A 226279-nucleotide genomic window follows, 5' to 3' on the forward strand; every position below is an offset into this window, starting at 1 on the left:
TTGACGTTGTAGCCGTACTTGGGATCCGCCGCGACCATGCGTACCAGTTCCTCTGAAGCGGCGGTCATCACGTAGACCTCGATACCGTTCTCCATCAGCTTGTTGTACAGCTCCTGCTGGCCAGTGAAGATCTTCGGCGGATTGACATCGAGCTTCTTCACCACATCGCCTTCGTAATACGTCGCGGGCACCGGTTTGCCCGAAGCCATCAACTCGTCAACGTAGCCCTTGAGTTCCTTGAGGGTGAAGCCAGAGAACACCTGCGCCACCCACGGGTAGCAGACCATGTCGTCGACTTCGCAGAGCCGGTAGTAATAACTGAACAGGCTTTCCTTGTGCTCGGCGGTGTCCTTGAACGGCATCAGTTTCAGCGAGGGGTCGAGCTTGTCGCGGGTAATAAGGCCCTTGTTTTCCATGAACGGCAGCAAGGATTCTTCGAGGTCGTAGCGGTAACTGGTGTTGTCCATGTCGAACACCGCGTAATTACCCTTGTTGGCGTTGGCAGCGATCATCGCGTCCAGCGCCTTGGCCTGATCCGCCGGCCAGTGCTTGAGGTCCGTGGCGAATGCATGGCCGGCGAGGCCAGCCGCCAGTGCTACAGCCAACAACGTGCGTGCAATTCTCATAGCGCTACTCCCCGATGCAAAGAGTTCGACGCTAACAAATCAGTGTGACAACCCTCGCCTGTCAGCGACCGCTGACGTCCCCTGCGCGTCAGTTGCATTGCCGACAGCGACACGCGCTTATTCCAAAAACGACGGTTACCCAGCCATTTTGGTATTAAATCATTGCAAATCAAGCTGTTAGGCTTGCCGGTTCGCAGCAGCCCCGGATGGCTGTTGGCACAGTCTTTACTGGAGTTCTCATGAATCTACCGCTGATTCTCAACCTGCTGGTGTTCCTCGCCCTGCTCTTCGGTCTGGCGCAGACCCGCCACACCACCTGGAGCCTGGCGAAAAAAGTCCTGCTCGCACTGGTCCTCGGCGTGGCGTTCGGCGTCGCGCTGCACACGATTTACGGTGCCGGCAACCCGGTGCTGAAAGCCTCGATCGGCTGGTTCGATCTGGTCGGCAACGGTTACGTACAGTTGCTGCAGATGATCGTGATCCCGCTGGTGTTCGCCTCGATCCTCAGCGCCGTGGCCCGCCTGCACAATGCCTCGTCGCTGGGCAAGATCAGTTTCCTGACCATCGGCACGCTGCTGTTTACCACCGCCATCGCAGCGCTGATCGGCATCGGCCTGACCAACCTGTTCGGCCTCAGCGCTGAAGGTCTGATCGCCGGCACTCAGGAAATGGCGCGCCTGCAAACCATTCAGAACGACTACGCCGGCAAGGTCGCCGACCTCAATGTGCCGCAACTGCTGCTGTCGTTCATTCCGCAGAACCCGTTTGCCGACCTGGCCCGGGCCAAGCCGACCTCGATCATCAGTGTGGTGATCTTCGCCGCGTTCCTCGGGGTTGCCGCGCTGCAACTGCTCAAGGACGACGTCGAGAAAGGTCAGAAAGTGATCAACGCCATCGACACCCTGCAAGCCTGGGTGATGCGTCTGGTGCGTCTGGTGATGAAGCTGACCCCGTACGGTGTGCTGGCGCTGATGACCAAAGTGGTCGCCGGTTCCAACCTGCAGGACATCATCAAGCTGGGCAGTTTCGTCGTGGTCTCGTATATCGGCCTGGGCCTGATGTTCGTCGTGCACGGCGTGCTGGTGTCGGCCGCCGGGATCAACCCGCTGCGCTTCTTCCGCAAGATTTGGCCGGTGCTGACCTTCGCCTTCACCAGCCGCTCCAGCGCGGCAACCATTCCGCTGAGCATCGAAGCGCAGACCCGTCGTCTGGGCATTCCGTCGTCAGTCGCCAGTTTCGCTGCCTCGTTCGGTGCGACCATCGGCCAGAACGGTTGCGCAGGCCTGTACCCGGCGATGTTGGCGGTGATGGTCGCGCCAACTGTCGGCATCAACCCGCTCGATCCACTGTGGATCGCGACGCTGGTGGCGATTGTCACGTTGAGTTCGGCCGGCGTGGCCGGAGTTGGCGGCGGCGCAACGTTCGCCGCACTGATCGTGCTGCCGGCGATGGGCTTGCCGGTGTCACTGGTGGCGTTGCTGATTTCGGTCGAGCCGCTGATCGATATGGGTCGCACGGCGTTGAACGTGAGTGGCTCGATTACCGCAGGGGCGATTACCAGTCAGGTCATGCAGCAGACTGATAAAGCGTTGCTGGATGCCGATGAACACGCAGAGTTGGCCCAGGCTTAAGCTTCTCAGCGACTGAGCGGGCCTCTTCGCGAGCAGGCTCGCTCCCACACTGAAATGCGTTCCCCTGTGGGAGCGAGCCTGCTCGCGAAGCTGTTAGGCTTTCTCCCAAACCTCAAAGCTATATGCAGGTTTATCGCCCTCTGCCGGATTCGGTACATCCGACACCAGCTTCCATTCGCTCAGATCAAACTCCGGAAACCACGCATCCCCTTCCGGGCTCAGCGCTACGCGGGTCAGGTACAGACGATCGGCCTGCGCCAGCCCTTGCCCATACAACTGCGCGCCACCAATCAGCATCAGTTCATCAACGCCCTGGGCTTTCGCCCATTCCTCGGCGCGGGCCACTGCGGCTTCCAGCGACGGATAGACCTCGGCGCCTTCGAGCTGCAGATCAGGCTGACGGCTGACCACGATGTTCAAGCGCCCCGGCAACGGCCGGCCGAGCGAGTCCCAGGTCTTTCGGCCCATGATGATCGGCTTGCCGAGCGTGGTCGCCTTGAAGTATTTGAAGTCCCCCGGCAGGTGCCAGGGCATGCTGTTGTCGACGCCGATCACGCGGTTTTCACCGAGGGCTGCGATCAGGCTGAGGGGCAGTGATTTAGTCATGCCGGCGAGGATACCAGAGCCGCGCTTACCCCGATAAGCGCCACAGCGGTTATGCTCAGCGCTCGATTTAGCGACGGGACGCCGCGTGACTGAACTGACTCCACTGCAAAACCTCTGGCTCACCGAAACCATCCGCCTGCGCGAAGAACACGCGGGGCCGCTGGATGATCTGGAAGCCAATCGTCTGGCCCGCGCCGCTGGCGGCGATCTGCCGAGCCGCATTGCGCGCCGGGCGCTATGGCTGGCCGAGCGCGACGGGCTCACCGCCGCGCTCAAGCACTGGCTGCAAGGCGCGCGTCTGGCGCTGCTGCTGTTGATGATTTTCGCCGTGCTCAGCGGCGCCGGTCTGGCATTCGCCGCACTTGGCCAGACGCCGGTAAATGTGTTCTGGGCGCTGGGCAGTCTGCTCGGGATCAATATGATTTTGCTGCTGAGCTGGGCGCTGGGCTTGATTTTCGCTGGCGAACACGGCGCCACCCTCGGGCGCTTGTGGCTGTGGCTCAGCGAAAAATTCGCCCGCGATGCCAAAGCCGCGCAACTGGCGCCGGCCCTGCTGTTGCTGCTGCAACGCAAGAAACTCAACCGCTGGGCGCTCGGCGTGTTGGTCAATGGCCTGTGGCTGCTGGCGATGCTCAGCGCGTTGATTCTGCTGCTGACGCTGATGGCCACGCGGCGCTATGGCTTTGTCTGGGAAACCACGATCCTCGGCGCCGACACCTTTATCCATGTCACCCAGGCCCTTGGCTATCTGCCGTCGCTGCTCGGCTTCAATGTGCCGACCGAGGAAATGATCCGCGCCAGCGGCGACGGCGCACTGGATATTGAAAGCGCACGACAAGCCTGGGCAACCTGGCTGGTCGGTGTGCTGGTGGTCTACGGCGTGCTGCCGCGCCTGCTGCTCGCGCTGTTCTGCCTGTGGCGCTGGAACCGCGGCAAAGCCGCGCTGCGCCTGGATCTGAACCTGCCCGGCTACGCGCAACTGCGCGAACGGTTGATGCCGACCAGCGAGCGCCTTGGTGTCAACGACCCGGAGCCGGCGCAACTGCATCGCGTCGAAAGCAACATCGGCGAACGCGCCAGCGAAGGCGCGCTGCTGGTGGCGATCGAGTTGGACGAACAGCGTCCGTGGCCACCCGCGCTGCCGAAAAACGTCAGCAACGCGGGCATCCTCGACAGTCGCGAATCGCGGCACAAACTGCTCGAGCAACTCAGTCGCTTCCCGCCAGCGCGGCTGGCCATCGCCTGTGATCCGCGACGTTCGCCGGATCGCGGCAGCCTCGCGCTGATCGCCGAACTCGCGCGCAACGCCGGCGCCACTCGCATCTGGCTGCTGCAAGCGCCACCCGGCGAAGCGCTGGACGGGCAACGTCTGGGTGACTGGCACGCGGCGCTGCAACAGCTGGAACTGCCATTCGCCGATTGCGCGCCGATGAACTGGCTGGAGAGCGGACATGACTGATGCACGCAAGGCCCCGCTGAAACTGGCAGTGGTTGGCCACACCAACGTCGGCAAGACCTCGCTGCTGCGCACGCTGACCCGTGACGTCGGCTTCGGCGAAGTCTCGCACCGGCCGAGCACCACCCGGCATGTCGAAGGCGCGCGGTTGTCGGTGGATGGCGAGCCGTTGCTCGATCTGTACGACACGCCGGGGCTGGAAGATGCGATCGCCCTGCTGGATTTTCTCGAGCGTCTGGAACGCCCCGGCGAACGCCTCGACGGCCCGGCACGACTGGCGCGGTTTCTCGACGGCAGCGAGGCGCGCCAGCGTTTCGAACAGGAAGCCAAGGTACTGCGACAACTGCTGGCCTCCGATGCCGGTCTGTATGTGATCGACGCCCGCGAACCGGTGCTGGCCAAGTACCGCGACGAGCTGGAAGTGCTCGCCAGTTGCGGCAAACCGCTGCTGCCGGTGCTGAATTTCGTCAGCAGCGCCAACCATCGCGAACCCGATTGGCGTGAAGCGCTGGCGCGGTTGGGGCTGCATGCGTTGGTACGTTTCGACAGCGTCGCGCCGCCCGAGGATGGCGAGCGGCGCTTGTACGAGAGCCTCGCCCTGCTATTGGAAAACGCCCGGCCGCAACTGGAGCGGTTGATCGCCGACCAGCAGGCGCAGCGCCTCGCCCGTCAGCAAAGCGCCGCGCGCTTGATTGCCGAATTGCTGATCGACTGCGCTGCGTGCCGACGCAGTGTGGTCAGCGAAGCCGAGCAGGAACAGCAGGCGATCAGCGAACTGCGCAAAGCCGTACGTCAGCGTGAGCAGAAGTGCGTTGAGGCGCTGCTCAAGCTCTACGCGTTTCGCCCGCAGGACGCGGCGGCCAGTGACTTGCCGTTGCTCGACGGGCGCTGGGGCGATGATCTGTTCAACCCGGAAACCCTGAAGCAACTCGGCGTGCGCGTCGGCGGCGGCATTGCTGCCGGTGCAGCGGCCGGGGCTGGGGTGGATTTGCTGGTCGGCGGGATTACCCTTGGCGCGGCGGCACTGGCCGGCGCGATTGCCGGTGGCGCACTGCAAACCGCGCGCAGTTATGGCAGTCGCCTGCTCGGCAAGATCAAAGGCCAGCGGGAATTGACAGTGGATGACGCCGTGCTGCGCCTGTTGGCGTTGCGCCAGCGCCAGTTGCTGCTGGCCCTGGATCAGCGCGGGCATGCGGCGATGGACAGCATTCAGGTGGCCACGCCTCTGGACAAGACCTGGCGCGAAGGCAAGTTGCCGGAAGCGCTGAACAAGGCGCGCGCGCATCCGCAGTGGTCGTCGCTCAATCCGCAGGCGAAGTTGAATCAGGCGGAAAGGCAGGAGCAGGTTGAGGCGTTGGTTGATCGGGTGCTTGAGCTTTAGATCGCTACCCCCTCACCCCAGCCCTCTCCCGGAGGGAGAGGGGGCCGACTGTGTTGCTCTTGGGTCATACACCGACCTGAGATATCCAGTCGAACTCAGGTTTGAAAAGCATGGAGATCAGCTCCCCTCTCCCTCCGGGAGAGGGCTGGGGTGAGGGCTGCAATCACTCAGCCGACAACAATTTCTCAGCCTTGCGCTTTAACACACTCAGATCCACCAGCGGCACCGCAACCTCCTTCGCCAACTCATCCCAACACCGCATGCGCAGACTCAGCGCACACAACGGATCAGCCTCGAACGCATCCGCCTCAGCCGCGCTCATTACCCCGCCCTGATATTCCAGCGTCCTGCGACTCGCCTCACTCAACCGCGCGTAATAGCCCGGCTCGCGTAACGTCAGATAGCGCTTGGCCTGGACGTGATATTCCACCAGTCGCGCCAGCCGTTCGCTGAAACCTGCCTCACGCAGATAATCGGCCCCGAGCCGCTCATGGCTGACCACGCCATAACCGCCCATGTTTTCCGCGCCCTCGGCACACAAATGGCCGATGTCATGAAAGAACGCCGCCAGCACCACTTCATCGTCACAACCTTCGGCCATAGCCAGTTCTGCGGCCTGGGACATGTGCTCGAGCTGCGACACCGGTTCGCCGATGTAATCGCTGGCGCCGAAGCGTTCATACAGGCCGAACACCCGGGCGATCACCTGTTCGTGATTCATGCCTCCTCCAGTAATTGCGCGATATTGCGTTCGGCCAGCGCCGGGCCGACGCTCATGCCGACGCCGGTGTGCATCAGCGCCACGCTCAGGCCCGGTGCCGGACGCAGGAATGAAAACGGGCCCGGCCCACGAGCACCATAGACGCCCTGCCAGCGTTCGACCACTTGCACCTGACAGCCCAGCGTCTGCTCGGCGAGTTCGAGCATCCAGTTGTCGACCTGCTCGGCGTTGAACGGCGACGCATCGCTGCCGTAATGATGCGAATCGCCGATGATCAACTCGCCATACGGCGTCGGACTGATCAGCAAGTGAATGCCGTTAGCGTGCAGGTGCGGTTGTTCACGGAGGATCTGCGCCTGCACCGCTGCGGCTTCCGGCAGATCGGCGAAAGCGCCGTAGTGCACGCAGCTCAGGCCGGTGAGCACGGCGTGTTGCAGATTGAGACCGGCCTGCGGTCTGGCGCGGAGCATTTGCAAACGACAGATCTGCGGATTGAGCGCGGCAATCGGCTCGGCCAGCAGGGTCTGATAATCGTGGCCGGAGCAGACGATGATCTGCTTGCCGGTAAAACTGCCGGCGGTGCTGTGCAGACGCCCCGGCTCGACGTCGCGCACCAGCGTGGAAAAGTGAAACTCGACGCCCAGATCTCGGCGCAAATAATCGATCAGCGCCGGAATCGCTTCGCGCGAGTACAACTGCTGATCATCGATACCGTGCAGCGCGGCGCGGTGATGGCTGAACTGGCCGCCATAGAGATCACGCAACGCCGCGCCGCGCAGCAAATCGACGTTGTAGCCATGCTCGATCGCGCGGCCGGTGCAGAAGGCTTCGAGCAGGTGTTCTTCCGCCTCACTGCGGGCGAACAGGTATGAGCCGTTGCGCTTGATCTGCAGGCCGGCAAGTTGCGCCCAGTCGCCCCAGATTTCGCGGCTGGCCCTGGCCAGGTCGAGCATGGTGCCGGGCGGCTGACCGGTGACCAGTGCCTGGCCGAAATTGCGCACCGAAGCGCCGAGGGGCGTGGCGGTGCGTTCGAATACCGCGACTTTCAGGCCGCGTTTGGCGGCGGCATAGGCGTGGGACAGACCGAGGATGCCAGCGCCGATGATGAGCAGGTCTTTGGGTTGTGTCATGTAGAGGTGCTCTGAATGAGAAACCGCTTTCGCGAGCAGGCTCGCTCCCACAGGGGACAGCATTGCAACTGTGGGAGCGAGCCTGCTCGCGAAGGGGCCTTGTCAGTCGATAAAGATCTTACTTGGCGACAACTTTCTCGGACTTGCCGTCATACCGCTTGCGCCATTCAGCCAGGATCTCGTCGCGATTCTTTGAGGCCCAGGCAAAGTCGTTCTTGATCAGGCGCTGCTCATAATCGGCTGGCAATTCGGTCTGCGGCTTGGCAATCCCCGGCTGCGCGAGCACGGCGAAGTTCTCTTTGTACAGATCCATCGCCTCGGCGCTGGCGGAGAAATCAGCGAGTTTCTTCGCCGCTTCTTCATGCGGTGTGCCTTTGATCACCGCTGTCGCTTCGATCTCCCAGCCCAGGCCTTCCTTCGGCAGGATGATGTCCAGTGGCGCACCCTGGCGTTTCAACTGTACCGCTGGATATTCAAAGGAAATCCCGATCGGAAACTCCCCCGCCGCCGCCAGTTTGCATGGCTTGGAACCGGAGTGAACGTACTGGCCGATGTTCTGGTGCAAGCCGTCCATATACGCCCAGCCTTGCTTCTCGCCGAAGGTTTGCAGCCAGGCGCTGACGTCGAGGAAACCGGTGCCGGACGACGCCGGATTGGGCATGACGATCTTGCCCTTGTACTCAGGCTTGGTCAGGTCCTGCCAACTGACCGGTTTGCTCAGCCCCTGCTTCTCGGCTTCGACGGTGTTGAAGCAAATGGTCGCGGCCCACACATCCATGCCTACCCAGGCTGGCGGGTTGGCGGCGTCGCGGTAATTCGCGCCGATCTTGCCCAGATCCTTCGGTGCATAGCTTTGCAGCATGCCTTGCTGATCGAGAATCGCCAGGCTCGACGCGGCCAGGCCCCACACCGCGTCAGCCTGCGGACGAGCCTTTTCGGCGAGCAGTTTGGCGGTGATGATTCCGGTGGAATCGCGCACCCATTTTATCTCGACGTCCGGGTTGGCCTTTTCAAAGGCCTCCTTGTAGGACTTCAGTTGTTCGGCTTCGAGGGCGGTGTACACCGTCAACTCGGTTTTTGCCGCGAAGGCATTCAGGCTGAAAGTCGCGAGCACAGCAGCGGCCAGGGCCATAGGCTTGAACATGAGCGTTTTCCTGTAGATGAGTTGAACGGAGTTGCAATCAGTGACCGGGCGCGGTTTGCCGCCAGGCCTGGGAACGGCGCAGCAAGCCGCGCGAAGCCCACGCCAGCAGCAAGGACACGCCGGCCGAGGTGAACAGAATCAGGGTCGACATCGCCGCCGCGCCGCCAACGTTGCCGGCGTCGTCCATGTTCAGCACCGCCACCGCCGCGAGGATGGTGTCGGGGCTGTAAAGGAAGATCGCGGCGGAAACCGTGGTCATTGCCGAGACGAACAGGTAGCGCACGATGTCCAGCAGCGCCGGCAAGCAGATCGGCACAGTCACGCGCAGGTAATGCCGGTACAGCGGCGCCTTCAGCGACAGCGCCGCAGCCTCGAACTCACCATCGAGCTGGCGCAGCGCGGTGGTCGCGGTCATTTGTGCGGTGGTCAGGTAGTGCGCAATGGTGCAGACGATCAGCAGCGTCATCGTCCCGTACAGCACGTGCAGCGGATTGCCGCTGAGGTTGAAGAAGAAGACGTAACCCAGGCCCAGCACCAGCCCCGGCACCGCCATCGGCACGAAGCTGAGCATGCGCAAAGCCAGGTTCAGCCCGCGCTGAGTGCGGGTTTTCTCCATCAGATAGGCGCCAGTGAAAATCAGCACGCTGCCAATCAGCGCCGTGCCCAGCGCCATCTTCAGACTGTTGCCGTAGGCGAGCCAGCCACCGCCGGCGGTCTCGTTGAACTGATAGTGGTTGAGCGACAGCGACAGGTTGTACGGCCAGAACTTCACCAGCGACGAAAACACCGCCATGCCGAACACCAGAATCAACGCCGCGCTGATCAGCAAAACAATGGCCAGATAGCAGCCGTCGCGCAGCTTGCACGGTAGCGGTTTGAACACCTGCGCGCGCCCGCTCATCGAGTCACCATGGCGGCGACGCAACCAGGCATCGACACCGAAACTGAACAGCGCCGGCAGCAACAGCACCATGCCGATCAACGCGCCGCGACCGAATTGCTGCTGACCGACCACGGCTTTGTAGGCCTCCAGCGCCAGCACTTGATAGTCGCCACCGACCACCACCGGCACACCAAAATCGGTAATGGTCAGGGTGAACACCAGACAGAACGCGGCGAACACCGCCTGGCGGGTCGCCGGCCAGGTAATGCTGCGAAACGCCTTGGCCGGACTGGCGCCCATGCTCGATGCGGCATCGAACAGCCGCGCATCGGCCAGCGACAATGCCGAGAGCAAAATCATCAGCGCATGGGGGAAGGTGTAGATCACCTCGCCCAGCACAATGCCCCAGAACCCATAGATATTGTCCGAGAGCAGCCCACGCAGCATGCCCTGGTTGCCGAACAGATAGACCAGCGCAATGCCCGGCAGCATCGACGGCGCCATCAGCGGCAGCAGGGAAATCCCGCGCCAGATGCCTTTGCCCGGAATCAGCGTGCGTTGCAGCGCGTAGGCAAACAGGTAGGCCAGCGGTACGACAATGGCCGCAACGCTGAGGGACACTTTCAGGCTGTTGCCGAGCAACCAATGGAAATTGGCACTGGTCACCAACTCTTTCGCCGCGAGCCAGCCACCGCCCTGCCCGGCGTCATTGCTGAAGCCGCGCCAGAAGATCGCCAACAACGGCAGCAGCACCGCGAGGCCGAGCAACACCAGCAGAACGACTTTGCCGCCGACCACGAACAGGCGATCGCCGATCTCGGCTTTCGAGGACTGTCGCACCTGCTTGTGCGGTAGCGGCAGCGCGAGGTTGCTGTTCATCAGGCGAACACCTGCAAACTGCGCGGCGGCAAGGCGACCATGATCTGCTGGGCGCCGAGGCGCGGCATGGCTTCTGGCGCGAGCTCGGCGAGCAGCGCATGGCCCGGCAGTTGATCGAGTTCGAAGCTCATCCGGCAGCGGTTGCCAAGGAAAGTGATTTCGCGAACCTTGGCCGGGAACAGGTTCTCTTCGTGCACCAGCGGGTTGACGTTGATCGCCTCCGGGCGGCAGAACAGTCGACCCGAAGCGCCGTGCACGCTGCCCTCGGCCAAGCGCAGATTCATCCCGCCAACCTTGGCGTGACTGTCGCTGCTGCGCTGAAACGGCAGCCAGTTGCCCTGGCCGACAAACTCGGCCACGAACGGCGTGGCCGGGCGGTTGTAGATTTCCTGCGGGGTGGCGTACTGCTCGACGCGGCCGTTATTCATGACCGCGATGCGATCGGCCATCAGCATCGCTTCGTCCTGATTGTGCGTGACCATCAGCGTGGTGATGCCGAGATTGCGTTGCAGCTGACGCAGCTCGGTGCACAGATGCTCGCGCACCCGCGCGTCGAGGGCCGACATCGGTTCGTCGAGCAACAGCAGCGACGGCGCCGGCGCCAATGCGCGAGCGAGCGCTACTCGCTGTTGCTGACCGCCGGACAATTGGCCTGGATACTTTTTCTCACTGCCGCTGAGGCCGACCAGTTCCAGCATCTGACCGACACGCCGGCGCACTTCATCGCGACCGCTGCCGGCGAGGCCGTAGGCAATGTTCGCCTCGACCGTCAGATTGGGAAACAACGCGTAGGACTGGAACAGAATCCCGTAATCCCGCGCTTGCGGGGCAAGATGCGAGACATCGCGATCGCCCAGATACAGCTCGCCGCTGTCCTGCTGCTCCAGCCCGGCGATGCAGCGCAACAACGTGGTCTTGCCACAGCCCGACGGGCCGAGCAGACACACCAGTTCGCCGGCGGCGACATCAAGGGAGACGTTATCCAGCGCAGTGAACGCACCGAAACGCTTGTGCACGCCGCGCACTTTCATCGGCGCGCCGGGGTTGGTCAGGGCAGTTGCGATGGCAGGATTCATGGACGGACCTCAGCAAACGGATGAGGCCAATCCTAGAGTTGTAATGCGTCCGTCATGTGGCAGCGAGGCAAAAACGGCTGATAGTGGTATTCGGGGATTTTGGTTCAGATTGTGTTTTGCCTGGGCTGACGCCTTCGCGAGCAGGCTCGCTCCCACAGGGGATCGTGTTCACAACCCAAATCCAATGTGGGAGCGAGCCTGCTCGCGAAGAGGCCTTCTCAGACATTGAAGGTCTCATGCCGGAGACATCTCTTGTGCCAAGCCGAGGAACGCCGCCGGCAGACGCGCACCCTTGCGGTCTTTGAGGCAATACAGATACTCCGGAATCTGCGGCGCATTCTCGATGGTCAGCACGCGCAATTGCGGATCATGCGGCACTTCCTGCCGGGCAATGATGCTGATGCCGATATTGCGCAGCACCGCCTCGCGAATCGACTCGCGGCTGCCGATCTCCAGCAACGGCCCGAAACTGACCCCGGCGCTGGCCAGCAACTCTTCGGTCAAGCGCCGCGTGGTCGAACCCGGCTCGCGCATCAACAACGTATGCCCGGCCAGCGCGTTCAGCGTCACATGTTCCTGCGCGGCCAACGGATGGTTGCGATGCACCGCCAGCACCAGCGGATCGGTGCCGAGTACCCGGCGAATCAACCGCGCATCGTCGAGCAGCTGTGACGACGCCGCGACATCCACGCGGTAATCCTCCAGCGCTTCGAGCACTTGCTGCGAATTGCCGATCTCCACCGACACTTCCACCTGCGGCAAACGCTCGCGGAAGGTCTTCACCAGATCAAGGATGTAATAGGGCGCCGTCGCGGCAATGCGCAGCGTGCCCTGCACTTGCCCGCTGTTGCGCAGAAAGAACTCGATGTCCGCCTCTTGCTGCAACAGGGTCTTGACCATCGGCAGCAGCCGCGCGCCTTCGTCACTGACGCTTAAACGGCGCCCGCCTCGGTAGAACAACTCCACCGAATACTGACTTTCCAGATTGCGGATCTGCGTGGTCACGGTCGGTTGGCTGAGGCCGAGTTTTTTCGCCGCCAGCGTAATGCTGCCCAAGCGGGCGACCATGTAAAACGCTTTCAGCTCGGCACTCAGCACAACCATCCCTCACGTTTACTTGCGCAGCAGGCGCAAACCGTTGAACACCACCAGCAGGCTCACGCCCATATCGGCAAACACCGCCATCCACATGGTGGCGAGCCCGGCGAAGGTTACCGCAAGAAAGATCGCCTTGATCACCAGCGCCAAGGCAATGTTCTGTTTCAGGATGCTCGCGGTGTTGCGCGACAGACTGATGAACGCAGGGATCTTGCGCAGATCGTCGTCCATCAGGGCGACATCGGCGGTTTCGATCGCGGTATCGGTGCCGGCGGCGGCCATGGCGAAACCGATCTCGGCGCGGGCTAGTGCCGGGGCGTCGTTGATGCCGTCGCCGACCATGCCGACCCGGTGGCCCTGCTTGTACAGATCTTCGATGGCTTGCAGCTTGTCGGTCGGCAGCAAATCTCCGCGCGCCTCGTCGATGCCGACCTGGGCGGCAATCGCTTGCGCGGTGTGGACGTTGTCGCCGGTCAGCATCAGGGTTTTCACCCCGAGTTCATGCAACTGACGAATCGCTTCGCGGCTGGTTTCCTTGACCGTGTCGGCCACGGCGAACAGCGCCAGCGGGCCTGATTTGTCGAGCAGCAACACCACGGATTTGCCCTGCTTTTCCAGGGCGAACAGCTTCTCTTCCAGCTGCGGTGAGCACAGGCCAAGCTCTTCGACCAGACGATGGTTGCCCAAGTGATAAGTCTGGCCGTTGATGTCGCCTTTGACGCCCCGCCCGCCCAGCGCGGCGAAGTTATCCACAGTCAGCGCGGCGAGGTTTTTATCCACAGCGGCGTTGGCAATCGCCAGCGACACCGGGTGATCGGAGCGCCCGGCCAGCGCGGCGGCGATTGCCGGTGCGCTGGCATCGGCCGTCGGGTCGAGTGACAGGTAATCGGTCTGCACCGGTTTGCCGTGGGTGATCGTGCCGGTCTTGTCCAGCGCCAGATAATCAAGCTTGAAGCCGCCCTCCAGATACACGCCGCCCTTGACCAGAATGCCCTTGCGCGCGGCTGCCGCGAGGCCGCTGACGATGGTCACCGGGGTGGAAATCACCAGTGCGCACGGGCAGGCAACCACCAGCAACACCAGCGCGCGGTAGATCCAGTCGAACCACGCCGCGCCCATGAACAACGGCGGGATGATCGCCACGGCCAAGGCGAAGACGAAGACCGCCGGGGTGTAGATTTTCGAGAATTGGTCAACGAAACGCTGCGTCGGCGCCCGCGCGCCCTGGGCCTGTTCGACGGCGTGAATGATCCGCGCCAGGGTCGAATTGTTCGCCGCAGCGGTCACCGTGTATTCCAGCGAACCGGCCTGATTGATGGTGCCCGCGAAGACTTTGTCACCGACGGTTTTTTCCACCGGCAGGCTTTCGCCGGTGATCGGCGCTTGGTCGATGGTCGAGCTGCCGCTGACCACCGCGCCGTCCAGCGCGATGCGCTCGCCGGGTTTCACCCGCACGCGGGCGCCGAGATCGACGCTTTTTACCTCTTGTTCGCGCCAGTTGCCGTCAGCCTGCAATACCGTGGCCTGCTCCGGGGTCATCTGCATCAAGCCGCTGATCGCATTGCGTGCACGATCCAGCGAGCGCGCCTCAATCAGCTCGGCGACGGTGAACAGGAACATCACCATCGCCGCTTCCGGCCACTGGCCGATGAGGATCGCGCCCGTCACGGCGATGCTCATCAGCGCATTGATGTTGAGATTGCGGTTCTTCAGGGCGATCCAGCCCTTTTTATAGGTGCCGAGGCCGCCACTGAGAATCGACACCAGCGCAACGATTGCCACCACCCAGTCCGGCGCGGCGCTGGTGAAATGAATGACTTCGGCGCCCAGCGCGGTCAAGCCGGACAGCGCCAATGGCCACCAGTGTTTTTTCACCGCTGCCGGTACTGGCGCGTCGACACCCGCCTCCAGCGGCTCGGCGTGCATGCCGAGGGACTTGATCGCTTCGGTGATCGGCTCGGTGCCCGGCAGATTGTGGGTCACGCCAAGTACGCGGTTGATCAGGTTGAATTCCAGTTGCTGCACCCCGGCCAGTTTGCCGAGTTTGTTCTGGATCAGCGTCTGCTCGGTCGGGCAGTCCATTGCCTCGATGCGGAAGCTGCTCAGGCGCGCGTCGGCGCTGGTCTTTTCGCTCAGTTGCACCCGCGCAGGTGCGGCGGCTTTTGACGAGCAGCAGGAATCGCCGCCATGCGCATGTTTATGCACGGGCTGCAATTTATGACTGTGATCGTGACCGTCGCCGGGCTTGTGGGTGTGCAGGGAATCGCTCATTGGTCGCGTCCATGAAGGTGCCTGTTGCCAAGTAAAGACCCTGTAGCCACTATAGGGTCAAGCACCCTTTTGGAGATGGCGGTCATGAAGATCGGCGAACTGGCGAAACTCACCGACTGTGCGGTTGAAACCATCCGCTACTACGAGCGCGAAAACCTCCTGCCGGAACCGGCGCGCAGCGACGGCAACTACCGCGTCTACACCCAGGCCCACGCCGAGCGCCTGACCTTCATCCGCAACTGCCGCACCCTCGACATGACCCTCGAAGAAATCCGCAGCCTCCTCGCCCTGCGCGACAGCCCGCAGGATCAGTGCGAGAGCGTCAATGCGCTGATCGACGAACATATTCAGCATGTGAAGGCGCGGATTGATGGGTTATTGGCGTTGCAGACACAACTGCTCGACCTGCGCCAACGCTGTGGCGAAGGGCCGGAGGCGGATCAATGCGGGATCTTGCAGCGGCTGGAAGTGAGTGGCGGGGTTGTTGCGACCGAAGTTGAGCATTCCCACGTCGGCCGTAGCCACGGCCACTAAGCACACCGCAAAAACAAATGTGGGAGCGAGCCTGCTCGCGAAAGCGGTGTATCAGTCGACACATCTGTGACTGACACGCCCTCTTCGCGAGCAGGCTCGCTCCCACAGGGATATTGCGGTGTGGTTTAGACCGCCATCGGCGCGGTCATCGGCGGATGGTGCTCATAGCCTTCCAGCGAGAAATCACCCGGTTCCACCAGTTCCAGCCATTCCGGCTGATATACACCAGTCTTGGCAAACTCCGGCACGCGGTCGGAGATTTTCAGTTTCGGCATGGCAAACGGCTCGCGCTTGAGCTGTTCGTTGAGCATGTCCAGGTGGTTTTCGTAGACGTGCGCATCGCCGATGAAATAGGTGAACCAGCGCGGCGTGTAGCCGGTCAGGCGACCGATCAGGCTCAGCAGTGCGGCGCCTTCGGTGAGGTTGAACGGCGTGCCCAGTCCCAGATCATTGGAGCGGATGTACAGGGTCAGCGAGATCTCTTTGGTCTCGACGTTCGGGTGGAACTGGTACAGCAGATGGCATGGCGGCAGGGCCATTTCATCGAGCTGGGCGACGTTCCAGCCGTGGAACAGAATGCGGCGGCTGCCCGGATCCTTGATGATTGTGTCGACGCACTGGCGTACCTGATCGATCGCCTTGTACAGCACGACGTAGGCCTGGCCGTCTTCTTCGCCCTGAGCGATCTGCTTGTAGCCGTTGGCCAGGGTTTGTTCAATGGCGGCGGTGTTGCTCAGCGGGATCTGCTTGTACGCCGGCCACTTGCGCCATTGCACGCCGTAGATTTCACCGAGGTCGTCGTCGCCCTGACGGAACGGGTTGGCCAGCCACTGCGCGTTTTCGTTGGCGTTCTGGTCCCAGACCTTGCAGCCCAGCGCGCGGAATTCAGCGGCGTTGTTCACGCCACGGAGAAACCCGCACATCTCGCCGATGGCCGATTTGAAGGCCATTTTGCGCGTGGTGATCGCCGGGAAACCTTCCTGCAGATCGAAACGCAGCATCGCTCCCGGGAAACTGATGGTGTTGATACCGGTGCGGTTGGCTTGCTTGGTGCCGTTCTGAATGACGTGCGAGACCAGTTCGAGATATTGCTTCATGAGTTACCTGTGTCCTTGGAGCCCCGGCGTCGCGCGCCGGGGTTCGTAGTTTAAGCCGTCGGCGCGAGCGGCGCTGCCGGGGCGCGACGATAGGCCAGCCAGATCAGCAACAGCCCGCCGACAATCATCGGCACGCAGAGCACCTGGCCCATGGTCAGCCAGTTCCACGCCAAGTAGCCGAGCTGAGCATCCGGGACGCGGACGAACTCGACGATGAAACGGAAGATGCCGTAGAACAGCGCGAACATGCCGGAGACCGCCATGGTCGGACGCGGTTTGCGCGAGAAGATCCACAGGATCAGGAACAGCGCCACGCCTTCGAGGGCGAACTGATACAGCTGCGACGGGTGGCGCGGCAACTGCGCCGGATCGCTGAACGGCGGGAACACCATCGCCCAAGGCACGTCGGTCGCCTTGCCCCACAACTCGGCGTTGATGAAGTTGCCGATGCGCCCGGCGCCCAGACCGATCGGCACCATCGGCGCGACGAAGTCCATGAGCTGGAAGAACGACTTGCCATTGCGCTTGCCGAACCACAAGGCCGCGAGCATCACGCCGATGAATCCGCCGTGGAACGACATGCCGCCCTTCCACACTTCGAAAATCAGCGTCGGGTTGGCCAGGTACGCGCTCAGATCATAGAACAGCACGTAACCCAGACGGCCGCCGACGATCACGCCCATCGATAGCCAGAACACCAGATCGGAGAGTTTCTCCTTGGTCCAGGTCGGGTCGAAGCGGTTGAGCCGGCGCGACGCCAACAGCCACGCGCCGCCGATGCCGATCAGGTACATCAGACCGTACCAGTGGATTTTCAGCGGACCGATGGCCAGGGCCACCGGGTCGATCTGCGGGTAAGGCAGCATTGCGACTCCTTGTTAGAGTTGAAAGCGAAATTCCCGGGCGACGCTGCCACCTCAGGATTAAGCCAGGATTGCCACGCGGTCAGAGCAGAAAGCTCAAACCCACGCAGAACAGCAAAGCGGCGAACAGCCTTTTCAGCAAGCGCGGCGACAACCTGTGCGCCAGACGCGCGCCGAGCCGAGCGAAGACCATGCTGGTCAGGGCGATGCCCAACAATGCCGGCAGATAAACAAAACCGAGACTATGGGCCGGCAACAACGGATCGTGCCACCCCAGAATCATGAAACTTGCTGCACTGGCCAGAGCGATCGGCAGGCCACAGGCCGATGAGGTCGCCACGGCCTGCTGCATCGGCACGCTGCGCCAGGTCAGAAACGGCACGGTCAGCGAGCCGCCGCCTATACCGAAAATCGCCGAGGCCCAGCCAATCACCGTACCGGCGGCAGTCAGACCGAGTTTGCCCGGTACCGTTCGGCTGGCCTTGGGTTTGACATCCAGCGCCAGTTGCACGGCGATCACCAGAGCGAAAACACCGATGATCTTTTGCAGGTTCGGCCCGGAGATCGCTTCAGCAGTCAGCGCTCCGAAACCGGCACCGAGCAGGATACCCACGGTCATCCAGCGAAAAATCGCCCAGCGCACCGCGCCACGGCGGTGATGTTCACGCACGGCGTTGACCGAGGTGAATATGATCGTCGCCAGCGACGTCCCTACCGCCAAATGCGTAAGAATCGACTGATCGAAGCCCTGCAAAGTGAAGCTGAACACCAGCACCGGGACGATGATGATCCCGCCGCCAACGCCAAACAGCCCGGCGAGCACGCCCGCACAGGCACCGAGCGCCAGGTAGAGCAGAAATTCCATGACCGTCTCCAGCACGCATCGGCAAAACAGGAGCGGCATGTTAACGGATGCGCAGCCTTCTGCTCCACTGGCGATGGATGCACGGACGCCGGATGCGTAGAGTGGGCAAAAAACACACAAGGACCACCTTATGTGCCTGATTGTTTTCGCCTGGCGCCCGGGCCATGCCCATCCGCTGATCGTCGCGGCCAACCGCGACGAGTTCTACGCCCGCCCCAGCCTGCCATTGGCACCTTGGCCCGAGGCGTCACAGGTGCATGCCGGGCGCGATCTTGAAGCTGGCGGCACCTGGCTGGGGATCGGCAGCAACGGACGCTTCGCCGCGCTGACCAATATTCGCGATCCGCAACAGCCGCCGGCCACCAAATCCCGGGGCGAGCTGGTGGCGCGGTTTCTCACGACTGATCTGTCGATTGATGATTATTTGAGCGATGTAGTGGCCCGTGCCGCCGAATATGCCGGGTTCAATCTGCTGCTGGGCAATGCCCATGAGTTGTGGCATTTCAATGCACGAGCGTCAGAGCCGGTGATGTTGCAGCCTGGAGTTTATGGGTTATCCAACGCGGGGCTGGATACGCCCTGGCCGAAACTGCTCAAGGCCAGGGCGGCGTTGAGCGCGGTACTGGATGATCCGCAGCCTGAGCATTTGTTGACCTTGCTCAGCGATGCACAGACCGCACCCGAGGCCGAATTGCCGGATACCGGGGTGGGCATGGCGACGGAGTCGTTGCTGTCGAGCGTGTTTATTGCCAGCCAAAGTTACGGAACGCGGGCGAGTACAGCGTTGGTTGTGCAGGCGGACGGAACGCGGCGGATGGTGGAGCGCAGTTTTGGGCCGTATGGCGGGCATTTGGGCGAGGTGGAGATTGTGGTTTAGCGGTGCCTGAACTGGCGCCTTCGCGAGCAGGCTCGCTCCCACCTGGGTTTCGTGATCGATACGAATCCCAGTGGGAGCGAGCCTGCTCCGGGCGGCGTTCCGACGAAGAGGGCATCAGCCTTTTAGAGAGCCTTGGTCACCACCGGCGAATTCATCTTGGCCAACCCGAGATTCTTCAGCGCCAGTTGCAGCGAGCTGTGGATAACCTGCGGGTTATCGATCTTCATCAATTCCGCCAGCATCTCCTGCGCCTTGCTCAGGTTCACCTGACGCAACATCCACTTCACCTTCGGCAGGTTGGTGGCGTTCATCGACAAGCTGTCGAAACCCATCGCCATCAACAGCACCGCCGCCGCCGGATCACCGGCCATCTCGCCGCAGATGCTCACCGGTTTGCCTTCGGCATGGGCGTCAGTGACCACGGTTTGCAGAGCTTGCAGCACCGCAGGGTGCAGATAGTCGTAGAGGTCGGCGACGCGCGGGTTGTTGCGGTCTACCGCCAGCAGATACTGGGTCAGGTCGTTGGAGCCGACGGAGAGGAAGTCGACCATCCGCGCCAGTTCCTTGGTCTGGTACACCGCTGCCGGGATTTCGATCATCACGCCGATCGGCGGCATCGGCACGTCGGTGCCTTCGTCGCGCACTTCGCCCCAGGCACGGTGGATCAGGTGCAGGGCTTCTTCGAGTTCGTGAGTGCCGGAGATCATCGGCAGCAGAATCCGCAGGTTGTTCAGGCCTTCGCTGGCCTTGAGCATCGCGCGCGTCTGCACCAGGAAGATTTCCGGGTGGTCGAGGGTGACGCGGATACCGCGCCAGCCGAGGAACGGGTTGTCTTCCTTGATCGGGAAGTACGACAGCGACTTGTCACCGCCGATGTCGAGGCTGCGCATGGTCACCGGTTGCGGGTGGAACGCGGCGAGCTGTTCGCGGTAGATCGCCAGCTGTTCCTTCTCGCTCGGGAAGCGCTGGTTGATCATGAACGGCACTTCGGTACGGTACAGGCCGACCCCTTCGGCGCCACGCTTCTGCGCCCGCGCCACATCGGCGAGCAGGCCGGTGTTGACCCACAGCGGCATGCGGTGGCCATCGAGGGTCACGCACGGCAGGTCGCGCAGGGTGTCGAGGCCCAGCGCCAGTTGTTTCTCTTCTTCGACGACTTCGGCGAACTGCTTGCGCAGCACTTCGCTCGGGTTGGTGTAGACCTCGCCACGGGTGCCGTCGACGATCATTTCGATGCCGTCGACCTTGGCGTACGGCAGATCGACCAGGCCCATCACCGTCGGAATGCCCATGGCTCGGGCGAGAATCGCGACGTGAGAGTTACCCGAACCGAGTACCGAAACCAGACCGACCAGCGTGCCTTCCGGCACCTCGCCGAGCATCGCCGGCGTCAGCTCTTCGCTGACCAGAATGGTTTTTTCCGGGTAGACCAGATTCTGCTGGCGCTCTTCCTGCAGATAGGCGAGCAAGCGGCGGCCAAGGTCTTTGACGTCCGAAGCACGCTCGCGCAGGTAGGCGTCGTCCATCAGTTCGAAACGGTTGACGTGCTCAGTGACCACCTGACGCAGCGCGCCCTGAGCCCACTGCCCCGTCTTGATCACGGTGGTGATTTCGCTGCCCAGCGAGGCATCGTCGAGCATCATCAGGTAGACGTCGAACAGCGCGCGCTCTTCCGGGCGCAGCTGGGTCGCGAGTTTGGCGGACAAGGCGCGCATGTCGGCGCGCACGCCTTCGATGGCAGTCTTGAACAGCGCCAGCTCAGCGTCGATGTCGGTGATGGTCTTGTCCGGCACCACGTCCAGGTCCGCCGGCGGCAGCATGACCACGGCGGTACCGACGGCAGCACCCGGCGAACCCGGTACGCCGACGAACTTGGCTTCCTGAATGCCCTTGCCCTGCCGGCCCAGACCACGGATCGAACCGGTGGCCTCGGCGTGGGCGATCACACCGGCAAGCTGCGCGCTCATGGTCACGAGGAAGGCTTCTTCACCTTCGTCGAACTGGCGGCGTTCTTTCTGCTGGATGACCAACACGCCGACGACGCGGCGGTGGTGAATGATCGGTGCACCGAGGAACGAGGCGTAACGCTCTTCACCGGTTTCGGCGAAGTAGCGATAGCGCGGGTGAACCGACGCGTTTTCCAGGTTCAGGGGTTCTTCACGCGTGCCGACCAGACCGACCAGACCCTCGTTGGGGGCCATGCTGACCTTGCCGATCGAGCGCTTGTTCAAGCCCTCGGTGGCCATCAGGACGAAGCGATTGGTTTCCGGATCAAGCAGGTAGACCGAGCAGACCTGGCTGCCCATGGCCTCTTTGACGCGCAACACAATAATCCCCAACGCCGCCTTGAGATCCTTGGCGGAGTTAACTTCCTGGACGATCTTGCGCAGCGTATTGAGCATGGCTCGGGGTCGAACTCCGTCGTCAGTCGCGCGCTAAAAGGCGCGGGGCAAGCTCTTTGAGAGCGCGTCGATACACCTCGCGCTTGAATGTCACCACCTGGCCCAACGGATACCAATAGCTGACCCAGCGCCAGCCATCGAACTCCGGTTTACCGGTCAGATCCATCCGCACCCGCTGCTCGTTGGAGATCAGGCGCAGGAGGAACCATTTCTGTTTCTGGCCGATGCACAGCGGTTGGCTGTGGGTACGCACCAGGCGTTGCGGCAAACGATAGCGCAACCAGCCTCGGGTACAGGCCAGTATTTCAACATCTTCACGTTCCAGGCCAACTTCTTCGTTCAGCTCGCGGTACAAGGCGTCTTCCGGCGTCTCCTCGGGGTTGATCCCCCCTTGCGGAAACTGCCAGGCGTCCTGATTGATACGGCGAGCCCATAGCACCTGGCCGGCGTCATTCGTCAGAATGATCCCGACATTGGGGCGGAAACCATCGGGGTCGATCACGGCAACAACCTCGCAAACGCATGTCGCCGCATTGTTCCACAAAGCTTGATCAGGCGGCAACGAAGGTTCCTACCTTATGTGCACTCTTGTGAAAAGACCGTATTCTTGTCGCCTTTTTACTGACTTTTCAGCGGGTAACTGCAATGCGCCTGGCTTTATTCGATTTGGACAACACCCTTCTGGGCGGCGACAGCGATCACGCTTGGGGCGATTATCTGTGCGAGCGCGGCTTCCTCGACCCGATCGCCTACAAGGCGCGTAACGACGAGTTCTATCAGGATTACCTGGCCGGCAAGCTGGACAACGCCGCCTACCTGAACTTCTGCCTGGAAATTCTCGGCCGCACGGAAATGGCCGTGCTTGAGCAATGGCACAGCGATTACATGCGCGACTGCATCGAGCCGATCGTGCTGCCCAAGGCACTGGAGCTGCTGAAGAAGCACCGCGATGCCGGCGACAAACTAGTGATCATCACCGCCACCAACCGTTTCGTGACGGCACCGATCGCCGTGCGCCTGGGCGTGGAAACCCTGATTGCCACCGAATGCGAAATGATCGACGGCCGCTACAGCGGGCGCAGCACCGACATCCCGTGCTTCCGCGAAGGCAAGGTCACGCGCCTCAATCGCTGGCTGGAAGAGACCGGCTATTCGCTCGAGGACAGCTATTTCTATAGCGATTCGATGAATGATCTGCCGCTGCTGGAGCAGGTGGCGAATCCGGTGGCGGTGGATCCGGATCCGAATCTGCGGGCCGAGGCCGAGAAGCGTGGCTGGCCGGTGATTTCGTTGCGCGGCTAAGATTGCTATCGCTGGCAAGCCAGCTCCCACAGGGTTCTCAGTGTCCACTTAATCTGTGTTCACTGAATACCCCTGTGGGAGCTGGCTTGCCAGCGATGGGGGTCAACTCGGCCTCAAGCCTTAAACCGGCTTGGCCCCCATCAACGCCGCTATGGCGACAAATCCGACGCCGCTGACAATCGCCAGCGCCAGATTGAATGTGCGGTTGCCCACCCCGCTTGTCCACAGCCGATCCAGCCGGACCAGCAGCCAGACCGCACTGAACGTGGCCACGGCGTAGATCACGCTGGAACCCAGAATCCAAAACTGGCCCAACGGCCAGCCAACCAGATGCACCAACCACCAGCCGGTGAAGGGCATGCTGAGCATGCCGATCAGCATCAGACACCAGATGAACAGCCAGGGACGGCGCATCGTACTGGCCGGCCCTTCGCTGCGATTTCGCCAGGTCAGGGCGGCGAGCCCCAGCCCGCTCGCGAGGATCACCACGGTCGCCGCGACGTGGAGGACTTTCAGGGTGGTCAGGGTTTCCATGTCGTTCTCTTCCGTAGATCCATGCCCATCAGCGTAGCCGCTTAGCCAAGAAACAGCTGATAGGCCGGGTTGTCGCTTTCATCCCAATACGGGTAGCCGATTTCCGCCAGTGCCGCCGGCACCAGATGACGTTCGTCATGGGGCACTTGCAGGCCGGCAACCACACGGCCATCAGCCGCGCCGTGGTTGCGGTAGTGGAACATCGAGATATTCCAGCGCCCGCCGAGCTTGTTGAGGAAGTTGAACAACGCGCCCGGGCGCTCCGGGAATTCGAAGCGCAGCACCACTTCATCGACCACCTGCGCCGCGCGGCCGCCGACCATGTGGCGGATGTGCAGCTTGGCCAGTTCGTTGTCGGTCAGGTCGAGCACCGGAAACCCCTGCTCTGTCAGACTCGCCAGTAAGGCGCTGCGCGGATCGTTGTCCGGGTGGGTCTGTACGCCGACGAAGATGTGCGCTTCGCTGCCGGTGTTGTAGCGGTAGTTGAATTCAGTGATCTGGCGCTTGCCGATGGCTTCGCAGAACGCCTTGAAGCTGCCGGCTTTTTCCGGAATGGTCACGGCGATGATCGCCTCGCGCCCTTCGCCCAGTTCGGCGCGTTCGGCGACGTGGCGCAGGCGGTCGAAGTTGACGTTGGCACCGGAGTCGATGGCGACGAAAGTCTGGCCGCTGACGCCACGCTGCTCAACATACTTCTTGATCCCGGCCACGCCCAGCGCGCCGGCAGGCTCGGTGATCGAGCGGGTATCGTCGTAGATATCCTTGATTGCTGCGCAGATCTCGTCGGTGCTGACAGTAATCACTTCATCGACGTAATCCTTGCAGATTTCGAAGGTGTACTGGCCGATCTGCGCCACCGCCACGCCGTCGGCGAAAATGCCCACGGTCGGCAGAACCACGCGCTCGCCCGCTGCCATTGCCGCTTGCAGGCAGTTGGAATCGTCCGGCTCGACGCCAATTACCTTGATGTCCGGACGCAGGTATTTCACGTACGCGGCAATACCGGCGATCAGACCACCACCGCCAACCGGGACGAAGATCGCATCCAGCGGCTGCGGGTGCTGACGCAGGATTTCCATGGCCACGGTGCCCTGCCCGGCAATGGTGTGCGGATCGTCGTACGGGTGGATGTAGACGTAGCCTTTTTCATCGACCAGTTTCAGCGAATAGGCCAGCGCCTCCGGAAACGAGTCACCGTGCAGCACCACTTTGCCGCCGCGCGAACGCACGCCTTCGACTTTGATTTCCGGGGTGGTCTTGGGCATGACGATGGTGGCTTTGACGCCCAACACTTTCGCCGCCAGAGCCAGACCCTGCGCATGATTGCCCGCCGACGCGGTGACCACGCCACGAGCGCGCTCTTCGTCGCTCAATTGCGTCAGCTTGTTGTAGGCGCCGCGAATCTTGAACGAGAACACCGGCTGCAAGTCTTCGCGCTTGAGCCAGATGTCATTGCCCAGCCGCTCGGAGAGCTGGCGGGCGTTCTGCAGCGGGGTTTCTACGGCAACGTCATAAACGCGCGAGGTGAGGATCTTTTTGACGTACTGTTCGAGCATCGGAAAGCATCACTGGCGATTGGGCGGGACCAGCGAGTCTAACCCGCCTTTTGCCGAGGCGACCACACTAAACAGGTGGTTTTAAGGTCTGGAAACCCAATCTTGAGTGAGCACCGTTGTGGTGAGGGGATTTATCCCCGCTGGAGTGCGAAGCGCTCCCCTGCTTTTTTTCAGTCACACCGCGTTCCTGGGTTTTACGACGACTGCGTCGCCGAACGGGGATAAATCCCCTCGCCACAGCTTGTTTCCCCCTGTACCACCGCGAGGCCTATAATGCCGGCCTTTCTGCCCAACCCTTGCCCGCTTCCGGAGCCCGCATGACCCAGGATCAACTCAAACAGGCCGTGGCCCAGGCCGCCGTCGACTTCATCCTGCCGAAACTCGACGACAAGAGCATCGTCGGCGTCGGCACCGGCTCCACCGCCAACTGCTTCATCGACGCCCTGGCCCAGCACAAGGGCGCGTTCGATGGCGCCGTTGCCAGCTCCGAAGCCACTGCCGCGCGCCTCAAGGGCCATGGGATTCCGGTATATGAGCTGAATACCGTCAGCGATCTGGAGTTCTACGTCGACGGCGCCGATGAAAGCGATGCGCACCTGAACCTGATCAAGGGCGGCGGCGCGGCCCTGACCCGCGAGAAGATTGTCGCCGCCGTGGCCAAGACCTTCATCTGCATCGCTGACGCCAGCAAACTGGTGCCGGTACTCGGCGAGTTCCCGCTGCCGGTGGAAGTCATCCCGATGGCCCGCAGCCACGTCGCCCGCCAACTGGTCAAACTCGGTGGCGACCCGGTCTACCGCGAAGGCGTGCTGACCGACAACGGCAACATCATCCTCGACGTGTTCAACCTGCAGATCACCAACCCGGTGGAGCTGGAAGCACAGATCAATGCCATCGTCGGCGTGGTCACCAACGGCCTGTTCGCCGCGCGCCCGGCGGATCTGTTGTTGCTGGGCACCAGTGAAGGCGTGAAGACGCTGAAGGCTGAGTAACAGACTGCCCACTTGCCATGGGCTGATAAATAAACCTGTGGGAGCGAGCCTGCTCGCGAAAGCGTCGGGTCAGTCAACATATTCAGAGACTGATCAACCGCCTTCGCGAGCAGGCTCGCTCCCACAGTGTTTTGTGATGTCAGTTAGTTTGGTGTGGGTTTCTTGAACACGTAAAACAGATTCGGCTCGCTCACCAGGTACAACGTACCGTCATCATCCATTGCAATCCCCTCCGCCTGCGGCACGGTTTTCTGCAAACCCTGGCGCCCGCCGCTGATCGACATGGTGCTCAACGGGCGCCCGTCGACATCCAGCTCGATAATCAACCGCGACTCGTCCGACAGCGCCAGCAAGTGCCCGCTGCGCTCGTCGTACTGCAGACTCGACAGATCACGCACGAACATCCCGGCATCGCGCTTGGGGTTGTTGATCACGTGCACCGCGTAGGTCTTGTCCGGTTTGAAATGCGGAAAACCGTGGACTTCGTAGATCAGCATCGGGTCGCGTTCTTTCGCCACGAACAGCCGCTTGCCCACAGAATCATAAGCAAGCCCTTCGAAACCCTTGTTGCCGGACATGTGCACGCCAAGGGTCATTTGCTCGGCATCCTCGGCATCGAGAAAAGTGGTGTCGGCCTCGAGGTGAATCTTGATCAGGCGTTGCTGACGCTCGTCGGTGATCACGTAGGTGTCGGCACTGATGTACTCGACGGCTTCCGGATCGCCAAACCCCACTAGAGCGATGCGCCGCAGAATCTTGCCTTCCAGGGACAATTCGACCAGTTCGGAATTCTTGTTGGTGACCGTGAACAGACTTTTGCGCACCGGATCGTAGGTCAGCGCCGAGACGTCATCGTCGAGCCCCTCGATCGGCCGCGCCTCGATCGTCACCCGATACTGGTCGAGCCCGATCGCCTCGCTGCTCACCGGTTGCCACAGCGTGTGCAGGTTGAACCAGGCGCGCTCGAACAGACGCAGGTATTGGCCGATCGCGATCAAGGCAATCAGGACAATCATCAACAGGACGAGAATCAGCGGTTTGGGGCGGGCAAGTCGACGCATTCAGGCAGGCTCGGATTCATGACAGGCCGATGAAATATCACGCCCGTCTGAATTGAAGCTTAATGGCCACTTGCCTCGCACGACAACTGCGCAATTCCGCAATTACTGTAGGGAAAGTTACCGATGTTTTTCGAATCGGTAGAACAGGTTCGGCTCGCTGACCATGTACAGCGTGCCGTCCTCATCCATGGTCATGCCTTCGGCGCGGGGAATGGTGTCTTTCAGACCGTTGAAATTCCCAAGCAACGTCATGAAGCTGACTTGCTTGCCATCCTCGTCGAGTTCAAGCAACAGATGTGAATCCGCCGACAGCACCAGCAGATGGCCAGTGCGCGGATCGACAGCCAGCGCCGACAGGTTGCGCAGATCCAGCTGATCGCTGGCCAGTTTCTGCTTGTCGCCCTGCAGGGTCTGGCCGCCATCGCTTTTCCACGTGAACAGCGCCGGTGGGCGTTCCTCCCCCAGAATCAATCGCTGATTGCGCGGATCCCACGTGATGGCCTCAAATGCCTTGTTCTGATCTTTCGACGGCCCGAGGTCGTATTTGGGGAAATCGGCGATGTTCAGCTCACGAGTCGCGGCATCGACCTTAATGATCGACAACGTATGCTCACGCTCATCGACAATGGCCAGCAAACCGTTTTCCATGACCGTCAAGCCTTCCGGATTGCTCCAGCCCACCAACGGCATCTTGCGCAACACGTCGCCCTGAAGCGTCAGCTCGACCAGGAAGGCATTCTTGCCCATCACCGCAAACAGGGTCTTGGTCTGCGGGTTGTAGGCCAGATCCGAGGCTTCGTCTTTCTCCATCCCCGGCAGCGGCTTGGCATCGATCACCACCTGATAATCCGGCAGCCACACACTCTCCTTTTGCTCGGCCTTGCTCTCGAAGCGCTCCAGCACCCACAGCACGCCGCGATCATCCCAATGCATGGCGAACGCCAGCCCATAGGCTGCGGCGATGACCAGCAACAGCCAGACATACCAGCGCAGGACGAAGCGCGAACGGGAGGGGGATTTCTGCTGAGTTCGAGATGCCATCGAGGGATGCGTTCCGTTAATTCAGGCCAAGGGTAATAGCACAAAGAGGCCGGCTGAGACGCCAGAATCGCGGGAATTATCCAGAGAGGATGTGAAAAAAACGGGAAATGGCGGGATTGCCGTGTGCGTTTGCCAGCAACACACTTGTGGCGAGGGGATTTATACCCTCACCACAAAGCTCACCCCCTGCAAGGGGTTCCGCGGTTAGCGCACGCTGCTGCTGAAGCTGCTCGCCCCCGGCAGCTCGAGGACGATTTCATCGCCGACGTTCAGCGGGCCGACGCCCACTGGCGTACCCGTAAGGATCACGTCACCGGCCTGCAGCGAGAAGCAGCCAGCCATGTGCTGGATCATCGGCACGATCGGGTTGAGCATCGCGCTGCTGTTGCCGTCCTGGCGCACTTCGCCGTTGATGGTCAGGCGGATGCCGATGTCGGTCAGGTCAGCGAAGGTGCTGCCGACCACGAACGGCGCGATCACCGCCGCGCCGTCGAACGACTTGGCGATTTCCCACGGCAGGCCCTTGGCTTTCAGCTCGGCTTGCTTGTCGCGCAGGGTCAGGTCCAGCGCCGGGGCGAAGCCTGAGATCGCATCGAGGACTTCTTCACGGCTCGGCTTGGTCGACAGCGGCTTGCCGATCAACACGGCGATCTCCGCCTCGTAGTGCACTGAACCACGCTCGGTCGGAATGCTGAACCCGCCTTCCAGCGGCACCACGCAACTGCCCGGCTTGATGAACAGCAGCGGCTCGGTCGGCACTGGGTTATCCAGTTCCTTGGCGTGTTCGGCGTAATTGCGGCCAATGCACACGACTTTCCCGATCGGGAAGTGAATGCGCGTGCCGTCGACGTACTGGTGCTGATAGCTCATTTACCGACTCCTGCCTTTATTGATTCAACAGAGATTACCGATCAAACCGGGAAAATCTTGCCCGGGTTCATGATGCCGTTCGGGTCGAAGACTGCCTTGACCGCTTTCATGTACTCGATCTCGGCCGGCGAGCGGCTGTAGGTCAGGTAATCACGCTTGGTCATACCGACGCCGTGCTCGGCCGAGATCGAGCCGTTGTATTTCTCGACGGTTTCGAACACCCACTTGTTGACGGTGGCGCACTTGGCGAAGAACTCGTCCTTGCTCAGGTTTTCCGGTTTGAGGATATTCAGGTGCAGATTGCCGTCGCCGATGTGGCCGAACCAGACGATTTCGAAATCCGGGTAGTGCTCGCCAACGATCGCGTCGATTTCGCGCAGGAACGCCGGCACTTTCGAGACGGTAACCGAGATGTCGTTCTTGTACGGCGTCCAGTGGGAGATGGTTTCGGAGATGTACTCGCGCAGCTTCCACAGATTGTGCAGCTGGGTTTCGCTCTGGCTCATCACGCCGTCGAGCACCCAGCCCTGTTCTACGCAGTGTTCGAAGGTTTCCAGCGCGCTGTTGGCCACTTCTTCGGTGGTCGCTTCGAATTCCAGCAGGGCGTAGAACGGGCACTCGGTGTCGAATGGCGCCGGCACGTCGCCACGGCCCATGACCTTGGCCAGGGCCTTGTCGGAGAAGAATTCGAACGCCGTCAGGTCGAGTTTGCCCTGGAAGGCATGCAGCACCGGCATGATCGAATCGAAATCGGCGGTGCCGAGGACCATCGCCGTGAGGTTTTTCGGCGCGCGATCAAGGCGCATGGTCGCTTCGACGACGAAACCGAGGGTGCCCTCGGCGCCGATGAACAGCTGACGCAAGTCGTAACCGGTGGCGTTCTTGATCAGGTCCTTGTTCAGTTCGAGCACATCGCCCTTGCCGGTGACGACTTTCATGCCGGCCACCCAGTTGCGGGTCATGCCGTAGCGAATCACTTTGATCCCGCCGGCATTGGTGCCGATATTGCCGCCAATCTGGCTGGAACCTGCCGAGGCGAAGTCGACCGGATAGTACAGGCCGTTTTCTTCGGCGACGTTCTGCAGATGCTCAGTGACCACGCCCGGTTGGCACACGGCAGTGCGGTCGGTGAGGTTGACGTCGAGAATCTGGTTCATGTAATCGAACGAAACCACCACTTCGCCATTGGCCGCCACCGCAGCGGCGGACAACCCGGTGCGCCCGCCGGATGGCACCAGCGCAACCTTGTGAGTGTTGGCCCAACGCACCACGGCCTGCACTTGCTCGATGGTCTTGGGAAACACGATGGCGCTCGGTGCCGGGGCGAAGTGTTTGGTCCAATCCTTGCCGTAAGTGTTCAGGGAGTCGGCGTCAGTGAGGACTTTGCCAGGCTCAACCAGGGTCTTCAGTTCATCAATCAGCGCAGGATTGGTCATCGACAGAACTCTCGAACAATTCATGGTCATCCTGAGAACGCTTCACGTCGCAGGAATGAGTGTTTAGCGGGGTGGCTATGCTAGCATACCGACCCCGCCGGACAGTGCCCAAGGCCAGATCCGCGGTGACGGCTTTGTTGCCGTGCGGGTCAGCTCCAGGCTGCTCCCTCCCTGCCATTTTTCTCCGGGATACAGGTTTACGCAGATGAGCAAGACTTCTCTCGATAAGAGCAAGATCAAGTTCCTTCTTCTCGAAGGCGTCCACCAATCGGCTGTCGACGTCCTCAAGGCGGCGGGCTACACCAGCATCGAATACCTGACTGGTTCCTTGCCGGAAGCCCAGCTCAAGGAAAAGATTGCTGACGCTCACTTCATCGGCATTCGCTCGCGCACGCAACTGACCGAAGAGATCTTCGATCACGCGAAGAAACTGGTCGCGGTCGGCTGTTTCTGCATCGGCACGAACCAGGTTGACCTCAGTGCGGCCCGCGAGCGCGGTATCGCCGTGTTCAACGCACCGTACTCCAACACCCGTTCCGTAGCGGAACTGGTACTGGCCGAAGCGATCCTGCTGCTGCGCGGCATCCCTGAGAAAAATGCCTCCTGCCACCGTGGCGGCTGGATCAAGTCCGCTGCCAACTCGTTCGAGATCCGTGGCAAGAAGCTGGGCATCGTCGGCTACGGCTCGATCGGCACGCAGTTGTCGGTGCTGGCTGAAGGTCTGGGCATGCAAGTGTTCTTCTATGACACCGTGACCAAGCTGCCACTGGGCAACGCTACGCAGGTCAACAATCTGCACGAGCTGCTGGGCATGTCCGATATCGTCACCCTGCACGTACCGGAAACCGCCGCCACTCAGTGGATGATCGGCGAGAAGGAAATCCGCGCCATCAAGAAGGGCGGCATTCTGATCAACGCTGCACGTGGCACCGTGGTCGAGCTCGACGCCTTGGCGGACGCGATCAAGGACAAGCACCTGATCGGCGCGGCCATCGACGTGTTCCCGGTGGAGCCCCGCTCCAACGACGAAGAGTTCGAAAGCCCGCTGCGTGGCCTCGACAACGTGATCCTGACCCCGCACATCGGCGGCTCGACCGCCGAAGCGCAAGCCAACATCGGTCTGGAAGTAGCGGAGAAACTGGTCAAGTACAGCGACAACGGTACCTCGGTGTCGTCGGTCAACTTCCCGGAAGTGGCCCTGCCGGCTCACCCTGGCAAGCACCGCCTGCTGCACATCCACGAGAACATCCCGGGTGTGATGAGCGAGATCAACAAGGTCTTCGCCGAAAACGGCATCAACATCTCCGGTCAGTTCCTACAGACCAACGAGAAGGTCGGTTACGTGGTGATCGACGTCGATGCCGAATACTCGGAGCTGGCGCAAGAGAAGCTGCAACACGTCAACGGTACTATCCGTAGTCGGGTGCTTTTCTAAAAGCAGCTACAAGCCGCAAGTTACAAGCGGCAAGTGAAAGCGCTTTGCCTTTACTTGCCGCTTGCAGCTAGCCACTTGAAGCTGAATAAAAAAGGGAGCCCCGAAAGGCTCCCTTTTTTTATTTCACGTTGACCGTGATTTTTTCCGAAACGATCGATGGGTCGAACGGCATGTGGCCGCTGTCGCCGAGGATCAGTTGCAAGGTGTGCTTGCCGGGGGCCAGTTTGATCGTAGCTTCGGTCTGCGCCTTGCCGAAATGCATGTGATGGGCGTCAGTCGGGATCGGCGCGCCTTCGGCCGGCAGGTCGTCGACGTCGATCAGCAGGTGATGGTGGCCGGTGTTCCTGGTGGTGTCACCCGCCGGGGCCAGCGCGATGTTCTTGACGCCGAACTTGACCTTGAATTCCTGCGAGACGGTGGCGCCGTCCTCGGGAGAAACGATGAACACTTCAGCATCCTTCGGCGCCGGTGTCGCCGCACTGGCCAGCACCGAAACACCCATCAGCACACCGGCCAACGCTGCACGAGACATAAAGCTTTTCATTTTCTTCTCCAGTTTTTCCGTAAAATCCGCACGGCCATGACAACTTCATGACCATTCGTTGTCGAAGGCACTCGACAACCATAGCAAAGCGAGCCTGAATCAGAGCGTCGCGATAATGATTTCAAAGGAGTGACCATGCGCTTGCTGCCTGGCCTGATCTGCCTGCTACCCCTTCTGAGCCCGCTGGCTCACGCCGAACTGATTGATGACGTCAACGACCGTGGCGAGCTGCGCATAGCCCTTGAGGCTAATACACCGCCCTTCAATTACAAGGAAGGCGACACCCTCACGGGGTTCGAGGTCGAGCTTGGGCAACTTCTGGCCCAGGAGCTGGATGTACGCGCCGACTTCATCGTCACCGACGAGGGCGACCTGCTCCAGGGCGTTGAAAGCGGCAAATACGATGTCGCGCTCAACCACATAGCACTGACACCCGAACTCAAGGATCGTTTCGACTTCAGCGAGCCGTACGGCGAGGTCGACGGGCAGTTGCTGGCAAAGAAGGACGAGACGCCGCGACCGATGGTGCTGGTGCAGGCGTTGACCGAAGCGAAGCCGAAAGCGGCAGCGCCGGTCGAGTTGGCGATCCCGTTTCAGAAGGGTAATCCGGCATTTCAGGCCAGCCTAAAGAGCGCGCTGGAACGGATCAAGGCGGATGGGCGGTTGGCGGCGCTGTCCGAGAAGTGGTTGAAACCGTAAGAGCCCCTCACCCTAACCCTCTCCCGGAGGGAGAGGGAACTGATCCGGGGATGCTTTAGAGGTACGCCGACTTGGGATTGCTATAACGAATCCGAAATCGACTGATCATGGCTTTGTCGAATCCCTGGTCGCCAAGGTCTTTCAGGTCGATGGACAGCGCCAGACACCTCGGTCGGCCCCCTCTCCCCCCGGGAGAGGGCTGGGGTGAGGGCAACGATGGCGGATCAGTCCAAAGCCGCCAGAGTCACCGCCGCCTCAACCAGCTCAAGTTCACTGAAAACCCGAACCCCATGACGCTTGAGCAACGCCGCCGTCACCCCTTCGCCACTGACTTTGACCCCACTGAACGTGCCGTCATACGTCAACAGATTCCCGCAAGAGGGGCTGTTGGCCTTGAGCACCGCCACCCGAATGCCGTGCTTTTGCACCAGTTCCAGCGCTTGCCGCGCCCCCTCGAGAAATTGCGCGCTGACATCCTCGCCCTCAGTAGTGATGACTGCGGCAATGCCATCCAGCACCTCACCGCCCTGCCCGCCGGGAATCTCCGCCGCCGCCCGCGGCGTCGGCAATCCACCGGCCACCTCCGGACACAACGGCACTACCCGCCCTTCTTCGATCCACTGCTCAAGCAGATCAAACGGCCCGCTCGCGCCACCGTCATAGCGCACGCGATGGCCCAGCAGGCAGCGACTGACCAGGATCTTTTCCATGTTCAGAACGGCTCGTTGCCACGGCGACGGAACCAGCCAGTCAGCGACAGCCGTTCGCGCTGGGCCGGCAACACTTCGTGGGGCACTTCGCCGGAGAGAAACACCACCAGGCAGCCGCCGGTAGGCTGCACGTCGTGCACACGTTCCTCGCCCAGGTACATGCGCAACTGGCCACCGTCCTCCGGCAACCAGGCGTCGTTGAGGTAGATGACGGCCGAGACCATGCGCCGGTCATCATCGCGAAAGCGGTCGAGGTGCTTGAGGTAAAACGCGCCGGGCGGGTACAGGGCGAAATGGCATTCGAAATCTTCAAGCCCCAGAAACAAGCCACGATTGAGCGCCTCGCGCAGACTGTCCATCAGGCTCAGGTAGCGGTCAGTGGCGTCGGCCTGACCCGGGTCGATCCACTGGATGTGATCGCCGCGAATACCCTCGCGAATCTCCGAAAACGGCCCGCGTCCGACCGCCGCCGGCGCCAGCTCACCCTCGGCTTCACGTTTACGGCACTCGGCCGCCAGCGCCCGGGTCAGATCGGCGGGCAGGAAGATGTTCTGCTGCGACCAGCCGTGTTCGGCCAGGTCGTCGACAATGCGTAACAGCAGCGGGTGTTCAGAGGATATCGGCATGGCGCGCATAGTATGCCGACGGCAACAAATCCGACAGAGCCACGCAGCGCCTTGCTACGAATTCTCGACAAGTACCGGCACCGCACGGACAATAGTCCGCTGCTGACAGGAGTCCCTATGCGCCGTTTGCTTTTTTCACTGTTGATGTTCTGCGTATTGCCCGCCTGGGCGGACGGCCACGATCAGTTGTACAAGGTCGCCGGCTGGCCAGAACAACGCGCGCATTTCAACGATGCCCTGAGCGCCGCCCAGCAGCGCTATCAGAACAGCCTGCCGCCCGCGGTATTTCAGGCGCTGGTCAACAACAGCAATCAGCGCTTCGCCGCGCAGGCCATGGATCAGCGTGCCGAAGCGCAACTGCGGCAGAAACTCGCCGACCCGAAACCGGCGCTGACCTTCTTCCAGTCACCACTGGGCAAGAAAATCGTCGCCGCCGAATTGCTGGCGACCCGTCGCGATCAACTGGCAAAAAATGCCCAGGGCCTGCCGAAGATGCAGGCCAGCGACAGTCGCTTGCTGATCATCGGCCATCTCGCCCAGGCCCTGCCGGCCCGTGAGGCTGGCGCCGAGGTCAGCCTGGCGATTGCCGGCGTGGCAGCGGACAGCTTGAGTTCGATGATTCCGGGATTGCTTGGCGGTGGACAGGCACAGGGCATGCTGAATGGTCAGCGCCAGCGGCTGATGGATCAGATCGGCGCCGATCTGAACAACACGTTGCTCTACGTCTATCGCGATTTGTCGGATGAAGAGCTGGAAGAGTTTGCGACGTTTGCCGAGTCGACCGAGGGCAAGGCTTACTACCAGGCGGCACTGGCGGCGATTCGGGCGGGGTTGGCGGTCGGCCAATAATCTTCGTTGCCTGAAAGATCGCATTCGCGAGCAGGCTCGCTCCCACATTGGATCATCAGTGGACACAAAATGTGTGAGCATCCCGAATTCCCTGTGGGAGCGAGCCTGCTCGCGAAGAGACCCGCACAGCCGCTACAGATTCCTGCCCCTGATCCGCTTGCTCAAGAATTCGAAATACTCCTCACGCATCTCCGCCGTTTCATTGGCCAGGTGATGCCGTGCCTCGGCCAACAGCAGTATCTGCGGCCGGTCGAACTTCCATTTCAACACCTGCAGATTGTGCTGCCAGTCGACAGTCATGTCCGCCTGCCCCTGAATGATCAGCGGCCGTCGCGGACTTTTTTTCGCGTGCTCGACGCGGATGATCCAGCGCGACAGCGCGCCCACCCATTTCGTTGGCAGACGTCTTGGCTGTAACGGGTCGGCCTGCAGAAACGGCAGAAAATCCGGATCGTTGGAATTCTCGCTAAAGCGTCGCACCACCCCGCGCACAAACGGCCGCAGCAGGTAATAACTCAGCTGCGACCAGCCCCACGCCCTCGGCCGCACCAACGGCGCCAGCAGAATCACCTGCCCCTGCGCCGGGCTGTTCTCGCCATGGTTGAGCAGGTGATCGACGACAATCGCGCCACCGGTGCTTTGCCCGCACAAATGCCAAGGCTGCGGCAGCGCGATCGAGTTCGCTTCAGCGAACAGCGCCTGCAACACGTCCTGGTATTCAGCGAAATCACGAATGCTTGCCCGTAGCCCGCTCGACAGACCATGGCCCGGCAAGTCGCAGGCGATCACGGCGAAATCCTGATCCAGCGCCCACTCGATCACATGCCGGTACAGGCCGATGTGGTCGTAATAACCGTGGAGCAGAAACAGCGTCGCCTTGACCTTCTCCGGCCACCAGCAATGGCTGACCAGCTCGTAGCCATCGACTTCGAAACGACCCATGCCGCGCCAGACATCGCGCTCGGCGAAGTCGGTCTTGTAGAAGCGCTGATAATCCTTCGCCTCATCCGATAACGGCTGCCACTCGGCCAATGGCTTGAGGCTCGCGCGTAAATGATCGGGGTCGAAAGTATCAGGCATGCGGACATTCCAAAGCGGTAAACGGACTTTATCGGCCTGCGATATTCATCTGTCGGAGCAAGCATGGCAAGCTAGCCAACCTTTTCAGATTCCGAAATCATGCGTTCGCCCTACCGCACCGCACTGTTCGCCAGCCTGCTCGCGCTGATCTGCGCCGGGGTGCTGTGGGCGGCATATGACTGGTTTCAGGGCCGCTATCTGCGCGCGTTCAGCGAACATACGGCGGTATTTTCCGGTGACCCGCTGCGCCTGCCGGACAACCTCGCCGGGCCGGGAAATATCCGCCTCGTGCACTTCTGGGACCCGGCCTGTCCGTGCAATGTCGGCAATCAACAGCACCTGAGCGAGATGGTCGAACAGTTCGGCGCGCGTGGCGTGGAGTTCTTCGCCGTGCAAAAGCCCGGCAGCCACGGCCAGTTGCCCGCCACCCTCGCCAGCCTGAAAACCATCGTCGTCCTGCCCGGCGCCGAACAGATCCCCGCCAGCCCTGCCGTGGCGATCTGGGATCGCAGCGGCAAACTCGCCTACTTCGGCCCGTACAGCGAAGGCTTGACCTGCAACTCCAGCAACAGCTTTATCGAACCGATCCTGCATGCCCTGACGGAAGATCGCCCGGTCAATGCTACTCACACCTTGGCGGTGGGTTGTTATTGCCCATGGCCGGCGGACGCGAAGTAAGGCATTCCGGACTTTTCAAGGACAGCGCTGCACCACACAGATGCTCTGTGCTAAATGTTTGCAGCCCGACGGGCGGCCTTCCCGCCTGCACAAGGAGTCACCATGAAGCGTGCGTTGATCGTCGTTGCCTTGCTCATCGTTGTCCTGCTCGGCGCCGCCGGCGGGTATATCTACAGCAAGCAGCCGACGCGCCAGGGCCAGGTCGAGCTGCGCAACCTGCAAGGCTCGGTGACCGTGCGCTATGACGAGCGCGGTGTGCCGCATATCCGCGCCGAGAACGAAACCGACCTCTATCGCGCCCTCGGTTATGTGCACGCGCAGGATCGTCTGTTCCAGATGGAAGCCATGCGCCGCCTCGCCCGGGGCGAGCTGGCCGAAGTGCTAGGGCCGAAACTGCTCGACACCGACAAACTGTTTCGCAGCCTGCGCATTCGCGAGCGCGCGGCCAGTTACGTCGCCAGCCTCGACAAGCAGTCGCCGGCATGGAAGGGCCTGCAAGCCTATCTGGATGGCATCAACCAATATCAGGACACCCACGCCGCGCCGATCGAGTTCGACGTGCTGGGCATCCCCAAGCGGCCGTTCACTGCCGAAGACAGCATCAGCGTCGCCGGCTACATGGCCTACAGCTTTGCCGCTGCGTTTCGCACCGAGCCGCTGCTGACCTACGTGCGCGATCAGCTCGGCGCCGATTACCTCAATGTCTTCGATCTCGACTGGCAGGCCAAAGGCGTTCTGGCCACCAATCACACCCGGCACGCACCGGCCCTCGCCGCCGGCGACTGGCAGGACCTCACCGCCCTCGCCCGCCTCAGCGAACAGGCGCTGCTCGACAACGGCCTGCCGCAGTTCGAGGGCAGCAACGCCTGGGTGATTGCCGGCAGCCGCAGCCAGAGTGGCAAGCCGTTGCTGGCCGGCGATCCGCATATTCGTTTCTCGGTGCCGTCGGTGTGGTACGAGGCGCAGCTGTCGGCGCCGGGTTTCGAGTTGTACGGCCATCATCAGGCACTGGTGCCGTTCGCGTTTCTGGGGCACAACCTCGATTTCGGCTGGAGCCTGACCATGTTCCAGAACGATGACCTCGATCTGATCGCCGAGAAGGTCAACCCGGACAATCCCAATCAGGTCTGGTATCGCGGCCAGTGGACCGAGATGCTCGTCAGCGAACAACAGATCAATGTAAAGGGTCAGGCGCCGGTGACTCTCACCTTGCGCCAGTCCCCGCACGGGCCAATCGTCAACGATGCTCTTGGCAGCGCCGCCGGCAAGACCCCGATCGCGATGTGGTGGGCCTTCCTCGAAACACCTAACCCGATCCTCGACGGCTTCTACCAGCTCAACCGCGCCGACACCTTGGCCAAGGCCCGCGCGGCAGCGGCCAAGGTGCAGGCGCCGGGCCTGAATCTGGTGTACGCCAACGCCAAAGGCGATATCGCCTGGTGGGCCTCGGCCTTGCTGCCCAAACGTCCGGCCGGGGTGAAACCGGACTTCATCCTCGACGGCAGCACGCCCGAGGCGGACAAGGACGGCTATTACCCGTTCAGCGCCAACCCGCAGGAAGAGAACCCGGCGCGCGGCTATATCGTCTCGGCCAACTTCCAGCCCGTGTCGCCGACCGGCATGGAGATTCCCGGTTATTACAACCTTGCCGATCGCGGTCAGCAGCTTGACCGTCAGCTCAGCGACAACCGGGTGAAGTGGAGCAACGAGGCCAACCAGCAACTGCAACTGGGCACCGCGACCGGTTACGGCCCGCGTCTGTTGGCGCCGCTGTTGCCGGTGTTGCGCGAGGTGGTGAGTGATCCGGCGCAGCTGAAACTCGTCGAGCAATTGGCGCAGTGGCCCGGCGACTATCCGCTGAATTCGATCAGCGCGACGGTGTTCAACCAATTCCTCTACGACCTTGCCGACGCGTCGATGCGCGATGAGTTGGGCAATGACTTCTTCGAGACACTGCTGTCGACGCGGGTAATCGATTCGGCGTTGCCACGCCTGGCGGCCAAGGCGGACTCACCGTGGTGGGACAATCGCAGCACGCCGGCCAGAGAAACCCGCGCCGATGTCGTGCGCACGGCGTGGGCGGCAAGCATGGCGCATCTGAAACTGACCCTCGGCGATAACGTGGCCGGTTGGCAGTGGGGCGCGGCGCACACCCTCACCCACGGCCATCCGCTGGGGCAGCAGAAGCCGCTGGATCGCCTGTTCAACGTCGGCCCGTTCGCGGCGCCGGGCAGTCATGAAGTGCCGAACAACCTCTCGGCAAAAATCGGCCCGGCGCCATGGCCGGTGACGTATGGACCGTCGACCCGACGCCTGGTGGACTTCGCCGATCCGGTACATGGCCTGACGATCAATCCGGTCGGCCAGAGTGGCGTGCCGCTGGACAGTCACTATGACGATCAGGCCGAGGCGTATGTGGAGGGGATTTATGTGCAGGCGCATTTCAGCGAGGAAGAGGTGCTGGCGAATACGCGCAGTACGCTGAAGCTGTTGCCTGCGCGGGCTGCGCAATAGATTGATGCAATCTGCACCGGCCCTTTCGCGAGCAAGCTCGCTCCCACAGGAGATTGCATTCCAAATGTGGGAGCGAGCCTGCTCGCGAAAGCGCTGTGTCAGCCGACATCTGAGTCGACTGACACTCCGTCTTCGCGAGCAGGCTCGCTCCCACATTTACAACCGGGTTGGCCGCAGGGTTGAGGCCAACCTGATATTGCTTAGGCCGCTTCCGGCGCTGGCGCGCGGCGTGCGTCCGGTTGTTTCCACGAATCGGCGGCGCTTTCTTCGATGGCTTGCTGGATGGCTTTCTTGCGTGCTTCTTCGGCGCGGCGGCTGAAGAACCAGACGAGGAAGGTCACCAGCGACACCGCCAGCAGAATCAGACTGGCCACGGCGTTGATTTCCGGCTTCACGCCCAGGCGCACCGCCGAGAACACTTCCATCGGCAGGGTCGTCGAACCCGGGCCGGACACGAAGCTCGCCAGCACCAGGTCATCCAGCGACAGCGCGAACGACATCATGCCGCCCGCCGCCAGCGACGGCGCGATCATCGGGATGGTGATCAGGAAGAACACCTTCCACGGCCGCGCGCCCAAGTCCATCGCCGCCTCTTCGATCGACAGGTCCAGCTCACGCAAGCGCGCTGACACCACCACCGCCACATACGCGGCGCAGAACGTGGTGTGGGCGATCCAGATGGTGACGATGCCGCGCTCCTGCGGCCAGCCGATCATTTGGGCCATGGCCACGAACAGCAGCAACAGCGACAGACCGGTGATCACTTCCGGCATCACCAACGGCGCAGTCACCAGGCCACCGAACAGCGTACGGCCCTTGAAGCGCGTGATACGGGTCAGCACGAACGCTGCCAGGGTACCCAGTGCCACCGCCGCCACGGCGGTGTAACAGGCGATTTCCAGCGAGCGCAACACCGAGCCCATCAATTGCGAGTTGTCGAGCAGGCCGACGTACCACTTCACCGACCAGCCGCCCCACACCGTCACCAGTTTCGAGGCGTTGAACGAGTAGATGACCAGGATCAGCATCGGCAGATAGATGAAGATCAGACCCAGTACCAGCATCAGGCTGGAGAAACGGAAGCGCTTCATTCTTTACCCTCCATTTCCTTGGCCTGACTGCGGTTGAACAGAATGATCGGCACAATCAGGATCGCCAGCATCACCACCGCCAGCGCGGACGCCACCGGCCAGTCGCGGTTGTTGAAGAATTCTTGCCACAGCACCTTACCGATCATCAGGGTTTCCGGGCCGCCGAGCAGTTCCGGGATCACGAACTCGCCGACCACCGGAATGAACACCAGCATGCAGCCGGCCATGATGCCGTTCTTGGACAGCGGAATGGTGATTTTCCAGAAGCTGTTGAAGGTGCTCGAACCCAGATCCGACGCGGCTTCCAGCAGACTCTGATCATGCTTCACCAGGTTGGCGTACAGCGGCAGGATCATGAACGGCAGGTACGAATAGACAATCCCGATGTACACCGCCAGGTTGGTGTTGAGGATCTGCAGCGGCTCGTCGATCAGGCCCATGCTCATCAGGAAGCCGTTGAGCAGGCCGTTGTTGCTGAGGATGCCCATCCACGCGTACACGCGGATCAGGATCGCCGTCCAGGTCGGCATCATGATCAGCAGCACCAGCACCGTTTGCAGCTCCTTGCGCGCGCTGGCGATGGCGTAGGCCATCGGGTAACCGATCAGCAGGCACAGCACGGTGCTGATAAAGGCCATTTTCAGCGAGCCGAGATAGGCGGCGATGTACAGTTCGTCGTCGCCAAGCAACGCGTAGTTGCCCAGGTTCAGCAGCAGTTGCAGCTTCTGCTCGGCGTAGGTGTAGATCTCGGTGTACGGCGGGATCGCCACGTCGGCTTCGGCGAAGCTGATCTTCAGAACGATGAAGAACGGCAGCATGAAGAACAGGAACAGCCAGATGAACGGCACCCCGATGACCAGCTGCCGGCCATTGGGGATGATTCGGTTTATACGGCGTTTGAATTTGCGCATGTTCATGAGCGAAGTACCACGCCGCTATCGTCTTCCCACCACACGTAGACCTGATCGCCCCAGGTCGGACGCGCGCCGCGACGTTCGGCGTTGGCGACGAAAGACTGCACCAGTTTGCCGCTCGGCAATTCGACGTAGAACACCGAGTGCCCGCCCAGATAAGCGATGTCGTGGACCTTGCCGCTCGACCAGTTGTACTCGCAGGTCGGCATGTCGGCGGTGACCAGCAGTTTTTCCGGGCGAATCGCGTAGGTGACCGACTTGTCCTGCACCGAGGTACTGATGCCGTGGCCGACGTAGATCTGCCGGTCGAGGTCCTTGCAGGTGATGGTCGCGTGGCCTTCGGCGTCGTCGATCACTTCGCCTTCGAAGATGTTGACGTTGCCGATGAATTCGCAGACCAGACGGCTGGTCGGGGTTTCGTAGATGTCAATCGGGCTACCAATCTGCGCGATCCAGCCCAGGTGCATGATCGCGATGCGCTCGGCCATGGTCATGGCCTCTTCCTGGTCGTGAGTCACCATCACGCAGGTCACGCCGACGCGCTCGATGATTTCCACCAGTTCCAGCTGCATCTGCGAACGCAGCTTTTTGTCCAGTGCGCCCATCGGTTCGTCGAGCAGCAACAGCTTCGGCCGCTTGGCCAACGAACGGGCCAGGGCCACGCGTTGACGCTGGCCGCCGGACAGTTGATGCGGCTTGCGCTTGGCGTACTGGCTCATCTGCACCAGCTTGAGCATCTCTGCCACGCGGGCGTCGATTTCAGCCTTGGGGATCTTGTCCTGCTGCAGGCCGAAGGCGATGTTCTGCGCCACGGTCATGTGCGGGAACAAAGCGTAGGACTGGAACATCATGTTGATCGGACGGTCGTACGGCGGCATGTCGGTGATGTCGACGCCGTCGAGGAAAATCCGCCCTTCCGTGGGCCGTTCGAAGCCTGCCAGCATCCGTAGTAAGGTGGATTTGCCCGATCCCGAACCGCCGAGCAGGGCAAAGATCTCGCCCTTCTTGATTTCCAGGGACACGTCGTCCACGGCAATCGTCTCGTCGAACTTCTTCGTGACCCGGTCGATTTTGACCAGCACCTGTTTTGGTGTCTGGTCGCCCTCGAGGGCTTTCTTGTAGGCGCCGGAGGCAACTGCCATTTACGAAACTCCCAACAGAAGCAGCAGTTCGCCCCGCAAGACGAACCCTGGATAGTTTGTGCGTTATTTGCCCGACTTGACCTTGGTCCAGCTACGGGTCATCAAACGCTGAATATTGGCTGGCAACTCGGTCGACACGTAGGTCTTGTCGAGGACTGCTTGCGGTGGGTAAACCGCTTCATCGGTGCGAATGGATTGTTCCATCAGCTTGTCCGAACCCGGATTGGGGTTGGCGTAACCGACGTAATCACTGACCTGGGCGATCACCTCAGGTTTCAGCAAATAATTGATGAAGGCGTGGGCCTCTTTGACGTTGGACGAATCCTTGGGGATCGCCAGCATGTCGAACCACAGCGCGCCGCCCTCTTTCGGAATCGAATAGGCGATGTTGACGCCCTTCTTGGCTTCCTCGGCACGGTTCTTCGCCTGGAAGATATCGCCGGAGAAACCGATGGCCACGCAGATGTCGCCGTTGGCCAGATCGCCGATGTACTTCGAGGAATGGAAATAGGTCACGTATGGACGCACCGCGAGCAACTTGGCGGTGGCCTTTTCGTAGTCCTTGGTGTTGGTGCTGTTGGCGTTCAGGCCCAGGTAATTGAGCATGGTCGGCATCATTTCGTCAGCCGAATCGAGGAACGCGACACCGCAGCTGTGCAGCTTCTTGATGTTTTCCGGCTCGAACAGCACGGCCCAGGAATCGATCTTGTCGATACCCAGCACAGCTTTGACCTTGTCGACGTTGTAGCCGATGCCGTTGGTGCCCCACAGATACGGTACGGCGTAGAGGTTGCCGGGATCGTTCTGCTCCAGGCGCTTGAGCAGCACCGGGTCGAGGTTGGAATAATTCGGCAACTGCGCCTTGTCGAGCTTCTGGAACGCGCCCGCCTTGATCTGCTTGCCAAGGAAGTGGTTCGACGGCACGACCACGTCATAACCGGTGCGCCCGGCGAGCAGCTTGCCTTCCAGGGTTTCGTTGGAGTCGAAAACGTCGTAGACCGGTTTGATCCCGGTCTCTTTCTCGAAGTCGGCCAGGGTCGATTCGCCGATGTAATCGGACCAGTTATAAATATGCACCGTACCGGCGGCCTGGGCTCCGACAGCGATTGTCAGGCCGGCAGCGGCCAGCAGGGCTTTGCGCAAAGAAGAAAATACAGGCAAGTGGAGGTCCTCTAAATTGATTGGGCCCAAGTTGCCCCGCGCTGCATGACAGCCATGGCTGCCCGACAACAAAACCGGCGCGCAACTTACCCTCGAAAAACCGATCCAGCAAAACTTTCTGTCATTTAATTATCCGCTGGCCGCCGTCGCGACGACGACGGCCAGTGGTTGTGGCGACAAACCGGCTTATTTGCCCGATTTGATCTTGGTCCAGCTGCGGGTGATCAGACGCAGCGTGGCGGCGTCCAGATCGCTGATCGCATAGAGTTGCTTCTTCACTTCAGCCGAAGGATAGATGCTCGGGTCGCTGGTGATGTCCTTGTCCACCAGAGGCGTTGCCGCCTTGTTGCCGTTCGGGAAACGCACGGCGTTGGTGATGCCGGCCATCACTTGCGGCTCCAGCAGGTAGTTCATGAACTTGTAGGCGGCTTCGACGTTTTCGGCATCCTTGGGAATGGCGACCATGTCGTAGAAAGTACCGGCGCCTTCTTTCGGAATGGTGTAGGCCAGCTTGACCTTGTCACCGGCTTCCTGAGCGCGGGTCTTGGATTGCTCCAGGTCACCCGAGTAACCGACGGCGACGCAGATGTTGCCGTTGGCCAGGTCCGAGATGTACTTGGAAGAGTGGAAGTAGGCGACCGAAGGACGGATCTTCAGGAACAGGTCTTCGGCAGCTTTCAGATCAGCCTTGTCCTTGCTGTTGGTCGGCTTGCCCAGATAGTGCAATGCCGCCGGAATCATTTCGGTCGGGGCATCGAGGAAGCTCACGCCGCAGCTTTTGAGTTTCTCGATGTTTTCCGGCTTGAACACCACGTCCCACGAATCGATCTTGTCGATACCCAGCGCAGCCTTGACCTTGGCCGGGTTGTAGCCGATGCCGATCGAGCCCCACATGTACGGGAAGGCGTGTTTGTTGCCCTGGTCGCTGGCGTCGCCAACGGCCTTGAGCAGGTCTTCGTCGAGGTTTTTCCAGTTAGGCAGCTTGGACTTGTCCAGCTCCTGGTAAACGCCGGCCTTGATCTGCTTGGCGAGGAAGTTGTTGGAAGGCACCACGATGTCGTAACCGGACTTGCCGGCCAGCAGCTTGGCTTCCAGGGTTTCGTTACTGTCGAAGACGTCGTAGACGACTTTGATCCCGGTGGCTTTTTCGAAGTTGGCCACGGTGTCCGGCGCGATATAGTCGGACCAGTTGTAGACGTGCAGCACCTTGTCGTCCGCGTGCACCGCACCCGCCATCATGCCCGCCATGGACAGCGCGAGCAGAGTCTTGCCAGCTAGCTTTTTACCTAATGCCTTCATGCGTCATGCTCCAAATTTTTCTTTTTTGAACCACTTTGTTCAGCGGCCGAACCCGGACAACTGGAACCGCGGCTAGTCTGGCAAGATCCGAGGCGGTCTTTCAACAAAAGACCAGCCTTTCTGACAGCTTTGAGCGAGTGCGCCGCAGCTCCCCCGCCCAAAGCCTAGCACCTAGGCCTGCAGCGCATTGAGGGTCAGGTCCAGACACTTGCGTGCTTTTGTAACCAGCTCATCGATTTCGGCTTTGCTGATCACCAGCGGCGGCGCGATGATCATGGTGTCGCCCACCGCGCGCATGATCAGGCCATTGTCGAAGCAGAACTGCCGGCAGATCATGCCCACGCCCTTGCCTTCGTAACGCTTGCGCGTGGCCTTGTCCTGCACCAGCTCGATCGCCCCCAGCAGACCGACGCCGCGAACTTCACCCACCAACGGGTGATCGTTCAGCTCGCGCAGACGTTTCTGCAAATACGGTGCCGTTTCGTTGTGGGCGTTCTCGATAATTTTTTCGTCGCGCAGGATGCGGATGTTTTCCAGGCCCACCGCTGCTGCCACCGGGTGCCCGGAGTAAGTGAAGCCGTGGTTGAAATCGCCGCCTTCGTTGAGCACGGCCACCACCGAATCACGCACGATCAATCCGCCCATCGGGATGTAGCCGGAGGTCAGGCCCTTGGCGATGGTCATCATGTCAGGCGCAAGGTCGTAGAAATCGCTACCGAACCACTCACCGGTACGGCCAAAGCCGCAGATCACTTCATCGGCAACGAAGAGGATGTCGTACTTGGCGAGGATTTCCTTGATGCGCGGCCAGTAGGTGTCGGGCGGAATGATCACGCCGCCGGCACCCTGAATAGGCTCGGCAATAAAGGCACCGACGTTGTCGACGCCGACTTCGAGAATCTTCTCTTCGAGCTGATTGGCCGCCCAGATGCCGAACTCTTCCGGCGACATGTCACCGCCTTCGGCAAACCAGTACGGCTGCGCGATGTGGACGATGCCCGGAATCGGCAGGTCGCCCTGCTCGTGCATATAAGTCATGCCGCCCAGGCTTGCGCCGGCCACGGTCGAACCGTGATAACCGTTCTTGCGGCTGATGATGACTTTCTTGTTCGGCTGGCCTTTGATCGCCCAGTAGTGACGGACCATGCGCAACATGGTGTCGTTGCCTTCAGAGCCGGAGCCGGTGAAGAACACGTGGTTCATGCCTTCTGGCGCCACGTCGGCAATCGCCTTGGCCAGTTCCAGTGCCGGCGGGTGTGCGGTCTGGAAGAACAGGTTGTAGTACGGCAGCTCGCGCATCTGCCTGGCGGCGGCATCGGCCAGTTCATCGCGACCGTAACCGATCGCCACGCACCAGAGGCCGGCCATGCCGTCGAGGATCTTGTTGCCTTCGCTGTCCCACAGATAAACGCCCTTGGCGTTGGTGATGATCCGCGGGCCTTTCTCTTTCAGTTGCTTGAAGTCGCTGAACGGGGCCAGGTGGTGATCGCTGCTCAGCGCTTGCCACTCGCGGGTTTGCGGGTTGTTGCTGGTCATGCCAATTCTCCTTGTTATCGGTGAAGGCGCGACGGCTGGCCGCCGCGCCCGGCGTATCAGACGGCGAAGAGCAGGTACTCACGCTCCCAGGAACTGATCACGCGCTTGAAGTTTTCATGCTCGGCGCGCTTGACCGCGACGTAGCCGGTGATGAAGGTCTTGCCGAGATACTTCTCGATGGTCGCGCTGTTTTCCATACGCTCCAGCGCGTCTTCGATGGTCAGCGGCAGGCGCAGGTTGCGGCGCTCGTAACCACGGCCAACCACTGGTGCGCTCGGGTTCAGGCCCTCGACCATGCCGATGTAACCGCAGAGCAGGCTCGCGGCGATCGCCAGGTACGGGTTGGCGTCTGCGCCCGGCAGACGGTTTTCCACGCGGCGGTTCTGCGGGCCGGCATCCGGTACGCGCAGGCCGACGGTACGGTTCTCTTCGCCCCACTCGACGTTTACCGGTGCCGAAGTGTCCGGGAGGAAGCGGCGGAACGAGTTGACGTTCGGCGCGAACAGCGGCAACAGCTCGGGAATCAGTTTCTGCAAGCCACCGATGTGGTGCAGGAACAACTGGCTCATGGTCCCGTCTTCGTTGGAGAAGACGTTCTTGCCGGTCTGAATGTCGATGATGCTCTGGTGCAGGTGCATGGCGCTGCCCGGCTCGCCGGTCATCGGCTTGGCCATGAATGTCGCAGCGACATCGTGCTTGAGCGCGGCCTCGCGCATGGTGCGCTTGAACACCAGAATCTGATCGGCCAGCGACAGGGCGTCACCGTGACGGAAGTTGATTTCCATCTGCGCGGTGCCGTCTTCGTGGATCAGCGTATCGAGGTCCAGCTCCTGCAATTCGCACCAGTCGTAGACGTCTTCGAACAGCGGGTCGAATTCGTTGGCCGCTTCAATGGAGAACGACTGCCGGCCGATTTCCGGACGGCCCGAGCGGCCGATCGGCGGCTGCAACGGATAGTCGGGGTCGTCGCTGCGCTTGGTCAGGTAGAACTCCATTTCCGGCGCCACGATCGGCTGCCAGCCCTTGTCGGCATACAGCTTCAAGACTTTCTTGAGGACGTTGCGCGGCGACAGCTCGATCGGGTTGCCTTGCTTGTCGTAGGTGTCGTGGATCACCTGCGCGGTCGGTTCGATCGCCCACGGCACCAGGTACACGGCGTTCTGGTCGGGACGGCAGATCATGTCGATGTCGGCCGGGTCGAGCAGTTCGTAATAGATGTCGTCTTCGACGTAGTCACCGGTCACGGTCTGCAGCAGCACGCTCTCCGGCAGACGCATGCCTTTCTCGGCGATGAACTTGTTGGTCGGCGAAATCTTGCCCCGGGTGATCCCGGTCAAGTCGCCGATCATGCATTCGACTTCTGTGATCTTGCGGTCTTTCAACCAATCGGTGAGCTGGTCGAGGTTGTTACTCATAAATGCCTCTGGGCTGAGTCTCCTGACGCGATGTCAGGCAATTTTGACGCTTGGGGCGTCGCGTTAAGGGGGGCTTGCTCGCGCAGTACCGGCTTACGCCTGGCACCGCGCATAGACAATGAAAGAGGAGCTTACCTGCCCTTTGCGCTGGTGTAGCATTTCCCGTGCACTTTGCAAACGTGCAGAATCGACAGCACGACGCTGAGCGCGGCATGGGCTTTGAGAGGGAAAGAGTTCTATAGTGGAAGGGGACGCCATAAAGCGGATGCTGTGTCCGACGTCCAGAATATCGGACGCTGCCGTTTCGTCGACTGTTGACGAGAGTCTCGTCGACAGGCTGCGCGCCTTGCTGGCTGCGCTACGGACGGATTGATCGCCACTGATGTGATGAGCATGCAGACCGGACTGTTGCGAGCAGTCGGTGATGCCGATTAACGGCAGGCGAGACATGAAGCACCCCGGTATTATTGCTGTTATGGGTTTGACCGGAGCTTAGCCTTGTTCATTTTTTTACACAACACCCCCGTAAAAAATACAACACGGCCTGCTCAAGCCCGCAGTTGAGCAACGTTCAAGGTTTGAAAAAACGCCCCAAAGTGCCCCATAAATGCCCTTCAAGCGCTTTTTCGGGGCAAAAAAGGCCTCGCTTGACTTCGGCAGGCCGTTCGGGTTGACTGAAACCAGAAAAGATCAATGATTGATATTTTTAACAACAAAGGTGTTGCATCATGTCGGTACCCCCGCGTGCCGTTCAGCTTAACGAAGCGAACGCGTTCCTTAAGGAACATCCTGAGGTTCTGTACGTTGACCTTCTGATTGCGGATATGAATGGTGTGGTGCGCGGCAAGCGCATCGAACGCACCAGCCTCCACAAGGTTTACGAGAAAGGCATCAACCTGCCGGCCTCTCTATTTGCTCTGGATATCAACGGCTCCACGGTGGAAAGCACCGGTCTGGGCCTGGACATCGGCGACGCCGATCGCATCTGCTATCCGATCCCCGATACCCTGTGCAACGAGCCATGGCAGAAGCGCCCTACCGCGCAACTGTTGATGACCATGCACGAACTCGAAGGCGACCCGTTCTTCGCCGATCCCCGTGAAGTGTTGCGTCAGGTGGTGACCAAGTTCGACGAACTCGGCCTGACCATCTGCGCCGCCTTCGAACTCGAGTTCTACCTGATCGATCAGGAAAACGTGAACGGCCGTCCACAGCCGCCACGCTCGCCGATCTCCGGCAAACGTCCGCACTCGACTCAGGTCTACCTGATCGACGACCTCGACGAATACGTCGACTGCCTCCAGGACATTCTCGAAGGCGCCAAAGAGCAAGGCATCCCGGCCGATGCGATCGTCAAGGAAAGTGCCCCGGCGCAGTTCGAAGTGAACCTGCACCACGTCGCCGACCCGATCAAGGCCTGCGACTACGCAGTGCTGCTCAAGCGTCTGATCAAGAACATCGCCTACGACCATGAAATGGACACCACTTTCATGGCCAAGCCGTATCCGGGCCAGGCGGGCAACGGTCTGCACGTACATATTTCGATTCTGGACAAAGCCGGCAAAAACATTTTTGCCAGCGAGGATCCCGAGCAGAACGCCGCGCTGCGTCACGCGATCGGCGGTGTGCTCGAGACCCTGCCGGCGCAGATGGCTTTCCTCTGCCCGAACGTCAACTCGTATCGTCGCTTCGGCGCGCAGTTCTACGTACCGAACTCGCCGTGCTGGGGCCTGGACAACCGCACTGTGGCGATTCGCGTACCGACCGGCTCGGCCGATGCCGTGCGTATCGAACACCGCGTGGCCGGCGCCGACGCCAACCCGTACCTGCTGATGGCTTCGGTACTGGCCGGCGTGCACCACGGTCTGGTCAACCAGATCGAGCCGGGCGCACCTGTCGAAGGCAACAGCTACGAGCAGAACGAACAGAGCCTGCCGAACAACTTGCGCGATGCCCTGCGCGAGCTGGACGACAGTGAGGTGATGGCCAAGTACATCGATCCGAAGTACATCGATATCTTCGTGGCCTGCAAGGAGAGCGAGCTGGAGGAATTCGAACACTCCATCTCCGACCTTGAGTACAACTGGTATCTGCATACCGTTTAAGCGTTGTAACGTCCAAAGAAACGCCGTTGGCTTCGCGCCCACGGCGTTTTTTTATGGCCGAACACAAAACCTGTGGCGAGGGGATTTATCCCCGTTGGGTTGCGAAGCAGCCCCAAATCCATCCCACTCGGTGTGTCAGGAATACCCGGCTCTCAGGGTTTACGACTGCTGCGCAGCCGAACGGGGCGGTGCGACGTTTCGCTAAATCCCCTCGCCACAGGGTACTGGCAGACAACACCTGAACCGCCTCGTACAATGCCCGCTGCCCCGCAGGAGACTTCCATGACGCGTCCCGCCACCGTCCGCAAACCCCGTGCCCGCAGTCAGGCGCGGATCGATTCGATCCTCGATGCCGCGCGCACCCTGCTGGCGGCCGAGGGCGTGGCCAGTCTGTCGATCTACAGCGTCGCCGAGCGCGCGCAGATTCCGCCCTCCTCCGTGTATCACTTTTTCGCCAGCGTCCCGGCGCTGCTCGAAGCGCTGACCGCCGATGTCCACGCTGCCTTCCGCGCCTGCCTGCAAGCGCCGATCGATCACGATGCCTTGCGTGACTGGCGAGATCTGTCGCGACTGGTCGAACAGCGCATGCTGGAGATCTACGACGAAGACGCAGCCGCGCGGCAATTGATCCTGGCGCAACATGGCCTGACCGAAGTCACCCAGGCCGACCGCCAGCACGATCTGGAACTGGGCGACCTGATGCACAAGCTGTTCGACCAGCATTTCGAGTTGCCAAGGCTGCCGGACGATGTCGATGTGTTTGCCCTGGCGATGGAACTGGGCGACCGGGTTTATGCACGTTCGGTGCAGCAGCACGGGCAGATCACCCCGCGCATGGCCGAGGAAGGGATGCGCGTGTTTGATGCCTATATCGGGTTGTACCTTCCGCCGTATCTACCCAAAAGAAATCTCTAGCGCATGCACCGGCCCTTTCGCGAGCAGGCTCGCTCCCACATTTGAAATGCGTTCCCCTGTGGGAGCGAGCCTGCTCGCGAAAGCCGCGCCGCCGAATCCGCGACAGGCACAAAAAACCCCGCAGGGCTCACACCCTCCGGGGTTGTTTTTTGCTCACCGGCTCACAACTTGGCGATGGACACCTCGGTGGATTTCACAAAGGCGATCACCTCACTGCCGACCACCAGCTCCAACTCTTTCACAGAACGGGTGGTGATCACCGAAGTGACGATGCCCGAAGCGGTCTGCACGTCGATTTCCGACAGCACGTCGCCGAGGACGATTTCCTTGATCGAGCCTTTGAACTGGTTGCGCACGTTGATGGCTTTGATAGTCATGGCATTGATTCCTGTCGTTGATAAAGGTGTTATTGCGCCCAGCGCAGTTGCGTAGGCAGGGGTGAAACGGGTTCCGGCGCCGGCGGTTCGCCGGGCAGGGACAGAACACGGTTGAGCACTTCGGTTTCCAGCGCGGCGAGGCGATGCGAGCCACGGACCCGAGGGCGCGGCAGCTCGACGTGCAGGTCGAGGCCGACTTCGCCGTCCTCGATCAGGATCACCCGATCGGCAATCGCCACCGCTTCACTGACGTCGTGGGTCACCAGCAGCACGGTGAAACCGTGTTGCTGCCAGAGCCGTTCGATCAGTTGCTGCATCTCGATACGGGTCAGCGCATCCAGTGCACCGAGCGGTTCGTCGAGCAGCAGCAGACGCGGCTGATGGATCAGTGCGCGGGCCAGTGCAACCCGCTGCTTCTGCCCACCCGACAACGCCGCCGGCCATTCATTGGCGCGATCTGCCAGGCCAACCGCGTCCAATGCTTCAAGAGCCTTCGGACGCCAGTTGCCTTTAAGCCCGAGTCCGACGTTGTCGATGATCCTTTTCCACGGCAGCAGTCGCGCTTCCTGGAACATCAATCGCGTGTCGTCGCGCGCCTGGCTGAGCGGCGCGGAGCCGGCGAGCAGCTCGCCGCCAGTCGGCTGGTCGAGGCCGGCGAGCAAGCGCAAAAACGTGCTCTTGCCACAACCGCTACGCCCGACCACGGCGACGAATTGCCCCGCCGGAATGTGCAGATCGATGTCGCGCAGCACCTGGCGCGCGCCGAAGGTTTTTTGCAGGTTGCGCACCGCCAGTGGAATCCCGCGCAGCAGGCGTGGAGGTTGTTGAGCGGTCATGCCGCACCTCCCTTGGCAACCTGATAGGCCGGGTGCCAGCGCAGCCACACACGCTCAAGTCCACGGGCGGCGAGGTCGGCAAGTTTGCCGAGTACCGCGTAAAGCAGGATCGCCAGCACCACCACGTCGGTCTGCAAAAACTCACGGGCATTCATCGCCAGGTAACCAATGCCGGAGCTGGCCGAGATGGTTTCGGCGACGATCAGCGTCAGCCACATAAAGCCCAAAGCGAAGCGCACGCCAACCAGAATCGACGGCAACGCGCCCGGCAGAATCACCTGCCAGAACAGACTGAAACCGCTCAGACCATAACTGCGCGCCATCTCCACCAGCGCCGGGTCGACGTTACGGATGCCGTGATACGTGTTGAGGTAGATCGGGAACAACGTGCCCAGCGCCACCAGAAAAATCTTCGCCGACTCATCGATGCCGAACCACAGGATCACCAGCGGAATCAGCGCCAGATGCGGCACGTTTCGGATCATCTGCACCGAGGAGTCGAGCAGGCGTTCGCCCCACTTCGACAGACCGGTGATGAAACCCAGCACCAGGCCGATGCTGCCGCCAATGGTGAAACCGAGTGCCGCGCGCCAGCCGCTGATCGCCAGGTGCGTCCAGATCTCGCCGCTGCGTACCAGACTGACGCCGGCCTCGATCACCGCCACCGGTGCCGGCAGAATCCGCGTGGACAACCAGCCCGCCGACACCGACAACTGCCACACCGCCAGCAGCAACACCGGCAACGCCCAAGGCGCGAGGCTGTGGATAAATTTCTTCATGGCCGCGCCTCAGCTCTGCGACGCGGCTTTGGGCAGGATGTCGTTGGCGACCATCTCACCGAACGGGCTGACATAACCGGCGCTTTTCGGCAGTTCCGGGCGCTCGACGTCGAGGTGTGGGAACAGCAGCTCGGCCACCCGATACGATTCTTCGAGGTGTGGATAACCGGAGAAGATGAAGGTGTCGATGCCCAGATCCGCGTATTCCTTGACCCGCGCCGCCACGGTCGGGCCGTCACCGACCAGCGCGGTTCCGGCACCGCCGCGCACCAGACCGACGCCGGCCCAGAGGTTCGGGCTGACTTCGAGGTTGTCGCGGCTGCCACCGTGCAGCGCGGCCATGCGTTGCTGGCCGACCGAATCGAAGCGCGCCAGCGAGGCCTGAGCACGCTGGATGGTGTCGTCGTCCAGATGCGAGATCAGGCGATCCGCCGCTTGCCAGGCTTCGGCGTTGGTTTCACGCACGATCACATGCAGACGAATGCCGAAGCGCACGGTGCGCCCGAGCTTGGCGGCCTTGGCGCGAACCTGGGCAATCTTCTCGGCCACCGCTGCTGGCGGCTCGCCCCAGGTCAGAACCATCTCCACTTGCTCGGCGGCCAGATCCTGCGCCGCTTCCGAGGAACCGCCGAAATACAGCGGCGGACGCGGTTGCTGGATCGGCGGATAGAGCAGCTTGGCGCCCTTCACGCTGATGTGCTCGCCGTCATAATCGACGGTTTCGCCTTCCAGCACGCGGCGCCAGATGCGGGTGAATTCCACCGAGGCCTGATAGCGTTCTTCATGGTTGAGGAACAGCCCGTCACCGGCCAGTTCTTCCGGATCACCACCGGTGACCAGATTGAACAGCGCACGCCCGCCGGACAGACGATCAAGCGTGGCGGCCTGGCGCGCCGCGACCGTCGGGGAAATGATCCCGGGGCGCAGGGCGACGAGGAATTTCAGACGCTGAGTCACCGGAATCAGTGAGGCCGCGACCAGCCATGAGTCTTCGCAGGAACGCCCGGTGGGAATCAGCACCCCGCCAAAGCCCAGACGATCCGCCGCTTGCGCGACCTGTTGCAGATAACCGTGATCAACCGCGCGGGCGCCTTCGGCGGTGCCAAGGTAATGGCCGTCGCCGTGGGTCGGCAGGAACCAGAAGATGTTGAGGCTCATGGAGTGGTCTCCTTGTGGATTCGAATTACTGGGCTTGGGAGCTTTGGGCCACAGCGGCCGGCGGGGTCCAGATCACATCCTTGATGCTCAACGGCTTGGGAATCAGCTTGAGCTGGAAGAACGTGTCGGCGATTTTCTGTTGCGCAGCGACCACTTCCGGGGTCAGGAACAGCGCGCCGTAGCCCTGGCGTTTCACCGAGGTCAGGGTGATGTCCGCCGGCAGGCCAAGCAGTGGCGCGACCTGTTGCGTCACGTCTTCGGGATTGGATTTCGACCATTCACCCACCGCGCGCACTTCTTCGACGAGGGTCTTGATCACCTCGGGATTTTTCTGCGCGTAAGGTTTGGTGGCCAGATAGAACTGATGGTTGTCGACGATGCCTTTGCCGTCGCGCAGGGTGTGCGCTTGCAGTTGCTTTTCGGCAGCGGCCTGATACGGATCCCAGATGACCCAGGCGTCGACACTGCCACGCTCGAACGCAGCGCGGGCATCGGCCGGCGGCAGGAACACGGTCTGAATATCGCTGTACTTGAGGCCGGCGTCTTCCAGTGCACGCACCAGCAGGTAGTGCACGTTGGAGCCTTTGTTCAGGGCGACTTTCTTGCCTTTGAGGTCGGCCACCGATTTGATCGGCGAGTCTTTCGGCACGAGGATCGCTTCGCTGTTCGGCGCTGGCGGTTCATAGGCGACGTAGAGCAGATCCGCGCCAGCGGCCTGGGCGAAAACCGGTGGAGTTTCGCCGGTCACGCCGAAATCGATCGAGCCGACGTTGAGGCCTTCGAGCAGCTGCGGGCCGCCGGGGAATTCCGTCCATTGCACGTCGACGCCTTGCGCCGCCAGACGTTTTTCGAGCGTGCCTTTGGCTTTCAGCAGCACCAGCGTGCCGTACTTCTGATAACCGATCCGCAATGTCTCGGCTTGAGCTTGGGTGATGGCGCCGAAGGTGACAGCCGCAGCAAACAGAGCGACCAGACCACGACGCAAAAATACAGTGCGCATAGCGCTCTCCTTTTTGCTGTTGGGTTGTGGCTGCACCTGCTTGCCCGTTGGCGGGCGAGTAAGGCCAGTACTTCAAATTTCGATAAGGCTTAAATGCTCCAGCGAGCACTCAACAAACGTTCGTTCAGCAGGCCTGGCTCCAGCGGTTTCGGCCGGCGCGCCATGGCGCCGATGAACTGGTCCAGGGCCTCGTGTAACCGTTGCTCCAGGGCCGGCGCCAGTTGCGCGGCGGCACTGCCTTCGCCGTAAGCGATCTGGCTGTCCTCGGCGAAAATGCCCTGAAGCATCTCTTGGGCCTTGAGTGCCGACAGCACAGGCTTGAGGGCGTAATCGACCACCAGCATGTGGGCGATGCTGCCGCCCGTGGCCATCGGCAAGACAACCTTGTGGTTCAAAGCACGCTCGGGGAGCAGATCCAGCAGGGTCTTCAGCGCTCCGGAAAACGAGGCCTTGTAAACCGGCGTGGCGATCAGCAGGCCATCGGCGTTTGCGATCTGTTGCAGCAGGTCGAGGACCTTCGGACTGTCGAAGCGCGCGTGGAGCAGATCCTCGGCCGGGAAGTCCCGCACCTGATAACTCACCACTTCCACCCCTTGCTGTTGCAACCAGCGTTGCGAACGCTCCAGCAGCACCCCGGAACGGGAGCGCAGGCTGGGGCTGCCACCGAGTGAGACGACCAGCATTGCAGATTCCTTTAAGCGTTACAGGCGATTCGCAGGCTGCGATCTCGCTTCAATGGCAGTGACCTTACCAGCTGATTTATATATCCATAAATCATATTTATTCATTTGGTTATGCGTTTAAGAAATATGAAGATAAGCAGAATCCAGGCGAAAAAAAAGGCCGTCGAAACGGCCGAAATTCCCCTGCGTTGTGATTCTGGATTCTCAAGTGCCTGGACTGACGCCTTCGCGAGCAGGCTCGCTCCCACAGGGGAATGCATTGCAAATGTGGGAGCGAGCCTGCTCGCGAAAGCGGCGGTGACTGCACCACAAATCTTATTTGTTCGGCTGCGGCGTCAGGCGCAGGTAGGGCTTCACCGCGCGATAGCCTTTTGGGAAGCGCTGCTTGATCTCGTCTTCGTCCTTGAGCGACGGCACGATCACCACTTCTTCACCGTCCTGCCAGTTGGCCGGGGTGGCGACTTTGTAATTGTCGGTGAGCTGCAGCGAGTCGATCACCCGCAGGATCTCGTGGAAGTTGCGCCCGGTACTCGCCGGGTAGGTGATGGTCAGGCGAATCTTCTTGTTCGGATCGATGACGAACAGTGAACGCACAGTCAGCGTGTCATTGGCGTTCGGGTGGATCAGGTCGTAGAGATCGGAGACCTTGCGATCGGCATCGGCCAGGATCGGGAAATTGACGATAGTGTTCTGGGTTTCGTTGATGTCCTCGATCCACTTGTGGTGCGAGTCCACCGGGTCAACCGACAGCGCGATGGCCTTGACGCCGCGTCGGCTGAATTCATCCTTGAGCTTGGCGGTGAAACCCAGCTCGGTGGTGCACACAGGAGTGAAGTCCGCCGGATGGGAAAACAGCACACCCCAGCTATCGCCCAGCCATTCGTGGAAACGAATCTTGCCGGCGCTGGAATCCTGTTCGAAATCGGGGGCGATGTCGCCGAGTCTGAGGCTCATGGTGCTGCTCCTGATGAGGGATGGGAGACAACAACTGTAGCTCGGGATCAATCAGTGTGAAAAAGAATAAATAACTAGATATCTAGATCATTAGTGAATATTAAACATCTGTTCATTGGACACCAGACGGCATCGCGACGAACATCCAACCAAGGTTCGAGAAGGCCTTGAGTTGCAGCAAAGAGGGAAATCGAGAAAGGCTTACGGGGGTGAGCCTGACTCGAAACGCAAAAGCCCCGTCCGGCGCGATGCCGGACGGGGCTTTTTTTTGCTTCAGTTACTTGGTCGAGCTGTTACAGCAGCGGGATCGAGTAGCTGAGGATCAGGCGGTTTTCGTCCTGGTCGCGTTGACCCGGGATGTCGTTGCGCCAGGTTGCGTTTTTCCACATTACGCCAACGTTTTTCAGCGGGCCTTCCGGTACGACGTAAGCAACAGTGAGGTCACGCTCCCACTCGGAACGGCCAGTGGCATTGGTGCTGACTTGTGGCACGCTACTGCCAACACGACCAGTAGTGTCGATGTTATCGCCACGCAGGTAAACCACACCGGCGGTAAGGCCAGGTACGCCTACCTTCGCGAAGTCGTACGAGTAGCGAGCTTGCCAAGTACGTTCGCCAGCGCGAGCGAATTTGGCAATTTGCATGTCGGTAGTGATGTAAGCCGACGAGCCGTCACCCTGGTTCAGCCAAGGGAAGTCGCTGTTGCCGTTACTGACCTGATAACCGCCACCGAAGGTGTGACCTTCAACGGTGTACAGGAACAAACCACTGTACAGGTTGTTGTCGACTTTCCCTTTGGTGATGCCGGTACCGTAGTCACCAGTGGTGTAGTACGCCGGATCATTACCGTTGGCGCCATCGTCACGGCTATTGAAGTAACGCAAATCCGACTTCAATACACCCGGGCCGATTGCCCAGTTGTGCACCAGACCCAGGAAGTGCTGCTTGTAGTAATCCTGCAGGTTGCCGTAGTAGTACTGAGCAGTCAGGTCTTTGGTGATTTTGTAGTCACCGCCACCGTAGATGAACTTGTTACTGTCACGACCGGCAGCGGTGTGAGCGTTGGAGCCCGCAATCGACAACTCTTCGTTGTTGCTGGAGTTACGGCCCTTGGCGTGCTCGATTTGACCAGCAACCAGCGTCAGATCCTTGATCTCGCTCGAAGTGATCTGGCCACCCTGGAAGGTTTGCGGCAGCAGACGACCGTCGTTGGTCACGATGACCGGCAGTTTTGGCTGCAGGGTGCCCAATTTCAGTTCGGTCTGAGAGATCTTGGCTTTGGCAGTCAAACCCAGGCTGGAGAAGTTGTCGACCGCTTCGCCGTTGGATTTGCTCGGGAATACAGTACCGCCGTAGGAAGTCGAGGTAGCACCGTTGGTGCCGCCACCCGAATCCAGACGCACACCCAACAGGCCGATGGCATCGATACCGAAGCCTACGGTGCCTTGGGTATAACCGGAGATAAACCGCAGATCGAAGCCTTGGCCCCATTCTTCTTGCTTGTTCTGAGCGCCGGCAGCTTTGGTATCGCCGTCACGGTTATCAGTGTTGATATAGAAGTTACGCAGCCCCAGAGTAGCCTTGCTGTCTTCGATGAAACCGGCGGCGCCTGCCTGCTGCGCCATAACCCCAACGGCCACAGCCAGGGCCAAGGTGGACTTGTTCATGTATCGCTCCTCTCGTTCTAATTCTTGTGTTCCTGGTTCGGGGTCGATTTGCCCTGAATCCTAAGATTCGCGATTAGCGCCAGACCGTGACTGCCAAGTCAATCGTAACCTTGTATGTCTACGACCATCGTCTAATCGCGAGTGATTGGGTCCCTGCAGCGTAAAGACTTCCTGATAATCCCAAAAAGAATTTATTCGTCCTTTTTCATGCCATTCAGGCATATGGCCCATTAATGGCCATCCGCGCCGGGAAACAGCGTATCGGCGCCTAAGCTCATTCCTAAATGGTATTTGCTGACCTTTTTTTAGATCGATTAGCTTTGCCGTACTCCCAACACGGCAAATCCCATCGAAAAGGCGACGCATCATGGCGAAACGCGCACTATCAAGTCAATTTGTTACAGTTTGTGTGTCGGCACTGTTTTCTTTTTCCGCACATGCCGCCGGTCTGACGGTCGGCTACCAGACCGGGATCGATCCGAGCAAAGTGCCGCAGGCCGATGGTGTCTATGAAAAAACCATCGGCGAGAAGATCGACTGGCGTCGTTTCAACAGCGGCCCGGAAGTCGTCACTGCCATTGCTTCTGGCGACGTACAGATAGGCAACCTTGGCTCAAGTCCCCTGGCAGCAGCTGCTTCACGCAATCTGCCGATCGTGGCGTTCATCGTTTCGGCACAGATCAATGCCGCCGAAGCATTGGTGGTGCGCAACGGCAGCGGCATCGACAAACCGCAGGACCTGATCGGTAAAACCATCGCCACACCGTTCGTGTCCACCTCGCACTACAGTCTGCTTGGGGCGCTGAAGCACTGGGGCCTGAATACTTCGCAAGTCAAAGTGGTCAACCTGCAACCGGCGGAAATCGCCGCCGCGTGGAAGCGTGGCGACATTGATGGGGCGTTTGTCTGGTCGCCGGCGCTGGGCGAGATCCGCAAGACCGGCAAGACCCTGGCCGACGCCGCCCAGGTCGGCCAGTGGGGTGCGCCGACCTTCGAGGTGTGGGTGGCGCGCAAGGACTTTGCCGAGAAGCATCCCGAGGTCGTGGCGAAATTCGCCAAGGTCACCCTGGATTCGTTCGCTGATTACGCCGTGCACAAAGACAGCTGGACGGCCGACTCGGTGCCTGTGCAGAAAATCGCCAAATTGACCGGCGCCAATGCGGCGGATGTACCGGAACTGCTGGCCGGTTCGGCGTTCCCGGATGCCAAGGCGCAGCAAAGCACGGCGCTGCTGGACGGCGGCACCGCGAAGGCAATTGCGCAAACGGCGAAATTCTTGAAGGAACAGGGCAAGGTCGAAACAGTGCTACCGGATTATTCGCCGTACGTCAGCGCCAAATTCATCACTGACTGAATGCAGAAAGTGGCGAGGGGATTTATCCCCGTTGGGCTGCACAGCAGTCCCCCAGCGATTCCAAGTGAAAACACAGGGGGCCGCTACGCGACCCAGCGGGGATAAATCCCCTCGCCACAGACCTCGCTGTTGTTCAGAGGGTCTTTTCGAAGATCTTCGAATTACGCTGGTAGTTGTACAGCGACGCCCGCGCCGCTGGCAGGCGTTCCACGCTGCTTGGCTCGAAACCGCGCTCGCGGAACCAGTGCGCGGTGCGCGTGGTGAGTACGAACAGGGTTTTCAAACCCTGCGCCCGCGCGCGGGTTTCAATGCGTTCCAGCAATTCGTCGCCGCGTCCGCCGTGGCGGTATTCCGGATTCACCGCCAGACACGCCAGTTCACCAGCATCGGAATCGGCAATCTGATACAGCGCCGCACAGGCGATGATCATGCCTTCGCGCTCGACCACGCTGAACTGCTCGATCTCGCGCTCCAGCACTTCCCGCGAGCGGCGCACCAGAATGCCTTGCTCTTCCAGCGGACTGATCAGGTCGAGCAAACCGCCGACGTCTTCAATCGCCGCTTCGCGCACTAGTTCGAATTGCTCCTGCGCCACCAGCGTACCGCCACCGTCGCGGGTGAACAGTTCGGTTAGCAATGCGCCGTCTTCGGCGTAACTGACGATATGGCTGCGCGCAACGCCGCCTCGACAGGCTTCGGCGGCGGCATCGAGCAATTCCGCTTGATAATTGCTCATGCCCAGACGCTGCAAATGTGCCGGCACTTGTTGCGGGCGCAGTTCGCGCACCAGTTTGCCGTTTTCGTCGATCAGGCCGAGCTCGGCGCCAAACAACAGCAGCTTGTCCGCGCCCAGATCAATCGCGGCGCGGGTGGCGACGTCTTCGCAGGCAAGGTTGAAGATCTCGCCGGTCGGCGAATAGCCCAGCGGCGACAACAGCACGATCGAGCGCTCATCGAGCAGGCGATTGATGCCTTTGCGGTCAACCCGACGCACTTCACCGGTGTGGTGATAGTCGACACCTTCCAGCACACCGATCGGCCGCGCGGTGACGAGGTTGCCGCTGGCCACGCGCAGACGCGAGCCCTGCATCGGCGACGAGGCCATGTCCATCGACAGCCGCGCTTCGATGGCGATGCGCAACTGGCCGACCGCATCGATCACACACTCAAGCGTCGCGGCATCGGTAATGCGCATGCCGTGATGGTAATGCGGGGTCAGGCCACGGGCGGCGAGGCGGGTTTCGATCTGCGGGCGCGAGCCGTGCACCAGCACCAGACGCACGCCCAGACTGTGCAGCAAGACCAGGTCGTGGACGATATTGCCGAAATTCGGATGCTCGACGCCGTCGCCGGGAAGCATGACGACGAAGGTGCAATCGCGGTGGGCATTGATGTAAGGAGACGCGTGGCGAAGCCAATTGACGTATTCGGGCATGAACCTGGGCCTGTAATAAAGAGCAGCCGAAAAAAGGGGCGAAACGAAAAACGCACAGCGGGCTGATGGTTATCGTCGGAACAGGCTTGGCGACACGCGCGCTCTCCTCATGAATACGGGTTGTGGTGCAGGCAATTTACCGGGTTGATGCAAGACATTTAACCCTGTGGGAGCGAGCCTGCTCGCGAAAACGGTGGATCAGGTTCATCAATGGCGACTGACGGAACGCTTTCGCGAGCAGGCTCGCTCCCACACAGGGCCGTCATCGTTCGTCTGTCGTCAGGCAATAATGTTCAATCAACTGCCGAATCAGATGCACGGTAGGCTGCAAACGTGACATTTCAAGGTACTCGCCGGGTTGATGCGCGCAGGCAATGTCGCCGGGGCCGAGGACGATGGTTTCGCAGCCGAGGCGCTGAAGATAAGGCGCTTCGGTGCCGAACGCTACTGCTTCGGCGCGATGGCCGGTGAGCTTTTCAGCGATGCGCACCAGTTCGGCATCTTCGGACTGCTCGAACGGCGGCACTTCCGGGAACAGCGGTTTGTAATCGATTTTCACCTTATGCCGCTCGGCCACCGGGTTGAGCTTGCGCAGGATTTCCGCGCGCAGCAGGCTCGGGTCCATGCCCGGCAGCGGCCGCAGGTCGAATTCCAGCGAGCACTGGCCGCAGATGCGATTGGGGTTGTCGCCGCCATGAATGCAGCCGAAGTTCATCGTCGGTTGCGGTACGCTGAACTGTGGGTTGCTGAATTCGCGCTGCCACAACAGACGCAGACCGCGCAGTTCGCCGATGGCATCGTGCATCGCTTCAAGGGCGCTGTGGCCCAGGCGCGGATCCGAGGAGTGGCCGCTCTGCCCGAGGATGTCGATGCGCTCCATCATGATGCCTTTGTGCATGCGAATCGGCTTGAGCCCGGTCGGCTCGCCGATCACCGCCGCGCGGCCCAGCGGCTGCCCGGCCTCGGCCAGCGCGCGGGCGCCGGACATTGAGCTTTCTTCGTCGCAGGTGGCGAGGATCAGCAGCGGTTGCTTGAACGGCTGATCGAGCAGCGGCCGCACGGCTTCGATGATCAGCGCGAAGAAGCCCTTCATGTCACAACTGCCCAGCCCGACCCAGCGACCGTCGACTTCGGTGAGCTTCAGCGGGTCGGTCTGCCACAACGCGTCGTCATAAGGTACGGTGTCGCTGTGCCCGGCCAGCACCAGGCCGCCGGGGCCGCTGCCGATACTGGCAAGCAGATTGAATTTGCCGGGGCTGACCTGCTGGATATCGCAGCTGAAACCCAGGTCACCGAGCCAGCACGCCAGCAGATCGATGACGGCGCGGTTGGACTGGTCCAGGTTCGGTTGAGTACAGCTGACCGATGGCGCGGCAATCAGCGCGGCGAACTGGTCTTGCATGGACGGCAATGGCATCACTGACTCCAGGTCCCGGATTGAGGCCCACTATAGAACCATCCGGCGCGCGGAATAAACCGCCGCAGGGCGTAGGAAGTTTGACTCCTGTACACTGCACGGCCTTGGCAGCCACACATTCCCCCGGCTGCGCTCCCGATTCTGGATGTTCCGGCCATGCAAAAAGAAACTGAAATCAAACTCCGCGTCAGCCGCGAAACCCTCGCTGCCCTGCGCGAGCACCCGCTGCTGAAGAAACGCAACAAAAGTGGCTGGGAACGCCGTGAGTTGATGAACCAGTACTTCGACACCCCCGAGCGCGACCTCGCCCAAGCCAAAGTCGCCCTGCGCCTGCGCAAGGACGGTGACGAAGTGATTCAGACCCTCAAGACCCGTGGCCAGAGCGTCGCCGGTCTGTCCGAGCGTAACGAGTACGACTGGAAACTGGCGAAAGCCAAGCTCGACGTGAAAAAACTCGACGGCGAATGCTGGCCCGAGTCGCTGGCCGAGCTGGACAAGAAAACCCTCAAGCCGATCTTCACCACCGATTTCGTCCGCGAGCGCGCCGAAATCGCCTGGGGCCGTGGCAAGACCAAAGTGGTCATCGAAGCCGCGCTGGACCTCGGTCATGTGGTGGTCGGCAAGCAGAAGGAAGAAATCTGCGAGCTGGAACTGGAACTGCGCGAAGGCGAGCCTGCCGCGTTGCTGGAACTAGCTGCCGAATTGGCCGAAACCCTGGCGCTGATGCCATGCGATATCAGCAAGGCTGAGCGCGGTTATCGTCTGCACGACGCCAACAGTTACTCGCTGAGCCTGCCGGCGCCGCAGCTGACCACCGAAACCCGTCTCGACGACGCCTTCGCCGCGCTGAGCTGGCATCTGCTCGGCAGCAGCCAGCGTCTGGCCGAACAATATCGCTTCAACGGTCACTGGCGTCTGTTGCAGGACTGGGTCGAGAACCTCGCGGAAATGCGCGCCCTGCTCAGCAGCCTCGGCCAGGCGGCGCCGCGTCAGTCGACCCACGATTTGCGTGTGGCCCTCGATGCCTTGCTCGAAGACTGGCGCCCGTTGGTGCAGGTCGGCATCGAGGACGAAGACGTGCGCAAGGCCGCGCCGGAGCAGTTCCTCGAAGAGCTGGAAGATCCGCGCTGGGGCCAGTTCTCGCTGAACGCTTCACGCTGGCTGTTGGCCCGCACCTGGACCGCCGACCGCAACACCCGTGGCAACCGTCAGGGTGACGCGCAACTGCACAGCTGGTTGCCGCGTCTGTTGGGCGAAGAAGCCACCGCTCTGCAGCTGCAACGCTATCAGCAGCAGCCGGAAGATCTCGCTGAACAACTGCCGCGTATCGAACGCATTCAGGTCTGGTTGCACCACGCGCGCAACGTGCTGGACATCCCGGAAATGGATCGCCTGTACGGTGAACTGAACAAACTGGCGCAACTGGCCAACGAGCCGACCATCACCGACGAACTGCTCGATGCGCGCAAGCATCAGGCGATTGCGGTGTACCAGAACCGCGCCTGGAAAATCCTCCTGCGCAGCTAAACACCTTCCCACCTGATCGTTCCCACGCTCTGCGTGGGAACGATCAAGCGGGGACTGTTGCGCAGCCCAGCGGGGATAAATCCCCTCGCCACAAAGGCCATCCGCACTAGACCGGCAGGCTGGTGGTGGACTTGATCTCCGACAGCGCCACGATCGAATTCACTTCCTGTATCCCCGGCACCAGCGACAGCTTTTCGAAAAAGAACCGCTCGTACGCCTCGATATCCGCCGCGACAATGCGCAGCATGAAATCCACCGCCCCCATCAGCACATAACACTCCAGCACTTCCGGAAAGCCGCGAATCGCCTCGGTGAATTCGGTGAAGTTCGAACGCCCATGAGCGTTGAGTTTGATCTCGGCAAAAATCTGCGTGTTCAGGCCGATTTTCTTGCGATCCAGCAAGGTCACCTGGCCGCGAATGATGCCCTCCTCCTTCATCCGCTGAATCCGCCGCCAGCACGGCGATTGCGACAGGCCCACCTGCTCGGCGATCTGCGCGCTCGACAGCGAAGCGTCTTCTTGGAGCAAGGCGAGGATCTTGCGGTCGTAGGCGTCCAGCTCGCTGTGCATAAAAAATCCTCAAAGATCAGCTTTCACGAATAAACTCTTTCGATAAATCCGTTCAGGCGCCGATCATAGCCAAGAAATACCCCGCACCGAATGTAAAAATTTCTCCACTGATCTGGAGATTCACCATGCCGCACCTTGAAGCCGTGAACAGCCCCGCCACCCGCGCCGATGTCTGGAACGTCAACAACGCCCATTGCCTGGCGCAGTACCGGATCCTCGCCGAGGCCGAGCCGGATCTGCTGGTGCGGGTGCTGAATCTGTTCGCCTTGCAGTTTCTGACCCCGGAGCAGGTCAACGTCCAGCGCCAGGACGATCTGCTGTCGATCGATCTGCTCATGAGCGGCCTGAGCTGGCATCGCGCGCAAGTGATCGCGGAGAAACTGCGCAACCTGATCAGCGTCTGCACAGTGGACCTGCACAACGCCGACGCGGCGTGGCAGGCGCCCGCCCAGGCTGCCGGCTGACAAATCCGGCAACGGCTTCGTCGGGTAGTGGCCCAACGGTCAGCAGAGCCACGACTATCCTTTTGGGCATGACGCTTAAAAAGGAAAGCCACATGTCCGTTCAATCTGTCAATCAGGACCGCTGGCTGGACCTCAACGATGTACTGCGTGAACTGGTCGCCCAAGGCTTCATCTGCCAGGACGCGGCGGAACAGGCGCTCAATGCCCGCCGTCGCCATGCTGCTCACGGGCAGATGCATCCGCTGGAGTTCATCGCCAGCCAACAACTCGACGACCTCAGCCGGCCAGGCAAATATCTGGATCTGGAAAGCCTGACCCTGTGGCTGGCACAACAGGCCGGCCAGCCTTACTTGCGCATCGATCCGTTGAAAATCAACGTCGCAGCGATCACACCGCTGATGTCCTATGCCTTCGCGCAACGGCACAGGATTCTCGCCGTCGCCGTGGACCGTGATGCGGTGACCGTGGCCAGCGCCCAGCCTTACGTCAACGGCTGGGAAGCCGATCTGACCCACGTATTGAAGCTGCCGATCAAACGGGTCGTGGCCAACCCGGTCGACATCCAGCGCTTCAGCGTCGAATTCTTTCGTCTGGCCAAATCGGTCAGCGGCGCCAGCAATGCCGACGCCCAGGGCGGCAACCTCGGCAATTTCGAACAACTGCTCAATCTCGGCGCCAGCGACCAGGAACCGGACGCCAACGACGCGCACATCGTCAACATCGTCGACTGGCTGTTCCAGTACGCCTTCCAGCAGCGCGCCAGCGATATCCACATCGAACCGCGCCGCGAGCACGGCACCGTGCGCTTTCGCATCGACGGCGTGCTGCACAACGTCTATCAATTCCCGCCGCAGGTGACCATGGCGATCGTCAGCCGCCTGAAAAGCCTCGGTCGCATGAACGTCGCGGAAAAGCGCAAACCCCAGGATGGCCGGGTCAAGACCAAGACTCCGGACGGCGGCGAAGTGGAGTTGCGTTTGTCGACCTTGCCGACGGCGTTCGGCGAAAAAATGGTCATGCGGATTTTCGACCCGGAAGTGCTGCTGAAGAATTTCGACCAGTTGGGTTTCAGCGCCGACGACCTGCGGCGCTGGCAGGACATGACCCGCCAGCCCAACGGCATCATTCTGGTCACCGGGCCGACCGGTTCGGGCAAGACCACCACCCTGTACACCACGCTGAAAAAACTGGCGACGCCGGAGGTCAACCTCTGCACCATCGAGGACCCGATCGAAATGGTCGAGCCGGCCTTTAACCAGATGCAGGTGCAGCACAACATCGAACTGACCTTCGCCGCCGGGGTGCGCGCGCTGATGCGGCAGGACCCGGACATCATCATGATCGGCGAGATCCGCGACCTTGAAACTGCGGAAATGGCGATTCAGGCCGCACTCACCGGCCACTTGGTCTTGTCCACCCTGCACACCAACGATGCACCAAGCGCCATCAGCCGTTTGCTCGAACTCGGTGTGCCGCATTACCTGATCAAAGCCACCGTGCTCGGCGTTATGGCTCAGCGTCTGGTGCGCACCTTGTGCCCGCACTGCAAGGCGCCACTGACGCTCGAGGATGAAGACTGGCAAACCCTGACCCGGCCCTGGCAAGCGCCGCTGCCGAGCAATGCGCAGCGAGCGATCGGTTGCCTGGAATGCCGCGACACCGGCTATCGCGGCCGCGCCGGGGTCTACGAAATCATGCAACTGAGCGACAGCCTCAAAGCGCTGATCACCCCGGATACCGACCTCACCGCGATCCGCCGTCAGGCGTTCAAGGAAGGCATGCGCAGCCTGCGCCTGTCCGGCGCGCAGAAAGTCGCGGCGGGGCTGACCACGGTGGAAGAAGTACTGCGGGTGACGCCGCAAAGTGAGTTGAAATAATTCAGCACGGAACTGGATCGGGGGATCGGCTATCCAACGCCGTAGTCAATCCCAGGAGTCACCTCATCATGCGTCTCAAACTTGCTGTCGCCACCTTGGCCCTGCTGTCGCTTCCCGTTGGTTCGGCCATGGCGGACAGCTTTTGGCGTAACGTCATCTCCTCCGGTGCCACCACCGGCTCGACCTACCTGACGTTCAAGGATCACAAGCTGATCGTCGCCGCCCAGGACGACGCCGGCAGCTTCGTCGCCAGCGACGGCGGCATCCGTGGCCCGTACCTGGAAGCAGCCATGCAGAAAGTCCGCGCCGACAACCCGGGCCTGCAGGCTTCGGACATGGAACTGGCGAACGCGATTCTGGCGAAGAACGCCGTGGCGTCCGAGTAAGCCTCGCACCCTCAAAAATGCCGCTCGATCGAGCGGCTTTTTTTTGCCCGGATTACCGCCTCACCACCATCCCTTGTGGGAGCGAGCCTGCTCGCGAAAGCGGTGAGCCAGTCACCGCAAATGCCGGCTGGACGATTGCTTTCGCGAGCAGGCTCGCTCCCACAGGGGGGTGGTGGATTTAGAGATCAGCGGTAATCATCCACCGGCACGCAGGCGCAATACAGATTGCGATCGCCGTAGACGTTATCCACCCGATTCACCGCCGGCCAATATTTGTGCAATCGGGTGTGCGCATCCGGGGTAATGCCCTGTTCGACACTGTAGGGCCGTTCCCAGATCCCAGTGACATCGGCCAGCGTATGCGGCGCGCGTTTGAGCGGGTTGTCTTCGCCCGGCCAGTTGCCCTTCTGCACTTCATTGATCTCGGCGCGAATACTCAGCATCGCAGCGATGAAACGGTCGAGTTCTGCCTTGGATTCGCTCTCGGTCGGCTCGACCATCAAGGTACCCGGTACCGGGAAGGACATGGTCGGCGCGTGGAAGCCGTAATCCATCAGCCGCTTGGCAACGTCTTCCTCGCTGATGCCGGTCTGCGCCTTCAGTGGGCGCAAATCAAGAATGCATTCATGCGCCACCCGGCCGTTGCGCCCGGCGTAAAGCACCGGGAATGCCCCGGATAGATGCTGCGCCAGATAATTCGCCGCCAGAATCGCCACCTCGCTGGCGTCCGCCAGTTGCGGGCCCATCATGGCGATGTACATCCAACTGATCGGCAAAATGCTCGCACTGCCCCACGGCGCTGCGCTGACTGCGCCGTTCTGCGCCAGCGGCCCGTCAATCGGCACCACCGGATGGTTGGCGACGAACGGCGCCAGATGCGCACGAACGCCGATCGGCCCCATGCCCGGCCCGCCGCCGCCATGGGGAATGCAGAAGGTCTTGTGCAGATTCATGTGTGAGACGTCGGCGCCAATGTCCGCCGGCCTGGCCAAGCCGACCTGGGCATTGAGATTGGCGCCATCCATGTACACCTGGCCGCCGTGATGGTGAATCACTGCGCAAATTTCGCTGATGCCTTCCTCGTAAACGCCATGGGTCGACGGATAGGTCGCCATCAGGCACGACAACTTGTTCCCGGCCTCGGCGGCTTTCAGCTGCAAATCATCCAGATCGACGTTGCCCGCCTCATCGCATTCGACAATGACAACACGCATTCCGGCCATCTGCGCCGAGGCCGGGTTGGTGCCATGGGCCGATGACGGAATCAGGCAGATATCCCGCGCGCCCTCCCCCCGGCTCTCGTGATATTTACGGATCGCCAAAAGCCCGGCGTATTCGCCCTGGGCGCCGGAATTGGGCTGCATGCAGATAGCATCGAAACCGGTAATCGCGCAGAGCCAACCCTCAAGTTCTTCGATCATCAGTGTGTAACCGACAGCCTGCTCCCTCGGCACGAACGGATGCAGATTGGCGAACTGCGGCCAGGTGATCGGGATCATTTCGCTGGTGGCGTTGAGCTTCATCGTGCAGGAACCGAGCGGAATCATCGACTGATTGAGCGCCAGATCCTTGTTTTCCAGTTGTTTGAGGTAACGCAGCATCTCGGTTTCGCTGTGGTGAGCGTTGAACACCGGATGTTGCAGGTACGGCGTGCTGCGCTGGAGTTCGTCGGGAATTCCCGAGGCGATGTCCTGCGCATCAAGCGCATCAACGCTCAGGCCGTGATCGGCGCCGAGCAGCACATCGAACAGCTTCGCCACGGTGTGTTCATCACAGGTCTCGTCCAGACTCAGACCGACGCGGCCGCGACCAAGAATGCGCAGGTTGATCTGCGCCGCCTGAGCGCTTTCGATGATCGCCGTTTGCGCACCGCCGACCTCCAGGGTCAGGGTGTCGAAGAACTGCTCGTTGAGCCGTTTGATACCGTTGCGCTTGAGTCCCGCGGCGAGGAGGCAGGTCAGGCGATGCACGCGCTGGGCGATACGCTTCAAGCCCTCGGGGCCGTGATACACCGCATAACAGCTGGCGATATTGGCCAGCAGCACCTGCGCGGTGCAGATGTTCGAATTGGCTTTCTCGCGGCGGATGTGTTGCTCGCGGGTTTGCAGGGCCATGCGCAGCGCGACGTTGCCGCGAGCATCTTTCGATACACCGATGATCCGCCCCGGAATCGCTCGTTTGTATTCCTCGCGGCTGGCGAAGAACGCCGCGTGCGGGCCGCCATAACCCATCGGCACGCCAAAACGCTGGGACGAACCGAACACCACGTCGGCACCCAACTCACCCGGCGGCGTCAGCACCAGCAGGCTGAGCAAATCGGTGGCGACGCAGGCCAGGGCCTGTTGTGCGTGCAGGTGGTTGATCAAGGGTTTGAGATCGCGGATTTCGCCGTGGGTGTCGGGGTATTGCAGCAGCGCGCCGAACACCTCGTGCTGCGCCAGGTTATCCACCGCGTCGACGATCAGCTCGAAGCCGAAACCTTCGGCGCGGGTCTGCACCACGGAGAGGGTTTGCGGATGGCAGTTTTCATCCACAAAAAACAGATTGCTCTTCGACTTCGCCACGCGCCTGGCCAACGCCATGGCTTCGGCCGCTGCGGTGGCCTCATCGAGCAGCGAGGCGTTGGCCAGTTCCAGGCCGGTGAGGTCGATGGTCAGTTGCTGAAAATTGAGCAGCGCTTCGAGCCGGCCTTGAGCGATTTCTGGTTGGTATGGGGTGTACGCGGTGTACCAGCCGGGATTTTCCAGCACGTTGCGCAGAATGACGGTCGGCGTGACGGTGCCGTGATAACCCATGCCGATCAGGCTGGTGAACAGCTGATTCTGCTCGGCATAACCGCGTAGTTTCGCCAGCGCAGCCTGTTCGTCGAGTGCCGGCGGCAGATCCAGTGCGCGATTGAAGCGAATGCCCGGCGGCACGGTCTGCTCGATCAGCTCGGCGCGACTGCCCAGGCCGAGGCTGTCAAGCATCGCCTGCTGCTCGGCGGCATCCGGGCCAAGGTGGCGGCGCAGAAAGGCTTCGGGATCGCGTAACTGGCTCAGGGACGGCGACTGGGACATGACGGGCTCTCCTGGCTGGCGCTTGGCGTCAATCGACACGGTCAAACCAGCATAGCAGGCGAATTTTCAAGATCACGCCGCCCCTGTGGGAGCGAGCCTGCTCGCGAAAGCGGTGTTTCAGAAACCTTGGCATTGACTGATATGGCGCTTTCGCGAGCAGGCTCGCTCCCACAAAGGGATATTCGTCGCCCATAAAAAAGCCCCGACGAATCGGGGCTTTGGGTGTTGCCGGCAACTTACTCGCCGATTGCAGCCTTGTACCCAGCAGCATCCAGCAGCTTGTCCAGCTCGGCCTTGTCGCTTGGCTGGAGCTTGAAGATCCACGCGCCGTACGGGTCATTATTCAGCTCTTCTGGCGAGTCGGTCAGCGCCTCGTTGATCGCGATGACTTCACCGCTGACCGGGGCGTAGATGTCGGAGGCGGCTTTCACCGACTCGACCACGCCGGATTGATCACCGGCGGCGAACACCTTGCCGACTTCGGTCAACTCGACGAACACCACGTCGCCCAGCGCTTCCTGCGCGTGATCGCTGATGCCCACGGTGACGGTGCCGTCAGCTTCCAGACGCGCCCATTCATGACTTTCGGCAAAACGCAGTTCGGCAGGGATATCGCTCATCTTCGGTTCCTCGGAAATTGGTCAGCGGTCATACCCGCCAGAAAAGGTTAGATCAAGGTTTTGCCATGGCGCACGAAGGTCGGTTTGACCACTCGCACCGGGTACCACTTGCCACGGATTTCCACTTCGGCGCGGTCGGCAGTCGCCATCGGTACACGCGCCAGGGCAATCGATTTGCTCAGCGTAGGAGAGAAACTACCACTGGTGATCTCCCCTTCGCCAACATCGGCGATGCGCACCACCTGGTGAGCGCGCAAAACCCCGCGTTCTTCCAGCACCAGACCGACCAGCTTGTGCGCTACGCCCGCGGCTTTTTCCGCCTCCAGCGCCGCGCGACCGATGAACTGCCGCGAGGCCGGCTCCCAGGCGATGCTCCAGGCCATGTTCGAGGCCAGCGGTGAAACGTCCTGATGAATGTCCTGACCGTACAGGTTCATTCCGGCCTCGACGCGCAAGGTGTCGCGAGCACCGAGACCGATCGGAGAAATACCGGCACCGACCAGGTCGTTGAAGAAACCCGGCGCCTGATTGGCGGGCAGGCAGATTTCCAGGCCATCCTCGCCGGTGTAACCGGTACGCGCGATGAACCAGTCGCCGTCGATGGCGCCTTCGAAAGGTTTGAGTTGCTGGATCAGCGTGGCGCGGGACTGGGTCACCAGTTCGGCAATCTTGTGCCGGGCCTGCGGGCCCTGGATGGCGAGCATCGCCAGCTCGGCGCGCTCGTGCAGTTGCACGTCGTAGGCGCCGAGCTGGGCGTTCATCCAGGCCAGATCCTGATCGCGGGTCGAGGCGTTGAACACCAGCCGGTACGCGTCGTCGAGGCGATAGACGATCATGTCGTCGACGATGCCGCCGCGCTCATTGAGCATGGTGCTGTACAACGCCCGGCCGGGGCGGTGCAGACGTTCGACGTCGTTGGCCAGCAAATGCTGGAGCCAGGCCTTGGCCTGGGCGCCGGTGACATCGATCACGGTCATATGGGAAACATCGAACACCCCGCAATCGCGGCGCACTTCGTGGTGCTCCTCGACCTGCGAGCCGTAATGCAGTGGCATGTCCCAACCGCCAAAATCGACCATCTTCGCGCCGAGCGCGAGGTGCAGGTCATACAGAGGCGTACGCTGTCCCATGGGTTTCTCCTTCCGGGCGTGGCGAGGGTGCGGACCGCCGCTATACGGCTGAAAGCCTTGATGAATAAGGCTTGCAGCCGATTCCAGCGCACGGGTCTGTCAGACGAACCGCACCGAATGCCGCGCATTGTAGCCGCATGATGTAGGACTGACGACTAAGTGTTTCGATGCGCCGAACGTCGAATCAATCCGATCACCGGCAACAGCCCGACCAGCACCAGGGTCAATGCTGGCAACGAGGCGCGCGCCCATTCGCCTTCACTGGTCATTTCAAAGATGCGCACCGCCAGCGTGTCCCAGCCAAACGGGCGCATCAGGAGGGTCGCGGGCATTTCCTTGAGCACATCGACGAACACCAGCAACGCCGCACTCAAAGTGCCGGGCAGCAAGAGCGGCAGATACACTTTGAAAAACAGTCGCGGCCCACTGACACCCAGGCTACGTGCCGCTTCGGGCAAAGATGGCCGTATACGCGCCAGACTGCTTTCCAGCGGCCCGTAAGCGACAGCGATAAAGCGCACCAGATACGCCATCAGCAAAGCTGCGAGGCTGCCGAGCAGCAACGGTCTGCCCGCACCGCCGAGCCATGACGAAAGCGGAATCACCAGCTCACGATCCAGATAACTGAAGGCAAGCATGATCGACACCGCCAGCACCGAACCGGGCAAGGCGTAGCCGAGATTGGCCAGACCGACGCCGGAGTTGATGGCTGGGGTCGGCGCCAGGCGCCGGGCAAACGCCAGCAACAGTGCAACGCTGACGGTGATCAGCGCCGCCATGGCACCCAGGTACAGCGTGTGCAGAATCAGTCCGGCGTAGCGCTCATCCAGATCGAAGCGTCCACGCTGCCAGAACCACACGATCAGTTGCAGCACCGGGATGACGAAGGCGCTGGCGAACACCAATCCACACCAGCCCGTCGCCGCGAAGGCCTTGATTCCCCGCAGGTGATACAGCGCTTTCACCCGTGGCCGCTCGTTGGCGGCTCGATTCACCCCGCGTGCACGGCGTTCACCGTACAGCACCAGCATCACCACCAGCAGCAACAGACTGGCCAGTTGCGCGGCGCTGGGCAGGCTGAAGAAGCCGTACCAGGTTTTGTAGATCGCCGTAGTGAAGGTGTCGAAGTTGAACACCGACACCGCGCCAAAATCGGCGAGGGTTTCCATCAGCGCCAGCGCCACGCCCGCGCCGATCGCCGGACGCGCCATCGGCAACGCGACCCGCCAGAACGCCTGCCACGGCGATTGCCCGAGCACCCGCGCCGCTTCCATCAGGCCTTTGCCCTGAGCCAGAAACGCGGTGCGCGCCAGCAGATAAACGTAGGGATAAAACACCAGCACCAGCACCACGATCACCCCGCCGGTGGACCGTACCCGAGGCAGGCGCAGGCCGGTGCCGAACCATTCGCGCAACAGGGACTGCACGGGGCCGGCGAAATCGAGCAGGCCGACGAAAACGAACGCCAGTACATACGCTGGAATGGCGAAGGGCAGCATCAACGCCCAGTCGAGCCAGCGCCGACCGGGAAATTCGCAGAGGCTGGTCAGCCAGGCCAGGCTGACACCCAGCAGAGTCACGCCGACACCGACGCCGAGGATCAGCGTCAGGGTATTGCCGAGCAGACGCGGCATCTGGGTTTGCCACAGGTGCGACCAGATCTGCTGATCGATGGTCTGCCACGACAGCAGCAACACGCTCAGGGGCAACAACACCAGTGCGGCGATGGCGAAGACGATGGGGTACCAGCGGCGTTGGGCGGGGTGGGCCACTTTTGGGTCTCTGGAGGGATTGGGGTGTTCTTGGATTGCGTATTTCAGGTTGGGATTGCTGCCCTCACCCTAGCCCTCTCCCGGAGGGAGAGGGAACTGACCGAGGTGCTCATGCAAACTACATCGACCTGAGATATTGAGTCGAACTCAAGTTTCGAAAGCAACAAGTTGGCTCCCTCTCCCTCCGGGAGAGGGCTGGGGTGAGGGAGCGATCTTGAAAGATCAACAGTTACACGAAACGCCTCAGTTCCACCCCGCCCGATCCATCATCCGGATCGCCTCGGCCTGACGTTTACCCGCCACCTCAACCGGCAACGTATCAGCAACAAACTTGCCCCACGCCGCCACTTCTTCCGATGGCGCCACCGCCGGGTTGGCCGGGAATTCCTGGTTCACATCAGCAAAAATCTTCTGTGCCTCAGGCGTGGTCATCCATTCGACCAGCGCCTTGGCCGCTTCCGGGTGCGGTGCATGTTTGGTCAGGCCGATGCCCGACAGGTTCACATGCACACCGCGATCGGCCTGATTCGGCCAGAACAGCTTCACCGGCAATTCAGGCTTCTGCTTGTGCAAGCGACCGTAGTAGTAGGTGTTGACGATGCCAACGTCACACTGCCCGGCGTTGATCGCTTCCAGCACTGCAACGTCATCGGAGAACACGTCAGTGGACAGGTTGTTGACCCAGCCCTTGAGGATTTTCTCGGTCTTCTCGGCGCCGTGGACTTCGATCATGGTCGCAGTCAACGACTGGTTGTAGACCTTCTTCGCCGTGCGCAGGCACAGGCGGCCTTCCCAGTTCTTGTCGGCCAGCGCTTCGTAGGTGGTCAGTTCGCCCGGCTTCACCCGCTCGGTGGAATAGGCGATGGTCCGTGCGCGCAGGCTCAGGCCGGTCCAGGCGTGGGTGGACGAGCGATATTGCTGAGGAATATTGGCGTCGATGGTTTTCGAGGTGAATGGCTGGAGGATGCCCATCTGCTCGGCCTGCCACAGGTTGCCGGCATCGACGGTAAGCAGCAGATCGGCGGTGGCGGTTTCGCCTTCGGCCTTGATGCGCTGCATCAGCGGCGCTTCCTTGTCGGTGATGAACTTGATCTTCACCCCGGTCTTGGCGGTGTAGGCATCGAATACCGGTTTGATCAGCTCATCGATGCGCGACGAGTACACCACCACCTCATCGGCGGCCTGGGCAGTGGTGCTGCCGATCAGGGTCAAGGCCAGTGCGGTCAGAAGACGCTTGGGTGCCAACATGGGAGTGGTCTCACGGTCGGGAAAGGTGGGCCAAATGATAAGGACTCACATTTACCACCACAATCGAACACTGGGGGAAGGCGTTACCAGATGTTGCACGGCTCAAAACTGCGGTAAGTGGGCGGACGCTTTCGCGAGCAGGCTCGCTCCCACATTGGAATGCATCTCAACAGTGGGAGCGAGCCTGCTCGCGAAGGGGCCATCAGCCTCAATGAGGCGGTCAGGGCTTTGCCAGAGTTGGAAGATCCCCAGTCAACCCCAGCGCCTCGCGCACAAACAACGCCTTCGCCTCGGGCATCTGCTCGACCAGTTTCAATCCGGCATTGCGCAACCAGCGCAGCGGCAGGGGGTCGGCCTGGAACAACCGCTCGAAGCCTTCCATCGCTGCCATCAGCGCCAGATTGTGCGGCATGCGCCGACGCTCGTAGCGGCTCAGCACCTTCACGTCCGCCATTCGCTCACCGCGCTGATGCGCTTGCAGGAGCACTTCCGCCAGCACCGCTGCATCGAGGAAACCAAGGTTCACACCCTGCCCCGCCAACGGGTGAATGGTGTGCGCCGCATCACCGATCAAGGCCAGGCCCTCAGCGACGTAGCGCTTGGCATGGCGCTGACGCAGCGGCACGCACAGACGCGGATCGGCGTTGATCACTTCACCGAGGCGCCCTTCGAAGGCTCGCTCCAGCTCAGCGCAAAACGCCGTCTCCTCGAGTGCCATCAGGCGCTCGGCTTCACCCGGCGTGGTCGACCAGACGATCGAGCACCAGTCCTGCTGACCATCACGCTCCAGCGGCAAAAACGCCAATGGCCCGTGATCGGTAAAGCGCTGCCAGGCGGTTTTGCGGTGCGGCTGGCTGCAGCGCACGCTGGTGACGATGGCGTGATGCAGATAATCCCACTCGCGAGTCGCCACGCCGGTCAGACGGCGCACAGCAGAATTGGCGCCATCGGCCGCGATCACCAGCGGCGCGCGCAAGGTGCGGCCGTCGGCCAGGGTCAGCAGCCAGTCATCGCCGGAGCGACGCATCTGCTCCAGCCGCGCATTGGCCAACATGCCGAGGTCGCAATCATGCAAACGCTCGAGCAAGGCATCCTGGACCACGCGATTTTCGACGATGTGGCCGAGCACATCGGCATGCACGCTGCTCGCCGAGAAATGAATCTGCCCGGTGCCGCTGCCGTCCCACACATGCATGTCGGTGTACGGGCTGCTGCGCCGCTGGGCGATGCCGTCCCAGACACCAAGGCGTTCGAGAATGCGCTGGCTCGCCGCCGACAATGCACTGACGCGCGGTTCGAACGCCGCTTCGGCATCGAAGGGTTTGACACTCAGCGGGCTACCGTCGAGCAACAGCACTTCCAGCCCACTGTCCTGTAACGCCAGCGCCAGGGCGCTGCCGACCATTCCGGCTCCGACAATCAGCACATCTGCGCGCATTTCCATGCTTTAGGCCTGTCTCGCTTGCGGCTTGAGCCGCACGTAAAGGGTTTTACCGACCCGCGCCACAAGGTTGCCGGCGCCGTCATGAATGTCGACCTGCAACTGCGGCAAGTATTTGTCGCCGTTGGCGGTCTGCCGGCGGATCTCGTCGAGCAGGGTCTGGTCGATGTTGAACCGGGCGAACACCGGGCCTTTGCCCGGCGCAATGAAATCGATGTCGGCGGCCTTGTCCCAGACGATGTACTTCGGACCGAGGTTTTCCATGAGCATCAACATGAAGAACGGGTCGACCATCGAATACAGACTGCCGCCAAACTGGGTGCCGACATAGTTGCGGTTGTACCAGCCCAACCCCATGGACACCTGAACGTCGCGAAAGTCATCGCTGATGTGGCGCACCCGCACACCCGCGCCGAGATATGGCGGGTAGCAGGTCATTACCCAACGCATCAGTCGTGCCTTGCCGAATGTGTTGCTCAGCCACTCAAGCATCCGGACGGGTTCCCAGACCCATCGCCTGCCGGGCGAACCAGCGTTTGGCTGGCGGCAGCAGGTCGAGGCCGAGCAGGCCGAGGTTGCGCCCCAGCGACACCAGCGGCTGGGTGCTGCCGAACAGACGCGTGACCTGATCGGAGAAGCCCACCGTCAGGTCCTGATCGAGGCGCTGCCGCTCGCGATAGGCCTGCAACGTGGCGAAGTCGCCCAGCGGCTTGTCGCTGGCCAGCAGCGCGGCAGCCAAGGCGTCGGCGTCACGCAGCGACAGGTTGAAGCCCTGGCCGGCGATCGGGTGCAGGCTGTGTGCGGCGTTGCCGAGCACGGCCAGATGCGAGCGCACCTGTTCTTCAGCTTCGATCAGTGACAGCGGATAAAGATGCCGTGCGCCGACCTGTTTCAAAGTGCCGAGGCGGTAACCGAATACGCCTTGCAGCTCGCTGAGAAAATCACGCTCGCTCAATTCAGTCAGACGCTGCGCGTCCATGCCCAGCCGCGTCCACACCAGTGCGCAACGATTGTCCGGCAGCGGCAGCAGGGCCATCGGCCCCTCATCGGTAAAGCGCTCGAAGGCCATGCCGTTGTGCGCTTCGCTCGGGGTGATGTTGGCGATCAGCGCGCTCTGGTTGTAAGGGCGCTTGCGCACGTTGATGCCCAACTGTTCGCGCAAGCCGGAGCGGCCGCCATCGGCGAGCACCGCGAGATCGCATTCCAGCGTGGTTTCATCGTTGAGGGTCAGGCGATAGCCATCGGCCAACGGCTCCATGCGCGTGACTTCCGCCGGGCAGCGCCACGTGATCACGTCTTTGTCGAGGTGCTGCCACAGGCACTGGCCGAGCCAGGCGTTCTCCACCACGTAACCGAGCGCTGGCACACCCTCTTCCATCGCCGACAAGCGCGCGGTGGAGAAGCGGCCACGGTCAGAGACGTGAATCTGTTTGATCGGCTCGGCTCGGCGGGAAATTTCCTGCCACACGCCCAAGCGCTGATAAATCTGCCGCGAGCCGAAGGACAGCGCCGAGGAGCGAGCGTCGTAGCTCGGTTGCCAGCTGTCGCCGGGGGCGAACGGTTCGATCAGGACAATTTTCCAGCCCTGCGCCTTGGCCCCGGCCTGCAACGCCAACGCCAGACTGGCGCCGACCAGACCGCCACCGATGATTGCCAGATTGACTCGACTCATGCTGCGTGTGTCCTTGCTTGTGCCATCAGCGCTTCGATCTCGGCGACGGTTTTCGGCACGCCGCTGGTGAGGATTTCACAACCGGATCGGGTCACGACCACGTCATCCTCGATGCGCACGCCAATGCCACGCCATTTCTTCGCCACGTTCTGATTGTCTGCCGCGATGTAGATGCCAGGCTCCACGGTCAGCGCCATGCCGACCTCCAGCACACGCCATTCGCCGCCGACCTTGTACTCGCCAACGTCATGCACATCCATGCCCAGCCAGTGGCCGGCGCGGTGCATATAAAAAGCCTTGTAGGCTTCGCTGGCGATCAACTCGTCAACCTCGCCCTGCAACAAGCCAAGCTTGACCAGACCTGCGGTGATCACCCGCACCGTGGCTTCGTGCGCCTGGTTCCAGTGCTTGTTGGGGGCAATCTCGGCGAATGCCGCTTCCTGCGAAGCCAGCACCAACTCGTAGATCGCCTTCTGCTCCGGCGAGAACCTGCCATTGACCGGCCAGGTGCGGGTGATGTCGCTGGCGTAGCAGTCGATCTCGCAACCAGCGTCTATCAACACCAGATCGCCGTCCTTGAGCAGCGCGTCATTTTGCTGGTAATGCAGGATGCAGCTGTTGCGCCCGGCGGCGACGATCGAACCGTAGGCCGGCATCTTCGCCCCGCCCTTGCGGAATTCGTAATCCAGCTCGGCTTCGAGGCTGTATTCATACAGCCCCGGACGACTGGCCTGCATCGCGCGGATATGCGCCTGCGCCGAAATCCGCGCGGCTTCGCGCATCACCTTCACTTCTGCCGCCGATTTATACAGGCGCATGTCGTGCAGGAGGTGATCCAGGGCAACGAATTCATTCGGCGGCTGCGCGCCGAGGTGCGCCTTGGAGCGGATCACGTTGATCCAGTCCATCAAATGCCGATCGAATTCAGGGTTGCTGCCCATCGCCGAATAGACCCGGTCGCGGCCTTCGATCAGGCCCGGGAGGATGTCGTCGATGTCAGTAATCGGAAAGGCGTCGTCGGCGCCGTACTCGCGGATCGCGCCTTCCTGCCCGGCGCGCAGGCCATCCCACAATTCGCGTTCGGCGTTGCGTTCACGGCAGAACAGGATGTACTCGCCGTGCTCGCGGCCGGGCATCAGGACGATGACGGCCTGTGGCTCGGGAAAACCGCTGAGGTACTGGAAGTCGCTGTCCTGACGATAGACATGCTCGACGTCGCGGTTGCGGATGGCCACCGCGGCGGCGGGCAGGATCGCGATGCTGTTGGGCTCCATCTGCGCCATCAGGGCCTTGCGGCGACGGCTGTATTCCGCTTTGGGGATATGGGTCATGGGCAGATGGCTTTCCCTGGCACGCGATTAATGCAGCGAAGGTTTGGCCGCTGGCGGCACATCGGACTTCTTGGTTTCCGAGAACAGCAGCAGAGGCGCGACGCGCAGGTATTCCATGACTTCCATGTAGTCGGATTCGCCGTCTTCGGATTCCTCCAGCGCGTCCTGCACCTGGGAAATGGCGGCCAGATCCTGCAGCACTTCGGTGGCTTCGGTGCTGAGCATGCTGCTGTCGCGGCAGTTCAGGCCGAAACCGCTGAGGAAGCCCTGGCACCATTCGCCCAGTGCAGCAGCGCGGTCGGCCAGCGGCGCATCGTCGGTCGGCAGCAGCAGCACGACAGTGACGTCGTCGCCGGTCAGCTCGCCTTTGACCATCTCCTGCAGGCCGATCAGAGCGTTGCGGACGTTGTCCTGGATGTCGCCTTCGAGCAGTTCGGCGGCGTCGATCAGCCAGCCTTCGTGATCGAAGCCGGCCCCGGCGCAACTGCGCCCGAGCAGCACGCCGTGCAGTTCGGCAGGCGAGACGTTGTGGCCGCTGGCAGTCAGCAGGGTGGCAAAGGCTTGGTACGGGGAATTCGCAATGGTCATGGGCAGCTAGGCGCCAGACGGCGCTATGTCTAGAATGAAGGCCTTGTATCCTACATCGACAGCCCCGCCAAGACCATTAAAGGCTGTCCGCCAGTCACCACCCATCAGACGAACACGTGGACCCAATGGAAGACACCGACCTGCAAGCGCTGATGGCCAGACTCGAACTGCTGATTGGCCGAGTCGAGCAACTTAAGAGTCAAAACGCACTCTTACTAGCTCAGGAAAAAACCTGGCGCGAGGAACGCGCTCACCTCATTGAAAAAAACGAAATCGCCCGGCGTAAGGTCGAATCGATGATTTCGCGCCTCAAGGCCCTGGAGCAAGACTCATGAGTTCAAGCAATAGCGTTACCGTGCAGATCCTCGACAAAGAGTATTCGATCATCTGCCCGCCGGAAGAACGCAGCAATCTGGTCAGTGCCGCGCGCTACCTGGACGGCAAGATGCGCGAGATCCGCAGCAGCGGCAAAGTCATCGGTGCCGACCGCATTGCCGTGATGGCCGCGCTGAACATCACCCACGACCTGTTGCACAAAGAAGAGCGCCCGGACATCCAGGCCAGCGGTTCGACCCGCGAACAGGTGCGCGACTTGCTCGATCGTGTCGATCTGGTCCTGGCCGACGATCAGAACACCGCCAAGGGCTGATTCGCCTGGCAGCTTGAGGTATACTCGCGGCACTCCCTGGGGTGCTTGCCAGTTGACGATGTCCCGGAGCCGATTCGCACTACCCTGGAAGTTGCACGTTGGGCTGGTGTGCATGTCCGCTAGACGGAAAGCCTTAAAGTCTACTGCTTCTTCCACCTTGAACTTTCGGGTTCAAGGGCTGAGTTGACAGCGGTTCATCCGGGGAGCCTGATTCGAAATCCGATGTCGGTGTATGCCGACATCGGATTTTTTATGCGTACGTTTTTGCATCCACCTGCCGAAGCCGAACCATGACCGAACCCGCGCTGCTGCCCCGCCCGCAACTCCGCCGCCTGCTGCGCAAGGCGCGCCGCGCACTGACGCCAGGCGAACAACGCCAGGCAGCCAAAGGCCTGTTCCGCCAATTGGCCCAGGACCCGCACTTTCGCCGGGCAAAACATATCTCTCTGTATTTACCCACCGACGGTGAAATCGATCCGCGCCTGCTCCTGCGCGAAGCCCAGCGTCGCGGCAAGGCAACTTATCTGCCGGTACTCAGCGCGTGGCCACGAACGAAAATGGTCTTCCAGCGTATTCGTCCTGGCGAAAAGCTGACCCCCAATCGTTTCCGCATCCTCGAGCCCCGGGCCAATCTGGCTCGGCAACGCAAGGTCTGGGCGCTGGATCTGGTGCTGTTGCCGCTGGTAGGGTTTGACGATGTCGGCGGGCGCCTGGGCATGGGCGGCGGATTTTATGATCGCAGCCTCGCCTATCTGGCCCGGCGCAAGAACTGGCGCAAGCCGACGCTGCTGGGCCTGGCCCATGAGTGTCAGAAGGTCGAACGTCTGGCGCAGGCGAGCTGGGATGTCCCGTTACAAGGCACGGTCACCGACAAGGCGTGGTATTTCGCAGAGTAGACGCCGCATGGAACAGCGGCGTCGAAGAGACAGGTTCAGCGTTTGAAAGCGGTCGACTGTTGCACCTGTTGCGCCACTTCAATCGGCGCGTCGGTCTTGTTCGCCCACAGGCTCTGCGCGTAACCGGTGGTTACCACGCCCAGGCCAAACAAAATTACCAAAGTCCATAGCAAATCCGGTTTGCGTTTCATCGATTGCCCCCCTCAAGGCACATCATCACGATGACAGCAGCGGTTTCCGTTCGTAGGCCGTGCAGCAGCGTCAAGCTTTAAAGGCCGGCATTTTGCGGCAACGTGAACCTGTGCGCAAACGCTGACGTCAACCGACTGTCGGTTTGTCATAAAATTGCCCGACAACCTGCCCAATGACCGCTTCAGGAGCACACCACATGGCCTACTGGCTGATGAAATCAGAGCCCGACGAACTCTCGATCAAGGGTCTGGAAAAGCTCGGCAAGGCGCGCTGGGACGGGGTTCGCAACTATCAGGCGCGCAATTTCCTGCGGGCGATGGCGGTCGGTGACGAGTTCTTTTTCTACCATTCCAGCTGCCCCGAGCCGGGGATTGCCGGGATTGGCAAAATTATCCAAGCAGCGTATCCCGATCCGACGGCGCTGGAGCCGCAGAGCCATTACTTCGATCCGAAGGCCACAGCGCAGAAGAATGCCTGGAGCGCCATCGACGTGGCGCACGTCGAAACCTTTGCGCGAGTCTTGAAGCTCGACTACCTGAAACAGCAGACCGCGCTGGCAGAAATGCCACTGGTGCAGAAAGGCTCGCGGTTGTCGGTGATGCCGGTGACGACGGAGCAGTGGGCGGCAGTTATCGCGCTCAAACCCTGATTCATTTTTGCCTGATAAATAGCTTTCGCGAGCAGGCTCGCTCCCACAGTGGATTGGTGGTGATGCACATTTTTGCATTCACCGAATAACCCTGTGGGAGCGAGCCTGCTCGCGAAGGGGCCTGCCCGGACAGCGAATGACTTACTGAATGATCAGGTTGTTGAACAACAGATCCTCAACAACAGGCTTGCCGGTCTCGTCATTCATGACCTGCTGGGTCTGCTTCAACGCTTCCTGACGCAGCTTTTCCTTGCCCTCGATGCTGCCCATCGCCTCGGTCGACTGCTGAGTGAACAACGCCACCAGCTGATTGCGGATCAGCGGCTCGTTGGCCTTGACCAGTTTGGTCGCCTCCTCACCAGTCACACGCAATGCCACATCGGCTTTGTAGACCTTGAGCTTGGCGGTGCCGTCGAGGCCATAGTTGCCGACGAACGGCGGGCTCAGGGTGATGTAATTGACCTTCGGCGCCTCACCTTCTTTGGCTTCTTCGGCCAGTGCTGCCACAGGCAGAGACAGGGCCAGCAACAACATGATCCACGCTTTCACAATTCGCTCCTTATCCGGTTTGCGGCCTAGCATAACGACCCGCCGCGCAAGCACAAGCTTATGGCTGACTATCAGGGCCGGGCATGCTCGTTGACCCGTTGATTCACACACCTACACTTATCGGCCATCACTCCCAAAGGAATAGCCCTGATGAAAGCCGTGCTGTGCAAAGCCTTCGGCCCTGCCGAATCGCTGGTGCTGGAAGACGTCGCCAGTCCTGTCGCGAAGAAGAATGAAATCCTGCTGGACGTGCACGCTGCCGGAGTCAATTTCCCGGACACGCTGATCATCGAGGGCAAATACCAGTTCAAACCGCCCTTCCCGTTTTCGCCAGGCGGTGAAGCGGCGGGCGTGGTGCGCGAAGTCGGGGAAAAGGTCAGCCATCTGAAAGTCGGCGACCGGGTCATGGCCCTGACTGGCTGGGGCAGTTTTGCCGAGCAGGTGGCGGTGCCGGGCTACAACGTCCTGCCGATTCCGCCGTCGATGGATTTCAACATCGCCGCTGCATTCAGCATGACCTACGGCACCTCGATGCACGCGCTCAAGCAACGCGCCAACCTGCAACCGGGCGAAACCCTGCTGGTGCTCGGCGCATCGGGCGGCGTCGGCCTCGCCGCCGTGGAGATTGGCAAAGCCATGGGTGCCCGCGTGATCGCCGCCGCCAGCAGCGCCGAGAAACTCGCGGTGGCCAAGGCTGCCGGCGCCGATGAGCTGATCAATTACAGCGAAGCCAGCCTCAAGGAGGAGATCAAACGCCTCACCGACGGCCAGGGCGCCGACGTGATCTACGATCCGGTCGGCGGCGACCTGTTCGACCAGGCCATCCGCGCCATCGCCTGGAACGGCCGCCTGCTGGTGGTCGGCTTCGCCAGCGGACGCATCCCGGAACTGCCGGTCAACCTCGCCCTGCTCAAAGGCGCAGCGGTGCTCGGCGTGTTCTGGGGCTCCTTTGCCCAGCGCCAACCCCAGGACAACGCAGCCAACTTCCAGCAGCTGTTCAGCTGGTTTGCCGAGGGCAAACTCAAACCGCTGGTGTCGCAGGTGTATCCGCTGAGCAATGCCGCGCAGGCAATCGATGATCTCGGTCAGCGCAAGGCTGTGGGCAAGGTTGTCGTTCAGGTTCGTTAACAACATGGAGCGATCCGGAGCAACCATCCGGATCGCTTTGGCGTTGAGGTCTGCCTCTCCCATGCGCAAAACCGCAGAAACCCACCCGAGCCACCATTCCCTCAGCGCCGCGTACTTGTCTCAGAGCGACATGTTCATAAAGGAACGTTCATCTGCCCAAATTTCCGCTGTTTTGCCGACGTGAAGCGATGCTATTTTCGGTAACGAAACTGTAACATTCGCATCCGCAGTCAAAACAAGAAAACTGGAGCTCTTGAATGTTTGCTTTCTTTCGTCCTGCCGCACATCAGGCTCCATTGCCTGAAGAAAAAATAGACAGCACCTACCGCCGCCTGCGCTGGCAGATCTTCGCCGGTATCTTTATCGGCTACGCCGGTTACTACCTGCTGCGCAAGAACTTCTCCCTGGCCATGCCGTACCTGATCGACGAAGGCTACAGCCGTGGCGACCTTGGTCTGGCAATGTCGGCGATCGCTATTGCTTACGGCCTGTCGAAGTTCCTCATGGGCCTGGTGTCCGACCGTTCCAACCCGCGCTTCTTCCTGCCGTTCGGTCTGCTGGTCTCGGCCGGGGTGATGTTCATTTTCGGTTTCGCGCCGTGGGCAACGTCCAGCGTGACGATGATGTTCATTCTCCTGTTCATCAACGGCTGGGCGCAGGGCATGGGCTGGCCGCCGAGCGGGCGGACCATGGTGCACTGGTGGTCGCAGAAGGAACGCGGTGGCGTGGTGTCGGTGTGGAACGTGGCGCATAACGTCGGCGGCGGTCTGATCGGCCCGCTGTTCCTGATCGGCATGGGTCTGTTCAACGACTGGCACGCGGCGTTCTACGTACCGGCAGCGGTCGCGCTGGGCGTGGCGGTGTTCGCCTTCATCACCATGCGTGACACCCCGCAATCGGTCGGCCTGCCGCCGATCGAGCAGTACAAGAACGACTACCCGGAAGGCTACGACGCCAGCCACGAAGACGAATTCAGCGCCAAGGAAATCTTCGTCAAATACGTGCTGCGCAACAAAATGCTCTGGTACATCGCTCTGGCCAACGTCTTCGTCTACTTGCTGCGCTACGGCGTGCTGGACTGGGCGCCGACGTACCTGAAGGAAGCCAAGGGCTTCACCGTGGATAAGACCTCGTGGGCCTATTTCTTCTACGAGTGGGCAGGCATCCCGGGCACGCTGCTGTGCGGCTGGATGTCAGACAAGATCTTCCGTGGCAACCGTGGTTTGACCGGCATGGTGTTCATGGCCCTGGTGACTGTTGCGACCCTGGTTTACTGGCTCAATCCGGCCGGCAATCCGATGGTCGACATGATCGCCCTGCTGTCGATCGGCTTCCTGATCTACGGCCCGGTGATGCTGATCGGCCTGCAAGCGCTGGAACTGGCGCCGAAGAAAGCCGCCGGTACTGCAGCGGGCTTCACCGGTCTGTTCGGTTATCTGGGGGGTTCGGTCGCGGCCAGTGCGGCGATGGGCTACACCGTTGACCACTTCGGCTGGGATGGCGGTTTCGTGCTGCTGGTCGGCGCTTGCCTGCTGGCGATGGCCTTCCTTGCGCCAACGCTGTGGCACAAGCAAGTCGCCAGTCAGAGCCGTGAAGCGGTCGCCTGATCGCTGTGTGATTTACAGCGCTTGAGCCGCGCCTCCAGATTTCGATCCGGCATGGCGTGGCTGCGCAGGGCGTGCGCGGTCTGCTCGACATAATCGCGAGTGGTGCCGTACCGCCCGCTGGCGCTGGCGAACACCTGGCTGAGCACATGATCCGGCAAGTTGCCGGCATAGCTCGGCAGGTGGCGCTCCAGAACGAATCCCAAAGCCTGCACCTGAGTGCCATCTTCGAGCCGGCAATTGAGCCAGTGCGGGCGATACGAGGGAAACGGCATCTCACGTTTCCACAGGGCATACAGCGCGGTATCGAGATTGTCTTCCGGCAAGCGGTAGGCAAAACCGCTGCATGAACCGCCGCGATCCAGACCGAACACCAGACCGGGCATTTCCGGGGTACCCCGATGCTCGTGGGACCACAGGTACAAGCCGCGATGATAGCCATGCACGCGACCGCGCATGCGCTCGACCGCCGTGCATTCCGGCCGCCAGATCAGCGAACCATAGGCGAACAGCCACACCGGCCCGCCCTTGTGGCGTGCCATGGTCGATTGCATGGAAGCGAGAAGTTGTTCGTGCGTCAGCTGCGGCCCAAGATCGAGCCGCGGAGGGTAAGCCAGGTTCAGAATTGCGTTTTCAATGGCGCTCATGGCGAATAGCGTTCAGCTCCCCGCGGGTGAAGAATTACTTAATAGAACGCACCGTTGTAACAATAAGGCACATATGTTTTAAGGCAAATTAAGTGCCACTGATTAATTGCCTGATTCATATATAACCTAGCGATATTTACTGTTTAGGGTAAATACCGATCGGCTATATACCAAGTTATAAGTCTCAGGAGCGCGGCGCGTAGGCGAACACATCAGCGCGCATCTGATGCGCATCCATCCCCGCCTCGACCAGCGCGTCCAGCGTGCCGTAAACCATCGCCGGCGAACCGCTGGCATAGACATGCAGCGGCTTCAGATCGGGGAAATCCTCGCAAACCGCTTCGTGCAACATCCCGCAGCGCCCTTCCCAGCCGCACTGGTCGCTGACCACTTTGTGCAGGAACAGATTGGGCAGCTTCAGCCATTCGTCCCAGTGCTCGATCTGATAAAAGTCTTCTGGACGGCGTACGCCCCAATACAGATGCACTGGATGCTTGAAGCCTTCGGCGCGGCAATGTTCGATCAGGCTGTGAATCTGGCCCATGCCGGTGCCGGCGGCGATCAACACCAGCGGACCGTCGGGTAGTTCCGCAAGATGTGTGTCACCGAACGGCAACTCGACACGCACCAGCGGGTTGCGTTGCAGCTGCTCGATCAGGCTCAACGCACTGGTTTCGCGCGCCAGCACATGGATTTCCAGATCACGTCCGCCGTGGGGCGCCGAAGCCATGGAGAACGCCGATTTCTCGCCGTTCTCACGCTCGATCATCAAATATTGCCCGGCGTGATAGCGCGGCGGCTTGCCCGCCGGTGCACGCAGACGCACGCGCCAGGTATCGCCGCCGACCTCGCGGCACTCAATGACCTGACACGACAGGCTGCGCACCGGCAATTCACCGAGTGCGAGCACGCCATCCCACAACAGCACGCAGTCTTCCAGCGGTGCGGCGATGCAGGTGTAGAACTCGCCATGGTCGTGGACTTTGCCGGCCTGCTCGACGCGGCCCTCGACCAGCAGCGCTGCACACACGTGGCAATTGCCGTTGCGACAGCTTTGCGGGCAGTCATAGCCCAGACGCCGCGCGCCGTCGAGAATCCGCTCACCGGGCTGTATCTCGAGCACTGCTCCGGAAGGCTGCAGGGTTACACGCATCAATCTATTCCTAACTGATTCCAGATGGCATCGATCCGTTGGGTGACGGCGTCGTCCTTGACGATTACGCGGCCCCACTCGCGGGTGGTTTCGCCCGGCCACTTGTGGGTGGCATCCAGGCCCATTTTCGAGCCCAGGCCGGAAATCGGCGAAGCGAAGTCGAGGTAGTCGATCGGCGTGTTGTCGATCATCACTGTGTCGCGCTTGGGGTCCATGCGCGTGGTGATGGCCCAGATCACGTCGTTCCAGTCGCGGGCGTTGATATCGTCGTCAGTGACGATAACGAACTTGGTGTACATGAACTGTCGCAAAAACGACCAGACACCGAGCATCACGCGCTTGGCATGCCCCGGATACGACTTCTTCATCGTCACCACGGCCATGCGGTACGAGCAGCCTTCCGGCGGCAGGTAGAAGTCAGTGATCTCCGGGAACTGCTTCTGCAGAATCGGTACGAACACTTCGTTCAGCGCCACGCCGAGAATCGCCGGCTCATCCGGCGGACGGCCGGTGTAGGTGCTGTGATAGATCGGCTTGATCCGGTGGGTGATGCGCTCGACGGTCAACACCGGGAAGCTGTCGACTTCGTTGTAGTAACCGGTGTGGTCGCCATACGGGCCTTCGTCGGCCATTTCGCCCGGATGAATCACGCCTTCAAGGATGATTTCGGCGGTGGCCGGCACTTGCAGATCGTTGCCACGGCACTTGACCAGTTCGGTACGGTTGCCGCGCAAGAGCCCTGCGAAAGCATATTCGGAAAGGCTGTCCGGCACTGGCGTCACGGCACCGAGAATCGTTGCCGGATCGGCGCCAAGGGCTACGGACACCGGGAACGGCTGGCCCGGGTGCTTCTCGCACCACTCGCGGAAGTCGAGAGCGCCGCCACGATGGCTGAGCCAGCGCATGATCACCTTGTTGCGGCCGATCACTTGCTGGCGGTAGATACCGAGGTTCTGGCGTTCCTTGTTCGGGCCTTTGGTGACCGTCAGGCCCCAAGTGATCAGCGGACCGACGTCGCCGGGCCAGCAGGTCTGCACCGGCAACATCGCCAGATCGACATCGTCGCCTTCGATGACCACTTCCTGGCATACCGCGTCTTTGACGACTTTCGGCGCCATCGAAATGATCTTGCGGAAGATCGGCAGTTTCGACCACGCGTCCTTCAAGCCCTTCGGCGGCTCCGGCTCCTTGAGGAAGGCCAGCAGCTTGCCGATTTCGCGCAGCTCGCTGACCGACTCGGCGCCCATGCCCATGGCCACGCGCTCGGGGGTGCCGAACAGGTTGCCGAGCACCGGAATGTCGTAACCGGTGGGCTTCTCGAACAACAGTGCCGGGCCTTTGGCCCGCAACGTGCGATCGCACACCTCAGTCATCTCCAGCACCGGCGAGACGGGAATCTGGATGCGTTTCAACTCTCCGCGCTGCTCAAGCTGCTGCACGAAATCCCGAAGATCCTTGAATTTCATTGACGATGGCACCCTCAAAATAGGCGTACATCCTACCTGCTCTGAGGGGCAAACAGCAGCCCGTCATTGCTCGATTGTGGCCCCCGCGCTGCGGCGAAGGCGCAGGCCTCGAACTCGGGAGTGCGCTGCCGACGCCGCAATATCGGCCCATCAACAGATATCCGTGACGGGCGCGAGATTTTTCGGGGCAAAAAAAAACGCCCCCTCTCGGGAGCGTCCTTTGTTGAAACGCCAGCGTATTACTTGCGTTTCATCGACAAGAAGAACTCGTCGTTGGTCTTGGTCGTTTTCAGCTTGTCGACCAGGAACTCGATGGCGGCGACTTCGTCCATCGGGTGCAGCAGCTTGCGCAGAATCCACATGCGCTGCAGTTCGTCGTCGGCGGTCAGCAACTCTTCGCGGCGGGTGCCGGAGCGGTTGATGTTGATGGCCGGGAACACACGCTTCTCGGCGATCTTGCGATCCAGAGGCAGTTCCATGTTGCCGGTACCCTTGAACTCTTCGTAGATCACTTCGTCCATCTTCGAGCCGGTTTCAACCAGCGCGGTGGCGATAATGGTCAGCGAGCCGCCTTCTTCGATGTTACGCGCGGCACCGAAGAAACGCTTCGGCTTCTCCAGGGCGTGGGCATCGACACCACCGGTCAATACCTTGCCGGAGCTCGGGATCACGGTGTTGTAGGCACGGGCCAGACGGGTGATGGAGTCGAGCAGGATCACCACGTCTTTCTTGTGTTCGACCAGACGCTTGGCCTTCTCGATCACCATTTCAGCAACCTGCACGTGACGGGTCGGCGGCTCGTCGAAGGTCGAGGCAACCACTTCGCCGCGCACGGTGCGCTGCATTTCGGTCACTTCTTCCGGACGCTCGTCGATCAACAGCACGATCAGGTGAACTTCAGGATTGTTACGGGCGATGTTCGCTGCGATGTTCTGCAGCATGATCGTTTTACCGGCTTTCGGCGGTGCGACGATCAGACCACGCTGGCCTTTGCCGATCGGTGCACACAGGTCGATCACGCGACCGGTGAGGTCTTCGGTGGAACCGTTGCCGGCTTCCATCTTCATGCGCACCGTCGGGAACAGCGGCGTCAGGTTCTCGAAGAGAATCTTGTTTTTCGCGTTCTCCGGACGATCGAAGTTGATCGTGTCGACCTTGAGCAGGGCGAAATACCGCTCGCCTTCCTTCGGAGGGCGGATCTTGCCAACGATGGTGTCACCGGTGCGCAAGTTGAAGCGGCGGATCTGGCTCGGCGAGACGTAGATGTCGTCAGGGCCGGCGAGGTAGGAAGCGTCTGCGGAGCGCAGGAAGCCGAAGCCGTCCTGGAGAATCTCCAGCACGCCATCACCGGAGATTTCCTCGCCGCTTTTCGCGTGCTTTTTCAGCAGGGAGAAAATCACGTCCTGCTTGCGCGAACGGGCCATATTTTCTATGCCCATCTGTTCGGCCAATTCGAGCAGTTCGGTAATCGGCTTTTGCTTGAGTTCAGTCAGATTCATATAGGAATGACGTAATCATTTATGGAGGGGGGGAAATTAAGCTTTTGGCTTAATGAGGCCGCGCCGCGGAGAAGGCGACAGGATCGCGAACTAATTCGAAAAGGAGTGCGTCGGCGACGGCTAGCAGGGGGCATTGGAGAAACCAGTGCGGGGCCGAATGTACCACCTGAGTTTCGGAGCGTCTAGCCCTGAATACGCAAAAAGCCCCGCGATTTGCGGGGCTTTTTTTCAGCGTTTTACTGCGACGCTCAGATGTTGGCGTCGAGGAAAGCCGCCAGCTGCGACTTCGACAGTGCGCCGACCTTGGTCGCTTCAACGTTGCCGTTCTTGAACAGCATCAGCGTCGGGATACCACGCACGCCATGCTTGGCCGGGGTTTCCTGGTTTTCGTCGATGTTCAGTTTGGCGACGGTCAGCTTGCCTTTGTAAGTCTCGGCAATCTCGTCCAGAACCGGTGCGATCATTTTGCAAGGGCCGCACCATTCAGCCCAGTAGTCGACCAGGACAGCGCCTTCGGCCTTGAGTACGTCGGCTTCGAAGCTAGCGTCGCTAACGTGTTTGATCAGATCGCTGCTCATGGAATTCTCCAGGTTGTAAGCAAAAAAACGTGGCCCATCATAGCCGCCCTTCCCTTGTTCAGGAAGCCGCAGATGATTGAGTGTTGCTATGGCCCTTGATGAGTTTGGGTATAGCTCAAGTCACGCCGTGGCGGGAGCGATGAAGGCGATTCCAGTGCGCAGGGCGGCGTTGCGCACGTGTTCCTGCATGGCTTTCTGCGCCGCCGCCGAGGCGCGGCGCGCCAGTGCGCGGAGGATCTTGCGGTGTTCCTGCCAGGTTTCCATGGCGCGCTCGGCGCGGATGAACGGCAGTTTCTGGCTCTCGAGGAAGATCTCGGCGCTGGCGGTGAGAATGCTCAGCATCGCCTGATTACCGCTGGCAAGAAGGATGCGTCGGTGGAATTCGAAGTCGAGTTTCGCCGCTGCCTCAAAGTCGCCGAGCTTCAATTGCTCGCGCATGGCCGCAACGTTGTCTTCCAGCGCATCCAGATCGAACGTGCTCAACGTCACCGCCGCCAGCCCTGCTGCAAACCCTTCGAGCGCATAGCGCAATTGAAAGATATCCAGCGGCGATGCCTGCGCCGCAAACGACCAGCCTGGCGCGTTGTCGCCGCGCGACAATTCGACCGGCGACTGCACGAACACGCCCTTGCCCGGCTGAATGCTGACCACGCCCAGTGCACTGAGCGACGACAGCGCTTCACGCAACGATGCCCGACTGACGCCCAGTTGCAGCGCCAGATCCCGTTGCGAAGGCAACGCGTCGCCGGCACCGAAGCCCTGTTCGGTGATCAGTTTGCGGATCGCTTGCAGCGCCACTTCGGGTACGGCGCGGGAGATCGAATTCATGATGTGCGGACGCGTCAGGGCCAAGGTGCGGCTAGTTGTAAAGCTATTCGTCGAGTCCGGCAAGTCGTGCCCCAGCGGGGTTCGGCACTTGCAGCCGATGCGCCATCGCAGTGCGAAAACCGAGTTAACTGTTCAGACCAGTAAGACCGAACGAAGCCGCTGCTACTGCGGCCTGCCGGGGCGAAATCCGCCTGTTGGCACGGCCCATGCTCTGTCCGATCGCAGCAACCACTTCCCGCCGATCCGGAGATTGTCCATGACCCAGCGTTACAGCGCCCTCCTCGCTTCCCTGTTTGCCGGCCTGCTGCTGTGCCAGGCCCCCGCTCACGCCGACGGTCTGGACGACGTGGTCAAACGCGGCACGCTGAAAGTCGCCGTGCCCCAGGACTTCCCGCCGTTCGGCTCGGTCGGCCCGGACATGAAGCCGCGCGGCCTGGATATCGACACGGCGAAGCTGCTCGCTGACCAACTCAAGGTCAAACTCGAACTGACCCCGGTCAACAGCACCAACCGCATCCCGTTCCTCACCACCGGCAAAGTCGATCTGGTGATCTCCAGCCTCGGCAAAAACGCCGAGCGTGAGAAAGTCATCGACTTCTCCCGCGCCTATGCGCCGTTCTACCTCGCCGTGTTCGGTCCGCCAGACGCCGCGATCACCAGCCTCGACGACCTCAAGGGCAAGACCATCAGCGTAACCCGGGGCGCCATCGAAGACATCGAGCTGAGCAAAGTCGCCCCCGAAGGCGTGACCATCAAACGTTTCGAAGACAACAACTCGACCATCGCTGCTTATCTGGCAGGCCAGGTCGATCTGATCGCCAGCGGCAACGTGGTGATGGTGGCCATCAGCGAGAAGAACCCCAAGCGCGTGCCGGCGCTGAAGGTGAAGCTCAAGGATTCGCCGGTCTACGTCGGTGTGAACAAGAACGAAGCGGCGTTGCTGACCAAGGTCAACGACATCCTCAACACCGCCAAGGCTGACGGCGCGCTGGAAAAGAACTCGCAGACCTGGCTGAAAGAGCCGCTGCCGGCCGATCTCTGATCGACTGCGCGGGAGACCTTCATGGCTTATCAGTTCGATTTTTTGCCGGTGGTGGAAAACACCGACCTGCTGCTGCGCGGCGCTTTGTTCACGCTGGAGCTGACCGCCATCGGCGCGCTGCTCGGGGTCGGCGTCGGGATTGTCGGGGCGCTGGTGCGGGCGTGGCAGATCCGCCCGTTCTCGGCGATCTTCGGCGTCTACGTCGAGTTGATCCGCAACACGCCGTTTCTGGTGCAACTGTTCTTCATCTTCTTCGGCCTGCCATCACTCGGCGTGCAGATTTCCGAATGGCAGGCGGCGGTGCTGGCGATGGTGATCAACCTTGGCGCCTATTCGACCGAGATCATCCGCGCCGGCATCCAGGCGATTCCGCGCGGGCAGCTGGAAGCGGCAGCGGCACTGGCGATGACCCGCTTCGAAGCGTTCCGCCACGTCGTCCTGCTGCCGGCGCTGGGCAAGGTCTGGCCGGCGCTGAGCAGCCAGATCATCATTGTCATGCTCGGTTCGGCGGTGTGTTCGCAGATCGCCACGGAAGAATTGAGCTTCGCCGCCAACTTCATTCAGTCACGCAACTTCCGCGCCTTTGAAACCTACGCGCTGACCACCCTGATCTACCTGTGCATGGCGCTGCTGATCCGCCAATTGCTCAACTGGTTCGGCCGGCGGTTCATTGCGAGGAGCAGCCAATGAGCGATTTCACTTTCTGGGACATCCTGCGCAACCTGCTCACCGGCCTGCAATGGACCCTGGCGCTGTCACTGGTGGCGTTCATTGGCGGCGGCCTCGTCGGCCTGCTGATTCTGGTGATGCGCATCTCCAAGAACACGCTATCAAGCAGCATCGCCCGCACCTGGATCGAGCTGTTTCAGGGCACGCCACTGTTGATGCAACTGTTTCTGGTGTTCTTCGGCGTGGCGCTGGCCGGCATCGAGATTTCACCGTGGATGGCCGCCGCGATCGCTTTGACCTTATTCACCAGCGCCTACCTGGCGGAGATCTGGCGCGGCTGCGTCGAGGCCATTCCCCACGGTCAGTGGGAAGCCTCGTCGAGCCTGGCGCTCAATCCGCTCGAGCAGCTGCGCTACGTGATTCTGCCGCAAGCGCTGCGCATCGCCGTGGCGCCGACCGTGGGCTTCTCGGTGCAAGTGGTCAAAGGCACAGCGGTGACCTCGATCATCGGCTTCACCGAACTGACCAAGACCGGCGGCATGCTCGCCAACGCCACGTTCGAACCGTTCATGGTCTACGGCCTCGTCGCCCTCGGCTACTTCCTGCTCTGCTACCCCTTGTCCCTCAGTGCGCGCTACCTGGAAAGGAGACTGCATGCCTCTGCTTAGAATTTCCGCCCTGCATAAATACTACGGCGATCACCACGTGCTCAAAGGCATCGACCTCAGCGTCGAGGAAGGCCAGGTCGTGGCGATCATCGGCCGCAGCGGCTCGGGCAAATCGACCCTGTTGCGCACGCTCAACGGCCTGGAATCGATCAACGATGGCGTGATCGAAGTCGACGGCGAATACCTCGACGCCGCCCGCGCTGATCTGCGCAGCCTGCGGCAGAAGGTCGGCATGGTCTTCCAGCAGTTCAACCTGTTCCCGCACCTGACCGTCGGCGAAAACGTCATGCTCGCGCCGCAAGTGGTGCAGAAAGTACCCAAGGCCAAGGCAGCCGAACTGGCGCGCGAAATGCTCGAGCGAGTCGGGCTCGGGGAGAAATTCGATGCCTTCCCGGACCGTTTGTCCGGTGGTCAGCAGCAACGGGTGGCGATCGCCCGGGCTTTGGCGATGTCGCCGAAGGTGCTGCTGTGCGATGAAATCACCTCGGCGCTGGACCCTGAGCTGGTCAATGAAGTGCTCAGCGTGGTGCGGCAATTGGCCAAGGAAGGCATGACGCTGATCATGGTCACCCACGAGATGCGCTTTGCCCGGGAAGTCGGCGACAAACTGGTGTTCATGCACCATGGCAAGGTGCATGAGGTGGGCGATCCAAAGGTGTTGTTTGCCAATCCGCAGACGGCGGAGCTGGCGAACTTTATTGGCACGGTGGAAGCGACAGCCTGAAGCAGCCTCATCCTGATCATTCCCACGCACCGCGTTGATCGTTCCCACGCTCCGCGTGGGAATGCAGCCAGGGACGCTCCGCGTCCCAAAAGCGGACGCAGAGCGTCCGGTGAGGCACTCCCACGCGGAGCGTGGGAACGATCAGGTTCGGGGTGCGCGCTCCGGCGGTTTGAGCCATGCGCGTTGGCGCCAGCGTTTGATCGTGGCACGATGTCGGGGTTATCGACCGAGACCCCCTGACCATGCCGCAATCCCAAGCCAAGAATCTGTCCCTGATCGCCGCAATCGACCTGGGCTCCAACAGCTTTCACATGGTCGTGGCCAAGGCCCAGAACGGCGAAATCCGCATCCTCGAGCGCCTCGGCGAGAAGGTGCAACTGGCCGCCGGCATCGACGACGCGCGCCAGCTCAACGAAGAATCGATGCAGCGCGGCCTCGATTGCCTCAAGCGCTTTGCCCAACTGATCAACGGTATGCCGCTCGGCGCCGTGCGCATCGTCGGCACCAACGCCCTGCGTGAAGCGCGCAATCGTGGCGAATTCATCCGCCGCGCCGAAGAAATCCTCGGCCACACGGTAGAAGTCATTTCCGGCCGTGAAGAAGCGCGCCTGATCTATCTCGGCGTTTCGCACACGCTCGCTGACACCCCAGGCAAACGTTTGGTCGCCGACATCGGCGGCGGCAGCACCGAATTCATCATCGGCCAGCGCTTCGAGCCGTTGCTGCGCGAAAGCCTGCAAATGGGCTGCGTGAGTTTCACCCAGCGCTACTTCAAGGACGGCAAGATCACCCCGGCGCGCTACGCCCAGGCCTACACGGCGGCGCGCCTGGAAATCATGAGCATCGAGCACGCCCTGCATCGCCTGACCTGGGATGAAGCCATCGGCTCCTCCGGTACGATTCGCGCCATCGGACTGGCCCTGAAGGCCGGCGGCCACGGCAGCGGCGAGGTCAACGCCGAAGGCCTGGCGTGGCTCAAGCGCAAGCTGTTCAAGCTCGGCGACGCCGACAAGATCGATTTCGAAGGCATCAAGCCTGACCGCCGCGCGATCTTCCCGGCTGGCCTGGCGATTCTCGAAGCGATCTTCGACGCCCTTGAACTGCAACGCATGGACCATTGCGAAGGCGCGCTGCGTGAAGGCGTGCTCTACGACCTGCTCGGCCGTCATCACCATGAAGACGTGCGCGAACGCACCCTGACCTCGCTGATGGAGCGCTATCACGTCGACCTGGAACAGGCAGCGCGGGTCGAGCGCAAGGCCCTGCACGCCTTCGATCAGGTCGCCGTGGACTGGGAACTGGATGACGGCATCTGGCGCGAACTGCTCGGCTGGGCGGCGAAAGTCCACGAAGTCGGCCTCGACATCGCTCACTATCACTACCACAAGCATGGCGCCTACCTGATCGAACACTCCGATCTGGCCGGCTTCTCGCGAGAAGACCAGCAGATGCTCGCGCTATTGGTGCGCGGGCATCGGCGCAATATTCCCAAGGACAAATTCGCCGAATTCGGCGATGACGGCATCAAACTGATTCGCCTGTGCGTGCTGCTGCGGTTTGCGATTCTGTTCCATCACATTCGCGGGACCCAGGCGATGCCACAGGTGGCGCTGCATGCCAATGGCGATCATCTCGACGTGGAATTCCCGGAGAACTGGCTGGATGAAAATCAGCTGACCCAGGCGGATTTCGGCCTGGAAGCGGATTGGCTGACGCGGGTTGGAATTGTCCTCACGGTGCACTGAGTAACTGGCTGGCACAAAAAAGGCGATCCGTTAGGATCGCCTTTTTATTGGGTTTGGCTTGAGAGCGGCGGTGTAGCTCTCCCCTCACCCCAGCCCTCTCCCGAGGGAGAGGGAGCCGATTTGTACTAGCGTTGAGGCCAGAGTTCGATCAGGTATTTCAGGTCAGTGTATGACGCAAGACACCTCGGTCAGTCCCCTCTCCCTCCGGGAGAGGGTTAGGGTGAGGGGCTTTTGACCTTCGGCACTTAACTGCTGACAGGCAATATCGGGCTGCCCAGCCGCTCCAGCAACGTCGCCTGCGCACTGCGCGGGTTCTGGTTGCCAGTGGGTGTGTTGCGGATGTAGCGGCCGTCTGACTGCAGGCTCCAGCTGTGGGTGTTGTCGGTCAGGTACAGCTCCAGCTCCTTCTTGACGCGGGTCAGCAGCTTCTTGCCTTCCACCGGGAAGCAGGTCTCGACGCGCTTGTCGAGGTTGCGCTCCATCCAGTCAGCGCTGGAGAGGAACATCTGCTCGTCGCCGCCGTTGAGGAAGTAGAACACCCGCGTGTGCTCGAGGAAGCGGCCAATGATCGAGCGCACATGAATGTTGTGCGAGACCCCGGCGATGCCCGGACGCAGGCAGCACATGCCGCGCACCACCAGATCGATGCGCACGCCGGACTGGCTGGCCTTGTACAGCGCGCGGATGATCTTCGGATCGGTCAGCGAGTTGAACTTGGCGATGATGTGCGCCGGTTTGCCTTCGAGGGCGAACTGGGTTTCGCGGGCAATCATGTCGAGCATGCCCTTCTTCAGGGTGAACGGCGCATGCAGCAGCTTTTTCATGCGCAGCGTCTTGCCCATGCCGATCAACTGGCTGAACAGTTTGCCGACGTCCTCGCACAAAGCGTCGTCGGAGGTCAGCAGGCTGTAGTCGGTGTAAAGCTTGGCGTTACCGGCGTGGTAGTTGCCGGTACCGAGATGCGCATAACGGACGATTTCGCCAGCCTCACGGCGCAGGATCAGCATCATCTTGGCGTGGGTCTTGAAGCCGACCACGCCGTAGATCACCACTGCGCCCGCCGCTTGCAGACGGCTGGCCAGCTGCAGGTTGGATTCTTCGTCGAAGCGCGCGCGCAGCTCGATCACCGCAGTGACTTCCTTGCCGTTACGCGCGGCGTCGACCAGCGCATCGACGATTTCTGAGTTGGCGCCGGAGCGGTACAGGGTCTGGCGAACCGCGAGCACGTGCGGGTCTTTCGCGGCCTGACGCAGCAGGTCGACCACCGGCGTGAACGACTCGAACGGGTGCAGCAGGAGGATGTCCTGCTTGCTGACCACGCTGAAAATGTTTTCGCTGTTCTGCAGCAGTTTTGGGATCTGCGGGGTGAACGGCGTGTATTGCAGCTCTGGATGGCTGTCCAGACCAGTGATGCTGAACAGGCGCGTCAGGTTGACCGGGCCGTTGACCTGATACAGCTCGGTCTCGCTCAGGTTGAACTGCTTGAGCAGGTAGTCCGAGAGGTGTTTCGGGCAGGTGTCGGCAACTTCCAGACGCACCGCGTCACCGTAGCGCCGCGAGAACAACTCGCCACGCAGGGCGCGGGCCAGGTCTTCGACGTCTTCGGAGTCGAGCGCCAGGTCGGCGTTTCGGGTCAGACGGAACTGGTAGCAGCCTTTGACCTTCATGCCCTGGAACAGGTCATCGGCGTGGGCGTGGATCATCGACGACAGGAATACATAGTTGTCGCCAGCGCCGCCGACTTCTTCCGGGACCTTGATGATCCGCGGCAGCAGACGTGGCGCCGGAATGATCGCCAGACCGGAGTCGCGACCGAAGGCGTCGATGCCTTCGAGCTCGACGATGAAGTTCAGACTCTTGTTCACCAGCAGCGGGAACGGGTGCGTCGGGTCGAGGCCGATCGGGGTGATGATCGGCGCGATCTCGTCGCGGAAATAGCGGCGTACCCAAGTCTTGAGCTTGGTTGTCCAGTTGCGCCGACGGATGAAGCGCACCTGATGCTTTTCCAGCTCGGGCAGGAGGATGTCGTTGAGGATCGCGTACTGGCGGTCAACGTGACCGTGAACCAGTTCGCTGATCCGCGCCAGCGCCTGATGCGGCTGCAAGCCGTCAGCGCCGGCCTGTTCGCGGGCAAAAGTGATCTGCTTTTTCAGCCCGGCGACGCGGATCTCGAAGAATTCGTCGAGGTTGCTGGAGAAGATCAGCAGGAACTTCAGACGCTCCAGCAACGGGTAGGACTCGTCCAGCGCCTGTTCCAGCACGCGGATGTTGAACTGCAATTGCGAAAGCTCGCGGTGGATGTACAGGCTGCTGTCATCCAGGCCGGGAATGGCGATCGCCGGCACCGCCACAGCGGTTTCGGCAACCGGCGCGGGTGGCGCAGGCTCCAGTTCCGGCGGGGTTTCGGTGATTTGCTCGACCACCGGCTGAGCTTCTTTTACGGCAACTTCAGTGAGTCCTTCGGTATTCATGGAATGTTCCTGGGAGGGCTATTTCTGCTCTCGTAACAATTGAGCGGCACGAACGGCAAAGTAAGTCAGGATGCCATCTGCACCGGCACGTTTAAAGGCGGTCAGTGACTCGAGGATCACCGCTTCGCTCAACCAGCCATTCTGGATAGCGGCCATGTGCATGGCGTATTCGCCACTGACCTGATAGACGAAGGTCGGCACCTTGAAGGCATCTTTGACGCGAAAAAGAATGTCCAGGTAGGGCATGCCCGGTTTGACCATGACCATGTCCGCACCTTCGGACAAGTCGGCACCGACTTCGTGCAGCGCCTCGTCACTGTTGGCCGGGTCCATCTGATAAGAAGCCTTGTTCGCCTTGCCGAGGTTCGACGCCGAACCCACGGCATCGCGGAAAGGCCCGTAGTAGGCGCTGGCATACTTGGCCGAGTAGGCCATGATGCGCACGTTGACGTGGCCGGCAATTTCCAGCGCCTCACGAATCGCCTGGATGCGGCCGTCCATCATGTCCGATGGCGCCACCACCTGCGCGCCGGCTTCGGCGTGGGACAACGCCTGACGCACCAGCGCATCGACAGTGATGTCGTTCTGCACGTAGCCGTCTTCATCGAGAATGCCGTCCTGACCGTGGGTGGTGAACGGGTCCAGCGCGACGTCAGTGATCACGCCCAGCTCCGGGAAACGCTCGCGCAGGGCGCGAGTGGCGCGCTGGGCGATGCCTTCGGGATTCCAGGCTTCGGCGGCATCGAGGGATTTCAGCCCAGGCGGGGTGACCGGGAACAGAGCCAGCGCCGGAATGCCCAGCTCGACCCATTTCGCCGCTTCTTCAAGCAGCAGATCAATGCTCAGTCGCTCGACGCCCGGCATCGAGGCCACGGCTTCGCGGCGGTTTTCACCGTCGAGCACGAACACCGGCAGAATCAGATCATCGACCGTCAATACGTTTTCACGCACCAGGCGCCGCGAAAAATCATCACGACGATTGCGGCGCAGACGAGTGGCTGGGAACAGACGATTGGCGGGGGTAAAGCTCACGGCAGACTCCTGAGCCCGGGCAAACGGGCGAGCGTGACAGTTATAGACGGCCATTATGACTAACAGATGACAGTTATGTGTGCTCTGTGACAGGTAGCCGCAATCCATTGTCGATGTAGGAAATGTTCACGTCGAGACACATTTGGACACTTTCATGAATGTGCCCGAAGGGTTAGGCTGCGCGTTCATTTCGCCAGCACCCAGACAATGCTCCAACAATTTCTGCACGACTTTGGCTACTTTGCCTTGTTTCTCGGCACGTTCTTCGAAGGCGAAACCATTCTGGTGCTCGCAGGCTTCCTTGCGTTCCGTGGATACATGGACATCAACCTGGTGGTGGTCGTGGCGTTCTTCGGCAGTTATGCCGGTGATCAGCTGTGGTACTTCCTGGGGCGCAAGCACGGGCGCAAATTGCTTGCGCGCAAACCGCGCTGGCAGATGATGGGCGACCGTGCGCTGGAGCACATCCGCAAACATCCGGACATCTGGGTCCTGAGCTTCCGCTTCGTTTATGGCCTGCGCACGGTGATGCCGGTGGCGATCGGCCTGTCCGGTTATCCACCGGGACGTTACTTGCTGCTCAACGGCATCGGCGCGGCGATCTGGGCCACCGCCCTGGCTGCGGCGGCTTACCACTTCGGCGCAGTGCTGGAAGGCATGCTCGGCAGCATCAAGAAGTACGAGCTGTGGGTGCTCGGCGCATTGCTGATCCTCGGGCTGGGCCTGTGGCTGCGGCGCCGCTTCAAGAATGCGCAACTGGCAAAGAAAATCTATCAGGACGAGCAGCTCGCCAAGGCCGCCGAGGCCGAGCAGTTGCGTCAGGCCGAAGCGACCCCTCCTGCCGGACCGAAAACGCCAGCCGAATAAGCCATTCGCTGGCGGCTGCCACGCGCATTCCAGGCAAATAATGAACACCCCGCCGCCGTTGCGATCCATTGAGAGAGCGCTCTGTTCCCGCGCGCGTCAGCCATGCCCCTATGGCCACGCGCGACGATTTAAGGGACATTGAGCGCCATGAATCTGGAGAGAAGCCCATGAGCAAAAAAGTTGCAGTGATCCTGTCCGGCAGTGGCGTGTACGACGGCGCCGAAATCCAGGAAAGTGTCATCACCCTGCTGCGCCTCGACCAGCGCGGCGCACAGGTGCAGTGCTTCGCGCCAAACATCGCGCAATTGCATGTGATCAACCACCTGACCGGCGAAGAAATGCCGGAATCGCGCAACGTACTGGTGGAATCGGCGCGGATTGCCCGGGGCAACGTCAAGGATATCCGCGACGCCGATGTCGAGGATTTCGACGCACTGATCGTGCCCGGCGGTTTCGGCGCGGCAAAGAACCTGTCGAACTTCGCGATCGAAGGCGCCGGCTGCACCGTGCAACCTGAAGTGCTGGCCTTGGCCGAAGCATTTGCCGAAGCGGGCAAACCGGTCGGGCTGATCTGCATCTCACCGGCACTGGCGGCGAAAATCTATGGCCCAGGCGTGACCTGCACCATCGGCAACGACGCCGACACCGCTGCGGCCATGAACAAAATGGGCGCCACCCACGAAGAGTGCGCCGTGACGGAAATCGTCGAAGACAAGGCGCGCAAACTGGTCACCACCCCGGCTTACATGCTGGCGCAGACCATCAGTGAAGCGGCTTCGGGGATCAACAAACTGGTCGACCGCGTGCTCGAACTGACCCACGAAAACGACGCTTGAAATCAAAAGATCGCAGCCTTCGGCAGCTCCTAAAGGTTTCGTGTCGCGCCGTGATATTGCGGCATACACCGCCCCTGTAGGAGCTGCCGCAGGCTGCGATCTTTTCAGGGCTTGCGGGTGAGCCGGGTGAGAATCCGATCCAGCGCATTGGCAAACGCCTGCTTCTCGCGCTCGCCAAACGGCGCCGGGCCGCCGCTCATCTGGCCCTGCTCCCTGAGATCGGTGAACAGATTCCGCACCGCCAGCCGCTCGCCCATGTTCTGCGCATCGAACTCCTTGCCGCGCGGATCCAGTGCCGCCACGCCCTTCTTGACCAGCCGATCGGCCAGCGGAATATCGCTGCAGATCACCAGCTCGCCCGGCACGGCGTGCTCGACCAGATAATCATCCGCCGCATCCGGCCCGCTCGGCACCACGATCAGTTTGACGATGGCCAGCCCCGGCTTGGTCTGCGGCTGCCCGGCTACCAGCACCACTTCGAACTGGCGCTTGAGGGCGAATTTCACTACAAGATCCTTCGCCGCCCGTGGACAGGCGTCGGCATCAATCCATACACGCATGTTCTTGCCTCCAAAAAATTCGCGAGCAGGCTCGCTCCCACAGGATACATACCGAACCTGTGGGAGCGAGCCTGCTCGCGAATATGAGCGCAGCGAATGCCTTTATGCAGCCGAAACCCGACGCTTCTCCGCCACCCAACTGCGCCCATACAGCACAGCAATCGCCACAATCGCCACCACCTGCGCGGTCAGCGAATAGGCATCGGCATGGATCCCCAGCCAGTCGAATTCGAAGAACGCGACCGGCCGTGTGCCGAAGATCCCGGCTTCCTGCAAGGCCTTCACGCCATGCCCGGCAAACACCACCGACAGCGCGCACAACAGCGCAGCGTTGATGCTAAAGAACAAGGTCAGCGGCAGTTTCGCCGAGCCGCGCAGAATCACCCAGGCCAGGCCGACCAGCAGCACCAGCGCCGTCGCGCCGCCGGCCAGCACGGCGTTGTGCCCGGCTGGACCGGCCTGCAGCCACAGGGTTTCGTAGAACAGGATCACTTCAAACAACTCGCGATAGACCGAGAAGAACGCCAGGATCGCAAAGCCGAAACGTCCACCGCCGCCGACCAGACTGCTTTTGATGTAATCCTGCCAGGCCGCCGCATGACGGCGGTCATGCATCCACACGCCGAGCCACAACACTATGACGCTGGCAAACAGCGCGGTGGCGCCTTCCAGCAACTCACGCTGCGAACCGCTGACGTCGATGACGTACGCCGCCAGTGCCCAGGTACCCAGACCTGCCAGCAGTGCCAGACCCCAGCCAACGTTGACACTGCGTACTGCCGATTGCTGACCGGTATTGCGCAGGAAGGCGAGGATCGCCGCCAGCACCAGAATCGCTTCCAGGCCTTCGCGCAGCAGAATCAGCAGGCCGGAGATGAAGCTCAGCGACCAGCTCAGACCATCGCTGCCCAGCAGGCCGGCGGATTCCTTGAGTTTGGCTTTGGCCGCGTCCAGACGCTGTTCGGCCTGCTCGACCGGCAGACCATCCTGCAATGACTGCCGATACGCCATCAGCGATTTTTCGGTGTCCTTGCGCACGTTGGCATCGACGTTATCCAGCGAGCTTTCGACCAGTTCGAAGCCTTCCAGATACGCCGCCACCGACAGGTCATAGGCCTGATCGTGTTCACCGGCGCGGTAGGCCGCGAGGCTTTTGTCCAGCGTGGCGGCGGTGTAATCGAGCAACTGCGCCGGCCCGCGCTTGACCTGCGGTGGTTGCGCGCGCTGGGCACGGAACGACGCCGCGACCTCTGCGCCCTCCGCCGCCTGCACTTCGGCCGGGGTCTGCCGGGCCAGGTCGGCGATGTTGTAGACCTTGTCGGACTTGGCGGCCGCCGCATCGGCGCTGAAGCCGGCGATGTAGGTGGCCAGATCCCAGCGCTGGCGATCATCGAGCTGATCGGCGAACGCCGGCATGTCGGTGCCTTCGACGCCCTGGCCGAGGGTGCTGTAGATCGCGTACAGACTCAGGTGATCCATGCGCGCAGCGTCGCGCAGGTTGGCTGGCGCAGGGGTCAGACCGACACCGGCCGGGCCGTCGCCAGCACCTGTATCGCCGTGGCACACCGAGCAATTTTGCGCATACAGCGGCGCACCGCGTGTCGGGTCCGGGGTGATGATCGGTGCCTGGCTGACTTCATAAGCCACCGCCAGTTTCGCCCCCAGCTGTCGGGCCTGACGGGCGACATCGGCACCGTCCTGCTTCGCACTGATGGCGGCGTGCAAAAACTCCACGCCCTGTTCCAGCGCGGCTTTTTCCGGTTTGGCTGGCAATGCAGTGATCAAGCCTTGCAGAACCTGGGTGAATTCCAGCTGCTCGCGGTATTCGCCATCGTCGATGACTTTGCCTGCCGCGACCGTCGGCGGGTAATCGGCACTGATGTAATCGAGCAGGTGCAACGCTTGCGGCGCGCCTTCCACGGTATCGGCCAGCAGCGGCAGGCTGCTCAGGGACAATAACGGGAACAGCAGCCAGGCCAGCAATCGGGACGAGGCAGTCATGAACGAATCTCAAATGGAAATGCGAAGTTACATATTGTTCACTTCGAAGACATTTCTCTCAAGCTTTGTCGGCGTTTCGCTTTGATTGGCAGGAAATACCCGGCAGACGGCAGCAGCGTTTGTCGCCGAGTATTGCCGCACTGCCCGCTGCCGATTGACGCTCGATCAAGATCGCAGCCATTTGCCACCATCCACTTTATACTGCCCGCCCCAGAGCATTTGCGCGCAAGGAATCAACCTCAATGCGGAGTCTTCCGTTCGTTTTGCTGCTTTGCGTCGCTGTTCAGTTGAGCGGTTGTGCCGCCTATCGCAACTACGATCTTGAAATGCAGCAGACCACCGAGCAAATGACCCGGGGCAATCTGACCGGGGCTCTGGCACTGGTGGAAATGAACAACCCGTGGGAAGACAAGGATCTGCTGTATTACCTGGAAAAAGGCGCGATCCTCAGCGCTGGCAGTGCCCTGCCCGACAGCCAGGACGCCTGGCGCAATGCCGACCGCATGATCTTCCAGCGCGAGGAAGCCAACCCGTCCGGCGCGATGAAATTACTGGCCCGTTTCGGTGATGAAATGGGCACGATGCTGGTCAACGACAAGCTGCGGCGCTATGAAGGCTACGATTACGAAAAGGTCATGTTGACTACGCAAATGGCCTTGAACCAGCTATCCGTCAATGACTTTGCCGGCGCCCGCGCAGACATCAGGAAAACCCACGAACGCGAAGCATTGATCGCCCGCCAGCGTGAAAAGCAATACGAAGCGGCCGAGGAACAGGCAAAAGCTCAAGGCAAAGTTCTCCATTACAAGGAACTGGAAGGCTACCCGGTCGCCTTGCTTGATGCGCCGCAGGTCGTTGAGCTGAAAAACGGCTATCAGAGTGCGTTCAGCCACTATCTGGCCGGATTCACCTATGAAGCCCTCGGCGAACGCGCCCTCGCGGCGGCCGGTTATCGTCAGGCGATCGAACTGCGGCCGGATATGCCCTTGCTGCAAAAGGCCCTGCGCAATCTCGTCAAACCGCCAGCGAAAGCCGATGAAAGCGATGTGTTGCTGATTATCCAGAGTGGCCTGGCTCCGGCTCGCAGCTCAGTGCAAGTGCCGATCCCGGTTCGTCTGAACGAAACGCTGGTCATCATCGCGCCCATTTCATTCCCGGTGATGGTGCCGGACGCGGTCACGCCCAACTTCAGCCATATCACCGTAGACGGTCGCAAACAGCCGTTGGTAGTGATCAACAGCGTGACCGATATGTCCATGCGCACACTGCGCGACGACATGCCGCAAATCATCTCGCGGGCGATGTTCCGCGCCAACATGGCCGCCATCGGCCAAGCGCAGGAAAACGAGCGCAACCCGGCGAAAGCCTCGTTGATCGTCACTCAGCATGATCCGTTCGAAGAAGCCGACACCCGCACATGGCGAGCGTTGCCGGACAAGACGCTGGTCGCCCGCCTGCGCTTGAAGAAAGGCCTGCATACCTTCCGTTTTGCGCCTGCGTCCATCGACCACCCTTTTGAAATGCGCGTCGACCAGGACCGCCAGATTCTGCACCTGCGGGTATTCCGGGATCAGGTCTATACCGTCGGATCAGCCTTTGTACCGAATAAAAAACCCGCGTCGGATACACCCGCTTCTGCGGAGAAGTGATGGCACCGCATCTGAAAATGCACCCAAAAAGCTATTACATAGCCATCACCCCACGTTTATAATGCCGCGCCCTCGCCCAGCGAGCCGGCATCAAAAGCTCCTCACGCATGAGGAATTGGCAGGAGGCCAGCGCCACCGTCGATAGGTCACACCAGCCCGACCAGCACACGCGGCTGCAAGTTTTGTTACTCAGGGAAGAAGTACCCATGGCATTCCGCGCTCCCATGCTGCTCGCGCTCAGCGCCGTCACGCTGTTGTCCGGCTGCGCAGCGTTTCGCAACTACGATTCCGAACTGGCCCAGACCAATCAGCAACTGGCTTCCGGCAACGTCGACGCCGCGCTGACCCTGCTGGAAAAGAACAACACCGGTACCGACAAAGACCTGCTCTATTACTTCGAGAAAGGCGAACTGCTGCGCGCCAAGGGCGACCTGTCGGGCAGCCAGAACGCCTGGGGCAGTGCCGATCAGGTGGTCGGCCAGTGGGAAGACGCGGTCAAGCTCGACTCGGCCAAGTATCTGGCACAGTTCGGCAGCTTCATCGTCAACGACAAGGTGCGTCGCTACGAAGGCTATGACTACGAGAAAGTCATGCTGACCACGCAGATGGCCTTGAACCTGTTGGCGGTCAACGATTTCGATGGCGCCCGCACTGCGATCAAAAAGACCCACGAACGCGAAGCGGTGATCGCTGACCTGCGCGACAAGGAATACCTCAAGAGCGAAGAACAGGCCGAGAAAGAAGGCATCAAGACCCAGTACAAGGATCTGCAGGGTTATCCGGTGGCCAGCCTCGACGCGCCGGAAGTGGTCGGCCTGAAAAACAGCTACCAGAGTGCGTTCAGCCATTACCTGGCCGGTTTCGTTTACGAAGCCCTGGGCGAGAAGGATCTGGCCGCGCCGGGTTATCGCAAGGCTGCCGAACTGCGCCCGAACACGCCGCTGCTCGAGCAGGCGCTGGTCAATCTCGACAAGCCTTCCAAATCCGATGACAGCGACATTCTCATCGTCGTGCAGAGCGGTCTGGCCCCGGCCCGCGACTCGATTCGCGTACCGCTGCCGCTGCCGATTTCCAACAACGTGGTGATCACCCCGCTGTCGTTCCCGATCATCAAACCGGACACCTCCACCGCGCCTTTTGCGCAGATCGGCGTCGACGGCAAGCAGGTCGACCTGACCGCGCTGAACAGCACCACCGCCATGTCCCGCCGCGCTCTGCGCGATGACATGCCGGGGATCATCGTGCGCACCACCGTGCGCGCGATCACCAAAGGCGTGGCGCAGAAGCAGATCAACGAAACCAATCCGCTGGCCGGTCTCGCTGTGGGTATTTCTTCAGCAGTGCTCGAAGGTGCCGATACCCGTACATGGCGCACCCTGCCGGACAACACCCAAGTGGTGCGTCTACGCCTGAAAAAAGGTGAGCATCAGGTTACCCTGCCGAGCGCCGTGGGCGGCTCGGTGGTCAAGGTCACCGTCGACCAGCGTTACCAAGTGATCAGCCTGCGTGCCGTGGGCAACCAGGTATTCGCTGGCGGCATCGCTGCTCACGTAATGCCGAGCGCTGCCGCGACCAACGTCGCCAGCCTCAAACAACCTTAAGAACGGAGTCTTTGCAATGCGCTTGAAGATCATCGCCGTCGCCGCCCTCGCCTTGCTGGCAGGCTGCGCCACCCCGCCACCGCCGGAGCCGGGCAGCGCCGCGAGCAAAGTCGTGGCCATGGGCCCGCAGAAACACATCGTCGTCGGCGCCATGCGCGTGGCTCGTGAAAACGGCTTCATGACCGTCAACGTGCAGTTGAGCAACACCCTTAACAGCAACAAGATTTTCTACTACCGCTTCGCCTGGCTCGGCGCCGAAGGTTTCCCGGTTGCCGAAGAAGAAGTGTGGAAAAGCCAGATGATGTACGGCGCCCAGACCAGCTTCATTCAGGCCATCGCCCCGACCCCGAAAGCCGTGGATTTCCGTCTGGAAATCAAGACGCCTTAAGCCCGCCACCCTATTTCTGATTGAGAGAGCTTTCTCATGTTTGCACGCTTTTCCTGCATCGCCGTCATCGCCCTGCTCGCCTCCGGTTGCGCCAACACCTCGCCGACCCTGGGCAGCAAGAACATCAGCTACGGCGACACCAAGGCTGTTGAAACCGTGACCAACGAATTCGGTTCGACCGACCTGCAAATGATCGCCGAGTCGATGACCCGCTCGCTGGCCCAGTCCGGCATTCTGCAGGGCCGTCCGGTGGTTCAGGTCTACGATGTGAAGAACAAGACCAGCGAGTACATCGACACCCGCGAAATCACCACCAGCATCAAGACCCAGCTGATGAAGACCGGTGTTGCGCGCTTCGCCAGCGACAACAATGCAATGCAGAGCCAGGTTGACCAGCTCAAGCTGCAAAACCAGAGCGGCCTGTACAAGAAAAGCACCGTGGCCAAGACCGGCAACATGGTTGCCGCCAAGTACCGCATCGAAGGCTCGATCAGCTCGATCGTCAAGCGCAGCAGCGACTACAAGGACGTCTTCTACAAATTCAGCCTGCAGTTGATCGACGTCGAAAGCGGTCTGGCCGAGTGGATGGACGAAAAAGAGATCCGCAAAACCACGGAGCGTTAATCGATGCGCACATGGATTGGCATGATGGCCCTGGCTTGCGCGTTCAGCGCGCAGGCGGCCCCGAAAGTGGCGGTGACGGATCTGGCGTATCAGGAGCGCGTGGAGCAATACATCCACATCGTTTCGGCGCAGAGCAATCACCGCGAGAGTTACTACAGCGCCAGCGGTTCTTCGAGCTACAACGAGATCGAAGCGACCACCAGCTATATCGAACAGGGTGAGTTGCGCAAATTCACCGGCGACATCAAGGGTGAAATCCTGCGTACCGGCATGTTCCAGCTGGTGCAGGGCACGCCGTATACCGCCTCATCCAAAGGCGACGTGTATGACGTGATCAAGCGCATCAAGGCCGGCAACTTCAAAGGCGCCGACTACGTGCTGTTCGGCACCGTGTCCGACATCGATTTCACCCAGGACATCAACGAGCTGGCGCACACCGACAGCTACTCGGCAGTGCTGGGCCTGACGCTGGTGGCGGATTTCAGCCTGATCAACACCAAGACCTACGAGATCACCTCGGCCTTCACTGCGATGGGCGAAGCGCAGGACACCAAACTGGTGAACCATCGCGACATCAAGATCTCGCTGAACCGTCCGCGGGTGGTGCGTGAGGTGTCGAAGGCCTTGGGCGAGGACGTGGCCGGGCAACTGAGCATGCAGCTCGGTGGTGGTGACGGTTATGAGCAGCCGCGTGAAGCGCCGCAGCGCAATAATCTGCCGCGTGATACGGCGCCGGTGATTTTACGCTGAGCCGATCTGAGGACTTTTGTGGCGAAGGGCTCTGTGGCGAGGGGATTTATCCCCGTTGGGTCGCGAAGCGGCCCTCGCTATTGATTCAAGACGATTGGGACTGCTGCGCAGTCCAACGGGGATAAATCCCCTCGCCACAAAAGCTCGCTTGCCCCGATGTCTCGGTAGAAATGAAAAAGGCGACCTCTTGAGGTCGCCTTTTTTCTGTCCGAGCGGTTTACGCCGCCGCTTTGCGCAACGTCGCCATGAACGCCGCCGCGCCAATGAACAATCCGGCAAAGGTGCGGTTCATGCGTTTCTGCTGCTTGGGCGTGCGCAACAGACGCAGCACCTTCGACGCCAGTCCGGTGTAGCCGGCCATGACAATCAGGTCGACGAAAACCATGGTCACGCCGATCACCACATACTGAATCAGCAGCGGCGCATGGGGATTGATGAACTGCGGCAACACCGCGAGCATGAACACCAACGCCTTGGGGTTGCTGATGTTCACCAGAAAGCCGCGAAACACCAGGGCCAGCGGCTTGCCGATCGGTCGCACTGCGGCGTCATCACTCATGTCCATGGGCAGCGCCCGCCATTGCTTGATCGCCAGGTAGACCAGATAGGCGACACCGAACCATTTGATCGCATGGAACGCCGTGGCCGAAGCGGTGAGCACAGCGCCAACACCCGCGCCGACAATCGCGATCTGCACCGCCAGACCGATCTGCAGGCCCAGTGCGTTCCAGTAGCCGCGCCAGAATCCGTACTGCAGACCGCTGGACATCGACGCGATGGCGCCCGCGCCCGGGGACAGGCTGATCACCCAGCAGGCGGCAAAGAATGCCAGCCATGTTTGAAGCTCCATCGCACACCTCGGCTGATGCTTGTGACAAATGCCTAAGCTAATGCGGCTTCGTGTGGATGACTACCGATTTCTTGCTGAATGTTGCAGGTGCGGCTGACGGCCCCTTCGCGAGCAGGCTCGCTCCCACAGGGACGCGCATTGCAAATGTGGGAGCGAAAGCGTCCGAACAGACAACGCAGAGATCTACTTCTCGAACCCGCTCGACGGCAACACATCGGTCCCGCGCCAACGCCGCACCGATCGCTGGAAGAACAGGCTGTTCGGCACCTGCACCATGGCGCTGCCGGTGCCGAGTTCTTCGGTCTCGACCAGCGTGGTGTAGAGCAGATTGATTGCGATCACCCGGCCTTTGACGCCAGGCTTGTCGGTGGTGTCGACCAGCTCGACCACGTCGCCGAGGCGGAACGGCCCGACGGTGAAGATCAGAATGGCGCAGAGCAAATTCGACAGCACACTCCACATGGCGAAGAACGCCACCGCCGCCACCGCGACAAATCCCGACAGCGCCGTCCACAGCACCGTGGCCGAAACGCCGAGGCGCTCGAGCACGAAGATCAGCGCGCTGCCCATGATCAGCCAGCGCAACACGCCACGTAGCGGCATCAGCAACTGCGGTGGGAACGGATAGCGCTCACCGAGCCGAGTGAGGCCTTTGGCAACGAAACGCTGGGTCAGGTAACCGGCCAGCAGAATCAGCAGAATCTGCGCGGTGAACCAGATCGGCTCGACCCACACCGCCGCAAAGGGCAGCTTGAAGGCTTCCATCAGGACAACGCCTCCAGCTCCGCCTGCATGCTTTCCAGGGTTTCCAGCGCTTCCATCCAGGCTTCTTCCAGCTCGGCTTCACGCACCTTCAATTTGGCCTGTTCGGCGAGCAGATCACGCAATTCATTTTTGCGTGCCGGCTCGTAGATATCGCTGTCACCCAGGCTGGCATCGACCTTGGCCAGTTTCTCGTGAAGCTTGCCCAGTTCGGCTTCGAGCTTGTCGGCCTCGCGCTTGTGCGGCGCCAGTTGCTGACGCAACGCTGCCGCTGCTTGGCGTTGCGCTTTCTTGTCGGTCTTGTCCGGGTTGACCGGCGTGTTGCTGACCGGCGCATTGCGCTGACGGTATTCCACCAGCCAGCGTGCGTAGTCTTCGAGATCGCCATCGAACTCTTCGACCTTGCCGTCGGCAACCAGATAGAAGTTGTCGGTGGTGCTCTTGAGCAAGTGCCGATCGTGAGAAACCACCAGCACCGCACCGCTGAATTCCTGCAGGGCCATGGTCAGCGCCAGACGCATTTCCAGGTCGAGGTGGTTGGTCGGTTCGTCGAGCAGCAACAGGTTCGGCCGCTCCCAGGCGATCAGCGCGAGAGCCAGACGGGCCTTCTCGCCACCGGAGAAATTCAGCACCGGCTCATCGATGCGTGCGCCCCGGAAGTCGAAGCCGCCGAGGAAGTCACGCAGGGTCTGCTCGCGCTCACCCGGCGCCAGACGCTGCAAATGCAGCAACGGGCTGGCCTTGGAATCCAGCGAGTCGAGCTGATGCTGAGCGAAGTAGCCGACCACGGTGTTTTCGCCACGGGTCAGGCGCCCGGCCAGCGGTTCGAGCTCGCCGGCGAGGTTCTTGATCAGCGTCGATTTACCCGCACCGTTCGGCCCAAGCAGACCGATCCGCGCACCCGGGGTCAGTTGCAGCTTGACCTTCTCGAGGATGGTCTTGTCGCCGTAGCCCAAGCGTGCATCGGACAGGTCGATCAGCGGACTGGAGATCTTGGTCGACTCGCGGAAAACAAAGTCGAACGGCGAATCGACGTGGGCCGCCGACAATTCTTCCATGCGCTCCAGCGCCTTGATCCGGCTCTGCGCCTGACGGGCCTTGGTCGCTTGCGCCTTGAAGCGGGCGATGTAGCTTTCCATGTGCGCACGCTGCGCCTGCTGCTTCTCGTAGGCCTGTTGCTGCTGGGCCAGACGCTCGGCGCGGGCGCGTTCGAAGGCGGTGTAGCCGCCGCGGTAGAGGGTCAGTTTGCGCTGATCGACATGGGCGACGTGATCGACCACTTCGTCGAGGAAATCCCGGTCGTGGGAAATCAGCAGCAAGGTGCCCGGATAACTCTTCAGCCACTCTTCGAGCCAGATGATCGCGTCGAGATCCAAGTGGTTGGTCGGTTCATCGAGCAGCAGCAGATCCGACGGGCACATCAGTGCCTGCGCCAGATTCAGACGCATCCGCCAGCCACCGGAGAAATCGCCTACCTGACGATCCATCTGCTCATTGGTGAAACCAAGACCGGCGAGCAGCTTGCGCGCCCGCGCATCGGCGGTGTAGCCGTCGGCGCTGTCGAGTTCGGCGTGCAGGCGCGCCAGTGCGGTGCCGTCATGGGCCTCCTCGGCGGCGGCAAGCTCGCGTTGCACCTCGCGCAGACGCAGGTCGCCATCGAGCACATAATCGACCGCCAGGCGTTCGAGCGTGTCGACCTCCTGGCGCATGTGCGCGATGCGCCAGTCGGCCGGCAGCAGGCAGTCGCCCGAATCCGGGTGCAACTCGCCGCGCAGCAGGGCGAACAGGCTGGATTTGCCGGCACCGTTGGCGCCGATGAGGCCGGCTTTGTGGCCGGCGTGCAGGGTCAGCTCGGCGTCTTCTAGCAGACGTTGCGGGCCACGCTGTAAAGTCAGGTTCTGAAGTCGGATCATAATGGCGGCGGAGTCTACCAGCTTCGCTCACAACTGGCGCGAGTAGCACGATGTCCTCTGACCTGTGGAGCTTTGCCCTTGATGTCTACGCCCGGCCGGGCGTGGAAGATGCCTGCCTGCAATTGCAAACGGCGGGCGCCAATGTCTGCCTGCTGCTCTGCGGTTTGTGGCTGGAGCAGCGCGCGGTGACCTGCGATGAACCGCGCGTACGTCTGCTCAAGGCCTTGACCGCGCCGTGGGATATCGAAGTGGTGCAGCCGCTGCGAACCCTGCGCCTGCAATGGAAAGCGCGGGCCGTCGACGATGCGGTGGTGGCCGGCATGCGCGAGCAGATTAAATCACTGGAGCTTGAAGCTGAACGCACCTTGCTGTCACGGCTCGAAGGTGTGGCGCAGGAGTGGACGCGCAACGATGCAGGTTCGGTGACCTGGCTGGAAGACCTGGCCGGCAATGCCGCCAGCCTGAACCGCGACGCGCTGCAAGTGCTGCGCGTCGCGGCAACCGGCACTTAGGAAGCGCTGGTCGGGGTGCTGCTGACGTTCGACGAAGCGGCTGGCGCTGGCGCAGTCGAAGGGGTCGAGTGAGTGGCGGACGACGGTGCCGACGCAGCTGGAGCAGCCGGGGTAACGGCAGCGGCAGGCTTGGCTGCTGGAGCGGCAGCCGGTTTGGTCGCGGCTGGCTTGGCAGCTGCAGGCTTTTTCACCGCTGGTTTTGCGGCTGGCTTGGCGGCCGGTTTTGCAGCAGCGGTCGCAGGCTTGGCAGCAGCGGGTTTCGCAGCTGGCTTGGCGGCCGGTTTCGCAGCGGTTTTTGCCGCAGGTTTTGCTGCCGATGTTGCGGCTGGTTTGGCAGCCGGTTTTACCGCCACTTTCGCAGCAGGTTTGGCGGCGGCCGGCTTGGCCGCAGTCTTGGCAGCAGGCTTAGCTGCGGCGGTCTTCGCAGCAGGTTTCGCTGCTGCTTTGGCAGCAGGTTTGGCGGCTGCGGTTTTCGCCGGTGCAGCTTTGCTCGCGGCCGGTTTTGCAGCGGCTTTGGCAGGGGTGGCTTTCACTGCTGGCTTGGCTGCAGCAGGTTTGGCTGCGGTGGTTTTAGCCGCCGGTTTTGCCGCGCTCGCCGCCGGCTTCTTCGCTGCAGTTTTCGCCGCTGGTTTGGCAGCCGCTTTCACTGGCGCCTTGGCCGCTGGTTTGGCGGCGGTTTTCGCAACAGCAGATTTCGCCGCAGCGGTCTTCGCCGGGGCTTTGCTTGCAGCAGGCTTGGCAGCAACTTTCTTCGCTGGTGCTGCTGCCGGTTTGGCCGAACGCGACGACAGAACCTTGCCCACTGCTTCCTGAACGCGGCCGACACCCTGGGCCAGTTTCAGGCTTTCCTGAGCATCGCGCTTGAGTTGCAGAATGTAGCTGCGGGTTTCGGACTGACGATCTTTCAAAGCGTCCAGCAGGTCTTCGAGTTCTTTCACGGAAGACTTGGCTTTGTTCTGAGCCTTGGCTCTGCCGGCAGTGGCGGCGTCCTGCAACTTGGTGCGCGATTTGTGCAGTTTTTCCTGCGCCTTGCCACGCTGTTTTTCCAGCTTGGCGAGCAGTTTTTCAGCATCAGCCAAGGCTTGCGAGCAAGCGTTTTCCAAATGCTCGAGCAGGCTGCCCGACAATTGTTGGAGTAAGTGCAACGGAGTATTTACAGGCTTCTTGGTGGCCGACATGGTTTACCTCCTGGCTGACGTGAGTGCGGCTCATACTAGACCTCTGCTGATACCGCCGCTAGGGCATGTTGACAGTATCTGCACCGTTGCGTTGCACCGCAGCCGAAATGTTCTGCGCCGAGGAAAAAGCAGTTCACCGATGCAGACGTTTGCACTGGCATAATCCCCCGCATCTCAGGTCGGAGAGTGCCCATGTCGCGCTACTTTATTTTGTCCCTCTGCGTGTTTTTTTCGGCGGCGTATGCCGATGAAAAAACCACGGCGAACGATGCTCATGATCTGGCTTACAGCCTCGGTGCCAGCCTCGGCGAACGGCTGCGCCAGGAGGTGCCCCAATTGCAGATTCAGGCGCTGATCGAAGGTCTGCAACAGGCATATCAGGGCAAGCCACTGGCGCTGAGTGAAGCGCGTATCGAACAGATTCTGGCCGACCATGAATCGCAAAATGCCGAGCAGGCTTCACGGCAGTCGAGCGATGCTGCGATGGAAAACGAGCAACGCTTTCTCAGCACAGAAAAAGCCAAACCGGGGGTGAAGGAACTGGCCGATGGCATCCTCCTGACTGAACTGGTTCCGGGCACTGGCACCAAGGCCGGCCCGGACGGCAAAGTGCAGGTGCTGTATGTCGGCAAGCTGCCGGACGGCACCGTGTTCGATCAGAACACCCAGCCGCAATGGTTCAACCTCGACAGCGTGATTGCCGGTTGGCGCACCGCCTTGCAGAACATGCCGGTGGGGGCGAAATGGCGGCTGGTGATTCCATCGGATCAGGCCTATGGCGCCGACGGTGCCGGCGACCTGATTGCGCCGTTCACGCCTCTGGTTTTTGAAGTGGAGTTGCGTGGTGCGACGAGCTGATCAGGCATAAAAAAACGGTGCGCTTGCGGGCGCACCGTTTTTCATGAAGGACGTGGATCAGGCCTGAACCGAATATTCTTCCTTGTGTGCCGTGTGCAGCACTTCGATCAGGCAATCCTCAAGTTCAAAGCGCTCATGCAGCAAGCCGCCCAATTCCTTGAATTTCTCCGCAACGCATTTGCCTTCGTCGCACAGATCATTGAATGCGAGCAGCTTCTCGGTAATGACGTCGATGCGCGGGTAGATGGTCTCGGCGAGTTCCAGGCCGCGCTTGTCGTTGAACGCCTTGGCTTCGCCGGTCAGCTGTTCATAGATTTCGAAGTGACCCGCCGATACGTAATCGACCAGTACACCGCAGAACTCCAATAAGGGTTTGCGGCTTTCGGACAGCGAATCAGGCTGCGCACCGAGCTTGTCGTAGGCGACGATCAGCTCTTCACGCTCCTGCAACCAGCGGTCGATCAGCAGATGAACCCCACCCCAACGTTCCTGAGCATTCTGACAACTTTCGAGCATGGCGATCTCTCTTCCCTTGTGGGTCATGCTGCTCTACACCCGCGCCCCTGTTCTGATTTGACTGGTGGACGATCGGGCAGAGCGTCATCGAGCAACATAAATCCAATGACACGTGCCGGCCAGATTATGCCCGCACGCCTATGGCTTCAAGGTACGCAGGAGATAAAGTTCATACAAGTGTTTAATCCCTGACCAGCATGTGGTGCGACGCTTCGTCGCTGACCGGTCGTTGCAGAGCACTCCAGATCAGACGCAGCAACTGATAAACCGCAAGGATCGACACACCGACAAAAAACAGCAGGCTCCATTCGGGGATGCTCAAATCGAACAGTGTCCAGGAAATATCCGCACAATCAGCGCCGCCGTTGAACATCCGTTGCAAGGCGCAGATCCACGGCAGTTCGCTGAACAGTGACTCCACGGTGGGCGAGCATTTGACCAGTTGCAGCATGGAGTCACTCTGAATCAACACCTGCCGCCACGCAGCGGTGGTTCCCCCCAGACTGGCGCCGAGCGCAAACAGCCAGTACCACCATAAGCCAACGCGCCGGGGGCCATGCACCGCCGCCACGCCGCAGCCGATGCACAGCAATGTGAGGAACAACCGCTGCACCAGGCACAGACTGCAAGGCGTCAGTCCGACCGCGTATTCGAGGTAATAGGAAGCTCCCAGAGCAAAGGCCCCCGCAATGAAAGCCATGAAGAACAAGGAGCGTGAGCAGGCCAACGACATGGCTTTTCCGTAACAGTAGAGACAGACGGTTACGGTAGAGGAAAGCGTGTCAGCCTTTCAAGGCAAGGGCCTGGCGACAGTTCACCACAGGTGTAGGGAAAACCCGACAGGCTCGATAGGAAACGGTGAAGCGCTTTGTAGGACTTTGTCTCTCGAGCGCAAAGAAGGGGAATTTTCGGTCATCGAAGTTCACGAGGGAGCATCCTCCCTCGCTTTTCAGACCTTCGCCGGGACTGGCAGAGGCGCCGCCAGCAGGCGCTCATCAAGCAGCCCCAGACCTTCCTGGAACAACTGATTGCTGCGCTCGGTATCGCCAAGCTGTGCAAGCAGACGGGCCAACTCCGCACAGGTCTCCGGATTGCGCTGCACGCGCAGACTGCTTTCCAGATAGTCACGGGCCTTGCCCCAAAGGCTGGTTTGCAGACACAGGCGTCCAAGGGTCAGCAGCAGGCTCGGATCGGCCGGGTGCTCCTTGAGCCAGCCTTCGGCCGTCTGCAACTGACGCGCAGGATCACTGCCACGAACCAGACCATAAAGCCGCGCCAGATGGCTGTCGTATTTGCGCTTGAGCGCTGCTCGCAGGACCTCTTCGGCCTCGACCTGAGCGCCCAGCTGGCGCAATTGCTCGGCATAGGCCAGCACCAAAGGTGCTTCCTGACGCTGCGCGGAAGTCAGCTGCTCCCACGCCCGCTTGAGCGATTGCAGACCCACCGTACCGTCTTCTTCACGATGCGCTGCCAGCGAGAGATTCTCACCCCAGGCGCGCCGTTCGAGCTCGGCCAGTTCTGCCGGCGGCAGCACTTTGTCCTTGCGCAACTCAGGCAGCAAACGAATCACCGCCGACCATTCGCCACGCTGCTGATGCAGACGTTGCAATTGACGCAACGTCTGCGCGCGCTGCGCGGATGCCGTTCATGCATTGCCTGCAAGGTCACCAGCGCACCGTCGGTGTCGCCACGGTCGGTTTGCAGTTGGGCGTGACTGAGGGCAATTGCCAATTCGGCTTGCGGCTGACGCTCCAGCGCGCGTTCGAGCAAACGATCACTTTCTTCGTACTGGCCCTGCTCGTTCGCCGCACGTGCGGCGCCGAGGTAATAAAGCAATGGTTGGCGCTCGGCTTCCGCCGCGCGGGTCAGATGCCGTTGCGCACTGGCCCAGCGACCTTCAGCCAGATCCAGCTGCCCGTGCTCGATCGCCACTTGCACGCGGCGGCTGCGATTGCGTCGCGACCACGGATTGACCACGCCGGTGGAGGTCATCACCAGCTCGACCAGCACCTTGATGCCCCAGAACAGCAGCCACAGCACCGCTATCACCGCCAAGGTCGCCCACAGGCTCGATTCGTAGCGGAAGCTCTTGTACGCCACCAGCACGTAACCGGAATGCTCGGCAATCGCCAGGCCCAGCGCTGCCGTCGCGGCGATGACCAGAAACACGATTACATAGAGGCGCTTCATGGGGTCGCCTCCTGCGCAGCATTGGCGGCCGGTTTGGCAAACGGTTTCACCGATTCCTCGGCATTGACGTTACGCCGCTCCAGATACCCCTGCACCGCACTCAAGGTGCCAGTCAGATCCGGCGTCTTGACGGTGACCGGTTCCTTGCTCAGCTCGGAGACCTGTTCCAGCATGACTTTGCTTTGCGGATTGTCCGGGTTGAAATTGCCCTTGAGCACATCGCGTGCCTCGGCCAGCGCCTGGGTGTACACCGCCGCCTGACCGTTGAGCGCCGCCCACTGCGCTTGCTCCAGCGCCAGGCTCAGGGCCAGGCGCACCTGGCTCAGGCTTTGCCCGGCCAGCAGCGGTTTGACGTTTTTGTCAGCGTTGAAATCGATGCGGATATAGCGCGACACCTTGTCCCACCACTGCGCCCAGCGACCGGCGCCATCGCCATCGGCGGTCAGCCCCAGCAGGGACTCGCCGCGATCCTTGTACTCCGGCGCCAGCTCGGTGAGGTCGATGACCTGATCGCGCAGCGCGCCGAGACGCAGGAACAGCCCGGTGCGATCCGGCTGTTCGGTGCTGCGCAAGGCGACCAGGGTTTTCGCCACTTGCTCGCGCGCGGCGAAGGAACCCGGATCGTTCTGCTCACGGAGAATTTCATCGGCGCCCTGCACCAGTGCCTGGGCGCTGCTGATGTCCTGCAGCGCTGAAAGGCGCAGGCTGGCCAGACGCAGCAAGTGCTCGGCCTCGGCCAGACGCCAGTCCTTGCGGCTGGCGCCGAGGACGGTTTCCAGACGTTGATTGAGGCGCTGTTGATCGCCCTGCAGTTGCGTGACCAGACGCTGGCGCTCGGCGAGTTCGTCCGCACCGGGCAACTGCGCCAGTCGTTCGGTCAGACGCTGTTCGTTGAGCTTCAGACTCTGCGCCTGATCGTTCAACGCCTGCACCTGACTTGACTGTTGCTGCGTGTTGTTCTGCAGGTGGCGCACCTGCCAGACACCCCAACCACCGATGGCGACACCGGCGGCGCCGAGCAGCAGGGCGACAATTGCCAGTCCATTGCCTCGGCGCGGTTCTTTGGCCGGTGGTGGAGTTTCAACCTGGGCATCAAGCGCAGGCTGGACGTCATCTTTTGGCAAGGCTGTTTCGCTCACGTATCCATCCTTTGCATTAGAAAACGGCACGGGAAATTCCCGTAACGCCGTCAGCAAAGCCGCGGCACTCGCGCCGCGGCAATCCACAACTGTTTGAGCCCCGGCGGCACGTGCCAGCTCGGCGACCCTCGGGCTTGGAACAAACAACGGCAACTGCGCGATCTTCGGCCAGGCATCGCCGGCCATCTGCCGCAGGTGCTCGAAACCCTGTCCACTGCTGACCACCAGCCCGTTCAAGCGTTCCGCTTCGATCCGCCGTGGCAGCTCGTTTAGCGGATAGGCTGGCAGTTCACGGCGATACAACTCCAGATACTCGACACTAGCACCAAGCGCGCGCAGGCGCTCGGCGAGCAGTTCACGACCGCCCTCGCCGCGCAGGATCATCACCTGCGCGCCGGGCTGGCTGACCGCCTCGCGCAGACGCGGCAATTGCAGCAAGGCTTCACTGTCATCGCCGTCAACCGGAAAGCTCACATCGAGACCGTGTTCGCGAAGAATGCCTGCGGTCGCCGCGCCGACGCTGAACCACGGCATGCTCAATGGCGGCGCGCCTTCAGACTTGAGCAAGTCCACCGCGATCCGCGCCGCCGGTTTGCTGACCACGATCACTGCGCTGCAAGCGGGCAATCGCGAAATCGCTTGGCGAATAGTGTCAGAGACCGGCAGCGGAACAATGTCCAAAAGCGGCAGACAACTGCTGAAAATCCCGTGCCCGGCCAGCTGTTCGGCCAGCGCCGCGCAGTCGTCTGCCGGGCGCGTCAGCAGCAGGCGCCAGGCTGTCACTCGTGACCCGCCTCGCCGTAGACAGCTTTGAGAATGTCGTCAGCGCCTTGCTTGAGCAAGTCTTCAGCGACCTGCACACCCAAGGTTTCCGCGTCGGCACGCGGCGCCCGGGCTTGGGCACTGAGAAGCTTGCCACCGCTCGGCTCACCGACCAGACCGCGCAACCACAACTGCTCGCCTTCAAGCACGGCGTAGCAGGCGATCGGCACTTGGCAGCCGCCGTTCAAATGTTTGTTGAGGGCGCGTTCCGCATTCACCCGCGAAGCGGTATCGGCGTGATGCAAAGGCGCGAGCAAGGCGTGGATTTCGTGGTCGGCGCTGCGGCATTCGATGCCGACCGCGCCCTGGCCACCGGCCGGCAGGCTGTCATCGACACTGATCGCCGATGTGATGCGCTCTTCGAAACCCAGGCGGATCAGGCCGGCAGCGGCGAGGATGATCGCGTCGTACTCGCCGGCGTCGAGCTTGGCCAGACGGGTGTTGACGTTGCCACGCAGGAACCGGATCTGCAGATCCGGGCGACGCGCCAGCAATTGCGTCTGCCGACGCAGGCTCGAGGTGCCGACGATGGCACCGGCAGGCAGCCCTTCAAGACTGGCGTAGGTGTTGGAGACGAAAGCATCGCGCGGGTCTTCACGCTCGCAGATGCAAAACAGACCCAAGCCTTGCGGGAAGTCCATCGGCACGTCTTTCATCGAATGCACGGCGATATCAGCTTCGTTTTCCAGCAGCGCGGTTTCCAGTTCCTTGACGAACAGGCCCTTGCCGCCGATCTTCGACAGTGGCGAGTCGAGCAGCTTGTCACCGCGACTGACCATGGGCACCAGCGTCACCAGCAGGCCCGGGTGGGCCGCCTCGAGACGGGCTTTGACGTATTCGGCCTGCCAGAGGGCCAGCGCACTTTTACGGGTGGCGATGCGGATTTCGCGAGGGGACATGGAACAATCCGTACTGAATAGATACGGCGGATAATAACAGCTCAGTCAATTTCACTTTGACCTGAATCAGAACCGGCGCGGCCTCCCTGGCCTGCCATGCCGGGTAAAAGAACTCGAAAGGCCCGGCGAAGACCGGGTCACAGCCCCTGCATCATCTTGCGCACACCGGCAACATGCCGACGGCTGACAATCAGCGCATCGCCATTGAGGCCTTTGAGGAACAACTGGAAATGTCCCAGTGGGGTGCGTTGCAAGCGCTCGATGCGGTCGCGAGCGACCAGCGCGTTGCGGTGGATACGCACAAAGCGTTCGCCGAATTCGTCTTCAAGGGCTTTGAGGGGTTCGTCGAGCAGCACCTCGCCGGCTTCGTGACGCAGGGTCACGTATTTGTGGTCGGCGATGAAGTAGACCACCTGATCCAGCGGAATCAGCTCGATGCCTTTACGGGTCCGTGCGCTGATGTGGCTGCGTGGGCCGTTGCCACTTTCGGCAGCGGGACGGGTCAGGGCCGAGAGTTGCGCCCGGTTGGGACGTTCAGCCCGCTTCAGGGCTTCATTCAAGTGTTCGGTTCGCACAGGTTTCACCACATAGCCCACGGCGCTGGCCTGCAGGGCTTCCACGGCAAATTCATCGGGACTGGTGCAAAACACCACGGCCGGCGGCGTCTCTCGTTCGCACAGTCGGGCAGCAACCTGCAGGCCATCGAGGCCCGGCATGCGGATATCGAGCAGCACGATATCCGGCTTGTGGCTGTCGATCAGCGCTAACGCCTCCTCGCCATTCGTGGCACTGGGCTCCAGGACTGTGTAACCCTCGAGCTCGCTCACCATACGGCTTAGGCGCTCGCGAGCCAGGGGTTCGTCATCAACGATCAGGACATTCATATTGCGCTGGATTCCTGCGTGAGTCTCGCACAAGGATAGCGTAGACAGGTGTAGTGACCTCCGTCACCGCGATCCACGCTAAGACTAGCCCGAGCGCCAAAAAGTGCCGTACGTCGGCCAGCAATATTTGCCAGCGTCCGGGTCGAACGGCTCAGAGCCCAGTGTTTCCTGCGTTTCTCGCGGTGGGTGACCGTTGTACAACTCACCCGCCCCCTCTTCTTATAGCCAGTGGCCGGACCTTTGCATGATCCGCATTCGCACCGACCCTTATGTCCACTGTAGACGTTCGTCGGAACGATATTGCTCAATCAAAAAATATCCTTTTGTAAATTCCTTGCAGACCGCGCCGGACATGCCTGACACATCCGCGAAAAAACGTATCGACCGGTGTCAGCGACAGGATTGGCAACCCTGTTATTATCCGCGCCAGCGTTTCACGCCATTTCTTCAAGCCGATACGAGCGAATTCATGAGCACTGACAAGACCAATCAGTCCTGGGGCGGCCGCTTCAGTGAACCCGTCGACGCCTTCGTCGCCCGCTTCACCGCCTCCGTCACTTTCGACCAGCGCCTGTATCGCCACGACATCATGGGCTCAATTGCCCACGCCACCATGCTGGCCAAGGTCGGCGTGCTGACCGATGCCGAGCGCGACAGCATCATCGATGGCCTGAAGACCATTCAGGGCGAAATCGAGGCCGGCCAGTTCGACTGGCGCGTCGACCTCGAAGACGTGCACATGAACATCGAAGCACGCCTGACCGACCGCATCGGCGTCACCGGTAAAAAGCTCCACACCGGGCGCAGCCGCAACGACCAGGTCGCCACCGATATCCGCCTGTGGCTGCGCGATGAAATCGACCTGATCCTCGCCGAGATCACCCGCCTGCAAAAAGGCCTGCTGGAGCAAGCCGAGCGTGAGGCCGCAAGCATCATGCCGGGCTTCACCCACTTGCAGACCGCGCAGCCGGTAACTTTCGGGCACCACATGCTGGCCTGGTTCGAAATGCTCAGCCGCGACTACGAGCGTCTGGTCGACTGCCGCAAGCGCACCAACCGCATGCCATTGGGCAGCGCCGCACTGGCCGGCACCACCTACCCGATCGACCGCGAATACACCGCGCAACTGCTCGGCTTCGACGCCGTCGGCGGCAACTCGCTGGACAACGTCTCCGATCGTGACTTCGCCATCGAATTCTGCTCGGCCGCAAGCATCGCGATGATGCACCTGTCGCGCTTCTCCGAAGAGCTGGTGCTGTGGACCAGCGCGCAGTTCCAGTTCATCGATCTGCCGGATCGTTTCTGCACTGGCAGCTCGATCATGCCGCAGAAGAAAAACCCTGACGTGCCCGAACTGGTACGCGGCAAGACCGGCCGCGTCTTCGGCGCGCTGATGGGCCTGCTGACCCTGATGAAGGGCCAGCCGCTGGCCTACAACAAGGACAATCAGGAAGACAAGGAGCCGCTGTTCGACGCCGCCGACACCCTGCGCGATTCGCTGCGCGCGTTTGCCGACATGATCCCGGCGATCAAGCCGAAACACGCGATCATGCGTGAAGCGGCACTGCGCGGTTTCTCCACTGCGACTGACCTGGCGGATTATCTGGTGCGCCGTGGCCTGCCGTTCCGTGATTGCCATGAAATCGTTGGCCACGCGGTGAAATACGGCGTGGACACGGGCAAGGATCTGGCCGAGATGAGCCTCGAAGAACTGCGTCAATTCAGCGATCAGATCGAGCAGGACGTGTTTGCCGTGCTGACCCTGGAAGGCTCGGTGAATGCCCGCGACCATATCGGCGGGACTGCGCCGGCGCAGGTCAGGGCTGCGGTGGCGCGCGGTCAGGCCCTGCTGGCCAGCCGCTAGAAGCATCGCGGGCAAGCCCGCTCCCACAGGGTTCTATGTGGAACACAATTTTGCGTTCGACCCATAGCCCTGTGGGAGCTGGCTTGCCAGCGATGACTGACTTCAGAGCGCTACAAAATTCACTTCTTGGCTGCAATCATCGCCAAAAACGCCGGCATCGCCGCGTCTTTATCCGCCGCAATCTTCTGCACGTGCGGATTCTGCTCTAACCGCTCCAGCAGCGCCTTCGCCTGCGGCATCTCGGCCAGCAGATCAATCCCGAACAGCTTCTGCCCGACCGCACAGGCCAGCGGCACGCTGTAGAGGAAATACAAATCGGCAATGCTCAGGCTGTCACCCGCCACATACGGGGCGAACTGGCCGTGGCGGCCGAGTGCCGCGAAGCCCAGCAGCAGCTCCGTCCGGGTCTTCTCTTTGATCGCCTCCGGCAACGTCATACCGAAAAACGCCTCGCCATAGCAGGCACGCCCCGGCAACTCGATGTACAACTCGATCTCCTTCGCAATCGCCAATACCTGCGCGCGCTCGAACGGATCGCTGGGCAGGAGCGGCGTGCCCTTTTGTGATTGTTCGAGGTATTCGAGAATGATCGCGGTTTCGTTGATATAACCGGCGTCGACGCCCAGCACCGGGACCTTGCCGCGCGGGCTGATCGCCAGTGACTCCGGGGTTTGCGCCGGGTAGAACGTCACCTCTTCGAAGGGCAGGCCTTTTTCCAGCAGCGCCAGTTTGACCATGTTGTAGTAGTTGCTGACAGCAAATCCGTAGAGCTTGAACATCACAGAGCCTCCAGGCCGTGCGGGGTGGGCAGTGCCTGTTTATAGATCGCCGCGACGTTTCCCGCCAGCAGCATCACGCCGCTGAATGCGGGTAAACTGGCGCCTTTCCCTGAGGAGCCTGCCATGAGCGAGCCGACAGATATCGTCAACAATGACGACGAAGAAGCATTCATCGAAGCGACGCTGATCGAAGCCATCGAGAACCAGATCGAAAGCGACAACCCGCCAGCGGCCAAGGCGACATTGAACAAGCTGACTCTGGTCGGTATGGAGCGCGAAGATATCCTCAACCTCATGGCTCACGTGCTTGCCTATGAGATTGACGCGATGCTCGATGAAGACCGCCCGTTCGACACCCAGTGGTACGAAGCGACACTGCGCGCTTTGCCAGAGCTGCCACCGGAAAAGCAATAAGATCAAAAGATCGCAGCCTTCGGCAGCTCCTACACAGATCCGATGTAGGAGCTGCCGAAGGCTGCGATCTTTTTTATGCGGACTACACTGGAATTCGCCTCAAGACAAAATCCCCTGATCCGAGCACTGGACATGCTGCACCAGCGGGTTCACCTTAGAGGCGCTGTCGTCCAATTCCTAGAAAGTCTGGAGTCCTTATGTCGCTTACCCCTGAGTTGGTTGCCGAACTGGAAGTCCTTGCACTCTTCAACCTGGACAGTTCCCAGGAAGGTCTGAAAATTCATCAGACCGCTGCCCCGAAACACATAGCCGCCGCCAAACGCCTCTTCGAAAAAGAACTAACCGACCAGCCCGATGGCGGTTATCTGACCAGCCTCGGCCGCGATGCCGCGCAAAACGTGCAGACCGTACTGACGATTCTGAGAGAGCAGGAAACCGCCTGACTTTTTCCGACTTTGCCCACGGAAACTCCTGCCACGGGATTTCCGCGGGCCAGCCTGATCACTGCCGATGAAAATCTGACGTCAAAAAACAAATTCAGCTTAAACCTCCTGCTGCGCAGAGGCTAAACTGCGGCCATTCCGAGACCCTCTACGTCCGAGCCTGCAAGCCGGTTTGAGCTGACATGACGCGCACCCACGAAATCCGCCCCGACCTGGACGAAGGCATCGACCGCAAGGTACTCAGCCAACTGCGCGCCCGTTTTCTCAAACTCAATGAAGGCCGCCTCGGCCGCGCCCTCGAAGGTTTGTCGACGCGCCAGCAAAGCGTGCTGACGCTGTTGCCGCTGTTCTTTCACGTCAATCATCCGTTGCTGCCCGGCTATGTCTCGGGCAGTACGCCGGCCGGTCTCTCGAATTATGAGCCGGACGCCAATGCGCTGACCGAGGCGCAGCGCCTGACCCGCTCGTTTTCTTACAAACCGCGCCATGGCAGCAACCCACCGCGACCGATTCACGGTCTGTTCCTGATGGGCAGCCTCGGCACGCTGGCACAGGCCGATCAGAGCGACATGGATGTGTGGGTCTGCCATGCCCCAGATCTGAGCGAAAGCGAACTCGCCGAGCTACGCAAGAAATGCCAGTTGCTGGAAACCTGGGCCGCGAGCCAGGGTGCCGAGGCGCATTTCTTCCTGATCGACCCGGCGCGCTTCGTCAAAGGCGAACGTGATGCTCAGCTCAGTTCGGAAAACTGCGGCAGCACCCAGCACTATCTGCTGCTCGACGAGTTTTATCGCACGGCGATCTGGCTGGCCGGGCGCACGCCGATCTGGTGGCTGGTGCCAGTCTATGAAGAAACAGCCTACGACGCTTACACCCACACCCTGCTGTCCAAACGCTTTATTCGCGCCGATGAAACCCTCGATCTCGGGCCGATGGCGACCATTCCGCCCGGCGAATTCATCGGTGCCGGGTTGTGGCAGTTGTTCAAAGGCATCGAGTCGCCCTACAAGTCGGTGCTCAAACTGCTGCTGACCGAGGTGTACGCCAGCGAACATCCGCAGGTGCAGTGCCTGAGCCTGCGCTTCAAGAAAGCCGTGTTCGCCAATCAGCTCGATCTCGATGAGCTTGACCCGTACATGGTCGTGTACCGGCGTATCGAGGAATACCTGCTCGCCCGCAACGAACCGGAACGCCTTGAGCTGGTGCGCCGCGCGCTGTATCTGAAGGTCAACCGCAAGCTCACCGGCAACAGCCGCAGTCAGGGTTGGCAACGCGCACTGCTCGAACGCCTGGCCGGCGAGTGGCACTGGGATCAGCGGCAACTGGCGCTGCTCGACAGCCGCAGTCAGTGGAAAGTCCGCCAGGTCAGCGCCGAGCGCCGAGCGCTGGTCAACGAACTCAACTACAGCTATCGCTTCCTGACCCAGTTCGCCCGCAGCGAACAGACTGTCAGCCTGATCAACAAGCGCGACCTCAATGTGCTTGGCCGTCGACTCTACGCGGCATTCGAGCGCAAGGCCGACAAGGTCGAGTTCATCAATCCGGGCATCGCCCCGGACCTGGCCGAAGACACCCTGACCCTGGTGCAGTCGCCGAACAAAAAGGAGCCGGGGCAGACCCAGTGGGGTTTGTACAACGGCAGCCTGACGGCGCTGGAGTGGGAACACTTCGCGCCGATCAAGCGCAGTCGCGAGCTGCTTGAACTGCTGACCTGGTGCCACCGCAACGGCGTGATCGACAGCAGCACCCGCCTGGCCCTGCATCCGGGCACCAGCGACTTGAGCGAGTTCGAGCTGTTCAACCTGCTCGGCAGCCTGCAGCAATGCATCGCCCTGCCCTTGTCCACCGTCGCCGAAGAGCCCTTGCTGCGCGCCGCCGTGCCCAGCGAAGTGCTGCTGCTGATCAACGTCGGCGTCGATCCGCTCAAGCATCACCGTGATCTGAACATTTTGATGACCACCGAACGCACCGACTCGCTGAGCTATGCCGGCGTGCGCGAGAACCTGGTGCTGACCCTCGATCAGGTCACGCTCAACAGCTGGAACGAAGTGCTGGTCAATCGTTTCGACGGCCCGCACGCGCTGCTCGACTGCCTGCGCGATTACCTCAACAACCTGCCGCGCGGCCCGGTGCAGCCGTCGCTGAAAGTGCGCTGCTTCTGCCACAACCGCGCGCAATTCATTGCCCGCCGCGTCGAGGAAATCGTCGACACTGCGCAGACCCTGTTGCTCAGCGAGCTGAATCACCGCTACCTGATTCAGGTGCAGCAGCACTATCACGTGCTGGAGCTGGTGCCGGGGCAGGTCAACCATGTCGCCCTCGCCACCCTGCCGGCACTGCTCGATTATCTGGGCGAAGAACAACCGCGCTACAGCCCGCTGCACCTCGACCCGATGGCGCTGGAAGATCACGACCTCGCGCTGATCCTGCCGATGGGTCAGCCGGAGTGCATTCAGGTGTTCTATCGCATCAGCGAACAGCAGGCGGAGCTGTACGTGCTGGATGAATTCAATGCGCTGTGGCAACAGCAGCTGCCATACCACGACGAGCAGAGTCTGCTGGTGCCGCTGCAGCGTTTTCTGCAATCGATCCAGTACCGCCGTGAAGCGCAATTGCCGATGGACGGTGGCCCTACGGGCAGCCCCGAGACTTTGTATTACCAGCTGTTGCCGTCAGGCCCGGGGCGCTCGCGCAGGGTCGAAACCCGACCAGCACCGCAGACCCCGGTGAACAAACCGTTCTACGACGTGCAGGCAATCATCGGCAAAGCCGCACCCGGTGAAGTGCAGGTCACCCTGTATTGCAATCAGCGGGAATTCAGCGAGCTGGAGCATGGCGACCAGTTGTTCAGCGTGGTCGCCCGGGAGATCGTCGAGCAGCGCCGCGAGACCGATCGTTATCGCTGCTACATCACCGACCTCGACCTGTCGGGTCTGCTCGGTGACGGGCACAGTTCAAGCAATCTGTATCTGCGCTACAAGGCAGACCTGGAGCGCTCGTTGAATGAAGCGCTCGAACAGGTTTGAAGCAGGAATTTATTCGGGAAAGACGCCGCCGTTGACCGGTTGCGATTCCACTTCCAGCAAGGTCAGTTTCAGCGACTTGCCGCCCGGCGCCGGCCAATCGATGTGCTGACCGACCTTCAGGCCCAGCAGCGCACTGCCAACCGGAGCGAGAATGGAAATCTTGCCTTCATCGGCGTTGGCGTCCTTGGGATAGACCAGCGTCAGGTGGTAATCCTTGCCACTGCCTTCTTCGCGGCAATGCACGCGGGAATTCATGGTCACGACATCGGCGGGCACTTCATCGTGGCCGACCACGGTATCGGCGCGGTCCAGCTCGGTTTGCAGCGCAATCACGCCCGGCGCAGCCTGGTCTTTGTCGCTCAGGCTGTCGATCAGGCGCTCCAGACGTTGCACGTCCAGACGGGTAAGGGTGATGGAAGGTGCGGTCATGATCCAGGCAGACTCCTTTCTTCTGCACAAAAAAAGCAAAACCCCGCCAAAAAAGACGGGGTTTTCACCGTGCCTCGGTGGTTTGAGGCGTTCGCGGACACTATCACAGCTCAAAAAATATACAAGTCACGCCCTTTTTTGCCTGGGTGAAACCCTTGTGGCGAGGGGATTTATCCCCGTTCGGCTGCGCAGCAGCCGTATAGATTTTGGGGCCGCTACGCGACCCAACGGGGATAAATCCCCTCGCCACAATATCAACAGGCTTGGGATTTTCGTGCGGTAGCCTGCTGGCAAATCACCCGGCGCCGCTGATCATCCGCCGAGCGCCACTCGCGAATGTCCTCGACGTGGCGCGCACAGCCGAGACAGACTTTCTGCTCGTCCAGTCGACACACACCCGTGCACGGCGAAGGCACCGCCGGGCTGACGTTGCTGTAGAGCGGTTTCGGCGGGCGAACAGGCGCTGCATCCGTCACGAATCACAGACCTTCGAAATCGAATTCGGCGCCAGCCTGCTGCTTGACGAGGCGCTGCAGCATTTCGCCCAATTGCTCTTCGCTCTTGTCGCACATCCAGCGCTCGCTTTCTTCGTCGTAGTCGAAGTGGAAACCACCGGACACGGCCGCCAGCCACAGCTGACGCAACGGCTCCTGGCGGCTGAAGATCAGCTGCGAGCCATTTTCGAACTTGACGGTCAAGACACCTGCCGAGCTCTCCAGGTCGATATCCAGGTCGCTGTCATCAAAGATATCTTCCAGCGTCTGCTGGGTAGCATCGACCAGATCGTGGAAACGGGCTTCGGACAAACTCATTGCGGCAACCTCAAAAATGTCTGATCAGGCTCAAGCGCCGAAAGATACGGACGCTGCCGACCGATTGCAAAGATTAACGACCAAGCACCTGTCGGCCCATCCAGCACCGCCCCCGTGGGAGCGAGCCTGCTCGCGAAAGCGGTGTGTCAGGCAACGAGCCTGTTGAATTTGCCGACGCCTTCGCGAGCAGGCTCGCTCCCACAGGGATGATGCGCATCACAGGAGCCCCGCCGGACGGGAACCCCCTCGCATAGGCAAGCTGCCGGGTGGCCGGTATACTCCGGCGCAATTAACGCATTTTCAAGGATTTCGCCATGAAGCGCCTGATCTCTTCCCTTGCTGCGCTCGTCGCGGTTGCCTGCCTGGTTTCGGCCTGTGGTCAAAAAGGCCCGCTGTACCTGCCCGATGACGACCAGGACCCGGCCGAACAAGCCCAGTCTTCGCAGAAGCAGCCGTCCAAGGCTCACAAGCACGACGTTTACTAAGGGATCGCCATGGACGCTTTTAACTACCGTGGCGGGGAGCTGTTCGCGGAAGGTGTGGCGCTGTCCGCCATCGCCGACCGCTTCGGCACGCCCACCTATGTCTACTCGCGCGCCCACATCGAAGCGCAGTATCTGGCCTACGCCGATGCGCTGGCCGGCATGCCGCATCTGGTCTGCTTCGCGGTCAAAGCCAACTCCAACCTCGGTGTACTGAATGTCCTGGCCCGTCTCGGCGCCGGTTTCGACATCGTTTCCCGTGGCGAGCTGGAACGTGTACTGGCCGCTGGTGGCAGCGCCGACAAGATCGTTTTCTCCGGCGTCGGCAAGACCCGTGACGACATGCGCCGCGCCCTCGAAGTCGGCGTGCACTGCTTCAACGTCGAGTCCACCGATGAGCTTGAGCGCCTGCAAGTAGTCGCCGCCGAGCTGGGTGTTCGCGCCCCCGTTTCGCTACGCGTGAACCCGGACGTCGATGCCGGCACCCATCCGTACATTTCCACCGGTCTGAAAGAGAACAAGTTCGGCATCGCCATTGCCGACGCCGAAGACGTGTACGTGCGCGCCGCGCATCTGCCGAACCTGGAAGTGGTGGGCGTTGACTGCCATATCGGTTCGCAACTGACCACCCTGCCGCCGTTCATTGATGCACTCGATCGCCTGCTGGATCTGGTCGACCGCCTCGGCGATTGCGGCATTCACCTGCGCCACATCGATCTCGGTGGTGGTTTGGGCGTGCGTTACCGCGATGAGGAGCCGCCGCTGGCTGCCGACTACATCAAAGCCGTGCGCGAACGTCTCGACGGGCGTGATCTGGCGCTGGTGTTCGAGCCAGGCCGCTTCATCGTTGCCAATGGCGGCGTGTTGCTGACACAGGTCGAATACCTCAAGCACACCGAGCACAAGGATTTCGCCATCGTCGATGCGGCGATGAACGACCTCATCCGTCCAGCGCTGTATCAGGCGTGGATGGACGTCACGGCGGTGAAACCGCGCGACAGCGCTGCACGCAAGTACGACATCGTCGGCCCGATCTGCGAAACCGGTGACTTCCTCGCCAAGGACCGCGAACTGGCGCTGGAAGAAGGCGATCTGCTGGCGGTGCATTCGGCCGGCGCCTACGGTTTTGTGATGAGCTCCAACTACAACACCCGTGGCCGTGCTGCCGAGGTGCTGGTGGATGGTGATCAGGTTTTTGAAGTGCGTCGCCGCGAAACCGTGGCCGAGCTGTTTGCCGGCGAAAGCCTGCTGCCGGAGTAACCCATGCTGCTGCGTTTTACCAAAATGCACGGCCTGGGCAACGACTTCATGGTCCTCGACCTGGTCAGCCAGCACGCGCACATTCAGCCCAAACACGCCAAGCAATGGGGCGACCGCCACACCGGTATCGGTTTCGACCAGTTGCTGATCGTCGAAGCGCCAAGCAACCCGGATGTGGATTTCCGCTACCGGATCTTCAACTCCGACGGCTCGGAAGTGGAGCAATGCGGCAACGGTGCGCGCTGCTTCGCCCGCTTCGTGCTCGACAAGCGTCTGACCGCCAAACGGCAGATCCGCGTCGAGACCAAGGGCGGCATCATTGAACTGGACGTGCGTAACGACGGCCAGATCGGCGTGAACATGGGCGCGCCGCGCCTGGTGCCGGCAGACATTCCATTCCAGGCGCCGGCCCAGGCCAGCAGCTATCAGCTGGAAGTCGATGGCACCACGGTCGAACTGGCCGCCGTGTCGATGGGCAATCCCCATGCGGTCATTCGCGTGGACGACATCAACAGCGCACCGGTGCATGAACTGGGGCCGAAGATCGAACACCACCCGCGCTTTCCGGCGCGGGTCAATGTCGGCTTCCTTCAGGTCATCGATCGCCACCGTGCGCAACTGCGTGTGTGGGAACGCGGCGCCGGGGAAACCCAGGCCTGCGGCACCGGCGCCTGTGCGGCGGCGGTGGCGGCCATCAGTCAGGGGTGGATGGATTCGCCGCTGTTGATCGACCTGCCCGGCGGGCGTCTGTCCATCGAGTGGGCCGGCCCGGGCGAACCGGTGTTGATGACCGGTCCGGCAGTGCGTGTATACGAAGGACAAGTGCGTCTTTGAGCGAGCAGAAATCATGACCGACAAGCCACAGGTACCCGCCCGACCAGCCGACGAATCAGCGTCCGAGAGCCTCGAGGCAGCCGCGGTTGCCGCCTACCTGGAGGCTCATCCGGACTTTTTCGTCGAGCACGAAGAGCTGCTGCCGTCGTTGCGCATCCCGCACCGACGCGGCGACACCGTGTCGCTGGTCGAGCGGCAGATGACCATCCTGCGCGACCGCAATATCGAGATGCGCCATCGCCTTTCGCATCTGATGGACGTGGCCCGCGACAATGATCGCCTGTTCGAAAAGACCCGCCGCCTGATTCTCGCGCTGATGGATGCATCGACCCTGGAAGACGTGGTCATCAGCGTTGAGGACAGCCTGCGTCAGGATTTCCAGGTGCCTTTCGTCAGCCTGATCCTGCTCGGCGACAACCCCGCACCGGTCGGCCGCTGGGTGACTCACGCCGACGCGCAAACCGCGATCGGCGGCCTGCTCACCGAAGGCAAAAGCGTCAGCGGCAGCCTGCGTGAACATGAGCTGGATTTCCTCTTCGGCGAAGAACAGCGCCAGCAGATCGGCTCGACCGCCGTGGTTGCCATCAGCCATCAGGGCATTCACGGCATTCTGGCCATCGCCAGCCGTGACCCGCAGCATTACAAGAGCTCGGTCGGCACCCTGTTCCTCAGTTACATCGCCGAGGTCATGGGCCGTGTGCTGCCACGGGTCAACAGCTCGCTGCGCTCGGTACGCTGACCATGGAACGACAACTGGACGCTTACTGCGAACATCTGCGCAGTGAGCGACAGGTGTCGCCGCACACCCTGTCGGCTTATCGCCGCGACCTCGATAAAGTCCTCGGCTGGTGCATCAAGCAGAACATCGGCAGCTGGGCCGCGCTGGACATCCAGCGCCTGCGCAGCCTGATCGCCCGGTTGCATGCGCAAGGCCAGTCCTCGCGCAGCCTCGCCCGCCTGCTCTCGGCGGTGCGCGGGCTCTATCACTACTTGAATCGCGAAGGCCTGTGCGACCACGACCCGGCCACCGGCCTGGCCCCGCCGAAAGGCGAACGGCGCCTGCCGAAAACCCTTGATACCGACCGCGCATTGCAGCTGCTGGAAGGTGCGGTCGAGGACGATTTTCTCGCCCGGCGTGATCAGGCGATTCTTGAGCTGTTCTATTCTTCTGGCCTGCGCCTGTCCGAGCTGACCGGGCTCAATCTCGATCAACTCGACCTCGCCGACGGCATGGTTCAGGTGCTCGGCAAGGGCAGCAAGACCCGACTGTTGCCGGTTGGCACCAAGGCCCGCGAAGCCTTGGAACACTGGTTGCCGCTTAGAGCCATGACCAACCCGGCGGACGATGCGGTTTTTGTCAGCCAGCAAGGTCGGCGTCTCGGCCCGCGCGCGATTCAGGTGCGGGTCAAACTGGCTGGCGAGCGCGAACTGGGGCAGAACCTGCATCCGCACATGCTCCGGCACTCGTTCGCCAGCCATTTGCTCGAGTCCTCGCAGGACTTGCGCGCGGTGCAGGAATTGCTCGGTCACTCTGATATCAAAACCACGCAGATCTATACCCACCTCGACTTCCAGCATCTGGCGGCGGTCTACGACAGCGCCCATCCCCGGGCCAAACGCATGAAAGGCGATGATTCATGAGCATTCAGTTGATCACCTTCGACCTCGACGACACTTTGTGGGATACCGCGCCGGTGATCGCCAGCGCCGAAACCGTGTTGCGCGAATGGCTGAGCGAGCATGCGTCGAATCTGGGCGCAGTGCCGGTGGAGCATTTGTGGTCGATTCGCGAGCGAGTGCTGGCGGGCGAACCGGGCCTCAAACACCGCATCAGCGCGCTGCGCCGACGTGTGCTGTTCCATGCGCTGGAAGAAGCTGGATATGCCGACGGCGAGGCGTCGGAGCTGGCTGACAAGGCTTTTGAAGTGTTCCTGCATGCGCGGCATCAGATCGAGGTGTTCCCGGAAGTCGAGCCGCTGCTGGAGCTGCTCGCCAATCACTATGCCCTCGGCGTGGTCACCAATGGCAATGCCGACGTGCGCCGGCTGGGGCTGGCGGATTACTTCAAGTTCGCCTTGTGCGCCGAAGACATCGGCATCGCCAAACCGGATGCGCGGCTGTTTCATGAGGCCCTGCAGCGTGGCGGAGTAAGTGCCGAAGCGGCGGTGCATGTCGGCGATCATCCCGGCGATGACATTGCCGGCGCGCAACAGGCGGGATTACGCGCGGTGTGGTTCAACCCGACGGGCAAGGTCTGGGAGGCGGAGCGCTTGCCCGATGCCGAAATCCGCAGCTTGACCGATTTGCCAGCCGTTCTCGCACGCTGGAATGCCACCTCGAAATAATCCACAAACCCTGTGGGAGCGAGCCTGCTCGCGAATGCGGTGTGTCATCCAACATGTATGTCGGCTGACATGCCCCCTTCGCGAGCAGGCTCGCTGCCACCGGGGACTGCATTTGTTTTCAACGGATTTATTTCAGGCATAAAAAAGCCCGCAGCGACGGCGGGCTTTTTCAGCAAGCGAGCGACGCGCCTCAGATAGGGCGGCTGCCGTACTTGTTGTCCGGCTTCTTGGGCGGATCGGCGACCACGTTGGCCTCCACTTCCTGCACCTTGCCGCCGCGCGCAAGGAATTCTTCCATGGCCTTGGCCAGGGCGTCACGCTCCTTGTTCTTGGCTTCGATGCTCGGCAACTCGTCGACCGAGACCGCAGCCTTGGCTTTGCCTTTGGCAGCCGGGGCCGGCGTGTCGTCACCGCCATCATCTTCGGCAACGTCTTCCGCTGCCGCTTCCAGGCCTTCCTCGGCCTCGTCTTCGTCGCCTACTTCGAGGTCGTCGTTTTCCAGATCATCGTCGCTCATGTTCTACCTCATGACTTGCCAAAAGCAGATTAGTTATAGACCAGCTTTGGCGACTGTCGAAGCCGCCGTTGAAAAATCTTCTGCCGCTGCCCGGCAGCGGCTCATGCCTGTTCACCGTGCAAGGTGGCGAGGACTTTACGGGCACCGCCATGATCACGGTGCTCGCCCAGATAAATCCCTTGCCAGGTACCCAGGGCCAGCCGTCCAGCCGCAACCGGCAGACTGATCTGGCAACCAAGCACGCTGGCCTTGAAGTGCGCCGGGAGATCATCCGGGCCTTCGTCGTTGTGCTCGTAGCCGCCCGTTCCTTGTGGGATCAGACGATTGAAAAATCGTTCGAAGTCGCGACGAACTGCCGGATCGGCGTTCTCGTTGATGGTCAACGATGCCGACGTGTGCTGCAGCCACAAATGCAACAGACCGACCCGACAGGTCTTGAGTTCAGGCAAGCCTGCGAGTAACTCGTCCGTCACCAGATGAAAGCCCCGGGGCCTTGCCCGCAGGGTTATCAGAGTCTGTTGCCACATACAGTTCTCCGCTCGTTCGGGGCGCATTCTAGCGTGCTCTGAAAAAAAACAAAGGCCCTAATATTCCTGCAGCGATGTAAGCGATTGCCCGCAGAAAAAGCCTCGTCGTAAAGACGACCAAAGCCGTAAGAAAAATCCTTTCAGCCGCACCTTGAATGACAAATCCCGGACAAAAAAATGCCCGGCGAACCGGGCAATTTTTTTATCGCGCGTACTTACAGGTTGTAGCCGCGTTCGTTGTGTTGTGCCAGATCGAGGCCGACCGACTCTTCTTCCTCGGTTACGCGCAGACCCATGACGGCGTCCAGCACCTTGAGGATGATGAAAGTGACGATCGCGGTGTAGATCACCGTGAAGCCGACGCCTTTGATCTGAATCCAGACCTGCGCGCCAATGTCAGTCACGGTGCCGAAGCCGCCCAGTGCCGGTGCGGCAAACACACCAGTGAGGATCGCGCCGAGGATACCGCCGATGCCGTGCACGCCGAAGGCATCCAGGGAATCGTCATAGCCGAGTTTGCGTTTCAGGGTGGTGGCGCAGAAGAAGCACACCACGCCTGCGGCCAGACCGATCACCAGTGCACCCATCGGGCCTACAGTGCCAGCGGCCGGAGTGATCGCGACCAGACCGGCGACCACGCCCGAAGCAATCCCCAGTGCGCTTGGCTTGCCGTGGGTGACCCACTCGGCAAACATCCAGCCCAGTGCCGCAGCGGCGGTGGCGATCTGAGTAACCAGCATGGCCATACCGGCAGTGCCGTTGGCGGCAGCAGCGGAACCAGCGTTGAAGCCGAACCAGCCAACCCACAGCATCGCCGCGCCCATCAGGGTGTAGCCGAGGTTATGCGGAGCCATCGGTGTGGTCGGGAAGCCTTTGCGCTTGCCCAGTACCAGGCACGCGACCAGGCCGGCGATACCGGCGTTGATGTGCACCACGGTGCCGCCAGCAAAGTCGAGCACGCCCCAGTCCCACATCAGGCCGCCGTTACCGGACCAGACCATGTGCGCGATCGGTGCATAAACCAGAGTGAACCAGATGCCCATGAAAATCAGCATCGCGGAGAACTTCATGCGCTCGGCGAACGCACCGACGATCAGCGCCGGGGTGATGATCGCGAAGGTCATCTGGAAGGTGATGAACACCGCTTCAGGGAACAGCGCCGCCGGGCCGGTGATGCTCGAAGGCGTGACACCAGCGAGGAACGCCTTGCCCATGCCGCCGAAGAACGAATTGAAGTTGACGACGCCCTGTTCCATGCCGGTGGTGTCGAAGGCAATGCTGTAGCCATAAATGACCCACAGGATGCTGATCAGGCCGGTAATGGCGAAGCACTGCATCAGCACGGAAAGAATGTTTTTCGAGCGAACCATACCGCCGTAGAACAGCGCCAGGCCGGGGATGGTCATGAACAGCACGAGCGCTGTCGAGGTGAGCATCCAGGCGGTGTCGCCGGAATTGAGGACTGGCGCTGCCACTTCGTCTGCCGCCATGGCGATGCCGGGCATTACGATGGACAACAGGGCGCCTAGCCCTGCGAATTTACGCAGAGTCATATTGTTTTCTCCTGGGGCGTTGGGTTTGTGGCGGCGCTTAGATCGCGTCGGTATCGGTTTCGCCGGTACGGATGCGGATCGCCTGTTCCAGATTGACCACGAAGATCTTGCCGTCACCGATCTTGCCGGTGTTGGCCGCTTTGGTTATCGCCTCGATAACCCGATCCAGATCCTTGTCGTCGATGGCCACGTCGATTTTCACCTTGGGCAGAAAATCGACCACATATTCCGCGCCGCGATACAGCTCGGTGTGACCCTTCTGCCGGCCGAAGCCTTTGACTTCAGTAACGGTAATGCCCTGCACGCCGATTTCGGACAGCGACTCGCGCACGTCGTCCAACTTGAACGGCTTGATGATGGCAGTGACTAGCTTCATGAAACTCTCTCCCGAATTGGTGGACTTGCCCCAGGAAAACAAACCCGTCTCAAGTCTAAGCGCAGTGCCTGGCTTTGTAACGCATCGTTGACGCCAGCTAACCGCATCAGACGAAACTCCCCGCTTCGTCTGCCGCACTGCATTCGTCACAGCGACTGCATCAGTGCATGGGTCGAGGGTGACTAAGCAGAAACCTTGCCAGCTCGGCAAAAACCCTGCATTTCAATCTCTTGGCCCCTGTTGCACGCGCTCGGGCAGAAAAGCTTTTGCCGATACGCACAACAACGGTGCGCCACCGTCCGTCCCCCTGCGCGAAAAGCGTGCATCCGTGCAACGGGATTGACTATAGACACTGCGTGATACACTGCCGGCCATTGTTTCCAGGACATTTCCCATGCTCGCGCCCAAAGACTTCCTCGACGCCCTGAGCGGCACCGCCTCCCGCCTCTTCAGCGGCGACACCCCGCTGCCGAAAGCCGAAATGGAAAGCCAGTTCAAAATGCTGCTGCAAAGTGCCTTCAGCAAACTCGATCTGGTCAGCCGGGAAGAGTTCGATAGTCAGATGGTAGTGCTGGCGCGTACTCGCGCCCGCCTCGAAAGCCTCGAAGCCAAGGTTGCCGAGATGGAAGCGAAGCTGACACCGCCCGCTGAATAATTCGCGTCCCCTGTAGGAGCTGCCGAAGGCTGCGATCTTTTGATCTTCAGCCCTTCAACCATCCCCGCAACGTCCTACAACCTTAATGACCGCCGTCCGATTGCGCCAAAAAGCCCAGGTTTCTAAGCTATCTGATGCTGAATGTTCAGCAGAGGATTGGGCGACCCGGGCAGGGCCATGGTGGAAATGGGCTTCGCGGATGCTGCAATCGCTATGAGCCCGCATGCCGGAGCTGGGCTCTGCGCAAATCGTAAGTCGACTGAAGATTCATCCAGAACTCAGGCGTAGTGTTGAGCTGAATGGCGAGGCTGATTGCCAGATCGGCGCAGATCCTGAGCTGGCATTTCACAAGCTCTTCGATCTCACTTTCGGGCCAGTTCGTGGGCATGGCCAGATCCATGACAGTCACGCCCAACGGCTCCATGAATCCTTATTCAGAACCTCGCCCGGATGAATCGGGCGCATACCACTGCGGTCCGTTTTTTTCGCCTCCAGAGGCTGCGTTGAGTGGCCAACTGGAGCATCCGACTCCCGGATACAAGACCTTCACACCCCTTTCGCCAGCGTCCTACAAATATTAGGGCATGGCCCTACAAACATCAGCGTCTGCGCCTGATTCCGTGAGCTCTTCGCTGTGATTAGGCTGGTGGCTTTCGCCTGCGCTGGTCGATCCTATTCGTCGAGTTCCAGGCGATACACATTGATCGCCAGACACTCTGGTTCTGGATCCCTCTTGTCTGATTTGCTCAAGCTCAAAGAAAACACGCTGGTTCAGCATCCAGATGGTGGTTACATCTTTGGCACGATCCCCGATATGCCAAAATTCGGCTTGCCAGGCGGGAAGATTTATCTGCGGGTAGGTATTCACCGTCGAGCGAATAGTGGTTTTGGCGTAGTGCACATTTGGGAAGCCCATAGTGCCGATTTGCTCAAGCATGGTTGCCAGACTGCCGATGGGGTAGCAGCGATTGTTGCGAAAATGATCGTCCCGGGGGCGCAAATCTATTGTGAGTTCAAAGAACAACGATGTGGAAACAGGGTCGCGGTACTGAGGACATCTATGGGAACACTGATTCTTGAACCGCGACACGAGCGCGCCACAGGATTTGGTTACTTCGTGGTGACTTGGTACCCGCAAAAACGTGCACATGGCACGTTAGTGGGGCAGATACCACGAGCACCACCAAATCAGAAATAAAAAAAGGCGTCCGATGGACGCCTTTTAAGTATTTTTTGAGGAGTAGTCGCAGCGATTCTTTAGCTCCTGGCTTTACGGCCTTGGGTTCAGAATCCGACAGGCTAGCCCGTCGTCACTACTTCAGAGAAACCAGCTTTCTCTGCTGCCAAAAATGCGGGGGAGCTTTTGCTGGTGCCCAGTCCCGACGAATGCGCAGTTGCAGTCCTCGAATGGGATGATCCTTCAATGCCGTGCGAGAGTCAACGCTCTAATTCAGGCAAGCAGTGACAGCCCATCGGGTCTGGATACGTCTTGTAAACCTCTATTTCAGCACCGAAACCCGGCTCAACTACCCTTCAAAAACCCGCAGGAAGCGGCTCCCCGATTCAGCTCAAGGAACGACCATGTCCCTCTCCATTGTCCACAGTCGCGCCCAGATTGGCGTGGAAGCCCCCGCTGTTACCGTCGAAGTCCATCTGGCCAACGGTCTGCCGTCGCTGACCATGGTCGGCCTGCCCGAAGCGGCGGTGAAGGAGAGCAAGGATCGCGTACGCAGCGCGATCATCAATTCCGGGCTGCAATTTCCGGCGCGGCGGATCACCCTGAATCTGGCGCCGGCGGATCTGCCCAAGGATGGCGGGCGGTTTGATCTGGCGATTGCCTTGGGGATTTTGTCGGCCAGTGTGCAGGTGCCCTGCCTGACCCTGGACGAGGTGGAATGTCTGGGCGAGTTGGCGCTGTCGGGTGCCGTGCGGCCGGTGCGTGGTGTGCTGCCGGCGGCACTGGCGGCGCGCAAGGCCGGGCGGGCGTTGGTGGTGCCTCGAGCGAATGCCGAGGAGGCGTGTCTGGCGTCGGGGTTGAAGGTGTTTGCGGTGGATCATTTGCTGGAAGCGGTGGCGCATTTCAATGGGCATACGCCGGTGGAGCCTTACGTTTCCGACGGTTTGATGCACGCTGCCAAGCCCTATCCCGACCTCAACGAAGTGCAGGGTCAAACAGCCGCAAAGCGCGCATTGCTGATTGCCGCAGCGGGGGCGCACAACTTGTTGTTCAGCGGGCCTCCGGGAACCGGCAAGACGCTGCTGGCCAGTCGTCTGCCAGGATTACTGCCGCCGCTATCCGAATGCGAGGCGCTGGAAGTGGCAGCGATTCAATCGGTCGCCAGCGGGGTTCCCTTGACTCACTGGCCGCAGCGGCCGTTCAGGCAACCGCACCATTCGGCTTCAGGGCCGGCATTGGTCGGTGGCAGCTCGAAACCGCAACCCGGCGAGATCACCCTCGCCCACCATGGCGTGCTGTTTCTCGATGAGTTGCCGGAGTTTGATCGCAAGGTGTTGGAAGTTTTACGCGAGCCTTTGGAGTCGGGACATATCGTCATCGCGCGGGCCAAGGATCGCGTACGTTTCCCCGCGCGATTTCAATTGGTTGCCGCGATGAATCCGTGTCCCTGTGGATATCTTGGCGAACCCAGCGGCAAATGCTCGTGCACACCGGATATGGTCCAACGCTATCGCAACAAGTTGTCAGGGCCGCTGCTGGATCGTATCGATCTGCACCTGACCGTGGCGCGGGAGGCAACCGCGTTGAATCCGGCAGCCAAGCCCGGCGAAAACAGCGCCAGCGCTGCGGCTTTGGTGGCCGAGGCTCGCGAACGACAGCAGAAGCGTCAGGGCTGTGCCAATGCGTTTCTCGATCTGCCGGGATTGAAGCGGCACTGCAAGTTATCCACAGCCGATGAGACATGGCTGGAATCAGCCTGTGAACGGCTGACGCTTTCGCTGCGCTCGGCCCATCGCCTGCTCAAGGTCGCCCGCACTCTGGCAGACCTCGAGCAAGTCGATGCAATCAAGCGCGAACACTTGGCCGAGGCACTGCAATACCGGCCGGCGACACCTTAATGCTCGGTCAGATCAACCAGCGGTGCTTGGCGCACTTCAGTATCGCGCCCGGCCTGAATTTCAGTCACGCGCTTGAGGGCCTTGTCCACTGCCCCTTTGTCGGCCAGCAGGCTGTAGCTGATCTGGAACTGTTTATGTTCTTTCGGCGCAATGGTCGGCACCAGATTCAACGGCCGCTGATAGCGACGGTTGTAGGAAAAACTGGTTCCCGGCTCCAGCCCGGTGACGTAGCCCTGCCCTTGGGTGTCGGTGTTTTTCCACAGCGAAAACACTGGCAACTGCTGGGTATTGAAGCCAACCGCAACGCCGAGGCTACCGGCCTTGTTGTGCAGCACGGTCAGGGTGTCACCCTTGGCGTCCGCATACGGCACGACGTTGTAGACAGTTTCGTCGTAGTCCTTGGTTGGCGCGCGATAGGTCTGCCAGTCGGGCAGGTCACCCTTGGCCTTGTCGTTGAACGGCGATACCTGCTTCACCGGCGCAGCGAATTTTGCCCCTTGCTCAAGAAACGGCGTGCTGAAGTTGCTGTGATACAGCGCCTGATATTCCTTCGCATAGTCGCCGTTGTTGGTCAGGGTGTCGTTAAGGGCGAAGCTTGCGCTGCCCGGTTCGGTGACCAGTTCGGTCGCTACCGAGAAATCGACTTTCTTGAATGCCTGCTCTTTCAGCTCGCCACGCAGCGTGATGGCATACGGCGGCTTCTCGTCGATGTGCAAAGTGACGGTGCTGGCCGGGATGTTGGCGGCGCGACCGTGCAGGGTCAGCAGTTCGCCGTTGTCCATGCCGGGATGGCCAACCCACTCGTAACCGCAACGGGTGACCAGCTCATTGAAGCCTTCCAGCCAGCCCAGACCACCGCGACCGTTGAGTTCGATGAACGCTGGGTTGACCACGTCCTTGACCGGCGAATCCCAGCCCATGCGCACGTCGCCCACCGAAGCCTGCAACACGTTCATGCCACGGGTTGGCACCACCGAGAGTTTCATCGTGCCGTTATCGATGTCGACGATGCTGACGCCCTCCTGACGACCGCCATGCAGAGTACGCAAGGTCACGGAAAACGGTTTGGCGGTTTTTACACCGAGTTGCTCACTGGTGATCGTCCGGTTTTTTGCCGGAGTGTTGGCGTCGAGCAGGACATAGTCCCAGGCCATGGCATGAGAAGCGGCAGAGAATGCGCCGAGGGCGACGAGGAGTTTGAGCGGGGTCATGGCAGCAGCCTTTATTGGAGTTGTGCCATTTTTATAGCGCTGCGGAAACGTTTCAGCAAGTGCAAAGAAGCGGTGGGAGAAAAGCATTCGCGAGCAGGCTCGCTCCCACAGGGACATCGGGCCTTCACAATATTTGTGAATTACGCCGACTACTGTGGGAGCGAGCCTGCTCGCGATAGCTGTTTCAAAGATGCATCAACGGAAGCGGTCAACCTCGGAACGCAGATCCGCCGCCAGCTTCTCCAGCTCTTTCGCGGTGACAGCCAGGTTCGACACCACCTCACGCTGCTCGCTGTTGGCCAAGGCGATGCTCTGCAAATTGCTGCTCAGCAACGTCGCAGTGCTGCTTTGTTCCTGAGTGGCGGTGGTGATCGCAGCAAACTGCTGGCCTGCCGAACGGCTCTGCTCGTCAATCCGCGCCAGCGCCGAGGCGACATTGGCGTTGCGCGACAGGCCTTCCTGCATCAGCACGTTGCCCTGTTCCATAGTGCTGATCGCGTTGCCGGTTTCCTGTTGGATGCTGTGGATCATGCTGGAGATTTCATCGGTCGCCTGACGGGTACGCGAGGCGAGGCTGCGCACTTCGTCCGCGACCACGGCAAAACCGCGACCTTGTTCACCGGCACGCGCGGCTTCGATGGCAGCGTTGAGTGCCAGCAGGTTGGTCTGCTCGGCGATCGAGGTGATCACACCGACAATTCCGCCGATTTCCTGAGAGCGCTGCCCCAGCGTGTTGATCACGCTGGCGGTGCTGTTCAGCGCACCGGCGATCTGCTCCAGCGACGACGACGCTTCTTCCATCGAGCTGCGGCCGATCTGCGTTTGCTGAGCGTTTTCCTGCGCCAGGCGCTGGGTCGCGCCCATGTTGTCGGCGATGTTCAACGACGTCGCGCTGAACTCTTCCACGGCGCCGGCCATGCTGGTGATTTCGCCCGACTGTTGCTCCATGCCTTCGTAAGCACCACCGGACAAACCGGACAGCGCCTGCGCACGGCTATTGACCTCTTCCGAAGCGCGGCGGATGTGCTCGACCATGGTCGACAGCGCCTGGCTCATCTGGTTGAACGCGCGGGACAGCTGCCCGATTTCATCGTGGCTCGATACGTTCAGACGCACGCTCAGATCACCAGCACCCAAGGCCTCAGCCTGACGCACCAGATCGCCCAACGGCGCGAGTTTGCTGCGCAGCAGCCAGACCACGGAACCGACCGCAAGCAACATCGCCAGCAGGCTGCCGATCGCCAGTTGCGTACCGACGCTCCAGGTCACCGCGCGGATCTCGGCTTTCGGCATGCTCGCCACCACCGACCACGGACCACCTTCAAACGGCACGGCGATGCTGTAGAAGTCCTCGCCCTTGTCGCTCCAGAACTCACCCTTGCCCGGGGTTTTCACCAGGTTGTTGATGGTCGGGGCGGCTTGATCCAGGTTTTCGACGCCGGCAATCGGCACCAGCCATTTGTTCTGCTCGTCGAGCAGGGCCAGCGAGCCGGTCTTGCCAATGCGGAAGCGCTTGAGATTGGCGAACTGCGCGTTCTGCGCGTCGGTGTAATCGAAACCTACGTACAACACGGCGATGATCTTGCCGCCCGCATCGCGCACCGGTGTGTACTGCGACATGTAGTAGCGCTCGAACAGCAGCGAGCGACCGACATAACTCTGCCCCGCCATCAACTTCGCGTAGGCCGGGTTGGCATGATCGAGCACGGTGCCGATGGCACGGGTGCCGTCCTGCTTGCTGACGTTGGTGCTGACGCGAATGAAGTCTTCGCCGCTGCGCACGAATACCGTGGCCACACCGGCAGTCATCTGCTTGAACTCGTCAACTTCCTTGAAGTTGTTGTTCAGCACTTCGTTGCCCAGATGCAGACCCGGGGTCTGCACGCCGGCCACGGTCACTGGCTGATCGGGGTGCACACTCAGGCCACTGCCGAAGCGTTTTTCGAACAGACCGCTCAGGCGCAGGGTGCTTTCGCGCAGCGTACCGTGGAAGGTACTCAGTTGATCGGCCAGCAGCCGGGCCTCACTGGCCAGATGCTCTTCACGGGTGGCGAGGTTGGCGGAATCCAGCGAACGCAAGGCGAACACCGTACTGCCGTTGATGACTATCGCCAGTATCACAGCAAGGGCAAGGCCCAGCTGCGAGGCGATCCGAGCACGAGGTTGAGACATGAACAGCTCCTGGCCGAGCCACCGAATCCTCCTTGATCGCGGTAATTGCCCGGAAAATATTCTAATAGTGGGGTGTAACGCGGAACCGGCACGACGGTTCCACAAGCTCGTAGTCGGCGGTAAAACCGAATACTTGAGCGCATTGCGTGGGTATGGCGCAGTGGTGGCATTGTGCCGGCTCGAACGTTTCAGCTCAAGCGCTCTACCGCCGGCAATTGCATGGCGCGGACTTCGCCTTGGAGAAAATCGCTGAGGCGGCGCAAACGTTCACCTCCCGGACGCGGTTTCGGCCAGACCAGGTAATAATTCAGGCCACTGGCGACGGCCGTTGGCCACGGCAGGCTCAAGCGCCCCTGCGCAACATCTTCGGCAACCATCAACAGATCACCCATCGAAACGCCGTAACCGCGCGCCGCGGCGATCATGCCCAGCTCCAGCGTATCGAACACTTGCCCACCCTTGAGCGAGACCTGATCGGACAGGCCCATGCGCTCCAGCCAACTGCGCCAGTCACGGCGATCCGGGGTCGGGTGCAGCAGTTCGGCGGTCGCCAGACGCGCTACGTCCCAAGGTTGATCATTGAGCAGGTTCGGCGCGCCGACCGGGATCAATTCCTCGGGAAACAGCAGGCTCGCTTCCCAGTCCGGCGGGAAATGCCCGTCACTGAGCAACACCGCGCAATCGAACGGTTCGTTGTTGAAGTCCACCGAATCAATGTCCATCCACGCGCTGGTCAGTTGCACCTCATTGCCCGGCTGCAAATGGCGGAAGCGACTCAACCGCGCCAGCAGCCAACGCATGGTCAGGGTCGATGGCGCTTTCATGCGCAGGATGTCGTCCTCGGCACGCAAGGTATTGCAGGCGCGCTCAAGGGCGGCGAAGCCTTCGCGGATTCCGGGTAGCAGCAGCCGTGCCGATTCGGTCAGTTGCAGGTTGCGCCCGCTGCGATGAAACAGCCGGCAGGCGAAGTGTTCTTCAAGGGTGCGCATGTGCCGACTGACCGCGCTCTGGGTGATCGACAATTCTTCCGCCGCGCGGGTGAACGAGCTGTGTCGCGCTGCCGCTTCGAATGCGCGCAGGGCATACAACGGCGGAAGGCGTCGGGACATACAAAAAGCTCCAGTAGCGGGGATATAGCCAATCCGGCGGGTACGTTTCAGGATGAGTATTAATCATGCCACCCATCCTTTTTATCCCTTTGTGCAACGCCTGCCAAGCGCCGAGAATCGACGCTCTTCTGTTCCCTCTGAAATTTGGGTGGTGATGACCATGCGGCATCCTGTGCGTACCGAACTCTGGGCCATCCTGCGGCTGGCGGGGCCGCTGATTGCTTCGCAGTTGGCGCACATGCTGATGGTGCTGACCGATACTCTGATGATGGCGCGCCTGAGCCCCGAGGCGCTGGCCGGGGGCGGCCTCGGTGCGGCGAGCTACTCGTTCGTGTCGATTTTCTGCATCGGCGTTATTGCAGCGGTCGGCACTCTGGTGGCGATCCGTCAGGGTGCCGGCGACATCATCGGTGCCGCGCGCCTGACCCAGGCCGGGTTGTGGCTGGCCTGGCTGATGGCCCTCGGCGCCGGGCTGCTGTTGTGGAACCTCAAACCGGTGTTGCTGCTGTTCGGCCAGACCGAAACCAACGTCAACGCCGCCGGGCAATTCCTCATCGCCCTGCCCTTCGCCCTGCCCGGTTATCTGAGCTTCATGGCGCTGCGCGGCTTTACCAGTGCAATCGGCCGGGCGACGCCAGTGATGGTCATCAGCCTCGCCGGCACGGTGGCCAACTTCCTGCTCAACTACGCGCTGATTACCGGCATGTTCGGCCTGCCGCAGCTGGGTCTGACCGGCATCGGTCTGGTCACGGCGATTGTCGCCAACTGCATGGCACTGGCGCTGGCCTGGCATATCCGCCGGCATCCGGCCTATGACGCTTATCCGTTGCGCGCCGGTCTGTCGCGGCCGAACCGGCAATACCTGAAAGAACTCTGGCGCCTGGGCCTGCCGATTGGCGGCACCTATGCGGTGGAAGTCGGGCTGTTTGCCTTTGCCGCGTTGTGCATGGGCACCATGGGCAGTACGCAAATGGGTGCGCATCAGATCGCCCTGCAGATCGTGTCGGTGGCCTTCATGGTCCCGGCCGGGATGTCCTATGCCATCACCATGCGCGTCGGCCAACACTACGGCGCCGGGCAACTGGTCGATGCACGGATGTCCGGGCGTGTCGGTATCGCTTTCGGCGCCGTGGTGATGCTCGGCTTCGCCCTGGTGTTCTGGCTGTGGCCGAACCAGTTGGTCGGCCTGTTCCTGGACCATAATGACCCGGCGTTTGCCGAGGTGATCCGTCTGGCGGTGAGCCTGCTGGCAGTAGCGGCGTGGTTCGAGCTGTTCGACGGCACGCAGACGATTGCCATGGGCTGCATTCGTGGGCTCAAGGATGCCAAAACCACATTTCTGGTCGGACTGGCTTGCTATTGGCTGATTGGCGCACCGGCGGCGTGGTGGATGGCGTTCCATTTGAACTGGGGGCCGACGGGCGTCTGGTGGGGATTGGCGCTGGGCCTGGCGTGTGCGGCGGTGAGTTTGACGCTGGCATTCGAATGGAAGATGCAGCGGATGATTCGGCGCGAGCCGCAAGCTCAAGGTTTCAACATCCCACAGGCCGAATGAGGGTTTCCTTTGTGGGAGCGAGCCTGCTCGCGAAGACCGAGTGTCAGGCCCAGATCATCCAGCTGACATAACGCCTTCGCGAGCAGGCTCGCTCCCACGGGGATTTGCGCCGGCCGCAACAATTGTGATCAACCGACGATTTCCAGGGCCGGCTGCTGGTTCGATCCAGACGTCAGATATTCCACCAGCTCATCCAACGGCAACGGCCGGCTGATCAGATAACCCTGCACCTGATCGCAGCCGAACCCGCGCAACAACTCCAGTTGCTCCGGCGTCTCGACGCCCTCGGCGACCACTTCCAGATGCAGGTTGTGCGCGAGGTTGATCATCGCGTGCACCAGTTTGCGGTTCTCTTCGCGCTGTTCCATGCCGCCGACAAAACTCTTGTCGATCTTCAGCAAGGTGATCGGCAGGCTGTTGAGGTGCACGAAAGAGGAAAACCCGGTGCCGAAATCGTCCAGCGAGAAGCGCACGCCGAGGCGGCCGAGGGCGTCCATGGTCTGCTTGACCAGATCGCTGCGCCGCATCACGGCGGTTTCGGTCAGTTCGAATTCCAGCCACTGCGCCTCGACGCCACGCTCGGCAATCAGACGGCTGAGCGTCGGCAGCAACTGGCTGTCCTGAAACTGGCGGAACGACAGGTTGATCGCCATGTGCAGCGCCGGCAGCCCCTGCTCGCGCAAGGCCTGCATATCGCGCAAGGCGCGGGAAATCACCCAGTAGCCCAGCGGCACGATCAGCCCGCTCTGTTCGGCCAGCGGGACGAACTCGCTCGGTGGCAACAGACCGCGCTCGCCATGACGCCAGCGCACCAGCGCTTCGAGGCCGACAATCTGGCCGTCTTCAAGATTCAGGCGTGGCTGGTAATGCAGTTCCAGCTCATCGCGGCGCAAGGCCCGGCGCAGTTCGCTTTCGAGGTCGGCCATGCTCCGCGCGTTGCGGTTGATGCGTTCGTTGAAGATATGAAAGGTGCAGCCCTGCGTGCTCTTGGCCTGCTGCATGGCGATATGGGCGTGCCACATCAGTGGATCGGCACCGCCATTGGCGCGGGCATGGGCGATGCCAAGGCTGGAGCCGATCAGCAGGCTCTCGCCGTCGACCCAATAAGGTTCGGCCAACGCCTCAGTGATGCGTTCGGCCATCCACTCGGCGCGTTGCGGCGCGCGGCGGGTATCGATCAGCAGAGCGAATTCATCGCTGCCCAGCCGTGCCAGTTGATCGCCGGCCTCCAGCTGACTTTTCAGCCGCGCGACGACCTGCAGAATCAGACGATCCCCGGCCTGATGCCCGAGGGCGTCGTTGGCATGGCGAAAATTGTCGAGATCGAGATGGCCGAGGGCGAGACCGCGCCCGTCGCCTTCGGCAAGACGCGCAGTAAGCAGGGTCTGAAAGCCTTGGCGATTGGCGATACCGGTCAGCGGGTCCTGTTCGGCGAGGCGCTGAAGAGTGTTTTCCAGCACGCCGCGCTCGCGCACATGGCGCAGGCAACGCTGAAGCATGCCGGCGTCGAGAGCGTCGAACACCAGCCAGTCGCTGACACCGACCGGCGCGGTGGCCGGCTCGTGCTCCAGCAGCAGAACGGTCGGCAGGCTGCAACGCCCGGGCGGCGGTTGCAACGCTGGCAGGGTCAGCAGTACCGCGTGGCGGTTGTCCTCGAACAGGCGGCTGACCGAATCCCAGTTCGGCGCGCTGATCAGCACCGCCGCGCTCCCCATCGGAGCCAGACACTCACGCAACAACGCTGTCCACGCTGGCTCTTCGGCCAGTAGCAGCAAACGCAAGGGTTCGACAGGCGTAGACAAGCTGACTCCCTAGACTCTGCAATGATGTAGGCGGGGCATTATGCCGTTGTGCTGAACAATGACCAATGCGTTGTCTGATGACAACGGCATCGAAACGTTATTTTGTGTCACGAATGAGAACATTAGCCGCAAAATCCCCGCGTATCCTGCGTGAAAGTAACAAAAGCGGCAAATCTGAATCGCGTGCTGCGTCACAAGTCGGACAGAGCAGCAGAAATCGCTGAGCCTGTTAAAATGCCGGCCCATTTCGTCAACGACTCCCGAATTTTCGTATGTCCCGACTCAATCCCCGGCAGCAAGAAGCCGTGAACTACGTCGGCGGCCCTCTATTGGTGCTCGCCGGTGCTGGCTCCGGCAAGACCAGCGTGATCACGCGCAAGATCGCGCACCTGATCCAGAACTGCGGCATCCGCGCCCAGTACATCGTCGCCATGACCTTTACCAACAAGGCCGCGCGCGAGATGAAAGAGCGGGTCGGCACCCTGTTGCGTGCCGGCGAAGGGCGTGGCCTGACCGTCTGCACCTTCCACAACCTGGGCCTGAACATCATCCGCAAGGAGCATGCGCGGCTGGGCTACAAACCCGGTTTCTCGATCTTCGACGAGACCGACGTCAAAGCCCTGATGACCGACATCATGCAGAAGGAATACGCAGGCGACGACGGCGTCGACGAGATCAAGAACATGATCGGCGCCTGGAAAAACGACCTGATCCTGCCCGCCCAGGCCCTGGAAAACGCGCGCAACCCCAAGGAACAAACCGCCGCCATCGTCTACACCCACTATCAGCGCACGCTCAAGGCGTTCAACGCGGTGGACTTCGATGACCTGATCCTGCTGCCGGTAAAGCTCTTCGAAGAACACGCCGACATTCTCGAAAAGTGGCAGAACAAGGTGCGTTACCTGCTCGTCGACGAATACCAGGACACCAACGCCAGCCAGTATTTGCTGGTGAAAATGCTCATCGGCAAGCGCAACCAGTTCACCGTGGTCGGCGACGACGACCAGTCAATCTACGCCTGGCGTGGCGCGCGCCCGGAAAACCTGATGCTGCTCAAGGACGACTATCCGTCCTTGAAAGTGGTGATGCTGGAGCAGAACTACCGCTCCACCAGCCGCATCCTGCGCTGCGCCAACGTACTGATCTCGAACAACCCGCACGAATTCGAAAAACAGCTGTGGAGCGAGATGGGCCACGGCGACGAGATCCGCGTGATCCGCTGCCGCAACGAGGACGCCGAAGCCGAGCGCGTGGCCATGGAAATCCTCAGCCTGCACTTGCGCACCGACCGCCCGTACAGCGATTTTGCGATTCTCTATCGCGGTAACTACCAGGCCAAGCTGATCGAATTGAAGCTGCAGCACCATCAGGTGCCGTATCGCCTGAGCGGCGGCAACAGCTTCTTCGGTCGCCAGGAAGTGAAGGACCTGATGGCCTACTTCCGCCTGATCGTAAACCCGGATGACGACAACGCCTTCCTGCGCGTGATCAACGTGCCGCGTCGCGAGATCGGCTCGACCACCCTGGAAAAGCTCGGCAACTACGCCACCGAGCGCAAGATCTCGATGTACGCCGCCACCGACGAAATCGGTCTTGGCGAACATCTCGACAGTCGCTTCACCGATCGTCTGGCGCGCTTCAAGCGCTTCATGGACAAGGTCCGCGAGCAGTGCGCCGGCGAAGATCCGATCTCGGCGCTGCGCAGCATGGTCATGGACATCGACTACGAGAACTGGCTGCGTACCAACAGCTCCAGCGACAAGGCTGCGGACTACCGCATGGGCAACGTCTGGTTCCTGATCGAGGCATTGAAAAACACCCTTGAGAAAGACGAAGACGGCGAGATGACCGTCGAGGACGCCATCGGCAAACTGGTGCTGCGTGACATGCTCGAGCGCCAGCAGGAAGAAGAGGACGGTGCCGAAGGTGTGCAGATGATGACGCTGCATGCGTCCAAAGGGCTGGAATTCCCCTACGTGTTCATCATGGGCATGGAAGAGGAAATCCTCCCGCACCGTTCCAGCATCGAAGCCGACACCATCGAAGAAGAACGCCGCTTGGCCTATGTGGGCATCACCCGCGCCCGCCAGACCCTGGCCTTTACCTTCGCTGCCAAGCGCAAGCAGTACGGTGAAATCATCGACTGCGCGCCGAGCCGCTTCCTCGATGAGCTGCCGCCAGACGATCTGGCCTGGGAAGGCAACGACGACACCCCGACTGAAGTCAAAGCCGTGCGCGGTAATAGCGCATTGGCCGATATACGCGCGATGTTAAAGCGCTAGAATCGACTACTTTTTAATCTACCTTCGGCGCCCATCGCGCCAACAGAGGAAGCTGTTGTGGAAGCACTGCACAAAAAAATCCGCGAAGAAGGCATCGTGCTTTCCGATCAGGTCCTGAAAGTCGACGCTTTCCTGAACCACCAGATCGACCCGGCCCTGATGAAGCTGATCGGTGACGAATTCGCCGCGCTCTTCAAGGATTCCGGGATCACCAAGATCGTCACCATCGAAGCCTCGGGCATCGCCCCGGCGATCATGACCGGTCTGAACCTCGGCGTGCCGGTGATCTTCGCCCGCAAGCAACAGTCGCTGACCCTGACTGAAAACCTGCTCTCGGCGACCGTCTACTCGTTCACCAAGAAGACCGAAAGCACCGTGGCCATTTCCCCGCGCCACCTGACCAGCAGCGACCGCGTGCTGATCATCGACGACTTCCTGGCCAACGGTAAGGCGTCGCAAGCGCTGATCTCGATCATCAAACAGGCCGGCGCCACCGTTGCCGGTCTGGGCATCGTCATTGAGAAGTCGTTCCAGGGCGGCCGCGCCGAACTGGACTCGCAGGGCTACCGCGTTGAATCCCTGGCCCGCGTGCAATCGCTGAAGGATGGCGTCGTCACCTTCATCGAGTAACCAGCGGCACCGAGTTTCCCCTGTGGGAGCGAGCCTGCTCGCGAATGCATTGTGTCAGTCACCCTGTTGAGTGAATGACCCACCGCTTTCGCGAGCAGGCTCGCTCCCACAGTGGTTTCTGGTGTGGGCAGTTATTGCGCGGTAGCTTTCAGGCCTGTGAGCAGCAGGCGTTGGAAAAGGTCCTCCTTCAGGCCCTCCGGATTGGTCAGCTGCATCCGCTCAAGATGTTCCGGGAACACTGAGGCCTCCGGCGCATCCAGCGCTGCCTTGCCCAAGTCGAGAATCTCGGTCAGCTTGAACTTGCTCTTCAGCCAGTTCAGCGCCCGCAGCAGATCCCGTTCGATGGCAGTGAAATCACAGCCCAGCGGATACTCCGGAAACAGGTTCGGATGCCGTGCGGCAATCGCCTGCAAGCGTTGCGGTGTGTTGTCGGCAAATCGTGGATCGAGACGGAAATCCTTTGGCAGCTTGCCGACTTTCTGCGCCTGCTCGATCAGCCCCGGCTGGAAGCGAGAATCACTGATGTTGAGCAGCGCTTCGATCACCGCTGCGTCGGATTTTCCGCGCAGGTCGGCGATGCCGTATTCGGTGACGACGATGTCGCGCAGGTGCCGCGGGATCGTGCAGTGGCCGTAGTCCCAGACGATATTGGAGCTGACCTCGCCGCCGGACTCGCGCCAGCTGCGCAGGATCAACATCGATCGCGCGCCCTCCAGCGCGTGGCCCTGAGCAACAAAGTTGTACTGGCCGCCTACCCCGCTGAGCACGCGTCCGTCCGCCAATTGATCAGCCACGCCGGCGCCGAGCAGAGTCATGGTGAACACGGTGTTGATGAAGCGCGCATCGATGCGCTGCAAGCGCTTGAGCTCTTCCTGGCCGTACAGCTCGTTGATGTAGCTGATGCGGGTCATGTTGAATTCCAGCAGCTTGCTTTGCGGCAACTCGCGCAGCCGCTCATAAAAACTGCGCGGGCCAAGGAAGAAGCCGCCGTGCACCGAGATACCGTCGGGCTGCGCGGCTTCGTCGAGGGTACCGGCGTTGGCCTGCTCCTGAGTCGGCACATCCGGATAGACCTTGCGCCGAATGATCCCGGCATCCGCCAATACCAACAGCCCGTTGACGAACATCTCGCTGCAACCGTAAAGGCCTTTGGCAAATGGCGCGGTGCCGCCCTCGCGCTGGATCAATTGCGCCCATTGGCTGAGGTTGATGTCATCGAGCAACGCCTGATAACCGGCGTTATCGGCCTGACGGACAAGTATCGCAGCAGTCAACGCATCCCCCATCGAACCGATACCAATCTGCAATGTACCGCCATCGCGCACCAGCGTACTGGCGTGCAAGCCAATGAAATGATCCTGAAAGCCCACCGGCATATTCGGCGTGGAAAACAGCGTGCTGCTGTCCTTTTCGTCGATCAGCAGATCAAACGTGTCGATATCGACTTCCGCATCGCCGGGCATGTACGGCAGATCCGTATGGACCTGGCCGACCAGCACAATGGTCTCCCCCGCTTCGCGGCGCTTGGCGATCATCGGCAGCAGGTCGAGGGTGATGTCCGGGTTGCAGCTCAGGCTCAGACGATCGGGATGCTCACTGTTGCTGGCCAGCAGTTGCGCCACAAGGTTCAGGCCCGCCGCATTAATGTCGCGGGCAGCATGGCTGTAATTGCTGCTGACGTAATCCTGCTGCGCCGGCGCGCTGTTGAGCAGACTGCCCGGCTGCATGAAGAACTGTTGGATTCGGATGTTGGCGGGCAGGCTGTCATGCTGGAGATCGGCGAGAAAATCAAACTCCGGATAATCACCAAACACGCGTTCGACGAAAGGCTCGATAAAGCGCTTCTGCAACCCATCGCCCAGATTCGGCCGACCGAGGCACAGCGCGGTATAGATCGTCAGCTGCCGCTCGGGCAGGTCCTTGATGCGCCGGTATAGCGCGTTAACGAAGTGATTCGGCTTGCCCAACCCCAGCGGCAGGCCCATGTGGATGTGCGCAGGCAAACGCGCCAGCACGTCGTCCACCGCCTGTTCGATCGAACACAACTGCACCATCTGAAGCCTCCCGCCCGTTCTATTGATAGGGGTAGACCGAGATTGCCTTGAGTTTGCTGCAAAGGACAGTGTTTGGTTTGGAGGGATCAGGGCCTGAATGAATCGGAAACCAGAAACCACAGACACAAAAAAACCGTCCGAAGACGGTTTTTTTTCAAAGCCGGCGCTGATTACAGACCGGACATCTCTTTGATCGCGCCCTTGAGCTCTTCATCGGAGCAATCGGCGCAGGTGCCTTTTGGCGGCATGGCGTTGATGCCGGTGATGGCCTTGGCGAGGATGCCGTCCAGACCACCCTGATGATCGGCCCGCTCCTTCCAGGCTGCCTTGTCGCCGATCTTCGGCGCGCCGAGCAGGCCCGTGCCGTGACAAGCGTTGCAGTGCTTGGCGATCACGTCTTTAGGGGCCTTTGCTCCGCCGCCACCGCCAGCGGTAGCAGCCACTTCCATACCCTTGCATTCCTGCCCTTGAACACACACCTGGCCGACGGGCTCGAGGCGTTTGGCGATGTCGTCATTTGTCGCAGCTTGAGCGCTGACAGCCCAGAGGGCCAGTACGGTTGCTGGTGCAGCCAGCATTTTCATAATTAGGTTCACGCGTTCACCCTCAATGGTGGCTATTCACGCCTGCGGCCACGGTTCGCAGGCGGGCGCAAGTATAGCGGGTAGGCCGCTGTACTGAAACAACCCCATGGTTAGAGGGGTCTTGTTGCCCATCGGTAAAACGGTTCTGGGGCCTTTGCCGTATTGGCTTGGCGCCTTCTGCTTAGAAATTCGCCGGCGTGGCTGCGCTGATTAGTCGCGCCGGCACGTCGAACGGGTTACGGAAACGATGCGGCTTGGTACTTTCAAAATAGTAGCTGTCGCCGGCTTCGAGGATAAAAGTTTCCAGACCCACCACCAGTTCGAGGCGGCCTTCGACCAGAATTCCGGTTTCCTCGCCCTCGTGGGTGAGCATTTCTTCGCCAGTGTCGGCGCCCGGCGGATAGATTTCGTTGAGGAAGGCGATGGCGCGGCTCGGGTGGGCGCGGCCGACCAGTTTCATGGTCACGGCGCCGTCGGAGATGTCGATCAGCTCATTGGCCTTGTAGACGATCTGGGTCGGCTGGTCCTGCAGGATCTCTTCGGAAAAGAACTCGACCATCGACATGGGAATGCCGCCGAGCACCTTTCTCAGCGAACTGATCGAAGGGCTGACGCTGTTCTTTTCGATCATCGAAATGGTGCTGTTGGTGACGCCCGCGCGTTTGGCGAGTTCACGCTGGGAAAGCCCTTTGAGCTTGCGGATCGATTGCAGTCGTTCACCGACGTCCAAGGCGGGAGCCTCCTGATGTTGTAAGAATATTGAGCGTTATCATGGCGACAGCGTTCAGTATTTACAACACTTGGCCCCCGCAGCGGCGTCAACCCTCGGAATAGAGCCTTGGCACACGTTTCAGGTTGCAGAAGATCTGATACGGGATGGTATCGGCCCACTTCGCCACATCGCTGGCGAGGATGTTTTTGCCCCACAGTTCGACGTTGGAACCGAGGCCCGCTTCCGGTATGTCGGTCAGGTCGATGCAGAGCATGTCCATCGACACACGCCCCAGCAGGCGGCTGAGTTTGCCGGCCACCAGCACCGGCGTGCCGGTCGGCGCCTGACGCGGGTAACCGTCGGCGTAACCCATGGCGACCACGCCGATGCGCATCGGCTTGTCGGTGATGAATCTGGCGCCATAACCGATCGGTTCGCCGGCCGGCAATTCACGCACGCTGATGACTTTCGATTCGAGGGTCATCACCGGTTGCAGGCGTTCGGCCACGGCGTTGACTTCTTCGAAGGGGGTCGCGCCGTAGAGCATGATGCCCGGGCGTACCCAGTCGCTTTGGATTTCTGGCCAACCGAGCACGGCTGGCGAGTTGCGCAGGCTGACTTCCGCCGCCAGACCCTGACGCGCCGCTTCGAACACCGCGACCTGCTCGTCGCTGCTTTGCGCATGCAGTTCATCAGCGCGGGCGAAGTGGCTCATCAACACGATTTTCGCGACTTTGCCGCTGGCCAGCAGACGTTGATAGGCCGCCGGATAATCTTTCGGATGCAGGCCGACGCGATGCATGCCGGAATCGAGCTTGAGCCACACCGTGATCGGTTTGCTCAGGACTGCCTGTTCGATCGCTTCGAGCTGCCACAGCGAATGCACCACGCACCAGAAATCATGCTCGACGATCAACGCCAGCTCGTCAGCTTCGAAGAAGCCTTCCAGCAGCAATACCGGTGCGCGAATCCCGGCGGAACGCAGCTCCAGTGCTTCTTCAATGCAGGCCACCGCAAACCCGTCAGCCTCGGCTTCCAGCGCCTGGGCGCAACGTACCGCGCCATGGCCGTAGGCGTCCGCCTTGATCACGGCGAGCGCCTTGGCGCCGGTGACTTCGCGGGCAATTCGGTAGTTGTGGCGCAGGGCTTGAAGGTCGATCAGGGCACGGGCAGGACGCATGGCGGCAGACTTCTGGGCGGTCATGGGAAGAAAAACCGGCGCTGACTGACGACGCGAACCGTCAACAGCACCGGGAGAGGGATCTGTAAAACGTTATGGCAGCGCGGCGACGATGGATATCTCCACCAGAATGCTTGGCTTGGCCATCTTCGCTTCGACGGTGGCACGGGCCGGTGCGGCGCCTTTTGGCAGCCACTGGTCCCACACCGCGTTCATCCCGGCGAAGTGCGCTTCAATGTCGTTCAGGTAGATCGTCGCCGACAACAGATGCTGCTTGTCCGTCCCGGCCAGATCGAGCAGGCGCTCGATATTGGCGAGCACCTCGCGGGTCTGCTGTTCAATTCCGGCGTCAAAGTCGTCGCCGACCTGCCCGGCCAGATACACGGTGCCGTTGTGGCTGACGATCTGACTCATGCGCTCATTGGTGAGCTGGCGCTGGATTGACATGTTTTGCGGACTCCTGGGTCTGGTTGCCGTAACGGGAAATATCGAGGCCTTCGGCGCTGATCTGCGGCTTTTTCTTCGCCATCAGGTCGGCGAGCAAACGGCCGGAACCGCAAGCCATGGTCCAGCCGAGCGTACCGTGACCGGTGTTGAGGAACAGGTTCTTGAACGGCGTGGCGCCAACGATCGGCGTGCCGTCCGGCGTAGTCGGACGCAGGCCGGTCCAGAAACTCGCCTCGGCCAGATTGCCGCCCTGAGGATAAAGGTCGTTGACGATCATCTCCAGGGTTTCACGCCGACGCGGGTTAAGCGACAGGTCAAAACCGGCGATCTCGGCCATGCCGCCGACGCGGATGCGGTTGTCGAAACGGGTGATCGCGACCTTGTAGGTCTCGTCGAGAATGGTCGACGTCGGCGCCATGTCCGGGTTGGTGATCGGCACGGTCAGCGAGTAGCCCTTGAGCGGATACACCGGAGCCTTGATGCCCAGCGGCTTGAGCAGTTGCGGCGAGTAGCTGCCGAGCGCCAGCACGTAGCGGTCAGCGGTTTCCAGCTTGCCGTCGATCCACACACCGTTGATGCGATCACCGGCGTAATCGAGCTTCTGGATGTCCTGGCCGAAACGGAATTCCACACCGAGCTTGCGCGCCATTTCGGCGAGACGGGTGGTGAAGATCTGGCAGTCGCCGGTCTGGTCGTTGGGCAAACGCAGGGCGCCAGCGAGAATGTCAGTCACGCCTGCCAGAGCCGGTTCGACGCGGGCGATGCCGGCGCGGTCGAGGACTTCAAAGGGCACGCCGGATTCTTTCAGCACGGCGATGTCTTTGGCGGCGTTATCCAGTTGCGCCTGAGTACGGAACAATTGCGTGGTGCCGAGGCTGCGGCCTTCGTAGGCGATACCGGTTTCGGCGCGCAATTCATCGAGGCAGTCGCGGCTGTACTCGGACAGACGCACCATGCGCTCCTTGTTCACCGCGTAACGGCTGGCGGTGCAGTTGCGCAGCATTTGCGCCATCCACAGGTATTGGTCGATATCAGCGGTGGCCTTGATCGCCAATGGCGCATGGCGTTGCAGCAGCCACTTGATGGCCTTGAGCGGCACGCCCGGCGCGGCCCACGGCGAGGCATAACCCGGCGAGACCTGGCCGGCGTTGGCGAAACTGGTCTCCATGGCCGCAGCAGGCTGCCGGTCGACCACCACCACTTCAAACCCGGCACGGGCCAGATAGTAAGCACTGGCGTTACCGATGACGCCGCTACCCAAGACCATGACGCGCATTTTCAATCCCTCATCGCGGCTTTTCGCCGAACTGTTTGTTAGAGCAATGATGGGCGCAGTGTAAAAAAGAAATGCCAGTGCTTTTCACTATATAAGCGCCTATATTTGGCGACAATTCTCGGCAAAAACCCTTTTCACGGAGGCGCATCCCCTATGCGTACTAACACTCAGACCAAACGTGAGCTGGACAAGATCGACCGCAACATCCTGCGCATCCTCCAGGCGGACGGGCGGATTTCCTTTACCGAACTCGGGGAAAAGGTCGGTCTCTCGACCACGCCCTGCACCGAGCGCGTGCGGCGCCTGGAGCGCGAGGGGATCATCATGGGCTACAACGCCCGGCTCAATCCGCAGCACTTGAAGGGTAGCTTGCTGGTGTTTGTCGAGATCAGCCTCGACTACAAATCCGGCGACACATTCGAAGAATTCAGACGCGCGGTGCTGAAGCTGCCGCATGTGCTGGAGTGCCATTTGGTGTCAGGGGATTTCGACTATCTGGTGAAAGCGCGGATTTCCGAGATGGCCTCGTACCGCAAACTGCTCGGCGACATTCTGTTGAAGCTGCCACATGTGCGTGAATCGAAGAGCTATATCGTCATGGAAGAGGTGAAAGAGAGCCTTTGCCTGCCGATTCCGGATTGATCACCGCAATGATCGTTCCCACGCTCTGCGTGGGAATGCAGCCCGGGACGCTCTGCGTCCCAAAGGCCGAACGCGGAGCGTCCGAAGAGGCATTCCCACGCAGAGCGTGGGAACGATCTCTTAAACCAACACCTGCCGATTCGCCGCCATGTACTCGAAAATCTGCTTCTCGACCCGTGGATGTATCAACTCCACCGGCCGCCGCTCGTTCGGGCACGGCAGGGTCTTGGTCGTACCAAACAATCGACAGATCAGCGGCCGCTCTTCATACACCGTGCAGCCATTCGGCCCCAGGTGCACACAGTTGAGTTCTTCCAGCGCGGCATCCTGCTCGGCGCGGGATTTGCGCGGCAGCCGGGCCATTTCCTCGGGCGACGTGGTCACCGGGCCGCAGCAGTCGTGGCAGCCCGGCACGCAGTCGAACGTGGGGATCTGCTGACGCAGGGTGCGGATTTTCTGACTGTTGCAGCTCATCGAAACGGTGACCAAAGTGGCGGGCTGATGATTGTGCCGCAAAAGTCCGGATCCAGACACCGCAGGCCGACCGATGTTGCCCACGTTCGGGCGCGCGGCTTATGCTCCGTCAAATTTTCTCGACACTCAGCCGTTGGATGATGCCCATGACCGCCCGCGCCCCGACCACCGCGAGCCAACCCCACGTTGCCTCTTATTACGCCGCCAGCAGCCTGCCGCAGCCTGACCATCCCGTGCTGCAAGGCGAGGTGGTGGCGGATGTCTGCGTGGTCGGCGGCGGCTTTTCCGGGCTGAATACGGCGCTGGAACTGGCCGAACGCGGTTTCAGCGTGGTGTTGCTGGAAGCGCACAGGATCGGCTGGGGCGCCAGCGGTCGCAACGGCGGGCAGTTGATTCGCGGTGTCGGTCACGGCCTTGATCAGTTCGCCAATGTCATCGGTGCCGAGGGCGTGCGCGAAATGAAACTCATGGGCCTGGAAGCGGTGGAGATTGTCCGCCAGCGCGTCGAGCGTTTCGGCATTGCCTGCGACCTGACCTGGGGCTACTGCGATCTTGCCAACAAGCCCTCCGATCTAGAAGGTTTTGCCGAAGACGCCGAAGAGTTGCGCAGCCTCGGTTACCGCTACGAAACCCGCCTGTTGCAGGCCAGTGAAATGCACACTGTGGTCGGCTCCAAACGATATGTCGGCGGCTTGATCGACATGGGCTCCGGGCATCTGCACCCGCTGAATCTGGCGCTGGGCGAAGCGGCAGCGGCTCAGCAACTGGGCGTGCAATTGTTCGAGCGTTCGGCAGTGACGCGCATCGATTACGGCCCCGAAGTGAAGGTGCACACGGCGCAGGGCTCGGTGCGGGCGAAGACTCTGGTGTTGGGCTGCAATGCCTATCTCCATGACCTCAACCCGCAACTGAGCGGCAAGGTCCTGCCCGCCGGCAGCTACATCATCGCCACCGAACCGCTGAGCGCAGAGCAGGCGCACAACCTGCTGCCGCAGAACATGGCGGTCTGCGACCAGCGGGTGGCGCTCGATTACTACCGGCTCTCGGCGGATCGACGTTTGTTGTTTGGTGGCGCCTGCCATTATTCAGGGCGCGATCCGAAAGACATCGGGGCCTATATGAAACCGAAGATGCTTGAAGTGTTCCCGCAACTGGCCGGGGTGAAAATCGATTATCAGTGGGGCGGGATGATCGGCATCGGTGCCAACCGCTTGCCGCAGATTGGCCGGCTCGCCGACCAGCCGAACGTGTATTTCGCCCAGGCTTATTCGGGCCACGGAGTGAATGCCACACACCTGGCCGGCAAGCTGCTGGCCGAGGCGATCAGCGGGCAGCATGGCGGCGGCTTTGATCTGTTCGCCAAGGTGCCGCACATCACCTTCCCGGGCGGCAAGCATTTGCGCTCGCCGTTGTTGGCGTTGGGGATGTTGTGGCATCGGCTGAAAGAGTTGGTCTGACGAATCAGGATCGTTCCCACGCTCCGCGTGGGAATGCATCCAGTGACGCTCTGCGTCACAGCGGACGCAGAGCGTCCGGGGCGGCGTTCCCACGCAGAGCGTGGGAACGATCTGTGGTATTCATATCCGCCAAAACGGCTTCAACCCCTCCTCCCTTGCCTGCTCCCGCGTCAACCCGACATCCTTGAGCTGCTCCGGTGTCAGGCCGAGCAACGCCTTGCGCGTGTGCAGACGATGCCAGAACAGCTCCCAGCGACTGAGGCCGGACGGCGCGTTACGCAGCAGATTGCGCGCGTGGTCTTTTTGCCCTGCCGCCAGTTCCTGACTGTGTAACGTCAGCCGCACATCGCTCAAGCCGTTCATTTTCGTTGCTCCTGTTTACTTGGGTAGCCAGAGATTCCATGATGCGCGGGCCAGCAAAACCATTACAGAATCAAAGAACCTGTATTAAATCCATACAGATTTGCCGATTCGCTGACTGAATGATCGATTTTTGCCGCATCTGTACTGGTTTCCACCGATACGCACCGAGGCCGCCATGACTCTGTATGCAAACCTCGCCGAATTGCTCGGCACCCGCATCGAACAAGGCTTCTATCGTCCCGGCGACCGCTTGCCGTCGGTCCGTGCCTTGAGCGTCGAACACGGAGTCAGTCTGAGCACGGTACAGCAGGCTTATCGCGTGCTTGAAGACAGCGGTCTGGCCACGCCAAAACCCAAGTCCGGCTATTTTGTCCCCGTCGGACGCGAGTTGCCGGAGCTGCCTGCGATCGGCCGCCCGGCGCAACGGCCAGTGGAGATTTCGCAGTGGGACCAGGTGCTGGAATTGATCCGCGCCGTACCGCGCAAGGACGTTGTGCAATTGGGCCGCGGCATGCCCGACGTCGGCTCACCCACCATGAAGCCGCTGCTGCGTGGGCTGGCGCGAATCAGTCGGCGGCAGGACATGCCCGGTCTGTATTACGACAATATCCACGGCAACCTCGAACTGCGCGAACAGATCGCGCGCCTGATGCTCGATTCCGGCTGCCAGTTGAGCGCCAGCGATCTGGTGATCACCACTGGCTGCCACGAAGCACTGTCCACCAGCATCCACGCGATCTGCGAGCCGGGCGACATCGTCGCGGTGGACTCGCCGAGTTTCCACGGCGCCATGCAGACCCTCAAAGGCCTGGGCATGAAAGCCCTGGAAATCCCCACCGACCCGCTCACCGGGATCAGCCTCGACGCCCTGGAACTGGCGCTGGAACAGTGGCCGATCAAGGCCATTCAGCTCACCCCAAACTGCAACAACCCGCTCGGCTACGTCATGCCCGAGTCGCGCAAACGCGCGTTGTTGACGCTCGCCCAGCGTTTCGACGTGGCGATCATCGAAGACGATGTGTATGGCGAGCTGGCCTATACCTACCCGCGCCCGCGTACGATCAAATCCTTCGACGAAGACGGCCGCGTGTTGCTCTGCAGCTCGTTCTCCAAGACCCTGGCGCCGGGGCTGCGCATCGGCTGGGTGGCGCCGGGTCGATATCTGGAGCGAGTGCTGCACATGAAATACATCAGCACCGGCTCCACCGCGCCACAACCGCAGATCGCCATCGCCGAATTCATCAAGGCCGGCCATTTCGAGCCGCACTTGCGGCGCATGCGCATGCAGTACCAACGCAATCGTGACGCGATGATCGACTGGGTGACGCGCTATTTCCCGGCCGGCACCCGCGCCAGTCGCCCGCAGGGCAGCTTCATGCTCTGGGTGGAGCTGCCGGAAGGTTTCGACACGCTGAAACTGAATCGTGCGCTGCACGATCAGGGCGTACAGATTGCCGTTGGCAGCATCTTTTCCGCCTCGGGCAAGTACCGCAATTGTCTGCGGATGAACTACGCTGCCAAACCAACAGCGCAGATCGAAGAAGCGGTGCGCAAGGTCGGCGCTGCGGCAATCAAATTACTCGCCGAGACCGACTGACCTTTTTTGCGCGCCCGGCGTCCAAATTGCCGACCTCAGCCGCCAACCGGAACGACCCTACGTGAGCTTCAGACAGCCCCTACTCGCTTTACTGATACTCGCCTCGTTCCTCAGCGGCTGCGCCAGCCTTGATGTGTCGCGCGAACCAAGCCAGGCCCTGCCGGCGTCGGACTCCAGCTTCGGCCGTTCGATTCAGGCTCAGGCCGCGCCCTACAAAGGGCAGTCGGGGTTTCGCCTGCTCTCCGACAGCGGCGAGGCGTTTACTGCCAGGGCCGAGCTGATTCGTCACGCCCAGGTCAGCCTCGATTTGCAGTACTACATCGTCCACGACGGCATCAGCACGCGGATGCTGGTGGAGGAAGTGTTGAAGGCGGCCGACCGTGGCGTGCGCGTGCGCATCCTGCTCGACGACACCACCAGCGACGGCCTCGACCAGATCATCGCGACCCTTGCGGCACATCCGCAGATCCAGATTCGTTTGTTCAATCCGTTGCACCTGGGACGCAGCACCGGCGTAACACGCGCGGCCGGGCGACTGTTCAATCTGTCCGTGCAGCACCGGCGCATGCACAACAAGTTGTGGCTGGCGGACAACAGCGCGGCCATCGTCGGCGGGCGCAATCTGGGCGATGAATATTTCGACGCCGAACCCAATCTGAATTTCACCGACATCGACATGCTCAGCATCGGCCCGGTGGCCGAGCAGCTCGGACACAGTTTCGACCAGTACTGGAACAGCGCGCTGAGCAAGCCGATCGACGAATTCCTCTCCAGCCAACCGACCGCCGCCGACCTGCAAAACACGCGCACGCGCCTGGAAGAGTCGCTGGAAGAAACCCGCAAGCAGAACCACGCGCTGTATCAGCAGTTGATGAAGTTCACCACCGACCCGCGCATGGACATCTGGCGCAGAGAGCTGATCTGGGCCTGGAACCAGGCCTTGTGGGATGCGCCGAGCAAGGTCCTGTCCAAGGGCGAACCCGATCCGCATCTGCTGCTGACCACGCAACTGGCGCCGGAACTGACCGGCGTCAGCAAAGAGCTGATCATGATTTCCGCCTACTTCGTGCCGGGTCAGCCAGGGCTGGTCTATCTGACCGGGCGCGCCGATGCCGGGGTCTCCGTGAGCCTGCTGACCAATTCACTGGAGGCCACTGACGTGCCGGCGGTGCATGGCGGTTACGCGCCCTATCGCAAGGCGTTGCTTGAACACGGGGTGAAACTCTATGAGTTGCGCCGCCAGCCTGGGGATAACTACGGCAGCGGGCCACGCGTGTTCTACAGCAAGTCGTTTCGCGGCTCGGATTCCAGCCTGCACAGCAAGGCGATGATCTTTGATCGACGCAAATCGTTTATCGGCTCGTTCAATTTCGACCCGCGCTCGGTGCTGTGGAACACCGAGGTCGGCGTCCTGGTGGACAGCCCGGAACTGGCCGAGCATGTGCGCGCACTGGCACTGCAAGGCATGGCGCCAACCTTGAGTTATCAGGCGAAACTCGAGGACGGCAAGGTCGTCTGGGTCACCGAGGACAACGGCCAGATGCATACCCTGACCAAAGAACCGGGGAGCTGGTGGCGGCGCTTCAACTCATGGTTCAGCACCAGCGTCGGCCTGGAGCGGATGCTGTAAAAAGCAAAGATCGCAGCCTTCGGCAGCTCCTACAGTTGGAAATGCGTTTGCCTTGTAGGAGCTGCCGAAGGCTGCGATCTTTTTATCTCAAGCAGTCTGGATTTTGCCGAAGGCGCCCTGGCGCAACAACAGGATAACCAACCCGAAAGCCCCAGCCGCCATTAACAGTGGCAACGCATGCCCGTTGATCCACTGACTCCCCGCCCCCGCCGCCAACGGCCCGACCAGACAACCGACACCCCACAACTGGGCAATATGCGCATTGGCGCGCACCAGCGCATCGTCACGATAACGCTCGCCAATCAGAATCAGCGACAGGGTAAACAAGCCGCCAGCACTGGCGCCGAACAGCACCCAAAGCGGCCAGATCAGCAGCGTGTCGAGCAGCATTGGAATGGCCAGACTCGACAGCATTAACACTACCGCGCACCCGGCAAACAGCGTGCGCCGCGACAGGTAATCGGCCAGGGCGCCAATCGGCAATTGCAGCAGCGCATCGCCGACCACCACGGTGCTGACCATGGCCAGCGCGATTTCGGCGGTGAACCCCTGTTGCAGGCAGTACACCGGCAGCAACGTCAGGATCATCGCTTCGAACGCGGCGAACAATGACACCGCCCAGGCAATCGCCGGCAGCTCACGGGCAAAGCCCCACAGATCGCCAAACGTGACGCTGTTGGCCTCGCTGCTCGGCGCGCCGCTGCGCCCCAGCAGCAGGAAAGGCGAGAGCGTCAGCAGACCGACCCCGACCCAGAAACCGTAATCATGCTCGGTACCCAGCGCACCCAGCAGCAACGGACCGGACAGCTGGCTCAGCGCATAGCTGCTGCCATACAGCGCCACCAGACGCCCGCGCCACTGCTCGACCACCAGCTGATTGATCCAGCTCTCGCCAAGAATGAACACGATGGTCAGGATCACACCGATCAGCAACCGCAGCAGCAACCAGATCGGATAACTCGGCAGCAGCGCCAGCAGGCCGATCGACAATGCCCCGGCCCACAGGCACAGGCGCATCAGGTTCGCCGTGCCGAAATACGCAGCGAGATGGCTGGAAACCTTCGCCCCGAGCAGCACGCCGATTGCCGGCATGGCTGCCATCACACCGATGGCGAACGAGCCGTAGCCCCAGCCCTCCAGACGCAACGACACCAGCGGCATGCTGACCCCCAGGGCCAGACCGACACTCAAGACAGACGCCAACACGGCGAAATACGTCGCCCACCGCATGTTCCACGCTCCTGTGGATATTTTTATATGCACCACAAAATCACTGTGGGAGCGAGCCCCTGTGGCGAGGGGATTTATCCCCGTTGGGTCGCGCAGCGGCCCCAAAACCTGCAACCACGATGTACCAGGTACACCGCGTGCAATGGTTTAGCGACTGCTTCGCAGCCAAACGGGGATAAATCCCCTCACCACAGAGGCACGCTCCCACAGGGGATCTCTGTCTGGTTCGGGAGCCTGACTGAATCAGGCTCCCCTTAGCGGTTTACAGCTTGATCCACGTCGCCTTCAGCTCGGTGTACTTGTCGAAGGCGTGCAGCGATTTGTCGCGACCGTTGCCCGACTGCTTGAAGCCACCGAACGGCGCGGTCATGTCGCCACCATCGTACTGGTTGACCCACACGCTACCGGCGCGCAGGGCCTTGGCAGTCAGGTGCGCCTTGGAGATGTCCTGGGTCCACACCGCTGCGGCCAGACCGTATGGCGTGTCGTTGGCAATCTGGATGGCTTCTTCGGCGCTGTCGAAAGCGATCACCGACAACACTGGGCCGAAAATCTCTTCCTGAGCAATCTTCATCGCATTGCTCACACCATCGAAAATGGTTGGCTCGACGTAAGTGCCACCGGTCTCCTGGAGGATGCGCTTGCCGCCGGCGACCAGTTTGGCGCCATCGCTATGGCCGGATTCGATGTACGACAGCACGGTGTTCATCTGCTGGGTATCGACCAGCGCACCGACGTTGGTCGCCGGGTCCAGCGGATTGCCGGGCTTCCAGGTTTTCAGCGCCTCGATCACCATCGGCAGGAATTTGTCCTTGATCGAGCGCTCGACCAGCAGACGCGAACCGGCGGTGCAGACTTCGCCCTGGTTGAAGGCGATGGCGCTGGCGGCGGATTCAGCGGCGGCCTGCAGATCCGGCGCATCGGCGAAGACGATGTTCGGGCTCTTGCCGCCGGCTTCCAGCCAGACGCGCTTCATGTTCGATTCGCCGGCGTAGACCATCAGTTGCTTGGCGATCTTGGTCGAGCCGGTGAAGACCAGCGTGTCGACATCATTATGCAGACCCAGCGCCTTGCCGACGGTGTGGCCATAGCCCGGCAGCACATTGAGCACGCCTTTCGGAATACCGGCTTCAATGGCCAGCGCAGCGATACGGATGGCGGTCAGCGGCGACTTTTCCGACGGCTTGAGGATCACCGAGTTGCCGGTCGACAGCGCCGGGCCGAGTTTCCAGCAAGCCATCATCAGCGGGAAGTTCCACGGCACGATAGCGCCGACCACGCCCACCGGCTCGCGAGTCACCAGGCCCAGTTGGTCATGCGGGGTCGCGGCGACTTCGTCGTAGATCTTGTCGATCGCTTCACCGCTCCAGCTCAGCGCCTGCGCCGCACCCGGCACGTCGATGTACAGCGAATCGCTGATCGGCTTGCCCATGTCGAGGGTTTCCAGCAGCGCGAGTTCTTCGGCGTGCTGTTTCAGCAGGCTGGCGAAGCGGATCATGGTGGCTTTGCGTTTGGTCGGCGCCAGGCGCGACCAGACGCCGGAGTTGAAGGTGGCGCGGGCGTTTTCTACAGCACGGTCAGCATCGGCGGCGTCGCAGCTGGCGATCTTGCCGAGCAAGCGGCCATCGACCGGGCTGATGCATTCGAAGGTTTCGCCGGAAACGGCGTCGGTGTATTCGCCATTCAGGAAGGCGCGGCCTTCGATTTTCAGATCGCGGGCGCGTTGTTCCCAGTCGGCACGAGTCAGGGTGGTCATTCGGGTGTCCTCCTCTTATTGAATACGAGCACCGCAAGCGCTGCGGCGCTGTTCAAGAATTCTGCCCGGCCAGCCTGCACTTTCGGCCCGAGGCACCCGCCACCCTAAACCAGCGACCGGGTTTGTTTCAATATATTTGACATAAGCTGGCCATACGGCCTTGCGGTGTTCATTTTAATAAACATAGACTTTGGCTCATTCCAGCCAACGCGCCGTCATTAACGGAGAAAACAACAATGAACATCCAGAACGTCGTCGACATCAGCCTCGCCAGCAGCGAAGCCGAGCGTTATCGCCCGGACCCGGCGAAAGTGCTCAAGGGCGACCCTGAGCAAGCGGTGTTTCATCAATACGACAGCCCTTGTGGGCAAATGGGTGTTGGTGTGTGGGAAGGCGCGGTGGGCCAGTGGACGGTGAATTACACCGAGCATGAGTACTGCGAGATTCTGCAGGGGGTTTCGGTATTGCGTGACAGCGATGGCAATGCCAAGACCTTGCGCGTTGGCGATCGCTTCGTGATCCCGGCGGGGTTTCGCGGAACCTGGGAAGTGCTGGAGGCTTGCCGCAAGGTTTATGTGATCTTTGAACAGAAGGCTTGAGATGTTTGCTGGCTGATCGGCCCTCATCGCTGGCAAGCCAGCTCCCACAGGTTTTGTGCATGACACAGGTTCTGTGAAGACCGGCAATCAATGTGGGAGCTGGCTTGCCAGCGATAAGGCCTAACCGGTCACCGCAGAATCCAAGCAAAAAAAAGGCCCGTATCTCACGATACGGGCCTTTTTCGCAGTCAGGAAAAATCAATTACTTGATTTTGCCTTCCTTGTACATCACGTGCTTGCGAACAACCGGATCATATTTCTTGATCTCGATTTTGTCCGGGGTAGTACGCTTGTTCTTGTCGGTAGTGTAGAAGTGACCAGTACCGGCGCTCGAGATCAAACGAATCAATTCACGCATGATTAGCTCCCTTAAATCTTGCCATCGCGGCGAAGTTCGGCGAGCACGACAGTGATGCCACGCTTGTCGATGATACGCATGCCTTTGGCAGATACGCGCAGACGCACAAAACGTTTCTCTTCTTCAACCCAGAAGCGGTGATGCTGCAGGTTCGGCAGGAAACGACGACGGGTTTTGTTGTTTGCGTGGGAAATGTTATTCCCAGTCACCGGACCCTTACCGGTAACTTGACATACTCTCGACATGCCTCAGCCCTCTAAAACCACATGCCCAACCCGGCATGGGTTGGCCGCTTAATCTCTCAGTCATTTGGCGCCAGGCGCCGCGTTTCTTTAGAGGTCTTACCGGCTACACCTACAGTGAAGGAACCGGGCCCCTAGAAAAGAGCGCTGCTTTATACCAGAAAGACCGGGGTGCAACAACAATCGGTGTGCAATCAATCGGCAAAAGGGCGATTTTTTCCGCCGCAGACGCCTTGGACAAAGGCTGCGGCCAGTTTTGACCACTCGTCGCAGAAATCCCGTCCTACAGGCGATTCAGACTTTTCATCGGGCGGCCCACGCTCGAAACCGCGCAAGAGTGCGCCTGAAAATGCAAAAAGGGGATAGTCATTTGCAATTCAGAGCTCTAGGGTAGGACTTTTCCAGACTGCACTTGCAGATGGGCCTTCGATCTGTAAAGGAAACCGACCATGCGCCTCGCTGCCCTACCCCTGTTGCTCGCCCCGCTCCTGCTGAGCCCCCTTGCCCAGGCCGCCGCGTTGAGCGTGTGCACCGAGGCCAGCCCTGAAGGGTTCGACGTGGTGCAGTACAACTCACTGACCACCACCAATGCTTCGGCTGACGTAGTGATGAACCGCCTGGTGGATTTCGACACCGCCAGCGGCAAGGTCATTCCGAGCCTTGCCGACAGCTGGGAAGTCAGCACCGACGGCCTCACCTATGTGTTCAAACTGCACCCGCAGGTGAAATTTCACACAACCGATTACTTCAAGCCGAGCCGCGAGCTGAGTGCCGAAGACGTAAAATTCAGCTTCGACCGCATGCTCGACCCGGCCAACCCGTGGCACAAAGTCGCGCAGAGCGGCTTCCCCCATGCGCAGTCGATGCAACTGCCAAGCCTGATCAAGAAGATCGACGCCCTCGACCCGCTGACCGTGCGTTTCACGCTTGATCATCCGGATTCGACCTTCCTCGCGACCCTGAGCATGGGTTTCGCCTCGATCTATTCCGCCGAATACGCCGACAAACTGATGAAGGCCGGCGCCACCGACAAACTCAACAGCCAGCCGATCGGCACCGGTCCGTTCGTGTTCAATCGCTTCCAGAAAGACGCGGCGATTCGCTACAAGGCCAACCCGGATTATTTCCATGGCAAGCCTGCCGTCGACCCGTTGATCTTCGCCATCACGCCGGACGCCAACGTGCGCCTGCAAAAGCTGCGGCGCAATGAGTGCCAGATCGCCCTGTCGCCGAAACCATTGGATGTACAGGCAGCGCTGAAGGAACCGACACTGAAAGTCGAAAAGACTGACGCGTTCATGACCGCTTTCGTGGGCATTAACAGCCAGCATCCGCCGCTGGACAAGCCGGAAGTGCGCCAGGCGATCAACCTCGCCTTCGACCAGGCCAACTACATCAAAGCCGTGTTCGAAGACACCGCCGAGGCAGCCAATGGGCCATACCCACCGAACACCTGGAGCTATGCCAAGAACCTGCCGGGCTATCCGCACGACGTGGCCAAGGCCAAGGCGCTGCTGGCCAAGGCCGGCTTGAAGGACGGCTTCCAGACCACGATCTGGACGCGGCCATCGGGCAGCCTGCTCAACCCGAACCCAAGCCTCGGCGCGCAGATGCTGCAGTCGGATCTGGCCGAGATCGGCATCCAGGCAGAAATTCGTGTGATCGAATGGGGCGAGCTGATTCGTCGCGCCAAGGCCGGCGAACATGATCTGCTGTTCATGGGCTGGGCCGGTGACAACGGCGACCCGGACAACTTCCTCACCCCGCAGTTTTCCTGCGCAGCAGTGAAGTCCGGGACCAACTTCGCCCGGTACTGCAACGCCGATCTGGACAAGCTGATCAGCGCCGGCAAGACCACTAGCGAGCAAGGCGTGCGCACCAAGCTGTATGAGCAGGCACAAGCGCAGATCCAGCAGCAGGCATTGTGGCTGCCACTGGCGCACCCGACGGCCTACGCTTTGACGCGCAAGGATGTTCAGGGTTATTCCGTCAGCCCGTTTGGCCGCCAGGATTATTCCAAGGTCAGCCTCAAATAACCTGCCTGACACACCGGTGGATGGAAACAATCTGTGGGAGCGAGCCCGCTCGCGAAAGCGGTCTTTCAGCAAACAATGATGCTGACTGATAAAACGCCTTCGCGAGCAGGCTCGCTCCCACAAGGTCCAGAATCGGCGCCGAGAACTACATCCAACCACACTCCGCCATCGACAGCGGCTCGCCGTCGCCGACGATGAAGTGATCGAGCACTCGCACGTCAATCAGTTCCAGGGTTTTCTGCAGGCGCTTGGTCAGCAGCCGATCTGCCTGACTCGGATCGGTGTTGCCGGACGGATGGTTGTGACACAGAATCACCGCCGCCGCGTTATTGGCCAGCGCGCGCTTCACCACCTCCCGGGGGTGCACGCTGGTGTTGTCGATCGAGCCGCGAAACAGCGCCTCGAAATTCAGCACCTGATGTTTCGAATCGAGAAACAGGCAGCCGAACACCTCGTGCGGCTCATGCCGCAGCATCGCCTTGAGATAATCGCGGACGACCTGAGGGTTTTCCAGTGCCGGTTTCTGTCGTGAACGCTCGGCCAGATGGCGCTTGCTCATTTCCTGCGCGGCTTGCAGCTGCGCGAACTTGGCCGGGCCGAGGCCCAGTTGTTTGCTGAATGCGTCCTGATCGGCCTCGAGCAGCAAACGCAGGCCACCGAATTGCGTCAGCAGATGTCTGGCGAGGTCCACAGCGCTTTTTCCGGGCAATCCGGTGCGCAGAAAAATCGCCAACAACTCAGCGTCCGAAAGACTCCCTGCGCCGTGTTCCAACAGCCTTTCCCGCGGCCGTTCCGCCGCCGGCCAATCGCGAATACTCATAGCACCTCCTTGTCTGTGGGCGCCGCTGTTCCGTAGCGGTCGCTGTGATATCGTAGCCCATCTTTTTGGCGGTCGATTCAATCCTGGGGAGGGGTATCGCGCCGCCGTCATCAACGAAATGAAAGGCAGACCTATGCAGCGGCTGTATCGGAAACGCATCGTTCTGGGCGTCGGCGGCGGCATTGCGGCCTACAAGAGCGCCGATCTGGTTCGCCGCCTGATCGACCAGGGTGCCGAAGTGCGCGTGGTCATGACCCATGGCGGCGCCGAATTCATCACCCCGCTGACCATGCAGGCCCTGTCGGGCCACCCGGTTCACCTCGACTTGCTCGACCCTGCCGCCGAAGCCGCCATGGGTCATATCGAGCTGGCGAAATGGGCCGATCTGGTGCTGATCGCCCCGGCCACCGCCGACCTGATCGCCCGTCTGGCCCAAGGCATCGCCAACGATCTGCTGACAACCTTGGTGCTGGCCACCGACGCCGTGGTTGCCGTCGCACCAGCGATGAATCAGGCGATGTGGCGCGACCCGGCGACCCAGGCCAACCTGCAACTGCTGGAAAGCCGTGGCCTGAAGACTTTCGGCCCGGCCTCGGGCAGCCAGGCCTGCGGCGACGTCGGCATGGGCCGCATGATGGAGGCCACCGATCTGGCCCTGCTCGCCGCTGATTGCTTCCAGCGCCAGGCCCTGACCGGCAAGCATGTGGTGATCACCGCCGGCCCGACTCAGGAAAACATCGACCCGGTGCGCTACATCACCAACCACAGCTCCGGCAAAATGGGTTTTGCCCTCGCCGAAGCAGCCGTGGAAGCCGGCGCCCGTGTCACTTTGATCAGCGGCCCGGTGCACTTGCCGACGCCTGATCGCGTGACGCGGATCGATGTGGTCAGCGCCCGCGACATGCTCGCCGCCTGCGAATCGGCCATGCCTTGCGACGTGTTCATCTCGTCGGCAGCGGTGGCGGACTACCGCCCTGAAGTCGTCGCCCCGCATAAACTCAAGAAAGATCCTACGAGCGGTGACGGCTTCGTCCTGCAAATGGTGCGCAACCCGGACATCCTTGCCACCATCGCGACCCGTCCCGACCGTCCGTTCAGTGTCGGCTTCGCCGCCGAAACCGAACACCTGCTCGACTACGCTGCACGCAAGCTGAAGGACAAGAATCTCGATCTGATCGTCGCCAACGACGTCGCCAACCCGAGCATCGGTTTCAACAGCGAAGAAAACGCCTGCAGCGTCATCGACCGTGAGCTGCACGCCACGGTTTTCGCCCAGACCAGCAAGAGCAAGATCGCTCGCCAACTGGTCACTTTTATCGCCGAACGTCTGAACCAGGTTTAATTTACATGCACGCTTTGCAAGCCAAGATCCTCGATCCACGCATCGGTACCGAATTCCCGCTGCCGCAATACGCCACACCGGGCTCCGCCGGCCTCGACCTGCGCGCCATGCTGGAACAGGACATCGTGATCAAACCGGGTGAAACCGTGCTGATTCCCACCGGCCTGTCGGTGTACATCGGCGACCCGAATCTCGCCGCGCTGATCCTGCCGCGCTCGGGCATGGGCCACAAACACGGCATCGTGCTGGGCAATCTGGTCGGCCTGATCGACTCCGATTACCAGGGCCCGCTGATGGTCTCCTGCTGGAACCGCGGCCAGAGCGACTTCACCATGACCGTCGGCGAACGCCTGGCGCAATTGGTGCTGGTACCGGTGGTGCAGGCGCATTTCGAAATGGTTGAAGAGTTTGTCGAGACCGAGCGCGGTACCGGCGGCTTTGGCCACACTGGCACCAAATAACCGGATAGAAATTATGGTGGTGAGGGGATTTATCCCCGTTGGGCTGCGAAGCGGCCCCAAGATTTTGGGTCTGCTGCGCAGCCCATCGGGGATAAATCCCCTCGCCACAAAAAATGCGCTATATCGGCAGCAGGTTTTAACACCGTAAATCAAGGTTTTGCCGGCCGAAAGCCACGCCAGCCGGGGCGTCATGGCCCTTTCATAGCACGAACTCTCTGTGGAAAACGCCGTCATACCCTTCAGTTTGAGCCTGCCGTCGAATCTTTCGCCGGTCTGTCCCGCCCTTTTCGAGATGGAGCATGTCCACAGATGAGCACCCCCGCCAAGATCGCCCCGACGCTGCCTGACAGCATTTTCCGCGCCTACGACATTCGTGGCACCGTGCCGGAATTCCTCAACGGTGAAACCGCCTACTGGATCGGTCGCGCCATCGGCTCGCAGAGCCTGGCCCAGGGCGAGCCGAACGTGTCGGTCGGTCGTGACGGTCGCCTGTCCGGCCCGGAGCTGGTCGCGGAACTCATTCGCGGCATCGCCGAGAGCGGTTGCCACGTCAGCGATGTCGGCCTGGTGCCAACGCCGGCACTGTACTACGCCGCCAACGTGCTGGCCGGCAAGTCCGGGGTGATGCTCACCGGTAGCCACAATCCGTCGAACTACAACGGCTTCAAAATCGTCATCGCCGGCGACACCCTCGCCAACGAACAGATTCAGGTGCTCCACGAGCGCATCAAGAACAACGACCTGAGCAGCGGCCAGGGCAGCGTCACCCAGGTCGAAATCCTCGACCGCTACAACACCGAAATCGTCCAGGACATCAAACTGGCCCGCCGCCTGAAAGTCGTGGTCGACTGCGGCAACGGCGCGGCCGGCGTGATCGCCCCGCAACTGATCGAAGCGCTGAACTGCGAAGTCATCCCGCTGTTCTGCGAAGTCGACGGCAACTTCCCGAACCATCACCCGGATCCGGGCAAACCGGAAAACCTCGTAGACCTGATTGCCAAAGTCAAAGAGACCAACGCCGATATCGGCCTGGCCTTCGACGGTGACGGCGACCGCGTTGGCGTGGTGACCAATACCGGCAGCATCGTCTACCCGGATCGCCTACTGATGCTGTTCGCTCGCGACGTAGTGGCGCGCAACCCGGACGCGGAAATCATCTTCGACGTCAAATGCACCCGTCGCCTGGTGCCATTGATCAAGGAATACGGTGGTCGGCCGCTAATGTGGAAGACCGGTCACTCGTTGATCAAAAAGAAAATGAAACAATCCGGCGCACTGTTGGCCGGCGAAATGAGCGGGCACATCTTCTTCAAGGAACGCTGGTTCGGTTTCGACGACGGCATCTACAGCGCCGCACGTCTGCTGGAGATCCTCAGCAAGGAAAAATCCACCGCGGAAGAGCTGTTTGCGACCTTCCCGAACGATATTTCCACGCCGGAAATCAATATCCATGTGACCGAAGAGAGCAAATTCAGCATCATTGATGCACTGCACGATGCTCAGTGGGGCGAAGGCGCCGACCTGACCACCATCGACGGCGTGCGTGTCGATTACGCCAAAGGCTGGGGCCTGGTGCGCGCGTCCAACACCACACCGGTGCTGGTGCTGCGCTTCGAGGCCGATGACGAGGCTGAATTGCAGCGCATCAAGGATGTGTTCCACGCCCAACTGAAACGCGTTGCACCTGATCTCCAACTACCGTTCTGATCCACCCGGAGCCCTGAATGACCCTCGAACGCGAAGCCGCCGCCAACACTGCCAAGGTCCTGTCCGAAGCGCTGCCTTACATCCGACGCTATGTCGGCAAGACCCTGGTGATCAAATACGGCGGCAACGCGATGGAAAGCGAGGAGCTGAAAACCGGCTTCGCCCGCGACATCGTGCTGATGAAAGCCGTGGGCATCAACCCGGTGGTCGTGCACGGTGGCGGCCCGCAGATCGGTGATCTGCTCAAGCGCCTGTCGATCGAAAGCCACTTCGTCGACGGCATGCGCGTTACCGACGCGGCGACCATGGACGTGGTGGAAATGGTCCTTGGCGGTCAGGTCAACAAGAGCATCGTCAACCTGATCAACCGCCATGGCGGCAGCGCCATCGGCCTGACCGGTAAGGATGCCGGGCTGATCCGGGCGAAGAAGCTCACCGTCTCCCGCCAGACCCCGGAGATGACCCAGCCGGAAATCATCGACATCGGCCATGTCGGCGAAGTCGTCGGCATCAATACCGAGCTGTTGAATCTGCTGGTCAAAGGCAACTTCATCCCGGTCATCGCGCCGATTGGCGTCGGTGAGAACGGCGAGTCGTACAACATCAACGCCGACCTGGTGGCGGGCAAGGTTGCCGAAGCACTGAAAGCTGAAAAGCTGATGCTGCTGACCAACATTGCCGGCCTGATGGACAAATCGGGCACCGTGTTGACCGGCCTGAGCACGCAGCAGGTCGACGACCTGATCGCCGATGGCACGATCTACGGCGGCATGCTGCCGAAGATCCGCTGCGCACTGGAAGCGGTTCAGGGTGGCGTAGGTAGTTCGTTGATCATCGACGGGCGTGTGCCGAACGCGATTCTGCTGGAAATCTTCACTGATACTGGCGTGGGTACGCTGATCAGTAATCGCAAGCGTCCTTGATGGCTGATCGCTGAAAGCAAAAGATCGCAGCCTTCGGCAGCTCCTACAGGGATTTCGCACATGCGGGAATCCGCTTTTGTAGGAGCTGACGAAGGCTGCGATCTTTTTTGTGCGCGCAGGAAACGCCTGACTCGACACAGCGAAACGTCCGACATCCCTCCAGAACAAATCTCCATAGGATCTTCCCCTCATCCAACGGAGATCTTCCCATGCAAAAAAACAGCGTTCCTTACGGCAGTGACATTTCGGCTGGCACTTACGCCTGCGTGGACTGCGGCCGAGAGTATTCAGCGCCTTCGCAGACTTCGATGCCGCCCTGCCCTGACTTCACCGAAGCCTCTCACCCACTCAAGGGCTGGAAAGTGCTCACCGGCCAAGGAGATGCACCCCAGGATCCCTACCCAGCCGCCAGCGACAAATAACCGGAGCGGCGACTCATGCAGATCTCGTTCACGATCGACGCAGATGCTTTCGAGCAGGAACAAAAGGAACCGGTAAAAAAGACCTTGCGCATCGGCGACGCTGAAATCGCCCATGCGCTGGAGCGCATCGCCAAAGCCAGCCTGACCGAATACCTGAAAATGCTGGTTGAGGGCGGCATGCCCAGCCGGGCGGACGAAGCCAAACAGGATCGCCTGCTGTATCTGATTCAGAGTTACTTCGGGCAAACCCTGCCGACCGAATCGCAGATCTCGACGATCTTTCAGCTGACACAGAGCCAAAGCAAAACCCTGCTGAAAAACACCGTTTCGCGTTTTCGCAACCAGCTCGACGACATCCTGCAGCACAGCATGCGCGCCGTAATCCAGTCCGCCGAGCATGCGCAAAACGTGTTTCTGGTGGTGATCAGCTCGGACGTGATCCGCGATGAATTGAACATGCTCATCACCCAGAACGAGCCGACCTTCAAACCCATCACCAAACGCAAGGGCAGCGCCGGGCAATTCGAGATCAGCGAAGATTCCCACGCATTGCTCTGTGCAACGCTGGGTCTGAATGCCGTTCAGTGACATCGTCGCGGTCAGTGGCTTGCTGCTGACCCTGACCACGTTCATGTTCAATCTGGCATGGCCGGCGCTTAATGCAGCGTTGGCTGAGGATGAATTTCAAAAAGGTTCGCAGGGCCGAAAGCGCAGTCGAGACAAGGTGATGGCAGCTTTCTACTGGCGAGCATTGCCATTGACGTGCGCGTTTGTGGCGCTGTTTTACGTCAACTTGCCGGCTGCGGTTAGCATCATCGACAGCAGCACGCTGGATTTGTGGGATTTCGATGTGGATCGCACGTTGTACGTGATGGTGGTTGTAGCGCTGCTGGTGTTTGCGCTGGTCAATGCGGGACTGGCGCTGAGACTGCTGATCAAATGGCAAAAACTGCGTAGACCACTGTAGGAGCTGCCGAAGGCTCGGGCCGCGATCGGACGATCTTTTGATCTTGATCCTGAAAAACAAGATCAAAAGATCGCAGCCTTCGGCAGCTCCTACAGGTGCGTATCACACGCCAAATTGGGCGCGGTACGCTTCCACGGCTGGGAGGTGTTGCTTGAGCTGCGGATCGTCGGCGAGGAACTCCAACACCTGATTCAGCGAGACGATGCTGATCACCGGAATGCCGAAGTCGCGCTCGACTTCCTGGATGGCCGACAATTCGCCGTTGCCACGCTCCTGGCGGTTCAGTGCGATCAGCACACCGGCGGCTTTGGCGCCGTCTTGGGAAGCGATGATCTGCATCACTTCACGAATGGCGGTGCCGGCGGTGATCACGTCGTCGATGATCAAGACTTCGCCAGTCAGCGGCGCGCCAACCAGGCTGCCGCCCTCGCCGTGGGCCTTGGCTTCCTTGCGATTGAAGCACCACGGCAGGTCACGATCGTGATGCTCGGCCAGCGCAACGGCGGTCGTGGCCGCCAGCGGAATACCTTTATAAGCCGGGCCAAACAGAACGTCGAACGGGATGCCGCTCTCGGTGATGGCGGCGGCGTAGAAACGCCCCAGCTGCGCCAGGGCCGAACCCGAGTTGAACAGGCCGGCGTTGAAGAAGTAGGGACTGGTGCGCCCGGACTTCAGGGTGAACTCACCGAAGCGCAAAACGCCGCGATCGATGGCAAAACGAATGAAATCGCGCTGATACGCTTGCATGAAAAAAACCCCAAATACCACGGATTTAGCTAATTAGCTTGACGCCGTGTATCATACACGCACGCGATTTTTGGGGCCATTTATGCGGATCATCAGTGTGAACGTCAATGGTATTCAGGCGGCAGTCGAGCGCGGTTTGCTCAGTTGGCTGCAAGCCCAGAATGCCGACGTCATCTGCCTGCAGGACACCCGTGCCTCCGCCTTTGAACTGGATGACCCAGCCTTCCAACTGGATGGCTACTTCCTTTATGCCTGCGATGCTGAAGTCCCTGCCCAAGGCGGCGTGGCTTTGTATTCGCGGTTGCAACCGAAGGCTGTCATCAGCGGTCTCGGTTTCGAGACGGCCGACCGCTACGGGCGCTACCTGCAAGCAGATTTCGACAAAGTCAGTATTGCCACCTTGCTGTTTCCTTCGGGGATGAACGGCGATGAGGACTTGAACCAGAAGTTCAAGCTCATGGACGATTTCGGCAAGTACCTGGACAAACAGCGACGCAAACGTCGCGAGTACATTTATTGTGGCTCGCTGTACGTTGCGCAGCAGAAACTCGACATCAAGAACTGGCGCGACAGCCAGCAATCTCCAGGCTTCCTGGCGCCGGAACGCGCCTGGATGGACGAGATTGTCGGCAACATGGGCTATGTCGATGCGCTGCGCGAAGTCAGCCGAGAAGGCGATCAGTACAGCTGGTGGCCGGATAACGAACAGGCCGAGATGCTCAATCTGGGCTGGCGTTTCGATTATCAGATCCTGACCCCGGGCCTGCGTCGCTCGGTGCGCAGTGCACGCCTGCCGCGTCAGCCACGGTTTTCGCAGCACGCGCCGTTGATCGTCGACTACGACTGGACGCTGACCATCTAAGCGTCGTATCGCAGCCAAAGAAAATGCCCGCATCGTGAGATGCGGGCATTTTTTATGCGCCGTGCTTCCTAAACCGCAGCGAAGAATGGCAAGGCCAGGTACAGCTTGATCACGATGACGTTAACGATATCGATGAAGAACGCTCCTACCATCGGCACCACCAGAAACGCGATTTGCGAAGGGCCATAGCGCTGCGTCACCGCTTGCATGTTGGCAATGGCCGTAGGCGTGGCACCCAGCCCAAAGCCGCAGTGTCCCGCAGCGAGTACGGCGGCATCATAGTTGCTGCCCATCACCCGAAACGTTACGAAAATCGCGAACAGCGCCATGACCAGCGCCTGCACGGCCAGAATGATGAAGATCGGCAATGCCAACGCCGCCAGATCCCAAAGCTTCAGCGACATCAGCGCGATCGCCAGAAACAGCGAGAGGCTGACATTGCCGAGCACGGAAACTTCACGCTCGAACACCTGATACAAGCCAAGTGCTGACAGACTGTTGCGCAACACCACACCTACAAACAGCACGCAAACAAACGTCGGCAGTTCGAACGCAGTGCCATGCAGAACGCCATTCAGAAGGTTGCCAGCGAGCAGGCTGACGGCAATCAGCGCCAGCGTCTCGACGAACGAAAACGGCGTGATTGAGCGTTCCTTGTTTGGCTGTTCAAAACCTCTTGGCAGTCGCGGCGCTTGTTGCGGATTGCAACCCGGCACTTGCACGCGCTTGATCAGCAACCGGGCAACGGGCCCACCGATCAGACCACCCAGCACCAGACCGAACGTCGCTGAGGCCAGCGCCAGCTCTGAAGCCGACGCCAGGCCATATTTCTCGCTGAACACCGCGCCCCATGCAGCGCCAGTGCCGTGGCCGCCGGCCAGCGTGATCGAGCCCGTCAGCAAGCCCATCAAAGGGTCGAGCCCGAGCAGGGTTGCCAACCCGATGCCCATGGCGTTCTGCACCACCAGCAAGCCAATGACCGCCAGCAGGAAGATACCGACAATGCGGCCGCCCTTCTTCAGACTGGCAAGGTCAGCACTCAAGCCAATGGTGGCAAAGAAAGCCAACATCAGGGGGGTTTGCAATGATGTATCGAAGCGGACTTCAATGTCGAAAGTGCGCAATATCAACAGGAGCACGGCAACCACAAGGCCGCCTGCTACCGGTTCAGGAATATTGTAACTTCGCAGAAAGCCGACACGCGTAACAAGTCCGCGTCCGAGCAGCAGTACTAAAGAAGCGGCCACGAGCGTGCCGTAGAAATCGAGCTCAATCATGTGGATTATTCTTGGCTAAGTATTCACGAGGCGAGCGTTTACCTGGGCTCGACGGGTGAACCGGCTGATTTTCTCAACACTGATTACTGGGGAATTCAAGTACCATCGATGGTTTGAACATATCGGAATGTTTCAACCGAAACATTACATCGGGCAACTTTAACAACCAGCTCGCGCCAATAACAAGAACGGGAATAAGCACTGGACCGATCAGTTGTGACCAAAGATGTAATAGAGGAACATCAGCAAATAAATGCCAAACCGCACATCGTTAACAGACTAGTCCTACAACAAAAACCAATTATTAAGTTGCACAAATAAAAATACCCCGATAAGTCGGGGTATTTTCATATTGCGACACAACAGACTTTCACTTGATCAATCGCCAGGTGAACGGATATCTGTATGGGAAACCTTCGTTGGCTTTGACCCCTGCAATGATCGTCAGGACCAGTGCGGCGATCGCCAACAAACCAAACAGGAAGAAACCAATGATCAGCAGCATGAGCAGGAAGCAGATCATTGAGGCTATCGCCACCGTGATCTGAAAATTCAACGCCTCTTTGCCCTGTGCATCGATAAAAGGGTCTTTCTCGCGCTTCATCTGCCATAGGATCAACGGCCCGATCAGATTGCCGAACGGAATCCAGATCCCCAGCAAGGCGGACAGGTGACAGAACATTGCCCACTGGCGAACCTCCTGGCTCGGTTTGGGCAGCAACTCTTGCTCGTCACTCATCATGTCCTCCTTGTGGTCGAAAACCTCAGTCGGCCAGTGCAGCCTTCTGCAGTTCGAAGATCTCGTTCATGCCTTTCTTCGCCAGTTCCAGCATGGCGTTCAAGTCTTCAGGCTGGAACGGCGCGCCTTCAGCAGTGCCCTGCACTTCGATGAAACCGCCGGTGCTGGTCATCACTACGTTCAGGTCGGTTTCAGCAGCGGAATCTTCAAGATAGTCCAGATCCAGCACCGGCTCGCCCTGGTACATGCCCACCGAGACTGCACCGATCATCTGCTTGAGCGGGTCACCGCCTTTCAGGCCGCCGCGCTTCTTGATCACTTTCAGGGCATCGACCAGCGCAACCATGGCGCCGGTGATGGACGCGGTGCGAGTACCGCCATCGGCCTGGATCACGTCGCAATCGACATACAGGGTCACGTCGCCAAGCTTGGACATATCCAGCGCCGCGCGCAGGGAGCGGCCGATCAGACGCTGGATTTCGAGAGTACGACCGCCCTGCTTGCCACGGCTGGCCTCACGCTGGTTACGCTCACCGGTGGCGCGCGGCAGCATGCCGTACTCGGCAGTCAACCAGCCCTGGCCCTGGCCTTTGAGGAAGCGCGGCACGCCATTTTCGACGCTGACGGTGCAGATGACTTTGGTATCACCGAATTCGACCAGTACGGATCCCTCGGCGTGTTTGGTGTAGTTGCGGGTGATGCGGATCGAGCGGAGCTGATCGGCAGCGCGACCACTTGGACGTTTCATAGGGATACCTGTACTGAGGACGGAAAACTGCCGAGCATTATAGAGCCCTGCACCGCGAGTGGGCACTGGTTAAAACCGCCGGCCGACGACCGAAGCCCCTCAAGCGCGCATAACCGACGGGCTGCAGCGCTTTGTCACACCGTGTGTTTGGGCGCATTCGCCGCACTGCGCTACAATCCTGCGCCTTTGCTGCCAGTCGGCTTAAATTCATTGAAATCGCGCCTGCGAAACAGCGTTTCGCGCCGATCTGCATTGCGAGGTCACCGCCATGGTGCACAGCATGACCGCCTTCGCCCGCGTCGAGAAAGCCGGCGTTCAGGGCACCCTGAGCTGGGAACTGCGCTCGGTCAACAGCCGCTATCTGGAACCGCACCTGCGCTTGCCCGAATCGTTTCGCGACCTCGAAGGCGCCGTGCGTGAAGCACTGCGTCAGGGCCTGTCGCGGGGCAAACTGGAATGCACGCTGCGCTTCACCGAAGAAAGCACCGGCAAACCGCTGCAAGTGGACCGCGAGCGCGCCGCGCAACTGGTGGCCGCTGCGGAAACCGTTGCCGGTCTGATCAAGAATCCTGCTGCGCTGAATCCGCTGGAAGTGCTGGCCTGGCCCGGCGTGCTGGTGGCCGATGCGACCGACCCGCAAGCGCTGAACGCCGAAGCGCTGGCGCTGTTCAATCAGGGCTTGAAGGATCTGAAGGCTGGTCGCGAGCGCGAAGGCGCGGAGCTGGCTCGCTTGATCAACGACCGCCTGACTTCCATCGAAGAAGACGTGGTGACCCTGCGTGAACTGGTGCCGCAGATGCTCGCCACCCAGCGCCAGAAGGTTCTCGACCGCTTCGCCGACATGAAGGCTGAGCTCGACCCGCAGCGCCTGGAACAGGAAATGGTCATCCTCGCGCAAAAAAGCGACGTGGCCGAAGAACTGGATCGCCTGAGCACTCACATCATCGAAGTCCGCCGGGTGCTCAAGTCCGGTGGTGCCGCCGGGCGGCGTCTGGACTTCCTGATGCAGGAGCTCAACCGCGAGGCCAACACACTGGGCTCCAAAGCCTTCGACCCGCGCAGCACCCAGGCCGCCGTCAACCTCAAGGTGTTGATCGAGCAGATGCGCGAACAAGTGCAGAATATTGAGTAAGGCTACCCTGACATGACCCAACACACCGGCACCCTGTACATCATTTCCGCGCCATCGGGCGCGGGCAAGAGCAGTCTGGTCAAGGCGTTGACCGACGCCGACCCGGAGATCCGCGTTTCGGTCTCGCACACCACCCGCGCCATGCGCCCGGGCGAAGTGGATGGCGTGAACTACCATTTCGTGACCCGCGAAGAGTTCGTGAAGATGGGCGAGCACGGCGACTTCCTTGAACGCGCCGAAGTCTTCGGCAACTTCTACGGCACCTCGCAAAGCCGCCTGCAGCAGACGCTGGACGAAGGTCACGACCTGATTCTGGAAATCGACTGGCAAGGCGCCGAGCAAGTGCGCAAACTGATGCCGCAGGCGCGCTCGATCTTCATCCTGCCGCCATCGCTGCAAGCCCTGCACCAGCGCCTGACCAACCGCGGCCAGGACAGCGACGAGATCATCGACGGCCGCATGCGCGAAGCGGTCAGCGAGATGAGCCATTACGTCGATTACGATTACCTGATCATCAACGACGATTTCGCCCACGCGCTGGACGATCTGAAAGCGATTTTCCGCGCCAATCAGCTGCAACAGAAACGCCAGCAAGTGCGTTTCGGCAAATTGCTGGCTGAATTGCTCGGCTAAAACAGCACTTCCCAAAATGCCTGCAAGCGCTTTACATTGGTGCTTGCAGCGCGTTGAAGGGTCTGGTCAAAAAATCAGCGCTTCCCTAATCGCTGGTGATTTTTTAAACTGCTCAGTCCGCTCGCCCAACCGGGCAGCGCGCATATTGCATTCGCTCCGAGGAATACCATGGCCCGCGTAACCGTTGAAGACTGCCTAGAACACGTGGAAAACCGCTTTGAGCTGGTCATGCTCTCTACCAAGCGTGCCCGTCAACTGGCCACCGGCGGCAAAGAGCCATTGGTGCAGTGGGAAAACGACAAGCCGACCGTTGTCGCGCTGCGTGAAATTGCTGAAGGCCTGATGAGCTACGAGTTCATCGCCGAGCAGGAAATCGTCCAGGATGAACCGCTGTTCGCAGCGTTCGAGGACGAGTCGAACGAGGCCGTCTAAGCCTATGCCTGGTCGACGTAGCACGGCGCGGGGTCACAGCTTTCGGCAGGAATCATCATGCCGAGCATAGACGCCCTCGCCGATCGCTTATCGACCTACCTCGGCAACGACCAGGTCAACCTGGTCCGCCGAGCGTATTTCTACGCCGAACAAGCCCATGACGGTCAACGCCGTCGCAGCGGCGAGGCGTATGTCACGCATCCTCTTGCCGTGGCCAATATTCTTGCCGACATGCACATGGACCATCAGAGCCTGATGGCCGCGATGCTGCATGACGTGATCGAAGACACCGGTATCGCCAAGGAAGCGCTGCAAGCGCAGTTTGGTGAAACCGTGGCCGAACTGGTCGACGGGGTCAGCAAACTGACCCAGATGAACTTCGAGACCAAGGCCGAAGCACAGGCTGAAAACTTCCAGAAAATGGCCATGGCCATGGCGCGCGACATCCGGGTGATCCTGGTCAAGCTCGCCGACCGCCTGCACAACATGCGCACGCTGGAAGTGCTGTCCGGCGAAAAACGCCGGCGCATCGCCAAGGAAACTCTCGAGATCTACGCGCCCATTGCCAACCGGCTGGGCATGCACGCGATCCGCATCGAATTCGAAGACCTCGGCTTCAAGGCCATGCACCCGATGCGTTCCGCGCGGATCTACCAGGCGGTCAAGCGCGCCCGGGGCAACCGCAAGGAAATCGTCAACAAGATCGAAGAGTCCCTCGGCCATTGCCTCGCCATCGACGGCATCCAGGGCGAAGTCAGCGGTCGGCAGAAACACCTCTACGGCATCTACAAGAAAATGCGCGGCAAGCGTCGGGCCTTCAACGAGATCATGGACGTTTACGCGTTCCGGATCATCGTCGACAAGGTCGATACCTGCTACCGCGTATTGGGTGCTGTGCATAATTTGTACAAACCGTTGCCAGGGCGCTTCAAGGATTACATCGCGATCCCCAAGGCCAACGGCTATCAGTCGCTGCACACCACGCTGTTCGGCATGCACGGTGTACCGATCGAGATCCAGATCCGTACTCGCGAAATGGAAGAGATGGCCAACAACGGCATCGCCGCCCATTGGCTGTACAAATCCAGCGGCGACGAGCAGCCCAAAGGCACGCACGCCCGCGCTCGCCAGTGGGTCAAAGGCGTGCTGGAAATGCAGCAACGCGCCGGCAACTCGCTGGAATTCATCGAAAGCGTGAAGATCGACCTGTTCCCGGACGAGGTTTACGTGTTCACGCCCAAAGGCCGGATCATGGAGCTGCCAAAAGGCTCCACGGCGGTCGACTTTGCCTACGCAGTGCACACCGATGTCGGCAACAGCTGCATCGCCTGCCGCATTAACCGTCGTCTCGCACCGCTGTCCGAACCGCTGCAAAGCGGCTCCACGGTCGAAATCGTCAGCGCCCCCGGCGCACGGCCGAACCCGGCGTGGCTCAACTTCGTGGTCACCGGCAAGGCACGCACACATATTCGTCATGCACTGAAACTGCAGCGCCGCTCCGAGTCCATCAGCCTTGGCGAACGCCTGCTGAACAAGGTGCTCAACGGTTTCGACAGCTCGCTAGAAAAGATTCCGGCCGAGCGCGTCAAAGCCATGCTTACCGAATATCGTCTCGAACTGATCGAAGACCTGCTCGAAGACATCGGCCTGGGCAACCGCATGGCTTATGTCGTTGCCCGTCGCCTGCTCGGCGAAGGTGAGCAGCTGCCGAGCCCGGAAGGTCCGCTGGCGATTCGCGGTACCGAGGGCCTGGTGCTCAGCTACGCCAAGTGCTGTACACCGATCCCGGGCGACCCGATTGTCGGGCACCTGTCGGCGGGCAAAGGCATGGTCGTGCACCTGGATAACTGCCGCAACATCAGCGAAATCAGGCACAACCCGGAAAAATGCATCCAGCTCTCGTGGGCCAAGGATGTCACCGGCGAATTCAACGTCGAGCTGCGCGTCGAGCTGGAACACCAGCGTGGCCTGATCGCCCTGCTGGCCAGCAGCGTCAACGCGGCCGACGGCAACATCGAGAAAATCAGCATGGACGAACGCGATGGTCGCATCAGCGTCGTGCAGTTGGTGGTCAGCGTCCACGACCGTGTGCACCTGGCCCGCGTGATCAAGAAACTGCGCGCCTTGACCGGGGTGATCCGCATCACCCGCATGCGCGCATAACCTGCCTATTACAAGGAGTCCTACATGACCAAAACCGTCATCACCAGCGACAAGGCCCCGGCCGCCATCGGTACTTACTCCCAGGCGATCAAGGCAGGCAACACCGTGTACATGTCGGGCCAGATTCCTCTGGACCCAAAAACCATGGAACTGGTTGAGGGCTTCGAAGCCCAGACCGTCCAGGTCTTCGAGAACCTCAAAGCCGTGGCCGAAGCTGCCGGCGGTTCGTTCAAGGACATCGTCAAACTGAACATCTTCCTCACCGACCTGAGCCACTTCGCCAAGGTCAACGAGATCATGGGCAAGTACTTCGACCAGCCATACCCTGCCCGCGCCGCCATTGGCGTGGCCGCCCTGCCGAAGGGTGCGCAGGTTGAAATGGATGCCATTCTGGTCATCGAGTGATGCGCACGGCGCGGCCTTCACGCCGCGCCGACTGCCGCAAGAAAAGGTTTTGAAAGGATTTCACCATGCGCAAAGCGCTAGCTCTCTCGCTGCTCGCCCTGTTTCTCGGCGGCTGCGCCAGCGACCCTGCCGACCGTGACATCAGCGGCACCTGGATCAACCAGGTGGCGATCGATGCCGCCGCCAAGGGCGGTCCCCTGCGTGAAGCGCTGCAGGCTTACGGCCCGAATCTGGAGTGGGACGTCAACACCAAGGCCGGCCAGGCCCGCTATACCAACGGTTTTGAGAACGTCGAAGGACGGCTGCTGGGCGAAGAGTCCGGCGCCTGGAAAGTCGATTTCTACGGCAGCTCCGCCAGCGAACTGAAACGCGATGGCGGGCGCCTGCAGCAAGCTGCCAGCGACAACGAACCCGAACAAGTCTTCGATCGCGCACAGATCCCCGTGCCGGAAGGCGCGCCAATCGGTGCCAGCTTCGAACGCGCGCTCTACTCAGCATACCTGGGCGGCAACTGGACCATCGCCAGCGGCCAGGGTGAAGGCGGCACCGTGCAGTTCCAGGCCGACGGCCAGGTGACCGGCCTGCCGGGCGTTGACCGTTATGCCTTGTGTCTGGCCGGCGATTGCGCGTCCATGAGCAATGGCAACGACAGCATGTGGCTGCAACTCAATGGCCAGGGCAATAACTGGATCTTTGTGCGCAAGGGCAAGGAGCTGGAGATTCTGCAGGCAGTCAATGCTGCGCTGGCAGATGAGCAACCGCAGTTTGCCGCAGGTGAGCGCAAGTGGTTGCTGGAAAAGCAGTAACCTGCTGAAAAGATCGCAGCCTTCGGCAGCTCCTACTTTGGAATGCATTTTCCTGTAGGAGCTGCCGAAGGCTGCGATCTTTTGCTTTTAGCGACCTTCCAGGATCGCTGCATAGCCTTCGCGGTAACTTGGATACTTCGGCACCCACCCCAACGCTTTCGCCCGCGCATTGCTGCAACGCTTGCTGCCGGTGCGCCGCACACTGGCGTCGTCCGCCCATTCAGTCACACCCAGGTACTCGCGCAACCAGCCCACCACCTCGGCCAATGGCGCTGGCGCGTCATCCACACCGATATAGAGCTCGTCCAGCTTGACGCCCTCGCAGTCTTTTTCCAGCAAGAACGCCAGCAGCCCCGCTGCATCATCGGCATGAATACGATTGCCATACAGCGGTGGCTCCGTAGCCACGCGATAGCCGCGACGCACCTGAGTCAGCAGCCACTCGCGGCCCGGGCCGTAAATGCCGGTCAGCCGCAGCACACTTGCCGGGATGCCGCTATTGAGCGCGACCTGCTCGGCTTCGAGCATCAAGCGACCTGAATAACCGGCCGCGACCGTCTCGGAGGTCTCATCCACCCATGCTCCGTCCTGCTGGCCGTACACGCTGCTGCTGGACACGAAGATCAGCCTCTCGGGCACTTGCCCATAGTCACCCAGCCAGCTCAGCACATTCTGCAAACCCTGCACGTAGGCCTTGCGATAGCCCTCTTCGTCGTGATCGGTGGCCGCGGCGCAATACACCAGATAGTCGACAGCGCCTATCGGCCAGGTCGCCGGGCACTCTTCGCTGAACAGGTCGCCGGCGACGCCGATGACACCCTCCGGCAGCTTGGAAACGTCGCGGCGCAGGCCATGAACCTGCCAGCCAGCCGCCAGCAATTGCGTGGCCAGACGACTGCCGACATCACCACAACCGGCAATCAAAAGAGAAGGCGCGGACATCAGAAAACTCCCATCGGAAAGGCACAGACTAGCTCTGGCACAGGACGAACGGCTAGCAATGAAGGAAAAAAAGTTACTCTATTACTTTTGTTAACAAGAATTACTTGCAATAATGCACGCCACTTTTGTTCTCGGCCTCACGAGGCCTGGAAGAGCAACAACGTTTTTCTATCTCAGGTCCGGCCAGCATGACACGTAATCAAACTCCCGCTTCGCCAACCACTCGACCTCGCGCCTGGAGCGCCGTCGCGGCTCTGTTGCTCAGCCTGATGCTGGCACCGACCGCCGCCTTCGCCGACGCCCAAGCGCCCGCCACCCCAGCCGCCACCGAGCAGAGCGCACCCGCTGCCGCTCCGGCTGCACCAGCCGCCACCGATCCGGTGCAGGCTGTCGACGCCGCCGACGCACCTGAAGCCCTCGAAGCCGACAACACCTTGGGCATGGCCCACGACCTTTCGCCGTGGGGTATGTACCAGAACGCCGACATCATCGTGAAAATCGTGATGATCGGTCTGGCCATCGCTTCGATCATCACCTGGACTATCTGGATCGCCAAAGGCTTCGAGCTGATGGGCGCCAAGCGTCGTCTGCGTGGCGAAATCGCTGCACTGAAAAAAGCCACCACCCTCAAGGAAGCCAGCGCCACGGCTGGCAAGGAAGGCACCCTCGCCAACCTGCTGGTGCATGACGCGCTTGAAGAGATGCGCCTGTCGGTCAACAGCCGCGAGAAAGAAGGCATCAAGGAACGCGTCAGCTTCCGCCTCGAGCGCCTCGTTGCTGCCTGCGGTCGCAACATGAGCAGCGGCACCGGCGTCCTCGCCACCATCGGTTCGACCGCACCGTTCGTAGGTCTGTTCGGTACCGTGTGGGGCATCATGAACTCGTTCATCGGCATCGCCAAAACCCAGACGACCAACCTTGCAGTTGTCGCACCGGGTATCGCTGAAGCGCTGCTGGCCACTGCACTGGGTCTGGTTGCGGCGATTCCTGCTGTGGTGATCTACAACGTCTTCGCCCGTTCCATCGCCGGTTACAAGGCGCAGGTCTCCGATGCCTCGGCAGAAGTCCTGTTGCTGGTCAGCCGCGATCTCGACCACCAGCCTGAGCGCAGCTCGCAGCCGCACATGGTTAAAGTGGGGTAATCGGCCATGGGCCTGCATTTGAAAGAAGGCGCAGACGACGATCTGGCCGAGAACCACGAAATCAACGTCACGCCGTTCATCGACGTGATGCTGGTGCTGTTGATCATATTCATGGTGGCCGCGCCGTTGGCCACTGTGGACATCAAAGTCGACCTGCCGGCCTCGACCGCCAAACCGGCGCCGCGGCCAGAGAAACCGGTGTTCCTCAGTGTGAAAGCGGACCAGCGCCTGTTCCTCGGTGACGACGAAGTGAAAGCCGAAACCCTCGGCGCCACCCTCGACGCCAAGACCCAGGGCAAGAAAGACACCACCATCTTCTTCCAGGCCGACAAAGGCGTGGATTACGGTGACCTGATGAGCGTGATGGACAGCCTGCGCGCCGCCGGTTACCTGAAGGTTGGTCTGGTCGGACTTGAGACGGCAGCCAAGAAATGATCACGACGCGCCATAAGCTGACGCGTTACAGCGGTAGCCTGGCCGTGGTGCTGGGCGTGCATGCGCTGGCCATCGCGCTGGCGCTGAACTGGACTGCCCGCCCGCCCATCGAATTGCCGCCGCAGGCAATGATGGTCGAGTTGGCCCCGTTGCCTGCCCCGCCACCGCCGGCTCCGCCGAAAGTCGTCACACCGCCGCAGCCACCGGCTCCGGTGGAAGAATTGCCGATTCCGAAACTGGCTGAAGCACCGAAAGCGGAAATCGCGGTACCGAAACCCAAGCCGAAGCCCAAGCCAAAACCGCCGAAGCCGGTCGAGAAAAAACTGCCAGAGCCGCCGAAGGAAAAACCTTCCGAGGAGAAACCGGCCGATACGCAACCGACCCAGGCACCGACGGAGAAATCCGCCCAGCCGGCACCGGGCCCATCGCCAGCTCAAGTCGCGGCCAAGGCCAGTTGGCAAGGCGCCCTGCTCGCGCATTTGCAGAAGTACAAGAAGTACCCGCAGAGTGCGCAGTCGAGGGGCAAGGAAGGCTTGAATCGTCTGCGCTTCGTGGTTGATGGCGAAGGTAATGTGCTGTCGTTCGAACTGGTGGGCCGCTCTGGCAACGCTGATCTGGACCGGGCCACCCTGGACATGATCCGCCGCGCGCAACCGCTGCCCAAGCCGCCGGCCGACATGCTCAACAACGGCTCGATCGAAATTGTTGCGCCGTTTGTTTATTCGCTCGAACGCCGCCGCTAAGCAACACCGCAATACCTGTGGGAGCTGGCTTGCCAGCTCCCACAAGGTTCTCCGCCAGCCGAGAGAACCAAGCCAAGAGGCACCGAAAGGTGCCTTTTGCATATCTGCCAGCGGCAAACCGACCTCGACCGGTGTCGCACTCAGCCCGCAGTCTGATAACGTGCGTCTATCGATTGCAGCCGGTATGCTTGGCGCGCATCTTCATGGACGCTTGCTATGACCCTCACAGAATTACGCTACATCGTTACCCTCGCCCAAGAGCAGCACTTCGGCCATGCCGCCGAGCGTTGCCACGTCAGTCAGCCGACGCTGTCGGTGGGCGTGAAAAAACTTGAAGACGAACTCGGTGTGCTGATTTTCGAGCGCAGCAAAAGCGCCGTGCGCCTGACCCCGGTCGGCGAAGGCATCGTCGCCCAGGCGCAGAAAGTCCTGGAACAAGCCCAAGGCATCCGCGAACTGGCCCAAGCCGGCAAGAACCAGCTGACCGCACCGCTGAAAGTCGGCGCCATCTACACCGTCGGCCCGTACCTGTTCCCGCATCTGATTCCACAACTGCACCGGGTCGCCCCGCAGATGCCGTTGTACATCGAAGAAAACTTTACCCACGTGCTGCGCGACAAACTGCGCAACGGCGAGCTCGACGCGATCATCATCGCCCTGCCGTTCAATGAAGCCGACGTGCTGACCCTGCCGCTTTACGACGAGCCGTTCTACGTGCTCATGCCGGCCCAGCATCCGTGGACCAAGAAAGAATCCATCGACGCCGGCCTGCTCAACGACAAGAGCCTGCTGCTGCTCGGTGAAGGTCACTGTTTCCGCGATCAGGTGCTCGAAGCCTGCCCGACCCTGACCAAGGGCAATGACGGCGCCAAGCACACCACGGTGGAATCCAGCTCGCTGGAAACCATTCGCCACATGGTCGCGTCCGGCCTGGGCATCTCGATCCTGCCGCTGTCGGCGGTGGACAGCCATCACTACGCCCCCGGCGTGATCGAAGTGCGCCCACTAACCGCGCCGGTGCCGTTCCGCACCGTGGCGATCGCCTGGCGCGCCAGCTTCCCACGGCCGAAAGCCATCGAGATCCTCGCCGACTCCATTCGCCTGTGCTCGGTGGCCAAGCCAGCGGCGCCGGTTACGGCCGGTTAAGCGAGCGTCATGACGGAGCTGTCGCAAGTGTCGGTGACGGCACTCAAGGGTGTCGGCGAAGCCATGGCCGAGAAACTGGCCAAGGTCGGCCTCGAGAATCTGCAGGACGTGCTCTTCCACTTGCCGCTGCGTTATCAGGATCGCACCCGCGTGGTGCCGATCGGCGCATTGCGACCGGGGCAGGACGCCGTGGTCGAAGGCATCGTCAGCGGTGCCGACGTGGTCATGGGTCGCCGGCGCAGTCTGGTCGTGCGCTTGCAGGACGGCACCGGCGGGCTGAGCCTGCGCTTCTACCATTTCAGCAACGCGCAGAAGGAAGGGCTCAAGCGTGGCACGCGGGTTCGCTGCTACGGCGAAGCCCGGCCCGGCGCCTCAGGCCTGGAAATCTACCACCCCGAATACCGCGCCATCACCGGCGACGAACCGCCGCCAGTGGATGAAACCCTGACCCCGGTCTACCCGCTCACCGAAGGCCTGACCCAGCAGCGCCTGCGCCAGTTGTGCATGCAGACCCTGACGCTGCTCAAGCCGAGCACCCTGCCGGACTGGCTGCCGACCGAACTGGCCCGCGACTATCAATTGGCGCCGCTGGCCGATGCGATCCGCTATCTGCACAACCCGCCCGCCGATGCCGACGTCGATGAACTCGCCCTTGGCCATCACTGGGCGCAGCATCGTCTGGCGTTCGAAGAACTGCTCACGCATCAACTGTCGCAACAGCGTCTGCGCGAAAGCATGCGTTCCCTGCGCGCGCCAGCGATGCCGAAAGCCACCAGGCTGCCGCCGAAATACCTGAAGAACCTCGGCTTCAACCCGACCGGCGCGCAACAGCGCGTCGGCAACGAAATCGCCTACGACCTCAGCCAGCACGAACCGATGTTGCGCCTGATTCAGGGCGACGTCGGCGCCGGCAAAACCGTGGTTGCCGCCCTCGCCGCCCTGCAAGCGCTGGAGGCCGGTTATCAAGTTGCGCTGATGGCGCCGACCGAGATCCTCGCCGAACAGCACTTCATCACCTTCAAACGCTGGCTCGAACCGCTGGGCATTGAAGTCGCGTGGCTGGCCGGCAAGCTTAAGGGCAAGAACCGCGTCGCCGCGCTGGAACAAATCGCCAGCGGCACACCGATGGTGGTCGGGACCCACGCGCTGTTTCAGGACGAAGTACAGTTCAAGAATCTGGCGCTGGTGATCATCGACGAACAGCACCGCTTCGGCGTGCAGCAGCGTCTGGCGCTGCGGCAGAAAGGCGTCGGCGGGCGCATGTGTCCGCATCAGTTGATCATGACCGCCACACCGATTCCACGCACGCTGGCAATGAGCGCCTACGCCGACCTCGACACCTCGATCCTCGATGAATTGCCGCCCGGGCGAACGCCGGTCAACACCGTGCTGGTCACCGACACCCGCCGCGTCGAAGTCATCGAACGGGTGCGCAGCGCTTGCGCTGAAGGTCGTCAGGCCTATTGGGTGTGTACGCTGATTGAAGAATCGGAAGAGCTGACCTGCCAGGCCGCCGAAACCACGTTTGAAGACCTCACCGCCGCCCTCGGCGAATTGAAGGTCGGGCTGATTCACGGGCGCATGAAACCGGTAGAGAAAGCCGCCGTCATGGCCGAGTTCAAGGCCGGCAACCTGCAACTGCTGGTCGCCACTACAGTGATCGAAGTCGGCGTCGACGTGCCCAACGCCAGTCTGATGATCATCGAAAACCCTGAACGCCTTGGTCTCGCACAGTTGCACCAGTTGCGCGGTCGGGTTGGTCGGGGCAGCGCGGCCAGCCATTGCGTACTGCTCTACCATCCGCCGCTGTCGCAGATCGGTCGCCAGCGCCTGGGCATCATGCGCGAGACCAACGACGGTTTCGTCATCGCCGAAAAGGACCTCGAACTGCGCGGCCCCGGGGAAATGCTCGGCACCCGCCAGACCGGCCTGCTGCAATTCAAGGTCGCCGACCTGATGCGCGACGCCGATTTATTGCCCGCCGTGCGCGATGCAGCCCAGGCTTTGCTGGAGCGCTGGCCGACCCACGTCAGCCCATTGCTTGACCGTTGGCTGCGGCATGGGCAGCAATACGGCCAAGTGTGAGCACCGTCGCAGTTTGTGCAGGATCGTTCCTACAGAGCTGGTTATACTCCTGCCATTGTTTCAAAAACGGATACAGACCATGACCGAAGCTGCTCTCGTCCCCGAATCTCCGCAAGCTCCGTCTGTTATTCGGCTGCTGCTCAACAAGCTGGGCGTTGCCTACGAAGAAGTGCCCGACCACCACGGCCTCAATGCCTCGCGCAAAGTGCAGGCCGTGTTGCTGGACGACGCCGTGGGCGCGTTGATGGTGCTGTTTCCACAGAGCCAGTTGCTGGATCTCAATCGCCTCGCCGAACTCACTGGTCGCCGACTCACAGCCGTGTCCACCGAACGCCTGGAAAAGATGCTCGGCAAACACAATCTGAGCCTGCTCCCAGGCCTGCCGGCGCTAACCAGTTCGCCGTGCCTCTACGAAGAAAGCCTGCTGCGCGAGCCGAAGCTGCTGATCAACTCCGGCGAGCCGGGCCTGCTGCTGGAAATCAGCAGCGAAGACTTCAAATCGATGCTGACCAAGGCCAGCGCCGCCAACTTCGGCGAAGCCCTGAGCAGCATCCGCCCGAACCTCGACCGCCCGGACGATGACCGCGAGGAAATCACCCAGGCCGTGCAGGCGTTCACCGCGCGGCGCATTCAGCAGCGTCTGGAAGCGACCATCGAGATTCCGCCGCTGGCCGAAACTGCGCAAAAAATCATCAAGCTGCGCGTTGACCCCAATGCCACCATCGACGACATCACCGGCGTGGTTGAAACCGACCCGGCGCTGGCCGCGCAAGTGGTGAGCTGGGCTGCGTCGCCGTACTACGCCTCGCCGGGCAAGATTCGTTCGGTGGAAGACGCGATCGTCCGCGTGCTGGGCTTCGATCTGGTGATCAACCTCGCGCTGGGCCTGGCCCTCGGCAAGACCCTGAGCCTGCCCAAAGACCACCCGCAACACACCACGCCGTACTGGCAGCAGTCGATCTACACCGCCGCCGTCATCGAAGGCCTGACCCGCGCCATGCCGCGCGCCCAGCGCCCGGAAGCAGGCCTGACGTATCTGGCCGGTCTGCTGCATAACTTCGGTTACCTGCTGCTGGCCCACGTGTTCCCGCCGCACTTCTCGCTGATCTGCCGCCACCTGGAGGTCAACCCGCACCTGTGCCACAGCTACATCGAGCAACACCTGCTCGGTATCAGCCGTGAACAGATCGGCTCGTGGCTGATGCGCTACTGGGACATGCCGGATGAACTGGCCACCGCCCTGCGCTTCCAGCACGACCCAAGCTACGACGGCGCCTACGCCGAATACCCGAACCTCGTCTGCCTGGCCGTACGCCTGCTACGCAGCCGCGGGATTGGCTCCGGGCCGGATGAAGATATTCCGGATGCCCTGCTTGAACGCGTCGGCCTGAGCCGTGACAAAGCCAACGATGTCGTCAGCAAAGTGCTTGAGGCTGAAGTGCTGCTGCGTGAACTGGCTTCGCAGTTCAGCCAGGCCTGAAAAGCTTCGCAGGCAAGCCCGCTCCCACAAGATCGATGCGATCTTCAGGAGCGGGTGCGTTGCGGCCAACTGTTGATTATTGGCGTAATCAACCGCGGTACCGAATCACCCAGCCCTGCGGGTTCGGGAAGCTTCCAATGAAATACCCTCCCACTACAATTCGGCCGTCCCCCAGTACCGTCATGTCATGAAGAGCCTCCAGGACCCCGGCCTCGTCGAAGATGCTGAACCCTGTGCCGTTGAATGACAGGTCCGGTGTTCCGTCCGCCAAAAACTTCGCCGTGATCGCACTCGGATCATCGTCGGTGACTCCGATTCCGGTGTCGCCGCTGACGACGATTGAACCGTCAGGTCGCGCTACACAGCGCAACCATCTCAAACCTTGCGGGACGAAGTCGGATAACAACGGTTTACCATTATTGAATACGAGATTGTAGGAACCTTTGGATGTGAGTACCGCAATCACTCCACGCATACCACCGTCCCTTACGGCAGCCCCTGCAAGAACAATCTTGCTATCCACAATTGAAACGGCGGACAGGTGGATCTCATCCTCACCTGAGAGGGTCACGACTCCGTTACCGCTCTCGCCGAATGACCTGTCGATCTTGCCGTTAGCGTCGAATCGAATGACGTAAGCGCCCGAAGATGGCCCGCTATAGCTGCCACCAACCACCACAGCGCCGTCAGGTTGATGCGCGACCAGCTGCGCAGAACTGTGTTGGTGTGCAATGCCAGCGAGCTCGACAAGCGCGAAACCCGTGCCATTGAACGTGGTGTCGTCGGAGCCATCCGCATTGAGCCGCATGACGACGCCGCTCACACGGCCAGCGTCGTCTTCGACGGATCCGACCAGCAGGATTTTCTCGTCTTGCCGCAAGACATTGTCGCCATGACCCGCGCTCCCCATCTGCGCATAAGGAATGTAACGCACACCCTGGTCAGCAAAGTTGTGATCCAGCCGTCCATCTTTGTCGTGTTTCACGACAACCAGCCCGGCAGAAACATCAGGCCCATTGTTCTGGTACTCGGCACGAACGAGCCAACCGCCATCCGGGAACGGCGTCAACTCGAGCATCGAGTGCATATACAAACCGTCCTTGAGTGAAATCTCGACGAATCCGGTCTTTTCTTCACCAAAACCGAGGTCTAGTTGGCCGTCCTCCAGAAGCCGGGCGATCAGCGTTTCCAGGCCATCCTTGCGTCGACGAACAGCCACCAGCAACTTGTTGTCCGGCAGAGCCAATACCGCTCTTACGTCAAACTCAGACAATCCTCCAAGCGGAAATCTGACAATGCCGTTTTCGCCAAAAGACGGATCAAAATTCAGCGTGCCACTCGTCAGGTTTGCGCTTAGATAGCGAGTGATCCAACCATCCACCCGGGAAGGGTCAGAAAGGCTGGTGTGGGTCATGGACACCACTATCCGACCGTCCTCCATGATTGCCAGATCATGAGGAAACACTGGCCCCGCTACGTTATCGAAGAGCGTATAGCCAATACCGTTGAAGGCCGTGTCCAGCTTGCCGTCTGCGAGAAAGCGCGCGGTAATTACCGCGGAATCACCGGCTCCAACGACAATGATCGAGCCGTCGAGCTGTGATGTATGCCGCCACGTCAATCCGTCTGGCAGTAACGGGGAAAACAGAGGCTGGCCATTATTGAATACAAGATTGGATGCTCCACTGGCGTTCAGCACAACCACCAACCCGCCATGGACGTTCTTTTGCCAGGCGTCACCCACCGCAACGATCCTGCCATCACTTTCGCGCACCGAAACAGCGTTCAAAGAGCTCTCGCCATCCTCGTCGAAAATCAGCTTCGCCTGGCCGTTGTTGAAATCCTTATCCAGCTTCCCCGCTACGTCCAAACGTGCCAGAAAAACTCCGGAGGCTGTCTCACCACTCTGAAAAACGCCGCAAACCAATACTTTGCCATCGGCTTGAACAGCGATAGCGCCGGCGGTGTTCGAGGTGGCACCGACATCCACCAAGACGTACCCCGCGCCGTCAAATGATGGATCGAGCGAGCCGTTCGCCAAAAGACGCATCACGACGGGCGATGGCCATGGCTCATCGATCAGCAGGAAATGGAGCAGGACGATTTTGCCATCGGCCTGCTGAACTGCAGAGACGGTAGAGGCATTTGTAGCGGGGGACTTTTGGCTTGACTTCGCCCCTGCCGACGACGCAAGCGTGGAGCCCGGGATCTTGTAGAAAGAAAATAAACTCACGCCTTTATCGCCGAACGAATCGTCCAGCTCACCGTCGCCTTTCAAGCGGATCATTGCTTGGCCGGCATCGACGGCCTTCTGTGTGAAGTATTGAACGCGCACCAGCCAGCCGCCGTCCCGCAACGCATCGAGCCCAAACACGGTGCTGATGCTAGCGCCGTTCAAAGATATCTCGACGAAACCCGTCTCATGACTTCCGAAGGACTTGTCGAGCGTACCGTCTTCGTTCAATCGGGCGATGGCCAGCAGCGCGTCACTTCCTTCCAGAGGAAGAGCGACCAGCAACTTCCCGTCGGGAAGGGCCAAAACGGCCGCAGCCTCATGGCTCGCAATGCCCGGTATCGGTAATTTCAATAAACCATTCAGGGCAAAAGAGGGATCGGGGGTACCTGGGGTGGTCAAGTCCTGAGCCTGAGTCATGTTCTTGCTCCATCAAGTGCGTGGCGTCCTTTACGGGACCGGAGCTTGAGTAGAGCATCGCGAAGATGAGCAAAGCACCTGACAGAAATGACAGTTCGACCGTCTTTACAGGCCTGAATAAAGACTTTGCGAGCCAAAGAACGCACGATTCTTCATTGTGCTTCGCTTGAAGCCAACCCAAAAAAATCTCAAGCCTTGGCCTTTGCCTTCCTCGGCTTCAAATACTTCATCAACCCCTGAAACCACATCACCAGCGCCGGATTGCCCTTGAGCTGGATCGACTTGTCCTGAATCCCCTGCATAAACGCCAACTGCTTGTTCTTCGCCTGCATTGTGGCAAAGCCATAACCGGCATCTTTAAACGCAATCGCAAACGCCGGCTCCGGCACCACGCCAGACTTGCTGGTGATGCGCTGATCCTTGACCACGAAATGCCGCGCCACTTTCCCGTCCAGCGTCTGCAGCTGAAACACCAGATCCTTGTCACCCAACTGCTGCTGGAACGCAGGATTTGTCCGGCTGGCCTTACCCATCAACAAACCCATCATCCACAGGAGAAAACGAAATTTCATGCGCACAGCCTCAAAAGGAAAATGAACGGCCGGGGCAGTGTAAGGGATTCGGACGATAACGCCAGTATCTGAAGCTGTTGGAAGAGGATGCAGACCATTTCCCGCACGATGACCGCCAAGTCACGATTCCGCAAGCAACGTCCTACACCTGTTGAAACACATCCCTGTAGGAGCTGGCGAAGCCTGCGATCTTTTGATCTTCCGCCCCGCGAATCTATGGGAAATTTCCTGCAAAGTGCGGGGCTGTCCGTGAACTAGGCGAGCTTGAAGATCACCGATAGGCTTCCTGCGTCATCGGGTATTCGGTGACCGGATGTGCAAGTCCGAATTCGGGAGCAATTTCTTCTTACTCCAAGGGATTTACACCGATGACCAATTCAAATACCAACACCGAGGACACCTCCCCCTACGAATCCTTCGATTCAAGAAAATTACATGAAGCCGCCGAACGCGCCCTCGATCACCACTTCGGCAAATCTGACCTCTCTCAGGCCCCACGCCGCGAAGGCCTGTTCAGCCTGAACCCGGACATCGACGCCGAAGCCCTCCTGGCCAACGCCTCGGAAGACCTGCTATCCATCAGCATCATCGCTGCGGACCTTGCGGACGACATAGATGGCTCACGCCGCTCGGTTGCATTGGCATTGAGTAGGATGGCGGACGGGGTCAGATTGATGGTGGAAGGGACGCTTGATCACATTGAAGTGCGAAGCGTGGCGGCCAAGCCGTAGCGAGATTGGTGAATGAAAGAAAGGGGACGTTAAGTCCCCTTTTTGAATATTCCCTGCTTCACCACTGGCAACCTGTTTCAGGTTTCGCATCCACGTTGTAATCGTTTTCAAACGAATACTTCTTTGCAGACTTGTAATTCGTATACGTCATCGCATCAACCCGGCCACCCTGAGTGACCATCTGATACTCACCTGTCAGTGCGCCATCAACTACTTCAACCCAAGTTGTCGTGTACTGGTAGGGCCGGCCATACACGAGTTCTTCTTGTTCAGTACTGCGATGAACCAGCCCGATAGCCTTTTTCGACTTGCTGTACTTGACGCCAGCACCGCTCCATTTGGCGACAGAGTCGTAATAGGTTCGGAATTCAAAATTTATGGGTTTGCCTTCGTAGGAGCGAAAGCAAAAAACCTCGGTCGTGACCTCGCTATGAGCCGCCAGAGGAACGAAAACGAGCAACGCGGAAAACAATGCAGACGAAAATTTCAAACCGAACATTCCTTTAGCGGTTCATGGGTAATTGAAAGCGCATCCTCACCACGCAGTAGGCGACGTCTTCACGCAACAGACGGCTAGCCATCTGGCAGTGCCCTTCTGCGTACTTCTTCCAAAGCGGATCATCGAATTGATCCCCTCCCAGCCGCTCGATTGAGGCCGCTAAATTTCTCTCACGATCCTTCCCTGCAATCGCGGATGCCGCTTTGTAAAAACCATCCAGCAGTAAACCCGTCTGTAGAGCGATCAACTCTCCCAGCCGAGCATTGGTCGTCTGCACCAGACACCCAAGCCTCTCGATTGGCGCCTCAGCACCCAGCAACGCAGCTTGGTAAAGCTCTTCGCAAAACGACTCTTTGAAGCGCACCCAGTTCTTTTGCACATCTCTCAGGTGGCTTTGCTCCGCAGGAGCCAGAGTCGACAGCGCTTTTTTGTATTGCTCGTTCAAGACACCATCGACTTTCTTGAAGGTTTGCTGGCCGCAGGTGATCAAGTCCGGGTTGGACAAACTGTCTGGGTTGCACGCTTCTCCAGCAAACAATGCGGATGAAGCAGCAGAGAGCAAGCAACCGAGAAGAATCGAAAATACTTTCACGCTGTTACTCCTTCCTTTGACGGTCATGTCTGTACAGCCAAAACAGCGGCGGCAACAACACCAACAGAGCTAAACCATCCAGCCACACGTGCGACCAGACCTGCTGTTGCGCCGAGAGCCACATGTCCTGCGGCGCCCATAACAGGATGCCGGCGATCAACCAGCCCCAGATGGCCGGAGCTTTCAAGCGATTGCCCAAGTGCACCAGCGCGAACATGTACAGCGAATAACTTTGCAACGTCGCGCCGAACAGCGCGAGCCACCAGACTTGTTGTTCGCGGCCGGCGGTGGGAACCGCATCGGCACCCCAGAACGACAGTTCGAGGACTTGCAGGTAGCCATCGAGCAAGCCGGAGTCACCGGCCCAGGTCAGGGTAAGACCGGCGAGGATATGCGTGATCGCAGCGGCATATAGCCAAAGCACCAACGCTGGGCGAAGCGAGGAAGAAGGGGCTGGCATTCCGTGTCCTGAGCGCGTTCCTTGGGGGTGGGGAGTTTAAAGGAAAATCGGGGGAGTCAGATGCTCAAGCGTTAAACGTTTTAGCCTGAGGGATTCAGGCAAAACTTGTGCAAAACCGCCTCAAACAGGCCCTCGAAATTCAAATGCAGTGGCTGGATTTGATGGGCGCCGTGGCTGACGATCCCAATCGCCCCACCTTGAAGAGGCCCAGCTGATCACCTTTGTCAGCCGCCATTTGATAACAGGCTAACGCTCGAGACATATCCTTCGTTCCCCACTCGCCTGCTTCAAAGGTAGAAGCCAGATAATTCATCGCGTCTGTGGAGCCCATGGTAATCGCTCGAATAACCTGCTCTTCTGCCTGCTTGGGATGAAGGCAAGGGCCGTTATAGTCGGTGGAGTTTCCCGAACAAAGAAACGTCGCATAGCCCAGCGCACCCTTTGGTATTTTCGAGGCCGCTTTGAACAAAGCCTCAACCTTAGGGGTTTCCAACTGAGATGCCATTTGCGAAAGACTCAGGCTCGCCGCCGACAGGCTCGCCTGTGCATCGCCCGACTCTGCAGCACACACAAAATTTTCCAGCGACGCTTCAATCAGCTCCGCAGTCAGCCCGTATTGCTCAAGAGACCCCAGCCCACCCAACGCTTCTGCACGCTGATAACAAAAGTTTTCGGCGCGGCTCATTCCCGGGTTATCCGTTGCGACAAGATCCTTCTCGCTGACCGACCAATCCTCAATCCCCTCAAGCACCCAGCACGCCTGACGAGAGAAGTTGAAGATCTTGATATTGCTGTTGCCGGCCCGTTTATCCACCACGTTGACGTGACTGTCATCAACCTCTTCAATCTCGACCCCAGGTGTCTTGCCGGGCGTGATTGCAGCCATCAGCGGATAGGTGAAGGTTGTTCCACTGACACCCGAGGTCGAAGGCTCAAAGGTACGTCGATCCTTCCCAGCTACCGGTTTCAACACCAGCGACTTGACCGTCATTGCAGTCAGACGGCGTTGTGATTCGCTGTTGGCGGAAAACGCGGTCAGGAAAGGCGCGAACTCCTCCGAGGGGCAAGCGTCGCTGGTCGGTGCCGTCGAAGCGCTCTTATCGGATGCAAGCGCAGGGACAATCTTGTCCAGATACGCCGAGCGCTCGCGACTCATTCTGGCGATGCACAAGTTAACCGCGAACACATGCGCCGGCATCCCAGTCTCGATCTCGAATGCCTCCAAAGGGCAGTTAGCATCGCGCAATTTCAACCACGCACGCTGCGATTCTTTAACCTTCGCCGCGTACTCCGCACCCAACGCCGGATCTGCTCGATAGTCAGACTCAAGCCGCGACATCAACTGCTTGTAGCTGACGTTCAACTGCGCATCGGCAGCCTTCTTCGCCGCCTCCGAACAGGGCACCATTTCCAGGCTTGAGGTGACATGGCTGCAGTCATCCTGCGCATAGGCCGCTGAAACCGGCAGTAGCACGGCCAGCAGGGTAAAAACAAAACGTTTCACGGGGTTCTTCCTTGAGTCATTCAGGCTTTGCGTTTGGTGAGTCGGGTGATGCATTGATCTGGTCCGTTCATGCCCCAGTAAGTGCTGAGCAACGTCTTACGTTTTTTGTCGACGCGCAGGTTAACGAAGCCATCGCCGCAGTCCGGCTGCAACTCTTCAAACGTGCCGGATTTGGGGCTGATTTCGTGTCGACACCGTTGACGGGACTCAATGTGGTGGTTTCAGCTAACGCCGGCATCGTCCAAGTCAGACCGATTAGTGATGCCGCTAAAGGGTTGAACTGAATTTACCCGCCCTACTCCCACCTGCGCCCGGAATCCCAGGAGTGCAAACGGGTCGTTGCAACATCAGGGATAGTCGATGGCGACAACGCAGGAAATGAACACGCTGGAGAAAGGGGAGGTGCGGACTTAGCCAGAGGCACATCCGTCACCTTTCCCCTTGGAATAAACCAAATTTACTGATCGACAAGTTCGATCAGAGTGAGCTTCTTGCCATCGAACTCGTAGAAGCGCTGCCGGTTACCCTCCTCGAGATCGTTACCCTCTACATCCACTTCCGGATCGGCCGCTACACCCATAATTTCGAGCAATTTGCTGTCTGGCTTGTAGACGGCCGCGTAGGGTGCGGTACCGTCATTTCCGATGATGTAATAAGCATTAGGAAAGGACGTAACAACCTCCCCCGTTTTCACGTCAAGAATTTCGCCACAGATAGACCCGCCGCCACAGCCGTTTGCGTAAACAACATAATGGCCCGCAAAATTTACGGGTTGCTTGATGGCTTTCTTGCGCCCCTCAGCCCAGCTTTTATTTTCATCACTGGCAACAGCGTCGTGATGTTGGCCCTTAAAAATTTCGTCGACTTTATAGTTTTCGAACCGCGGCACATCGGCCTTGGCAAAACACGAGAAGAGAAAAAGCGCGCCCAACCAAAACAAGCGGGACGCTGATAACTTACTTGCCATTGTTTTTTGACTCCTCGAGAACACGAACCATGTCAGCCGGCAAAATGTGAGCGGTATTGAGACCGTCGCCCGCATAATACGACTGTCCCTCAAAGCTTGCGACCCTCGCGAGCATCACCGGTTTGCCGTCTTTCATTTCGATGTTTCCGTGCTCATCTTTCTTCGGCACCGGGCTAATGGTCTTGCCCTTTCTTACACCTGCCGAGGCGAATTCCAAGGCCCAGGCATAGGCAGCTTTTTCGACGTCGCCATCGCCTTCCAGATACTGGATGAATGCCTTGCGCTTAACTTTTATCAAGTATTCCTCAAAAATCTTATCCTGAGTCTCTTCGTCAAATTTAAGCGTGGAAGCAAGTTCGAGCTTTTTCACAGCACCATTTATCGTGTCAGGAACCATTTGATAGCGACCCGCCGCAAAAATATCCCGGTCCTTCTGTTTCTGCTGTAGTTCAGCGATGGTCAACGTAGTCAAATCAGTTTTATAAAACGCTTTCAGTCCACCCTTGGTCCTGTTGTAAGCAGTGTAATCATTATTCGACTCAACGCTCGCGAGCAAATTGGCAAACGCACTGTGCGCCCAACCTTTTCCAGGCACGGCAAACTTCATGAAATTATTGACGAACGCAATCGGGTGAAAATGATAGACCTGTTTCGGAAGAGGCATCTGTAACGCACCCGCCAGCTCATCCCAAAAAACAAGCTTGTCAATCCGCTCTTTTTCATGTTCCAGTAACTTTGGCGACTCAGCGAGCAATTGATCAAGACGACTCCACTTGGGCTCGGAAGACTTCGCCTGCCACTCGGTGGGGTGGTAAGCAATCAACTTTGTCCATTTATCCCGGAACTCCACATTCTTCAATGCCGAGTTCAAGTCCGCGGAGGTAACTTCACCATCTTTGTCACCCAAAGCGTCGAGTTTCGCATGGAGCTCCTTGAAAAAAGGCGGCATCGAGTCCGGATCAAGAAAACCATCTGAATTCTCATCGCCCTCTTTGACAACTGCATATCCCAACTTTGCCCAATCATGTTGAGATATCAACTGAGCACCTGCAGACGTAAAGGTAACATCTGCCTTTTTGATCAGGCCCGTCAGCTTTTTATCTTTCTCTGTAACGGTCGGCTCATACCACTCCACCCCTTTTGAGTCTTTGAACACAGAGACCGATCCCATAGGAACTATATGTTTGGACTCAAGGGTCGCAGGCTGTCCCGTGGTCGCCTTACTGGCAAGTACCGTGCCCGCCGGCAGATTCAGGTAACTCATGCCAATTTTCAGGGCAGCTTCATTCTGCAAGAATTTATCGAGGCCGGTATCACTGGTGAATATCTCAATATGAGCGTGATATTTGCTAGAGATTGAACCCTCAACTTTCCCGAGGTTCTCCTGCAAGCCTAAAAACCCTATTGGATGGCCTGCTTTTATCGCTGCTTCGCAAGCAATTACCTTATCGAATTCGGCAGGTGTGACTTCGGCCCACGTGACCATCCGACCGTTACCGATATCTTCGACGCTCGCCCAGAATGTTGACGGAACCGTTCCTGCGCCTCTCAAACCGCCAGACAGGCAGGTGCACTCAGCCATCCGAACCAGAGAACTTCCAACCTTCAGATTAAATACTTTGGTGCCGTCGAATTTAATTTCACTGTTCAAACAAAGGGCCATTTCTCCCAGCGGTTCACCAGCACTTTCACCGTTAGCAACAGCTTTGGGCGCTGCGAACAACGGCAATCCGTTCGGGGCGCTGACACGAGCCTTAACCAGCCCCTTCCAATAGCCTGGCCGGGTTCGTTCCGGCGGTAATATTGCGCTCCAGATCGCGGTGTCTTTTTTATTCTTGACTGCCACACCATCTTTCTTATAAGCAAACCAGGATTCTTCCCCTAATTTCCTGTTAGGCACCTTGCCACTTAACAACTTACCTCGGGCGTAAGTGATACCGTTGCTGGCAAGCTTTTCTTCTAGAACTTCAAAGACAGAGCCCGCAGAAATCAGCCCATACTTCACGCATTCCGGACCTTCCTCAGAATCACTGCGGGCAGTAAAATCTCCCACCGTGAACTTTATCTTCGGCTTACCCAACTCCTCCTCTGTAGGCAAGTAGCCTTTATAGGGCATCAAGTGCATATAAAGACTGAAAAATACCAGCTTATTTTGTTTCCCTTTGTTCGGGCCTTCTTCCGGGTTAGCGGGCGACTTGTAGTCATGCCGAACCAGGCAGAAAGAATTAGAGTATTTAAGCTTGGCCGGTTTATCTCCAGCGTACTCCGACTGTAAATAATCTTCGTTGAGGCGATAGGCTACAACCACACCATCCGCCATGCATCGTACGGGCTCGTCTTTCACACAGTAGGATGCACTGGCATTGCTAATATGAATGCCACCGTGCCAAAAGTTATAGCTACCCAAAAGGTATTGACCTGAGGTCTCATTTTCGATGGCGGTATACAGTTCATTGGCACTGTCGAACTGTTTCCCATCAGCCTTTCTTATGGGGAATTGAAAGTTTAGAACAGGCTCCGGTCCAGCAGGCGTTGGTGCAGGAGCGGGGGCAGGGGCCGGTTGTTCCGCTGCGCCGGTTCTATACTCTTCTTTAGCCCTGAGAAATTTTGTAGGAATGGGCCAGTAGAAGGCCGGATCTTTAGTGCCAAAGTAAGTAAATGACGGCCCTTTCCTCGTCTGCGCGCCGAAGAACTTGCCTGCAGTACCGGTAGGATTAACGTCAACAACAATACCGGTATGAAATAACTTATCTCCACCACCCAGCGGATCTTCATTAATCCAAAGAGCGATATCGCCTTTCTTGACGTCGGGTGGCACCACGGTTGTGTAGTAAGTGGAGTCCACCATTACACGTGTGTCTTGATACGGGATTTTATAGCCAGCCCCCGTTAGCAACAAATTAACCATGTGCGAGCAGTCGATTAACTTATTACCGGCCGCATTTGTTTTTATGCCATCGCCGCCCATCTTGTACACGTAGCCACGGTTTTCGTAATTACCCGTTAAATCTAATGGTTCTGTCATTTCTGCATCCTGCAAATCAATAGCAATGGCTGGATTCTGTGGCGTCAGCGGTTTGCGATTTCAATCTGGTTAAATTACTCAGGGCGGTGGCATTTCCTTTACTGGCGGCCAAGCGATAGCAATCCAGTGCTCTGGAGGCATCCTTGGTTACCAATCTACCGGTCTCGAATGTATCACCCAGTTTATTTTGAGCATCGGAAGAGCCCATCGATGCGGCGCGAATCAATTCCCTTTCTGCTTCTTCAGGATGCTGACAAGGGCCCTCGGGGTCTGTGTCATTGCCATAACAATAGAATGTGGACAATGCAGAAGCTCCGCTTGCCAGAGTAGTAGCGGCGGCCTTGAACAGGGCTTCGACCTTCTCTGTTTCCAATTGCGATGCCATTCCGGAAAGGCTCAGACTGGCAGCACTGAGACTTGCCTGAGGATCGCCGGAAGCTGCTGCACACAGGTAGTTTTCCAATGCTGCTTCAAAGAGTTCTCCCGTCAGGGAGTATTTGTCCAGGCCACCAAGGCGTCCGTAAGTTCGCGCACGCTGATAGCAAAAGTTCTCGGCGGTACTCAGGGTCGGCGTGGTCCCTTCAACAAGGTCTTTATCATTGATCGACCAGTTCTCGACGCCCTCGAGTACCCAGCATGCCTGACGAGAAAAATTGAAAATCTTGATGTTGCTGTTACCCGCTCGCTTGTCCACAACGTTGACGTGACTGTCGTCGATTATTTCGACTTCAACCCCGTCTGTCTTGTCTGTGGCTAAAGGTGCCATCAGCGGAAACGCCAATGTGGAGCTGTTGATCTCCGCCGTTTGCGGCTCAAGAGTCCGCCCCTCTCCTTCGGGTTTCAACACCAGCGACTTCACCGTCATCGCAGTCAAACGCTGCTGGGTTTCAGCATTCGCAGAAAACGCCGGCAGAAACTGGGAAAAATCCTCGGACGGGCATTCATCCGCATAAGCGCTGCCATGAAACAGGCTCAACAGCGACGCGGTGAAAACCGCTATCGCGATGCCATTGCTCTTCTTCAAAACACGATTCATGTCGATCACTCGGAAAACACAAAAAAAGCCTTCGGTTTAACTTTCTCAGGCGGTGCATTCAACAACGCCTGATCCATCAAACTCCCCGCCTTATCCTTATCCGCCGCCCCCGGCAGCACCGGCGGTTTAATCCCAATGCCAGTCCCCGACCCAGCCGAACCACCCGCATTGATCTTGATCACCGGCCCAACCACCGTAACCCCACCGCCATCGAGCTTGATAAAGCTCCCGCCACCCAATACGGTCAGCTCTGTCCCCGCCTCAATAACAATCTTGTCCCCAGCCTTGAGGTGTATCTCTTTCCCCACACTGGTCAGTTGCGCAGTCCCCAGCTTCACATGTTGGTTCTGCCCAACCGTGAGGTGGTCATCCAGCTTCGCTTCAATCTTGCGATCGCTAATCGTCGTGCGGTGTTCTTCTGCCTTCAGCTCGGTGTAGGTGTTTTTCACCACCGTGTCATGACGTTCATTACCGACCCGAATTTTCTGGTCATGCTCAACGTTCTCATCCCAGTCACGCTGCGCATGAATGTAGATCTGCTCCGCACCTTTCTTGTCTTCAATACGCAGTTCGTTGTAGCCGCCGCCACCCGGGGAGCTGAGGGTTTTGAAGACGCTGCGGGTCTTGTTCGCCGGCAGTGCGTACGGCACCGGGTTTTCCTTGTGGTACAGGCAGCCGGTGACAAGCGGTTGGTCGGGGTCGCCTTCGAGGAAGGTGACGAGGACTTCCATGCCGATGCGCGGGATGCTGATGGCGCCGTAGCGGTCGCCGGCCCAGGAGCTGGAGACGCGCAGCCAGCAGCTGGTTTTGTCGTCGGCCAGGCCTTCGCGGTCCCAGTGGAATTGCACTTTGATGCGGCCGTATTGGTCGCAGTGGATTTCTTCGCCTTTGGGGCCGGTGACCATGGCGGTCTGGCTGCCGAGTACGCGCGGTTTCGGGTGTTCGAGGGCCGGGCGGTAGAACACGTCCCACGGGGTGGCGAGGAAGGTGTTGCGGTAGCCCTGGTGGAAGTCGTCTTTTTCGTCGGTGGTGTCGCTGGTCACGCCTTCTTCGAGGACTTGCGGTTGTTTGCCTTCGTGGAAGATTTCGGTGAGCAGCCACAGGTCGTTCCACTCGCTGCGCGGGTGGTCGGACATTTCCATGAAGTGGCCGCTGACCAGTCTGGTCTGGTCGCCGCGACCTTCGGCCTGGCGGTAGTCGGCGCGGTGGCGTTCGAGGGCGCGCTGGCTGAGGAACTTGCCACGGGCGCGGTCGATGAAGCGGCCCGGGTAGTCGTAGTCTTCGAGATCTGGCTCAGTGCTTTCGCCATCGGGTCTGTAGGCCGCTTCCATTTGCAGGCGCGGTTTTTCGAAGTCGTAGTCGCGGCGTGTGGTGCGGCTGGTGCGGGTTTCCAGGCGCAGCTTGAAGCCTTTGATCACCGGTTCTTCGGCGACCATGCCGCTGCCCTGCACGTACGCGGTCGGCTGGCCGAGATCGGGGAACACGGTCTGGTCGTCGCCGAACACCAGCAGGTGGCCTTTGTCGCTGTGCTGGAAGTGGTAGTGAATCCCTTCCTCTTCGCACAGACGCTGGACGAAATGCAGGTCGGTTTCGTCGTACTGCACGCAGTAGTCGCGATCCGGGCACGGCTGGCTGAGCTGGAAGCTGTAGGCGTTGCTCTTGATGCCGTGCTCTTCAAGGATCAGCGCAATGATTTTCGGCGCCGACATCTGCTGGTAGATGCGCTGGTTGGTGCGGTGATGCAGGTATTGCAGTTGCGGCACGATCGAGACTTTGTAGCGGGTCAGGCGCTTGCCGGCATCGCCCTGGGCGACGCGGTAGATCTGCCCGTGGATGCCCGAGCCCTGTGGATCGAATGCCAGAAACGCCTGCTTGTGCAGCAGTTGTTCGAGGTCCAGATCGGGGTTTTCGCTGACCAGTTCGAGGTCGAAGCGATACGCCTGGCTGATGCCTTCGGTGCCGGTGAACGACAGCACTTGCAGGTCGCCGACGTAGTCTTCGACCTTGAGGCTGAAGTGGGTTTCGTTAGCTGAGTTGAACATCGTGTGCTCCCTGTTCGAATGTCATCCGTTACGCCCGAAGTCGCAGACGTTGCAGCCAGGACGAAGTGGCGCCCAAGGCGTCACGCAATTGTTGGGCAGTGATGGTGCGTTCTGCCGGGTTGAAGCTCAGCGCGGTTCGCAGCGCTTGCCAGCCGTGCTGGGGTAGATTCGCTGGGGCGCGCAGTTCGCGCTCCAGGTGCTCGTCGCGGGCCTGGGTCGAGGGCAAGCGGCGGAACGGGTGTTTGCCGCCCGCCAGTTCATAGATCACGCAGGCCACGCCGTACACGTCCGCGCTGGCCGACAACGGTTGGCCCTCAAGCAGTTCGGGGGCGGCGTAGCCCGGGGTCCAGGCGTTGAAGCGCTCGCGGCTCAGGTGCGGCAGACCGGGCAAGGTGCCCTCTTCTGCCTGCCCCAGACCGAAGTCGAACAGGCGCAGGCCGTCTTCGCTGAGCATGACGTTGCTCGGTTTCAGGTCACCGTGCAGCACGCCGCGACCGTGGGCGTAGGCCAGCGTGTCGAGCAGCGGCAGGACGATGTCGCGCAGTTCTTTCCACGGCAAGCCGAGGGGCCGCTCGCAGAGCAATTTGTCCAGGGTCAGGCCACGCATGTATTCCATGGTGATGAAGGCCCGCTGGCAGTCGGTGTCGACTTCAAAGGTGTGTGCACGCACGACGTTGTCGTGGCGCAGGCGTCGGGTCAGGGCGAACTCGCTGTAGAGCAAGGCACTGGCGTCCGGCGATTCGGCAAATTCTTCGCTGAGGATTTTCAGCGCGATGTAAGGATCGGGATCGCCGAACTGTTCGTGCAGCAGATCCCGCGCCCGGTAAACGGCGCCCATGCCACCGGCCCCGAGCAGACGCTCGAGGTGGTAGCGACCGGCGAGTACATCCGGCAGTGCTCCGATGCTGGCCTTGGTCGGCGCCAGCAAAGGCTCTGCCTTGTTCTCCTTGGCGAAGGCGAAGTAGGTCAGGTTGTTGGCCTGTTCTTCGCTCATCAGCAAGTCATCGATGGGTGATTCGATTTTGGTCATTGGCGGATCACCACGGCTGTCAGGTTGTCCCGCGCAGCGCCACGCAGAGCGCCGTCGAACAAACGTTCCAGCGCCACGTGCGGCGCGCTGAGGCTGAGGGCGTTGCCGAGGGCATCGCTGCTCAGACCCTGATACAAACCATCGCTGCAGAGCAAAAACACATCGCCCGGATAGACCTCGAGTTCAAGCACATCCAGGGTCAGTGTGTCGGCGGCGCCGACGGCTCGGGTGAGTGCCTGAGCCGCCGGGTGCGCTGCCGCCTGTTCGACGCTCATTTGCTGCTCGTCGATCAATTGCTGTTGCAGCGAATGGTCCTTGGACAGCTGATACAGCCGCTGCCCGCGCCACATGTAGCAACGACTGTCGCCGGCCCAGATGCAGGCCGCGCGATTGCCTTCCACCAGCAGCGCGACGACGGTGCTGCCCATGATGCTGTCGTGACGCCCGGCGGTGACGGTCAACTCCTGCCCCAAGCGCCGGTTCAGCCAGTGCAGGCACTGGCGGATGGCTTTGAGGCGTTCGTCGAAATCCTCATGTTGCGGCAACTCAGCCAGGCTGGCGACGATCAACTGGCTGGCGATGTCGCCACCCTGATGACCGCCCATGCCGTCCGCGACCACCCACAGCCCATGCTGCGGGGAATCGAGGAAGGCATCTTCGTTGCGCGCCCGCACCTTGCCCGGGTCGGTACGCGCCGCGCTGCGCCAGGGACTGGCCACCAGCATCAGAGCTGCACCGGCATACGGAAGGTGCGCAGCACGCCCATGTCGAACGGGTTCGGCGTGCGCTGGCTGGTCAGCAGGTAGTTGGCGCGCAGGCCGCCCACGTCGGCTTTCAGTACCAGCACGTCGCGACCGTTCAGGTACTCGGTCTGCATCAGGTCGAACAGACGGAACAGCGACCATGGGCCGGAGTTCTTCTCGATCCCGATCGGACGCCCGGCCATCTTGTCCATGACCAGGCTGGTGCGACCGTCTTCAGCATCGGTCGGCCACTTGAAGGTCATTGGCAGGATCGGGCCGTGGCGGTATTCCATGGTCTTGTCGCCGAACTTGAATTCGGAACGGCTGACCGCCGGATCGAGGGTGTACGGCTCGAGCTTGAACTGCACGGTCGGCTCGGCCGGGTTGATCGAGAAGAAGCTCTGGCGAATGGTCTGCGCCGCCGCCATCTGATCGAGGTAGACCTTCGATACCGGCAGGCTGTGACCGTCGACGCTGCGCATGCGGTAGTTGCCCGGATCGCCGCTGACGAATGGACGCATGTAGCTGTCGAAGAAGCGGTCGACGGTACCTTGAGCACGGAAGAACTCGCGGAAGTCGCTGATCGCCACGTCGCTGGTGCTGCTGGCGCTGAACGGATAACGCTTGCTGATGGTTTTGCCATACACGCTGTACAGCTCGTTCTGATAACGGCCGTTCAGGTATTGATAGGCATCGTTGAGCACCAGACGCCACGAGTCCTCGGCCAGCACGTTGAACCACACGCTCAGCGGACGCGGCAGACGACCGGAGGCATTGCGCAGGTTGGTCAGCGCATCACGCTGGCCGCTCATGCGCGTCTTGGCCATCTCGAACGCGGCTTGCTCCGGCGTGCTGGAACGGGCCAGACCGGCCAGTTGCAGTTGCAGGTCGTTGAGTGCGCTGAACGCTGGCGTCAGGTCGGCGCCCGGGCCGTTGTTGTCGTCGAGCAGACGATGCAGCGGTTCGAAGCGGCGTTGCAGGGATTTCTTCGCGGTGTCCGGCAGGTTCTTCGCCACGTTCAGCGCCGAAGCCTTGTCGGCGGCAGCGGCGGCGAGTTTGCCGACCTTGCCCAGTTTGCCTTTCTGCCCGGCCAGCGCATCGGCGGCTTCGCCGGCTTCATCGACCGGATCAGCCGCGGCTTCGAAGCGGGTGTTTTCACGCACTTCGGTGAGCAGCGCGAGGACCGGCGAGTTGGCCGAAGTCAGGCCCGCCAGTTGCTCGGCGCCTTCGCCAGCGTCGCTGATCGGTGGCAGTGCGACCTGGCCAACGGCTTCGCTCCAGTAGTTGGCGTAGTCGCGGAAGTACAGCTGCTCAAGCTCGACCATCAGGCGACGCAAATCCATGTCGCTGATGCCCGCGCCTTCGCCCAGCACCCAGTTGTCGCGCAGGATGTCGGTGACCAGCGCCGCGCCCTGCACCGAGAAATACTGCTGATAACCCTGCTGGGTGTAGAAACCCGGGATCACGTATTCAGTGCCGATGAACAACGAACCTTGCGGGCCGAGGTGCTGGCTGAAGCGGTAGTCCGGCAGGTTGCGCGCCTGCTCGCGGAGCATGCGGTAAACCACGTTGGCCAACGACTCGCTGCGCAGGACCTGACGCGCCTGCGTGACCAGTTGATCGTTCAGCGGGTAGATGAACGGCTGCTTGAGCAAACGCTCGAGGTGCGTGTTCAGACCATTCTGCACCGCAGTGTTACCGGTGTAGCGCTGCGACCAGTCAGTGGCGACCCAGTCCTTGAGCCACGCCGCGTCGCGACGATCCTTCATGTTCAGCATCAGGTACGCGCGCAGGCTGTTGAGCAGGCGATCGCGGTCCTTCATGTTGGCGCGGATCTGCCCCTCGAGCATGGTCGCCACCCGTGGCAGCAACTGCGCTTCAAGCTCACGCTCGTAGGCGGTTTTCACCACCGGGTTGATCTCTTCGCCCTGATACAGGCCGCCACGCTCGTGGTACGAGACGTCGCCCTTGCTCGGGAACACCTGGGTCGCGGCGTAGCTGGTGTCGAGAACTTTCAGCACACCCATGGCGTCATCGCGCGGCGTTACGGCCGAACGTTGCTGGGTCCAGTTCTGTGCCAGCGTGCGCAGGTTTTCCAGACGCTCGTAGTTGGCCGAAAAACCACCGGCCCAGAGCATACCGAACAGTGCCAGTGCTGCCAGAGCGCCGACGTACAGCGCACGCTGGCCCCAATGAATGCGGCTGCGCTCGCGCTTGTCCAGACCGGCCAGATCGGCCTCGGGGAAAATCACCTGGCTGAGCAAGTGGTGGATGAATCGCGAACGACCGCTGCGCAGAGTCGGCAGCACACCGGCGTTCATGCCCAGGCTGGCGCCGATGCCGGCGGTGGTCGAATCCATTTCCTGGGTCAGGTGCGGCGCGCTGGTCAGGTAGAAGCCGCGCAGTTGCGTGGCGCGCTGATAGCGGTTGCCGGTGAACGCCATGTCGACGAACAGGCACAGGCGCTCGCCGATCTGCCCGAGCTGATGCGGGAAGTCGAGGATGCGGCCACGGCGCTGAGTGTCGCGCTCGGAGTGCATGCGCATGATCACTTGGCTGTTCAGGCGGCGCAGCAGCTCTTCGAACTCGTTGCGCAGGACCGTGACGTCGGTGCCGACCTGATCCTTGCGGAAACTGGTGCCGAGCACCTGATCGCTTTCTTCGCGGGTCAGTTGATCGAAGAACTCGTCGAAGCCGAGCAGCTTGTCAGCCTTGCTCAGGACCAAATACACCGGCACGTCGACGTGCAGTTTCTGATGCACATCCTGCAGACGGCTGCGCACCTGGCGTGCGAGGGTTTCGATGTCCTGCTCGCTGCCGCCGGTCAGGGTTTCCACCGGAATGGTCACCAGCACGCCGTTCAACGGACGACCGCGACGACGCTTGCGCAGCAGCTCCAGCAGGGTTGTCCAGGCGTTGCCGTCGACTTCGGCGTCCGGTTGAGTGGTGTAACGCCCGGCGGTGTCGATCAGTACACCGTGATCAGCGAAATACCAGTCGCAATGACGGGTGCCGAGGGTGTCGCGGGTCAGCTTGCGGTCGATCTTGTTGATCGGAAATTCCAGACCGGAAAAGTCCAGCAGGCTGGTCTTACCCGAGGCCTGCGGACCGATCAGCAGGTACCACGGCAAGTCACTGCGCCAGCGCTCGCTGCGACCGCGATACAGGCTCGACGTCTTCAGGGTTTTCAGCGCGTCCTTGAAACGCGCCTTCAACTCTTTCTGTTCTTCGTCGATCAGCTCTTCGCGGCGGATGCGGTCCTGACCGTCCTCGCTTTCCTCCTCGGCTTTCTTGCGGATACCGGCGCGCCAGCTGACGAAGACCATGGTCAGGCCCCAGATCAGGAACAGCACGCTGATGGTCAGCAGGCGCGAGGTCGCGCTTTCCCAGAACTTGTAATCATCGACCGCCAACAACGGGCCGACGAACCACACCAGCAGCGCCACGAACAGCACCAGCAGCAGAGTCCAGACCCAGGTCTGGCGCAGGAAGGCGCCGACTTTCTTGAAAAACTTTTTCATCACACGTCCCTGTTTTACGGCTGCGCCTGCGGTTGCACCGCGGCTGGATCAAGCGGCTGATAAGGATGCAGAACGGTGTCGCGTTGTTCGCTCAGGACCCAGGCGAAGCCCGAATACATCACCACCAGACAGACCAGAGTAAAGAGCACCACCATCCACGCCGGCACGATGCGCACCAGGTTGCGGCGCTGATCGTTGAGACCTTCCCAGTGCGGCGACAACTCGCGCGGCACGTCGCCGCGCAACTGACGGATCTGCCGGTACAAGGCGTCGCGGATGCCTTCAAGCTCAAGCATGCCGCGCGCCTGCACGCGGTACTTGCCCTCGAAACCGAGGGACAGGCACAGGTACATCAGTTCGAGCATCGGCAGGTGCTTGACCGGGTTTTTCGACAGCCGATCGAGCAGCTGGAAAAACTTCTCGCCGCCGAAGGTTTCGTTGTGGAAGCTGCTCAGCAGGCTCATCTGCGACCACTCGCTTTCGTTGCCCCACGGCGTGGTCACGACGGCTTCGTCGACCACGGTGCAGAGCACGTAACGCGCGGCCATTACCTGGCTGCTTTCGGCGCCGTTGTGCAGGGCGCGTACTTCAAACAATTTCAGCCCGGCGGTCAGCCGCTCATTCAGCGCGTACAGGTCTTCGCGGGTCTCGCTGTGCTTGAGACGCACCACTTCCGAGAGCAGGTCGGACGAGGCCGCGACCAGCGAGTTGAGGCTGATGTTGAACGCCTCGGCCGGACGCAGGCGCGCGGCGTAGATCATGCGTTCTTCCAGTTGCTCGAAACGCGGCGGCGCGGCGAAGTCGGTCAGCGGACTCGATGCCGGTCCGTGGCCCTGACGGTCGAGCAGGACGGTTTTGTCGTCCTGGTTGTAATCCGTTTCCTTGATCATGTCGGTCAGTTCCTGATGGCCCAGAATTTCAGTTCAAGCTCGGCGAATTCGCCGGACACGTGGAACGCGAAACCGCCGGAGCGCTCGAGTTGTGCCAGGTCTTCGGAACTGAGTTCGAGGATGAAATAGGTTTTGTTCGAGTGGAACGCGATCTGCCGTGGGGCCACCGGCAACGGTTTGACCTTGATCCCCGGCAAGTGCAGGTTGACCAGTTGGCGGATGCGCTCCACCGGGCCGACCTTGAGGTGCTGCGGCAAGCGCTGACGCAGTTCTTCGGAGTCGCAGTTGGCACTGGCTGCCAGCACGAACGAGGCCGAGCCGAGCAGTTTGTGATCGTGCAACGGCGAGACGATGATGCCGTACTGACGCGCCTGCAGGATCAGTTCGATGGCGTGCTGTTCGAGCACCATCGACAGCACTTGGCGGATCGCTTCCATCAGTTTGCGAAAGCTCGCGCCCTGATCGGCGTGGGAATAGCGGCTGTCCAGACGCGGGCGTTTGCTCTCGCCGGAGAAGGTCGCCAGATCGCCGAGCATGGTCAGCAGCGTGCGATACAACTCTTCCGGGTGCACCTGCTCAAGACCGAGGTAATGGCGCAGCAGCAGTTCGGTGCGGTTGATCAGTTGCAGCATCATGAAGTCGCCGACTTCAGCGCCGCCGACCTTGCCGTTGGAGCGAATCCGCTCGGCAATCGTGTCGCCACGGTGACTGAGCATGCTGATCACTTCTTTCAGGCACGACAGCAGGTAGCTGGAGGCGTGGGCCTGAATGTAGGTCGGGACGAAATCCGGGTCGAGGCTGATCACGCCGTCGGGCGTGGTGTCGAGCACGTCGCAGATCTTCAGCTTCACGTAGGCCTGATCGCTCTGCTGTTCGCCGAGCAACAGTTTGAAATCCGGACGACCGCAGCTGACCTGGCTGGCGGAATCATCGCCGGCGTTGGAGTCGGCGACTTCGGCGTCATACGCGGTGTAGCGCGCGAGCACGTCGGATTGCTCCGGGCGCCGGGCCTCGATGTGGTTGCCGGTGACCAGCGGCAGCGCCAGATAGATCGGCGTGTTGCCGGTGTTCGGCGGCACGTCCAGCGCCAGCGGCTCAGTGTTGCCACCAAGTTCGAACAGGCTGCCGTCCGGCAGAATCCCCGAGGCTTCACTGATCACCAGTTTGCCCATGTTGAGGAACTGCAAGTCGATTTCCAGGTTGAGAAAACCCCAGGTGTAGCCACCGAGCAATTGCGTGCGGGTTTTCATCTGGTGATCGTAGTAGCGATCGTTGTGCTGGAAGTGCTGCGGTCGCAGCAGCATGCCTTCCTGCCAAATGACTTTATGGGTGTTCATGATCAGTCATCCGCCTTGGCGAGCACTTGTTGGGTATTGCGGATACCGGCCTGATCGAGGGTCAGATCAGCCTCGGTGAGTTCCAGCGGAGTGATCTGCACGGTGTGGCGCCACTGGGTATCCGGCAGGTCGCGATAGGCGGCGAGGATGCCCACGTAACGGCTGCCCTCCTCCACGCTGAGTTTCAGTTCCACGGTTTCACCCGGGCGCAGTTCGAGTTCTTCGCTGGCCACCAGGTCCGGGTTGAGGGATTCCTTGGCGCGTTCGTAGAGGCTGAAGAAGTCAGCGTTCTCGAAGGTCACCGGGTGCTTGAGTTCGAACAGGCGCACGACGATCGGCGACGGCCGCCCGTTGAGGTCCGGATTGAGCTGATCGCTGCCGGTCAGCTTGAGGTTGATCTTGGTCACTTTCGAGTACGGCGACAGCGACGAGCAACCAGCGAGCAGCACCAGCACGGTGAGCGCAGTCAGCGTCTTGAAAAAAGCGGTCGAGCGGCGAGACATGCGCATCATCCTTGGTGGTCGGTGTGGAGGGTGGAGATCAGGCGGATCTGTTCTTCGTAGGCCTGGGCAAAGTCGCGGGCCAGCAGACGCTCGCTCCAGTCATCGTCCTGACGCAGGGCCTGGTGATAGCGGCCGAACGCTCTCCAGCGCCCGCCCGACGTGGCGATCAACGGCTTGCTGTCGCGCTCGAAACGCAGGGTCAGTTGCTCCGGCGAGAAGTGCTCCAGGGTGCCACGCACAGCGGCGCGACTGGCAGTCAGCAGCGCCACTTGGTGCGCCTGCAAATCACGGAATGCGCGGGAGATCGCCTGCTCGGCCGGCAGATGGCCGGGCTTGCTTGGCTGCAACAGAATTTGCAGTGCTTCGCTCGGGTCGACGGCGAATTTCAGCGGGTTCTTGTTGGTGCCCTGCACGGTGGTCTGGGCCAGACGCAGCTCGTTTTTCAGCTCCGAGCGGGTGCGCAGGCTCTGCTGCAAACCACCGATGCTCTGGCGCAGCAGCCGCGCAGCGTTCAGCGCCAGCGCTTCGCGTTCGTCGTGGCTGAGGCCTTTGACGTCGACGCCCAGCGCCGCGCCGAAGTGTTCCCAGAAACCTTCGCTCTGACGCTCGACGGCTTTCGGTGCAGGCGCCGGCTCAGGTTCGACCGGGGCGGCAATCAGCTCCGGGACCATCAGGCTTTCCATGTCGATGCGCGCGTAGTCGGCACGCTGACGGGAGTCTTCCGGCTTGGCGGTGGGCGACAGCAGCTCATCGATTTCCGAGTAGACGCGCTCTTGCTGTTCGAGGGCGTTGAGCGGGTCGAGGTCGAGGAACGCGTCGTCCGGAATGATGCTGCCAGCGGCGCGCGGGCGGCCGACTTCGCCGTCGAAGGTCGCCGGGTCACGGACCAGCCGCGCACGGATCTCGAAGTCGCCGAGAATGTAGGTGCTGCCGTGCTCGATGCGCACCGGCTCGCCCTTGTGCAGGCGCGCGCCGCTGCTGCCGTCCTGGACACCGTTGCTGCTGGTGTCGGTGAGGAAGAACGAGCCCTCGCGGTAGCTGACAATCGCGTGATGATTGGACAGGTGCCGCTTGCGGTCAGGGATGATCCAGTCGCAGTCCTCGCCGCGCCCGATCACGCCGCCGGCCTGCTTGAAGGTCCGCTGGCACAGCTCGGTGGGCACGAACTGCTTGGTGTTCAGCATTTCGAAAACCAATTCCATGTTTGATGCTCCTTGCGGTCACTTGCCGCGATTGACCGCTTGCGGATCACCCAACGGGCGATAGTCGTTGTCGTTGAATTTGTAATTGCCGCTACAGCCGCCAAGGCCGCATAGAACGACGAGGGTCAGCAGGACAGCGTGCCAGTGACGAACAGACATCAGAGGGTCTCCAGGTGTAGACAAAGCACAAAGCGCCGACCCTTGCGGGCGGCGCTGAAATAAGTTTTTGAGGTGGGCTCGAAGCCTCTAGATCGGGGCCTTGAGCCATAGCCTGGAGGTACGGCGACCTCCTGTGGCGAGGAGACTTGTCCCCGTTGGGGTGCGCAGCGCCCCCATAACCTGCCAGCGCGATTTCTCAGTGAAACCGTATGTACCGGACTGCGACTGCTGCGCAGCCGAACGGGGATAAATCCCCTCGCCACAGGGTATGTGTTGGGTTCGAAGAAGTGCTGTAGCTCAACCATCAAAGTCACCCAAATTGATATTCAGGCGCCCGAGGCGGTACAGCAACGTGCGCCGCGGCAGGCCCAGTTCGCGGGCGGCGAGGGTCTGGTTGCCGTCGTTCTTGCGCAGACAATCGAGGAGCAAAGTGCGCTCGACTTGCTCCAGGCGTTCGCGCAGATTCAGGCCGCTGTTGTCTTCGGGCATCGGTTCCAGACGCAGGGAAAAATGCTCGGCGAGCAACTCGCCACCCTCGCAGAGCAACACCGCGCGCTCGACCAGTGCCTTGAGTTCGCGAACGTTGCCGGGGAAGGTGTAACCGCACAGATGCTCCAGCGCCGAATCCGACCAGCGCACCGGATCACGCTGCAGAAAGGTGCAGGTCTTCTCGGCGAAATGCCGGGCTAGATCGAGGATGTCGCCTTCGCGCTGACGCAGGGCCGGCAGCTCGATCGGGAATTGTGCGAGGCGGTAGTACAAGTCCTCGCGGAACTTGCCTTCGCTGACCAGTGCCGCCAGATCACGGTGCGTTGCGGCGATGATGCGCACGTCGATCTTGTGCGTGTCGTTGGAACCCAGCGGACGGATCTCGCCTTCCTGCAACACGCGCAGAATCTTCGCTTGCAGCGACAACGGCATGTCGCCGATTTCATCGAGCAGCAACGTGCCGCCATTGGCCGCGTCGAACAGCCCTGCGCGATCTCGATCGGCGCCGGTGAAGGCGCCTTTGCGGTAGCCGAACAGTTCGCTTTCCAGCAGGTTTTCCGGAAACGCCGCGCAGTTCTGCACGATGAACGCCTGGGAGCGACGCGGGCCGCAATCGTGGATCGCCCGCGCCACCACCTCCTTGCCGGTGCCGGTCTCGCCACGCAACAGCACGGTGTACGGGCTGTGAAGGATCTTGCTGATCAGCGAATAGGTCTGGCGCATCGCCGCGCTTTTGCCGATCAGGCCGTAGCCGCTGATGCTCGGCACGCTGCGTGTGGCGGTGGCCGATTCGGCGGCTGGCTGACGCAGGCGTTGCAGCAGATGCAGTTGGCCGAGCACGAACGAGCCGAGCTGGCCGAGGGAATCGGCAAAACCCTGCAAGTCAGTACGCCGACGGCTGGCACACAGCAACAAGCCCTCGACCGACTTGTGCTGATTGACCAGCGGCACGCACAACAGCGACTGCCACGGCGTGCTCGCCGCCGGTAGAAAACTGGTTTCGTGCAGGCTGCCGGTCAGGTCGTCGAGGCACACCACGCGGTTCTGGCACAGGGCGAATTGCAGCAGTTGCTCGCCGTTGTAATCCGCTGGCAGGCTCGCCGCCTGACGCGGTTGCAACGCACCGTCGAGGCACTCGGCGTTCATCCCCAGGCAAGTGTGGGTGGCGTCGAGCAGATACAGCTGAGTGAGTTCGCAGCCACTCAGCTCGGCCAGGCCACGGACGAATTCACCCAGCAGCGCAGCACTGTCCGCCGCCCGCGACAGACTGGCGAACTGCGCCAGCAACGCTTCGGCATAGACCAGCGGCTGCGGCACCTGAGTGAACATCACGCCCACCTCAGACGAACTCGCAGGTCACGCTGGAGTTGCCGTCGAGCGTGGCATGCACACGCTTGAGGCTTTCGCCGGTCGCCATCGCATCAAGCAAACGATCGGCCACCAGCGGCAGCACGTGTTGATCGAGCAGATGATCGATCAGGCGCGCGCCGCTTTCGCTTTGTGTGCAACGCTCGGACAGGTGATCGACGAGGTTCTGGCACCAGCTGAACTCCAACTGACGACGGTTCAGGCGCTCGCCGAGACGGCCGAGTTTGATCTCGATCAGCTCGCGCAGCACCGGGCCGCCCACCGGGTAGTACGGCACCACTTTCATCCGCGCCAGCAGCGCCGGTTTGAAGTGTTTGCTGAGTACCGGACGAATGGTTTCTTCGAGCACTTCGGCGGTCGGCCGCGCGCCGTCTTCGCAGAGTTCGCTGATCTTGTCGCTACCCAGGTTGGAGGTCATGAGGATCAACGTATTGCGGAAGTCGATTTCGCGACCTTCGCCATCGTTGGCCACGCCTTTGTCGAAGATTTGGTAGAACAGGTTGAGCACGTCCGGATCAGCCTTCTCGACTTCATCGAGCAACACCACCGAATACGGCTTCTGGCGCACGGCTTCGGTGAGCATGCCGCCCTCGCCGTAACCGACGTAGCCCGGTGGCGCACCGATCAGGCGCGAGACGGTGTGCTTTTCCTGGAACTCGGACATGTTGATGGTGGTGATGAAGCGGTCGCCGCCGTACAACAGGTCTGCAAGGGCCAGCGCGGTTTCGGTTTTGCCGACGCCGCTCGGGCCGACCAGCAGGAACACGCCGACCGGTGCATCAGGCTTGTTCAGACCGGCAGCGGTCGCGCGCATCGAACGATCCAGCGCGTGCACGGCTTGCTCCTGACCACGGATGCGTGTGCGCAGGTCGGTGGCGAAACTGGCGACCTTGGCGTTGTGCTCGCGGGCCAGTTGCGCCAACGGCACGCCGGTCCAGGCGCTGATCACTTCGGCAACCAGACGCGGGCAGACTTCGAAGCTGACCAGGCGTTCTTTGACTTGCGCGGCAGTCAACGCGGCGTGGGTTTCATGCAGCTGAGCTTCCAGAGCTTCGACGCTCTGGCCTTCTTCGACTTCGGCGACCACAGTTTCAATCACGGTGCCTTCGGCGTCTTCTTCCACGCTGACGGTCGGCTCAACAGCTGCAGCCTCGCGGGCCTTGGCCAGTTGCTGACGCAGTTCCAGCAGACGCTCGGCGAGCTCTTTCTGCTCAGTCCACAGGGTCTCGAGCGCAACCATCTCGCTTTCGGCTTCGTCCAGCCGCGCTTCCAGCGCCTCCAGCGCTTCGTGGTCGATCAGCAGACCGGCCTCGGCATCGCGGCGCAGGGCCTGACGCTGGCGGCCGCCTTCAGCCAGTTCGCCACGCAGGCGCTCGAGGCTTTCCGGGGCCGCAGCGAGGCTGATGCGCACGCGGGCGCACGCGGTGTCGAGGACGTCTACAGCCTTGTCCGGCAGTTGCCGACCGGCCAGGTAACGCGCGGACAATTCAGCAGCGGACACCACCGCGTCATCGCGCAGGTAGATGCCGTGGCTCTTCTCGTAGACCTGAGCCAGACCACGCAGAATGGTCACCGCTTCGCTGACAGTCGGTTCGTGCAGTTGCACGGGCTGGAAGCGACGCGCCAGCGCCGGGTCTTTCTCGAAGTATTTCTTGTACTCGGCCCAGGTGGTGGCAGCGATGGTGCGCAGTTCGCCACGGGCCAGTGCCGGTTTCAGCAGGTTGGCCGCGTCGGAACCGCCGGCATTGCCGCCCGCGCCGATCAGGGTGTGAGCTTCGTCGATGAACAGAATGATCGGTTTTGGCGAGGCTTTGACCTCATCAATCACGCCTTTCAAACGACGCTCGAATTCACCTTTGACGCTGGCGCCGGCCTGCAACAGGCCCATGTCCAGCGAGAGTAATTCAACGCCTTTGAGCACCTGCGGCACTTCACCAGCAGCGATGCGCGAGGCGAGGCCTTCGACGATGGCGGTCTTACCGACACCGGCCTCACCGACGACGATCGGGTTGTTCTTGCGCGCGACGGGCAAGGATGTCGACCATCTGGCGGATCGCGCCATCGCGGCAGAGCACCGGGTCGAGTTTGCCGTCGCGGGCCTGTTGGGTCAGGTTGTGGGTGAAGCGCTGCAACAGCGATTCGCCCTGTGCGGCCGGTTTGCCGTTGGCCGCCGGTTGCTCCTGTTGCGACAGGGCAAATTCCTTCAGACGATCGATGTTCAGCTTGGCGAGCAGCGGCTGATAACGGCTGCCGGCATAACGCATCGGGTTGCGCAGCAACGCCAGGATCAGCGCGGCGTCTTCGACCTGGGTCTGGCCCAGCTCGAGGTTGGCCACCAGCAGCGCGTCTTGCAGCCATTGCACCAGTTCCGGGGCGAACACCGGGTTGCGCGAAGCACTGTGCTCGACCCGCGACTGCAATGCAGCGGTCAGTTCACCGGCGTCGACGTCAGCATCTTGCAACGCGCGCGACAGCAAGCCGTTCGGACGCTCGAGCAAGCCCAGCAGCAAGTCTTCGACGAGAATCTTGCTGCCGCCACGGGCGACGCAGCGCTCGGCCGAACGTTCCAGATCACGACGGGTTTCGGCGTCCAGCGCCTGGATGAGTTGTTGCAGGTCTACGTTGATCATGGCTCACGTCCTTAATGAATTTTGCTGCCCAGGGTCACCACGCCGTCCGCTTTCTCGCGGCCCAGCCAACTGGTCCAGCCGAGGCGACAGGCGTTCTGCTCACCGATGCGCAGTTCGCGGATTTCTTCCTGGCGCAGGACCAGGCGGATGTCGTAATCGAGCGGGTCACGCAAGGTGAACCGCACCAGCGCGCAGAGCGGCTGGTAGCCGAACCCGATCGGCAGGAATTCATGGAATCGCTGCCAGTCGAGTTCGGTGATGTGAATGCGGAATTTGCCGCTGCGGTCGCGCACGTGCTCGCCCAGCACCAGGTCTTCGCCGAGTACGCTGTTGGCGCGGCCCAAACGATTGCGCTGCTCGTCGAGAATTTCCACGCGGCGCTCGATGCACTGCTCGATGACCAGGTCTTCGTGCTTGAAGTAGTAACGCAGCACGGCTTCGATCAACGCCGCCGAGTGCGCCCGCAAGCTGAGCAAACCGAGGTACGGCAGCAGGCGTTTCCAGTTGAGTTCCTTGGCCTTGCGGATCTCGTCGCCGCCCAGGCCGATCAGCGCAAAGAGTTGCGCCGAGAACGGGTCGATCGCGCCGCTCTGGAAGCTCGCGCGGTAGCGGTACTTGCGCCAGATCGGCAGCATCAGTCGTTGCAGGCGATGGTGGAACAGGTCGAGGAAATTGCGCGTCGGGTTGCCGTCCTCGCTGTCGCCCAGGGCTTGTTCGCCATAGAACGCTGGCAGCGGCGAACCGGAGCCGACCAGGCCGATCAGGTTGAAGCGCATGCGCGCGCGCATCTTGCCGTGCTCTTCGAAAAACTCGACGCGATCGACGTCGCTGCGCGGAAAGCCCAGGCTCGGGTTGGCCTGGAACTCGACCTGGTCGTACAGATCGTCTTCGCTCAGATGCGGGTGTGCCTCGCGCAGCCGGTCGATCACCAGCAGCACGGCCTGAAACAGCGAGTACTCGCGTATTACCTTGGTCAGCCCGCTTAAAGCAGGGGCTGCAGGCCCATACGTGGTGTCCATTGGTACACCTCTCCCTGTGTGCTTTTTACCCGCAGTTCATGGAATGAATTGAGACTGGCGTAAAGCGCGAAAAACTCGTTGAGAACCGAAGCGAAGACGAACAGGTCGCCTTCGCCGATATAGCCTTCCGGGTCGATGGTCAGTTCGGTGCGCAAACCGCGCACCGGCAGACCGCGATGCAGGCGGTCGACGTGGTGATGCTTGATGTGCTTGAGGCCGCCGAGCAGGCGCTTACTGACCTTTTCCGCGTGCTGGTCGTAGTAGCGCGGCAGGTCGTAGGTTTCCAGAATCACCTTCAACGCATTGACGTCCGCCAGCGACAGATAGTTAAGCGACATGTTGCTGATCAGCTTCCACAGGAAGTCACGGTTCAGCGGTGGCGCGAAACTCGGAGTGGCCGGGGTGATGTTGCGGAAACTGAGGAATTCCGGGGTCTGCTCGCTGGCCATGCAGATGTCGCCGAGCTTGAGCTTTTTCGGCAGGTTCTGGTTGGTGCACATCAGCTCGATCGACAGGGTTTCGTGGGCTTCGGTGTGGCGGATGCCGAAGCTCAGGTAAGTGTCGAGGCCGTCATGCAATAAGGACGAACGCTGGCGAATGCTGTAATGCGGACGGCTGTTGGGCACGTCGAAACTCGGGTCGTGCTCGAAGGATTCGAACGGCACGTACTCCTGATAACCGAGGCCGCCGGGCTTCCAGCCAGTGACGGTTTCCACCGAGAACACACCGCAGTTTTCCAGGTCGTATTCCGCTGGTAGCAACAGGTACTCGTCCTGCTTGCCATCGAGACGGATCGGCAGCGCGTCGTGCTCGAACAGATTGACGATCGGCGTGCAGAACAGCTTCACGTTATCGAGGGTCGGGCGCATGCGCATGATGCCGCTCTTGCGGATGTCGAAGCGCAGTTCGAGACCACGCATCTGCTTGAGCGTGTCTTCCGGCAGCGCCTTGAGAATGTCCAGACCGTTGACGTCGACGAACAGGAACTTGTCCTGGAAGGCGAAATATTCCTGCAGGTAGCGATAGCCACGGAAGGTGTTCAGCGGATACGGAATCAACGCTTCTTCTTCGGCAAAGCCCACTGGTTTGACCCGATCACCGGGAATCTTGAACGCCATCGGCTTGCCGCTGACGCCATCAATCGGCTTGCCGGCGGCGTCGAGCGGGATCAGCTCGATGCCTTCGAGGTTGCGCAGCAGGCTCAGATACAGCATCTGGCTGATGTAACGCTCACCGGCAAAGTGCAGGCGCAGCTTGCTCAGTTCCAGTTCGCCGAGGTGGCCGTCGGCGCTCATTTCCAGACGCAGGCTGAGCAGCGAACCGTCGCCCTTCACCGAGTAATTCAGCGCGGCAAGATCCAGCGGCAAGACTTCGGTCGGATAGCAGGTGCGGAAGCGGCAGCGCACGTCTTCTATCGGCTTGCTCTCGATCGGCGTATCGCGCTCAACCAGCAGCGCCGGGCCGGAACGCTTGAGCGGATCAAACTGCAGAATGCTGAACGCCGGCAGCGGGCGCATGTAGTTCGGCCACAGCAACTGCATCAGCGAATGGCTGAGCTCCGGCAGTTCGTCATCGAGCTT

At 60.7% G+C, this 226279-nt stretch carries 208 protein-coding genes, 1 other RNA gene and 5 pseudogenes (2 of these 214 only partly in view); 84 read left to right on the top strand and 130 right to left on the bottom strand.

Annotated elements, in window-relative coordinates; genetic code table 11:
* A protein-coding gene (locus ACZ9BE_RS22900) for an HAD family hydrolase (protein WP_236167728.1) crosses the window boundary here: on the bottom strand, nucleotides 1-626 show its 5' portion. 430 nt of this gene lie to the left of the window's left edge; only the first 626 of its 1056 coding nucleotides appear in the window; it begins with the start codon at nucleotides 624-626; its stop codon lies off the left edge, out of view.
* A gap of 239 nt (nucleotides 627-865) precedes the next feature.
* Here ACZ9BE_RS22900 and ACZ9BE_RS22905 point away from each other — a divergent pair, with 239 nt between their 5' ends.
* Nucleotides 866-2257 (top strand): L-cystine transporter, encoded by a 1392-nt coding sequence (locus ACZ9BE_RS22905; protein ID WP_150636952.1) that lies wholly within the window; start codon nucleotides 866-868, stop codon nucleotides 2255-2257.
* Nucleotides 2258-2350: 93 nt separating this feature from the next.
* Here ACZ9BE_RS22905 and ACZ9BE_RS22910 read toward each other — a convergent pair whose 3' ends face one another.
* Nucleotides 2351-2863, bottom strand: coding sequence for a dihydrofolate reductase (locus tag ACZ9BE_RS22910; protein ID WP_476249973.1), 513 nt, complete (start codon nucleotides 2861-2863; stop codon nucleotides 2351-2353).
* Between the two features lie 85 nt (nucleotides 2864-2948).
* Here ACZ9BE_RS22910 and ACZ9BE_RS22915 point away from each other — a divergent pair, with 85 nt between their 5' ends.
* Nucleotides 2949-4322: a DUF2868 domain-containing protein gene (locus ACZ9BE_RS22915; RefSeq protein ID WP_476249974.1), complete on the top strand. Its 1374-nt coding sequence runs from the start codon at nucleotides 2949-2951 to the stop codon at nucleotides 4320-4322.
* Nucleotides 4315-5700, top strand: a complete 1386-nt coding sequence (locus ACZ9BE_RS22920; RefSeq protein ID WP_095181316.1) for a GTPase/DUF3482 domain-containing protein — start codon at nucleotides 4315-4317, stop codon at nucleotides 5698-5700. The genes ACZ9BE_RS22915 and ACZ9BE_RS22920 overlap by 8 nt, the downstream gene beginning before the upstream one ends.
* A 163-nt stretch (nucleotides 5701-5863) precedes the next feature.
* On the opposite strand, the gene ACZ9BE_RS22925 is transcribed toward ACZ9BE_RS22920, so the two are convergent.
* The 7 genes from ACZ9BE_RS22925 to ACZ9BE_RS22955 all read right to left on the bottom strand — a co-directional run bounded on the left by ACZ9BE_RS22925 (nucleotide 5864) and on the right by ACZ9BE_RS22955 (nucleotide 14902).
* Nucleotides 5864-6421: a phosphonate degradation HD-domain oxygenase gene (locus tag ACZ9BE_RS22925; protein ID WP_150742968.1), complete on the bottom strand. Its 558-nt coding sequence runs from the start codon at nucleotides 6419-6421 to the stop codon at nucleotides 5864-5866.
* The gene (locus ACZ9BE_RS22930) at nucleotides 6418-7551 is read right to left on the bottom strand and encodes a TIGR03364 family FAD-dependent oxidoreductase (protein ID WP_476249975.1); all 1134 of its coding nucleotides are present in this window, start codon (nucleotides 7549-7551) and stop codon (nucleotides 6418-6420) included. The genes ACZ9BE_RS22925 and ACZ9BE_RS22930 overlap by 4 nt, the downstream gene beginning before the upstream one ends.
* A 118-nt stretch (nucleotides 7552-7669) precedes the next feature.
* On the bottom strand, nucleotides 7670-8695 hold the full coding sequence (locus ACZ9BE_RS22935) for a putative 2-aminoethylphosphonate ABC transporter substrate-binding protein (protein WP_042606530.1): 1026 nt from the start codon (nucleotides 8693-8695) through the stop codon (nucleotides 7670-7672).
* Nucleotides 8696-8732: 37 nt separating this feature from the next.
* Nucleotides 8733-10457, bottom strand: coding sequence for a putative 2-aminoethylphosphonate ABC transporter permease subunit (locus ACZ9BE_RS22940; RefSeq protein ID WP_476249976.1), 1725 nt, complete (start codon nucleotides 10455-10457; stop codon nucleotides 8733-8735).
* On the bottom strand, nucleotides 10457-11533 hold the full coding sequence (locus ACZ9BE_RS22945; RefSeq protein WP_110599954.1) for a putative 2-aminoethylphosphonate ABC transporter ATP-binding protein: 1077 nt from the start codon (nucleotides 11531-11533) through the stop codon (nucleotides 10457-10459). The genes ACZ9BE_RS22940 and ACZ9BE_RS22945 overlap by 1 nt, the downstream gene beginning before the upstream one ends.
* A 234-nt stretch (nucleotides 11534-11767) precedes the next feature.
* On the bottom strand, nucleotides 11768-12631 hold the full coding sequence (locus tag ACZ9BE_RS22950) for a LysR family transcriptional regulator (RefSeq protein WP_476250150.1): 864 nt from the start codon (nucleotides 12629-12631) through the stop codon (nucleotides 11768-11770).
* A gap of 15 nt (nucleotides 12632-12646) precedes the next feature.
* On the bottom strand, nucleotides 12647-14902 hold the full coding sequence (locus ACZ9BE_RS22955; RefSeq protein WP_476249977.1) for a heavy metal translocating P-type ATPase: 2256 nt from the start codon (nucleotides 14900-14902) through the stop codon (nucleotides 12647-12649).
* 84 nt (nucleotides 14903-14986) lie between these two features.
* Here ACZ9BE_RS22955 and cadR point away from each other — a divergent pair, with 84 nt between their 5' ends.
* Entirely contained in the window at nucleotides 14987-15436 is a 450-nt protein-coding gene (cadR, locus tag ACZ9BE_RS22960; protein WP_016772685.1) for a Cd(II)/Pb(II)-responsive transcriptional regulator, read from the top strand.
* A gap of 125 nt (nucleotides 15437-15561) precedes the next feature.
* Here cadR and ACZ9BE_RS22965 read toward each other — a convergent pair whose 3' ends face one another.
* The 3 genes from ACZ9BE_RS22965 to ACZ9BE_RS22975 form a co-directional block, all read right to left on the bottom strand.
* Entirely contained in the window at nucleotides 15562-16533 is a 972-nt protein-coding gene (locus tag ACZ9BE_RS22965) for a thymidylate synthase (RefSeq protein WP_476249978.1), read from the bottom strand.
* Nucleotides 16534-16583: 50 nt separating this feature from the next.
* The gene (gene lgt / locus ACZ9BE_RS22970; protein ID WP_016772683.1) at nucleotides 16584-17399 is read right to left on the bottom strand and encodes a prolipoprotein diacylglyceryl transferase; all 816 of its coding nucleotides are present in this window, start codon (nucleotides 17397-17399) and stop codon (nucleotides 16584-16586) included.
* A 79-nt stretch (nucleotides 17400-17478) separates the two neighbouring features.
* A complete protein-coding gene (locus ACZ9BE_RS22975) occupies nucleotides 17479-18261 on the bottom strand; it encodes a sulfite exporter TauE/SafE family protein (RefSeq protein ID WP_016772682.1) in 783 nt (260 codons plus the stop codon).
* Nucleotides 18262-18391: 130 nt separating this feature from the next.
* On the opposite strand from ACZ9BE_RS22975, the gene ACZ9BE_RS22980 reads away from it, so the two are divergent.
* Nucleotides 18392-19138 (top strand): NRDE family protein, encoded by a 747-nt coding sequence (locus tag ACZ9BE_RS22980; RefSeq protein ID WP_423663407.1) that lies wholly within the window; start codon nucleotides 18392-18394, stop codon nucleotides 19136-19138.
* Between the two features lie 122 nt (nucleotides 19139-19260).
* Here the strand turns inward: ACZ9BE_RS22980 and ptsP are convergent, their stop codons facing one another.
* The gene (gene ptsP / locus ACZ9BE_RS22985; protein WP_041476855.1) at nucleotides 19261-21540 is read right to left on the bottom strand and encodes a phosphoenolpyruvate--protein phosphotransferase; all 2280 of its coding nucleotides are present in this window, start codon (nucleotides 21538-21540) and stop codon (nucleotides 19261-19263) included.
* Nucleotides 21541-21562: 22 nt separating this feature from the next.
* Complete coding sequence (locus ACZ9BE_RS22990; protein WP_003229203.1) at nucleotides 21563-22042, bottom strand: RNA pyrophosphohydrolase; 480 nt, start codon at nucleotides 22040-22042, stop codon at nucleotides 21563-21565.
* 143 nt (nucleotides 22043-22185) lie between these two features.
* On the opposite strand from ACZ9BE_RS22990, the gene ACZ9BE_RS22995 reads away from it, so the two are divergent.
* Nucleotides 22186-22842, top strand: coding sequence for a histidinol-phosphatase (locus ACZ9BE_RS22995; RefSeq protein WP_056786265.1), 657 nt, complete (start codon nucleotides 22186-22188; stop codon nucleotides 22840-22842).
* A gap of 120 nt (nucleotides 22843-22962) precedes the next feature.
* Here the strand turns inward: ACZ9BE_RS22995 and ACZ9BE_RS23000 are convergent, their stop codons facing one another.
* Together ACZ9BE_RS23000 and ilvA are read right to left on the bottom strand one after the other, a co-directional pair.
* Entirely contained in the window at nucleotides 22963-23376 is a 414-nt protein-coding gene (locus tag ACZ9BE_RS23000) for a DUF2269 family protein (RefSeq protein ID WP_476249979.1), read from the bottom strand.
* A gap of 41 nt (nucleotides 23377-23417) precedes the next feature.
* Complete coding sequence (gene ilvA, locus ACZ9BE_RS23005; protein ID WP_016772678.1) at nucleotides 23418-24932, bottom strand: threonine ammonia-lyase, biosynthetic; 1515 nt, start codon at nucleotides 24930-24932, stop codon at nucleotides 23418-23420.
* Between the two features lie 317 nt (nucleotides 24933-25249).
* Here ilvA and rpiA point away from each other — a divergent pair, with 317 nt between their 5' ends.
* Nucleotides 25250-25924: a ribose-5-phosphate isomerase RpiA gene (gene rpiA, locus ACZ9BE_RS23010; RefSeq protein WP_007913886.1), complete on the top strand. Its 675-nt coding sequence runs from the start codon at nucleotides 25250-25252 to the stop codon at nucleotides 25922-25924.
* A 143-nt stretch (nucleotides 25925-26067) separates the two neighbouring features.
* Here the strand turns inward: rpiA and ACZ9BE_RS23015 are convergent, their stop codons facing one another.
* The 4 genes from ACZ9BE_RS23015 to ACZ9BE_RS23030 form a co-directional block, all read right to left on the bottom strand.
* The gene (locus ACZ9BE_RS23015) at nucleotides 26068-26985 is read right to left on the bottom strand and encodes an SdiA-regulated domain-containing protein (RefSeq protein WP_056786260.1); all 918 of its coding nucleotides are present in this window, start codon (nucleotides 26983-26985) and stop codon (nucleotides 26068-26070) included.
* A gap of 117 nt (nucleotides 26986-27102) precedes the next feature.
* On the bottom strand, nucleotides 27103-28026 hold the full coding sequence (locus ACZ9BE_RS23020; protein ID WP_252868441.1) for an SdiA-regulated domain-containing protein: 924 nt from the start codon (nucleotides 28024-28026) through the stop codon (nucleotides 27103-27105).
* A 204-nt stretch (nucleotides 28027-28230) separates the two neighbouring features.
* Nucleotides 28231-28896, bottom strand: a complete 666-nt coding sequence (locus ACZ9BE_RS23025; protein ID WP_024014705.1) for a fumarylacetoacetate hydrolase family protein — start codon at nucleotides 28894-28896, stop codon at nucleotides 28231-28233.
* A gap of 41 nt (nucleotides 28897-28937) precedes the next feature.
* Nucleotides 28938-30332: an FAD-binding oxidoreductase gene (locus tag ACZ9BE_RS23030; protein WP_024014706.1), complete on the bottom strand. Its 1395-nt coding sequence runs from the start codon at nucleotides 30330-30332 to the stop codon at nucleotides 28938-28940.
* A 205-nt stretch (nucleotides 30333-30537) separates the two neighbouring features.
* Between ACZ9BE_RS23030 and serA the strand changes: the two genes are divergently transcribed.
* A complete protein-coding gene (gene serA / locus ACZ9BE_RS23035) occupies nucleotides 30538-31767 on the top strand; it encodes a phosphoglycerate dehydrogenase (protein WP_024014707.1) in 1230 nt (409 codons plus the stop codon).
* A 118-nt stretch (nucleotides 31768-31885) separates the two neighbouring features.
* Here the strand turns inward: serA and ACZ9BE_RS23040 are convergent, their stop codons facing one another.
* Nucleotides 31886-32311: a DUF4399 domain-containing protein gene (locus ACZ9BE_RS23040; RefSeq protein ID WP_041476862.1), complete on the bottom strand. Its 426-nt coding sequence runs from the start codon at nucleotides 32309-32311 to the stop codon at nucleotides 31886-31888.
* A 135-nt stretch (nucleotides 32312-32446) separates the two neighbouring features.
* Here ACZ9BE_RS23040 and ACZ9BE_RS23045 point away from each other — a divergent pair, with 135 nt between their 5' ends.
* Entirely contained in the window at nucleotides 32447-33010 is a 564-nt protein-coding gene (locus ACZ9BE_RS23045; RefSeq protein WP_125925409.1) for a transporter substrate-binding domain-containing protein, read from the top strand.
* A 224-nt stretch (nucleotides 33011-33234) separates the two neighbouring features.
* Here the strand turns inward: ACZ9BE_RS23045 and ACZ9BE_RS23050 are convergent, their stop codons facing one another.
* A complete protein-coding gene (locus tag ACZ9BE_RS23050; RefSeq protein WP_236167736.1) occupies nucleotides 33235-33720 on the bottom strand; it encodes a 2-thiouracil desulfurase family protein in 486 nt (161 codons plus the stop codon).
* Nucleotides 33721-33722: 2 nt separating this feature from the next.
* Nucleotides 33723-34355, bottom strand: a complete 633-nt coding sequence (locus tag ACZ9BE_RS23055) for a 2OG-Fe(II) oxygenase (protein WP_476249980.1) — start codon at nucleotides 34353-34355, stop codon at nucleotides 33723-33725.
* Nucleotides 34356-34463: 108 nt separating this feature from the next.
* Here ACZ9BE_RS23055 and ACZ9BE_RS23060 point away from each other — a divergent pair, with 108 nt between their 5' ends.
* Entirely contained in the window at nucleotides 34464-35195 is a 732-nt protein-coding gene (locus tag ACZ9BE_RS23060) for a DUF2059 domain-containing protein (RefSeq protein ID WP_024014712.1), read from the top strand.
* Between the two features lie 132 nt (nucleotides 35196-35327).
* On the opposite strand, the gene bipL is transcribed toward ACZ9BE_RS23060, so the two are convergent.
* A complete protein-coding gene (gene bipL / locus ACZ9BE_RS23065) occupies nucleotides 35328-36275 on the bottom strand; it encodes a phospholipase BipL (RefSeq protein WP_476249981.1) in 948 nt (315 codons plus the stop codon).
* A gap of 99 nt (nucleotides 36276-36374) precedes the next feature.
* Between bipL and ACZ9BE_RS23070 the strand changes: the two genes are divergently transcribed.
* On the top strand, nucleotides 36375-36953 hold the full coding sequence (locus ACZ9BE_RS23070) for a DUF6436 domain-containing protein (protein ID WP_150637045.1): 579 nt from the start codon (nucleotides 36375-36377) through the stop codon (nucleotides 36951-36953).
* Between the two features lie 102 nt (nucleotides 36954-37055).
* On the top strand, nucleotides 37056-39467 hold the full coding sequence (locus tag ACZ9BE_RS23075) for a penicillin acylase family protein (protein ID WP_476249982.1): 2412 nt from the start codon (nucleotides 37056-37058) through the stop codon (nucleotides 39465-39467).
* A 200-nt stretch (nucleotides 39468-39667) separates the two neighbouring features.
* On the opposite strand, the gene ACZ9BE_RS23080 is transcribed toward ACZ9BE_RS23075, so the two are convergent.
* The 7 genes from ACZ9BE_RS23080 to ACZ9BE_RS23110 form a co-directional block, all read right to left on the bottom strand.
* Entirely contained in the window at nucleotides 39668-40558 is an 891-nt protein-coding gene (locus ACZ9BE_RS23080) for an ABC transporter permease subunit (protein WP_252877076.1), read from the bottom strand.
* Nucleotides 40555-41436, bottom strand: a complete 882-nt coding sequence (locus tag ACZ9BE_RS23085; RefSeq protein ID WP_476250151.1) for an ABC transporter permease subunit — start codon at nucleotides 41434-41436, stop codon at nucleotides 40555-40557. Before ACZ9BE_RS23085 ends, ACZ9BE_RS23080 begins: the two co-directional genes overlap by 4 nt.
* Nucleotides 41437-41471: 35 nt before the next feature.
* The gene (locus ACZ9BE_RS23090) at nucleotides 41472-42614 is read right to left on the bottom strand and encodes an ABC transporter ATP-binding protein (protein ID WP_016772662.1); all 1143 of its coding nucleotides are present in this window, start codon (nucleotides 42612-42614) and stop codon (nucleotides 41472-41474) included.
* Nucleotides 42615-42677: 63 nt separating this feature from the next.
* A complete protein-coding gene (locus tag ACZ9BE_RS23095; RefSeq protein WP_038860901.1) occupies nucleotides 42678-43775 on the bottom strand; it encodes a polyamine ABC transporter substrate-binding protein in 1098 nt (365 codons plus the stop codon).
* Nucleotides 43776-43961: 186 nt separating this feature from the next.
* A complete protein-coding gene (locus ACZ9BE_RS23100) occupies nucleotides 43962-45074 on the bottom strand; it encodes a polyamine ABC transporter substrate-binding protein (protein WP_039757472.1) in 1113 nt (370 codons plus the stop codon).
* A gap of 171 nt (nucleotides 45075-45245) precedes the next feature.
* Entirely contained in the window at nucleotides 45246-46610 is a 1365-nt protein-coding gene (locus tag ACZ9BE_RS23105) for an aspartate aminotransferase family protein (RefSeq protein ID WP_236167738.1), read from the bottom strand.
* A 56-nt stretch (nucleotides 46611-46666) separates the two neighbouring features.
* On the bottom strand, nucleotides 46667-48025 hold the full coding sequence (locus ACZ9BE_RS23110; protein ID WP_016772658.1) for a glutamine synthetase family protein: 1359 nt from the start codon (nucleotides 48023-48025) through the stop codon (nucleotides 46667-46669).
* A 728-nt stretch (nucleotides 48026-48753) separates the two neighbouring features.
* On the opposite strand from ACZ9BE_RS23110, the gene ACZ9BE_RS23115 reads away from it, so the two are divergent.
* Nucleotides 48754-50130, top strand: a complete 1377-nt coding sequence (locus ACZ9BE_RS23115; protein WP_039757469.1) for a glutamine synthetase family protein — start codon at nucleotides 48754-48756, stop codon at nucleotides 50128-50130.
* 282 nt (nucleotides 50131-50412) lie between these two features.
* Nucleotides 50413-51045, top strand: a complete 633-nt coding sequence (locus ACZ9BE_RS23120) for a TetR/AcrR family transcriptional regulator (RefSeq protein WP_041476873.1) — start codon at nucleotides 50413-50415, stop codon at nucleotides 51043-51045.
* 161 nt (nucleotides 51046-51206) lie between these two features.
* On the opposite strand, the gene ACZ9BE_RS23125 is transcribed toward ACZ9BE_RS23120, so the two are convergent.
* From ACZ9BE_RS23125 to ACZ9BE_RS23160, 8 genes are all read right to left on the bottom strand, one after another.
* Nucleotides 51207-51422: a TOBE domain-containing protein gene (locus ACZ9BE_RS23125; RefSeq protein ID WP_003229256.1), complete on the bottom strand. Its 216-nt coding sequence runs from the start codon at nucleotides 51420-51422 to the stop codon at nucleotides 51207-51209.
* Nucleotides 51423-51451: 29 nt separating this feature from the next.
* Nucleotides 51452-52258 carry an aliphatic sulfonates ABC transporter ATP-binding protein gene (gene ssuB / locus ACZ9BE_RS23130; protein WP_042607060.1) on the bottom strand — a complete coding sequence of 269 codons (807 nt, stop codon included), beginning with the start codon at nucleotides 52256-52258 and terminating at the stop codon, nucleotides 51452-51454.
* On the bottom strand, nucleotides 52255-53037 hold the full coding sequence (gene ssuC, locus ACZ9BE_RS23135; RefSeq protein WP_011336451.1) for an aliphatic sulfonate ABC transporter permease SsuC: 783 nt from the start codon (nucleotides 53035-53037) through the stop codon (nucleotides 52255-52257). The genes ssuB and ssuC overlap by 4 nt, the downstream gene beginning before the upstream one ends.
* Nucleotides 53038-53046: 9 nt before the next feature.
* Complete coding sequence (gene ssuD, locus ACZ9BE_RS23140; RefSeq protein WP_016772653.1) at nucleotides 53047-54195, bottom strand: FMNH2-dependent alkanesulfonate monooxygenase; 1149 nt, start codon at nucleotides 54193-54195, stop codon at nucleotides 53047-53049.
* Nucleotides 54196-54220: 25 nt separating this feature from the next.
* Nucleotides 54221-55195: a sulfonate ABC transporter substrate-binding protein gene (locus ACZ9BE_RS23145; RefSeq protein ID WP_476249983.1), complete on the bottom strand. Its 975-nt coding sequence runs from the start codon at nucleotides 55193-55195 to the stop codon at nucleotides 54221-54223.
* Between the two features lie 89 nt (nucleotides 55196-55284).
* Nucleotides 55285-55878: an NADPH-dependent FMN reductase gene (gene ssuE, locus ACZ9BE_RS23150; RefSeq protein ID WP_016772651.1), complete on the bottom strand. Its 594-nt coding sequence runs from the start codon at nucleotides 55876-55878 to the stop codon at nucleotides 55285-55287.
* A 315-nt stretch (nucleotides 55879-56193) separates the two neighbouring features.
* On the bottom strand, nucleotides 56194-56832 hold the full coding sequence (locus ACZ9BE_RS23155; RefSeq protein ID WP_041476878.1) for a peroxiredoxin: 639 nt from the start codon (nucleotides 56830-56832) through the stop codon (nucleotides 56194-56196).
* A gap of 293 nt (nucleotides 56833-57125) precedes the next feature.
* Nucleotides 57126-58499 (bottom strand): OprD family porin, encoded by a 1374-nt coding sequence (locus tag ACZ9BE_RS23160; RefSeq protein ID WP_150637056.1) that lies wholly within the window; start codon nucleotides 58497-58499, stop codon nucleotides 57126-57128.
* 364 nt (nucleotides 58500-58863) lie between these two features.
* Here ACZ9BE_RS23160 and tauA point away from each other — a divergent pair, with 364 nt between their 5' ends.
* On the top strand, nucleotides 58864-59853 hold the full coding sequence (tauA, locus tag ACZ9BE_RS23165) for a taurine ABC transporter substrate-binding protein (protein ID WP_476250152.1): 990 nt from the start codon (nucleotides 58864-58866) through the stop codon (nucleotides 59851-59853).
* A 133-nt stretch (nucleotides 59854-59986) separates the two neighbouring features.
* On the opposite strand, the gene argA is transcribed toward tauA, so the two are convergent.
* Both argA and argE read right to left on the bottom strand, forming a co-directional pair.
* The gene (gene argA / locus ACZ9BE_RS23170; protein ID WP_016772647.1) at nucleotides 59987-61288 is read right to left on the bottom strand and encodes an amino-acid N-acetyltransferase; all 1302 of its coding nucleotides are present in this window, start codon (nucleotides 61286-61288) and stop codon (nucleotides 59987-59989) included.
* Nucleotides 61289-61550: 262 nt separating this feature from the next.
* Nucleotides 61551-62705 (bottom strand): acetylornithine deacetylase, encoded by a 1155-nt coding sequence (gene argE / locus ACZ9BE_RS23175; protein WP_252877080.1) that lies wholly within the window; start codon nucleotides 62703-62705, stop codon nucleotides 61551-61553.
* Nucleotides 62706-62861: 156 nt separating this feature from the next.
* Here argE and ACZ9BE_RS23180 point away from each other — a divergent pair, with 156 nt between their 5' ends.
* Nucleotides 62862-64232 carry a CYTH domain-containing protein gene (locus tag ACZ9BE_RS23180; protein ID WP_071172166.1) on the top strand — a complete coding sequence of 457 codons (1371 nt, stop codon included), beginning with the start codon at nucleotides 62862-62864 and terminating at the stop codon, nucleotides 64230-64232.
* 106 nt (nucleotides 64233-64338) lie between these two features.
* On the opposite strand, the gene ACZ9BE_RS23185 is transcribed toward ACZ9BE_RS23180, so the two are convergent.
* A complete protein-coding gene (locus ACZ9BE_RS23185) occupies nucleotides 64339-64803 on the bottom strand; it encodes an Lrp/AsnC family transcriptional regulator (RefSeq protein ID WP_024014730.1) in 465 nt (154 codons plus the stop codon).
* Between the two features lie 125 nt (nucleotides 64804-64928).
* On the opposite strand from ACZ9BE_RS23185, the gene ACZ9BE_RS23190 reads away from it, so the two are divergent.
* The 3 genes from ACZ9BE_RS23190 to ACZ9BE_RS23200 all read left to right on the top strand — a co-directional run bounded on the left by ACZ9BE_RS23190 (nucleotide 64929) and on the right by ACZ9BE_RS23200 (nucleotide 67530).
* Nucleotides 64929-65267: a hypothetical protein gene (locus tag ACZ9BE_RS23190; protein ID WP_122748319.1), complete on the top strand. Its 339-nt coding sequence runs from the start codon at nucleotides 64929-64931 to the stop codon at nucleotides 65265-65267.
* A gap of 92 nt (nucleotides 65268-65359) precedes the next feature.
* Nucleotides 65360-67144: a type IV pilus assembly ATPase TfpB gene (gene tfpB, locus ACZ9BE_RS23195; protein WP_476249984.1), complete on the top strand. Its 1785-nt coding sequence runs from the start codon at nucleotides 65360-65362 to the stop codon at nucleotides 67142-67144.
* Nucleotides 67145-67209: 65 nt separating this feature from the next.
* Nucleotides 67210-67530, top strand: a complete 321-nt coding sequence (locus ACZ9BE_RS23200) for a DUF2388 domain-containing protein (RefSeq protein WP_172667868.1) — start codon at nucleotides 67210-67212, stop codon at nucleotides 67528-67530.
* Nucleotides 67531-67715: 185 nt separating this feature from the next.
* On the opposite strand, the gene gcvP is transcribed toward ACZ9BE_RS23200, so the two are convergent.
* The 10 genes from gcvP to ACZ9BE_RS23250 all read right to left on the bottom strand — a co-directional run bounded on the left by gcvP (nucleotide 67716) and on the right by ACZ9BE_RS23250 (nucleotide 80391).
* Entirely contained in the window at nucleotides 67716-70589 is a 2874-nt protein-coding gene (gcvP, locus tag ACZ9BE_RS23205; protein WP_476249985.1) for an aminomethyl-transferring glycine dehydrogenase, read from the bottom strand.
* A gap of 236 nt (nucleotides 70590-70825) precedes the next feature.
* A complete protein-coding gene (gene gcvH / locus ACZ9BE_RS23210; protein WP_150742944.1) occupies nucleotides 70826-71209 on the bottom strand; it encodes a glycine cleavage system protein GcvH in 384 nt (127 codons plus the stop codon).
* Nucleotides 71210-71256: 47 nt separating this feature from the next.
* On the bottom strand, nucleotides 71257-72339 hold the full coding sequence (gene gcvT / locus ACZ9BE_RS23215) for a glycine cleavage system aminomethyltransferase GcvT (RefSeq protein ID WP_071172161.1): 1083 nt from the start codon (nucleotides 72337-72339) through the stop codon (nucleotides 71257-71259).
* Nucleotides 72340-72494: 155 nt separating this feature from the next.
* Nucleotides 72495-74111 (bottom strand): ABC transporter permease, encoded by a 1617-nt coding sequence (locus ACZ9BE_RS23220; protein ID WP_476249986.1) that lies wholly within the window; start codon nucleotides 74109-74111, stop codon nucleotides 72495-72497.
* A gap of 243 nt (nucleotides 74112-74354) precedes the next feature.
* Nucleotides 74355-75359: an extracellular solute-binding protein gene (locus ACZ9BE_RS23225; RefSeq protein WP_056791711.1), complete on the bottom strand. Its 1005-nt coding sequence runs from the start codon at nucleotides 75357-75359 to the stop codon at nucleotides 74355-74357.
* 220 nt (nucleotides 75360-75579) lie between these two features.
* The gene (locus ACZ9BE_RS23230) at nucleotides 75580-76797 is read right to left on the bottom strand and encodes a 2-octaprenyl-3-methyl-6-methoxy-1,4-benzoquinol hydroxylase (protein ID WP_476250153.1); all 1218 of its coding nucleotides are present in this window, start codon (nucleotides 76795-76797) and stop codon (nucleotides 75580-75582) included.
* Nucleotides 76798-76806: 9 nt separating this feature from the next.
* On the bottom strand, nucleotides 76807-77292 hold the full coding sequence (locus ACZ9BE_RS23235; RefSeq protein ID WP_258707329.1) for a DUF4442 domain-containing protein: 486 nt from the start codon (nucleotides 77290-77292) through the stop codon (nucleotides 76807-76809).
* The gene (gene ubiH, locus ACZ9BE_RS23240) at nucleotides 77285-78472 is read right to left on the bottom strand and encodes a 2-octaprenyl-6-methoxyphenyl hydroxylase (RefSeq protein ID WP_095181278.1); all 1188 of its coding nucleotides are present in this window, start codon (nucleotides 78470-78472) and stop codon (nucleotides 77285-77287) included. The genes ACZ9BE_RS23235 and ubiH overlap by 8 nt, the downstream gene beginning before the upstream one ends.
* Complete coding sequence (pepP, locus tag ACZ9BE_RS23245; RefSeq protein ID WP_041476895.1) at nucleotides 78469-79803, bottom strand: Xaa-Pro aminopeptidase; 1335 nt, start codon at nucleotides 79801-79803, stop codon at nucleotides 78469-78471. Before pepP ends, ubiH begins: the two co-directional genes overlap by 4 nt.
* A 27-nt stretch (nucleotides 79804-79830) precedes the next feature.
* Nucleotides 79831-80391, bottom strand: a complete 561-nt coding sequence (locus tag ACZ9BE_RS23250; protein ID WP_041476897.1) for a YecA/YgfB family protein — start codon at nucleotides 80389-80391, stop codon at nucleotides 79831-79833.
* Nucleotides 80392-80516: 125 nt separating this feature from the next.
* On the opposite strand from ACZ9BE_RS23250, the gene ACZ9BE_RS23255 reads away from it, so the two are divergent.
* The 4 genes from ACZ9BE_RS23255 (at nucleotide 80517) to ACZ9BE_RS23270 (ending at nucleotide 81936) form a co-directional block, all read left to right on the top strand.
* A complete protein-coding gene (locus tag ACZ9BE_RS23255) occupies nucleotides 80517-80726 on the top strand; it encodes a TIGR02449 family protein (protein ID WP_007911197.1) in 210 nt (69 codons plus the stop codon).
* Nucleotides 80723-81040 carry a cell division protein ZapA gene (locus tag ACZ9BE_RS23260; RefSeq protein ID WP_016772632.1) on the top strand — a complete coding sequence of 106 codons (318 nt, stop codon included), beginning with the start codon at nucleotides 80723-80725 and terminating at the stop codon, nucleotides 81038-81040. Before ACZ9BE_RS23255 ends, ACZ9BE_RS23260 begins: the two co-directional genes overlap by 4 nt.
* A gap of 30 nt (nucleotides 81041-81070) precedes the next feature.
* Nucleotides 81071-81249, top strand: a non-coding RNA gene (ssrS, locus tag ACZ9BE_RS23265) — 6S RNA.
* Between the two features lie 81 nt (nucleotides 81250-81330).
* Nucleotides 81331-81936, top strand: coding sequence for a 5-formyltetrahydrofolate cyclo-ligase (locus ACZ9BE_RS23270; protein WP_024014742.1), 606 nt, complete (start codon nucleotides 81331-81333; stop codon nucleotides 81934-81936).
* A 35-nt stretch (nucleotides 81937-81971) separates the two neighbouring features.
* Here ACZ9BE_RS23270 and ACZ9BE_RS23275 read toward each other — a convergent pair whose 3' ends face one another.
* On the bottom strand, nucleotides 81972-82127 hold the full coding sequence (locus tag ACZ9BE_RS23275; RefSeq protein WP_024014743.1) for a hypothetical protein: 156 nt from the start codon (nucleotides 82125-82127) through the stop codon (nucleotides 81972-81974).
* A 197-nt stretch (nucleotides 82128-82324) separates the two neighbouring features.
* On the opposite strand from ACZ9BE_RS23275, the gene ACZ9BE_RS23280 reads away from it, so the two are divergent.
* Nucleotides 82325-82777: an EVE domain-containing protein gene (locus ACZ9BE_RS23280; RefSeq protein ID WP_252868452.1), complete on the top strand. Its 453-nt coding sequence runs from the start codon at nucleotides 82325-82327 to the stop codon at nucleotides 82775-82777.
* A 141-nt stretch (nucleotides 82778-82918) separates the two neighbouring features.
* Here the strand turns inward: ACZ9BE_RS23280 and ACZ9BE_RS23285 are convergent, their stop codons facing one another.
* On the bottom strand, nucleotides 82919-83326 hold the full coding sequence (locus tag ACZ9BE_RS23285; RefSeq protein WP_056791694.1) for a flagellar basal body-associated protein FliL: 408 nt from the start codon (nucleotides 83324-83326) through the stop codon (nucleotides 82919-82921).
* Between the two features lie 150 nt (nucleotides 83327-83476).
* Between ACZ9BE_RS23285 and ACZ9BE_RS23290 the strand changes: the two genes are divergently transcribed.
* Nucleotides 83477-84454, top strand: a complete 978-nt coding sequence (locus ACZ9BE_RS23290) for an NADPH:quinone oxidoreductase family protein (protein WP_041476901.1) — start codon at nucleotides 83477-83479, stop codon at nucleotides 84452-84454.
* 257 nt (nucleotides 84455-84711) lie between these two features.
* Nucleotides 84712-86061: a glycerol-3-phosphate transporter gene (glpT, locus tag ACZ9BE_RS23295; RefSeq protein ID WP_024014747.1), complete on the top strand. Its 1350-nt coding sequence runs from the start codon at nucleotides 84712-84714 to the stop codon at nucleotides 86059-86061.
* On the opposite strand, the gene ACZ9BE_RS23300 is transcribed toward glpT, so the two are convergent.
* The 6 genes from ACZ9BE_RS23300 to ACZ9BE_RS23325 form a co-directional block, all read right to left on the bottom strand.
* Nucleotides 86037-86705: a gamma-glutamylcyclotransferase gene (locus ACZ9BE_RS23300; protein ID WP_024014748.1), complete on the bottom strand. Its 669-nt coding sequence runs from the start codon at nucleotides 86703-86705 to the stop codon at nucleotides 86037-86039. The genes glpT and ACZ9BE_RS23300 overlap by 25 nt on opposite strands.
* Nucleotides 86706-86889: 184 nt before the next feature.
* On the bottom strand, nucleotides 86890-87858 hold the full coding sequence (locus tag ACZ9BE_RS23305) for a CDP-6-deoxy-delta-3,4-glucoseen reductase (RefSeq protein ID WP_056791686.1): 969 nt from the start codon (nucleotides 87856-87858) through the stop codon (nucleotides 86890-86892).
* The gene (gene ubiD / locus ACZ9BE_RS23310; RefSeq protein ID WP_150637074.1) at nucleotides 87858-89324 is read right to left on the bottom strand and encodes a 4-hydroxy-3-polyprenylbenzoate decarboxylase; all 1467 of its coding nucleotides are present in this window, start codon (nucleotides 89322-89324) and stop codon (nucleotides 87858-87860) included. Before ubiD ends, ACZ9BE_RS23305 begins: the two co-directional genes overlap by 1 nt.
* Nucleotides 89325-89563: 239 nt before the next feature.
* Nucleotides 89564-90823, bottom strand: a complete 1260-nt coding sequence (gene rho, locus ACZ9BE_RS23315) for a transcription termination factor Rho (RefSeq protein ID WP_003229334.1) — start codon at nucleotides 90821-90823, stop codon at nucleotides 89564-89566.
* A gap of 248 nt (nucleotides 90824-91071) precedes the next feature.
* Nucleotides 91072-91401, bottom strand: a complete 330-nt coding sequence (trxA, locus tag ACZ9BE_RS23320; RefSeq protein WP_003206727.1) for a thioredoxin TrxA — start codon at nucleotides 91399-91401, stop codon at nucleotides 91072-91074.
* A gap of 120 nt (nucleotides 91402-91521) precedes the next feature.
* Nucleotides 91522-92229, bottom strand: coding sequence for a FadR/GntR family transcriptional regulator (locus tag ACZ9BE_RS23325; protein ID WP_056791723.1), 708 nt, complete (start codon nucleotides 92227-92229; stop codon nucleotides 91522-91524).
* Between the two features lie 256 nt (nucleotides 92230-92485).
* Between ACZ9BE_RS23325 and ACZ9BE_RS23330 the strand changes: the two genes are divergently transcribed.
* From ACZ9BE_RS23330 to ppx, 5 genes are all read left to right on the top strand, one after another.
* Complete coding sequence (locus ACZ9BE_RS23330) at nucleotides 92486-93271, top strand: transporter substrate-binding domain-containing protein (protein WP_076564506.1); 786 nt, start codon at nucleotides 92486-92488, stop codon at nucleotides 93269-93271.
* A gap of 21 nt (nucleotides 93272-93292) precedes the next feature.
* Complete coding sequence (locus tag ACZ9BE_RS23335; protein ID WP_122612308.1) at nucleotides 93293-93961, top strand: amino acid ABC transporter permease; 669 nt, start codon at nucleotides 93293-93295, stop codon at nucleotides 93959-93961.
* On the top strand, nucleotides 93958-94608 hold the full coding sequence (locus tag ACZ9BE_RS23340) for an amino acid ABC transporter permease (RefSeq protein ID WP_122705602.1): 651 nt from the start codon (nucleotides 93958-93960) through the stop codon (nucleotides 94606-94608). The genes ACZ9BE_RS23335 and ACZ9BE_RS23340 overlap by 4 nt, the downstream gene beginning before the upstream one ends.
* The gene (locus ACZ9BE_RS23345) at nucleotides 94595-95332 is read left to right on the top strand and encodes an amino acid ABC transporter ATP-binding protein (protein WP_007911148.1); all 738 of its coding nucleotides are present in this window, start codon (nucleotides 94595-94597) and stop codon (nucleotides 95330-95332) included. Before ACZ9BE_RS23340 ends, ACZ9BE_RS23345 begins: the two co-directional genes overlap by 14 nt.
* A 242-nt stretch (nucleotides 95333-95574) precedes the next feature.
* Nucleotides 95575-97077 carry an exopolyphosphatase gene (gene ppx, locus ACZ9BE_RS23350; protein ID WP_041476907.1) on the top strand — a complete coding sequence of 501 codons (1503 nt, stop codon included), beginning with the start codon at nucleotides 95575-95577 and terminating at the stop codon, nucleotides 97075-97077.
* Nucleotides 97078-97322: 245 nt separating this feature from the next.
* Here ppx and ppk1 read toward each other — a convergent pair whose 3' ends face one another.
* Both ppk1 and hemB read right to left on the bottom strand, forming a co-directional pair.
* Nucleotides 97323-99548, bottom strand: a complete 2226-nt coding sequence (ppk1, locus tag ACZ9BE_RS23355) for a polyphosphate kinase 1 (protein ID WP_016772619.1) — start codon at nucleotides 99546-99548, stop codon at nucleotides 97323-97325.
* An 18-nt stretch (nucleotides 99549-99566) separates the two neighbouring features.
* Entirely contained in the window at nucleotides 99567-100580 is a 1014-nt protein-coding gene (gene hemB, locus ACZ9BE_RS23360) for a porphobilinogen synthase (RefSeq protein WP_460142484.1), read from the bottom strand.
* Nucleotides 100581-100787: 207 nt separating this feature from the next.
* On the opposite strand from hemB, the gene ACZ9BE_RS23365 reads away from it, so the two are divergent.
* The gene (locus tag ACZ9BE_RS23365; protein ID WP_056791681.1) at nucleotides 100788-101447 is read left to right on the top strand and encodes a DedA family protein; all 660 of its coding nucleotides are present in this window, start codon (nucleotides 100788-100790) and stop codon (nucleotides 101445-101447) included.
* Between the two features lie 167 nt (nucleotides 101448-101614).
* Entirely contained in the window at nucleotides 101615-102283 is a 669-nt protein-coding gene (gene elbB / locus ACZ9BE_RS23370; RefSeq protein WP_016772616.1) for an isoprenoid biosynthesis glyoxalase ElbB, read from the top strand.
* A 104-nt stretch (nucleotides 102284-102387) separates the two neighbouring features.
* On the opposite strand, the gene ACZ9BE_RS23375 is transcribed toward elbB, so the two are convergent.
* Complete coding sequence (locus ACZ9BE_RS23375) at nucleotides 102388-102843, bottom strand: YaiI/YqxD family protein (protein WP_041476910.1); 456 nt, start codon at nucleotides 102841-102843, stop codon at nucleotides 102388-102390.
* Nucleotides 102844-102945: 102 nt separating this feature from the next.
* A complete protein-coding gene (locus tag ACZ9BE_RS23380) occupies nucleotides 102946-104844 on the bottom strand; it encodes an FTR1 family protein (protein ID WP_476249987.1) in 1899 nt (632 codons plus the stop codon).
* Nucleotides 104845-105086: 242 nt separating this feature from the next.
* Here ACZ9BE_RS23380 and ACZ9BE_RS23385 point away from each other — a divergent pair, with 242 nt between their 5' ends.
* From ACZ9BE_RS23385 to ACZ9BE_RS23405, 5 genes are all read left to right on the top strand, one after another.
* Nucleotides 105087-106493 carry a COG3014 family protein gene (locus ACZ9BE_RS23385; protein WP_476249988.1) on the top strand — a complete coding sequence of 469 codons (1407 nt, stop codon included), beginning with the start codon at nucleotides 105087-105089 and terminating at the stop codon, nucleotides 106491-106493.
* Nucleotides 106494-106699: 206 nt separating this feature from the next.
* On the top strand, nucleotides 106700-108094 hold the full coding sequence (locus tag ACZ9BE_RS23390; protein WP_056791673.1) for a COG3014 family protein: 1395 nt from the start codon (nucleotides 106700-106702) through the stop codon (nucleotides 108092-108094).
* 16 nt (nucleotides 108095-108110) lie between these two features.
* Nucleotides 108111-108482, top strand: coding sequence for a YcfL family putative periplasmic lipoprotein (locus tag ACZ9BE_RS23395; protein WP_016772611.1), 372 nt, complete (start codon nucleotides 108111-108113; stop codon nucleotides 108480-108482).
* Between the two features lie 36 nt (nucleotides 108483-108518).
* Nucleotides 108519-109106 carry a penicillin-binding protein activator LpoB gene (gene lpoB, locus ACZ9BE_RS23400; RefSeq protein ID WP_016772610.1) on the top strand — a complete coding sequence of 196 codons (588 nt, stop codon included), beginning with the start codon at nucleotides 108519-108521 and terminating at the stop codon, nucleotides 109104-109106.
* Nucleotides 109107-109109: 3 nt separating this feature from the next.
* Complete coding sequence (locus ACZ9BE_RS23405; RefSeq protein WP_016772609.1) at nucleotides 109110-109856, top strand: hypothetical protein; 747 nt, start codon at nucleotides 109110-109112, stop codon at nucleotides 109854-109856.
* A gap of 217 nt (nucleotides 109857-110073) precedes the next feature.
* On the opposite strand, the gene rhtB is transcribed toward ACZ9BE_RS23405, so the two are convergent.
* The 3 genes from rhtB to ACZ9BE_RS23420 form a co-directional block, all read right to left on the bottom strand.
* Complete coding sequence (gene rhtB / locus ACZ9BE_RS23410) at nucleotides 110074-110706, bottom strand: homoserine/homoserine lactone efflux protein (RefSeq protein WP_024014759.1); 633 nt, start codon at nucleotides 110704-110706, stop codon at nucleotides 110074-110076.
* Between the two features lie 183 nt (nucleotides 110707-110889).
* Nucleotides 110890-111471, bottom strand: coding sequence for a mechanosensitive ion channel domain-containing protein (locus ACZ9BE_RS23415; protein WP_476249989.1), 582 nt, complete (start codon nucleotides 111469-111471; stop codon nucleotides 110890-110892).
* Nucleotides 111471-113381, bottom strand: coding sequence for an ATP-binding cassette domain-containing protein (locus tag ACZ9BE_RS23420; RefSeq protein ID WP_016772606.1), 1911 nt, complete (start codon nucleotides 113379-113381; stop codon nucleotides 111471-111473). Before ACZ9BE_RS23420 ends, ACZ9BE_RS23415 begins: the two co-directional genes overlap by 1 nt.
* Before the next feature lie 50 nt (nucleotides 113382-113431).
* Between ACZ9BE_RS23420 and ACZ9BE_RS23425 the strand changes: the two genes are divergently transcribed.
* A complete protein-coding gene (locus tag ACZ9BE_RS23425; protein WP_110644483.1) occupies nucleotides 113432-113893 on the top strand; it encodes a TIGR02444 family protein in 462 nt (153 codons plus the stop codon).
* Here ACZ9BE_RS23425 and ACZ9BE_RS23430 read toward each other — a convergent pair.
* Nucleotides 113890-115071 (bottom strand): AlgP family protein, encoded by a 1182-nt coding sequence (locus ACZ9BE_RS23430; RefSeq protein WP_476249990.1) that lies wholly within the window; start codon nucleotides 115069-115071, stop codon nucleotides 113890-113892. The genes ACZ9BE_RS23425 and ACZ9BE_RS23430 overlap by 4 nt on opposite strands.
* Before the next feature lie 192 nt (nucleotides 115072-115263).
* Here ACZ9BE_RS23430 and ACZ9BE_RS23435 point away from each other — a divergent pair, with 192 nt between their 5' ends.
* Nucleotides 115264-115929 (top strand): FKBP-type peptidyl-prolyl cis-trans isomerase, encoded by a 666-nt coding sequence (locus tag ACZ9BE_RS23435; protein WP_095181262.1) that lies wholly within the window; start codon nucleotides 115264-115266, stop codon nucleotides 115927-115929.
* 57 nt (nucleotides 115930-115986) lie between these two features.
* Here the strand turns inward: ACZ9BE_RS23435 and ACZ9BE_RS23440 are convergent, their stop codons facing one another.
* From ACZ9BE_RS23440 to ACZ9BE_RS23475, 8 genes and pseudogenes are all read right to left on the bottom strand, one after another.
* On the bottom strand, nucleotides 115987-116445 hold the full coding sequence (locus ACZ9BE_RS23440) for an Rsd/AlgQ family anti-sigma factor (protein ID WP_056791659.1): 459 nt from the start codon (nucleotides 116443-116445) through the stop codon (nucleotides 115987-115989).
* A 181-nt stretch (nucleotides 116446-116626) separates the two neighbouring features.
* Nucleotides 116627-117178 carry a disulfide bond formation protein B gene (locus ACZ9BE_RS23445; protein WP_041476921.1) on the bottom strand — a complete coding sequence of 184 codons (552 nt, stop codon included), beginning with the start codon at nucleotides 117176-117178 and terminating at the stop codon, nucleotides 116627-116629.
* A 216-nt stretch (nucleotides 117179-117394) separates the two neighbouring features.
* Nucleotides 117395-118635 (bottom strand): annotated as a pseudogene (locus ACZ9BE_RS23450) (heme biosynthesis HemY N-terminal domain-containing protein).
* Nucleotides 118632-119774 (bottom strand): uroporphyrinogen-III C-methyltransferase, encoded by a 1143-nt coding sequence (locus ACZ9BE_RS23455; protein ID WP_056791721.1) that lies wholly within the window; start codon nucleotides 119772-119774, stop codon nucleotides 118632-118634. Before ACZ9BE_RS23455 ends, ACZ9BE_RS23450 begins: the two are co-directional and overlap by 4 nt.
* 36 nt (nucleotides 119775-119810) lie before the next feature.
* Nucleotides 119811-120557: pseudogene (locus ACZ9BE_RS23460) on the bottom strand (uroporphyrinogen-III synthase); the annotation flags it as partial.
* On the bottom strand, nucleotides 120554-121495 hold the full coding sequence (gene hemC / locus ACZ9BE_RS23465; RefSeq protein WP_252882855.1) for a hydroxymethylbilane synthase: 942 nt from the start codon (nucleotides 121493-121495) through the stop codon (nucleotides 120554-120556). The pseudogene ACZ9BE_RS23460 and the gene hemC, both read right to left, overlap by 4 nt.
* Nucleotides 121496-121632: 137 nt before the next feature.
* Nucleotides 121633-122379, bottom strand: a complete 747-nt coding sequence (locus ACZ9BE_RS23470) for a LytR/AlgR family response regulator transcription factor (RefSeq protein WP_016772598.1) — start codon at nucleotides 122377-122379, stop codon at nucleotides 121633-121635.
* Nucleotides 122376-122531 (bottom strand): annotated as a pseudogene (locus tag ACZ9BE_RS23475) (sensor histidine kinase); the annotation flags it as partial. The pseudogene ACZ9BE_RS23475 and the gene ACZ9BE_RS23470, both read right to left, overlap by 4 nt.
* Nucleotides 122532-122848: 317 nt before the next feature.
* Here ACZ9BE_RS23475 and argH point away from each other — a divergent pair.
* Nucleotides 122849-124243 carry an argininosuccinate lyase gene (argH, locus tag ACZ9BE_RS23480; protein WP_056791653.1) on the top strand — a complete coding sequence of 465 codons (1395 nt, stop codon included), beginning with the start codon at nucleotides 122849-122851 and terminating at the stop codon, nucleotides 124241-124243.
* 119 nt (nucleotides 124244-124362) lie between these two features.
* Here argH and ACZ9BE_RS23485 read toward each other — a convergent pair whose 3' ends face one another.
* A complete protein-coding gene (locus ACZ9BE_RS23485; protein ID WP_056791651.1) occupies nucleotides 124363-125022 on the bottom strand; it encodes a glutathione S-transferase family protein in 660 nt (219 codons plus the stop codon).
* A complete protein-coding gene (locus ACZ9BE_RS23490; protein WP_263596261.1) occupies nucleotides 125022-125147 on the bottom strand; it encodes a hypothetical protein in 126 nt (41 codons plus the stop codon). The genes ACZ9BE_RS23485 and ACZ9BE_RS23490 overlap by 1 nt, the downstream gene beginning before the upstream one ends.
* Here ACZ9BE_RS23490 and ACZ9BE_RS23495 point away from each other — a divergent pair.
* The 3 genes from ACZ9BE_RS23495 (at nucleotide 125146) to ACZ9BE_RS23505 (ending at nucleotide 128905) form a co-directional block, all read left to right on the top strand.
* Nucleotides 125146-125436, top strand: a complete 291-nt coding sequence (locus tag ACZ9BE_RS23495) for a hypothetical protein (protein ID WP_476249991.1) — start codon at nucleotides 125146-125148, stop codon at nucleotides 125434-125436. The two genes, ACZ9BE_RS23490 and ACZ9BE_RS23495, sit on opposite strands and share 2 nt — an antisense overlap.
* Nucleotides 125437-125633: 197 nt before the next feature.
* Nucleotides 125634-125879: a TIGR02647 family protein gene (locus tag ACZ9BE_RS23500; protein WP_003229392.1), complete on the top strand. Its 246-nt coding sequence runs from the start codon at nucleotides 125634-125636 to the stop codon at nucleotides 125877-125879.
* 182 nt (nucleotides 125880-126061) lie between these two features.
* The gene (locus tag ACZ9BE_RS23505; protein WP_476249992.1) at nucleotides 126062-128905 is read left to right on the top strand and encodes a class I adenylate cyclase; all 2844 of its coding nucleotides are present in this window, start codon (nucleotides 126062-126064) and stop codon (nucleotides 128903-128905) included.
* A gap of 9 nt (nucleotides 128906-128914) precedes the next feature.
* Here ACZ9BE_RS23505 and rnk read toward each other — a convergent pair whose 3' ends face one another.
* From rnk to cyaY, 3 genes are all read right to left on the bottom strand, one after another.
* Complete coding sequence (rnk, locus tag ACZ9BE_RS23510; protein ID WP_476249993.1) at nucleotides 128915-129334, bottom strand: nucleoside diphosphate kinase regulator; 420 nt, start codon at nucleotides 129332-129334, stop codon at nucleotides 128915-128917.
* A 254-nt stretch (nucleotides 129335-129588) separates the two neighbouring features.
* Nucleotides 129589-129810, bottom strand: a complete 222-nt coding sequence (locus ACZ9BE_RS23515; RefSeq protein ID WP_076564524.1) for a DUF1289 domain-containing protein — start codon at nucleotides 129808-129810, stop codon at nucleotides 129589-129591.
* Nucleotides 129811-129813: 3 nt separating this feature from the next.
* Nucleotides 129814-130146, bottom strand: coding sequence for an iron donor protein CyaY (gene cyaY / locus ACZ9BE_RS23520; protein ID WP_056791639.1), 333 nt, complete (start codon nucleotides 130144-130146; stop codon nucleotides 129814-129816).
* Nucleotides 130147-130460: 314 nt separating this feature from the next.
* Here cyaY and lptM point away from each other — a divergent pair, with 314 nt between their 5' ends.
* Genes lptM through ACZ9BE_RS23550 form a run of 6 tightly spaced genes read left to right on the top strand, consistent with a single transcriptional unit; the run spans nucleotide 130461 to nucleotide 135067 of the window.
* Nucleotides 130461-130631 (top strand): LPS translocon maturation chaperone LptM, encoded by a 171-nt coding sequence (lptM, locus tag ACZ9BE_RS23525; RefSeq protein WP_016772589.1) that lies wholly within the window; start codon nucleotides 130461-130463, stop codon nucleotides 130629-130631.
* Between the two features lie 9 nt (nucleotides 130632-130640).
* On the top strand, nucleotides 130641-131888 hold the full coding sequence (gene lysA / locus ACZ9BE_RS23530; protein ID WP_056791636.1) for a diaminopimelate decarboxylase: 1248 nt from the start codon (nucleotides 130641-130643) through the stop codon (nucleotides 131886-131888).
* Nucleotides 131889-131891: 3 nt separating this feature from the next.
* Nucleotides 131892-132722, top strand: a complete 831-nt coding sequence (dapF, locus tag ACZ9BE_RS23535; RefSeq protein ID WP_041476933.1) for a diaminopimelate epimerase — start codon at nucleotides 131892-131894, stop codon at nucleotides 132720-132722.
* Nucleotides 132723-132735: 13 nt separating this feature from the next.
* On the top strand, nucleotides 132736-133461 hold the full coding sequence (locus ACZ9BE_RS23540; protein ID WP_041476935.1) for a DUF484 family protein: 726 nt from the start codon (nucleotides 132736-132738) through the stop codon (nucleotides 133459-133461).
* A gap of 2 nt (nucleotides 133462-133463) precedes the next feature.
* Nucleotides 133464-134363 (top strand): tyrosine recombinase XerC, encoded by a 900-nt coding sequence (gene xerC / locus ACZ9BE_RS23545; protein WP_024014773.1) that lies wholly within the window; start codon nucleotides 133464-133466, stop codon nucleotides 134361-134363.
* Nucleotides 134360-135067: an HAD family hydrolase gene (locus ACZ9BE_RS23550; RefSeq protein ID WP_122506202.1), complete on the top strand. Its 708-nt coding sequence runs from the start codon at nucleotides 134360-134362 to the stop codon at nucleotides 135065-135067. The genes xerC and ACZ9BE_RS23550 overlap by 4 nt, the downstream gene beginning before the upstream one ends.
* A 190-nt stretch (nucleotides 135068-135257) precedes the next feature.
* On the opposite strand, the gene sutA is transcribed toward ACZ9BE_RS23550, so the two are convergent.
* The 4 genes from sutA to glnK all read right to left on the bottom strand — a co-directional run bounded on the left by sutA (nucleotide 135258) and on the right by glnK (nucleotide 138040).
* Nucleotides 135258-135584, bottom strand: a complete 327-nt coding sequence (gene sutA, locus ACZ9BE_RS23555; RefSeq protein ID WP_016772583.1) for a transcriptional regulator SutA — start codon at nucleotides 135582-135584, stop codon at nucleotides 135258-135260.
* A gap of 101 nt (nucleotides 135585-135685) precedes the next feature.
* Nucleotides 135686-136111, bottom strand: coding sequence for a secondary thiamine-phosphate synthase enzyme YjbQ (locus ACZ9BE_RS23560; RefSeq protein WP_476249994.1), 426 nt, complete (start codon nucleotides 136109-136111; stop codon nucleotides 135686-135688).
* A 215-nt stretch (nucleotides 136112-136326) separates the two neighbouring features.
* Nucleotides 136327-137664, bottom strand: a complete 1338-nt coding sequence (locus tag ACZ9BE_RS23565; RefSeq protein WP_041476939.1) for an ammonium transporter — start codon at nucleotides 137662-137664, stop codon at nucleotides 136327-136329.
* Between the two features lie 37 nt (nucleotides 137665-137701).
* Nucleotides 137702-138040: a P-II family nitrogen regulator gene (gene glnK, locus ACZ9BE_RS23570; RefSeq protein WP_002555808.1), complete on the bottom strand. Its 339-nt coding sequence runs from the start codon at nucleotides 138038-138040 to the stop codon at nucleotides 137702-137704.
* 394 nt (nucleotides 138041-138434) lie between these two features.
* Here glnK and ACZ9BE_RS23575 point away from each other — a divergent pair, with 394 nt between their 5' ends.
* Nucleotides 138435-138695: an accessory factor UbiK family protein gene (locus ACZ9BE_RS23575; protein ID WP_095181253.1), complete on the top strand. Its 261-nt coding sequence runs from the start codon at nucleotides 138435-138437 to the stop codon at nucleotides 138693-138695.
* A 211-nt stretch (nucleotides 138696-138906) separates the two neighbouring features.
* Here ACZ9BE_RS23575 and ACZ9BE_RS23580 read toward each other — a convergent pair whose 3' ends face one another.
* Entirely contained in the window at nucleotides 138907-139119 is a 213-nt protein-coding gene (locus tag ACZ9BE_RS23580) for a HigA family addiction module antitoxin (protein WP_476249995.1), read from the bottom strand.
* Nucleotides 139120-139428: 309 nt separating this feature from the next.
* Between ACZ9BE_RS23580 and ACZ9BE_RS23585 the strand changes: the two genes are divergently transcribed.
* A complete protein-coding gene (locus tag ACZ9BE_RS23585; RefSeq protein ID WP_082530345.1) occupies nucleotides 139429-139893 on the top strand; it encodes a hypothetical protein in 465 nt (154 codons plus the stop codon).
* Nucleotides 139894-140276: 383 nt separating this feature from the next.
* Nucleotides 140277-141770 (top strand): YifB family Mg chelatase-like AAA ATPase, encoded by a 1494-nt coding sequence (locus ACZ9BE_RS23590; protein ID WP_095181251.1) that lies wholly within the window; start codon nucleotides 140277-140279, stop codon nucleotides 141768-141770.
* Here the strand turns inward: ACZ9BE_RS23590 and ACZ9BE_RS23595 are convergent.
* From ACZ9BE_RS23595 to ACZ9BE_RS23605, 3 genes are all read right to left on the bottom strand, one after another.
* On the bottom strand, nucleotides 141767-142981 hold the full coding sequence (locus tag ACZ9BE_RS23595; protein ID WP_310218769.1) for an aldose 1-epimerase family protein: 1215 nt from the start codon (nucleotides 142979-142981) through the stop codon (nucleotides 141767-141769). The two genes, ACZ9BE_RS23590 and ACZ9BE_RS23595, sit on opposite strands and share 4 nt — an antisense overlap.
* A gap of 195 nt (nucleotides 142982-143176) precedes the next feature.
* Nucleotides 143177-145153, bottom strand: a complete 1977-nt coding sequence (locus ACZ9BE_RS23600; protein ID WP_476249996.1) for a methyl-accepting chemotaxis protein — start codon at nucleotides 145151-145153, stop codon at nucleotides 143177-143179.
* A 188-nt stretch (nucleotides 145154-145341) separates the two neighbouring features.
* Nucleotides 145342-146262: a LysR substrate-binding domain-containing protein gene (locus tag ACZ9BE_RS23605; protein WP_024014781.1), complete on the bottom strand. Its 921-nt coding sequence runs from the start codon at nucleotides 146260-146262 to the stop codon at nucleotides 145342-145344.
* 160 nt (nucleotides 146263-146422) lie between these two features.
* Here ACZ9BE_RS23605 and ACZ9BE_RS23610 point away from each other — a divergent pair, with 160 nt between their 5' ends.
* Nucleotides 146423-147817: a NorM family multidrug efflux MATE transporter gene (locus ACZ9BE_RS23610; protein WP_150637108.1), complete on the top strand. Its 1395-nt coding sequence runs from the start codon at nucleotides 146423-146425 to the stop codon at nucleotides 147815-147817.
* Nucleotides 147818-147945: 128 nt separating this feature from the next.
* Here ACZ9BE_RS23610 and ACZ9BE_RS23615 read toward each other — a convergent pair whose 3' ends face one another.
* Nucleotides 147946-149619, bottom strand: a complete 1674-nt coding sequence (locus ACZ9BE_RS23615; protein ID WP_056791613.1) for a putative bifunctional diguanylate cyclase/phosphodiesterase — start codon at nucleotides 149617-149619, stop codon at nucleotides 147946-147948.
* A gap of 272 nt (nucleotides 149620-149891) precedes the next feature.
* Between ACZ9BE_RS23615 and rep the strand changes: the two genes are divergently transcribed.
* Nucleotides 149892-151901 carry a DNA helicase Rep gene (gene rep / locus ACZ9BE_RS23620; RefSeq protein WP_016772574.1) on the top strand — a complete coding sequence of 670 codons (2010 nt, stop codon included), beginning with the start codon at nucleotides 149892-149894 and terminating at the stop codon, nucleotides 151899-151901.
* Nucleotides 151902-151958: 57 nt separating this feature from the next.
* The gene (locus tag ACZ9BE_RS23625) at nucleotides 151959-152531 is read left to right on the top strand and encodes a xanthine phosphoribosyltransferase (RefSeq protein ID WP_016772573.1); all 573 of its coding nucleotides are present in this window, start codon (nucleotides 151959-151961) and stop codon (nucleotides 152529-152531) included.
* A gap of 131 nt (nucleotides 152532-152662) precedes the next feature.
* Here ACZ9BE_RS23625 and ACZ9BE_RS23630 read toward each other — a convergent pair whose 3' ends face one another.
* From ACZ9BE_RS23630 to dadA, 6 genes are all read right to left on the bottom strand, one after another.
* Complete coding sequence (locus ACZ9BE_RS23630; protein WP_476249997.1) at nucleotides 152663-154585, bottom strand: acetyl-CoA hydrolase/transferase C-terminal domain-containing protein; 1923 nt, start codon at nucleotides 154583-154585, stop codon at nucleotides 152663-152665.
* A 170-nt stretch (nucleotides 154586-154755) separates the two neighbouring features.
* Entirely contained in the window at nucleotides 154756-155169 is a 414-nt protein-coding gene (locus ACZ9BE_RS23635; RefSeq protein ID WP_039757383.1) for a c-type cytochrome, read from the bottom strand.
* Nucleotides 155170-155350: 181 nt separating this feature from the next.
* The gene (locus ACZ9BE_RS23640) at nucleotides 155351-155899 is read right to left on the bottom strand and encodes a cupin domain-containing protein (protein ID WP_016772566.1); all 549 of its coding nucleotides are present in this window, start codon (nucleotides 155897-155899) and stop codon (nucleotides 155351-155353) included.
* A gap of 88 nt (nucleotides 155900-155987) precedes the next feature.
* A complete protein-coding gene (gene alr / locus ACZ9BE_RS23645; RefSeq protein WP_476249998.1) occupies nucleotides 155988-157061 on the bottom strand; it encodes an alanine racemase in 1074 nt (357 codons plus the stop codon).
* Between the two features lie 93 nt (nucleotides 157062-157154).
* Nucleotides 157155-157508, bottom strand: a complete 354-nt coding sequence (locus ACZ9BE_RS23650; RefSeq protein WP_041476645.1) for a RidA family protein — start codon at nucleotides 157506-157508, stop codon at nucleotides 157155-157157.
* Entirely contained in the window at nucleotides 157480-158784 is a 1305-nt protein-coding gene (gene dadA, locus ACZ9BE_RS23655) for a D-amino acid dehydrogenase (RefSeq protein WP_476249999.1), read from the bottom strand. Before dadA ends, ACZ9BE_RS23650 begins: the two co-directional genes overlap by 29 nt.
* Before the next feature lie 153 nt (nucleotides 158785-158937).
* On the opposite strand from dadA, the gene ACZ9BE_RS23660 reads away from it, so the two are divergent.
* Nucleotides 158938-159426: an Lrp/AsnC ligand binding domain-containing protein gene (locus tag ACZ9BE_RS23660; RefSeq protein WP_010465173.1), complete on the top strand. Its 489-nt coding sequence runs from the start codon at nucleotides 158938-158940 to the stop codon at nucleotides 159424-159426.
* Between the two features lie 120 nt (nucleotides 159427-159546).
* On the opposite strand, the gene ACZ9BE_RS23665 is transcribed toward ACZ9BE_RS23660, so the two are convergent.
* The gene (locus ACZ9BE_RS23665; RefSeq protein ID WP_041476668.1) at nucleotides 159547-159900 is read right to left on the bottom strand and encodes a YkgJ family cysteine cluster protein; all 354 of its coding nucleotides are present in this window, start codon (nucleotides 159898-159900) and stop codon (nucleotides 159547-159549) included.
* A gap of 146 nt (nucleotides 159901-160046) precedes the next feature.
* Here ACZ9BE_RS23665 and ACZ9BE_RS23670 point away from each other — a divergent pair, with 146 nt between their 5' ends.
* On the top strand, nucleotides 160047-161357 hold the full coding sequence (locus ACZ9BE_RS23670) for an NAD(P)/FAD-dependent oxidoreductase (protein ID WP_095181245.1): 1311 nt from the start codon (nucleotides 160047-160049) through the stop codon (nucleotides 161355-161357).
* A gap of 120 nt (nucleotides 161358-161477) precedes the next feature.
* Here ACZ9BE_RS23670 and ACZ9BE_RS23675 read toward each other — a convergent pair whose 3' ends face one another.
* Nucleotides 161478-161720, bottom strand: a complete 243-nt coding sequence (locus ACZ9BE_RS23675) for a DUF1127 domain-containing protein (RefSeq protein WP_095181243.1) — start codon at nucleotides 161718-161720, stop codon at nucleotides 161478-161480.
* Nucleotides 161721-161895: 175 nt separating this feature from the next.
* Between ACZ9BE_RS23675 and ACZ9BE_RS23680 the strand changes: the two genes are divergently transcribed.
* Nucleotides 161896-163317 (top strand): aminotransferase-like domain-containing protein, encoded by a 1422-nt coding sequence (locus ACZ9BE_RS23680; protein WP_476250000.1) that lies wholly within the window; start codon nucleotides 161896-161898, stop codon nucleotides 163315-163317.
* 61 nt (nucleotides 163318-163378) lie between these two features.
* Nucleotides 163379-164947 carry a phospholipase D family protein gene (locus tag ACZ9BE_RS23685; protein WP_252887009.1) on the top strand — a complete coding sequence of 523 codons (1569 nt, stop codon included), beginning with the start codon at nucleotides 163379-163381 and terminating at the stop codon, nucleotides 164945-164947.
* Between the two features lie 87 nt (nucleotides 164948-165034).
* Here ACZ9BE_RS23685 and ACZ9BE_RS23690 read toward each other — a convergent pair whose 3' ends face one another.
* Together ACZ9BE_RS23690 and ACZ9BE_RS23695 are read right to left on the bottom strand one after the other, a co-directional pair.
* Nucleotides 165035-166177, bottom strand: coding sequence for an MFS transporter (locus tag ACZ9BE_RS23690; RefSeq protein ID WP_252868468.1), 1143 nt, complete (start codon nucleotides 166175-166177; stop codon nucleotides 165035-165037).
* Between the two features lie 262 nt (nucleotides 166178-166439).
* Nucleotides 166440-167933 carry an aldehyde dehydrogenase gene (locus ACZ9BE_RS23695; RefSeq protein ID WP_041476638.1) on the bottom strand — a complete coding sequence of 498 codons (1494 nt, stop codon included), beginning with the start codon at nucleotides 167931-167933 and terminating at the stop codon, nucleotides 166440-166442.
* Between the two features lie 236 nt (nucleotides 167934-168169).
* Between ACZ9BE_RS23695 and ACZ9BE_RS23700 the strand changes: the two genes are divergently transcribed.
* Entirely contained in the window at nucleotides 168170-168532 is a 363-nt protein-coding gene (locus ACZ9BE_RS23700; protein WP_016772555.1) for a cupin domain-containing protein, read from the top strand.
* A 202-nt stretch (nucleotides 168533-168734) separates the two neighbouring features.
* On the opposite strand, the gene rpmG is transcribed toward ACZ9BE_RS23700, so the two are convergent.
* Both rpmG and rpmB read right to left on the bottom strand, forming a co-directional pair.
* On the bottom strand, nucleotides 168735-168890 hold the full coding sequence (rpmG, locus tag ACZ9BE_RS23705) for a 50S ribosomal protein L33 (protein WP_016772554.1): 156 nt from the start codon (nucleotides 168888-168890) through the stop codon (nucleotides 168735-168737).
* Between the two features lie 11 nt (nucleotides 168891-168901).
* Complete coding sequence (rpmB, locus tag ACZ9BE_RS23710) at nucleotides 168902-169135, bottom strand: 50S ribosomal protein L28 (RefSeq protein ID WP_007920377.1); 234 nt, start codon at nucleotides 169133-169135, stop codon at nucleotides 168902-168904.
* A gap of 446 nt (nucleotides 169136-169581) precedes the next feature.
* On the opposite strand from rpmB, the gene ACZ9BE_RS23715 reads away from it, so the two are divergent.
* Nucleotides 169582-171168, top strand: a complete 1587-nt coding sequence (locus ACZ9BE_RS23715; RefSeq protein WP_476250001.1) for an ABC transporter substrate-binding protein — start codon at nucleotides 169582-169584, stop codon at nucleotides 171166-171168.
* A gap of 145 nt (nucleotides 171169-171313) precedes the next feature.
* Here the strand turns inward: ACZ9BE_RS23715 and radC are convergent, their stop codons facing one another.
* Nucleotides 171314-171988, bottom strand: coding sequence for a RadC family protein (gene radC, locus ACZ9BE_RS23720; protein WP_095181239.1), 675 nt, complete (start codon nucleotides 171986-171988; stop codon nucleotides 171314-171316).
* A 133-nt stretch (nucleotides 171989-172121) separates the two neighbouring features.
* Between radC and coaBC the strand changes: the two genes are divergently transcribed.
* From coaBC to ACZ9BE_RS23755, 7 genes and pseudogenes are all read left to right on the top strand, one after another.
* Nucleotides 172122-173330, top strand: coding sequence for a bifunctional phosphopantothenoylcysteine decarboxylase/phosphopantothenate--cysteine ligase CoaBC (coaBC, locus tag ACZ9BE_RS23725; protein WP_016772551.1), 1209 nt, complete (start codon nucleotides 172122-172124; stop codon nucleotides 173328-173330).
* 5 nt (nucleotides 173331-173335) lie between these two features.
* Entirely contained in the window at nucleotides 173336-173791 is a 456-nt protein-coding gene (gene dut / locus ACZ9BE_RS23730; RefSeq protein ID WP_016772550.1) for a dUTP diphosphatase, read from the top strand.
* A gap of 303 nt (nucleotides 173792-174094) precedes the next feature.
* Nucleotides 174095-175498 (top strand): annotated as a pseudogene (locus ACZ9BE_RS23735) (phosphomannomutase/phosphoglucomutase); the annotation flags it as partial.
* 17 nt (nucleotides 175499-175515) lie between these two features.
* Nucleotides 175516-176421 (top strand): acetylglutamate kinase, encoded by a 906-nt coding sequence (gene argB, locus ACZ9BE_RS23740; protein ID WP_016772548.1) that lies wholly within the window; start codon nucleotides 175516-175518, stop codon nucleotides 176419-176421.
* A 209-nt stretch (nucleotides 176422-176630) separates the two neighbouring features.
* A complete protein-coding gene (locus tag ACZ9BE_RS23745) occupies nucleotides 176631-176843 on the top strand; it encodes a hypothetical protein (RefSeq protein ID WP_056791581.1) in 213 nt (70 codons plus the stop codon).
* 15 nt (nucleotides 176844-176858) lie between these two features.
* Complete coding sequence (locus tag ACZ9BE_RS23750) at nucleotides 176859-177431, top strand: hypothetical protein (RefSeq protein ID WP_016772546.1); 573 nt, start codon at nucleotides 176859-176861, stop codon at nucleotides 177429-177431.
* Entirely contained in the window at nucleotides 177418-177810 is a 393-nt protein-coding gene (locus ACZ9BE_RS23755; protein WP_476250002.1) for a hypothetical protein, read from the top strand. Before ACZ9BE_RS23750 ends, ACZ9BE_RS23755 begins: the two co-directional genes overlap by 14 nt.
* A gap of 102 nt (nucleotides 177811-177912) precedes the next feature.
* On the opposite strand, the gene pyrE is transcribed toward ACZ9BE_RS23755, so the two are convergent.
* On the bottom strand, nucleotides 177913-178557 hold the full coding sequence (gene pyrE / locus ACZ9BE_RS23760) for an orotate phosphoribosyltransferase (protein ID WP_056791572.1): 645 nt from the start codon (nucleotides 178555-178557) through the stop codon (nucleotides 177913-177915).
* Between the two features lie 82 nt (nucleotides 178558-178639).
* Here pyrE and ACZ9BE_RS23765 point away from each other — a divergent pair, with 82 nt between their 5' ends.
* Nucleotides 178640-179419, top strand: a complete 780-nt coding sequence (locus ACZ9BE_RS23765) for an exodeoxyribonuclease III (protein ID WP_016772543.1) — start codon at nucleotides 178640-178642, stop codon at nucleotides 179417-179419.
* A gap of 68 nt (nucleotides 179420-179487) precedes the next feature.
* Here ACZ9BE_RS23765 and gltS read toward each other — a convergent pair whose 3' ends face one another.
* From gltS to rph, 3 genes are all read right to left on the bottom strand, one after another.
* The gene (gltS, locus tag ACZ9BE_RS23770; protein ID WP_056791569.1) at nucleotides 179488-180696 is read right to left on the bottom strand and encodes a sodium/glutamate symporter; all 1209 of its coding nucleotides are present in this window, start codon (nucleotides 180694-180696) and stop codon (nucleotides 179488-179490) included.
* 370 nt (nucleotides 180697-181066) lie between these two features.
* Nucleotides 181067-181435: a DUF4870 domain-containing protein gene (locus ACZ9BE_RS23775; RefSeq protein ID WP_016772541.1), complete on the bottom strand. Its 369-nt coding sequence runs from the start codon at nucleotides 181433-181435 to the stop codon at nucleotides 181067-181069.
* Nucleotides 181436-181460: 25 nt separating this feature from the next.
* Nucleotides 181461-182183 carry a ribonuclease PH gene (rph, locus tag ACZ9BE_RS23780; RefSeq protein WP_027610407.1) on the bottom strand — a complete coding sequence of 241 codons (723 nt, stop codon included), beginning with the start codon at nucleotides 182181-182183 and terminating at the stop codon, nucleotides 181461-181463.
* Between the two features lie 268 nt (nucleotides 182184-182451).
* Between rph and ACZ9BE_RS23785 the strand changes: the two genes are divergently transcribed.
* The 6 genes from ACZ9BE_RS23785 (at nucleotide 182452) to ACZ9BE_RS23810 (ending at nucleotide 187754) form a co-directional block, all read left to right on the top strand.
* Nucleotides 182452-183315: a YicC/YloC family endoribonuclease gene (locus ACZ9BE_RS23785; protein WP_016770639.1), complete on the top strand. Its 864-nt coding sequence runs from the start codon at nucleotides 182452-182454 to the stop codon at nucleotides 183313-183315.
* A gap of 12 nt (nucleotides 183316-183327) precedes the next feature.
* Nucleotides 183328-183948 (top strand): guanylate kinase, encoded by a 621-nt coding sequence (gene gmk / locus ACZ9BE_RS23790; protein ID WP_039757364.1) that lies wholly within the window; start codon nucleotides 183328-183330, stop codon nucleotides 183946-183948.
* Between the two features lie 168 nt (nucleotides 183949-184116).
* Nucleotides 184117-184380 carry a DNA-directed RNA polymerase subunit omega gene (gene rpoZ, locus ACZ9BE_RS23795; protein WP_008030604.1) on the top strand — a complete coding sequence of 88 codons (264 nt, stop codon included), beginning with the start codon at nucleotides 184117-184119 and terminating at the stop codon, nucleotides 184378-184380.
* A gap of 57 nt (nucleotides 184381-184437) precedes the next feature.
* On the top strand, nucleotides 184438-186543 hold the full coding sequence (spoT, locus tag ACZ9BE_RS23800; RefSeq protein WP_007920338.1) for a bifunctional GTP diphosphokinase/guanosine-3',5'-bis pyrophosphate 3'-pyrophosphohydrolase: 2106 nt from the start codon (nucleotides 184438-184440) through the stop codon (nucleotides 186541-186543).
* A 24-nt stretch (nucleotides 186544-186567) separates the two neighbouring features.
* The gene (locus tag ACZ9BE_RS23805; RefSeq protein ID WP_014340863.1) at nucleotides 186568-186948 is read left to right on the top strand and encodes a RidA family protein; all 381 of its coding nucleotides are present in this window, start codon (nucleotides 186568-186570) and stop codon (nucleotides 186946-186948) included.
* A 65-nt stretch (nucleotides 186949-187013) separates the two neighbouring features.
* Nucleotides 187014-187754, top strand: coding sequence for a hypothetical protein (locus ACZ9BE_RS23810; RefSeq protein ID WP_024014801.1), 741 nt, complete (start codon nucleotides 187014-187016; stop codon nucleotides 187752-187754).
* An 87-nt stretch (nucleotides 187755-187841) separates the two neighbouring features.
* Here the strand turns inward: ACZ9BE_RS23810 and ACZ9BE_RS23815 are convergent, their stop codons facing one another.
* Nucleotides 187842-188696, bottom strand: a complete 855-nt coding sequence (locus ACZ9BE_RS23815; protein WP_476250003.1) for an SDR family oxidoreductase — start codon at nucleotides 188694-188696, stop codon at nucleotides 187842-187844.
* A gap of 188 nt (nucleotides 188697-188884) precedes the next feature.
* Between ACZ9BE_RS23815 and exbB the strand changes: the two genes are divergently transcribed.
* The 6 genes from exbB (at nucleotide 188885) to ACZ9BE_RS23845 (ending at nucleotide 195727) form a co-directional block, all read left to right on the top strand.
* Complete coding sequence (gene exbB, locus ACZ9BE_RS23820; RefSeq protein ID WP_041476629.1) at nucleotides 188885-189838, top strand: tonB-system energizer ExbB; 954 nt, start codon at nucleotides 188885-188887, stop codon at nucleotides 189836-189838.
* 6 nt (nucleotides 189839-189844) lie between these two features.
* Nucleotides 189845-190273: a TonB system transport protein ExbD gene (gene exbD, locus ACZ9BE_RS23825; protein ID WP_016772535.1), complete on the top strand. Its 429-nt coding sequence runs from the start codon at nucleotides 189845-189847 to the stop codon at nucleotides 190271-190273.
* Nucleotides 190270-191016, top strand: coding sequence for a TonB family protein (locus tag ACZ9BE_RS23830; protein WP_024014804.1), 747 nt, complete (start codon nucleotides 190270-190272; stop codon nucleotides 191014-191016). Before exbD ends, ACZ9BE_RS23830 begins: the two co-directional genes overlap by 4 nt.
* 216 nt (nucleotides 191017-191232) lie before the next feature.
* Nucleotides 191233-192162: a hydrogen peroxide-inducible genes activator gene (locus ACZ9BE_RS23835; RefSeq protein WP_024014805.1), complete on the top strand. Its 930-nt coding sequence runs from the start codon at nucleotides 191233-191235 to the stop codon at nucleotides 192160-192162.
* A 9-nt stretch (nucleotides 192163-192171) separates the two neighbouring features.
* Nucleotides 192172-194247 carry an ATP-dependent DNA helicase RecG gene (gene recG, locus ACZ9BE_RS23840; RefSeq protein WP_476250004.1) on the top strand — a complete coding sequence of 692 codons (2076 nt, stop codon included), beginning with the start codon at nucleotides 192172-192174 and terminating at the stop codon, nucleotides 194245-194247.
* Between the two features lie 79 nt (nucleotides 194248-194326).
* Nucleotides 194327-195727 carry an aminoacyl-tRNA deacylase and HDOD domain-containing protein gene (locus ACZ9BE_RS23845; protein WP_256807632.1) on the top strand — a complete coding sequence of 467 codons (1401 nt, stop codon included), beginning with the start codon at nucleotides 194327-194329 and terminating at the stop codon, nucleotides 195725-195727.
* Nucleotides 195728-195815: 88 nt separating this feature from the next.
* On the opposite strand, the gene ACZ9BE_RS23850 is transcribed toward ACZ9BE_RS23845, so the two are convergent.
* Nucleotides 195816-198380 carry a hypothetical protein gene (locus ACZ9BE_RS23850; RefSeq protein WP_476250005.1) on the bottom strand — a complete coding sequence of 855 codons (2565 nt, stop codon included), beginning with the start codon at nucleotides 198378-198380 and terminating at the stop codon, nucleotides 195816-195818.
* Between the two features lie 188 nt (nucleotides 198381-198568).
* Nucleotides 198569-198952, bottom strand: a complete 384-nt coding sequence (locus ACZ9BE_RS23855) for a hypothetical protein (protein ID WP_056790828.1) — start codon at nucleotides 198950-198952, stop codon at nucleotides 198569-198571.
* Between the two features lie 368 nt (nucleotides 198953-199320).
* Here ACZ9BE_RS23855 and ACZ9BE_RS23860 point away from each other — a divergent pair, with 368 nt between their 5' ends.
* A complete protein-coding gene (locus ACZ9BE_RS23860; protein ID WP_423664850.1) occupies nucleotides 199321-199683 on the top strand; it encodes a DUF6124 family protein in 363 nt (120 codons plus the stop codon).
* A gap of 58 nt (nucleotides 199684-199741) precedes the next feature.
* On the opposite strand, the gene ACZ9BE_RS23865 is transcribed toward ACZ9BE_RS23860, so the two are convergent.
* The 4 genes from ACZ9BE_RS23865 to ACZ9BE_RS23880 form a co-directional block, all read right to left on the bottom strand.
* Entirely contained in the window at nucleotides 199742-200173 is a 432-nt protein-coding gene (locus ACZ9BE_RS23865) for a hypothetical protein (RefSeq protein ID WP_423664852.1), read from the bottom strand.
* Nucleotides 200174-200186: 13 nt separating this feature from the next.
* Complete coding sequence (locus ACZ9BE_RS23870) at nucleotides 200187-200774, bottom strand: lysozyme inhibitor LprI family protein (RefSeq protein ID WP_476250006.1); 588 nt, start codon at nucleotides 200772-200774, stop codon at nucleotides 200187-200189.
* Nucleotides 200775-200778: 4 nt separating this feature from the next.
* Complete coding sequence (locus ACZ9BE_RS23875; RefSeq protein WP_252877116.1) at nucleotides 200779-201234, bottom strand: cell division protein; 456 nt, start codon at nucleotides 201232-201234, stop codon at nucleotides 200779-200781.
* Nucleotides 201235-201373: 139 nt separating this feature from the next.
* On the bottom strand, nucleotides 201374-202738 hold the full coding sequence (locus ACZ9BE_RS23880; protein WP_476250007.1) for a lysozyme inhibitor LprI family protein: 1365 nt from the start codon (nucleotides 202736-202738) through the stop codon (nucleotides 201374-201376).
* Nucleotides 202739-202749: 11 nt separating this feature from the next.
* On the opposite strand from ACZ9BE_RS23880, the gene ACZ9BE_RS23885 reads away from it, so the two are divergent.
* Nucleotides 202750-203022 (top strand): hypothetical protein, encoded by a 273-nt coding sequence (locus ACZ9BE_RS23885; RefSeq protein WP_252877118.1) that lies wholly within the window; start codon nucleotides 202750-202752, stop codon nucleotides 203020-203022.
* Nucleotides 203023-203195: 173 nt separating this feature from the next.
* Here ACZ9BE_RS23885 and ACZ9BE_RS23890 read toward each other — a convergent pair whose 3' ends face one another.
* The 16 genes and pseudogenes from ACZ9BE_RS23890 to tssF all read right to left on the bottom strand — a co-directional run.
* A complete protein-coding gene (locus tag ACZ9BE_RS23890) occupies nucleotides 203196-203705 on the bottom strand; it encodes a hypothetical protein (protein WP_252877119.1) in 510 nt (169 codons plus the stop codon).
* Nucleotides 203695-206730: a hypothetical protein gene (locus ACZ9BE_RS23895; RefSeq protein ID WP_256807623.1), complete on the bottom strand. Its 3036-nt coding sequence runs from the start codon at nucleotides 206728-206730 to the stop codon at nucleotides 203695-203697. The genes ACZ9BE_RS23890 and ACZ9BE_RS23895 overlap by 11 nt, the downstream gene beginning before the upstream one ends.
* 16 nt (nucleotides 206731-206746) lie before the next feature.
* Nucleotides 206747-207766 carry a tetratricopeptide repeat protein gene (locus tag ACZ9BE_RS23900; protein ID WP_256807621.1) on the bottom strand — a complete coding sequence of 340 codons (1020 nt, stop codon included), beginning with the start codon at nucleotides 207764-207766 and terminating at the stop codon, nucleotides 206747-206749.
* A 5-nt stretch (nucleotides 207767-207771) separates the two neighbouring features.
* A complete protein-coding gene (locus ACZ9BE_RS23905) occupies nucleotides 207772-209808 on the bottom strand; it encodes a type VI secretion system Vgr family protein (protein ID WP_476250008.1) in 2037 nt (678 codons plus the stop codon).
* A 28-nt stretch (nucleotides 209809-209836) separates the two neighbouring features.
* The gene (locus ACZ9BE_RS23910; RefSeq protein ID WP_476250009.1) at nucleotides 209837-210838 is read right to left on the bottom strand and encodes a serine/threonine-protein kinase; all 1002 of its coding nucleotides are present in this window, start codon (nucleotides 210836-210838) and stop codon (nucleotides 209837-209839) included.
* Nucleotides 210835-211563, bottom strand: coding sequence for a PP2C family protein-serine/threonine phosphatase (locus ACZ9BE_RS23915; protein WP_041476618.1), 729 nt, complete (start codon nucleotides 211561-211563; stop codon nucleotides 210835-210837). Before ACZ9BE_RS23915 ends, ACZ9BE_RS23910 begins: the two co-directional genes overlap by 4 nt.
* Nucleotides 211563-215102 (bottom strand): type VI secretion system membrane subunit TssM, encoded by a 3540-nt coding sequence (tssM, locus tag ACZ9BE_RS23920; protein ID WP_016772512.1) that lies wholly within the window; start codon nucleotides 215100-215102, stop codon nucleotides 211563-211565. Before tssM ends, ACZ9BE_RS23915 begins: the two co-directional genes overlap by 1 nt.
* Nucleotides 215103-215116: 14 nt before the next feature.
* The gene (gene icmH / locus ACZ9BE_RS23925) at nucleotides 215117-215992 is read right to left on the bottom strand and encodes a type IVB secretion system protein IcmH/DotU (RefSeq protein WP_016772511.1); all 876 of its coding nucleotides are present in this window, start codon (nucleotides 215990-215992) and stop codon (nucleotides 215117-215119) included.
* Between the two features lie 5 nt (nucleotides 215993-215997).
* Nucleotides 215998-217329 (bottom strand): type VI secretion system baseplate subunit TssK, encoded by a 1332-nt coding sequence (tssK, locus tag ACZ9BE_RS23930; protein WP_016772510.1) that lies wholly within the window; start codon nucleotides 217327-217329, stop codon nucleotides 215998-216000.
* A 2-nt stretch (nucleotides 217330-217331) separates the two neighbouring features.
* Entirely contained in the window at nucleotides 217332-217832 is a 501-nt protein-coding gene (tssJ, locus tag ACZ9BE_RS23935) for a type VI secretion system lipoprotein TssJ (protein ID WP_016772509.1), read from the bottom strand.
* A gap of 5 nt (nucleotides 217833-217837) precedes the next feature.
* Entirely contained in the window at nucleotides 217838-219034 is a 1197-nt protein-coding gene (gene tagH / locus ACZ9BE_RS23940; RefSeq protein ID WP_016772508.1) for a type VI secretion system-associated FHA domain protein TagH, read from the bottom strand.
* An 18-nt stretch (nucleotides 219035-219052) separates the two neighbouring features.
* The gene (locus ACZ9BE_RS23945) at nucleotides 219053-219193 is read right to left on the bottom strand and encodes a hypothetical protein (RefSeq protein WP_003229566.1); all 141 of its coding nucleotides are present in this window, start codon (nucleotides 219191-219193) and stop codon (nucleotides 219053-219055) included.
* 297 nt (nucleotides 219194-219490) lie between these two features.
* Complete coding sequence (locus ACZ9BE_RS23950; protein ID WP_056790872.1) at nucleotides 219491-221011, bottom strand: sigma-54 interaction domain-containing protein; 1521 nt, start codon at nucleotides 221009-221011, stop codon at nucleotides 219491-219493.
* A 10-nt stretch (nucleotides 221012-221021) separates the two neighbouring features.
* Nucleotides 221022-223680, bottom strand: a pseudogene (tssH, locus tag ACZ9BE_RS23955) (type VI secretion system ATPase TssH).
* An 11-nt stretch (nucleotides 223681-223691) separates the two neighbouring features.
* Entirely contained in the window at nucleotides 223692-224699 is a 1008-nt protein-coding gene (tssG, locus tag ACZ9BE_RS23960) for a type VI secretion system baseplate subunit TssG (protein ID WP_056790879.1), read from the bottom strand.
* A protein-coding gene (gene tssF / locus ACZ9BE_RS23965) for a type VI secretion system baseplate subunit TssF (RefSeq protein ID WP_056790882.1) crosses the window boundary here: on the bottom strand, nucleotides 224663-226279 show its 3' portion. 171 nt of this gene lie beyond the right edge of the window; 1617 of the gene's 1788 nt are visible here — the last part of the coding sequence; the start codon falls outside the window, past its right edge; the stop codon is at nucleotides 224663-224665. The genes tssG and tssF overlap by 37 nt, the downstream gene beginning before the upstream one ends.

Source organism: Pseudomonas sp. TE9122 (genome assembly GCF_056278925.1).

Bases quoted from the DNA above. Each gene is read 5' to 3' on its own strand.
- ACZ9BE_RS22905 (WP_150636952.1), top strand. From the start codon at position 866: ATGAATCTACCGCTGATTCTCAACCTGCTGGTGTTCCTCGCCCTGCTC.
- ACZ9BE_RS22910 (WP_476249973.1), bottom strand. From the start codon at position 2,863: ATGACTAAATCACTGCCCCTCAGCCTGATCGCAGCCCTCGGTGAAAAC.
- ACZ9BE_RS22920 (WP_095181316.1), top strand. From the start codon at position 4,315: ATGACTGATGCACGCAAGGCCCCGCTGAAACTGGCAGTGGTTGGCCAC.
- ACZ9BE_RS22925 (WP_150742968.1), bottom strand. From the start codon at position 6,421: ATGAATCACGAACAGGTGATCGCCCGGGTGTTCGGCCTGTATGAACGC.
- ACZ9BE_RS22930 (WP_476249975.1), bottom strand. From the start codon at position 7,551: ATGACACAACCCAAAGACCTGCTCATCATCGGCGCTGGCATCCTCGGT.
- ACZ9BE_RS22935 (WP_042606530.1), bottom strand. From the start codon at position 8,695: ATGTTCAAGCCTATGGCCCTGGCCGCTGCTGTGCTCGCGACTTTCAGC.
- ACZ9BE_RS22940 (WP_476249976.1), bottom strand. From the start codon at position 10,457: ATGAACAGCAACCTCGCGCTGCCGCTACCGCACAAGCAGGTGCGACAG.
- ACZ9BE_RS22945 (WP_110599954.1), bottom strand. From the start codon at position 11,533: ATGAATCCTGCCATCGCAACTGCCCTGACCAACCCCGGCGCGCCGATG.
- ACZ9BE_RS22955 (WP_476249977.1), bottom strand. From the start codon at position 14,902: ATGAGCGATTCCCTGCACACCCACAAGCCCGGCGACGGTCACGATCAC.
- cadR (WP_016772685.1), top strand. From the start codon at position 14,987: ATGAAGATCGGCGAACTGGCGAAACTCACCGACTGTGCGGTTGAAACC.
- ACZ9BE_RS22965 (WP_476249978.1), bottom strand. From the start codon at position 16,533: ATGAAGCAATATCTCGAACTGGTCTCGCACGTCATTCAGAACGGCACC.
- lgt (WP_016772683.1), bottom strand. From the start codon at position 17,399: ATGCTGCCTTACCCGCAGATCGACCCGGTGGCCCTGGCCATCGGTCCG.
- ACZ9BE_RS22975 (WP_016772682.1), bottom strand. From the start codon at position 18,261: ATGGAATTTCTGCTCTACCTGGCGCTCGGTGCCTGTGCGGGCGTGCTC.
- ACZ9BE_RS22980 (WP_423663407.1), top strand. From the start codon at position 18,392: ATGTGCCTGATTGTTTTCGCCTGGCGCCCGGGCCATGCCCATCCGCTG.
- ptsP (WP_041476855.1), bottom strand. From the start codon at position 21,540: ATGCTCAATACGCTGCGCAAGATCGTCCAGGAAGTTAACTCCGCCAAG.
- ACZ9BE_RS22995 (WP_056786265.1), top strand. From the start codon at position 22,186: ATGCGCCTGGCTTTATTCGATTTGGACAACACCCTTCTGGGCGGCGAC.
- ACZ9BE_RS23000 (WP_476249979.1), bottom strand. From the start codon at position 23,376: ATGGAAACCCTGACCACCCTGAAAGTCCTCCACGTCGCGGCGACCGTG.
- ilvA (WP_016772678.1), bottom strand. From the start codon at position 24,932: ATGCTCGAACAGTACGTCAAAAAGATCCTCACCTCGCGCGTTTATGAC.
- rpiA (WP_007913886.1), top strand. From the start codon at position 25,250: ATGACCCAGGATCAACTCAAACAGGCCGTGGCCCAGGCCGCCGTCGAC.
- ACZ9BE_RS23015 (WP_056786260.1), bottom strand. From the start codon at position 26,985: ATGCGTCGACTTGCCCGCCCCAAACCGCTGATTCTCGTCCTGTTGATG.
- ACZ9BE_RS23020 (WP_252868441.1), bottom strand. From the start codon at position 28,026: ATGGCATCTCGAACTCAGCAGAAATCCCCCTCCCGTTCGCGCTTCGTC.
- ACZ9BE_RS23025 (WP_024014705.1), bottom strand. From the start codon at position 28,896: ATGAGCTATCAGCACCAGTACGTCGACGGCACGCGCATTCACTTCCCG.
- ACZ9BE_RS23030 (WP_024014706.1), bottom strand. From the start codon at position 30,332: ATGACCAATCCTGCGCTGATTGATGAACTGAAGACCCTGGTTGAGCCT.
- serA (WP_024014707.1), top strand. From the start codon at position 30,538: ATGAGCAAGACTTCTCTCGATAAGAGCAAGATCAAGTTCCTTCTTCTC.
- ACZ9BE_RS23040 (WP_041476862.1), bottom strand. From the start codon at position 32,311: ATGAAAAGCTTTATGTCTCGTGCAGCGTTGGCCGGTGTGCTGATGGGT.
- ACZ9BE_RS23045 (WP_125925409.1), top strand. From the start codon at position 32,447: ATGCGCTTGCTGCCTGGCCTGATCTGCCTGCTACCCCTTCTGAGCCCG.
- ACZ9BE_RS23050 (WP_236167736.1), bottom strand. From the start codon at position 33,720: ATGGAAAAGATCCTGGTCAGTCGCTGCCTGCTGGGCCATCGCGTGCGC.
- ACZ9BE_RS23055 (WP_476249980.1), bottom strand. From the start codon at position 34,355: ATGCGCGCCATGCCGATATCCTCTGAACACCCGCTGCTGTTACGCATT.
- ACZ9BE_RS23060 (WP_024014712.1), top strand. From the start codon at position 34,464: ATGCGCCGTTTGCTTTTTTCACTGTTGATGTTCTGCGTATTGCCCGCC.
- bipL (WP_476249981.1), bottom strand. From the start codon at position 36,275: ATGCCTGATACTTTCGACCCCGATCATTTACGCGCGAGCCTCAAGCCA.
- ACZ9BE_RS23070 (WP_150637045.1), top strand. From the start codon at position 36,375: ATGCGTTCGCCCTACCGCACCGCACTGTTCGCCAGCCTGCTCGCGCTG.
- ACZ9BE_RS23075 (WP_476249982.1), top strand. From the start codon at position 37,056: ATGAAGCGTGCGTTGATCGTCGTTGCCTTGCTCATCGTTGTCCTGCTC.
- ACZ9BE_RS23080 (WP_252877076.1), bottom strand. From the start codon at position 40,558: ATGAAGCGCTTCCGTTTCTCCAGCCTGATGCTGGTACTGGGTCTGATC.
- ACZ9BE_RS23090 (WP_016772662.1), bottom strand. From the start codon at position 42,614: ATGGCAGTTGCCTCCGGCGCCTACAAGAAAGCCCTCGAGGGCGACCAG.
- ACZ9BE_RS23100 (WP_039757472.1), bottom strand. From the start codon at position 45,074: ATGAAGGCATTAGGTAAAAAGCTAGCTGGCAAGACTCTGCTCGCGCTG.
- ACZ9BE_RS23105 (WP_236167738.1), bottom strand. From the start codon at position 46,610: ATGACCAGCAACAACCCGCAAACCCGCGAGTGGCAAGCGCTGAGCAGC.
- ACZ9BE_RS23110 (WP_016772658.1), bottom strand. From the start codon at position 48,025: ATGAGTAACAACCTCGACCAGCTCACCGATTGGTTGAAAGACCGCAAG.
- ACZ9BE_RS23115 (WP_039757469.1), top strand. From the start codon at position 48,754: ATGTCGGTACCCCCGCGTGCCGTTCAGCTTAACGAAGCGAACGCGTTC.
- ACZ9BE_RS23120 (WP_041476873.1), top strand. From the start codon at position 50,413: ATGACGCGTCCCGCCACCGTCCGCAAACCCCGTGCCCGCAGTCAGGCG.
- ACZ9BE_RS23125 (WP_003229256.1), bottom strand. From the start codon at position 51,422: ATGACTATCAAAGCCATCAACGTGCGCAACCAGTTCAAAGGCTCGATC.
- ssuB (WP_042607060.1), bottom strand. From the start codon at position 52,258: ATGACCGCTCAACAACCTCCACGCCTGCTGCGCGGGATTCCACTGGCG.
- ssuC (WP_011336451.1), bottom strand. From the start codon at position 53,037: ATGAAGAAATTTATCCACAGCCTCGCGCCTTGGGCGTTGCCGGTGTTG.
- ssuD (WP_016772653.1), bottom strand. From the start codon at position 54,195: ATGAGCCTCAACATCTTCTGGTTCCTGCCGACCCACGGCGACGGCCAT.
- ACZ9BE_RS23145 (WP_476249983.1), bottom strand. From the start codon at position 55,195: ATGCGCACTGTATTTTTGCGTCGTGGTCTGGTCGCTCTGTTTGCTGCG.
- ssuE (WP_016772651.1), bottom strand. From the start codon at position 55,878: ATGCTGGTCGTCTCACTCGGTGGCAGCCCCAGCCTGCGCTCCCGTTCC.
- ACZ9BE_RS23155 (WP_041476878.1), bottom strand. From the start codon at position 56,832: ATGAGCCTCAGACTCGGCGACATCGCCCCCGATTTCGAACAGGATTCC.
- ACZ9BE_RS23160 (WP_150637056.1), bottom strand. From the start codon at position 58,499: ATGAACAAGTCCACCTTGGCCCTGGCTGTGGCCGTTGGGGTTATGGCG.
- argA (WP_016772647.1), bottom strand. From the start codon at position 61,288: ATGCCCGAATACGTCAATTGGCTTCGCCACGCGTCTCCTTACATCAAT.
- argE (WP_252877080.1), bottom strand. From the start codon at position 62,705: ATGCCATTGCCGTCCATGCAAGACCAGTTCGCCGCGCTGATTGCCGCG.
- ACZ9BE_RS23180 (WP_071172166.1), top strand. From the start codon at position 62,862: ATGCAAAAAGAAACTGAAATCAAACTCCGCGTCAGCCGCGAAACCCTC.
- ACZ9BE_RS23185 (WP_024014730.1), bottom strand. From the start codon at position 64,803: ATGCACAGCGAGCTGGACGCCTACGACCGCAAGATCCTCGCCTTGCTC.
- ACZ9BE_RS23190 (WP_122748319.1), top strand. From the start codon at position 64,929: ATGCCGCACCTTGAAGCCGTGAACAGCCCCGCCACCCGCGCCGATGTC.
- tfpB (WP_476249984.1), top strand. From the start codon at position 65,360: ATGTCCGTTCAATCTGTCAATCAGGACCGCTGGCTGGACCTCAACGAT.
- gcvP (WP_476249985.1), bottom strand. From the start codon at position 70,589: ATGTCCCAGTCGCCGTCCCTGAGCCAGTTACGCGATCCCGAAGCCTTT.
- gcvH (WP_150742944.1), bottom strand. From the start codon at position 71,209: ATGAGCGATATCCCTGCCGAACTGCGTTTTGCCGAAAGTCATGAATGG.
- gcvT (WP_071172161.1), bottom strand. From the start codon at position 72,339: ATGGGACAGCGTACGCCTCTGTATGACCTGCACCTCGCGCTCGGCGCG.
- ACZ9BE_RS23225 (WP_056791711.1), bottom strand. From the start codon at position 75,359: ATGTTGGCACCCAAGCGTCTTCTGACCGCACTGGCCTTGACCCTGATC.
- ACZ9BE_RS23230 (WP_476250153.1), bottom strand. From the start codon at position 76,797: ATGCGCGCAGATGTGCTGATTGTCGGAGCCGGAATGGTCGGCAGCGCC.
- ACZ9BE_RS23235 (WP_258707329.1), bottom strand. From the start codon at position 77,292: ATGCTTGAGTGGCTGAGCAACACATTCGGCAAGGCACGACTGATGCGT.
- ubiH (WP_095181278.1), bottom strand. From the start codon at position 78,472: ATGAGTCGAGTCAATCTGGCAATCATCGGTGGCGGTCTGGTCGGCGCC.
- pepP (WP_041476895.1), bottom strand. From the start codon at position 79,803: ATGACCCATATCCCCAAAGCGGAATACAGCCGTCGCCGCAAGGCCCTG.
- ACZ9BE_RS23250 (WP_041476897.1), bottom strand. From the start codon at position 80,391: ATGACCATTGCGAATTCCCCGTACCAAGCCTTTGCCACCCTGCTGACT.
- ACZ9BE_RS23255 (WP_007911197.1), top strand. From the start codon at position 80,517: ATGGAAGACACCGACCTGCAAGCGCTGATGGCCAGACTCGAACTGCTG.
- ACZ9BE_RS23260 (WP_016772632.1), top strand. From the start codon at position 80,723: ATGAGTTCAAGCAATAGCGTTACCGTGCAGATCCTCGACAAAGAGTAT.
- ACZ9BE_RS23270 (WP_024014742.1), top strand. From the start codon at position 81,331: ATGACCGAACCCGCGCTGCTGCCCCGCCCGCAACTCCGCCGCCTGCTG.
- ACZ9BE_RS23275 (WP_024014743.1), bottom strand. From the start codon at position 82,127: ATGAAACGCAAACCGGATTTGCTATGGACTTTGGTAATTTTGTTTGGC.
- ACZ9BE_RS23280 (WP_252868452.1), top strand. From the start codon at position 82,325: ATGGCCTACTGGCTGATGAAATCAGAGCCCGACGAACTCTCGATCAAG.
- ACZ9BE_RS23290 (WP_041476901.1), top strand. From the start codon at position 83,477: ATGAAAGCCGTGCTGTGCAAAGCCTTCGGCCCTGCCGAATCGCTGGTG.
- glpT (WP_024014747.1), top strand. From the start codon at position 84,712: ATGTTTGCTTTCTTTCGTCCTGCCGCACATCAGGCTCCATTGCCTGAA.
- ACZ9BE_RS23300 (WP_024014748.1), bottom strand. From the start codon at position 86,705: ATGAGCGCCATTGAAAACGCAATTCTGAACCTGGCTTACCCTCCGCGG.
- ACZ9BE_RS23305 (WP_056791686.1), bottom strand. From the start codon at position 87,858: ATGCGTGTAACCCTGCAGCCTTCCGGAGCAGTGCTCGAGATACAGCCC.
- ubiD (WP_150637074.1), bottom strand. From the start codon at position 89,324: ATGAAATTCAAGGATCTTCGGGATTTCGTGCAGCAGCTTGAGCAGCGC.
- rho (WP_003229334.1), bottom strand. From the start codon at position 90,823: ATGAATCTGACTGAACTCAAGCAAAAGCCGATTACCGAACTGCTCGAA.
- trxA (WP_003206727.1), bottom strand. From the start codon at position 91,401: ATGAGCAGCGATCTGATCAAACACGTTAGCGACGCTAGCTTCGAAGCC.
- ACZ9BE_RS23325 (WP_056791723.1), bottom strand. From the start codon at position 92,229: ATGAATTCGATCTCCCGCGCCGTACCCGAAGTGGCGCTGCAAGCGATC.
- ACZ9BE_RS23330 (WP_076564506.1), top strand. From the start codon at position 92,486: ATGACCCAGCGTTACAGCGCCCTCCTCGCTTCCCTGTTTGCCGGCCTG.
- ACZ9BE_RS23335 (WP_122612308.1), top strand. From the start codon at position 93,293: ATGGCTTATCAGTTCGATTTTTTGCCGGTGGTGGAAAACACCGACCTG.
- ACZ9BE_RS23340 (WP_122705602.1), top strand. From the start codon at position 93,958: ATGAGCGATTTCACTTTCTGGGACATCCTGCGCAACCTGCTCACCGGC.
- ACZ9BE_RS23345 (WP_007911148.1), top strand. From the start codon at position 94,595: ATGCCTCTGCTTAGAATTTCCGCCCTGCATAAATACTACGGCGATCAC.
- ppx (WP_041476907.1), top strand. From the start codon at position 95,575: ATGCCGCAATCCCAAGCCAAGAATCTGTCCCTGATCGCCGCAATCGAC.
- ppk1 (WP_016772619.1), bottom strand. From the start codon at position 99,548: ATGAATACCGAAGGACTCACTGAAGTTGCCGTAAAAGAAGCTCAGCCG.
- ACZ9BE_RS23365 (WP_056791681.1), top strand. From the start codon at position 100,788: ATGCTCCAACAATTTCTGCACGACTTTGGCTACTTTGCCTTGTTTCTC.
- elbB (WP_016772616.1), top strand. From the start codon at position 101,615: ATGAGCAAAAAAGTTGCAGTGATCCTGTCCGGCAGTGGCGTGTACGAC.
- ACZ9BE_RS23375 (WP_041476910.1), bottom strand. From the start codon at position 102,843: ATGCGTGTATGGATTGATGCCGACGCCTGTCCACGGGCGGCGAAGGAT.
- ACZ9BE_RS23380 (WP_476249987.1), bottom strand. From the start codon at position 104,844: ATGACTGCCTCGTCCCGATTGCTGGCCTGGCTGCTGTTCCCGTTATTG.
- ACZ9BE_RS23385 (WP_476249988.1), top strand. From the start codon at position 105,087: ATGCGGAGTCTTCCGTTCGTTTTGCTGCTTTGCGTCGCTGTTCAGTTG.
- ACZ9BE_RS23390 (WP_056791673.1), top strand. From the start codon at position 106,700: ATGGCATTCCGCGCTCCCATGCTGCTCGCGCTCAGCGCCGTCACGCTG.
- ACZ9BE_RS23395 (WP_016772611.1), top strand. From the start codon at position 108,111: ATGCGCTTGAAGATCATCGCCGTCGCCGCCCTCGCCTTGCTGGCAGGC.
- lpoB (WP_016772610.1), top strand. From the start codon at position 108,519: ATGTTTGCACGCTTTTCCTGCATCGCCGTCATCGCCCTGCTCGCCTCC.
- ACZ9BE_RS23405 (WP_016772609.1), top strand. From the start codon at position 109,110: ATGCGCACATGGATTGGCATGATGGCCCTGGCTTGCGCGTTCAGCGCG.
- rhtB (WP_024014759.1), bottom strand. From the start codon at position 110,706: ATGGAGCTTCAAACATGGCTGGCATTCTTTGCCGCCTGCTGGGTGATC.
- ACZ9BE_RS23415 (WP_476249989.1), bottom strand. From the start codon at position 111,471: ATGGAAGCCTTCAAGCTGCCCTTTGCGGCGGTGTGGGTCGAGCCGATC.
- ACZ9BE_RS23420 (WP_016772606.1), bottom strand. From the start codon at position 113,381: ATGATCCGACTTCAGAACCTGACTTTACAGCGTGGCCCGCAACGTCTG.
- ACZ9BE_RS23425 (WP_110644483.1), top strand. From the start codon at position 113,432: ATGTCCTCTGACCTGTGGAGCTTTGCCCTTGATGTCTACGCCCGGCCG.
- ACZ9BE_RS23430 (WP_476249990.1), bottom strand. From the start codon at position 115,071: ATGTCGGCCACCAAGAAGCCTGTAAATACTCCGTTGCACTTACTCCAA.
- ACZ9BE_RS23435 (WP_095181262.1), top strand. From the start codon at position 115,264: ATGTCGCGCTACTTTATTTTGTCCCTCTGCGTGTTTTTTTCGGCGGCG.
- ACZ9BE_RS23440 (WP_056791659.1), bottom strand. From the start codon at position 116,445: ATGCTCGAAAGTTGTCAGAATGCTCAGGAACGTTGGGGTGGGGTTCAT.
- ACZ9BE_RS23445 (WP_041476921.1), bottom strand. From the start codon at position 117,178: ATGTCGTTGGCCTGCTCACGCTCCTTGTTCTTCATGGCTTTCATTGCG.
- hemC (WP_252882855.1), bottom strand. From the start codon at position 121,495: ATGTCCCCTCGCGAAATCCGCATCGCCACCCGTAAAAGTGCGCTGGCC.
- ACZ9BE_RS23470 (WP_016772598.1), bottom strand. From the start codon at position 122,379: ATGAATGTCCTGATCGTTGATGACGAACCCCTGGCTCGCGAGCGCCTA.
- argH (WP_056791653.1), top strand. From the start codon at position 122,849: ATGAGCACTGACAAGACCAATCAGTCCTGGGGCGGCCGCTTCAGTGAA.
- ACZ9BE_RS23485 (WP_056791651.1), bottom strand. From the start codon at position 125,022: ATGTTCAAGCTCTACGGATTTGCTGTCAGCAACTACTACAACATGGTC.
- ACZ9BE_RS23495 (WP_476249991.1), top strand. From the start codon at position 125,146: ATGAGCGAGCCGACAGATATCGTCAACAATGACGACGAAGAAGCATTC.
- ACZ9BE_RS23490 (WP_263596261.1), bottom strand. From the start codon at position 125,147: ATGGCAGGCTCCTCAGGGAAAGGCGCCAGTTTACCCGCATTCAGCGGC.
- ACZ9BE_RS23500 (WP_003229392.1), top strand. From the start codon at position 125,634: ATGTCGCTTACCCCTGAGTTGGTTGCCGAACTGGAAGTCCTTGCACTC.
- ACZ9BE_RS23505 (WP_476249992.1), top strand. From the start codon at position 126,062: ATGACGCGCACCCACGAAATCCGCCCCGACCTGGACGAAGGCATCGAC.
- rnk (WP_476249993.1), bottom strand. From the start codon at position 129,334: ATGACCGCACCTTCCATCACCCTTACCCGTCTGGACGTGCAACGTCTG.
- cyaY (WP_056791639.1), bottom strand. From the start codon at position 130,146: ATGAGTTTGTCCGAAGCCCGTTTCCACGATCTGGTCGATGCTACCCAG.
- lptM (WP_016772589.1), top strand. From the start codon at position 130,461: ATGAAGCGCCTGATCTCTTCCCTTGCTGCGCTCGTCGCGGTTGCCTGC.
- lysA (WP_056791636.1), top strand. From the start codon at position 130,641: ATGGACGCTTTTAACTACCGTGGCGGGGAGCTGTTCGCGGAAGGTGTG.
- dapF (WP_041476933.1), top strand. From the start codon at position 131,892: ATGCTGCTGCGTTTTACCAAAATGCACGGCCTGGGCAACGACTTCATG.
- ACZ9BE_RS23540 (WP_041476935.1), top strand. From the start codon at position 132,736: ATGACCGACAAGCCACAGGTACCCGCCCGACCAGCCGACGAATCAGCG.
- xerC (WP_024014773.1), top strand. From the start codon at position 133,464: ATGGAACGACAACTGGACGCTTACTGCGAACATCTGCGCAGTGAGCGA.
- ACZ9BE_RS23550 (WP_122506202.1), top strand. From the start codon at position 134,360: ATGAGCATTCAGTTGATCACCTTCGACCTCGACGACACTTTGTGGGAT.
- sutA (WP_016772583.1), bottom strand. From the start codon at position 135,584: ATGAGCGACGATGATCTGGAAAACGACGACCTCGAAGTAGGCGACGAA.
- ACZ9BE_RS23560 (WP_476249994.1), bottom strand. From the start codon at position 136,111: ATGTGGCAACAGACTCTGATAACCCTGCGGGCAAGGCCCCGGGGCTTT.
- ACZ9BE_RS23565 (WP_041476939.1), bottom strand. From the start codon at position 137,664: ATGACTCTGCGTAAATTCGCAGGGCTAGGCGCCCTGTTGTCCATCGTA.
- glnK (WP_002555808.1), bottom strand. From the start codon at position 138,040: ATGAAGCTAGTCACTGCCATCATCAAGCCGTTCAAGTTGGACGACGTG.
- ACZ9BE_RS23575 (WP_095181253.1), top strand. From the start codon at position 138,435: ATGCTCGCGCCCAAAGACTTCCTCGACGCCCTGAGCGGCACCGCCTCC.
- ACZ9BE_RS23580 (WP_476249995.1), bottom strand. From the start codon at position 139,119: ATGGAGCCGTTGGGCGTGACTGTCATGGATCTGGCCATGCCCACGAAC.
- ACZ9BE_RS23590 (WP_095181251.1), top strand. From the start codon at position 140,277: ATGTCCCTCTCCATTGTCCACAGTCGCGCCCAGATTGGCGTGGAAGCC.
- ACZ9BE_RS23595 (WP_310218769.1), bottom strand. From the start codon at position 142,981: ATGACCCCGCTCAAACTCCTCGTCGCCCTCGGCGCATTCTCTGCCGCT.
- ACZ9BE_RS23600 (WP_476249996.1), bottom strand. From the start codon at position 145,153: ATGTCTCAACCTCGTGCTCGGATCGCCTCGCAGCTGGGCCTTGCCCTT.
- ACZ9BE_RS23605 (WP_024014781.1), bottom strand. From the start codon at position 146,262: ATGTCCCGACGCCTTCCGCCGTTGTATGCCCTGCGCGCATTCGAAGCG.
- ACZ9BE_RS23610 (WP_150637108.1), top strand. From the start codon at position 146,423: ATGCGGCATCCTGTGCGTACCGAACTCTGGGCCATCCTGCGGCTGGCG.
- rep (WP_016772574.1), top strand. From the start codon at position 149,892: ATGTCCCGACTCAATCCCCGGCAGCAAGAAGCCGTGAACTACGTCGGC.
- ACZ9BE_RS23630 (WP_476249997.1), bottom strand. From the start codon at position 154,585: ATGGTGCAGTTGTGTTCGATCGAACAGGCGGTGGACGACGTGCTGGCG.
- ACZ9BE_RS23635 (WP_039757383.1), bottom strand. From the start codon at position 155,169: ATGAAAATGCTGGCTGCACCAGCAACCGTACTGGCCCTCTGGGCTGTC.
- alr (WP_476249998.1), bottom strand. From the start codon at position 157,061: ATGCGTCCTGCCCGTGCCCTGATCGACCTTCAAGCCCTGCGCCACAAC.
- ACZ9BE_RS23650 (WP_041476645.1), bottom strand. From the start codon at position 157,508: ATGTCAATCCAGCGCCAGCTCACCAATGAGCGCATGAGTCAGATCGTC.
- dadA (WP_476249999.1), bottom strand. From the start codon at position 158,784: ATGCGCGTCATGGTCTTGGGTAGCGGCGTCATCGGTAACGCCAGTGCT.
- ACZ9BE_RS23660 (WP_010465173.1), top strand. From the start codon at position 158,938: ATGCGTACTAACACTCAGACCAAACGTGAGCTGGACAAGATCGACCGC.
- ACZ9BE_RS23665 (WP_041476668.1), bottom strand. From the start codon at position 159,900: ATGAGCTGCAACAGTCAGAAAATCCGCACCCTGCGTCAGCAGATCCCC.
- ACZ9BE_RS23670 (WP_095181245.1), top strand. From the start codon at position 160,047: ATGACCGCCCGCGCCCCGACCACCGCGAGCCAACCCCACGTTGCCTCT.
- ACZ9BE_RS23675 (WP_095181243.1), bottom strand. From the start codon at position 161,720: ATGAACGGCTTGAGCGATGTGCGGCTGACGTTACACAGTCAGGAACTG.
- ACZ9BE_RS23680 (WP_476250000.1), top strand. From the start codon at position 161,896: ATGACTCTGTATGCAAACCTCGCCGAATTGCTCGGCACCCGCATCGAA.
- ACZ9BE_RS23690 (WP_252868468.1), bottom strand. From the start codon at position 166,177: ATGCGGTGGGCGACGTATTTCGCCGTGTTGGCGTCTGTCTTGAGTGTC.
- ACZ9BE_RS23695 (WP_041476638.1), bottom strand. From the start codon at position 167,933: ATGACCACCCTGACTCGTGCCGACTGGGAACAACGCGCCCGCGATCTG.
- ACZ9BE_RS23700 (WP_016772555.1), top strand. From the start codon at position 168,170: ATGAACATCCAGAACGTCGTCGACATCAGCCTCGCCAGCAGCGAAGCC.
- rpmG (WP_016772554.1), bottom strand. From the start codon at position 168,890: ATGCGTGAATTGATTCGTTTGATCTCGAGCGCCGGTACTGGTCACTTC.
- rpmB (WP_007920377.1), bottom strand. From the start codon at position 169,135: ATGTCGAGAGTATGTCAAGTTACCGGTAAGGGTCCGGTGACTGGGAAT.
- ACZ9BE_RS23715 (WP_476250001.1), top strand. From the start codon at position 169,582: ATGCGCCTCGCTGCCCTACCCCTGTTGCTCGCCCCGCTCCTGCTGAGC.
- radC (WP_095181239.1), bottom strand. From the start codon at position 171,988: ATGAGTATTCGCGATTGGCCGGCGGCGGAACGGCCGCGGGAAAGGCTG.
- coaBC (WP_016772551.1), top strand. From the start codon at position 172,122: ATGCAGCGGCTGTATCGGAAACGCATCGTTCTGGGCGTCGGCGGCGGC.
- dut (WP_016772550.1), top strand. From the start codon at position 173,336: ATGCACGCTTTGCAAGCCAAGATCCTCGATCCACGCATCGGTACCGAA.
- argB (WP_016772548.1), top strand. From the start codon at position 175,516: ATGACCCTCGAACGCGAAGCCGCCGCCAACACTGCCAAGGTCCTGTCC.
- ACZ9BE_RS23745 (WP_056791581.1), top strand. From the start codon at position 176,631: ATGCAAAAAAACAGCGTTCCTTACGGCAGTGACATTTCGGCTGGCACT.
- ACZ9BE_RS23750 (WP_016772546.1), top strand. From the start codon at position 176,859: ATGCAGATCTCGTTCACGATCGACGCAGATGCTTTCGAGCAGGAACAA.
- ACZ9BE_RS23755 (WP_476250002.1), top strand. From the start codon at position 177,418: ATGCCGTTCAGTGACATCGTCGCGGTCAGTGGCTTGCTGCTGACCCTG.
- pyrE (WP_056791572.1), bottom strand. From the start codon at position 178,557: ATGCAAGCGTATCAGCGCGATTTCATTCGTTTTGCCATCGATCGCGGC.
- ACZ9BE_RS23765 (WP_016772543.1), top strand. From the start codon at position 178,640: ATGCGGATCATCAGTGTGAACGTCAATGGTATTCAGGCGGCAGTCGAG.
- gltS (WP_056791569.1), bottom strand. From the start codon at position 180,696: ATGATTGAGCTCGATTTCTACGGCACGCTCGTGGCCGCTTCTTTAGTA.
- ACZ9BE_RS23775 (WP_016772541.1), bottom strand. From the start codon at position 181,435: ATGAGTGACGAGCAAGAGTTGCTGCCCAAACCGAGCCAGGAGGTTCGC.
- rph (WP_027610407.1), bottom strand. From the start codon at position 182,183: ATGAAACGTCCAAGTGGTCGCGCTGCCGATCAGCTCCGCTCGATCCGC.
- ACZ9BE_RS23785 (WP_016770639.1), top strand. From the start codon at position 182,452: ATGGTGCACAGCATGACCGCCTTCGCCCGCGTCGAGAAAGCCGGCGTT.
- gmk (WP_039757364.1), top strand. From the start codon at position 183,328: ATGACCCAACACACCGGCACCCTGTACATCATTTCCGCGCCATCGGGC.
- rpoZ (WP_008030604.1), top strand. From the start codon at position 184,117: ATGGCCCGCGTAACCGTTGAAGACTGCCTAGAACACGTGGAAAACCGC.
- spoT (WP_007920338.1), top strand. From the start codon at position 184,438: ATGCCGAGCATAGACGCCCTCGCCGATCGCTTATCGACCTACCTCGGC.
- ACZ9BE_RS23805 (WP_014340863.1), top strand. From the start codon at position 186,568: ATGACCAAAACCGTCATCACCAGCGACAAGGCCCCGGCCGCCATCGGT.
- ACZ9BE_RS23810 (WP_024014801.1), top strand. From the start codon at position 187,014: ATGCGCAAAGCGCTAGCTCTCTCGCTGCTCGCCCTGTTTCTCGGCGGC.
- ACZ9BE_RS23815 (WP_476250003.1), bottom strand. From the start codon at position 188,696: ATGTCCGCGCCTTCTCTTTTGATTGCCGGTTGTGGTGATGTCGGCAGT.
- exbB (WP_041476629.1), top strand. From the start codon at position 188,885: ATGACACGTAATCAAACTCCCGCTTCGCCAACCACTCGACCTCGCGCC.
- exbD (WP_016772535.1), top strand. From the start codon at position 189,845: ATGGGCCTGCATTTGAAAGAAGGCGCAGACGACGATCTGGCCGAGAAC.
- ACZ9BE_RS23830 (WP_024014804.1), top strand. From the start codon at position 190,270: ATGATCACGACGCGCCATAAGCTGACGCGTTACAGCGGTAGCCTGGCC.
- ACZ9BE_RS23835 (WP_024014805.1), top strand. From the start codon at position 191,233: ATGACCCTCACAGAATTACGCTACATCGTTACCCTCGCCCAAGAGCAG.
- recG (WP_476250004.1), top strand. From the start codon at position 192,172: ATGACGGAGCTGTCGCAAGTGTCGGTGACGGCACTCAAGGGTGTCGGC.
- ACZ9BE_RS23845 (WP_256807632.1), top strand. From the start codon at position 194,327: ATGACCGAAGCTGCTCTCGTCCCCGAATCTCCGCAAGCTCCGTCTGTT.
- ACZ9BE_RS23850 (WP_476250005.1), bottom strand. From the start codon at position 198,380: ATGACTCAGGCTCAGGACTTGACCACCCCAGGTACCCCCGATCCCTCT.
- ACZ9BE_RS23855 (WP_056790828.1), bottom strand. From the start codon at position 198,952: ATGAAATTTCGTTTTCTCCTGTGGATGATGGGTTTGTTGATGGGTAAG.
- ACZ9BE_RS23860 (WP_423664850.1), top strand. From the start codon at position 199,321: ATGACCAATTCAAATACCAACACCGAGGACACCTCCCCCTACGAATCC.
- ACZ9BE_RS23875 (WP_252877116.1), bottom strand. From the start codon at position 201,234: ATGCCAGCCCCTTCTTCCTCGCTTCGCCCAGCGTTGGTGCTTTGGCTA.
- ACZ9BE_RS23890 (WP_252877119.1), bottom strand. From the start codon at position 203,705: ATGGCAAGTAAGTTATCAGCGTCCCGCTTGTTTTGGTTGGGCGCGCTT.
- ACZ9BE_RS23895 (WP_256807623.1), bottom strand. From the start codon at position 206,730: ATGACAGAACCATTAGATTTAACGGGTAATTACGAAAACCGTGGCTAC.
- ACZ9BE_RS23900 (WP_256807621.1), bottom strand. From the start codon at position 207,766: ATGAATCGTGTTTTGAAGAAGAGCAATGGCATCGCGATAGCGGTTTTC.
- ACZ9BE_RS23905 (WP_476250008.1), bottom strand. From the start codon at position 209,808: ATGTTCAACTCAGCTAACGAAACCCACTTCAGCCTCAAGGTCGAAGAC.
- ACZ9BE_RS23910 (WP_476250009.1), bottom strand. From the start codon at position 210,838: ATGACCAAAATCGAATCACCCATCGATGACTTGCTGATGAGCGAAGAA.
- ACZ9BE_RS23915 (WP_041476618.1), bottom strand. From the start codon at position 211,563: ATGCTGGTGGCCAGTCCCTGGCGCAGCGCGGCGCGTACCGACCCGGGC.
- tssM (WP_016772512.1), bottom strand. From the start codon at position 215,102: ATGAAAAAGTTTTTCAAGAAAGTCGGCGCCTTCCTGCGCCAGACCTGG.
- icmH (WP_016772511.1), bottom strand. From the start codon at position 215,992: ATGATCAAGGAAACGGATTACAACCAGGACGACAAAACCGTCCTGCTC.
- tssK (WP_016772510.1), bottom strand. From the start codon at position 217,329: ATGAACACCCATAAAGTCATTTGGCAGGAAGGCATGCTGCTGCGACCG.
- tssJ (WP_016772509.1), bottom strand. From the start codon at position 217,832: ATGTCTCGCCGCTCGACCGCTTTTTTCAAGACGCTGACTGCGCTCACC.
- tagH (WP_016772508.1), bottom strand. From the start codon at position 219,034: ATGGAATTGGTTTTCGAAATGCTGAACACCAAGCAGTTCGTGCCCACC.
- ACZ9BE_RS23945 (WP_003229566.1), bottom strand. From the start codon at position 219,193: ATGTCTGTTCGTCACTGGCACGCTGTCCTGCTGACCCTCGTCGTTCTA.
- ACZ9BE_RS23950 (WP_056790872.1), bottom strand. From the start codon at position 221,011: ATGTTCACTCAGGTGCCGCAGCCGCTGGTCTATGCCGAAGCGTTGCTG.
- tssG (WP_056790879.1), bottom strand. From the start codon at position 224,699: ATGGACACCACGTATGGGCCTGCAGCCCCTGCTTTAAGCGGGCTGACC.